We start from the raw sequence: 230686 nt of genomic DNA, 5'->3' as shown, positions 1-230686 counted from the left end.
AGTATCAATGTCAGCGTCGTCAAATATGATTAGCGGCGACTTACCACCAAGCTCAAGCGTGACGTCTTTAAGCGACGACGTTGCCGCGCTAGACATGACTTTTTTGCCAGTCGGTACGCCGCCAGTAAACGATACTTTAGCGATGTCAGGATGCTGGGTAAGCGCTTCGCCAACCTCATAATTACCCTGTACCACGTTGAAGACCCCATCCGGCAAGCCAGCTTCAGTGAAGATTTCTGCCAGTTTTAAGACTGATAAAGGCGTCATCTCAGAAGGTTTAAAAATCATCGCATTACCAGCCGCTAACGCAGGAGCCGCTTTCCACATGGCGATTTGAATCGGATAGTTCCATGCGCCAATACCCGCGATAACGCCTAATGGCTCCTGACGGGTATAAACGAAACTGGTATCTCGCAATGGAATTTGACGGCCTTCAATAGTTGGTGCAAGCCCCGCATAGTATTCAATGACATCAGCACCAGTGACGATGTCGGCATATTTAGTCTCAGAGATTGCCTTGCCAGTATCCATAGTCTCAAGCATCGCTAGCTCGTCATTACGTTCGCGTAATAGAGCCACTGCTTGCAATAAGATGCGACTACGCTCAACCGGAGTCATTGTTGCCCAGACTTTCTGACCTTTTTGCGCTGCTATCACGGCTTGGTCAATTTGCTTAGTCGTCGTCTGTTGAATAGTCGTTAATACTTCACCCGTCACAGGATTAATGCTATCGAAAGTCGATGTCGACTGGTCTACCGCAAGGTAGCTACCATTAATGTAAGCGGTCTGTGTTTGGTTAAAATCAATAGTGTTTTTCATATTAGTTGAATCAGTCATGATTGCTCCTTATGACAACCGGCAAAAAAAGGGCTATAGCAAGCCCTTTACACCTAATGAATTGTCGTTCTTTAATAAAGTTGTTTTTTAGTGGGGCTATATTTTAATGGGGCTATATCTTACTGCTGCTCACTCTGAGTCATTCGTATTAAACGGTGACGCAATGACTTTTTATCAGAAATAACAATATCCGAAAAATCAGAGAGCCAAATGCCATCAGCGACCAAGCGCACCATACATAATGTTTCGGTATTATCCGTTGCTTCATGCGTCTGTAATTGCTTATTAGACCAAGCAGCCCAAGCCTCACGAAGCTCGCTATCACCTAGCATCAGCACATATAAGGTGGCTTGGTGATTAAATTCATCCTGCCCTTTTTCGCCTAAGCTGATGGTCGCATCTATATATGCGCGCGTAAAAGAACCATAACTCACTGGGTCTTTGGCCATTGCGTCATTTACTTCTGACTCAAACTTTGCCATAGCATCATTGAATACGGCAAGAATAAGCGCGTCTTTGGTCGCAAAGTGATGCATCACACCACCCTTGGTCACCCCTACCGCATCAGCGACCGCCTGAAACGTGATATGCGATAACCCTTGTTCCAACGTAATTCGTGCTGCTTGGTCAAGCAAAGCACGGCGAACCAGCTCCGGCTGCTTTTTGCGTTTATGTGCATTATCCATAGTTCAATGTCCGACAGAATTAGAGAGTACGTTCATCACTACCACCCCACCGACGATCATAGCAATGCCGACCACCGCTGGAGTATCCAGATTTTGTTTAAATACGATGATGCCAATAATAGAGGTTAGAACGATACCCAGACCTCCCCACATGGCATAAGCAATACCCAACGGCAACGTTTTTAGCGTGTGCGTTAGCAGGTAGAACGACAGCACATACAGCACACCCATAATAAGGGTCGGACCTAAGCGAGTGAACTGTTCTGACTTGACCAAAAACGTCGTGCCGATCACCTCACAGATAATAGCCATGCCAAGATAAAAGTAAGCAATAGTGGTAGGACTCATAGTTGAGGTACTTATCGTTGAGGGGCTCACGTTAGTCGCAGCGCTACTACTTAAGACGCTATTAACTAAAACAGTATTAATAGATTATTATAAAGAAACCATACGGAAGGTATCTTATAGCCTTTTGTGAAGAATTGGAAGGGCTAGTTTGTGCCTTTATCATTTAGGCCCCGCTATTCACTTCTTATCATTATTGTTAGTTACAGGCTGAGTGTTTACCTGTGGCCGTATATTTTGGGTGGACTGTGCTCGTTATATGTAAGCATTATGAGAGATTTACGGTTATCTTAGAAGACATGCACAGTTTTAAGAAAGACTAAAATATTTGACGGTGCTTCAAACAATATGCTGACATCAGATATAGTCATAGTCATAGTCATAGTCATAGTCATAGTCATAGTCATAGTCATAATTAATATAAAACAATACCATACTGAATATTTTAAAGTGATTGTCTAGCTTGTTAGAAAAAGCACAGGTCTGCCTAACCGCTCGCCTTAATCGGTGTCTTAAACGGCAGTTATTGCCTTCATTTTAGAGTGATAGCCCTGATAGGTAATGGCATAGTTGCCAATCAACTGATGTTTACAGTCTGTGCATTGGTAATTTTGCTGACCATAGCTTTTTGTACCATTTTTCTTTAAACTGGGATTGTGGCAATCGGGGCAGTTGGTTGATATCTATTTGTGTCTTCATAACCTCAAATATAACATCTTGCTGCGGCTGTCACCCTTCTTCTAATTGCCTAGCATACTTTTGAAACATCACTCACCTGCTCATTTAATCGGTGATTTTTTGGCGGGGAAATCCAGTGCTGAAATCGGCGGCGTTCAACCTTCTTATACGCCTAGTGTTACTTTAGCGGATTTGAGTGAAGTGGTTCTTGACTGTGCTACACAGGCAATGTCACACGGGCAATTCGTGACGCAATTCCAGCCTTTAATCGTCAAATAAAAAAATTTGCCAAACCTAATGGTTTACTTACTAGCGTTGAAAATCAGAAATTAAAATAGCCGTTTAACTCGTTAAATTAAGGTACATCGCTCATGAAAAAATTAATCAAACTACTCACCATGTTAGGCGCATTTGCGGCGGTTGCGGCGCTGGTCTATGTGGCTGGCGAGACCGCTTTATCGGGTTCTCCGCTCATGGCATTAGTGCCTGTTACTATTATTCTTACTCTGACTATCCTGTATATCCGCCTAAGCGACAAGCGTGAGTAGTTTTTTTTAGCGCAAATAGGCTGTTCTTTGATGCTCATGGAGAGCTTTTGCACAGCCATTCGGGAGGAATATCAGCAGCAGGCTTACAACCAAGCAGTGAACCATATTTTTAGTCTCGTTAATACAGGCAAATACTGATACTCTAGGTAATCTTGTCTGTAGTTTGAGGTATTTTAATATAATGAATAAGACTGAAGGCATCGACCTCCTTACACTCGTCAACACCAAAGGCGAAATAACCGGCTATGCAGAAAAAATAGAAACGCACTTGCGTGGTGAACTTCATCTTGCTTTTTCCTTGATGATCATACGTTCTCGAGGCGCAGATACCGAGTATCTCTTACAACAGCGAGCATTACACAAGTACCACAGCGGCGGCTTATGGGCCAACACCTGTTGTTCTCATCCGCAGCCAAACGAAGGCATTAAGGATGCAGCGCAAAGACGTGTCGCTGAAGAGTTGGGTATTACTAGTGCATTGAATCTTTCTACGATTGGTCAGATTCAATATAAGTACCCGCTAGATAACCAGATGATTGAACATGAATTAGACAATATTGTAATCGCTAATGTAGATGACATCGAATGGCAGCAAAATCCTGATGAAGTGATGGATGTTAAATGGTGGAAAGAGCGTGATCTAGTTAAACTCCTTCACTGCGAACCAACTGCGTTTGTGGCTTGGTTTCCAATGGTTTTTGACTTCATAAAGAAAAATCAGCTAAGCCTGTCATCATCGCTGTGAACGATGCCACAGAGTAATCAGTAACATATGCGACATGGTCAGTCCAAAAAGACCGATGAATACCCATCTTAGTAAAGTAACGTTGAGCTCACTCGTACCAACTAATTTGAATAAGACTATCGCCAGTATTAGCGTGAGCAGGACGAAAGGCAAGCTAATGATGATCGCTTTGCGCACGCTTATGTTCAGATTTTCGCTCGCATCATGCAAGTGTTTGGGCGAATGCAACAAGCAAAAGTAAAGCGCAAAATGCAGTAAAGGGCTCAAAATCAAGCTGCTTACTACCAAGGCTATCCATTCGGCATAAGTCCATTTGCCAATAGTCTGTTTATCTTGCTTTTTGTCTCGCCGTTTATTTTGTGCCGCACTAACGACAAAGTGTAAGAACATCACGATTCCGACACCAAAGACTAACTGCATGCTTTGAATAATCCATTTGGCGCTTTCAGGACTGAGCAGCAACGAGGTGAATAAGGTCAATAATGTTGCTGAATAGAAAATAGCGGGGCCACAAATAATCACAGCCGCCAGTCCTATGCCAGCATAACTAGGCATAGTATTTCGCCAATCAGCAGAAAAATGATAAATAGACACGGCTAGAAACAAGGCAAGACCCAAAGCAGGAAAGGCTATCCAAAAGATAATTGCGAGAGCGGAAACAGCGACATAGGCAGTAATAAAATACAAAGCAGCATTGAGCGAGTCAACCAGTCGTAGTGATTTAGCAACAGCAAAGTCGAGCGCGCCATGAGGTAAGCCCAATACAGTCACAGCCAGCGCTAAAGCAATAATCAGATAGCTTTGTGGTATGTCTGGATTTAGTAAGGTGATTAATATTGCGCACAAAAACACATATAGATAAATTTGGGTATAACGTAATTTTGTCACTACTAGCGCTCACGTTTTTTATTGGATGACGCTGTGCGGGTAAAAAAAGAGCCAAAAGCGGCGCACAAAAACGCCCATTTTGGCATTGCCCAAATCACGCTTAAGATATCAAGTAAGGTTGCCTGCTCGGTCATAAAACGCGCGAATCGCTCTGCTTTTACTCGCTCAAACATGCGTTCAAAAATAGTCACACCTGTCTTCATGTCAGTGCGTAGTACTCTCAGCATAATGACATCCATTTTCTGGTATAGGCTATTGATAGGAGCAAGGGCTGCAGCGTTTAGTTTGGTTCGCTGTGTTAATGCACTGGCGCATTTTTTTGCCCATCGCTGGGAGCTGAGAAAGCTATATCCTGTGGCCGTTCGCATGGCACCTCCTGCAATGCCGCCATAAATAAGATCGCTATGAGGCTCGTGCCTATTTTGATTAATTAAATACATTGGTAACACCGCATGTTCGGTTCGCACTACTTTATAATCATGCTGTTTGACTATATTTTTGATTATTTGAGCGAAGCGTTTTTTAAGTGTTTCTTTATCGATAATATCGATACTAAAGCAAGTGAACTCTACCAGTGCATGGTTGACGCTGAAGGGTAATATATAGACAAACTCAATACCTAGCGCTGAGCGGCATAATTGATCCATTAATTTAACGGTGGATGGTTCAAATATCGCTGCGTCGAGCATGATTTCCTCACCATAAAAACACTGCAGTAGTCCTTTGTGATTGCTGTTTAATGCTGGGGGTCGAGTGTCAATAATCTGCTTGGCCATCAAGGTTTCGCTTGAGGTGGTGATGATAAACCCGTCATCCTCGGCTTTAATAGAGGCTACATCACAATTAAAGAGTACATCGATATTCGCCTGCGCACTTGTTCTTTCAACAGCAAGCGCGCTGAGATGCTCTGACCTTACTGAACAATACTGATAAAAAGAATGACCCATCAAATAGTGGCCTTGCTGTGTCATTAGACTCCAAGTTGACCATTTATGAGAAACAATGCTTTCAATATAACTTGGCACAGCATTACTATGCCAAAAGCTCCAAATACGGTCGTTCTGAGGGCCGCTTCGCCGTTCTAACACTTTAACCGTGCCGGTATAGTTGTGTTCATCGAGAGCCAATAACAGGGATAAGCCAGCTGCACCAGCACCAATGATTACCACATCAATAGCAGCTTGCTTAGCCTTTATGGTGTTCACAAAGTTTTTTCCTTTGCCTGGATATTTTCATGCAAATAATTATGGCTAGCGGACTGTGACTCTATGAGATGGGTATGCAGTTCGCTGCGATGCTTAACTGCTTTTTCGGCAAATTTGTTGATACGTAAGTGCCATAGCGCTTGTACGGCCAATATTATTTTGTGCAAGGGCGATATGTACACTCTTCCTTGCCAGTATTCACAATCTTGTTTTAGCAATTTTCGGCCTATTTGTCTGTATACATAGGCTGCCACCGCAATGGCTCGTTTGTTGCCATTAGGTAGGTAATAAAGTCCTGCTAATCCGCTTTGATAATACTCTTCAGCGAGGCTCAGTAATTTTACTATGGCATGCTGTATTTTTTGACGATCGTCAAGCCGTGCAAGAGCAATTTGCTCAGCTGATAGCGCATTTATCCATTCTCCTGGAATATAACGACGCCCCATATTAGCGTCTTCCATAACGTCTCTGGCGATATTCGTTAACTGCATACCAATACCCAAGTCAACAGCAAACTGATAGCCTTCTTCTTTAGCACCCAAGATAGGTGCCATCATTAAGCCGACGACACCGGCAACTTTGTACGCATAGTTTACGATTTCTTGTTCTGTTTCCAAGGCTTGTTGATACAAGTCTTCACTCACGCCTTGAATGAGCGTAATGCCATTGTTTCTGTCAATATTATATTCTTCGCATAGCTGCAAAAAATCGCCAATCAGAGGATGTTCGGTTTTATTTTGGAGAATGGCATGGTGTAACTCTTCAAGTTGCTTCTTGGCTTGGTCTTTATCGGGGCTCTCATCTGCAATGTCATCTACTATTCGACAAAAACCATATAAGCGTGCCGCTGCCATGCCTGTATCCGTTCCTAGAAACAGGCGTGCAAAGTTGAACGATTTACCATGTTTTTTTAATAACGCGGTTGGATCGTCTTGCATAAGCTATTGACTCGCTGGAGCAATGAGCCGGTCTACTACTTTTGCCGATGATAAAACACCGGGCAATCCTGCGCCTGGATGTGTACCTGCGCCGCACAAAAATAAATTTTCTGGACCTTCTGCCTTATTGTGAAAGCGAAACCAAGCAGATTGCTGAAATGATGGTGCAATAGAAAATCCACTGCCTTCTACACTGCTGAAGTCCTGTTCAAAATCTGTAGGCGTTTTCGCGAAACGATGCACGATATGGGCGGATAAATCCGGCATAATAGTGCGTTCAAGTGCCTCGATTATTTTATCGCCATACTCTTGCTCTTTCGCTGCCCAATCAATACCCGACAGATTATTAGGGACTGGTGCTAACACGTAAAAGGAGTCACACCCTTCGGGCGCCATGCTTGGGTCGGTTGCTGTTGGTCGATGTAGGTATAAAGAAAAGTCATCTGCTAGTATTTTTTTATCGAATATGTCACTCAACAACGCTTCGTATCGCTTGCCCAACCATATAGTGTGGTGCACTACATCTGAGTACTTTTTGGTGGTGCCAAAATGTAGCACATACAAACCCATTGATGACTTGGCATGTTTGGTTTTTAGTTTGGCCCCCATTTTTTGGTTTTCTTTGGGTACAAGATGTCGATATAAGAATTTTGGATCGATATTTGAGACTAGTTTATCGCATAAAAAAGAACCATCGTTAGTGTGTACTTGCGTGATACGATTGGCCTCTATGGTTAAACTGCTAACGCTAGTATTAAGCTTTATTTCAATACCTTCTTCCCGCATCAATTTTTCAAGGCCGTCGACCATCGCACCGGTCCCACCCATGGCAAAATGAACGCCCCATTTGCGTTCTACAAAATGTATTAAGCTATAGATACTGGTTGTTGCAAATGGATTTCCGCCGACTAGTAAAGGCTGAATAGAAAATGCTTGTCGTAATTTATCATTTTTTAAATAGGCACACGTCATTTGCCAAACGGTACGATGACACTTAAGCCTGATTAATGCCGGGACTTGGGCCAACATGGTCGATATTTTATGAAATGGCTTATCTGACAGCTTAGTAAAGCCAACATCAAAAATGGCTTCTGACTGCGCCAATAAGGCCATATATCCGACTTTATCATCTGGCTCAATTTCGTCAATATTGGCTAGGGTGTCTTCAATGGTGCCGCCATAATCGAAATGACTCTGGTCTGGGAAGACAAAACGATACCAAGGTTCAACAGGAACAAGATTGATATAATCTTCCATTTTTTTGTCGAACAGTGAAAAGAGTTCCTCGAATAAGAAAGGTACCGTCACGACGGTTGGCCCTGCGTCAAAAACAAATCCGTCTATTTTATGTTGTTGTGCACGCCCACCTAGACGTCCTCGTTGATCTATAATAGCCACGTCGTAGCCTTTTGCGCGCAGTCGAAGCGCCGATGCTATGCCACCAAATCCGCCCCCAATAACAACAGCCTTATTCATAAACACTTACCCTCGTTTTTGCCAATAAGGCCTGCGAAGCTTTAATAATTGATGCCGCACAATTAGCTGGAAGTAATGCTAGGTCTTTTTCACACTGTCTTAATAAATATTGCGCACGGTTTTGCGCAGTATCGATGGCCTCGTCAATACCACAGCTCAATGCTAACAAATTGATAAGGTTGAGGTGGTTTTGCTGCAAGTCTTGCTGCCAATCGCCAAGGTCATCCACTATTTGATAGGCGACAGCGAATTTTTGTAATGCGTTATGAGCCGTTTCTACGTGCTCTCCCATATCTGCCATAAGCAGAGGTAAAGAAAGGGTGAGTTGAATTAAAGGGCCTGACTTCATAGCCGCAATTTTTTCATATTCTTTTTCACTCACATTATCTGTGGCGTCAAGGTCTTGTGATTGCCCTTTGATGGTGGTGCTGACCGCTTGATGTGTTTGCCCCAATAGTGCTGCTAGAGCTGGATGTGAACCAATGTCAGCGAGCGCTCCGTATGCAGCGGATATCATGACATCGCCGGCGCAAATAGCATGCGATTTGCCATATTTTTTCCACACTGCCTGCCTGCCTCGTCGCACGGCTTCTGAGTCTTGAATGTCATCATGTATTAGTGATGCGTTATGCAGTAATTCGATAGTACAAGCTAACGCAATTATCGATTTTATCGGCAATTGCAGCGCAACGCCTGCTTCTAAACAGAACTTTGCACGGGATCTATTGCCACCGCTATTTAGGTGAAATAGGGCGGGTTGGTTATCCTTTAATCTGAAATTCATGTTTTCTTCACACTGTTTCAGAATGAGAGATGCTTTTGGTAATACGACCGCTTTAGTTTGTATCATAGGTATCACCCTAATATGAGAGTGAGTTTGTGACCCCAAATTGAAGTCACAAACTCGCTAGTACAGTGAATAGTATACGCTTATTACTAAACGTGCTTCTCTGCTACACCCTGACTTTCACTAGTTGCTGCGTACCATATTAGCAAACCAAACGCGACTTTGTTGACCAAATCTGCAAAGTTATACACGATGTTTAGTGCATCTTGATCTGCAGTACCTGTCATATAACCAAGTACGAAACCGATTGGATAAATTGCCCAACCAACGGTTACAATCCAGCGCATTGCTTTATAAGCATATTTGACTGCTGGGCTGGCTTCGCGCTCTGCAGCTTTTCCTGCTTCTCCGAAGAAGATCTCGTACAGGATATAGAACCAACCTAGCATTCCGATAATAAACCCTACGGTGATATTTAGGAAGCCTGCTTCCGCCATATAACCAGGAATAAGCATTACTAAAGTACCAATTAACAAACGCCAGAAAATTCCAGCCTTTGCTACGCCAATAGCACGTAAGATCAAATAAAATTCGATCATTAGTAATGGTACCGTTAATAACCAATCTATATATCTATATACGGTAGGTGTGGATTGAGTCGCTATCCACACATCGCGCATATAGAAATAATGAACGGCCGCAATAAAGGTCACCAACCCTGATACTACCAGGGATGTTTTCCATTTTGCAGTAACACTTTGAGTTTCCCAAAGGAAAAACACAGTAGCTGCCATTAATGCCATAGAAATCAACCAAAATGAGATACCGACGAAATCGTCAGCAGCTAAATTGGCTGCGGCATTTGCAAAGCTTGGAAGCAGTGATAAAAACAATACGGTGAATATCATTTTTAAGTTAACACTGACCTGACTCAACGAGAAGCTTTTTGTTTCATTATGTGCATTTTTTGTAGTCATAATTTTTTCTCCGTTTGTCCTTCAAAGAAATTTTTGTTCATACAATCATATTAAGGGGTTATGTATCTGGTGTTGTCCCCAACCGCTTCTGTTTACGCTTATGTTCGTAAATAATAATGCTAACAAAAAATTCACAAATTTAGTTGGAAAAGTTCAGTGATACTACATGCTGCAAACCAATAAACTTGTGCCTTACCAGGTAAGCCCATATGTCATAAACATATCTTGCAAACAGTGAACTCAATACAAAAGCTTCTTATTGCTAAGTACAAAGTTGTTAAGTACAAAGCTCACTTAAGTTTTAATTTTTGTCTAAGCTAGCTTACCACTTTGTAACAGATTATTGTAAATAATAATCGTACTTTTTATTACGATACCTTTTGGAATAAAAAGGCCGTTAATTTCAGATCGGAGGAAGCCCGATCACGGCGATTTAAGCTCAAATTAATCTAAGAATGTAAGCAAATGGTTAACTTAAAATATGGTGCTGATGTTCATAATAAAGGCTTAAAGGTGACGTCCTTAATCAGGATTGATACGAGTATAATGGACTAGGAAGGTTGCCGTCTCGTTTATATACTTGTGCACTAAAATTATTTTTATTTGCTATCAAAGCACTCAATTGGGTCAGATACTTGCAACAAAATAGGGTGTGATTGAGCAAAATTAACAACCGCATTTTTAGAGATACGAATGAGGTTAACCTCATTCATGGTCCACACATCATGGGTCTGGGGATTATCATCTATAATTAATATTTCACCAAACCAGTCACTACTAGACAAAATGCAGTACTATAGCGTCGTCACCGATAGCTTGAGTCATTTGGCCCTTTTGATATGTTTTGAGTACAATTATGTCTGCCAATAGTGTTTACATATTAGGCGGTAAGTGAGTAAATCAGGGGTCAGTGTTTAGATAGTGATTGATATCCATAAGTGTCGTATTTTTGGTAGACTTGGTTTTATGAAGCTACTTAGAATGGTATATTGACAGTATCTAAATCACAATAACTAAAACAGTTAGGGACAACGTAATGCAGACTGATTCAGTACCGATTTTACAACATAATGTAACAGAACAAGAGTGGCAAATGAGAGTAAATCTTGCTGCTTGCTATAGACTGATCGCCTCATATGGTTGGGATGATTTAGTATTCACTCATATCTCTGCACGAGTGCCAGATACTGAGGATGAATTTTTGATTAATCCTTATGGCTTATTGTTTGAAGAAATTACCGCTTCTAACTTAGTTAAAGTGAATCAAGCGGGTGAAAAGGTGTCGCCATCAGAATATGACGTTAATCCGGCGGGATTTACCATTCATAGTGCTGTACACGAGGCACGTAGCGATGCTCATTGTGTGCTCCATCTTCATACTAGTGACGGCGTCGCTGTGTCTACTCAGAAGCAAGGCTTACTGCCTATATCCCAGCAATCGCTATTTCCGTTATCTAACTTGGCCTATCACGACTACGAAGGGATCGCATTAAACCCTGAAGAAAAGGTGCGTCTAGTCGCTGATTTGGGTAGTGCCAACTTTATGATTTTACGCAATCATGGCTTACTCACCTGTGCTAGCAGCGTTGCGGATGCATTTTTATACATGTATATCATGCAAAAAGCATGCGAGATTCAAATCAAAGCGCAAAGTAGTGGCAATGAATTGACACTCATACCAGCACACATATTAGCGGGTATCCAAGCGGCGTCAGATGAGGTGACCAAGGGTGCAAATGGTGATATTGCTTGGCCTGCCCTGCTAAGAAAATTGCGCCGAACTGATCCCTCATTTGAGAAATAATCCAATGGGGGTACGCCAGTTATGAAAATCTTGAGTGAATGGCAACAGCAGGGGCGATTTGAGTCCATTAACGGTCAGCAAATTTTTACTCGTCAGGCGGGGGATAAAAATGCGCCAGCATTATTGTTAATTCATGGGTTTCCTAGTGCCAGTTGGGACTGGGAAGGTATGTGGGATGAGCTCACACAACATTATTACGTGATTACCCTCGATATGTTGGGGTTTGGCTTGTCAGACAAACCTCAGAACGCGCGCTACTTAATCAGTCAACAAGCAGATATCTGTCAGAATCTTTTGCATAAACTTGGTATCAGTGACTATCATATTTTAGCCCACGATTATGGTGACACAGTTGCTCAAGAGTTATTAGCAAGGCAAGTGGATGGTAGTAGTGACATGCACACAGCTGCTTATCTGCAGTTTAGGAATAGTATTGGCTAAACGACGCCATAACATTATTGTCTAAAATCAGTTAACCACTACCAGTAAACTCATTGCTAGCCCAAAGCCAAGTTGCTGTAATAACAGGTCTAAGAAATCGAATATGATTTGCCGGGCAGGATCAATATTTAAGTGGTGACAGACTCTATAAATCGATACCAAAAATAACAGCGATATCAGGTAAAATAGCGTCTATGACAGACTCTAGCAAACCGACGCCGCGTAAGATTATCCACCTCGATATGGACGCCTTTTATGCCAGTGTAGAACAGCGCGATTTCCCTGAACTCCGTGGCAAGCCTTTAGTAGTTGGTGGCGACCCTAAAGGACGCGGTGTGGTCGCTGCGGCCAGTTATGAAGTGCGCCAATTCGGTGTGCGCTCGGCAATGTCGTGCTACGAAGCCCGCAAACGTTGTCCAGATGTGATATTTGTACCACCACGTTTTGAGGTATATCGTTCAGTCAGCGTCCATATTCGAGAGATTATGCAGAGCTTGACCCCAAAGGTTGAACCCTTATCTTTAGATGAGGCTTATCTGGATGTTACTGGACTACAAGTGCATCAAGGTTCAGCAACCCTAATGGCCAATTGGCTACGGGCGCAAATATTAGAGCAAACAGGACTGACCGCGTCTGCAGGTGTCTCATTCAATAAAATGCTGGCCAAAATTGCTTCTGATCTTAATAAGCCTAATGGGACAGCGATTATCACCCCAGAGGCTGCCGATGCCTTTATTAGCACACTGCCTATTGAGCGCTTTCATGGTATTGGCAAAGCAACGGCCAAACGTTTGCATGCTTTGAATATTCGTACTGGTGCTGACCTACGACGGACGCCGGCAGCAGTATTGGTATACGAGTTTGGCAAGCGCGGACAGTTTTATCATGATATTGCTCATGGTCGAGATGAGCGTCCCGTTAAATCTGAGCGTCAACATAAATCTGTCGGCTCTGAGACTACTTTTAGGGAAAATTTAGATAGTGATCATGAGCTACGAGCGCAAATTTACGAACAAAATTCTGACGCCTTTGGCCAAATGTACAATAAGCAGCTGATTGCCTATACCATCACTCTCAAGATTAAGTATGCTGATTTTACCCAGATTACACGTTCACACACCGTAGCTACGGCTTTTGTCAGCGTCGAATCCGCACATTATTGGTTAGACAAGTTATTTTTAGACATTCCGCGTACCTTGTCTATTAGGCTAGTCGGTGTAACCTATTCTTCATTAACGCCTGCCACGCAAGTTCTACCGCAGTTAAGATTATTTGAATGATATTATTTGTTAATCTAAGTTCTCCAAAAACTCTTATTTATTGAAAAACTATCATTCAAGTGGTCATCCGACTATTCTGTCTATGTTATTTTTTGCTTAGGCTATTTATCTTATTGACTATTAGTGTCATGACTCACGAATGCCACGGAATTTATCACGCTATAGCCCCATTTCTGCTAAACTAACGCCAAAATATCCATCTATTTAAAGACTCATTATGACCCACTCTCACACTGTAATTACTGAAAATAATGCCAATACCAATGACTCCCTTGTAGAGTATTTGAGTGTGGCGGATTATGATTATGAGCTACCTGATAATCTGATTGCGCGCTATCCGTTGGCGCAGCGTTCAGCCTCAAAGTTGCTATACGTGCCCACTAGCGTTCAGACAACATCTACCAGTCAGCCAGAAGATCACCTATTTACTGAGCTGCCCGACTTACTGCATGCGGGCGATTTGATTGTGTTTAACGACACTAAAGTTATGAAAGCACGACTGTTCGGCAATAAAGACACGGGTGGCAAGATTGAAGTATTGATTGAGCGTTTAATAGATAGTACTGATTCCCGTTCAAAGCCTATTAGCAGCGAGTCAGATACTAATAACGAGCCACTACCTAAGAGGCAACATGTCGCGCTATGCCATATAAAAGCCAGTAAAGCCCCTAAACTTGGTCAACGTTTGGTACTTGCTGACGGTCATATGCATTGTGAGATGATTGGACGCCAAGACAACTTGTTTATTCTAGCCTTTGATGCGCCCATTTTACCTAATCTCGAATGTTATGGTGAACTACCCATCCCGCCCTACTTTGAGCGCCATGCAGACGCCACTGACAATACCCGTTATCAAACTGTTTTTCATGACCCTGCTAAGCTTGCCAGCGTCGCAGCGCCCACGGCCAGCTTACATTTTGATGAGACAGTATTAAATATGCTAGCCGCAAAAGGCATCAATACCGCTTTTGTTACCTTGCACGTCGGTGCTGGTACTTTTGCACCGGTAAAAACCGACAACCTGCTTAATCATACTATGCATAGTGAATATGCACATCTACCACAAGCCACCGCGGATCTAATCAATCAAACGCATGCTAATGGCAGACAAGTTATAGCCATTGGTACTACCGTGACGCGCGTTCTTGAAACGGCTTATCAAAAAACAGCCGTGAAAGGTCAAGCACTTTCTAGTTGGTCTGGAGATACTGATATCTTCATTTACCCCGGGTTTAAGTTTGGGGTTATTGATCGCTTATTAACCAATTTTCATCTCCCTAAGTCCACCTTGTTAATGCTAGTATCCGCATTTTCAGGTAAAGAATCCATCGAAAATGCTTATCAACATGCCATTGATACCCAGTATCGATTTTTTAGTTACGGCGACGCCATGTTACTCGACAAAGTTGAAAGTTAAGCCCAGCTTGGGCATAGTGGTCACGGCTACTATGAAATAAATGGGTAAACTAAACAGTATTTTGTCATAACAACTTAAATAACTTAAATAACTTAAACAACTTATATTGTGCTGGGCTTTAATAACCTAAATCTTAACAGTTAATTGCTTCAAACCAATCAGTATAAAGGGCGGCGCATGTCTTGGGAGTTACCTCATCGCTTGGCCACCGTTCATCGTGCAGTGTCAATAACACTACTCTGTTCAGTGAGCTCGGTGGTAATATCAATTGCTGCACAAGCGGCAACTATCGGTAAGACAAGAGTGATGTCCGCTCAGTATGAGCCTTTAGCGGCTAATATTATAATTAATAATATTGAGGCATCTTATTTTTCAGCCAGCCTGGCAAATCCCGTTGTTTACCAGCAGATGGGCCTAACGCCTACCGACTCAATCACAGTGCGCTTTCAGCTTACCTCGTCCAATACGGGGCTGTTACTTATCAGTACGACTCAACCGATATCTGAGCCATTTGTTGATATAGTTTTGACTATTAATGATGGCGGTCAACGCAAAGTTATTCCTAAAACATTGCTCATGCCTCTTAATGACAACCTGTCGATTCAAACAGATAATACCCTCATCACAGGTGCACAAAGGCCAAGTTTGGCCGTAAGTTCAGTCAATAGTGCTAAACCGCTGACCATTAGACCAGGTACACCACCTTCATTAATATCACCTAGGTGGTCAATGCCCAATGTTCAGACATCATCTCAAGCTCAAACGTTAATCTTGTCGACAGCAGTAATGCCGACGCTACCAACAAATAACCTGACTAATGCTCCTAATACCACTACTATTGATCTCAGCACTCCTAGTATTTACTTGAATAACAGTACGCCAGTGGCGGGTATAACAGATAAACAGCTCGACATCTTAAACATACAAGTGACACGGCAAATAAAGCCTGCTGCTTTTATTGATCAAGACCCCGGTCAGCTCAGAGCCAATGCTCAGCTAAACCTACCCAGTTATAGTGTGATTTCATCACAACAAGGGTCTAAACATAGAGATATTGGCAACTCTCAAGTCGCCACAGCAACGCACTACTAGTCAAGCTAAGTGTTTATCAAAGACTGACGGTGCTCTTAATAACTATATTGGTAGTAATCACACTAATAATGGCTATACTAAAAAACGGCCATTACAAAAGCAAAAACTTACTGGGCTGCAAGCTCGTCTCAACAAATTACGCGATCAATAAGTGCCTAGCTGATTAACGCAGCATGCTGCCGGTAAAAATCTTAGGTGTGGGAGTAACTATGGATAATATGCTATATATCATCGCTGGACTGGTACTTATTTTACTAATAGCCGTAATGGTGCTGCGTAAAAACAAAGCCCAGAAACGACCTGCACAGCGAGCTATGCAGATCGGTAGGAATGCTGCAGCCAATGCACCAATATCATCAACATCAAAAATGTATAACATAAATCCTGCTCAGAACGGATCTAGCAGCGCAAACAGGTTTGACAACATTACTATCGCTTTACGCTTTATGGATCAACAGCGTTATGACAAAGCTATTGAAACCCTAAATCGTGGTCTAATTGAAAAACCTGACGACAACCAACTGTTGCTCCAGTTACTTAACGTCTATGCTACGATTAATCAACCTGATGATTTTTATAGAACCTACGATGCTATAAAAGCCCATAGCGATGTAGCAACTATTGAGCACGCTGATGCGTTACGGGCATTGTTTGCCGAAGAGCACAATCAAGCAATATCTCCAGGCTTAACAGCAGCTAGTATCAACAGCGTTAACTTTGAAAGCTTAGAGTTTGACTTGCCCGCCACCCAAACTAGCACTCCTAACGTTAATGCAGATACTGTTTTTGATACGCTCGCTACTGAAAACAACACTAATATAGAAACGGGTATACCTAGCAGGCATTCAGTACCTAGCGAACGTTCAGAACCTGTCGATAATACCAACGATATGACCGCTACTGACGCTAATATGGATGATATTTTTGATCTTACCCTAGATGATTTAGAGGCCGATGATCCGGCAGCTGATAGTTTAGAGACTGAGGCCGCTGAGCCAGACGCTACTAACTTCACGCCAGTCGATCCATTAGATGCTGCCGATGCTGTCAATTCATTAGATACTACGGATGAATCCCTTATGACACCCGCTAACCAGGACCTAGATATTATTAAAAATACTGATGACGACGATTTTAGTCTTGATGTAGACTTTGATTTTGATTTTGATTTACCTGAGCAATCAGACTCTACTCCTGTGAGCCCAGTAACCGTTGATGGCCATCTAGAAGAAATTAACTTGGACGAGGATGATGATTTTGTCTTAGATTTTGCAGAGTTAGCAGCTGATGTTGACGTAGATGCTGATGCTGATGCTGATGCTGATGCTGATGCTGATGCTGATGCTGATGCTGATGCTGATGCTGAAAGTAGCACCGCTACCGATGCTTCTGTTCTAGTCATAGAAGAAGATTTTATATTATCCTTGGACAGTACTGACATATTAGATCTGAACTCTGATGCGACAACGGACTCGCCAAAAGTAACCCTCCCAGTCGAGACTGAGAAAAATGCGACTGTAAACGCTGGTAGTACTGGTGCGCTCAAAAACGATGGTGAAGATATTAGAAACCCTATTAGAGATAGTGTTAGAGACACTGTTAACACTGAAACGGCGGCAGACTTTGCAGCGCGTTTTGCAGCAGACTTTGATTTTATTAAAACGTTAGATAGTCATCAAGTGACTTTAGATTTAGCCGGTCAATACTTAAAACTGGGTGAATATGATAGTGCCAAACGTTTGCTTAATGAAGTGATAACCCTAGGTAATAACGAACAGCAACATCAAGCACAGGTGCTGCTCGACCGCACAGCTTAAAAAGCGCTGCTATAATTAGTGTTAGTAAGTATTTTATAATATTAGGATACTTGCTCATGCTTTATTTAAAATCTATTTTACTATTACCCTGTCAACCTGTTTATTATTATTAATCTGACTTCTATTAACCACTTTTCACTTTTTTATTATTGCGCTAATACTATGTCCTTATCCTCTATCGTAACAACGGCATCTAACCCCATTCAGCTTATTTATGCTGGTGGTACTTTTGGTAGCTATGGGCGGCCGTTAACGCCGTTGTCAGCAGAAGTTTTTTTGCCCACATTGCAACAACTGCTTGCTGAGCATAATGATACCGCAAGACTGCCTGCTATCTCATGGTTAGATAACACCTTAATCAAAGACAGCAGCCAGCTGACCCCTAGTGACTTTACACACTTTTATAAGTTACTATTAAAGGCCTATGAGCAAGGACATCGGCGTTTTGTCTTAATAACGGGTACCGATACCTTAAGTTATCTGGGCGCTTTTTTAGCGGAGGCCTTTGCAGGTAGTGATCTTTGTTTAGTCGTTACCGGCAGTATGAGCCCGTTATTAGACAGTGAAATACTTCAACAATATAGCGTTGATGCCAGTAGTGATGCTTGGGACAATCTCAACGAGTCGTTAAGGGTAGCCGCTGCGGGAGAATCAGGCGTCAAGATTAGCTTCGGCGGTGAGTCGTGGGCGGCGCAAACGGTACAAAAAATACACAGCCATGACTTTATGGCCTTTACCGGTCACTCGCGGGCCGCTTATCCGGCGAACAGTTATATTAAGTCACTGCCAGCTACCCGGCAGCAACACTGGATTGATGATCAAAATGCAGTATTAGACAACATCCAAACCCGAGCTGAGCAAGCGCACGTACACGCCTTATACTGCCTACCAAATGATCCTGACATGTTGAGCAATCAGCTACAAGCATTATTAATACAGCCGCCATGTGGCATTATATTGTTAGGCTTTGGTGCCGGTAATGTGCCTTATTCATCAACGCTAGCGGAAACCCTACAGCTCGCCTATGAGCGAGGTCACATGGTAATATGTGCCAGTCAATGTCCGTTCGGCGGGGTCAGTGACAGTTATGCTGCTGGCAGTTGGCAATACGATTATCACGTTATCGCGGGTGGACGCTTAACCATTCCTGCTATTTATGCGCGATTACTGTGGTTATTACTGCGTTATGATACGCCTGCACGGCGGCGACAGCGCTGGACACATAGCGTCAATCAGACGGGCATAACCATTAAAAAACGGTAGGCCTAAACGATACTTTTTAATTAAAATAAACATGTATCAAAATACCTATGGATGCTATTAGCACGTATGCTAAGTATCTATTACCAGTATCTATTACCAGTATTTATTACCAGTATTTATTGCCAGTAACTATTATAAGTGTTGTGACCCTCCATTATGCCTGACTCTACAAGCCCCAAATCTGCAATGTCTGACTATAAGATGCCTGATTATAAAATGCCTGACTATAAAGTGCCTGGACTGACCAATCCTGAATACGCAGTGTCTCAAGATAAACCCACTTATACGTTAGCGATTGCTATTGAGTTTTTGGGTACCCATTATCACGGCTGGCAACGGCAAAAAGAAGTGTTGGGGGTACAACAAGCGCTAGAAACCGCTATCAGTAAAGTGGCTAATGAGCCAGTAGAAGTCATCGCAGCAGGACGTACCGATGCCAGTGTCCATGCCAGCAACATGATTGCCCATTTTGTCACCCATGCTTATCGTCCGACTCGGAACTGGTTACGCGGGGTCAATAGCCTGCTGCCTGGTGATATTGCGCTGCGATGGATTCAACCGATGCCGGACGACTTCCATGCACGGTTTGGGGCGATTGCCCGTCGTTATCGCTATATTACCCTTAACCAACCCCAGCGCCCTGCGATACTGAATCATCAAGTCACCCATATCTACGAGCCTCTTGACTTGGCAGCAATGCAACTTGCTGCCGCTGACATTGTCGGCACACATGATTTTAGCAGCTATCGTGCGGCAGCCTGTCAATCCAATCAACCCGTGCGTACCATCAGCCATGCTAGGCTTTTTACCCATGGCCAATTTATCGTCTTTGATATCCAAGCAAATGGCTTTTTGCATCACATGGTGCGTAACCTGATGGGCACCCTATTCGCTATTGGCAAACATGACTTACAACCGGCCGACTTTCTAAACATTTTGGCCAAAAAAGACCGCACTATTGCACCATCAACTGCTTCTGGGGATGGCCTATACTTTATTAATGCCTATTATCCAGAGATTTATCAGCAGCTATTACCTAATCCGCCATTGACTCCTATTTGGCTCAATCTACCTGATTGAGCTAATGTTCGATTGACATACATAACACTTACAAGCTGTCAAGTAAAAATAGGGTATTTTGTTGCTTTAACGCGCCAACTTACGTATAATGTGGGCTTGTTTTTCTACTGATTGATATGAATTATGGCTAAAAATGACGAAATTATGGAGTTCGAAGGCGAAGTCATCGACACTCTTCCAAATACCTTGTTTAAAGTTCGTTTAGAAAACGGACACGAAATTATTGCGCACATTTCAGGAAAAATGCGTAAACATTACATCCGTATTTTAACTGGTGATAAGGTTAAGGTTGAGATGACACCTTACGACTTATCTAAAGGTCGCATTACTTACCGTGGCAAAAACTAATTTGTCGACTGCAAGCTAGTCTGTATAAGACTAAAGTATTAGCAGTATCAGTTATTGAATAGTTTGATTAACCGACTGTTACCACTATCTGGGTAGTCTAACTGACAATAATAACGACAATGATAATCTGCTTATGATTAGCTATTTATATCAGCGTTCAAAGCATTCACTCAGCATTTTGAATTAGTATTGAATGGATGACGAACGCTAAATAATAGTTAGATATATCAACTATCTACTGGTAAGAGTTTGTTTAATAACTGACGTTATATTTGTACCACTCGATCATATTTTTACCTTTAATAATGCATCTTTATTCATAAAAATACCGCTAATTATCAGCGGTATTTTTGTGTGTGATGTTAAATTTTTAACGGCTGTCTTCTAAATAAAAGCTATTCGATAGTGCACCAACCAAGCTGGATCAAAAAATACAGTACTGAAGCAAAGCTCTGAAACAAAGCTCTGAAACAAAGCTCTAAAATAAAGCACCGAAGCGTCTATTTATCGTTAGTTTTTACTGGAACGCTACGGTAGCGCCGTTTTGGATAGTGCCTAATAAAGCCAGCGCGTCCCAATTAGTCAAGCGTACACAGCCTGCTGACGCCTGCCGACTAATGCGTGCAGGATCTGGTGAACCATGAATACCATATGTTGGCTTGCTGAGGCCAATCCATACCGAGCCTACTGGGTTATTAGGGCCTGGTGGAATAATTAACTTGCTACCATCATCCTGAGTATAGGTATAATTAGGCTCGTAAACTTTAACTTTGACCTTATGAGTACCTGATGGCGACGGCGTTGCTGTACTCCCCACTGTGGTCGGATAGCTCGCAATTAGAGTGTCCTTATCATCATAAGCGTATAGGGTTTGAGTGGTTCTATCAGCGACCACTCGGCTGACCGGCTTGGTATTAGGCGTACTTGGATTGTAAACAGTGATTACCTCACCCGCGCTAAAGCTAGCATTAGGATTCAATGACTTAAGATAGCTTTCGCTCATATGAAATTTTTCTGCCAGTCCTTCGAGTACACTTTCATAATACATACCATCAAGTTTGGCCTTGGCTTCTGAACTTGTCGGAATAGTGGTCATTTTAATGTTGATGTCTGCATCGCCAAGCTGATAATTGACCAGTACTGGCTGTGCCATAAGCTTTTCACTCTTAGTCAGTGCTTGCCACGTTTCATCGTTGAGGGTCTCTGTAATGGTCAGACCGCGCGCCATTTGAAATGCTTGCATGGCCTTACGAGTATTTTTGCCCCAATAGCCATCAACAGGGCCAACCCCACTTTGCTGCCAATTAAGTAGTGCTTGAAGTCTGGTGCCGGTGCTGCGGTTTATTTTTACGGCTGCTTTCCAATTGGCTGCATTGACCTTCTTTGCGGTAGTAGATAAATTTTCTGTCGTATACTTAATAGTAGGCAAAAACTTATTAGGAGAAACCACTGTTCTGACATTACCACTTGGTTGTTGGCCAATACTATTGGTCACCGGACTAATATCACTATTGTTTTGGGCTGTTACGGTAGAGTCAGTATTTTGAGTGTTTTCGGTGAGATTATCATTTTGGGTAGGTGTGTTAGGATTATTACCTTGGGCCACTTTAACATCTTGAGCATTTGATTTAGGATCAACCGCTGTTTGCGTGTCAACGGCGCTATCATTGATATCAGTATTATCATTGATATCAGTACTGTTGATGCTATCGGTGCCGTCTGCATTACCGTTAGCCATGAATAAAACCGTAGAAAGCCCTACCGCTGCTATCGCCACACTAACTTTTATTAATTTATACATAAATGACCTCTACTATTCATTAATCATGCCATATCCCTCCACGTCAGGATATAACCACTTTGTGTTAATAACTGGCAACTCGTGCGGCATCTCTGTTAATACTAGTCCTTTTAAGACTACCATTAAACACTATAAATTCGGTCGACGTAATCCTTAATTTTTTATATAGAGGTTACTATAATTGTTTGAGGCTTCAGCACAGATATAAAAAATCCCATAAATTACCAAGCAATTTATGGGATTTAAGACGATAAACCGTAAACGCTTTATGAGCCGTTTTTTATACCAATTTAGCCAATACCGCCTGACCCATCTGTTGACAGCCTACCTGGGTTAATCCAGCTTCACTGTTGTCAAGAATATCAAGGGTACGCAGTCCATCGTCAAGTACATCGCTAACTGCTTGCTCAATGGCTTGCGCGGCTGCTTCATGCTTAAAGGTATAACGCAGCATCATTGCTACAGATAGGATAGTCGCCAAAGGATTGGCTTTATCCTGACCGGCGATATCAGGCGCTGAACCATGACAAGGCTCATACATCCCTTTGCCATTTTCATCCAAACTGGCAGAGGGTAACATGCCAATAGAACCTGTCAGCATCGCCGCTTCATCTGACAAGATATCGCCAAACATATTACCTGTTACCATAACGTCGAACTGCTTAGGATTACGAATCAGTTGCATACAGGCATTGTCTGCATACATGTGTGATAAGGTCACATCAGTATAATCCGCTTCCTGCATAGCCGTTATAGTCTGCTTCCACAACTCAGTGACTTCTAAGACATTGGCCTTATCAATTGAGCACACTTTAGCAGGACGTCCTGCTGCTTGAGCACGAGTTTGCGCCATCTCAAACGCTACTTTACCAATACGTTTGATTTCGCTAGTGCTGTACACCATGGTATTATAGCCTTGCTGCTCACCATTCTCTAAAGTGCGAATACCACGTGGCTCACCAAAATAAATACCACCAGTCAACTCACGAACGATCAGTAAATCCAGACCTGAAATAATCTCAGGTTTGATACTCGAAGCATTAACCAGCTGTGGATATAATTTGGCGACCCGTAAATTGGCAAATAAGCCAAGCTCGCTACGAATCTTGAGTAAGCCGCGTTCAGGACGTTTACTGCGCTCAATACTGTCCCACTTAGGCCCGCCAACTGCTCCTAATAGTACTGCATCTACTGCTCGAGCACGGCTTAACGTGTCTTCCGGCAACGGTTCGCCGGTGGCATCAACAGCGGCACCACCGATCAATCCTGACTCCAGCGTTAAATCTAACGCAAACTTCTTATTGACAGCTTGTAGCACGTCAATGGCCTGGGCCATAATCTCAGGACCAATACCATCGCCTGCTAATGTTAATATCGTTGCCATGCTAATCCTTGTGACTGAGTTAATAAAATAAGAAATGAGTAGATAAAAGGACTCATTGAGCTAAATATACTATCGGCTCAATGAGTCCTTTTGTTTATATCGTTGTTATATATGGACTACCTTGATTAATATTACCGGCTCTATGTACGGGCTCGATGAACGCAGTTGATATCAGTATTTACTAACGTTTAAACACTCAGTAGCATCAACACCTATAGGCTATTACCTTAAATTTTGACCGTTACTTTATTATTAATTACCGGTTGAGTGACTATACTGGTTTCTACAAACTCGCCTTGATTGTCAGTATCTGACTGCTTACAAAAACGGCGCTGTAAAATATTATCTTTTAGCAAGTCAATGCATAAAGGTTCGGGTGATGCTGCTTCTAGTAAACTACCGTTGACCTGGGTTGATTTATGGCGATAAGCGCGCAGCAGATACGTCCCTGACTCTTTGAATTCATCGATCATGGCAAAACGTTCAATATAGTCAACATTATTTTCAGGATAAAAATTGATGTGTATTTCACGCTTTATGGGTTTGACACGCGCATAATAATTAAACAGACCATCAATACCAGAGGCTGATAAGGGTACTATTTTCACTGATTTATTATTTACCAGTGGTATCGTGTCCATTTGTATTTGCGCTTGCTCACTTTTACTGAGCCTAGCGTAATGTACTCCATTGGCGCTCGACATAGAAATCAACATCGAAGGATCAACAGGCTGATGGGTATCCGTTGCTATTACTGATGTTTGGTCGATTCGAGTGATCTCGCAGTGGTAGGTTCCCGCACAAGCAATATTAACTTCGCCACTAATGAGTATGACTTGGCCCGCCCAATCTCCAGCACTGGCCTCTTCCTCTATTTGCTGATAGCCAGTCAATAGCTGACAGCCGGATAGCAATAAGCTTGCGGCCACGGCAGTACTTGCAAATACAGCATAACTTTTTTTATTCATAAGGACGGCTACTGTTCATATAAAAGTGAAAAGACACGTGACATGCTATCTAGGGGTACTTAAAGCTTATAGGTTGTATTCATTTTAGCCAGTTCGTCGGCATAACTCAACGCCGCAACCCTAATTGACTGCCTTTTATTCACACTTATAGCCATAGCCCTACTAATATAGTGAAATTAGCAGGGTGGACTTAACTATTAAGTTAATAGCCGTATCGATTATCAGACTTGCAGTGACAGTTACGCGCGCACTTCGTTGAAGATCCAGGGAGTGGTTTGCATCATCTTAGCTTCATACTCTTTGATCGCATCCCCTTGCTGTAATGTTAAGTCGATATCATCAAGACCGTTCAGTAGGCAATGCTTGCGAAAGGCTTCAACCTCAAAAGGATATTCTTCACCAGCTGAGGTAATGACCACTTGTCGTTCTAGATCGGCGGTTAGCTTGTAACCTTCATTAGCGAATGTTGCTTGCATCAAAGTATCGACGATCCCTTCGGCCAAAACGATAGGCAGCATGCCATTTTTGAAGCAGTTATTATAAAAAATATCAGCAAAACTGGGGGCAATGACCGTACGAAAACCATACTCTGAAAGTGCCCACGGTGCATGCTCACGGCTCGAACCACAGCCAAAGTTTTTGCGCGCCAGCAAAATATTGGCACCTTGGTAACGCGGCTGATTTAGAATAAAGTCCGGATTGATAGGGCGTTTGCTGTTGTCCTGACCAGGATAGCCTTCGTCAAGATAACGCCAGTCATCGAACAAATTGACCCCAAAGCCCGTACGTTTAATAGACTTTAAGAACTGCTTAGCAATAATTTGATCGGTGTCAACATTCGAGCGATCAAGCGGGCAGACAATACCAGTTTGAGTGTTATAAGCTTGCATAATAATTTCCTATAGATCATGGGTCTTATTGAGTAAAGAGTGATGCATATTATTAATTGCACCATCCTTCACGCTAATAGTAGGCATTTACCAATAATAGGCATTTACCAATAATTGGCATTTACCGAATATCAGGGACAAATAAAGCCTAAAAAGTGCGCACATCGACGAAGTATCCTGCCAAGGCGGCGGCGGCAGCCATCGCTGGACTCACTAAATGAGTACGTCCGCCATTACCCTGACGACCCTCAAAGTTACGGTTAGAAGTCGACGCACAATGCTCTTGGGGTTCAAGCTTATCCGCATTCATCGCCAAGCACATCGAACAACCTGGCTCACGCCACTCAAAACCAGCATCTGTAAACAAGGTATCTAGACCTTCTGCTTCCGCTTGCAACTTCACTTGTCCTGACCCTGCTACCACAATCGCTTCTTTAATACTGTCTGCAACCTTGCGACCTTTAATGACTGCTGCCGCATCACGCAAATCTTCTATACGCGAGTTGGTACACGAGCCAATAAATATTCGATCAAGTTGGATATCCGTAATTTTCTGCCCTGCTTGCAAGCCCATATAAGTATAAGCGCGTAGCCAGCCTTCTTCTTGCGCCGCATCCACTGCTTGATCAAGGGTTGGTACTGATTGGGTGATGTCCACTACCATCTCAGGTGACGTACCCCAAGACACTTGCGGTGCTATTTGGCTGCCATCAATCTCGACCACGGTATCAAATTCTGCATCATCATCTGAATAGAAGGTCCGCCAATGAGTTTCTGCTTGCTGCCATTGTTCAGCAGTGGGCGCATAAGGACGACCTTTGACATAATCAATCGTTATGTCATCAACTGCTACCATACCAACACGCGCACCGGCTTCAATCGCCATATTACAGACGGTCATCCGCCCTTCCATACTCATATCTTCAAACACTGATCCGGCGAACTCAATAGCGTGCCCTGTGCCACCCGCGGTACCGATTTGCGCAATAATAGCCAACACCACATCTTTTGAGGTGATGCCAGCACTTAGCTTACCGGTGACCCGAACTTGCATATTTTTCATTTTTTTAGTGATCAAGCACTGAGTCGCTAATACATGCTCAACTTCAGAAGTACCAATGCCATGTGCCAGACAGCCAAGCGCACCGTGAGTGGCGGTATGTGAATCACCACAAACCACGGTCATGCCTGGTAGCACCAAACCTTGTTCAGGGCCAACCACGTGTAAGATGCCTTGGCGGGCATCATTGATCGTAAACTCGGCGATGTTGAATTTAGCACAGTTATCGTCTAGGGTGACTACTTGCAGGCGTGAGACCTTGTCCTTAATACCGGTCACCCCTTCTAAGCGCTCTTTGGACACGGTCGGAACGTTGTGATCAGGACTGGCAATGTTGGCAGACAATCGCCATGGCGCTCTATTAGCGAGCTCCAAACCTTCGAATGCTTGCGGACTAGTCACCTCATGTAACAGATGGCGGTCAATATAAATTAGGCTTGAGCCATCATCACGTTTAGTGACTTCGTGAGCATTCCAAAGTTTGTCATATAAAGTTTGACCGGCCATTTTACTATCCTTTATTAGTTGCTAATCGCTTAGCTTGATATTCATTACTGCTTATATATTATAAGCTGAGTCTCTCTTTAGGTACTGTCGTTCTTTGAGCATGGTTGTGTTTGGGCGTTGGCGTCGTATTGCTAACGTATATTACCTTATAGTCGATAGCTTTTATGGCGCGATAGTAATTTATAGAAGGGCAATACTCTTTATCAGAATACCGAATCGTTTATCAAATGGTTTATCAGATCGTCATCATAAGGCTGACATAATAAAAATGTCAAAAAGTGTCTAGATACCTTGTGATTATAGCAGCCTAATCCTATAATAATAATTGATGATTTTTGCCCAGTCACAAACTTTTATTTCTAAGACGTTTTGACTGGGTCAGCCAACTTTTATTTATAGCTCGTATTGCAGCTAAGGACACCGGTTTGAATACTACTAATTTGACGACGTTTGTGACAGTTATGCACACTGGCAGTATTTCAGGCGCAGCAGAAAAGCTGTTTATTACTCAGCCTGCTGTCAGTAAGCGGATCAAAAACCTAGAAGAAGAGTTCAAAATTACCTTATTTGATACCGTAGGTCGCGGTATTGTGCCGACCCAAGCGGCCAACGAAATGCTGCCGCACGCCAAACGTTGGTTGGATGATTATGAAAACTTCAAGATTAACCTACAACACTCCCAACATATTGTATCCGGTAAGTTGGTTATCGGCACCAGTCATCATATTGGCTTGCATCACTTAGCACCCGTATTGAAGCATTTTATCCAAACTTATCCAGCGGTACAGCTAGAAGTACATTTCGTTGATTCGGAAACAGCGCACAAAGCAGTATTAGATGGCGATTTGTCTTTGGCTTTTTTGACCCTGCCGCCAGTTTATGACAAGCGCTTAACTTATCATGCATTATGGTCAGACCCACTGTATTTAGTGACCGGCACCTTATCGCCACTAGCGAAGAAAAGTGACGTCACTTTAGAGCAGTTGGCACGTTATCCTGCTATCTTGCCGTCCGCAAATACTTTTACCAGTCAGATTACCTTAGCTGAATTTGCCAAGCATAATCTAAAACCTTATGCCACCATGAGTACCAATCCACTTGAATCTATTCGAATGTTGGTATCCGTTGGTCTGGGTTGGTCAGTATTGCCGCAAACCTTGATCAGTCAAGACTTAGAACGCATAAATATGGCAGAAAATATTGAGCTGCAACGCTACTTAGGTGTCGTCACCAACCCAAAACTGACCAAGTCTAGTAGCGTTACCGCTTTATTGGATCTGCTTGCGCCCATTGAATAAATCTTGCGCCCATTAAATAAATATAGTGTCGCTGGCTAAAGCCACGTAGGAAGTCTGACTGGCTTTAACCAGATAAGAGCTTTATTCGCAATTATAGCTTTCTTACGTTATAATGCCTTAATCTGATGTTTTATAACATATCATTACCAAAGTGATACTGATAGTTATATATTGAATAGCTTGAGTAAGTTATCATGGCACTGAAGCTATAATTACTCTCAACAATAGTACAGTTAAACAATAGTGTACTTTTTAAATGCCTATTACTTTTTCTATACTATGTTGTCTAATTTATGTTATCTAATTTCAGAATAACAAACACTAATTTTAGAATAAATAGTTTTTATAGTAGATAGAGACAACGCTAATATAAAAACTATCGATAATATAATTAACGGTTTTAAATGATTGATTTTATCAGCGGCTAATATATGTGGTTGGTTGAGTAGGAATACCGGATCGGTTATTTCTGTTACTCCCAACACATTACCTCGGCAGAATCGACTTAGATAGGGTTATCCCTAAAATAGTATCAATCATATAAAACTAAGCGCAATTATTTATCATAATTTAAGAGCCATTATGTCCTACTTAATGGCTTTTCTTGTCTTTAGACGTTGTTCTTGAACCTGGTCTTTGAAGATTAAAGTTTTATAGTTAGATATAATTAAAGTCAATCTGTTGGCTAAGGACAGTTATATGAATGGGATTTCTACTGGCGTACTAGTATCGTTAGGCGCCTACTTTCTAGTAATGATCGGCATCGGCATTTATGCTTACTTTAAGCAGGCCAATGATACAGAAGGCTATATGCTTGGTGGCCGTAACTTAGGCCCCGCAGTAACCGCGTTATCCGCTGGTGCATCAGATATGTCTGGTTGGTTGTTACTCGGTCTACCAGGTTATATGTATGCTGACGGGGTCGTTAGTATTTGGATTGCTCTCGGCTTAACGACTGGTGCTTTTTTAAACTACATCATTGTCGCACCGCGTCTACGTGTTTATACCGAGATTGCTGATAATGCGATTACCTTGCCAGATTATTTTGCTAACCGCTTTGAAGATAAGTCGCACATGCTACGCGTTATCTCAGCGATCGTTATTATTCTATTCTTTACGGTTTACACTGCAGCCAGCTTAGTTGGTGGTGGTAAACTCTTTGAAAGTTCGCTCAACCTACCGTACACGACTGGTCTTTGGGTCACGGCTGGCGTGGTTGTCGCTTACACCTTATTCGGTGGCTTCTTAGCAGTATCAATGACTGACTTTGTGCAGGGCATTATTATGCTGTTTGCGCTGGTTATCGTACCCGTGGTTGCTTTCACTGATCTTGGTGGTATTGCAGCGGTTACTGAGTCCGTCAGAAACATTGATCCGACCCTACTGAATATTACCAGCGGCATGACGCTTTTTGGTATTATTTCACTGCTGTCATGGGGCCTCGGCTATTTTGGCCAGCCGCATATCATCGTCCGCTTTATGGCTATTCGCTCAGTTAAAGAAGTACCAACCGCGCGTAATATTGGTATGAGCTGGATGATCGTCAGTCTAATTGGTTCTTTGGCGACTGGTTTCGCTGGTCGTGCTTATGTACAAAAAACTTCAATGACCTTGGATGACCCTGAGACTATCTTCTTGGTATTCACTCAGTTCTTATTCACGCCATTGGTTTCAGGTTTCTTATTAGCAGCGATTTTAGCAGCGATTATGAGTACCATCTCATCACAATTATTAGTGGTCTCAAGCTCACTGACTAAAGATGTCTATAAGTTATTTTTTGACAAAGACGCACCAGAAGCGCGCCAGGTGATGGTTGGCCGTATCTCGGTAATATTAGTCGCTGTGATTTCGATCTTTGTCGCATCCGACCCAGAAAGCTCTGTACTGAATCTCGTATCTAATGCTTGGGCAGGATTTGGTGCCGCATTTGGACCATTAGTAATATTTAGCTTAATATGGCGCGGTATGAACCGTAACGGTGCTGTTGCCGGTATGGTCGTCGGTGCCTTGACTGTTATTATATGGACATATGGTCCTTTCGAGTACAATGGTATGGCGCTTAACAGCTGGTTATATGCGATTGTTCCCGGTTTTGCCCTCAGTACTATTACCATCTTTGCGGTTAGTATAATGACCGGTGGTCCAAAACCTTCAGTCTCAGCGAAGTTTAAAGAAATGGAAATGAATTTAAATGAATAAGATACTAACTTGAATGAGCGTAGTAACCTGTTTACTACCTTGATTGAATGTTAATGCCCTTATTAAGAAAAGCCTCGTTACTTTTATAGTAGCGGGGCTTTTTGTTGGGTGTTATTAGTATGAGATTAAGAGATTAGAATTTGTAGTTGTACAAATATCGATAAGAATAGCGGCAACTCCGCTTATCTCCCTGTTATCATTTTCAGCTCTGGGTTCCGATATGACCAACCTGCTATGGCGTTAATACTGAGTAAACGATTACCGGTTACAATCGGCAGCCATAATACATTGATAATATATTCATGATACCTTAACGATACGGCGAGAATATTTCACATCATACCCTTATCTCTTAGACCAGATAGTCTATATTTAAATCAATCCATAAAAAAGCGACCCATAATGGGTCGCCTTTTTTGCATTGGATAATAGCGTTAACGCTATTCTATTTTGTCTTAACGCTAAGCCATTCTAGTTAAAGCTTTGTTTTGCTTGATAAGATAGCTTCACACCGACGATATAGCCATCATTATCTTGGAAATCGCCAACAATTTTGTCACTTGGTAATTGACCTTTAGCATCACCGAACCATAAGTACTTGCCGCCCGCTGATACGGCAACGGTTGGGGTTACATTGTACTTGGCGCCGAGACCAACACTATAATAGCCCTCGACAGGACCTAATGACGTGGTAGGATCGCCAGCACCACTGTCCCAGCCTACAGTACCACTTAATGCAAGTGCTGGTGTTAGACGTTTAGCAAGACCGACCTCTACTTGATATTGGTCATCTTCATACTCAACCAAATTCAAACCATCAGGACCATAGGACCTTTTACTAACATCATTATACAACGGTGGCGTGATAGCAAAGTCACTCCATGGCACCCAGCGCACTTTAGCGGTTGCTAATGTGGTTGGATTGATACCAGTTTGAAAGTCGAAGTTGACTGATTTTGGTGTCGTTATTTCCATTTCATTACTCTGAACTGGGTTAATACCCAAGGCAGCAGCTACTGGGTATTGCTCAGCAATATTCATCTTATGATCAATCTCAGATCGATAGGTTAGAGCAGCCTTTAAGGCAATTTCAGGCTTGCTATACGACACACCCGCTAAATAACCATAGTCTTGATCTGGACTAATATGTGAAGTGTAACCCGTGGCTGGACCATATGCAGTGCCACGTAGCTTCACATCCGCTTGAATGCGCTGAGCAACTGGACCGCCGTAGATTTGGAAATTTTTATTGGCACCAAATTTCATACCAAGAATAGCAGTGATATTTTCACTACGCACTTCGACGTTGGTACCCTCTCCTGCAGTACCTACTTCAGCTGCTGCTATTGCTTGTGCAGTACGAAGCGCTGTTATTCCAGCTGTGACCGCATCTATATCCTCTGGGGTAGAAGAGGGTCCCAAACTACCACCTAACTCAGCAATTCTATCCTCAACACCTTCATTGTCTGAACCTGTTAGGTCTGTAAGAATAGCATCAACGTCACCTCTTGATACAAAACTATTATCCCCACTATAAGCTGCAGCAGCACCAAAAGGCTCGTCATATAAGATACCAACACTAAAGGTATCATTGATGTCGGCTTTTACCCCGTAACGGAAGAAGTCATAAGACTCAGCAATATCACCGGTTTTTTTGCCACGCTCATAAGTGTTAGAGTTAGGATCATCATTAGCGCTATCATAACCACTAACGTCAGCATCGATATAGGTGTAAACTGCCTCAGCGTATACGCCGTCTTGTAAGAATGCGGTCATATCTTGACCTGAGCGATCAAGACCGGCGGCATTACCCATGCTAGCCATAGAAAAAGCAGTAATAGCTACAGCAAGAGTTTTTAAGTGAAAGGTAGGTCGCATTGTGTATCTCCAAACATCCGCATTGTTTTATCGTTACGATAATCAGCAGGTGATGGTGATGCACACTAGTTGCTGGTTGTTGTAACGATGTCCTGATTCGAATAGTAATATCTTTTTAACAGGAAGACAACGACTAAAACACTTTATTTCCCTAATATGACTGAACAGTACAGATAGCATATAAGCAAGTGTCTGTCTTAAATATGCAGTAACTTAGCTTATTGCTTACCCCTAAATCACTCCTTTTATCACTCAGTATTGAACGCTTTTATGTAATGAGTTATCTTCCCTGAGGCGCTAACAAAAAGCTTCATAGCTAAATTTTATCTTCTGCGATATTATTTATTTTTAATAATTCAACATAAAAAAAGCGACCCATAATAGGTCGCTTTTTGACTCAGACAGTAGTATTAACTTAAGATAGAGTTAATACTCAAACCGTCTAGTTAAATTTTTGTTGTGCTTGGTAAGACAGCTTCACACCAACGATATAGCCATCATTGTCTTCAAAGTTACTAACGGTAGCTTTGCTTGGGATTTGGCCTTCAGCATCACCGAACCATAGGTATTTGCCACCCGCTGATACGGCCCAGCTTGGAGTGACGTTATACTTGGCGCCCAGACCTACACTATAATAGCCCTCAATAGGACCTAAAGAAGTTGTTGGGTCACCCGCACCACTATCCCAACCGACAGTCCCGCTGACTGCGAGTGCTGGAGATAAACGTTTAGCCAAACCTAACTCTACCAACCATTGATCCTTATCATAACTAACTAAATCGAAACCTTCATCAGGAATGCCTTGCACACCCAATGCTGGTAATTTCTTGCTAGTCTCATTATATAACGATGGCGTAATCGCAAAATCACTCCATGGCACCCAACGTACTCTTGCAGTCGCTAACATGGTAGGATTAATACCCGTTTGGAAATCAAAGTTCACAGACTTAGGCGTGGTGATCTCAATGGTATCGCTTCTAGTTGCCGGAAGTCCAGGACCGAATGGGGGTGGATTAGCAGCAAAAGGATAGAGTTCAGATGCTTGCGTATTATGTTCAATCTCAGAACGATAAGTTAATGCTGCCTGTAAAGCAATTTCAGGCTTACTATAGGATATACCCGCTAAATAACCGTAATCCTGATCCACATTAACATTTAGAGTATAACCATTAGCAATACTATAAGCAGTACCACGTAGTTTTACATCCGCTTTGACACGCTGGGCTACTGGACCGCCATACACTTGGAAATTCTTATTTTCACCAAGTTTTGCACCGATGATACCGGTGATGCTTTCAGTACGTACTTCTACATTAGTACCTTCACCATTTGCATCCACAAAGTTATTATCACCGCTATAATCAGCCGCCGCACCGAAGGGCTCATCATATAAAATACCCACGCTAAAAGTATCGTTGATATCCGCTTTTACGCCATAACGGACAAAATCATAAGATTCTGCGATATCGTCAATCTTATTTTTATTATCTGTTTTATCATAACCACTCACATCAGCATCAATATAAGTATAGCTGGCTTCAGCATACAATCCATCTTGTAGGAATGCGGTGATGTCTTGACCTGAACGATCAAGACCGGCCGCACTGGCTACACTGGCTGCAGAAAAAGCAGTAACGGCTACTGCTAGATTTTTAAAATTAAAGGTAGGGCGCATTGTCACTCTCCAAACATCCATATTGTTTTACCGCTACCTCAAACCTGATTTGGCTAGCGATATTTGAAGTGCAAGATACTAATGCCTTTTAGGCACTAAGACAACTGCAAAAACACATTATCTCTCTATTATGACTGAGTAGTCACAGGGTGATAACTATGGCTACAAACCCTACTGTAATGACAAACCCAGTTAATGGTCAAATCAATTTAGCTAGCATTTATTAACCAGTATTTGCTACCAGTATTTGCTACCAGTATTTGCTAATAGTGTGGTGGTCTGTCTGCCACCGCATCGAACGGGGCAATACCACTGTCTGCATTCTGGTTTTCAACTTGCTTATAGACCAGCTGTAGCTGACGTTGTAACTCTCGGATATGCTTATCTTGCCGAGTAATAACCTCATCGAGTCGCTCTACGGTCAGCTCAAGATGTGCCATATTCATTTGTAACTCAATCACTTGTGCTGCTAGCTCAGTTTGTGCCATTGCGGTCTCATATTAAAATGGTGGGTTTTATTTATGTGGTAAGAAAAGATATTTAATTTTCTAAAATCATTGTATCTACAGGGTTTCGCGTATGGCACTGTGAATAATACCGATGACTATTCGGGTCAAAATGATAGATCAAGATATTTAGCTCCATAGGTAGTTAACAGCTTCTTATTTGATAGCTTACAATTGATAACTCCCTAGTAGCCTACTAGTAGAGTGACGGCGCTGAAATAGCCATCATAAAAATTTTTTACTCACACTACAGTCGCATGGCAGCATGTTATACTGCTCGCAATTTCGCAACAACCCCTACCTCACTATTATATAAGCTTAAGATACTCTATGGCACTGATACATTTAAAAGATATTCACCTTGCCTTTGGCGTCGCTCCTGTCCTTGATGGTATTGACTTTGCTATCGATGCAGGCGAGCGCGTGTGCTTAATCGGCCGCAATGGCGAAGGCAAATCCACCTTGTTTAAGCTGATCAATAGCTCATTGCTGCCTGATAGCGGCGAAGTTATTATTAACAGCAGCGTACGCGTTGCCATGCTCGAGCAGGATGTGCCCGAAACCAATGGCAGAATATTAGATATCGTCATGGGCGGTAGTCGCCGTACCGCAGATCTACTGATCAACTATGATAAGCAAACTGACTTGTGCGCTAATGGTGATATGGATGCGTGCGAGCGTATGGCAGACTTGCAGCATGATATCGATGCGGTACATGGCTGGGATTTAGAGCGCGAAGCAACCCGTCTAATCACCACTATGGGGCTTGATCCAGAAGATGACTTATCGTCGCTCTCTGGTGGTCGTAAGCGCCGTGTTTTATTAGCACGCTCACTAGTGACCAAGCCTGATGTGCTGCTGCTCGATGAGCCGACTAACCATTTGGATGTTGATAGTATTGAATGGCTAGAGCGCTTCTTATTAGATTGGCAAGGGCTGACCTTACTGTTCGTCACCCATGACAGAGCCTTTGTTAATAAGTTATCAACCCGCATTATTGAGCTGGACCGCGGTCAATTGACCAGCTATGACGTGACCCAAGGTGCAGGTGGTTACGCACGCTATCAAGAGCTAAAAGAGCTACAGCTATTGGCTGAAGAGAAGAATAACGCTAACTTTGATAAGAAACTGGCTCAAGAAGAAGTATGGATTCGCCAAGGTATTAAGGCCCGACGTACCCGTAATGAAGGCCGCGTACGCGATCTAAAAGCATTGCGCGAAGAACGTGGCGACCGCCGTGAACAAGTCGGTAATGTCAACATTACCATGGGTCAAGGCGAAAAAAGCGGCAAGCTGGTTTGTAAAGTCAAAAACCTTCATCTTGAATATGATGGTAATGTGTTGGTCGACAACTTTACCACCACTATCATGCGCGGTGACAAGATTGGTATTGTCGGACCTAATGGCGCAGGCAAAACCACGCTGATTAAAGCCTTACTCGACATGTCAGACGACGAAGTGACCAAGACTGGCAGCGTTGAGTTAGGCACTAGCTTAAAGATCGCATTCTTTGACCAGCTGCGAGATCAGTTGGATCTTGAAGCCAGTGTGGCCCAAAACGTCTCAGAAGGCTCAGACTTTGTTGAAGTCGGCGGCCGCAAGACTCATATTATGAGTTATCTACAAGACTTCTTATTTGCCCCAGAGCGTGCCCGTACGCCCGTAAAAGCCCTATCAGGTGGCGAGCGTAACCGCGTGCTATTGGCCAAGCAGTTACTAAAACCTGCCAACATCCTGGTGCTCGATGAGCCTACCAACGATTTGGATATGGCGACCCTTGAGCTATTAGAAGAATCAGTAGCCAGTTTTAACGGTACAATTCTACTCATTAGTCATGATCGTTCATTTATGGACAACGTGGTTACCTCAACATGGGTATTTGATACCGATGAAGACAATAAAGGTATCGTCAAAGAATATGTGGGTGGCTACCAAGAATATCTGGTACAAAAAAATCGCGAGCAAGCCGCACTAGCAGCAAAATCTGGTAATAAGGGTGCGACCAATGGTAAGTCTGCTAATAAGTCAGCGCCAACGGCCAAGCCTAATAAAGCAGCCAAAAAGCTCAACTACAATGACCAACGTGAACTGGATAACTTACCAAAAGAGATTGCCGCTCTTGAAGCCGAACAAACTCAGCTCCAAGAAAAACTGGCTGATGGTTCGTGGTTTACTCAAGACGTTGATGCTGCGACCGCGGCTAGTGAACGCTTATTAACTATAGAAGAAGAGATGATGCATAAACTTGAACGTTGGGATATCCTTGAAGGCTGATCTGAACAGTGCTAGCGCTTCAATTTAAAACTGTTATTATGGTAATGCCACAAGCTTATTTTAAGGCGCTGTTTTGAAATAGTGCCTTAAAACTACTGCCTCTTATTATCTTTATGCATCACAAAATAATGTTAAGGGGTTTGCAACGGTTTATACCACCGACTAACACAATGTAAATGTACTGAAAGTTAGTGAACATTACCTTAATTTCAAGTATCATTCCCTATTGCTAAATATCCTTATAATTTATAAGGTGATTGGCAAATCCTCCTTAATAACTCAAACCTTGAAATTCTCTATATATTACAAGGATATGGTGAGTATTCTGTCATATTCAATAGACTATTATGACCTATTGAGGTGGTTTTATTTTTAACACAATAATTTATTTTATCACCAAAATAGCTTAGAATAGTAACAATTAGCAGAATTAGGCACAGCTAAAGTGGCTGGTGATCGATATTGTAAATTTCTAAGCCACAAACCCAGTGTGGGATAATCCCATTTCATTCACCTGGAGGAAGTATTAATGAGCCATGCCGAAGGCGTTAATGTACAACGCCGTAGAGTTCTAATTGCCTCAACTGCCGCGATTGGTGCAGTTGGAGTAGCTGCGGTGGCGACACCTTTTGTCCGTTCTTGGTATCCAAGTGCCAAAGCGGAAGCTGCAGGGGCTTCAGTTACCCAAGATATCGGTTCTGTTGACGCAGGACAAATGATTGTCATCAAATATCGTGGTAAACCTATTTTTGTAGTAAAGCGTACTGAAGAGATGCTGACGACCTTAGAATCGGTCAAGCCTTTGCTGGCTGACCCTGACTCAAGCGAATCGTTACAACCTGAATACTGTGCTAATCCTACACGCTCTATAGACCCCACTATCTTGGTGGTTGAAGGCGTGTGTACACATTTAGGTTGTGCACCGAACTACCGTCCCGATATTGGCGCGACTGACTTAGGTGGTAATGACTGGTATGGTGGATTTTTCTGCCCGTGCCATGGGTCTAAGTACGATTTAGCGGGCCGCGTCTATAGCGGTGTTCCTGCTCCGCTTAACTTACCCATCCCAGATTATAATGTGGATGGTACCATCTTGACGGTTGGGGAGGCTTAATATGAGTATGGGTAAAAATATCATGCGTTGGGTTGACGCACGCTTTCCGGCGACCGAGACCTATGAATATCACATGTCCAAATACTATGCACCAAAGAACTTTAACTTTTGGTACTTCTTTGGCGTGTTGGCAATGGTGGTGTTGGTTAACCAATTGGTCACCGGTATCTGGCTAACCATGATGTACAACCCGAGTGCCGAAGGGGCATTTGCGTCTGTTGAGTACATCATGCGTGACGTCAAGGGCGGTTGGCTCATCCGTTATATGCACTCGACCGGCGCTTCCGCATTTTTTGTGGTCGTGTATTTGCATATGTTTAGAGCATTGCTATACGGCTCATATCAAAAACCGCGTGAGCTTATTTGGCTTATCGGTATGGGCATTTACTTGTCTTTAATGGCAGAAGGTTTCTTCGGTTATCTCTTACCATGGGGCAACATGTCATTCTGGGGTGCACAGGTTATTCTAAACCTTCCTGCTGCTCTACCGGTCATTGGCGATGGTCTTGCTGAATGGGTACGTGGTGATTACATCATCTCAGGTATTACCCTAAACCGCTTCTTTGCGTTACATGTAGTCGCTATTCCACTAGTATTAGTCGGTTTGGTGTTCATGCATTTAGTGGCTCTACATCATGTGGGTTCGAATAACCCCGATGGTATTGACATCAAAAGGCTTAAAGACAAAAACGGCGTACCATTAGATGGTATTGAGTTCCACCCGTACTATACTGTGCATGACATGGTTGGTATCGTGGTGTTCTTTATTTGCTTCGCTGCAGTGGTGTTCTTCTTCCCAGAAGGTGGTGGTTTCTTCCTTGAGCCCCCTAACTTTGAGGCGGCAAACTCCCTAAAAACACCGGCGCATATTGCACCAGTATGGTACTACACACCGTTCTACGCTATCTTGCGAGCAGTACCTGACAAGCTTGGTGGTGTTATCGCCATGGGTGGAGCGATCGCGGTACTGTTCTTAGTACCTTGGCTGGATAGATCTCCTGTACGCTCAATGCGTTATAAAGGTGTCCTATCAAAAATCGCGTTGACCGTGTTTGCGATTAGCTTCATAGCCTTAGGTTATTTAGGTGCAACGCCAACGTCGCCAGCAGCAACTATAGCGGCGCGTGTGTTTACCGTCTTATATTTCCTATTTTTCTTATTGATGCCGATTTACACTGCCATTGAGAAGTGTAAACAGCCGCCAGAACGTGTCACCGGAGGTCACTAATGAACACGCTAACGAAATTCCTAACTGGTTTGGGCTTAGGTACGGCATTGACCTTAACGGCTGGTACCGCGACGGCCGCTGGCGGTGGTTGCGGCACCTTTACCAATGCTGAGGGTGTTGAAGAGCACTTAGCCTGTAGTGAAGCCCCGATTGACTTTACTAACAAGGGTTCGCAACAGAACGGTGCGAAGATTTTCATGAATTACTGCGCCGGTTGTCACTCTGCAAAGTATGTTCGTCACTCGCGTATCGCTAAAGACTTGGACATACCACCTGAGCTGGTCGAAAAATATCTGATGGTAACTACCGATCAGATTGGCGATCACATCGATGCCGAGATTGATCCTGATGTTCAAGCGGCATGGTTTGGAGCAGCGCCTCCAGACTTGTCACTAGTCACTAGACTGCGTGGTGACGACTGGGTTTATACCTATTTGTTGTCATTCTATGAGGATCCAAGCCGTCCTTGGGGTGCTAATAACCTAGTGCTACAGAACGCAGCGATGCCTCATGTACTGAACAACATGCAAAACAGCATGAGTCAAGAAGAGTTTGAAAGCGAAGTTGGCGATTTGGTTAACTTTATGGCATGGATGGGTGAGCCTGTTCGTCATGATCGTCGAGTTATCGGCTTCTTTGTTATACTGTTCTTGTTAGTGTTGCTCATTCCTGTTTACTTGCTCAATAAAGAGTTCTGGAAAGACGTCAAATAATTTGATAGCTAAGCTTAAAAATTAAGTTTAATAGCTAAGCACCGTTTATTTAAGCACCATATTGAGCACTACTTCGGTAGTGCTTTTTTATGGGCTAAAACTAGACCACTAATAAGCCAGTACGAGACCTAGTTTACGCTTCGCACCTTGATAAATAGGGCGATTTTGTTTACGATGGCAGCCTTAACCATTAACATTAGGCTTTCATGATTGATGCGAATGACATTCCAAGTAGTCAGCTGATTTTATACGCTGACGATGGGTACGACAGTCATGTGGTACGCCTATTACTTGAAGAAAAGAAGCTGGCTTACTATTTATCCCGCTTGCACTCAGAGCGTCCTGAAGATCTGACCGAGCTTAACCCCTACCATACCTTGCCGGTTTTGCAGCAGCGCGAAATTGCGCTGTACGAAATCAATGTTATTTTTGAATACCTTGAAGAGCGTTATCACACTAATAAACTGCTGCCTGACACCCCCCAAGAACGCGCGCAATTTCGGCAATTAGCATGGCGTATTCAGCGTGATTGGCTGGCATTAGGCAAACGCTTGCTCATGCATCCAGACAGCTTTAATAAGGCGCAGGCCGCTCATGCAAAAAAACAACTGACAGATTCTTTGGTCACCTTGTCGCCATTATTTGCTCATAAGCCCTATTTTATGGCTGATGATTTTGGCTGGTGTGATGTACTACTGGCGCCGCTATTATGGCGTTTAGACGAGATGGGTATCACGTTACCTCCAGCTATTAGCCGTCCCTTGATTGACTATCAAAAGCGACTATTTGATCGAGAAAGCTTTCAAAAGAGCGTGCGTTGAGTAAGTTAAGTAGTGATGACTCCTTTATCAAGCACAACTGTGCCGCAAGTAATAATACGGCCAGACAAGCATACCACCCAATAATAAATTCGCTAAAATATTCATTTGATACCATTAGTACAGGAAATTATAAGATGAGCGAGACTACTACTTCAGTCACTCCTACCCGCCCGTATATGGTGCGCGCCCTTTATCAATGGATAGAAGATAATGAGCTTACGCCCTACTTGATGGTCGATGCCACTGCCAAGAATGTACAGATTCCAACCGAACACGTACAAGACGGGCGTATTGTACTTAACATTGCCAGTCGCGCTACTGGCAATATGAGTATAGAGAACGACTACATTCATTTTAGTGCGCGTTTCAGTGGTGTGTCGCAAGAGATTTGGGTGCCACTGACTGCCGTGCTTGGAATTTATGCTAAAGAAAACTCGCAAGGTATGTTCTTTGATCCTAGTGAATATGATGACTATCAGCCAGAAGACGATGCCTCATCAACTAAACAAAATAGCACTAGTACTCCAAACAAGCCTAAACGTGATAATAAAGCGGGATTAAAAGTGTTGAAATAGTCATAATAACTACCGCAATAAAAAAGCTGAGCGTATCTAATACGCCCAGCTTTTTTATTGCATACTTTTTTATTGCATACTTATAGATTTCTACGTTCTGGGTAATGTCACGCCTTTTTGGCCTTGGTATTTACCACCGCGGTCTTTATAGCTGGTCTCACAGACATCATCAGCATCACTTTGGAAGAATAACATCTGTGCAACCCCTTCGCCCGCATAAATACGCGCCGGCAAATTAGTGGTATTACTGAATTCTAAGGTCACATGCCCTTCCCACTCGGGTTCAAGTGGCGTGACATTGACGATAATGCCGCAGCGCGCATAGGTCGATTTGCCCAGGCAAATAGTTAGTACGTCACGCGGAATGCGAAAATATTCAACGGTCCGTGCCAAGGCAAATGAATTGGGTGGAATGATGCATTCATTACCAACAATATCAATAAAGCTTTTTTCATCGAAGTTTTTGGGATCGACAATCACTGAATGGACGTTAGTGAAAACCTTAAACTCAGGGGCGCAGCGCACATCGTAACCATAGCTTGACGTGCCGTAGCTGATCAGACGCTCCCCAGCGTCGTTAAAGCGTACTTGACCCGCTTCAAACGGCTCAATCATATTATGATCTTCAGCCATTTGCCGAATCCAGCGGTCAGATTTAATAGACATTGTCATTCCTTAGCAAATATTTAATAGCGGTGATTATACGTAATTGCAGGCTCAATTTATAGAGTCGCTGGTACTTTTAGCGACATCTCTAAAAATGACTGATTTTGATAAAGGATCGTCTAATTCGTTATTGTTTGCAAAGTCACTCTTTTTCCTTAAAAGATACGCTGGTTATCAATAGGCTTAGCAAACTTATCGATATTGGCTTCAATATTTTTGGCAATACTTAAGTAATATGGAGCAAACTCATCATCAACTAAGACACTGGGCTCGCCTTTATCAACTTGAGCACGGATACCAGTAGCCAATGGTAACTGCCCTAATAGCGGCACCTGATATTGCTCAGCGATTCGCTCACCACCACCGACGCCAAAGATAGCTTCGGTATGATTACAATTGCTACAAGTGTGTAGAGCCATGTTCTCCACCACTCCTAGTACCGGAATATTAGTTTTTTTAAACATCTCGATACCTTTTTGAGCATCAAGTAGTGCAATGTGCTGCGGAGTAGTCACGATAACCGCGCCGGTGACCGGAATACGCTGTGCGAGCGTCAGCTGGATATCACCCGTACCAGGCGGCATATCAATCACTAGATAATCAAGCTGTGGCCAGTTGGTTTGGTTATACAGTTGCATCAGTGCACCAGTCGCCTTTGGTCCACGCCATGCTACTGGGGTATTATCACCATCGAGCAAGCTGCCAATAGATAACATCGCCATGCCATGCGCATTAACAGGAATAAATTGTTCGTTTTCTAGCTCAGGCTTTATATTGGCCACCCCCAACATAGTCGGCATACTGGGTCCATAGATATCCGCATCGAGTACACCTACCCGGTTGCCCAGCTTTTGTAATGCCAAGGCAATATTAACAGTAGTGGTTGATTTGCCGACCCCACCTTTGCCTGATGCTACCACGATAATATGGCGGATATGCGGGTGCCCAGACAGTGATGCCTGGGTTGGAGCCGCCTTGGTAATAGGTGGTTCTGCAGCAGGGCTAGGCTGCGCTGGCGTATTAGGAGTACCTGATAGTTTGCTCATGGCATCAGTCGTTTTTGGCATTTTCTGAGGCAAGCTTTTAGACTCACCCTTGGCGGACGCTGACAGACGCACATTCATATGGATCGCATTAATACCATGTGGGTGTAACAGCTGACCAAGCTCTTTTTGAATGGTTTCGGGATCGCTATCTTGTGGTAGGCGTAAATCTAAAGTGAGCTGGTCACCGTCACGATCTAAACCCGTGACCATCTGTGCAATACTGGTCTCACCGACTTCATAACCCAGCAACACTTTATCTACTGTACTATCACGTTCCGCTTTCTGCTGCGGAGTCTCAGATTTTGATTGCGTTCTTTTTTTTATAAAGTTAAACATAGCTACCTTCGCTTTGTATATGAATGAGGCTGATATTGGTATAAGTATAAATGGTTCAAGACGATTGCGATGTGAATTAAGCTTTAGTTTAACGCCTAATGTAAAGGTGATAAGTAGTCACTAAAATCCTTGGTACCAGTGTAGCCGAATTAGGCTTATAAAAAAACCACAACGCCAGTAGGTCTGAGCCTCATTCAATATATTCAGTACCATATTTGTAGGCAGCTGATTATTGGCAGCTATAATCGAATGTTAATAACCCATTACCAAAACCCTACTACGTTCAGTCATCAACCAGCGTTAGCAAATCACAGCTGAGAAAATCAGGCCTTATTAAACAGCCACCTATTACAGGGCTATCGGCTATTATATGGACAGGAATTGTGAGGCAATAAACAGATAAATAATCACGCCCGAAGCATCGCATACCGACGTTATCAAAGGCGCGCTGGCGGTCGCAGGGTCAAAGCCTATTTTGTTAAGCACAAAAGGCAGGCTCATCCCAATCACACAGCCAATCATTACCACTGACATCATACTAAGCGCTAACACTAGAGACACTACTTCGTCCCCGCGAATATAACCGATGATGGAAATAGCGACTGCCATGGTACCGCCCAATAGCACCGCAACCATCGCTTCTCGGCCCAGTAGCGAGAACCAATCACGCATCACGACATCACCAGTTGCCAGTGCACGTATCATCAAAGTAGCAGACTGGGAGCCGGCGTTACCGCCACTATCGACCAGTAGCGGTAAAAAGAATACCAATACTAGGTTGGCGGCAATCACATCTTCAAAATGGGAAATACCAATGCCAGAGAGCAGGTTGCCGAAGACTAAAAACACCAACCAGAATACCCGCTTGCGATATAGAATGCCAATGCTGACATCTTTTAGTCGGCCAACCATAGTAGAGACACCGCCCGATTTATGAAAGTCATCGGTAGCTTCATCACTAGCGACGTCCATCGCATCATCGTGGGTCACTATACCTACCAAGGCACCACTGTCATCGGTAATCGGTAATGCAATCAAATCATAACGAGCCACTGTTTTAGCGACATCTTCTTGATCATCATGTACGTTACTAGACACGATAGCACTGACCATGATTTCGCTAATTAATTGTTCAGGAGACGCTAGAATTAAAGTCCGTAACGACACGACGCCTAATAACTTGCGTTGTTCGTCAATCACGTAGGCGTGATAAATAGTTTCCGCGTCGGGCGCTTCTCTTCTTAGGTTAGCCAGTGCCTCATCGACAGTCATCGCCGCGCCTAAAGTAGCATAATCCGAAGTCATTAAGGCCCCAGCGGTACCTTCTTCATAAGCGGCTAATCTACGAATATCTTCGCGCTTCGCTTGGGCTAGTGCCGGTAATAAGGCATCACGTTGGTCTTGATTTAAACATTTATATAAGTCGGCCCGTTCATCAGCAGGCATTTCGCCCACCAATCTTGCCATACTATCCCGGGGGAACTCCTGTGCCAAAGCAACTTGAATATCAGTTTTTAGGTAAGAAAATATCGTAGAACGATTGGGCAAACGCTCTAGCAACTGCCAAGCAAACGCTGGCTTAATTAAGGCTAACATATCAGAAATATCGATGGGGCGTAATGCTTTAACCTGATTAATCGCTTGTTCAAACTCTTGTTGTTCAATGGCCTTGCTTAACGTCAATGCCAGGGTTTTATTGTGCATTATTTTTACTCCGTGCGATCCTAAAACGGTGCAACTAGCGCTTTTAAATAGGATCAATAAAAAGAGCCAATATCATTGGCTCTAGTTGATAGAAAAAAGATACTACCGAATTAATTATTGGTTATTAAACTTATAATATGAGCTAAACCATAAAGCGCCTCTATCATACCCGTTTGCTGAATATAACACCAAGCATCCGGCGCCTAGTTCATTTGATGACTGCTGATCTAGATTATGGCATCTCCAAATGACTGTTGATTAAAAAATGACTATAAAAAACCACAACGCCAGTAGGTCTGACATTGTGGTTAACTCATTTTTGTTTTTATAGTGATCAGTGCTGCAGCTTATAGTTACATTGCCTTAAAAAGCTACGTCATAAAAAGCTATTTCATACACCAACCATGACTGGCATTGATAGACTGTCCCGTGAAGACATTGGTTGGGAAAGCCGCTAAAAACAGGGCTAATTGCGACACGTCTTCAACGGTCGTGAACTCTTTGTCGACCGTATTGATCAGCATAATGTCATTGACCACGGACTCTTCGCTGATGCCTTTTTCCGCCGCCTGTAATGGAATTTGCTTTTCAACCATCTCAGTTTTTACAAACCCTGGACACAGCAAGTGCGTACGCACGTTATGCGGCGCACCTTCTTTTGCCATAACACGACACAGTCCAAGCAGACCATGCTTAGCCGTGACATAAGGTGCTTTATATAGTGATGAATCATGCGAGTGCACCGAGCCCATATAGATTATCGTGCCACCTTTGTCGTCTTTATACATATGTTGAATAGCCGCTTTGGTAGTTAAAAATGCCCCATCTAAATGAATAGCGAGCATTTTTTTCCAATTGTCAAAGCTCATTTTATTGATGGGATCAATCAGCTGAATACCCGCGTTAGAAACTAGAATATCGATACTACCAAAGGTATCTACCAGTTTTTGCACGCCATCATTAACCGCATCTTCAGAAGTGACGTCCATGACAATTGCCAGAGCACGACCGCCAGCGGCTTCAATAGTATCAACGGTCTGCTGTGCGGCTGCCATATTGATATCAGCAATACCAACGGCTGCCCCTGCTTGGGCATAAGTCTCAGCGATATCACGGCCGATACCCCCTGCAGCACCAGTGATTAAAGCTACCTTGCCTGTTAAATCCTGCTGTATTTGGGTCGCCATATTTTATCCTTATTATGGGTTGTTATGATAATAACGACAAAACGCTGTCGTTATGGCACGCAAATTCCTTGTGCCATTATTATAGCGTTCTAACGCTACCATCAAGGGTTGTCGCGCGTTATGAAATGATTCTTATTACGCGATTTTATATAAACAACAGTGATTAAGCTGCTGTTATTGGGAAGGGGAAAAACAGTTATTTACTAAGGGTAATCTATTATTAAATATTGGTTATGTACTGCTATTTTTTTGATTGTTACTGGATAGGACTTACTAATTGAATCTTTGTGTGTTCTGAGACTTAAGCTTTGTATCTTCTGATACTTAAGCGTTAGGTGTACTGATTATGCAGGGATGGGACGATTGGTAAAGCGAGGCAAACAATTACAGTTGTAGAAATTACAGTTATAAAAAAAGCACAGCTATTATGTCAAGATTGTACTTAAAATGGCTATTAGACATGAGGTATTAGATGCGAGTTACTAGATATAAGGTATCTGATGACAACTACCACTGGGTTAGTGACAATAGCCTACTAGCAGCTAAGGGTTGTTGCCCTGTTTAGTAACTTGGTTAACTGTTATTAAATGTAACATAATATGTATTTAATAAAAACTATTAAATACATATTATTATGTAGCTACTTGGTAAGTGTCAATAAGTAATGATTACTTAATAATAGTTACTTAATAATAGTTACTTAATAATAGTTACTTAATAATAGTTACTTAATAATAGTTACTGGGGTTTTTTGTTGGAGCTCTGCGAAGCTAACGCCCTCTGCTAGCTCAACTAATTTTAAACCCTGGTCAGTGACATCTAATACCGCAAGTTCGGTGATAATACGATCCACTACACCTTTACCAGTTAATGGCAGCTCACAGTTGGCAAGGATTTTTGGATCGCCATGTTTATTGACCTGCTCCATTATGATGATCACTCGTTGCACGCCTGCGACTAAGTCCATGGCGCCGCCCATACCCTTGACCATCTTTTTAGGAATCATCCAGTTGGCTAGATCACCGTGCTCTGAGACTTCCATTGCCCCTAGGATCGCCAGATTGACATGGCCACCGCGAATCATCGCAAACGATTCTGAGCTACTAAAATAACTGGCACCTGGCGCAGTCGTTACGGTCTGCTTACCAGCATTAATCAAATCAGCGTCAACCTTGTCTGCGGTTGGAAACTCACCAATACCCAGTAAACCATTTTCTGACTGTAGCCAAACATCCATCCCTTCAGGGATATAGTTGGCCACCAAGGTTGGCAGACCAATACCCAAGTTCACATAATAGCCATCTTTTAGCTCTTGCGCTGCACGCTGCGCCATCTGTTCTCTTGTCCATGCCATGATACATTCCTTATTTTTACGGTATTCTATTGTTATCGATTTGCTAACTATTTTTGAAAAAAGCTAATTTTTGAAGAAGCTAAACGCCTTCAACCGCTTTAGTCGTGGTTTTTTCAATGCGTTTCTCAGGATTGCTATTAAGTACAATACGCTGCACAAAAATACCTGGTAAATGAATCTCGTCAGGATCAAGCGTCCCAATCTCGACGATTTCTTCTACTTCAGCAATGGTAATCTTGCCAGCCATCGCGCAGTCTGGATTGAAGTTACGGGCAGTCTTATTAAATATTAAGTTGCCGGCTTTATCGGCTTTTTGTGCTTTGATTAAGGACACATCAGCCACTAACGAATGTTCCAGCACATAAGTACGGCCGTCAAAATCACGGGTTTCTTTGCCTTCGGCAACTAGCGTACCCACACCCGTCGCAGTATAAAACGCCGGTATGCCAGCGCCGCCAGCACGTAACTTTTCAGCAAGTGTGCCTTGAGGAGTCAGTTCAACTTCTAACTCGCCTGCCAAATATTGACGCTCAAATTCTTTGTTTTCGCCTACATAGGAGGAGATCATTTTTTTTATTTGCCGAGTTTGCAATAGCAGACCCAATCCAAACTCGTCCACACCCGCGTTATTACTGATACAGGTCAAATCTTTGACCCCACTGTCACGCAGGGCTTCGATTAACGCTTCAGGAATACCACACAGACCAAAACCGCCAATGGCTAGGGTCTGTCCATCATTGATAATACCTTCTAGCGCACTGTTAGCACTGCTATATACTTTTGATTGACTCATACTAATCTCCTACGATTATCACATCTGTTTTTATAATCAGTTTGTGGATTTAAATGATTGGAACTTATAGGCTGTCGATTATATTTTTGTCATTGCTGACGCATTTTTGAATACTTTTCTTAGTCTGAATGCCTGTGTTTATTATTATCTACATTTGGCGGGTCGTTGACGTCGCTTACTCATGCGTACTCTAGGGTTGTTAACATAGATTAACGTTTGAATGGCAGTGTTTTTGTGCTGCTATACTAATAATAATACGATATGTATCGATATATAATGTTCGCTATAGTTATGCTAAGTTAACATATAATTCTCAACGCGACTAGAAAATAAAATTAATGGAACGATGGCAGCGGCGCCTAGAGTTTTTAATATGAATATTAGTGCACACTCAATATAGTCCATTCAACAGCACTGTGCGAATAACTTATCCTGAGAAATAGCTTATTGACCTATCACAGCAAGCAATACATAATTGCCGCTTGTTTGATTTATTGATGCCAAGGAGAGGTGCCTATGTTCAGCACGCTTGCGATTGTTATTACTTTATTACTTTTGATGTTCTTTGCTTATCGTGGTTATTCGGTGCTGATTTTGGCACCGATTATGGCAATATTAGCAGTGCTACTGTCAGGTGATTTTTTAAGCAGTATCCCTGCTTATACTGATGTCTTTATGTCCGCATTAAGCGGATTTTTGCTCAAATTTTTCCCTATTTTCTTATTAGGCGCTCTATTTGGTCGCCTAATGGCGGACTCTGGGGCGGCAACCGCAATTGCCAATACCGTGGTCAAAAAGCTAGGAGCCAGCAAGGCTATTCTTGCAGTGATCTTGGTCTGCGCCATTTTGACCTATGGCGGGGTATCATTATTTGTGGTGGCCTTCGCCATCTACCCAATCGCTAAAGATTTGTTTAAGGCGGCTGATATTCCTAAGCGCTTGATACCCGCAGCGATCGCGCTAGGGTCATTTACCTTTACTATGACTGCACTACCGGGCACGCCTGCAATTCAAAACGCCATTCCTATTCCGTATTATAATACCAACGTCTTTGCCGCCCCCATCTTGGGTATTATCGGCGGTACCATCATGTTCTTCTGTGGTTGGTTATGGCTACAATCACGGGCTCGTAAAGCCAATGCTGCTGGCGAAGGCTATGGCCAACATGACGATGAGGATGAAGGACAAGGCTTAGGCTCACAAAGTAACGATTCTCAGAGCAATGTGGCCAAAAGCAACTTAGCCACTGACGCTGAGGCACGCGATACCCATCAGACATCATTTACTATCGCGATGATTCCGTTGATATTGGTCATTAGTTTAAACGCCTTACTAACTTATGCCATTTTTCCATCAATGGATTTTAGTGACCTACAAACCCAGTTTCCTGACTTGAATATCGCCGGCTCACTCGGTTTATGGTCAATTATTATTTCGCTGGTCGTGGCTTGTGTGGTGCTGATCTTATTGCGTATCGGTCATTGGGTTAATTTACAAAAAACCATTAACCGCGGTACTTATGATTCCATGTTGCCGATTTTTAATACCGCATCTGAAGTGGGTTACGGGGCTGTTATCGCCTCACTTGCGGGCTTTATTATCATTCGTGATAGCATCTTGAACCTAAGCCCTGATAATCCGTTGATTTCAGAAGCGGTCGCCATGACCACCCTTGCTGGGATCACCGGTTCATCTTCTGGCGGTTTGAGTATTGCGCTATCGACTTTGGGTGAAGACTATTTGAGAATGGCAGTTAACGCTGGGATCGATCCTGAACTGATGCATCGGGTAGCTGTTATGGCAGCCGGTGGTCTTGACACTCTACCGCATAGTGGCGCGGTCATCACACTTCTGGCGATTTGTGGCCTAACCCATAAGCAGTCTTATCTAAACCTTGCTATGGTAACAATGGTTATTCCACTAATTGCTGTAGCAGCGGTTATTACTTTGGGCACGCTATTTGGTTCGTTTTAGTCAGGGTTATAGCCATAATTCAATGGCCATTGCTAAAGGTCGTTGGCTGTGACCAGTATTTAAATTTTAGTAGTAACTGAGCACAGGTATTTAATTTCAAAACCCAATTGGTTAATAGCTGGTTGGGTTTTGTGATTATTAAGGATTAAAAACAATGATCAAAGATTTTGAAAGTAGAAGAGAAAATAAGTACCTTACTAATGAGTATGTCATGTGACTGTTATAGAGATAATTACTAAGCAATGGCACAAATTCAGCCAAATTACGGTATCATAGGCGCAATTTTTATTTTTATAACGTCGTGTCTTTAACTCCCTGTTTATGATTGGCTTATGACTAGCGGATACCGCTATTGTTAACCATGATTTGCTAGTAGTTAGAGGCTTGTGACGTTTAATAATTAACCCGTTTTTATTGTGATATAGGTGATTTTGTGCGTGAGATTTTAGTAACCAGTGCCCTGCCCTACGCCAATGGCTACATTCATTTGGGCCATCTTGTAGAATACATTCAAACTGACATTTGGGCGCGCGCAATGAAAGCCCAAGGCCACCAGGTCACCTATGTCTGCGCTGATGATGCACATGGCACCGCTATCATGCTCAAGGCTGAAGATAATGGCATTACACCAGAAGAGCAAATTGCCACTGTTAAGGCTTCACATGAAGCGGACTTTGCTAAATTTTTGATTGAATTTGATAATTATCACACCACCCATTCAGAAGAAAATAAGCATTTCTCCGAGCTGATTTATCGTAGGCTTGATAGCGCTGGACATATCAGCACCAAAGACGTTGAGCAACTATTTGATCCCGAAAAAAAGCTATTCTTAGCAGATCGTTTCGTCAAAGGCACTTGCCCTGAATGCGCAGCTGCTGACCAATATGGTGATAACTGCGAAGTATGTGGCACTACCTATAACGCTACAGAACTCAAAGACCCACAATCGACGCTATCGGGTGCGACGCCTGTTCTCAAGACCTCCAAACATTATTTCTTTGATTTGCCAGAATTTAGCCAATTCTTACAAGATTGGACACGCACTGATAATCGCTTGCAGTCTTCTATTGTTAACAAGCTACAAGAATGGTTTGAAGCCGGTCTTGCCAGCTGGGATATTTCCCGTGATGCGCCCTACTTTGGCTTTCAGATTCCAGACACCCCAAGTAATGAGCCGGACAAATACTTTTATGTGTGGTTAGACGCACCAGTGGGCTATATGGCCAGCTTCAAAAACCTGTGTGAGCAGCGAAAAGGTACCGATAAAGCCCTCGACTTTGATCGCTATTGGTTGCAAGAAAATGAGCATAAAACTGAGGTTTATCATTTCATTGGTAAGGATATTGTCTATTTCCATGCGCTATTTTGGCCAGCGATGCTTGCCGGCAGTGAGTTACGCACGCCAACTGGAGTCTTTGCGCATGGGTTTTTGATGGTCAATGGCGAAAAAATGAGTAAGTCGCGCGGTACCTTTATTAAAGCTGAAACCTACGCTGAATATCTACATCCTGAATATTTGCGTTATTACTTTGCCAGTAAGCTGTCTGATAAAGTTGAAGATATCAACCTGGATTTAGAAGACTTCATGCAAAAGGTCAATTCTGATTTGGTTGGTAAGGTGGTCAATATTGCCAGTCGCAGTGCAGGATTTTTGGTCAAAAAATATGATGGCATGCTAACAGAGATTTGTGCCGAACCGCGCCTGTTAGAAGACATTACCAAAACGGGTGATGAGATTGCTGCAGCCTATGAAAATCGTGAGTTCTCACGGGCCATGCGCTTAATCATGCAGTGTGCTGACAAGGCCAACGAGTATATCGATGACAAAAAACCTTGGGCGCTTGCCAAGCTTGAAGGCTCTGAGCAAGAAGTACAAGATGTCTGCTCGGTGGCGATTAACATTTTCCGTCAACTCATGGTATATCTCGCGCCAGTATTGCCTGAGCTGACTGCTAATGCCAAAGAGTTCTTAAATATTGACGACTTAAGCTTTGCTAGCCGTAACCAGTGGTTGCTTGGCCATCAAATCAAAAAATTCAAACCATTAATGCAGCGTATTGAAGAAAAAGACGTCGCGGCCATGGTTGAAGCCTCAAAAGCCTCATTGGCCCCAGCTGAGGCCCCAAGCACTAGCCCAACAGCAAAGCCAGCAGCAACCAATACTACTGTTGCTAACAACGATAATGAGCCAACTGATTATATTAGCATTGACGATTTTGCTAAGGTTGAGATGAAAGTTGCCCACGTCTTAGCTTGTAATTATGTTGAAGGCGCTGATAAGCTCCTGCAATTTATCCTAGATGTCGGTGAGGCCCAACCACGTAATGTGTTCAGCGGTATTCGTAAATTTTATGAGCCTGAACAATTAGTCGATAAAAAGGTAATTTGCGTCACCAACCTCGCGCCGCGTAAGATGAAGTTTGGCATATCAGAAGGCATGGTATTATCAGCTGGTGACCCTAAGACAGCACTGGTGGTCATTACTTTACCGGATCAAGCCGTGGTTGGTGATCTGCTTGCTTAGTAAGTAAGCAATGACCTAGCAATCAATGACCTAGCGAGCAGTGAAGAAGGTGTCCTTAGTGGCATCTTTTTTTATCGTAAAATAAGTGTCCATCAAGACAAATCGATAACCTTTAAAACCCGTAAATAATACAGTTAAAATACTTTAATAAAATATTATAAACGCTAGGTTTTAAGCCGTTTATAACTGCATGCTTTAGATAACCAATACACCATTTATGCCTGAGTATTGCTACTGACAAACCCGCTTTAATTTCTTATTGCCATTAGTTACATTACTGTCATAATACAACCATCATGATCAAGGAATCGATCACCCTAATGTTAGCCCGTTCTTGTAACATCGATTAGGCTAACCTGCATTTTTTAACCTATGAGCCAAACTAATAATGACTATTACCTCCACTCTACGCCTAAGCCTGTGCGGAGCTGCTATTAGTGCCATCAGTGCGCTTGGCCTAATAGGCTGCTCAAATTCTTCTACTGACAATAAGGCGGCGGCTGATAATAGTAGCGTCAACGCGGACAAACCAGCCAAGACCTTGGCCATAACCCAGATTGTCGAGCACCCATCGCTAGATGACATGCGCCGTGGCATCATCGATGAGCTGGCAGATAATGGTTATGTCGAAGGTAAAAACTTAACCGTTAACTTTCAAAGTGCCCAAGGTAACACGGCAACAGCCGGTCAGATTGCTAAGCAATTTGCTGGCGACAACCCTGATGTTATTGTCGCTATCTCCACCCCTTCAGCACAGTCTATCGTTTCAGCAACCACTACAATACCCATTGTCTATACCGCTGTTTCAGATCCACTGGGTGCCAAGTTGATTACCGCAGATGGTAAACCGTTTCAAGACAATTTAACCGGACTTTCTAGCCAATTACCTCTAGAGCCCCAACTGGACTTATTACAAAAAATTAAGCCAAGTATTAAGACCATTGGCTATGTCTATAGCCCTGGCGAAGCCAATTCGGTATCTTTACGAGATGACCTGAAAGACGCTTTACCGGCGCGAGGCCTGTCATTACTAGATATCCCCGCCAATCGCCCCACAGATATTGGGATGGCAACGCGCAGCTTACAAGGACGTGCCGACATCATTTATACCTCATTTGATAATAACGTGGCATCCGCTTTTGAAGCGATGACCCAAGCGGCTAATGAAATTAAAATGCCGATTATTGCCTCAGATGAATTCAGTGTTCAGCGCGGTGCAACTGCCGCCCTGGGTGTTAATGATTACGACTTTGGTCGTATCACCGGCAAAATGGTTTACCGAATCTTCAATGGCGAAGCAGTTAACACCATCAAGCCTGAAGTCATGAATGAGCTAACTTTATACGTCAGCCCTAAACACGCTAAAGCGCAAGGGGTTAACTTGCCAGCAGATATGCTTAAAAATGCCATCAATGTTGATACCAAAACTCAAAAATAAAGCTCAAAAATAAAGCTCAAAAATAAAACTCAGAAATAAAGCTCAAATAGCAAGGAAGCACATAACTGCCAGCAAATAAATATTAATTATTTATAACTGCTGTGAACACTACCCTGTATTTATTGTACGGACACATTACTATTTTTAGGAGTAACACCTATGTTGTATCGAAATCGTTTTGCCAAAGCTCTATTATGGGGTGGAGTTTGTACCACTATCCTGACCGGTTGCAATCAGTCAGGGCAAGATACGACTGCTAATGACGCGGCGGCTGGTGATGCGGCAACGGCTATGAAAACTGTTGCCATCACCGCTATTGTTGATCACCCTGCACTCGACGAAGTGCGTAAAGGCGTTATCGATGAGCTGGCTGAGGCCGGCTTTAAAGAAGGTGAAAACCTAACCATTAATTACCAAAGTGCACAAGGTAACACCGCAACAGCGGGTCAGATTGCTAAGCAATTCGTCGCGGACAATCCAGACGTCATCGTTGCTATTGCCACCCCATCTGCGCAATCAGTTGCTGCGTCGACCAGTAGTATTCCTTTAGTATTCTCAGCGGTTACCGACCCAGTCGAAGCCAAGCTGGTTCCGAAACTTGATGGCTCTGGTACTAACGTTACCGGTGCCTCAGATGCGCTTCCTTATGAACCGCAAATCGAATTAATGCGCCAAATTATTCCAGGTCTAAAAGACGTCGGTTATGTTTATAGCCCAGGTGAAGTCAACTCAACCATTATTCTAAAAACGTTAAAAGAAAAACTGGCACCACTCGGTATCAAGGTGCATGAGGCCCCAGCGCAACGTAGTACTGATATTGCTATGGCAGCCCGTAGCCTTGCCGGTAAGGTCGACATGATCTATACCTCAACCGATAATAACGTGGTCTCAGCTTATGAGTCGCTGTACCAAGTGGCTAGAGAAAGCAAGATTCCTCTGATCGCTTCTGATACTAGCTCTGTTGCGCGTGGTGCTGTTGCGGCATTAGGGGTCAATTATTATGATCTTGGTCGCGAAACCGGTAAGATTGTAGTGCGCATTTTAAAAGGTGAAAAAGCAGGCGAGATCGCGGTTTACACCCCCCAGGTTCTTGATTTATATGTCAGCCCAAAAAATGCCGAAGCTGAAGGCATCAGTTTGCCACAAGCGGTTATCGATAAAGCAAAAGAAGTGGTAGAATAGCGTTTTTTATTAGTCACAACGTTAGACAGGTGGTTTTACTAAATATTTAATGATCAGTAGTCATCTGTCTTTCATGCCTTAATATGTTTGTTCAATATATAAACCCAGCGATAAGTCAATTAGCTGGGCTTATTGTTTTAGTTACGCTATAAGCTTCTATTTTGAGCATTTGATAGTGTTGAAAGTTCTTAATGTTTTGAGCCAAAATTTTAAACTCAAATCTTAAGCCAAGGTAGATTATGATAGTTCCCCATCGTGACATGTTTTGGTTTACCCTAACCGCAGATTGTTTAATCTGTTAAATTCACCGCCTGGCTGTTCGGATAATAGGTATTTATGAATGACGCTCATTTATTCGCCATAGACCCTGAACGCTTGGTTATGACTTACTGATCCCTTATGTCTCTAATTGCATTTTTTGGTGCGCTTGAAAGTGGTCTGATTTATGGCCTCGTAGCACTTGGCGTCCTTATCTCTTTTCGTACTCTAGATTTTCCTGATTTAACAGCAGACGGTAGTTTTCCGTTAGGTGGCGCGGTTGCAGGTATCTCTATTATCGCGGGCATCAACCCTTGGCTGGCTTGCGCTTTTGGTATGCTTGCAGGTTCTGTGGCAGGTATTGTCACCGCCTGGTTACATGTCAAACTCGGTATTTTGCAACTGTTGGCCAGTATTTTAGTGATGGTAGCACTATACTCAGTCAACCTACGCATTATGGGGGCGCCAAACCTGCCCTTATTAGGTGAAACTACTGTATTTAGCTCCCTAGTTAATGATGGTAATGGCTATTGGATGCGCTGTTTGATTATTGGCGTGGTGGTGGTCCTCGCGAAGTTATTTTTAGATTGGTTTTATAATACCGAAACCGGACTATCGATGCGGGCAACGGGCTCCAACCTAAAAATGGCCCAAGCCCAAGGTATCAATACCTCATGGATGACCATTGTCGGTATGGCAGTTTCTAACGGACTGATTGCCTTAGCCGGTGCGTTATTTGTACAGACCCAGGGTGGCGCAGATATCTCTATTGGTATTGGTACTATCGTTATTGGTCTGGCAGCAGTTATTATTGGGGAGACCATCATTCCTGCTAAACGTATTTGGCTGATTACCATTGCGGTTATTGTCGGTGCGGTCCTTTATAAGCTATTCATTCAAGTGGCACTATCGAGCGATATCCTGCGTAGCATTGGCTTTGGCCCGCAAGACTTGAACTTGATTACCGCATTATTGGTGGTATTCGCTTTGGTATTGCCTAAAGCTAAGAATAGATTTTTAAGCCGTAAATTACGCGCTTAAGATCAACGACTAAAGCCACGATAAAAGCGACTGTGCTCACCTATAGTTAAAACACCTTAAAAACGCGACAGTACTGCTGGTATAAGCTTTTTGCAGCCTCTGTCTGCGTAGGCACAGCAAGCAAGAAAAACGTATGCCAGCAGTAAGTTATGTATCGATATTACTTTTCATTGACTATAGCTTGAATGAAGCATCAGGAATAGTAATTAAGAACTAGTGACTAAAAAAATAGTAACTGAGGAACCATAGTTATGATGCAAGCCAAAGATTTGCGGCTGACCTTTAATCCGGGAACGCCGATCGAAAACCCTGCCCTACGCGGTATTAATATGAACATCGCTGATGGCGAATTTGTGACCGTTATTGGTACCAATGGTGCGGGTAAATCAACGTTTTTGAATGCAGTCAGTGGCACAAACTTAGTGGATAGTGGTTCAATCTTACTCAATGGTATCGATGTCACCAAAAAGACTACCCATCAGCGTGCCCATTGGGTAGCGCGGGTATTTCAAGACCCGATGGCAGGCACCTGTGAGGCGCTAACCATTGAAGAAAATATGGCCTTGGCCTATAAACGTGGCGGCAAACGAGGGTTAAGTTATGCCTTGAACTCTAACAATCGTGAGCTATTCCGAGAAAAATTGTCCGTACTCAAGTTAGGCTTAGAGAATCGCTTAACGGATCGCATGGGCTTGTTATCAGGAGGTCAACGTCAAGCAGTCAGCCTACTGATGGCCTCATTACAGCCGTCTAAAATCCTATTACTCGACGAGCATACGGCCGCTCTTGACCCAAAGACCGCGGCTTTTGTATTAAAGTTAACCGATCAGATTGTCACTGACAATAATCTGACCACCATGATGGTCACCCACTCAATGCAACAGGCATTGGCACACGGCACTAGAACCGTGATGTTGCACCAAGGCGAAGTGGTACTCGATGTTGCAGGTGAAAAACGTCAAGGTATGACTGTGCATGATTTGCTGGATATGTTCGAGCAAACTCGTGGCGAAAAAGTCGAAGATGACAGCTTAATTTTAAGCTAGTTATTTAAGTTTGAGTACCATTAAAGTCGCTGATTTCAAATCAAAAAAACCTCAAGTGTATAATCTCCCTTGAGGTTTTTTATGGTCTACTGGAACGATGTTGGTGGTTGGATAACTAATAAATTTGAGATTACACCGATAATAGGATACCCTTGTAGAGTGTTAATGTTACATAGGTTTAACATAGTTGTAGCTTTATTTATCAAATAACAAACTATTTTTAATGATAAATGAGGGGCTGTTTTTAGTATTGTAACTATTACTTCAGGTGTATCACATACCAGTTGCTAGTGACATGTTCACCTAGCAATTTGTCACTAAGAGCCCATTAGTATCAACGAGTACCAGCCGTGACGTGTGCAGAAGCACAACTCTGTGTTAGTACTAATAATACTAGCTGTCCTACTATAGCCTAGGTTATTGACTTAGTGCTTATCTGTACTGATGCTATTAGTTTTGACCTTATAATAGGTATCTACTTGGTATTTATTACTAATAGCTTTGCGGCGTATGTATCGCTCGTGGGCGTAATGGGTACTCCATTATCAGACGCTAATAGTAACTAGTCGACCCTATATTATCACTGCCTGTAGCAATACTTGGTCGCCAGCGACTCAGATAGTATGGCACGACTTAATGTGGCTAATTAACAATTGTGACGACTCCTATACTGGCTTAGTGGTTTTTATTATAGTCCCAACAGTTTTTATAGAATCCAACAAAATTTTATTTATTTAAAACAATTGCGAGGTGTGAATTTGAAAGCTGAGTCATTGTTCCAATTTTCAGCGCTGACTATTATTGCTTTATTGGTCGCGTTTTATGGCGGTACTTACTTACTGTCTTTATTAATTAAAAAAGATAAGGAAACCACCTCTGGTTTTATGGTGGCAGGCCACAGTGTCGGCTTTGGCATGGGTGCGGCGAGTATGACCGCAACCTGGATTTGGGCGGCGTCATTTTATGCAGCTGCTACTTCCGGCTATAAATATGGGGTTTCGGGGCCGATACATTATGGCTTTTGGGGTGCGTTGATGATTTTATTCATCTATCCCTTTGGCATGCGTTTTCGTGAACTGGCACCTAATGGACACACTTTAGGCGAGCTTATTCATGCCCGTCATGGTTCATCAAGCCAATTAATTTTAGCCATATCTAACATTATGGGCAGCTTAATTAGCTTGATGGTCAACTTTACCGCAGCGGGTGCTTTGGTATCGGTATTGTCACCATTATCATTTCAGACTGGGGTCATTATTGCGGGTGTCGGGGTGCTTAGCTATACCTTAACCTCTGGCTTTCGCGCTTCAGTATTTACCGATTTTGCTCAATTAGTCGCCTTGATGGCGATTGGTATCGTTATTATTCCAGCAGTGCTATTCTCTATGGGTGGCCCTGCAGTCATGGTTAGCGGACTGTCGAACCTGACTTTTGAGCAGCAAAATTTCTTTTCATCTGAAGCCTTTTTTCAACAAGGTGCGCCGTTTTTTGTCGCCGTGTTGGCTTATGCTATTGGTAACCAAACCATCACGCAGCGCTTATTTGCGATTGATAAGACCAAAATCAAAGCCACCTTTGTCACCGCCACTGTCGGCTATGCCGGTATCGTTATCGGCTTGGGCATGATAGGTTTAATGGCAGTCACTATTGGTGTCGAGCCGCTCGATGGCAATATGAATAACCTGATTCCACAGATGGTTAGTACGTATCTACATCCAGTATTTATCGCACTCTTCTTTATTTTGGTTATCGGTTCCTTGTCATCAACCGCTGACTCAGATTTATCGGCTCTTTCAACCATTATGATGGCCGATGTCTATGGCAAAAATATTGCCAAAGAAGGTAAAGTAAAGCCAAAAACTATGATGCTAGTCGGTCGTGGCACTATGATTGTCGCCACTGCTGCCGGTCTTATTTTTGCCAGCTTCAAGCTTGATATTCTGGTAATGTTGGTATTTGTTGGTGCACTATGGGGGTCCATCGTCTTTCCAGTAATAGCCAGTGTGTACTGGAATCGAGTGACCAATACCGCCTTTACCGCAGCAGTAATCGTAGGGCTGTTATTCTTTTGTATCGCTCGCTTTGAGCTGATCCCGATCGTCGGTATAACGGCGCTATTCTTTGAAGTTATGGCCAGTGTTGGCGGCGCAGTGGTCATAGGACTCATGGTCTTTGGCTTCTTAGGTCGTAAAATAGGACTGTTAGCGACTGTCATTGCGCTGCTGTTCATGTTGATATTCGCCACCGGGTTCTTACGTCAATATATGGTGCTGATCGCCTCGTTGACCGCTTATGGCGTCAGTACTATCGTTTGTGTGATTGTTAGTCTGATGGGTAATGAACGCTTTGACTTTGACTTAATCCAACAGCGCGTTGGTAGTTACGATAAAAAGTCTAAGGTTGATGCGCAGCCGGCACCAGATGCTTAACGCTCTGGTAACAATTAACGAATGGGTAACTATTATAAGGAGTTAATATGGATAATGTTTATGTCTACGGATTTTATATTTTAATCTGGCCGGCGATTACGCTTGGGGTGCTGATACTGATTTGCACCGCAACCTATCGCGATATTAAAAAAGCTCAACGTAATAATACAGACATCGTTTAGCGTTTTGTTTCCTTCAAAGCGTATCTGATGGCTATTATGAGCAACATTACTGACATCACTAATATCACTGAGCAACAGCTTGGTGATGATTTCTTAAGTAATGGCACCAACATAAGCTGTTTATTAGAGTAGTAAAATAACCATTGTTAAGCCAATCAAGTATCAATAAGGCATAAATGCAGTGACGATGCTAAATAAAGTAGCTTTAAAGTAGTTTCGTTGAAGAAATGACTTGTAATTTTTAATATTTTTGCTAATATAGGCATCCTTGATTGGCTGGGTGGCAGAGTGGTCATGCAGCGGACTGCAACTCCGTTAACGCCGGTTCGATTCCGACCCCAGCCTCCAATTTTTTATTAACGTTACGTTAATTTTGGCTTGCTTTATCAGCATAATTGCTTATAATAGCGACCACTATCTAACAAGTAGTTTGCTTACCAATTAGCATGTGCTTAGTAGATAATACAAGTTTTGCCCGGGTGGTGAAATTGGTAGACACAAGGGATTTAAAATCCCTCGCTAGCAATAGCGTGCCGGTTCAAGTCCGGCTCCGGGTACCATATAGTAGTACAGAAAATACCGTTGACTAGTTATAGTTGGCGGTATTTTTTTGCGTGTATTTTGTGATGGCTTGAAAAAGCTACCCCAATTCTTACCCTTAGTGAAAATAGTGGTAATGCTCTTTGTTCTTAATGGCGACTCAAAGCCAGTGAAACGGACATATTTGGACTTATTAGCTCTTTTATGAAGCTACCAAACCAAAAAACCCACGCAATATTTATTATTGAGTGGGTTTATTTATTAGTAATCTATCGAAAAAACTTTAAATCACTAGCTATCTACTGGTAAAGTTTATCGTCCCAACACCCTCAGGCCCTTTAATAGTTAGCCTGCTATCCAAGATGTCGCCTTTTGCATTAATTTTGTAGCACTCTACTGATGCACCATTAGGATCAAAAGCTAACAAGGTGTTTTCTGAGCTATTAATACAGAACCATGCCGTGTTATTAGTATCTCGCGTCAAAGACCAGTCTTGGCTATACATGCCTATCTTCTTACGTTTGCTGCTGTCGCTATATACGGTCTCAGTTATCAACGGACTAGAATCGCCGACCTTAGCCAGTTTGGGGATAGTGGTCGTTTGAGTCGATAGCGAATACTCACCTGAACTATCAGTAAAACCCTGGAATACTAATGGCTTTAGAGTAAAATAATTGATAACCACTGATTGATTAATGACTTGATTGTTTGACTTGGTGATCGTGTTTATTTCGGTACCTTGTACCTGTTTATTATTGAACACCATGCTGCCTTTAGGCGTGACTTTAATGTCTGCTAATACATTTTGGTTGCCTACTACCGCCATTAACTTTTGGCTACGCTCTTTGACATAAATATTAAGCATCGCGGTCTCAACGGGATACTGAGTGACAACGTTATTCTGGTTTACGTTACCCGTCATTGTTCCACTATTTATACCACCAGCACAAGCGCCTAAGCTCAGTCCGAGCGCAATACACAATCCTAATTTTTTCATTATCAATCTCTTTATTTTAATTGGTTTATATAAATATTTACTATAGCTGAATCTCATACCAATGACATCTGCCAGTTACCTTCGACCCTGCTGTTATTACATCACTATAACAACTAACGATTTATAGAGCTTTGAAGGACAAAGAATACCTACCAGTCAAATCAATCAAGTAAAAGGTACCTTTATAGGATAAGCTAGAATATAGAATAAGCTAGCGTCAAACCATACCGTAGACTATCCTACAAACCAGATAAGCCCTTTAAACGCTTCAAATAGCAAGCTGCTATCAGGATTCAACGAGACATTAACAACTTGATGAACCTCAATGAGAAAAATAGGTAGTTAACAACAAAGACAATTAAATTTCAGGAGTGTATATGTCTGCAAGCAAAGAAGAGATTGTTGCCTTTATGGCATTAGAGTTTCCACAAGCTAAATTCATGGTTGAGGCAGTAGGTGATAATGGTGCGATCTTATCGCATGGTATTGGTATAGAAGAGCTGCGTCCTGGTGGCACGGTTTCCGGCCCCCTATTAATGAGCATTGCTGATGTAGCAATCTATGTCGCGATACTTGGTAAAATTGGTATTGTACCGTTGACCGTGACGACAAGCCTTACCATCAATTTTTTGCGTAAACCATCAGCGGAAGCACGTATTATTGCTGACTGCACCCTAATAAAAGCAGGACGTACGCTAATGGTAGGCGAGGTTTCTTTGTACTCAGAAGGCTCTAGCGACTTGGTCGCACATGTTGTTGGCACCTATTCCGTACCGCCCAAGCGTGACTAAACGACTTGATAAAAAGCTTTGTTTTTTGAACATTACTTTTGCTGCTAGGTCTATCAAAATGAGTTATAAAAAGTATAAAGCTTAATATCATAGTCGATTCAATTTAAGCAAGATACAGTGCGACTGGAATGAACTTTTGCGGCCTCTGTCACGCTTGCGGACAGTACGCAAGAAAGGTTTATACCAGTGGCGCACCTACTAATATCCCAACAACTATGGTCATATTGTAGCGAATATTTGATTGGCATTGAATAGTGAACTATACACGCCACTTCTGGAAGTTCTTGAAGGGGCCAATTTATGAAAGAGAAGCTAAACGACGTAGTCACAGTTGTGTCAAAACTTAGTGGCTCTGACAAACCACTCTACTAATTCACGGGCAGGAGCCTCATTCAAACACTGGGGACAATTAAGATAGGTCATTACACAATCATTTAAATCAGTCAGCATATGTAGTAATAATCCTAAACCAATTATTTTATAGGGCTTCGGCAAAAATAACATAACCGTATAGACTGCCATTGCATAATAAGTATGGAGCGGATGAAAATTAATGCTACAGCGATTGGGTGAGAAGATAGGCGTGGCTAACAAATGGTCTAAATCTACCAACATGGTTGCTAATAGGATCAAATAGACTCGTTTATAGTCGTCAGGAAAGAACATATAGGCGATAATCAGCGGCATGCCAAAATGTAGAAAATAATGGATAATAGTTTGAATCATCGTCTTATCCAATTTCAGATAGTTTGTAGTGGTATAACAATGCTAGATAAAGCATAAGAGATTTTTCGTCTATTCGAATGCATGGAAACAATAAGCCCTAAGCTGTGCTCAGCATTTCTAGAGGCTTTCTCTTGCAGGCTTTCTCTTGCAGGCTTTCTATTGTAACCAACCCTCTTTAGAAACAATAGCAGGTGGCAGATCCGTTTCTCCCAGTGCTTCCAATAAATTGATTTCGATAGTGCGTGACAAAGCGGTAAGTGGCAGATGGTTAGCGGCCAAGCCAAAAGGCTCTTCTAGCTCTTCACTGAGCGCGTCTAGACCAAAAAAAGTATAGGCGATCACAGCACAAATTAAAGGAGTCGCCCAGCCTAAAGAAGACACCAAGCCAAAAGGCAACATAAAGCAATATAGATAAGTAGTACGGTGTACCAATAGCGTATAAGCAAACGGCAATGGCGTATTCTGAATGCGTTCGCAGGCAGCCAAAACTACAGTCATAGAAGTCAGACGTTCGTCCATATTTTGTACCATAAGCTCCGAAAATAAACGCTGACGCCGACTATAGCCAAGCGTTTTGCCCATCAGCCGCATTAAATATTCAGGCAAATTTTGCGCCTGACGCATGCTGAGGTGGTGTTCTGACTCTACAAAGCGATCGACGTCCTGCCAAGGCGAGGTGTCACGAAGTCGATGCCTAAGTGCATGAGTAAAAGCGATGGCAAGGTGAATGATGCACCGCTGGGTGTGCCGTCCATTCTCAGTCTCCTCATCCATAAACGAGAGTACTTGCCGAGTCAGGCTGCGGGCATCAAATACCAGCTGGCCCCATAAGCCTCGAGCCTCCCACCAACGTTGATAGCTCGCATTGTTACGAAAGCCAAGAAACAGCGATAGAGTAATCCCAAGTAAAGTGAAGGGAGCGGTACTATAGGAGGAGAAAAAACTGGGAAACCAATGCTGAATGCTGGTTATTACAGCACTCAGCAAGGTGATCAGCAAAATTTGGAGATAAATCTTCGGGAGGATAGAGCCACGAAGGGTAAAAAATAGCTTAAGGGCATTGGGTTTGTGCCGGACAATCATGTCAGATTCCTAATGATTAGGTCCGTACGTGGGTCGTTGAATCTACAGTATGATTCCAATATAGGGTCGAAAGCTGTAAATTCAGCTCTACCACGAGTTTGTCGCAGACGATTAATTCAAGCACAGTAGTATGATGGGTTTCAGGTTTGATGTAATTGTTTTTTTATACTATTTTAATATAAATAATTATCATGCTATGAACCTATCATCCTGTGAGCATGTCTTAACGTCGCTACCAGGTACATATTCATATACATTGAGACTTTCAAATCATTAAATTCTATACTTAAGATCGCTCTAGACCCATTATTGAAAGCCCTTTTATAGTCTATACGCCCCCTGCCCCTTTACTTGATGCCTCGCTATTTTCTACCAAAATCGCAGCGGCACTTTTTTTGAGTGTCGCCCACTGCTCATCGCAGACATAGATCCCTTCTTTCCATGCACGTTGATGGGTTGCAAACAGCTCATCTGTTGATACTTTACGATCAAAATGTTGAATGTCTTTTTCGATATCAAAGTTAGCGGTCGACAGCTCAATAACCATATCATTAGTACTATAGTTGTTCTGTACCTCATTAAAAAAGTACAGATCAGGATAAACAAATCTTTTATCTAAAGTAAATATTGTATGCTTGGGTGCGCTGCCATTATCCCATTTGGCCAGACAAGCAATACCTTTTGCAGCGAGATTTACCAACTCGCTATAGGCCAACCAGCGATTGTGACAGTTGTGCAAATAGATTTTAAAATGATCGCGCTTGCCCATTTTTTCAAGGGCATAGTCCATCACTACCGGTAGATGACAGACCAGACTGCTGCCATGTAGATCTAAGCGGACTTCACTCTCGCCTTGTGAGACTATATCAATAGCGACATCACGTTCAGATAGGATAAAAGGACTGGCATTATTAAAGTGTAAGATACCATTGAGGCCCGCCATCTGTAGCTCTGCCACCATAGAAGCAATCAAATCAGCCTCACCTACTTCACGCTGCATGCCCAAAAAGGCTTTATTCACTGTCGTTACAATTTCATTATGCGATACGATCATGTCTTACTCCTCTCTATGACACTTATGAAGGTGATGGTGTCAGCCCATCCAGCATTTATAGCTTATTTATTTTTGGTAAAAGAGGAAATAGCCACTCATCACTGTGTACTTCCTTGAATAAAGGCGCCCCTTGGAATAGCGTGACTCGTACCCAGCGATCCGATCTAGGATCAAACTTAGTCGCACCAAACATAGACAATTTACAGCGTAATAAATGCATCGGTAATGCGGTCTTTTGCAACACGTTAATCTGGATATCACCCATTTTTTTATGGCCCATGGTCCAGACACGCCGAGCAATTGAACGATACTTTGGCTGGCTTAATATAAATTCAGAAAGAAGTTGCTGCGAATCGGCTTGTTGTAATGCTAAGTACAAATTATTCGCTTGTCTGCCAATATCCAATAGAAACTCTTTGTCATCGCCATGTTCTTGTCCACGCACGCCCATTCTTGGCTCCTCTTTATCCTCAGAGCGATACCAAAACCAATAGACATTATCTACTGCGGCAAAATCAATGCTGATTGCCCACTGATAACGCGCTTCTAATACTGCGATAAGGTCTTGAACAACCTTACCACTGGGTAGCGACATACTCTCGTCAGCATTGGCTTGCCCAGAAAATGGATCAACGCGCTCAGGATAAAGCTCCATCAGGCAAGAGATCATGACCTCTTGGCTCTCAAAACTCAGATGATCGTTACGCTGTAAAAAATCCGCCCAAGTGATGCAGGCTTCAAGTTTAGTTGTGAGATTGTTCTGTAACGCCGTTAACTCATTAACCACCCTACTATTTAGTACGATTTGTGGCTCGTTAATAGTCACCACTTCAGAGAAGTGCTGAATCGCACGGCTCGTTAGGTTTGTAAATATTGCTACTTTTTTAGGTTCAATATCACAAACCAATACCGCTTGTAGCCCACTTTCACGAGCGCTTAGCCATTGATCAACAACACAAGGATGATTAATTAAATAAGGCGCCATACCAAGGCCAGTGGCATTACCAATACCTAAATAGCGCTTAATTTCTGGATGTAAGCTGACTGCCTTGCTGCCACCCTTTTGCTCAGCCAAATAATCAACCCAATCAAGGCTGAATTCTCGCAGCAAATAAACCGCACACATCTGCGCGCGAAAAGACTGGTTAAAATCTTCGCTATGATTTAAAGGCTTAAAGTCAAAAATACCAAATTTACCGTTGCCATAGACCGCAGTGGTACGCAGGATATAACCCACTTGTGCCAACACATCAAGGTCAGGCTGCTGTCCATCGGCAAGCGAGCTGACAATATGATCAAAAACCCGGACACTTTTATTGGCACGCGCGAGCACCATGACCATATTAGAGTTGCGGCCCGCTTCTTGTAGCGGCACGTTGGCTTTTAGATTGGCCAGCAGCTCCTCGCCTATTTCGCCATAGACTAGAGCAAAAGTAACGTCCCACTTTTGCGCAATCACGCGATCATTACGCTCCTCATCAGCGATCTGATTGCAGAACACCACCAAGTGATAAACGTGTTCAGGGGTTTGTAAGCGATAAATAACTTGCCCATAACCATCTTTATCTAAATCCCAAAGATGTTTGCTCAACGTCCAGCTCTCTTTGTCAATTTTACGCAGTAACGTACGCACAAAGCTAATACGGGTTTGGTGCATTGCACCTAATCGCTCAGAATGCATCACCACATCCGGAGTGCGAGAATCAGGGGTACGTAAGCTGACTGCGTCTAGCTTGTTATTGACTGAATTATTATTGATTAATGGGCTGTGTTGCATGTTAATTACCACCTTAAATAATGGGTTAAGCCAACAACTTGTTTGATGCCTGTAGCTAATAGCGTTAATCGGCAAATAAATTATTGGCTATATTAATAACTCGCTTAGTCGATCTTTTTGGTAACGGTTTCTTTGGTACGCTTTTCCTCAGCGATGCGATGATTAGTCTCGACCCGGTTAGGACGATAAAGATCTTGGTCGTAAGCCATTTGCTGGGCAATTTTTGGGCCATTCCACAACGATGGAAGCAGAATAAAAGACACCGGCACAGCGGTAATGACGATAAAGGATTGCAAAGCAGTCACGCCACCTGCACCAAGCGAGATTAGAACGATAGCCGTTACCCCCATCATGATGCCCCAAAAGGTGCGAATCATAGCGTTGGGCTCGTGCTCACCACTGATAACCACACTGATGGTATAAGTCATTGAATCACCGGTAGTCACAATAAAGACCATGGTCAAAATGATAAACAGTAAGGAAGTAATCAAAGGAAACGGCAGCTGCTGTGTGATTGCTAACAACGCACCAGGAAGGTTAAAGCCTTCAAAAGCCGTACTGACACTACCCGGATTGGCAATCTCAAATGCTAGGCCTGAACCACCAACCACCGTGAACCAAAAGCAAGTGACTAGTGGGGCAATAATACAGACCGTTGTGATCAGCTGACGAATGGTACGACCACGGGAGATACGAGCAATAAAGATTGCCATCATCGGGCCATAACCCAAGAACCAACCCCAAAAGAATACCGTCCAACCACCAAGCCAACCTTCATCACCGCGATAAGTTGCCATCGGGATAAAGTTATGGATCATAGTGCCAACACCTTGAATATAGCCATTGACAATAAAGTTGGTGGGCCCAAATATTAGAATAAATAACATCAATGCTACTGCTAGGATGACGTTAAAGCGACTGAGTATTTGCATACCACGCGCAAGCCCACTAATCGCCGAGAGGGTATAAAGGGCAATAGCAAATATGATAATGATAAGTTGAGTGGTAAACGTATCAGGAATACCAAATAAGGTGTTGAGGGCATAGCTGGTTTGTAGACCCAAAAAGCCAATGGGACCGATAGTACCGGCAGCCACCGCGACGATACAGCAAGCATCAATAATTGCGCCGGTATGACCGGTAAGCACCCGTTCACCAAACATGGGGTACAGAAGCGTGCGAGGTTTGAGCGGCAAGCCTTTGTCATAATGTAAGTGCATAACCACAATGGCGGTCAAGCTACCGACGATCGACCAGGCTAAAAATCCCCAATGCATAAATGATTGTGATAGCGCATTGAACGCTCTTTGTTGTAGATCAGCTGATTCACCATATAAAGGCGGTGCTGAAACGAAATGCGCAATGGGTTCAGCGGCTGCCCAAAAGACGCCGCCACCAGCCAGTAGCGTACAAAATAAAATCGCCATCCATTTGAAGTTGTCCATTTCAGGCTTGGGTAGATTACCTAAAATAACCCGCCCAGTGCGGCCAGCCCCGACTGCTAAAGCAATTATAAAAGTCGCTAATAGTAAGATTTGCCAAAAAGGGCCAAAGATTTTGGCTGACCAAACAAAGCCTGCATTGACTACTTGGGCTAGCTGTTCTTCTGCAAAGATCGCCATAAGAACAAAGGCGATAATAAACCCGCCGCTGTACCAAAATGCAGGGTTTTTGAGTCCTAAAGTATCAGATGTGTCTTCTACAGGATTCAAAGCGCCGCCTGCTTTACCAGCATTATGCGAGCGTCCTTGCTCATTGTCTCGGTTAAATCCCTTTAAATCGGCCATGGTGTGGCTCCATATGATAGCGTTACATTATTTAAATTAGGGGTGCATCTAAACAGCTTTTCCTTGCCTTACTTTGCCTGACCACACGTTAATTTTCGATGATCTAAATGACCTTTTAAATGACCTTTAACCTTATACAATAATGAATACTGCCTATGCTTGTAGCATAAAGGTTTTTAAGCGACGGGTTTTATACCACTCTCAAGAAAATTGAACCAGTTCTGACCAATAATTTTTCCAGCATCCTGGTCATTGAAACCATGATTTAGCAGTCCGTTATAGATATTCTCCATGCCGTCCTTGCCAGCGAACCAGGGTAGCGTATCCGGCCAGCCTGAATTATTGGCATTGCCTTCGCCATAGTCCATCGCTTTTGACCAACGACCATTACGCATCCACTCAAGTACTGCTTGTGGTTGATTGAGGCACAAGTCACTACCAATCGCTAAATGCTCAGCCCCATACTTATCCGCACAATCAGCAATCATCCTACAGAAATCTGCAAGCGTGCAAGCGCTACCATTGGGCAAATGGAACGGGTATAGACTGAAACCTAATAGCCCGCCTGCCTTGGTTAAAGCGCTGATAACGGCATCAGACTTATTACGCAATGCTTCATGCGCAGTAGTCGGATTGGCATGACTGATACATATAGGTCGCGTGGACATCTCGATTGCCTCAAGCGTTGAGAACTCAGCGCTGTGCGACATATCAATAATCATACCGACCCGATTCATCTCTGCGATCGCCTGCTGACCAAAACGAGTAACACCGGAATCATTCTGCTCATAGCAACCGGTTGCTAGTAAGCTTTGATTGTTATAAGTCAGTTGCATAACGAGCAAACCTAAGCGGCGCATCACACTAATAAGGCCAATCTCATCATCAATCGGTGAACAGTTCTGCCCGCCAAAAAAGATACCCACTTTGCCCTGTTGCTTTGCCGTTTCAATATCAGACACTGAATAAACAGGCAGAATGAGGTCTGAATTTTGCTCAAAGCGCGCATGCCATTCAGCGAAGCGGGTCAAAGTCTGCCGTGAATCTTCGTGATAGACCAAGGTGGCATGTACCGCGTGAATACCGCTGGCTTGCAGCATTTTGAAATAGTCACGATCCCAATGGCTATACTGTAATCCATCAATGACGATATGGTCTTGGTACATTCTCAAATTCCTTTTATGTTTCTTATAGATATATTCGGCTAACTTCGAAACCAAGACAGTGTGGCTAGGACAAACTTTACCAACCACACTTCACTATTAGCATGTTTTTCTAACTGACTCTTAGTACGCTTTTTGATAAGCTGTTTTGACAATGGTATAAAACTCTTTAGCGTATTGACCTTGCTCACGTGGGCCAAAGCTTGACTCTTTACGGCCACCAAATGGCACATGATAATCGGTACCGGCAGTAGATAAGTTGACCATGACGCAGCCTGCTTGTACTTGCTCTTTAAACATCGCACTGCTACGCAAGCTTTGCGTAATGATGCCACCAGTCAAACCAAAGCGGGTGTCATTAGTCATAGCAATGGCTTCTTCTAAACTCTTCACGCGCATCACACAAGCCAGTGGGGCAAACACTTCTTCTTGGTTGATATCCCAGCTACTATCAGTCTCAGTAAATAAGGTTGGCGACATATAATAACCCTCATGCGGCATGTCTAAACGCTCGCCACCAAAGGCTAAGTGAGCACCGGCTTGCTTGGCTTTTTCGATCCAGTCCATGTTCGATGCGAGCTGCTTATCATCAACCACTGGTCCCATAAAAATACCCTCATCAAGTGCGTGACCCACTTTTAAGGTTTTCATTTTTGCCACTACCCCCTCAACGAAAGCATCATGAATACCATCCATGACAATTAAGCGTGAAGAGGCGGTACATTTCTGTCCTGAACCCCCAAAAGCACCCGCAACTGCCGAATCGATGGCCAGTTGTAAGTCGGCATCATCAGCGATAACCAAGGCATTTTTACTGCCCATCTCTAACTGACAACGCACAAAGTTAGGGGCGGTTGCCGCAGCAACTTTACGGCCAGTTGGTACAGAGCCGGTAAAACTGACCGCATCGATGTCTTTTGAGTTAATCAAGGCATCGCCGACCGTTGAGCCACCACCTAGTAGCAGGTTAAAAGTCCCTTCAGGCATGCCTTGACGGTGAATGATTTCAGCGATGGCCACGGCACTGGCTGGGGTTAAGTTAGCAGGCTTCCAAATGACGCTATTACCAAAGGCTAAGGCTGGGGCAATTTTCCATACCGCGGTGGCAGTTGGGAAGTTCCAAGGGGAGATAATAGCGACCACACCGACGGCCTCACGGGTGACTTCTACTTTGATTCCAGGACGTACTGAATCAGCAATATCGCCCATTTGACGTAATACTTCTGCGGCAAAATAATGAAAGAACTGTCCAGCACGATAAATCTCACCACGACCCTCGCCAAAAGGCTTGCCTTCTTCACGTGATAACAAGGTACCTAATTCATCACAACGGGCAATCATCTCATCGCCAATCGCTTGTAGAATTGACTGCTTTTTTTCCATAGGGGTTTTTTCCCATTTTGGCTGCGCTAGGCGAGCAGCAGCAATAGCATCTTCAACTTGTTGATTGCTTGCTTGGGAATAGTTACCGATGGTTTCGCTAGTATCTGACGGGTTAATGTTAGCAATAGTATCGCTACCTGCTTGCCATTCACCATTAATATAAATTGATTTTTGTGGATCTTGCTTATGTGCTTGGGTTGATAATGCTTGGGCTGACATAGTCGTGTCCTCAGTTAATTTCTTACAAGTAAAAAGTTGAATGATAAATAAAATCTGTAAATTACTAAAGCGTAAAAGGTGACCTGCTATTAAATTTTATGGTACTGCCGCATAAACCACTAGCTCTACCAGCATCTCTTCTCGCGCTAACCCTGATATGACTAGGGCAGCTCGATTTGGATAGGGCGCAGTAAAGTATTCAGCGTAGACTTGATTGACCATTTTTAGATACTCGCGATCTGTAACATAGATTAATACCTGTAATACCGAGTCCATACTGGTATTGGCACATTCTAGCGTGTGCTTCAGGTTATTTAGCGTTTGACGCGCTTGGGCTTCGATACCACCAGCGACTACCTCTCCATTGTCATCAATAGGAATTTGCGCAGTATATAACGTGCCATTGCTAGTTATTGCCCACTCAAGGGGCGATTTAGATGCATAAAGTGACGTTTTAACCGCTTGTTTGGTTGATTGGGTAGTCATGGATTCAATTCCTTTGAATGAGGTTTTTATAAATTATTTCTTAGCGTTCATCTGGTATGACATTTATGCTACGCCCTTGTTAGTGATTAATCTAACCAATTAAATATTAAATATGATAGATTTAATCTATCACTAAGATTATAGTATTTCTGATCATATTAATAAGCACACAGGCGCTAACCACTATGAAACTACAGCAGTTACGACATTTTTTATTTGTGATAGAAGAAGGCGGATTTCGGGCGGCAGCCAATCGTGCCAATCGCTCACAAGCAGCGATATCGGCATCAATCAGAGAGCTTGAGAAAACACTGGATCAGCGTTTGTTTGAGGTCGGCAACAAAGCGACACTGACACCTTTTGGAGAAAGCTGTGTCCCCAAGATTCAGCAGTTTCTGAGTGTTTATCAAGCGTTAGCAGATGATTTGCAAGCCATAGCATCAGGGGATAAAGGCAAAATAAGAATTGCTAGTGTGCCATCGCTGGTCACCAAGCTACTGCCTAGCGTATTGGTCGCCTACTCAAAGAAATATCCCGATATCGAGATTGTGTTGATAGATGATAATTCTATTGGTGTGGCAAATCGATTACTAACGGGTGAAGTGGATTTAGCACTGGGTAACTGTACCAGTATTAATCAAACAGATATTGATTTTACCTTGCTCATATCAGATCCAATTGGTGTGGTCTGTCTTAAAAGCAATGAGCTGAACAGTAAATTAAGTCAGTCGCAAGGGCTAAAATGGGAACAACTCATGACCCAGCCATTTATCTACAATGGCACCTGTAAGCTGCTCGAAAACACCCCTGCAGAAGCGCTTAACCGCAAAGCTCGTTACACTATAGAAAATATCACCTCCTTATTTGCATTATTAAGAAACGATCTGGGTATCACGACCTTGCCGAGACTCGCCTTCCCATCTAATGAGCCTGAGTTGATCTGGATAAGCTTAATCGACCCTTCTTTAAATAGACAAATTGGTATTTTCAAATTGGCTAATAAATCCATTTCCCCAGCGGCTCAAGCTTTTTATGAGCTATGTATTGAGTATGTTCAGGAGAACTACTTGTTGTGATGTCCTACCAAGTACTATTACTTTTAATCCAATATAAAACTAAACTGTCTGCCACAAGCCTTCAACATTAATGCTATCTGCTTTGATAGTTGGATAATCAGAAAAAGTCAAACGATAGCCACCGATAGTGTTAGAGCTGATCTGACAACGTGCTCCTAACGGAAAGCTTTGCTTTTTACTGATATGACCAAAGCTCATGCCATTATAAATAGGCAATCCAGTTAGCTTATGAAGCTGTCGAATAACGGTTGCCACATCATAACGAGCATCATAGCTGTCTTCACCTGCTCCCGATAATGCGCCAAATACGATGGCTTGTTGACGCTTGAACACGCCAGCCAAATACAGGTCATATAGCATGCGCTCAATTCGATATGGCTGCTCACCGACATCTTCTAAGAACACAATACCACCATCAATACGCGGTAGATAATCACTGCCCGTCAGTGCCGATACCACGCTGAGGTTACCACCCCAAATAGTACCTGTTAAGGTCTGACTCATTATATAAGAGTCATCACTCGCAAGAATGGTGGGTAACTGCTGACTGGTCAATGCCGCACTCTGAACATCAATAGTTAGATTTGGGTTGCTTAACGCTTCGGCAAACTGCCGACAACTGACCTTATCAGGATTACTCTTGCCAAACTCACTATAGAGCATCGGGGCGGCAAGCGAACTCATGCCCCCTTGCGCCAATAGCGCACACTGGATAGCGGTAACATCGCTGAAGCCTGCCAGTATGGTACCGCACTCTTGCATGATGCGCCCTAATGTTTGCCAATCTATCATGGGCAATAAACGTACCGCACCATAACCACCACGCACGCCAAGCAGCAGTTTGGGCACAGCTATAGCACCCGTCGCAATATTTTGTAGATCGCTAGCGCGCTGCGAGTCCGTCCCAGCAAAGCGCAAATATTGCCGACTAACGATAGCCGAGTTAGCTACCTTAAACCCCGCACATGCCATACGCGCTAGTGCCAACTGGTTACGTGCATCATTGTTACCCACGTTGGAGCTGGCAAATAGGCGAGTCTCAATATTAGGTACTATACAATGTGCGCGTGGCACTAGCACCTGTGGTGACGGTTTGTCTTCAACCGTTACTCTTGGTAGGTCATCTTTGGTCAGCTGCGCGCTACTATCTTCATTAATGCCTGTAGCTGCTAGCGACTGCGAGATACCTTGAGTTGCCAGCAAACCTGCCCCTGCACCTATACCTACTTGGCGTAAGAACTGTCGGCGACTAAGCTCAGACTTTACCGCTGAGTCTATTGATAGTTGCTCTAAAGCTTGTTTGGTCGGGGGCATAGTCTACTGCTATAGTCAATGAAGAGTAATATCGATACCTAACATACTGCTGGCATAAATTTTTCTTGCTTGCTGTGCCTAGGCAGACAAAGGCTGCAAAAAGCTTATACCAGCAGTACCGTCGCGTTTTTAAGGTGTTTTAACTGTACCTTTTGTCTTTAATAACATTCTCTTAAGAATTTATTTTTTAAGAATTTATTTTTTAAGAGCTTTTATTTAAGAGCTTTTATTTAAGAGCTTTTATTTAAGAGCTTAGTTTTTACTATTTTATATTTGGGACTTAGCTGCTAACCGTTTTTTTCAGCACTGTATTTTAATGCTTTGTTTTAATGCTTTGTTTTAATGCTTTGTTTTAATGCTTTGTTTTAATGCTTTGTTTTAATGCTTTGTTTTAATATCCTGCTAATTGAAACACGACACTTTAACTGACTTACTAATAAAAATAATGGCGCAGCCCTGATTTATGGTTGGCTTTTTGCTATTATTAAAATTAGAGACTGAGAGTTAATCATAAACAGTTACTGCTACCCACGCACAACAAATCACTCAACCACCGCACATGGCGCGCGCTGACACTGTTGTTATAGTATGAGATAATTAATATTACACTAGGAGAATGATAATGGCTGGTAATAAAAAAACCGATGAAATGCTGGATGCTGATCTTGAGTACATTATTAACAAAGAAGAGACGCTCAAAGAAAAGCTCAAAGACAGCAGTTATCTTGAGCGCTCTGGTAAAGACCTAATGTTATTTATGAGCTTGGTGAAAGACTATTACCAAGGTAACTATCGTGATGTACCCTACAAGACTATCTCAGCAGTGGTCGTTGGCTTATTATATGTACTCAACCCTATCGATGTCATCCCAGATTTTATTCCGATTATCGGCCATATTGATGATGCGTTAGTCTTGACCTTTTGCTTGAAATTGATCAAAAAGGATCTAGAAAAGTATCAGACCTGGAAAAAGAATCAGCCTTCTGGCAAGACGTCTACTGATTTAAAGAAAAAATCCTAACTGCCTTGATTAACTGTTGCTAAGAATCAGGGACATCGTAACGTATTTTTTCTGGATTCAGGCTGAATGAATAAACAAAGGTGGCGACTATACTATTAATAATAATAAAGGGTAGATCAAGGGTGACATGGCCGAGTGCATAGCGCCCAATCATCCACGAAACAATCAGCATAATAATAAAGAAACCACCCATATAACCTAAAATCGTGGGATGCTTCAAACTATACGGCTGCTCTGGCGCAGGTTGCTTTTCTAGCACATAGGTGCGTATTGCCCAACCCGCTGCATAAGAGAACCCACCTAACACGACATAACTAAAAAAATTCATATTCACTGACCATATATTTGCTAGATGACTGCTGTCATATCATGCTACGTTGCGAATTATAGGCTACTGGTAGCACAAACTAAAAATTATTGACGGTACATTACTGCTAGACACTGTCATTCACATTATCTATCACCATATTGGCGTGTGGATTGGCTAAAATATCAGTATTAATATCATCGCAATCTACTCGGTAAATAGTATTGGCCCCTTTATAAATATACGATAAATACTCACTATCAAGCAGCGGATCGATATTGGCATAAACAGATTTAACATGTGCTAGGACCAATACCCTATCAGGGCGCGCAATAACCGCATCGACATTATCAGGGTCAATAGAGAAAAACTTAGGTATTTGACTCTTATCGACCACTTCTAACCGCTCAGGGGTATCCCAAACACGCTTGGCACTAGCAGGCTCTTTCATTTGCATAACCCAAGTGCCATCTTGTTCACTGACTTTTATTTGCGCGGGCTCATCATTACTCACGGTATAACAGCCTTCAAACACCGATAAATCCGGTTCAGTAGTGGCCGCCTTATCAGCCACCGCCGTGGTGCTAGTATCATTACAACCTGCCAAAAATAGTGCACTGCTCGCAGTGATGCAGACAGTCAATAGGGTCAATTTTTTGCGCATAACGTCTGAGCGTAAAGCCATGGTATGGTCATCCTGCGTTAAAAAGCTGTATTATGAAAGACTTTACTGGAAGTGTTTTAATGATCGGTTTTGGCATAACTAGTTTTTTAATAAAATGTTAGACAAAATCTATCGCTGTACCTGTTATGACCCTGTCATTACCCTTGGTTTAAGCCAGCTAAACCATAGATAACGCCGTTAGTTATACTTATTTTAACAGAAAATTAGCGCGTTGCTACTTTGATATGTCGATATACTATTTCATGCATTGCTATTGCCCATTTTGGCGACGAATTTGTTATAATCAAGCCCAGTCATCAGTAGCTGATAAATATATTACCAGTAGCTACCTAACGCCTACCAAGCCTCTCATGCCACTACGCGTTTACCCTTTATTAGACCAATGAGTTTTTATGTCAGACCACAATATGCCTGTACAACAAGCCACTAAAAATAACGCTATTGATCCAATGGCAGCCAAAATAGACGCGACGATTGCTTATACTGATGGGGCCTGCAAAGGCAACCCAGGCGCAGGCGGCTGGGGTGCGCATCTGATATTTAGCGACGGGCGTACACAAGATTTATATGGCGGTGATAGCGAGACTACCAATAACCGAATGGAGCTGATGGGAGCTATTCAAGCGCTTAAACATAGCCCACAGGCGCAAAAGCTTGAAATTTGGACCGACTCAAGCTATGTTAAAAACGGTATTACCGATTGGATCGATAACTGGAAGAAAAAAGGCTGGAAGACGGCCAGCAAAAAACCAGTTGCCAATCAAGACTTATGGCAGCAACTAGATGAGCTACGTCGAGCGCGTGACGTTAACTGGCACTGGGTCAAAGGTCATGCTGGACATCCTGGTAACGAAAAGGCCGATGAGCTGGCAAATCTTGGTGTGACTTCCAGTAGTGAAGCACTGATTGGTAACGATATAAATAACGATGCGCTTAAAACCAATGTCACCATAACTCTGGACGATTCTGCTAAAAAAAAAGAGCAAATAATGCCTAACGATAATCGAATAACTTCTGATGATGATTGGCTAAAAAATGATCCATTGGGCTTTAATATGATCGACGATGAATCAGATGGCATTATAGATGATGGCATTATAGATGATGGCATTATAGATGATGATATTATAGATGATGATATTATAGATGATGATATTATAGATGATGACGTGACAGCTAACATTGTGACCCAGCCGATGAGCAGCGCTTCAATCAGTAACGCTCCAGTGAGTACTAAAGCCATGCCAGCAACCAATACCTCAATACAGACTACCGAGCCCGCCGCGCCGAATGATGCGCCAAAATTTGACGGCGATACCAGCCGTGCTAATCCCCATTTTCGACCACTATTGCCACAGCCCATTCATCGCCATGAAGCCAGTCGTCAGCTGATTATGGATACTGAAACCACAGGTTTAGATCCGCTTAAAGGCGACCGAGTTATTGAAGTGGGTATTGTAGAAATGATTGACCGTAAATTCACGGGTGAAAAACTACATGTCTATATCAACCCGCAGCGTAGCATGGATGAGGTAGTGATCCGTATTCATGGGATCTCTGAAGCATTTTTAACCGACAAACCAACCTTTGACCAAGTCGCTAAATCACTGTACGAGTTTATGGATGGGGCAGAAATCATCGCCCACAATGCCTCGTTTGATATCAGCTTTTTGTCGATGGAGTTCAATAAGGCAGGCATCACAGACTTTGCGCAGCGGATAAAAGTAACCGACTCGCTAGCAATGGCCAAACAGCAGTATCCTGGACAAAAGAACACCCTAGATGCTCTGGTACGCCGCTTAAATGTTGGTAAGCAAGACCGTACTTTCCATGGCGCATTATTGGACTCAGAGATCTTAGCGGAAGTCTATTTGGCAATGACTGGTGGTCAGGTCACTCTCGCCATTGAAGAAGACAGCCAAACGGACGGCGCGCCCACTGCCCATGCTAACTTTGCCCAGCTGGCGTCTTTATTATTAGCATCTACCGTAGATCAGACCACCGATCAGAGTTGGTATACCGCATTAGCAGCAGACTACCCTGAGATACAGGCTAAAATATCACAGTGAATAAATTGCTAATGGCTTATGATACTGCCAGGCATACAGCACGCTTTTAATGACTCTGATAGCAACCATCACACCCTTATGAATAAACAATCGTCATCACTTCTATATCATTATATTATAGATAACCACCTCTCGTGATCAGCAATTGATGGGAAAAACTATGAACCAGTCTGAGCAAATGACACTAACTGCCCCAACCCATAGTATTACTAACTTCGATCTACCATCACTACATATATTGCATGATGAGATTATAATCACGCTCAAAAATACTGAAATTAATTTGGGCAAATTTAATGACGATAATACTCAAGCCCCGTTACTATTAGAGTCTATTAACGTCTTCAAACAGCTATCCGGTATCTTTAAGATGATTGCGCTAGCGAGTGGACAGGTACTAAGTAATGCTATCGTTCATAGTCTTCAGCGGCTTTATGATGGTGCTGATAATAATGATACCGCGTTAATTATGGACTTGTCAGAAGCTATCATGACGCTTGACCGCTATATTGAATTTGTACTGTTAACTGAAACGGTAGAGCCGACCCTATTACTGCCTATTATCAATAAGCTACATACTTATGAAACAGAGCCCGCTATCACGGTAGATTATTTCACTAATTTTAGTAATAGCAGCGTGATTATTGCTAACCCTGAACAAAACTTCCAACCACTGAGTGAGCTTAATCTCGATAATGACTTATTGGCCTATGCTTATCGCAGCGGCCTTGGAGTAGCGCTACACCATCAACAGGGCATGCTCAGTCAAGATGATCAGCAAAAACTAGAGGCTATGAGCGCTGCCTGTACCTTGATAGCGGCGCATACAAGTAGCCTGTTTTGGCAAGCAGCAATGGTTGCGGTCACTGATCTTGCAGCCACGTTACCCCTGAGTCTTAGCCAAAAACATACGCTCATTTACTTGGAGCAACAGTTTCATAGCTACCTGCCAATAATGGACAGCCGTTTTGCTGACTTGGTGAGTTTTGCCTTCCAGCGTAATAATAAAAAGTGCCCGCTGCTGCGTGAGCAGTATGCGCTTAACCGACTAGAAGGATCACAATACGAGCAGATAAAGCGCTTCTTACTTGGTCCCAACCGTGCGCTTACGGATACTTTAAACAGCATTATTCAAACTCAAATTAATACTATCAAAGAAAATGTCGATAATTATGCACGCGGTGATATGATCAACCCTGCCACTATGCAAACCGCACAAATCATCAATGCGCTTAAAGAGCTGAGCTCAGTATTACACTTGTTAGGCTTGTCAGGTGCCGCAACCAGCTTGCGTGCAGCGGCAGATGCGATAACCGACTGGCAGACACCGTCTCCTGAAGATTTTGATCATTTATTGTTAGCGTTAATGCATGCTGAAAATGCAGCCATTGCTATGGCAGAAATGCATACCCCAGGAACGGTTTATTTGCCACTGAATAACCCTCATATTTCATTGCACCAACTTAATACTGCCTATAACACCCTAGTACAAGAGAGTCGTACTGCCATTGCTAGTGCGGAACAAGCCATCAATGATTACCTATCTGAGGCAGAGCGGGATATGCTTAATATTCAAAATATGCCTGAGATGCTACGCCAAGTTGCCGGTGCTGTACGTTTTTTACAACTACCAACCGCTGCCAACATGCTCAATCAATTGGCAGATTATATCCAACAGTGTCTCACAAACGAGCAGCGTATCGAAGACGATAGCCTCACTTATATCGCTGATGTGATGATGGCAGTAGATTATCGCTTGGATGGGTTTGAGCACAATCGTCCTGTGAGCAAGTGCTCGCTTGATGTCGCTCAGTACAGCTTAAGTCAGTTACTTGCTGCTTAACCATTATGGCTGTTTTGCTACTATTAAACCCATTATTTTGAACAAGTTTGTGCCTGATTTGGCTTATGCTTGCCTTGGATAGCTTATTATGACCAGCACTTTTATATTTAATGATGAGACCATCCTATGTCAGAAAACACTTGATGGCTGGTGGCCACTACAGGTTCAACTGCCTAATTTTGATAGCCTTGCTGATGTTGCCACCGTAAACGATAGTGAATGTCTACAAGCTTATCAAGTTGGGCGCGTAGAGTTAGTTGAAAGTCTCGCACCCAATCATTGGAAGCCTGATTGCTGCGTTACTAATGGTGCTGCTAATAGTGACAGCGAAGTCAGCATGGACGTCGACGCTATAAAGGCTAGTGCGCCGGCAACCAGCGCCATTACTTATGGCTATGCTGTAGCGAATAATATTGCGTTGCCAGTAATTATAGATAGCAATTTAAGTAGTATTTCAGATAGCACTTCAGATAGCACTTCAGATAGTAACGCTTTTATTACCTATCGACAGCTCATCACTCAACTGCCCATGGCGCTTTCCGCCCAGCTTAGCCAAGCTGTACAATTGCTACGCTGGCAAGCCGATACCCAGTTTTGTAGTCGTTGTGGTTCCAAAGTGAGTGCTGCTAGACTAGATGAGCGCGCTATGGTGTGTAAAGTCTGCCAACTACGCCAATATCCACGAGTACAGCCTTGTGTTATTACTGCCATTACCCGTCCCAACCCACAAACGGGTGAAATGCAGGTTTTATTGGCACATCATCATCGTTACGGCAAGCAAAGCCAACCGTTACAATATGGCTTGATTGCAGGGTTTGTAGAAGTGGGCGAAAGTTTAGAGCATGCAGTGGTACGAGAAGTAGCTGAGGAAGTCGGTCTCGGTTTGACAGACATTCGCTATGTCAGTAGTCAACCGTGGCCGTTCCCGTCTAATTTGATGCTTGGATTTCGGGCGTCTTATGCGAGTGGTGATATCGTACTGCAAGAAGATGAGCTGTCGCACGCCGATTTTTTTGATATCTCTAACCTGCCTAAGATACCGTTTAAAGGCAGCATCGCTTATGAGTTGATAGCGCAAATTGTTCATGAGCAGGGCCTGTCGCTTTAGCGTTTATTATGGCTACTGTTACTATTAATACTGTTGTATATCGTCATGTACATATTGCCACTCATATATTGCCACTTTCTTTACGCCAGTCTTAAGGCCATGAATTAAATGCCCAGTACTATACACGCCACTACGCACACACGCTTAGCAAATCTGCCGATACTCTTTAATACGTTAAGCATAGAGACCCTGCCCGCCGAAATACAGGCAAAGATTGTGCAAGTTGATGCCTGCTTACCACAAACTCAGTGTGGTCTCTGTGATCATCCAGACGGCTGTCTGCCTTATGCAACTGCCATTGTCATCGACGGCGAGCCGTACAATAAATGCGTACCCGGTGGTCAGCCTGTTAGTGACGCGATAGGTAATATTGTTAAGCAAAAAACGGTTATAAAAGACTCTATCGCAAAAAGTCATGCCACAAAAAGTCCGGTCGCAATAAACTCAGTTGCCTATGACCCAAGCGTCCCCAATCCTACCGACTCATTGACTGCAGTACCTTCAAAGTGGCCGATAGACGCTCTAACCGAGCGCCCTCGTGAAGTACGGGCGGTTATCCGTGAAGATGATTGTATCGGCTGTACCAAGTGTATCCCTGCCTGTCCGGTCGATGCCATTGTCGGTACGGGCAAGCATATGCATACTATTTTTACCGATTTGTGCACCGGCTGCGAGCTGTGCATAGCGCCCTGCCCAGTGGATTGCATTGATTTGGTTACTATTGAGCGACCGTTACCAACTTCCGAGCGTGTACAAGAGCAGGACGACCTGCGTCAACGTTATCACAATCATCTCAGACGCGTCACCGAGCAGCTTGCTGATAGCAGTAATAGTAGACCTGTCGTCAGTATGGTAGAGGCCAAACTTAATAACGCTACCACGCAAACACTTGATATCAGTGAGCAACAAGCAAAAGATACCATTGCTGCAGCCAAGCTACGCAGCAAAATTAAAAAGCTAGAGAAGCAGCTAAGCGTCCGAGAAAATAGCAGCAAGCAAGCTGAGCTTGAAGCGTTACAAGCGCAACTGTCTCAGCTATAGTCACGCTCCCCTGACCCGATACCTAAGCGTTATTCCTAAAATAATAGCTGTAAATATATTGATATTCACATTCACTAACAACAGCCAAAATACCATGAGTAAAACTGTTAAGCATAAAACGGCAGATACCCCGCCCTCGAGACGCTTGCTCAATCGCGACGTGCGCCCCTTTTTTGAAAAGTTGGCAGCGACGATTGAGGAGCCAGTGACTGAATTAAATTACCACAGTCACTTTGAGCTACTGATCGCAGTGATTCTATCCGCGCAAGCAACGGATGTGAGTGTCAATATTGCCACCCAACAGTTGTATCCAGTGGCCAATACTCCTGAGGCAATTTTGGCCTTAGGCGAAGACGGACTCAAAGCGTATATTAAAAATATTGGCTTATATAATGCCAAGGCTAAAAACGTAATCAAAACTTGCCGCGATTTAATCACTACATTTAATAGCCAAGTCCCTGATAACCGTAAAGACCTAGAGTCATTAGCTGGCGTCGGTCGTAAGACGGCTAACGTGGTACTCAATACCGCCTTTGGTCAACCAACTATGGCGGTTGATACCCATATCTTTCGCGTAGGCAATCGTACTGGACTGGCAACAGGTAAAAACGTATTAATAGTAGAGAAAAAGCTAGTCGAGCGCATTCCAGATGACTTGATGCTTGATGCGCATCATTATCTTATCTTGCATGGGCGCTATACGTGTCAAGCACGCACGCCAAAATGTGGCGCCTGCCCAGTGTATGCTGAATGCAGGTTTAAAGACAAAGCGGTATTTGTAGATTTGTGATGCTATTAGTAGGTTCAGCAACGGGTTACAGCGCTATTTTGACCTGACAAACGTATTGTTGAGTATTACTTATAATAGAACAAGCGCAGCTCACTAGAGTTTTGTGATGTTTAAGGGTAGAATAAGTCTATTTTTAAGCCAACACCGTACCTTAATTGCCATGATAACAATAAGGTGATGAGCGTAATAATAGCGGTAATTGAGCGTTAATTTTATCTTAATAGTTTTAAGCCAAAACCATCCAAATACAGCAGCATATTGTTAGTAACACCTATATCAGTAATACCTATATTTAAGTATATTTTAAGACTATTTAGCAAAACCAATTAACTGCCGAGCAAATGATTGCAAGGCTCATATTAATTAAAGCTGCGCTCAGCCGTTATGCTTTTTTCTACTTTTATTGATTCAATTAAGTGATCCCATTATGCCTGAATACAACTTATTTACTTCAGAATCCGTAAGCGAAGGCCATCCCGATAAGATGGCTGACCAAATCTCAGATGCTATACTTGATGCCATCTTACGTGAGGATCTGCATGCGCGCGTGGCATGTGAAACGCTAGTCAAAACGGGCGCAGTGGTATTGGCAGGTGAGATAACCACCACCGCTAACATTGATTTTGAACGTATTGTACGTGATACCGTCAACGGTATTGGCTATCATCATTCAGATCTTGGATTTGATGGTGAGACCTGTGCGGTCATCAACATGCTTGGTAAGCAGTCCCCTGAAATTGCCCAAGGTGTCGATCGCAACAATCCAGAAGAGCAAGGTGCTGGCGACCAGGGCCTTATGTTTGGTTATGCCAGTAATGAAACTGAAGTATTAATGCCAGCCGCTATTGAGTATGCACATCGCTTAATGGAACGTCAGTCTGAATTACGCCGGGCCGGTGAGCTACCATGGTTACGTCCAGATGCCAAAGCGCAAGTAACGCTAAAATACGATGGTGACCGTCCTGTAGCTATTGATGCAGTGGTGCTATCTACCCAGCATGACCCTAGTATTTCTCAGACGGATCTACAAGAAGCCATAATGGAATCAATTATTAAGCAAGTACTGCCAGCCGATTTGTTACATGCTGGTACTCGTTATCATATCAACCCAACCGGTAAGTTCGTCATCGGTGGTCCCGTTGGTGACGCAGGACTGACTGGACGCAAAATTATTGTTGATACTTACGGCGGTATGGCGCGTCATGGTGGCGGTGCATTCAGCGGTAAGGATCCTTCAAAAGTCGATCGTAGCGCCGCTTACGCGGTACGTTATGTTGCCAAAAACTTGGTCGCAGCAGGTATTGCTGAGCGCTGTGAAGTACAAATTAGTTATGCTATCGGTGTTGCTGAACCGACTTCTATTTCGGTCAATACCTTTGGTACTGGTAAAATCAGCTCTGATGAAATCATCCGTCTGATTCGTAAACATTTTGATTTGCGTCCTTATGGTATTACTCGTATGCTTAACTTACTACAGCCTATGTATCAGCAAACCGCTACCTTCGGACATTTTGGGCGCGAAGGTTCTGAGACTGCCTTTACTTGGGAAAAAACAGATAAGGCGGAAATGCTAAAAGCAGATGCTGGTCTATAACTCATATATTTACGATTTATAGTCATAAGTAATAGTCAAAAAAATGTAAAAGCCGGACTTCATAACAGCATTATGCGTGAATAGGAGTCCGGCTTTTATTTTTACCGGTCAATTTTAGGTTACACTATGGCTATTATTCTTTTAAGCATTATTATTTTAATGACCCATTTTACCCAGTCAATCGGATATGAATTACTGCAAGCAAGACCAACGTCAATAGTACACATCGTACATTAAGTGGGTCTGACACCATAACAACTTGGTAGTTGGCTCACTATAAACCCATATATATACATCGTTAATAGGAACAGCTTATGTCTCAAGACAATAATCAAGATAATAATCAAGGCAATGTGCAAGACGACCACTTGAATCTCAATGACAGTGCTAATACTGACAATAATGCTAGTGTTGAAATTACTAAAGAAATGCAAGGATTTTATCAACGCGCTGATGCTATTATTGGTGTTGCAAACAATCAATTAGGTGATGATGCGCATTCAGGACAAGTGGGCGCATCCCTACTATATGCAGCAGCCCGTTATAGCGCCTCGGTCGCCTCAATTGGCTTTATCAAAGGTGAAGACTTTGCTAAAGAAAAAGACGATATTGTAGAATTCTATGTCAAACAATACCGTCAAATGCTGAGTGACAATCTGACTGATTATGCACAAAATTTTGACAAATACATTAATATAGATAAAGAGTCATAATTAACGTATTAACCAACGTAATAGCCCATCTAATTGATGGGCTATTTTTTTGTGCGCAATAGACTCTTCCCACCTTCATTATTTTCTACGATATGGAAAATAAGATATGATGATGAATAGGGTATGATGATGAATAATTGATTCAAGCTTGAATATAATTTTAATAAAGTTCATTGCATCCATAGACAAGGACATCTTATGACTACTAAAAATTTATCCCGATCATGGCTATCAATATTGGGATTGTCAATAACGATGGCTTTGGCGGGCTGTACTGGTATAGTCAATATCCCCGCTCCCGATACCACTCCTCTGCAATCACCTTACTCTGCCAATACTAATAATGAAGCGTCTAACGCAGTCGACTTCACTCAGTGCCCATCTTTTAATCCTAAAAATAACCTGTGTACCATGCAATACGATCCTGTCTGCGTCACTATTAAAACCAAATCAGAGATAAATTATCGTACTGCAGGTAACGCCTGCTCAGCGTGTGGCACTCCGGAAGCGAGTGGTTATGTTAAGGGAGAGTGCTCATAACCTGACAAGCTTACCAGTGCATCCCATGCTTTCAGTCATAACTTTCTAGAATATTAACTACAGTCAATGAAAAGTAATATCGATACATAACACACTGCTGGCATATTTCCTAGCCGAGCCAAGATAAAAAACCCAGCTTAGTGACAAGCTGGGTTTTTTATTATTAACACTAATTTTTAGCCGTTTTTAGAACGGTTACTTATTGGGCTCATTAATTTTTGGTGGGCCTTCTAATAAATGCTCATCACGGAATTCATTGGCTGAGTTATGCTCTGCAGATTCCTCAGTAGTGAACCATTGCTGGTTGCGATACAGAATCAAACGATCGCGACTTAAGCCACGTAGTAGCGCATACATCATCACCACGATCACAATAGCAAACGGGAAGCCCGAGACAATAGAGGCCGCTTGTAGTGCACCTAAGCCCCCTGCTGCCAATAATACCGCAGCAATAACGCCTTCAGTTCCTGCCCAAAATAGACGTTGAATCTTCGGTGGGTTAGTATCCCCACCAGAGGTCAACATATCGATGACAAAGCTAGCCGAATCTGACGAGGTCACAAACCACAGTACAATCATTACGATGATCAGTAGCGTCACAGGTTGTGCAAAGGGATAGGACTCCATTAACTTAAAGATCGCACTACCATAATCTGCTTGTACCGCTTCGATAAGACCAGGACTAACCATACTGGGATCAGCAGCCGCTAGCATTTCCATGTGTACCGCTGCGCCACCAAAGGCTGTAAACCATAAAAACAGAATAGTAATAGGGATCAATAATACGCCTAATATAAACTCGCGAATAGTACGGCCACGAGAGATACGCGCAATGAACACCCCAACGAATGGCGACCAGCTAATCCACCATGCCCAATAGAAAGTCGTCCATGATGACTGCCAATTATCTTTACCATCGTAAGACTCAGTCCAGAGACCTAACGGGATAACCTGATGTAAATAGTTACCGATATTTTCGACAAAGCTGTTAAAGATAAACTGGGTAGGCCCTAAAATAATCACAAAGCTTAGTAGCACGATGGTTAAAAAGATATTAATATCACTTAGGCGCTTAATGCCTTTATCAAGCCCCATAAACAAAGATAGCGCTGCTAGCATAGTGATAAAGGCAATCAAAATAATCTGTACAGTAATATTATTGGGAATACCAAATAAAGTCTCGAGGCCTGAGTTAATCTGTAATACCCCAAGACCCAAGGTGGTTACTACCCCAAACATGGTACCAAATACGGCTAAAGTATCGACTGTATGACCCCATGGGCCGTAGATTTTTTTACCTAATATTGGGTATAGTGTCGAGCGAATGGCCAGTGGTAGGCCGCGACGATAATGAAAATAAGCCAATGACAAAGCGACCATTCCGTAGAGAGCCCATACATGTAGACCATAATGCAAGAACGAGATGTTCATTGCCTGCTTAGCAGCAGCGATCGTTTCAGCCTCTCCTAATGGTGGCGCCATGAAATGATATAACGGCTCAGCCGTACCCCAATAGAGCAATCCAATACCGATACCGGCTGAAAACAGCATGCCAATCCAAGATACTAGGTTATACTCCGGCTTCTCGTTCTGATGGCCGAGCCTGATATCACCGTATCGACTAAACATCATGTAAATGCTCATAACTAAAGTTAAATTGACCACCACAATAAAGAACCAGCCAAAACGCAGAGAAATAAACGCTTTTGCTTGGCCAAACACTTCACTCGCCAAATCGTTAAAAAAGGCGCCAAAGATAATAAATGCGACAATTAGAATTGTCGAAGATAAAAACACAGGTTTGCTTACCCGTGGAAAAGGGCCCAATCGGCCAACTTTCACATGATCCATGTAGTAATCTCAAATTTTTAAGGAGCATACCTTAACAACATATTTAGTAACTATCAAATCTAGTCAGACACATTAACGGGTTGAAAACAATTAAACCCTAAGGCGGCGTGCTACCTTAGGGTTTAATGTTATGGAAATGTTAACGGTACATTACAACTAACTTATAGAGAATTAACTTCTTAATTCAGAACAATGTCATTGGCCGTTGCTTAATAAAGTTCTTAATCAGATAACTGACAAAATAACTGGTACCAGTTTTTAGTCCCCCTTAGTAAGCTTAGGTGGCCCTTTCAATAGTTTCTCATCGACGAACTCGTTAGCCGAGTTATGATCTGCTGATTCCTCAGTAATAAAGTACTGCTGCGCCCGATAAAGTATCAATCGATCTCGACTTAAGCCGCGCAACAGCGCATACATCATCACAAATATTACCAAAGCAAACGGTAGTCCAGCGACAATAGCGGCTGCTTGTAACGCACTTAATCCACCTGCTGCTAATAGTATAGCGGCAATTAAGCCTTCCATGATTGCCCAAAATAAGCGCTGAATCTTCGGTGGATTGGTATCGCCACCCGCGGTCAGCATATCAATAACGAAACTTGCTGAATCCGATGAGGTCACGAACCAAAGGACAATCATAATTACGATTAACAAGGTGATCGGCTTGGCAAGTGGATAATACTCAACCAGTTTAAAAATGGCGCTACCGCTATCCGCTTGTACCGCTTCGACCAATCCTGGACTGACCAATGCTGGGTCAAGGGCGGCTAGCAGCTCCATATGAATAGCCACACCACCAAAGGTGGTAAACCAGAAAAACAGAATCAACATGGGAATGAATAGAACACCCAATACAAACTCACGGATAGTACGACCACGGCTAATACGCGCGATAAATACCCCTACGAATGGTGCCCAGCTTACCCACCATGCCCAATAGAATATCGTCCAAGCGCTCTGCCAGTCGGTATTACTATAAGACTCGCCCCATGTTGACAACGGTACTAGGGCTACTAGATAATTGCCGATATTTTCAATGAAGCTATTAAAAATGAATAGTGTTGGCCCTAGAATTACCATAAAGGCGAGCAGTACACCCGTAAAGCCCATATTAATATCACTTAAGCGCTTGATACCTTTATCAAGACCTAACATCAGAGACCCGCAAGCTAAGGCGGTTACAAACGCAATGATAATAAACTGCACCGTCAAGTTGTTTGGTATACCAAATAACCCTTCGAGGCCTGAGTTAATCTGCATGACCCCTAAACCTAGGGACGTCACTACGCCGAACATGGTACCAAATACCGCTAAGATATCGACCATATGACCCCAGCGACCGTAAATCTTTTTACCCAATATTGGATATAGCGTTGAACGAATAGATAAAGGCAGTCCACGGCGAAAATGAAAGTAAGCTAAAGACAAGGCCACTATGGTATAAATCGCCCAGGCATGTAGTCCCCAATGTAAAAATGAGATACTCATGGCCTGCTTGGCGGCTTCAACTGTTTCGGCTTCACCAAGTGGCGGTGCCATAAAATGGTATAACGGCTCAGCAGTTCCCCAATACACCAGCCCGATACCGATGCCAGCCGAAAACAACATTCCAATCCAAGAAAACAGGCTGTATTGCGGCGTCTCAGTTTGCGCCCCCAAACGAATGTCACCGTAACGGCTCGTTGCCAGATAAATACAAAGTATTAACGCTGTGTTGACTAAAATAATAAACATCCAGCCAAATTTATCGGTGATAAAGTTTTGTAAAAAGCTAAATAGCGTACCCGCAGTCTCGGTAAAAAAAGCACCAAAAATAATAAATCCAACGATAAGTAACGCTGAAGTAATAAAAACGGGCTTACTCACCCGCGGAAACGGACCTAACCTACCAACTTTTACATGATCCATTTTCTAATCTCAAATTTTAAGGAAAGTCACTTTAACAAACTAACCACTAATTATCAATTTTTTACAAAAACCAACCTGATAAAAATAATTGACTTATTTTCAATATCTTATGTTAAGTTCGCCAGTATTATAATACGTTATTGACAATAGTAACGCTCAAAAAATCCCACACTTGCTACGACATATGCGGTTCTGAGTATCGGCCAATTTATCGAGCCAGCCGTGTGAACACCTTATTTAATCAGGCAGCAATCGCAATAACTTACCATTATTGCCATCTTCTAATAACCACACTTGACCATCTACCGCCAGTACACCACGGATACGCTGACCCATGTCGTAGCGATAACGCTCATAAGGGGCATTATTAGTAGTATTACTTGCAGCCAAATTCACCACTATCAACGCTTTGGATGATAGGCCACTGATCAGCGCATTGCCTTGCCATGCCGGAAAGTCATTATAGCTACCGGTCGAATATATACTCATAGAGGACGGCGATATCACCGGCGTCCAGGTAATTTTGGGCGCGACAAGATCAGGTCGGGTATCATGATCAGGGATATCAGTGCCTGAATAATTACGCCCATTAGACACCATAGGCCAACCATAATTGCTGCCTTTTTCTATCAAATTGAACTCATCCCCGCCTTTTGGACCCATTTCATGTACCCAAAGTTTGCCTGCTTTATCAAAGACCATACCCAGTACATTACGATGACCTAGTGTCCAAACTTGCTGGGTGATGTCATTGGTATTAGTATTACGAACAAATGGATTGTCTGCTGGTACAGAGCCATCAGAATTCAGCCGTATTATTTTACCCAAGTTGACAGTCATGTCTTGCGCGGGGTCTTTTGCCTGCCGATCACCAGAGCTAATATATAAATAACGTCCATCAGGGGAAAATAGTAAACGGTGGCTATAATGCCCTTGTCCTTTAACTTTTGGCGTCTGCTGCCAAATTGGGACGATTGATTGCAGGCTTGGTGTCATGGTCTTCAACCCCATCAGTTTGGCTTTAATGACTTTAGCCCCAAAAGTATTATTTTTAGAACCTGTACCAGCTTCTATATAACTTAGATATACCATATTGCTAGTTGCAAAGTCTGGCGCAAGAATAATATCGCCTAATCCCCCTTGCCCACCATAAGCGACTTTAGGTACCCCGCCTATTGCCGTCTTACTTCCGCTATCAGTGTCAACAACGAATAACTCCCCTGTCTTTTGGGTCACTAGCAGTTTGAGCGGTTCAGAGCTACTACCATTATCATTTTTAGGTAGCGCGGTCATAGCCCACGGCTCATCAAAGCTAGCGACGGCTTGGGTCGTAAAAGCAGGTTTATTATTACGCGTTTTCCCATCGGATATAGAATCGTCAGATGTCTGGATGTTATTGGCTGGTTTATTATCAGCCTTTTCCACCCTTGCTGTATCTGTGTTCACCGTTGATGGGTTAGAGCAGGCAGAGGTGCTAAATAATAGTGCCATCATGCTCAAAACAGCGCTTGTACGTTTGGTATTGATTAACATTTTGGTCCCCGAAATTAGTTATTCACCCGTATCAGTTTTTTATTACAACGCAACTTATTTATAACACAGTAGAATTGCTTAGGAGGTAAAAAAATAAAACCCCTTATCCGCTGGTGCAAATAAGGGGTCGGTATTACAATCTTAGATTAAAAAATTGACGTTAAAAGACTAATAGCGTTAAAAGACTAAATAAGGGCCTAGTCTTAACTCATTCTCAGCTTATCGAAAGTGAGTTTATCGTTAGCGCCAATATCAACTTTGATGATGTCACCCGCCACAAAGTCACCAGCCAACAACCTTAAAGATAATGGGTTTTCGATCTCTTGTTGAATGGCACGTTTTAGTGGACGCGCGCCATAGACAGGATCGTAGCCTACCGCGACCAATTGACTCATCGCCGCATCGGACAAGGCAATGTCTAGCTCGCGCTCTTGCAAACGGCCACGCAAACGATCAATCTGAATATCAGCAATACCCGACATTTGCTCTTGACCGAGCGCATGGAAGACGACAATCTCATCAATACGGTTAACGAACTCTGGACGGAAATGCTCGCCGACTGAGCTCATAACTTCCGCTTTAATATCATCGTAGCTCTCGCCAACCATTTCTTGGATTTTATGCGAGCCTAAGTTACTAGTCATAATGATAACCGTGTTTTTAAAATCTACCACTCGACCTTGTGAGTCGGTCAAACGCCCGTCATCCAACACTTGTAATAGAATGTTAAACACATCAGGATGCGCTTTTTCAACCTCATCAAACAGCACGACACTATAAGGCTTACGGCGTATCGCTTCGGTCAACGCACCGCCTTCTTCGTAGCCCACGTAACCTGGAGGCGCACCCACCAAACGACTAACGCTGTGTTTTTCCATATACTCACTCATATCAATTCGCACCAGCGAATCTTCAGAGTCAAACAAGAAGTTAGCAAGTGATTTGGTCAGCTCAGTTTTACCTACCCCTGTTGGTCCTAAAAATAAGAACGACCCTGAAGGACGGTTAGGATCAGACAAGCCTGCGCGACTACGGCGCACCGCATTGGCAACCGCTTCTACCGCTTCATCCTGACCAATAACGCGCTCATGCAACTTCTCTTCCATTGCCAGCAGCTTATCGCGCTCGCCTTGCATCATTTTACTGACCGGAATACCCGTTGCTGCACTGACGACTTCGGCGATCTCATTGTCGGTGACTTTATTACGCAATAGTTTAACACTGGGTGTGTCACTCTGCTCTTTTTGCTCAGCCAGATCGAACTCATGAATACGGCGCTCAAGCTGTGGAATAGTCTCATATTGCAGCTTAGACATCGCTTCATAATCACCTTCGCGGCTCACTTTATCATAAGCAGTACGCGCTTTATCCAGCTCGTCTTTGAGCTGTTGACTGCCTTTAACCAACGCTTTTTCTGCTTGCCAAATTTCATTTAAATCAGCGTATTCTTTGTCTAATTCATCGATTTGCTGATTTAACGATTTTAACTCCGCCTGCGCACCGGCATCTTCTTCGTTTTTGAGCACTTCGCGCTGCATTTTTAGTTGAATGAGACGGCTATCAAGCTTCCCTAAAGATTCAGGCTTACTGTCCATTTCCATTCGTAGACGGCTGGCAGCCTCATCGATCAAATCAATGGCTTTATCAGGCAGCTTACGATCGGTAATATAGCGATGACTCATGCGCGCCGCGGCAATGATCGCACTGTCTTGAATATCGACACCGTGATGCAACTCATAACGCTCTTTGAGGCCACGCAAAATGGCAATGGTATCTTCAACGGTGGGCTCATCGACCAATACTTTTTGAAAGCGGCGCTCAAGAGCAGCATCTTTTTCGATGTATTTGCGATATTCATCTAAGGTAGTCGCACCGACGCAGTGCAACTCACCGCGTGCCAGCGCAGGTTTTAACATATTACCAGCATCCATGGCACCATCCGCTTTACCCGCGCCAACTAGAGTATGCAGCTCATCAATGAATAAAATCACATTGCCTTCTTGCTTCGATAAGTCACTAAGCACACTTTTGAGGCGCTCTTCAAACTCACCGCGGAACTTCGCGCCTGCTATCAATGAGCCTAAATCTAAGGACAAGACTTCTTTACGGCGTAGACCTTCTGGCACATCACCATTGATAATTTTTTGTGCTAACCCTTCGACAATCGCAGTTTTACCCACTCCAGGTTCACCAATGAGCACTGGGTTATTTTTAGTACGGCGTGACAGGACTTGAATAGTACGGCGTATCTCTTCATCACGGCCAATCACCGGATCGAGCTTGCCAAGTTCAGCCTGTTCCGTCAGGTTAATCGTATATTTATTTAGCGCATCGCGCTGATCTTCCGCGTTCTGGTTGTTAACGGTCTCGTTACCGCGTAGCTCTTCGATGACCACTTTGAGTTTGGCCGCAGTCACGCCAGCACTTTCAAATATTTTTTTGGTTTCGCCTTGCTCTGCTAATGCCAATATCACCCATTCAGTAGCGATGAAGTCATCGCCTTCTTTTTGTGCTTGGCGATCAGCAAGGTTCAATATTTTTACTGAGCTTGGGTTTAGATTAACGTCTCCAGTAGGCTCAGCAATAGTCGCTTGCTTGTCTAGAGCTTTTGCCACCCCATTTTTCAGTGCTGGGATAGAAGCCCCTGCTTGCTGACAGATAGACAAATTAGCTTCATCTTGCAGTAATATGCCCAGTAAATGCACAGGATCAATACCGGTATGATCATGCCCTAGTGCCAAACTTTGTGCTTCTTGAATAGCGGTTTGCAATTTTTGAGTAAATTTTTCGAATCTCATCATTATGTCCTTCTATAATTAAGGTTAAGTAGCGGAGTTTTTATAAGTATTTGAGGTTACCGCTTACTGTTAGCTATTATTTATATATGGCAGGTCAAGTCGAATTTCAACTAAGGACTGCATCACGTGGATAATAAATATTTACTTATCAGTATAAGTAGAAAATATAAGCAAATTACTTATTACTAATGATAAAAACTGCTTATGGATTTGACAGTAGCAATCCTTTTAATCATAAATAATTAATGAGTATTTTAAAGAAATATTTCAAGAGAAAATATTGAGTGATAAGCAAATTTAGATGGGTTCGATACTTAAGGAGTGTCGAGGTTTAAATGAATAGGACATTTATTATAAGCTCAAAGGTTTATCAGCCTTACTCAACGATTTCAATCGCTACTCCCAACTCTACCATTGCCATGATGTCATCCATCTCATCGTTAGTAACCGCAATACAGCCTTCAGTCCAGTCGCGTTGTTGAGTGACCGACGCCAGATGACCGCGGCCATTGGTTTGTCCATGGATCATGATATCACCGCCCGGACTAACACCTAGCGCTTTAGCTCGCGCCTTGTCAGCTGCATTCGGATAACTGACATGAATAGAACGATAAAACTTAGATTTTTCGTTTTTATAATCAAGAGTATAGCGGCCTATTGGCGTACGCTTATCACCTTGTTGTTGCTTATGACCTATTGGATTACCACCTAGGGCGATACGATAGGATTTAATCACTTTATCGTCGCTTAATAACTGCAAAGTGCGTTCAGACTTATCGACGAATACCTTATCAATAACAGCCCTATCTTGCCTATCATTTGAAGAGCTTTTTGCAGTGACAGACGAAATTTTTACATGAGCTATTGCACTGGTACTCATGAACGCACTAATACTCAGGCCAATGGCAATGAGTAGCCAATGCATATTTTTGCTAGCACTCGGATAAAAAAACAGCATAAGCCTTTCCTTACAACCAATATTTAAGGGTATTAATCGTAGTGCAACACTCTATCAAAGCGCTATGCAAAACTGTGTACAGATTGGTTAAATAAAATCAGATAGCGGCAGAATGAATCGTAGCAGATCTCTTTTATATTATTAGTCTTAGTCTTAGTTTTAGATCTACGTAATGAGTTCTATATGATAAAAACCAGTCAACTAAAATACTAAAAAAACTCTGTTACGGTACAAATAGTACAATAACAGAGTCTCACGTTGTAACGTAGGTAGGCATCTAGCTAGACCAGCTCTAAACCATACGAATCGCGCCATCTAGGCGAATCACTTCACCATTTAAATAGCTATTATCAATGATGTGGGTTACTAGTTTGGCAAACTCACTAGGTTCGCCTAAGCGCTTAGGATAAGGCACTGCCGTTTCTAGCTGCTCACGAGCTTTCTCAGGAATGCTATTCATCATTGGCGTGGCAAATACCCCAGGGGCAATAGTCATCACGCGAATACCATGACGCGACAGCTCACGCGCTAATGGTAGCATTAGTCCCACAACCCCAGCTTTGGAAGACGCATAACTACCTTGGCCGACTTGCCCATCAAAGGCGGCAACGGAAGCAGTATTAATAATGATGCCTTGATCTGCATTCTTTTCTGTATCGCCATTGTCTTTGTCAGCTGCAACTCGGCGTGCGATACTAGCAGCGACCAAACGCGCCACATTAAAAGAGCCAACTAGATTGATATTGACGCCACGACTAAAAGCATCTAAATCAGCTGGATTGTTATCGCGATCTAACAGCTTCTGCACGACAGCAATACCTGCGCAGTTGATTGACCCTTGCAGGCCACCAAATGCTTGTTCGGCTAAAGTGACAGCGGCTTGCACCTCTTCACCACTAGTAACATCACAACGCATAAAGCGCGCAGTATCGCCCAGCTCTTTGACCAGTGCTTGCCCAGTTGATTCATTCAAATCTGCAATAACCACATTGCCACCCTGAGCGACGATAGCACGCACAACCGCTTCACCCAATCCTGATGCACCGCCAGTCACTAAAAAGCTATTGTCTTGAATTTTCATCATTATCCCTTAACGAATCATTGTCTAGTATTTTATTGATGGCCTATTCTAAGCAGCTTTATTTTTAATAAGCTCTACTTTGAAGAAAGAAATTGCTATTTTAAAGAATTACTACTCAATAACACTTATTAAAAAGCACGCTTAGTCTATAAAACAATATTATTCAGCCGATAGTCAGTCAATAGTTTACGCCGATAAACTGCGTAGCAAAAAGCGCTGGATCTTGCCACTTGGGGTCTTTGGTAACTCTTTAATAAACTCAACTTCACGTGGATAAGCATGTGCCGATAGACGCTCGCGTACCAAATTTTTGATTTGCTGAGCAATCTCATCGCTGCCCTCGATGCCGTCTTTAAGCACCACATAAGACTTTATCATACACCCACGTACTTCATCAGGTATGCCTACGGCAGCGGACTCTGCGACTGCTTCATGCTCTAATACGGTATTTTCAACATCGGTGGGGCCCACTCGGTAGCCTGCGGTCATGATAATGTCATCGTCACGCCCTGAGAACCAGTAGCTGCCATCATGGTGGCGCTCTACAATGTCTCCAGTCAGGTAGTAATCATCAGCAAAGGCTTGCTTTTCGTTCCAGCTATAGCCACGGAAATAAAACGCTGGCGATTGACTGACTACGACTGCAAGCTGTCCTTGCTCGCCATCAGGTAATACTTGCATGTCATCATCTAATATTACTAGCGTATGCCCTGGTAGCGCCATTCCCATAGAGCCAACTGGTTTTTTATGTTCTAACGCATGGTGCTCACAGCAAGTCATACCAGTCTCGGTTTGTCCATACTGATCACAGACCTTGCAGCCTAGATGACTCTCTACCCAACCGACAACTTCAGTATTAAGGGTCTCACCTGCTGAGTTGGCACAACGTAATGACAATTTATTGCTGTCGTTATTAGCAGCGTCTGTAGAGAACGCTTCAAATACTCCACTGGATTTCATCATGCGAAAGGCGGTCGGTGAAGAGGCCAGATTGGTAATTTTATGCCGAACCATAAAGTCGCGAGTATTAGCAGCGTCAAAACCGGCTTCATTAAAATAGGTAGTCACACCCAATAATAATGGCCCGGTAATAGCGTAATACAGACCATATGCCCAACCTGGATCGGCCATATTCCAATAATTATCAGATTGGCGCAAATCAATCGCATAACGCATATATAAATAAAACGCTGGCAACGCTGCTAAGGGTACGTTGACCCCTTTAGATTTACCTACCGTCCCTGAGGTAAACATCTGCAAAAATGGCGCATCAGTGTCTAAAATAATAGGTTCTGTCATTTTCGGCTGTTTGGCTCTTATCTCAGCCAGCTTAATAAAATAGTTGTCATCACCCAAAGTTTGACTGTCGCTTTGACTGCCAACCATCACCATTTTGGTTTGCTGCGCTAAGTCTTTAAACTTGTCACGATTGTCATTATTGGTGAATACCACTTTAGTCTCGGCTTTATCCATACGATACTTGATAGAGTCGTAACCAAAAGCGGTAAAGAGTGGCTGATAGATTGCACCCAGTCGCCATGTGGCCAGTACTACTACCAATAGCTCAGGCGTTCTAGGCAACATAGTGGCCACCCTATCTCCTGCCTGCACACCATAAGACTGCAATAAGTTAGCCACTTGTGCACTGGCATTATCCAACTCACCAAAGGTCATGCGTGTCATTTTGCCTGCGGTATCTTCATGAACTAAGGCAGTATTATCTGCGCGGCCATCTCGAACATGGCGACCACAACAGGCCATATAAGCATTTAAACGGTCATCAGGATGGGCACCAAATATTTCTTCTAATAACGTATTCATACCAAAGTTATTATAATAGTCAGCGTAGCTTTTGGGCGTTGATACTGATACTGATACTGAATGCTCAGTATGTGAGCTTTGAGTGTCGGTGTCGGTCAAATTAGAAGCCGCCGCTGCGGTAGGGGTTGCATGTTCAGAGGTAGTAGTCATGAGCTAATCCTTTAGCGATAGAGTTTGAACTAATAAAATACAGAAACATAAAGATAGGTTATACGATATAAACCATTTTGGCATATTATATTTAAATTTACTTATTAATACCGTGACTTCATTACTATTTCAATACGTAACGTATCATTTTTATAGATACTAATGCAATAGTTAGTGATAGAACACTTGGTAATGCAATGATTAGCAAACCATAAGCTATAGTCAGTTCACAATAAAAAAGGGTCATGTATAGCAATAGCAATGTGCCACTGGTATAAATTTTTCTTGTTTGCTGTTCGCAAGCGTGACAGAGGCTGCAAAAAATTCATGCCAGTAGCACTGTACCTTTTTTAAATTGAATCAACTATATTATGACAATGTTCTTAAAAACCCTAGCAAGGCCTTTTCTTCGCAGCGCTGATGCTTTCTAGTGCGACCACGACGGGCTTGTTAGTAAGTTTCAAAAAACTGCCCTGCTAAAAATTGCTCAATAACAATCGGATGATTATAAGAAGAAATGCACACGGTAGGCGTGTTTCCCAGCTCATCGGCGACGTTCTTGACCACTTCTGCGACCAGTGCTTGACAGATGCGGCTGTCTGGGGCGCTCGATAATATATCCCAAGTTCAGTCGTCCGGATTTGACGGCAGGGGTCAAACAAGTGGCCGCCGTGTTTATTGGACCACTCAAAAAAGCAATGCGCCAGCGCGTGCCCTCTATAAAAGTATCGCTACTGAAACTGATATTATGCAATACCGTAAGAATTTATAATTACTCATTTGGTCTCAGCTGTGCATCAGTAGATATTAGGCATAAGTAAACGTGAAAAACGCCAAGCGTAAAACGTTTGACGTTTTTATTTAATATTTTGACACTTTAATCTAGTACAACACTATTTACCATAAACACATAAATAAGCAGTTTCTACCGCAACTTTAACGTTGAATTTTTGCTGCGCTTCAACGGTAAATTGCTGACCCGTTTCAAAGGTTTGCCATTCGTCACTCTCTGGCAGTTTAACCGTCAATGCGCCATTGACTACACTCATAGTCTCAAATTCACTAGTGCCAAATTCATACTCACCAATCGACATAACACCAACGGTGGCAGTTTTAGTTGCCGTTTGAAAGGCGATAGAGGTTACTTTATCGTCAAAATAATTATTAACAGTTGGCATAATACTCCTTAGATTACATTTGTTTAACTTACCTGATACTGACTAAAATATTTCTAGCTTGCTGTATGACTACGTCGCTCCAGAGGCTGCAAAATTTCTCTCAGTCACACTTTATTGGCTTTTAAGCAAATTAATACTATTACTTTTAAAAGCTTGCATGCTTACAGTCCTGCTTTAAGACTGGCTTCAATAAACTGATCAAGATCACCGTCCAGTACTGCGCCAGTGTTAAAGGTCTCAACACCAGTGCGCAAGTCTTTGATACGTGAGTCATCAAGCACATAGGAGCGAATTTGACTGCCCCAACCGACGTCAGACTTACCATCTTCGACTGCTTGCTGCTTTTCCATACGTTTTTGCATTTCAAGCTCATACAGCTTAGCACGTAACATTTTCATAGCGGTCGCTTTATTACCATGTTGGCTACGCTCGTTTTGACAGGTCACTACGAGACCAGTAGGCTCATGGGTAATACGCACCGCCGAGTCAGTAGTGTTCACATGCTGACCGCCTGCGCCGCTTGAGCGGTAGGTGTCTATACGCAAATCAGCTGGGTTGATATCGATATCGATATCATCATCGATTTCAGGTGATACAAAGACCGCAGCAAAAGAAGTATGACGACCATTGTTACTATCAAACGGTGACTTACGTACTAAGCGATGCACACCAATCTCGGTGCGCAACCAACCAAAGGCATAATCGCCCTTGATAGCAATAGTTGCAGACTTGATACCAGCGACCCCGCCCGATGACACTTCAATCACTTCAACTTTAAAATCATGTGCCTCAGCCCAGCGTGTATACATGCGTAATAGCATTTCCGCCCAATCTTGCGCTTCGGTGCCGCCACTACCCGATTGAATATCTAAGTAGCAATTATTAGGATCCATCTCACCGCTAAACATGCGGCGAAACTCTAAGTCAGCAACGCGTTTTTCAGCGCTATCTAATTCAGCTTGTACATCCGCTAGCAATAATTCGTCATCTTCCTCTACTGCTAAATCTAGCATGACAGACGCGTCTTCTAAAATAGTTTCAAGTGACACCACCACATCGATAACACTATCAAGATGGCTTTTTTCTTTATTAATTTTGGTCGCACGCTCTGGATCATTCCATAGCTCAGGATTTTCTAGCTCTAAGTTAACTTCTTCTAGACGTTCTTGCTTGCCATCAAAGTCAAAGATACCTCCGTAAATCCTGTCCACGCTCGGCGAGGTCTTTGATGGTTTCTTGATACGGGTTGATTTCCATAATTTTTCCTGTAAATACATTTGATAATGATTAAAAATCGCTACTTAACGCTGGTATTGATTAGAGACGCTAGCATTGATCTGAAGATGGTAAAAAATTTGGGATGCTGTGCACAAGCCAGAGAGAGCAAGGTTAAGTAAAAAAACTGCTACAGCCTCTCTGTATCCCCTTTGAAGTAGTCAAACGGCAAGACAATATTGTAAATGAGATTAGATCAAAGTGCTCTGCTAAATTGACCAGCTAAATTGACCAGTCTTCTACTGCCCAGCGATGCGCTAACGCATGAGCATGTAAGGCATCATCAGGTGACACACAAATAGCCACATCTGCCCATTCAAGTAGTGGAATATCGTTTTTAGAATCAGAGTAGGCATAAGTTTTCTCAAAGCTAATACCCGCTGCTTGTTGCTTATCAAGCCATTTATCCAAGTGATAAATTTTGCCTTCTTTAAAATTAGGCTTATCAAGTAACTTACCCGTATAGCGCTGATCCTTAATCTCCAATGGCGTAGCTAAGACATTAACGTTCTCGATACCAAAGCGTTCAGCAATGGCAGACACTACAAAGTCATTAGTCGCAGAAATAATCACCACGTCATGACCTAGCTTTAAATGCTCACCCAGCACTGCTAGAGCTTTTGGACGTATATGTGGTTCAATCTCACATTTAATATAGTCTTCCCGTATAGCGTGCAAACGCGTCAATGGCAGAGTGGTCAAAAACTGGGCCACAAACTCATTATATTCGGTGGCATCAAGCGACCCATCAATGTATTGCTCATAAAAAGCTTGGTTGGCGGTTCGGTATTGAGCTTCATCAACCAATCCCTGGGTAACAATATATTCGCCCCACAAATAATCGCTATCGACGTCTAGCAAGGTATGATCTAGGTCAAATAACGCTAATGTACGCAGTGTATTTTCTGTATTATCGGATAGCGTGTCAGTATTGGTGGCAGACGTGCTCATATTAAAAGTCTCGTTGATCATAAATCATAAATCATAAATCATAAAGTTTATAGTAGTTCAGACAGGTTTACTCTGGTTGTTCAATTTCTTTTAAACCAGTCTTGAAGTCTTGACAGCGGGCAGCGTAGTGCAGCGCAGACCATTTGATTATAACCACTTGTTGGTCCGTTAAAGTCTTGACCACTTTGGCAGGCGCGCCCATCACTAGCGAATTATCTGGAATTTCTTTGCCCTCAGTAACGAGCGCTTTGGCACCAATAATACAGTTTTTACCGATTTTGGCATTATTGAGTATCACCGCACCGATACCAATTAGGCTATTATCACCGACTTCACAGCCATGTAACATCGCTAAATGACCAATGGTGACATGATTGCCGATTTTGACCTCAATACCTTGGTCGGTATGGATGACACTGTTTTCTTGCACGTTACTATAGTCACCGATATGAATACGCTCATTGTCGCCGCGAATGACCGCACCAAACCAAACGCTGGCTTGATGGCCTAAATAAACATCACCAATAACGCGTGCTGAGTCAGCAACCCAGCCATTAAAAGGTACGGCAAACTCAGGTGTTTTGTCTAAATATTGGTAAATCATAACGACTCCTTGTCATTTATGTCGATAGCACTTGTTGATAGTAATTGTTGATAGTACTTATTAGTAGGTAGCGATCAATGGCTGCTAGAGGATTATAAAAAATAGTATAGACTTTATAATATCATCACCAAAAACAGTATAATTGTCCAAATAGTATAATCACTCAACTATAAAACGCTTAAGGAATAAAGCCATGAACGGCAAAGGATATATAGCTTTTATACTATTATCGAGTAGCTTGATTATAGCCAGTCCTGCTCAAGCCGCCAATAGCTCTGGTACTGAAAAAGCAGGCGATATTATCGCAATAGCGATACCAGCAATTGCTTACGGTAGCACATATTATAAGGATGATAAATCTGGGCGTCAGCAATTTTATCAAGCGTTCGGCACTAATCTTGCGGTGACCTATGGGCTAAAAGCAATTATTGATAAGGAACGACCCAATGGTAGCGATGATAAATCATTTCCATCAAGCCATACCTCGGTCGCCTTTCAAGGTGCCAGCTTTATTCACAAACGTTATGGCTTGGAATATAGTATTCCAGCTTATATTGGCGCAAGCTTTGTGGCCTATAGCCGCTTAGAGGCCGACGAGCATGATGCAGTCGATGTATTGGCTGGGGCAGCACTAGGTGTCGCTAGTAGCATGTATTTAACCAAAAGTTATAATGATCAATTGTACATTGCACCTTCATTAGCGCCAGATTATTATGGTCTAACGGTGCATTATCAATTTAAATAGCTTAATTTTTAAGGTCTCAATTTTGATACCTGTCCTGTTTAAAGTACTTTGATTAGGATGCTTTAAAGGTTAATAACATAAGTAGTAATAGACTAATATCTATTTCAAAACAAGCAGTTAACTCAAAAAATTTATCACTATTTCTTAACAGACTACTTAGTTATTTGCTACTACGCTACAAAATCGGCTGGCTATTTGGGCGTTTGTTATATATAATGCACAAAATCTGTGCCTAAGCGAGCGGACATGATGCGATTTACTCATTCACTATCTAGTGGGTTTGGTAGTTCTCATTGATAATGTCTTCTCGCTTTTTTGTGGAAAATTTTTGCCTTCGACGCTCGTCTTACTCTATTTAGTGGTAATTATAAAGATAAGAATTGCTCACTTAGGTGAAGATCTTAACCAAAAATTATAATGGCACTCACTAAACACAGCGGAGGCAACCCTTGAATTCATCGACAGAACTACAAGCAATTTTGGCACTAGCAGACGGTACGATTTTTCGCGGTGTAAGTATCGGTAGTCAAGGCCATCGTGTCGGTGAGGTGGTGTTTAATACAGCCATGACAGGCTATCAAGAAATCCTTACTGACCCCAGCTACGCCCGTCAATTGGTTACCCTAACCTATCCACACATCGGTAACACTGGTACCAATAGCGAGGATATAGAGTCTGGTAATGGTCACAAGATTTGGGCAGAAGGCCTCATCATTCGTGATTCAACCATGGTCACTTCTAGCTTCCGTAATTCTGAATCTTTAACTGACTACTTGAAACGGCACGATACGGTTGCTATTGCTGAGATTGATACGCGCCAGCTGACACGCTTACTGCGTGATAAAGGCGCACAGAATGGCTGTATCATGACTGCCTCTGATGGCGAAACCATCAGCACTAATGATGAGCAACAAGCCATTAAACTGGCTCAAGAGTTCGCTGGTATAGCCGGTATGGACTTGGCAAAAGAATGCTGTAATCCTGATGGCTTTGAATGGACAGCAGGTACCTGGGAATTGTCAGATACCCTACTCAACCGTGACACAGCGGGTGCTCATGATAGCGGTACTGGTGGCTTCTTCAAACAACTTGGCACTCATATTGAAGTAAAATATAACGTGGTCGCCTATGACTTTGGTAGCAAGACCAATATCCTACGTATGCTGGTTGACCGTGGCTGTCACGTTACCGTTGTTCCAGCCCAAACGCCTATCGCCGATGTGCTAGCCATGAATCCAGACGGTATTTTCTTATCCAATGGTCCTGGCGATCCAGCGGCTTGTACTTACGCTATCGATAGCGTCCGTCACATTATCGAGCAGACCGATATTCCTACCTTTGGTATCTGCTTGGGTCATCAGCTGATTGGTCTCGCCAGCGGCGCAAGTACCATTAAAATGAAGACTGGCCATCATGGTGCCAACCATCCCGTACAAGATTTAGCAACCAGTACGGTGATGATTACCAGTCAAAATCATGGTTTTGCCGTTGATGAAGATACTTTGCCCGATAATGTCAAATCTACTCATCGCTCATTATTTGATGGTACTAACCAAGGTATCGAGCTGACTAACAAGCCCGTCTTTAGCTTCCAGGGTCATCCAGAAGCCAGCCCTGGTCCGCATGACTGTGCGCCATTATTTGATAAGTTTGCTGAAATGATGGAAGCGGCTAAAACAGCCCAAGCTTAATCTAATATAAAAACAGTAATAAATAGAAAAGGCGCTAAGAGCAATTAGTGCGTCTACTGTCGCAACAAATAAAAATTCAAAGTACACCTCAATTAAAATATCACTTAAACGAAGGTAGCCCTAATTATGCCAAAACGTACCGACATAAAAAGCATTCTTATCATTGGCGCAGGCCCTATCGTCATCGGGCAAGCGTGCGAATTTGATTACTCAGGTGCACAGGCGTGTAAAGCGCTAAAAGAAGAAGGCTACCGCGTCATCTTGGTCAACTCCAACCCTGCAACCATCATGACTGACCCAGCGATGGCTGATGCCACTTATATTGAACCGATTACTTGGCAAACGGTTGAGCAAATTATTACTAAAGAACGCCCTGATGCTATCTTGCCAACCATGGGCGGACAAACGGCACTGAACTGTGCCTTAGAGTTGGACAAACATGGTGTATTAGCCAAGTATAATTGCGAGTTAATTGGCGCGACCAAAGATTCGATTGAGATGGCAGAAGACCGCAACTTATTTGATAAAGCCATGAAACGTATTGGCCTAGAATGTCCACGTGCTGAAACCGCTGAAACCATGGAACAAGCGTTTGCGACCCAAGAAAAAATGGGCTATCCCTGTATCATTCGCCCTTCATTTACCATGGGTGGCTCCGGTGGTGGCATCGCGTATAACCGTGATGAATTTATCGAAATTTGTGAGCGCGGCTTTGACTTATCGCCGAACCATCAATTGCTCATCGATGAGTCCTTGATTGGTTGGAAAGAGTACGAGATGGAAGTGGTTCGTGACAAAAACGACAACTGTATCATCATCTGTGCGATTGAAAACTTTGACCCGATGGGCGTACATACTGGCGACTCTATCACGGTTGCGCCAGCACAGACCTTGACCGATAAAGAGTACCAAATCATGCGTAACGCCTCATTGGCAGTACTACGCGAGATTGGTGTTGAAACTGGCGGCTCTAACGTGCAGTTCGGTATCAATCCTGACACCGGTCGTATGGTTGTGATTGAAATGAACCCACGCGTATCGCGCTCATCAGCATTGGCATCAAAAGCCACGGGCTTCCCCATTGCTAAAATCGCCGCCAAATTGGCTGTCGGTTATACGCTTGATGAATTGCAAAATGACATCACCGGTGGCAAAACCCCAGCCAGCTTTGAGCCTGCGCTTGATTATGTAGTCACTAAGATACCTAGATTTAACTTTGAAAAATTTCCACAAGCCGATAATACGTTATCAACTCAGATGAAATCAGTGGGTGAAGTCATGGCTATCGGCCGTAACTTCCAAGAATCCATGCAAAAAGCCTTACGTGGTATGGAAACTGGCTCAGATGGTTTTGATGAGCAAATTGACTTTGCTGCTATAAAAGACGGCGCGCTTAGCGCTGATAAAGCCCGTTCTGAGATTACCAATCGCTTAACTATTCCCACGCCTGAACGTATCTACTATGTGGCTGATGCCTTCCGTATTGGTATGACGGTCGATGAAATATTTAATTTCACTAAAATTGACCCTTGGTTCTTAGTACAAATTGAAGACATTGTTAACACTGAAGCGACCGTTAAAGCATTAGGTTTTGGTGGTTTAACTGAGAAAAACTTACGTCGCTTTAAGCGTAAAGGCTTATCAGATTTGCGCTTGGCCAAACTGCTAGGTATATCACAAAAGCAACTGCGTACCAAGCGTTGGGATTTGGCTGTGCATCCGGTCTATAAACGTGTGGATACTTGTGCGGCAGAATTTGAGACCAGCACTGCCTACATGTATTCTACTTATGATAGCGAGTGTGAAGCCAAGCCGTCTGATAAGAAAAAAATCATGGTTATCGGCAGTGGTCCAAACCGTATTGGTCAAGGTATCGAGTTTGACTATTGCTGTGTCCATGCCGCGCTAGCAATGCGTGAAGACGGCTACGAGACCATCATGGTCAACTGTAACCCTGAAACAGTTTCGACCGATTATGATATCTCAGATCGCTTATATTTTGAACCAATCACTCTAGAAGACGTATTAGAAATCGTACGGATCGAGAAGCCTGATGGCGTTATCGTACAATTCGGCGGACAAACCCCACTGAAACTGGCCCGCGCCCTTGAAGCCGCTGGGGTTAAGATTATCGGTACTAGCCCTGATGCGATTGACCGCGCTGAAGACCGTGAGCGCTTCCAGCATATGATTCAACAGTTGAATCTTATCCAACCGACTAATGCCCTAGCGACCAGCTTAGAAGACGGCTTGGTAAAAGCCAAGGACGTTGGCTATCCATTAGTAGTACGCCCATCATATGTGTTGGGTGGGCGCGCGATGGAAATCGTTTATAACGAAGACGAGTTAAGACATTACTTGCGCACTGCGGTACAGGCCTCAAATGAAGCACCGGTATTGCTTGACCGTTTCTTAGACGACGCTATCGAAGTCGATGTAGACTGTATCTGCGACGGCACCGACGTGGTCATCGGTGGTATTATGCAGCATATCGAACAAGCTGGTGTGCATTCAGGTGACTCCGCCTGTTCGTTACCACCCTACTCGCTATCAGATGAATTATGCGACGTTATGCGCGAGCAGACCGTCGCTATGGCGAAAGAGCTGGGCGTTATTGGTTTAATGAACGTCCAGTTTGCCGTAAAGGGTGAGACCGTTTATATTTTAGAAGTTAATCCACGTGCCGCACGTACCGTACCTTTTGTCTCTAAATGTATCGGTGCCTCGTTGGCAAAAGTTGCTGCACGCTGTATGGCTGGCACTTCACTTAAAGAGCAAGGCTTTACCAAGGAAATTGTTCCCTCATTTTTTGCAGTCAAAGAAGCCGTCTTCCCGTTTGCTAAATTCCCTGGTGTCGATCCTATCTTGAGCCCTGAGATGAAATCAACTGGTGAAGTGATGGGCGTTGGTAAGACCTTTGGCGAAGCTTTTTACAAGGCCGTTATCGGTAGTAATGAGCGCTTACCTGGCTTACCCACTGCAGGCGAAACTAAAACTGTCTTTATTTCAGTTCGCGACAGCGACAAGGCGCAAATATCTCCTATCGCTCGTCAGCTTGCAGACTTTGGCTTCAACATTGTAGCCACCACGGGCACGCAGAAAGTACTGGCAGAAAACGGTATTGACTGTCAGAAAATTAACAAAGTTACTGCAGGTCGCCCACATATCGTTGACGCTCTAAAAAATGGTAAGATTAATTTAATCATTAACACCACTGAAGGCAAACAAGCACAAGAGGATTCATTCTCCATTCGCCGTAGCGCTTTACAAGGCAAAGTCTTTTATGTCACTACTTTAGGAGCAGCCGACGCGGTCTGCAAATCTTATGCGATCGACCTGCCATTTGAGGTATATAAGCTACAAGATTTGCATGAGCAAGCAAAGGCTATTGACGTGGCTGAATAAATTCAGTAAATTAAGCATAACCGTAGGGCTTGCTGAAAATCCTACTAAAGACTGGTTAATATTTTTAAAACGACCGTTCTAAACTCAAAAAGCATAGTGGCTAAACGGCAACTATGCTTTTTATTACGTAGGCCCATTGTTGATTGGTTAGTGAATGTATAAGTTAAAAATACGCCAACTTGCGACTAAATAGACTTGAAAATTACTATTAACCTAACAATTAAGCAGCCTTAACGCCACCCTTTTTTATATTCCACACTGATTGCAATAACGCCAACACCATCTCACTATTCACTAAGAGTAGGAGGTGGTGTGATGTTATTGGTTTAAGGAAAAAACATGCAACGCTACCCTATGACTCCGCAAGGACATGCGGCTTTAGAAGCCGAGTTAAAGCAGTTAAAAACCATTGATCGTCCGCGCATCACAGCGTCAATCGCTGAAGCCCGTGAACACGGCGATCTAAAAGAAAATGCTGAATACCATGCCGCTCGTGAGCAGCAAGGATTTTGTGAAGCACGTATCCGTGACATCGAAGCCAAACTTGGTGGCGCGCAAGTGATAGATATCGCTACCTTACCGAAAGAAGGTCGAATAGTATTTGGCGTGACGGTGGTCATTGAAAATATGGATACTGAGGAAGAGAAACGCTATCAAATCGTCGGTGATGATGAAGCCGACTTTAAAGGCGGTAAAATCTCGGTTAACTCGCCTATTGCCCGTGGCCTGATTGGTAAATATAAAGGCGATGAAGCGCGTATCGAAACCCCAAGAGGCGTGGTTGAATACGAGGTTATGGAAGTAATCTACGGATAATTTGACAGTATCTAATAGATTATTTTAATAGCACCTTAGACACCGAACTATTTAGTTATTATTGCTTGGGCCTATCATCAATTGGATTATGACGATAAAAACGAAATATATTTTCGCCAAACCCGAATTATTTTGAAAATATTATAACTATATTAGCTAGCTATCGGACGCAATTTGGCGGAAATACAGCCATTTATGACGCTCTAGCATTATTCTAAAGGCCTTGATCACTCAAGGCCTTTTTTCGTGGGTAAAAATAATTATTTTTTGTTTGTTATTATGTGTTGACAACCGCTACTGGACGACACTAATTGTCGCATTGTTTTCTCGATTCTTTCTTATTTACAATGACTTACCAACATATTTGATAAAATAAACCTTCATAAATTAATTGGTAAATCCCCAGTTATGGCAACGATCAATTATGAAAGATTGCAGGGCAAACTCAATATCTTAGCGGATGCGGCTAAGTATGATGTCTCTTGCTCTTCCTCCGCTGGTACTCGTAAAAACCAAGGTGGCGGTCTAGGCGATGCGTCACAGTCAGGCATTTGTCACAGCTATACCGAAGATGGACGCTGTGTCAGTCTACTTAAGATCTTGCTCACCAATCACTGTATTTATGATTGTGCTTACTGTACTTCTAGAAAAAGTAACGACACACCGCGCGCGGCATTTAGTGTCGAAGAAGTGGTTGATTTGACCATGCAATTTTATCGTCGTAATTATATCGAAGGCTTATTCTTAAGCTCCGGTATCTTTAAAAGTGGTGACTATACAATGGAGCGACTGGTTGAAGTGGCAAAGATATTACGTACCCGTGAGCGCTTTAACGGTTATATTCATCTAAAAACCATTCCTGGTGCCTCGAAAGAGTTATTACTAGAGGCTGGACTGTATGCGGATCGCTTAAGCGTCAATATTGAAATACCCACCAAATCTGGCCTTGCTTTACTGGCGCCAGAAAAGTCGCATGAACAATTAAAAGCGCCGATGGCAACCATAAAAGAAGAAATTATTACTATCCGTGAGAGTCGTAAAACTCATAAAAAAGCGCCCAAATTTGTACCCGCAGGTCAGACTAGCCAGATGATCGTCGGTGCCAGTAATGAGACGGATCTACAAGTGATTCAGTTATCGAGTCATTTCTATAAACAATATGATCTCAAACGTGTTTACTACTCAGGCTATGTACCGATGCTAGCGGATAGCCGCCTACCTGCTATTGGCACGCCAGTGCCGATGGTACGTGAAAACCGTCTGTACCAAGCCGACTGGTTAATGCGTTTTTATGGCTTTGGCGCTCATGAAATTCTTGAACCTGACTCGCCGTTTTTGGACCTAGACTGTGACCCAAAACTGGCATGGGCCATCCGTCATCGCGAGCATTTCCCTGTTAATATTCAGACCGCGTCTTACGAGATGATCGTACGCATTCCGGGAATTGGTACCAAAACTGCAAAAAAAATTCTCAAAGCACGTAATTTTAATCAGCTGACTCTATACCATTTAAAAAAGATGGGCGCGGCGGTCAACCGTGCTAAATACTTCATTGCTACTACGGGTAAAAATGAACATCTCGCGCATCTAACCCGAGATAACTTTCGCCAGTATGTGCTGGCACAAACGCAAACTAAATTTAAAGACCAGCGCAGTGGCCAGTTGGCCTTATTTTAATCAGGACTTACTTTGATAAAGCTGACATAGCTGAACCCTTTTAAAATAAGTTCACTATAGCTAAAAGAAATTTTTGTAGTCTCTGGAATGACGTAATCACACAGTAGGCTAGAAATTTTTTGTCCGCTATATAGCACTACAGTCAGTTCAAAATGAAAGAGAGTCGTTTATAATAATGTACTGACTGTGTAGAATATTTAAGACTACTTTAGGATGAACCATGTCACAACAGCTACCAGACACGATTTACCCTATTGGTCATTTAACGCCCAGTATTGTGCTTTATGAGCCAAGTTTTGAAGGGTGGCTCAGTGCGGTATTTTATGTCTATGCTCATAGAATTCAACATAATACAGCGCTCCAGCTAACAGCTTATGACTGCTACGTACCTTCATTAATAGATTATGCGACCAGCGTTGCAACTGAGGCAGATAAAGCGCAAAGGGTGCTGGTTAAGCTCAATAATCTGATTGGGCGTTCTGGGTTGCGCCAGATTTTATGGGGTTTATTATCTGAAAAAGTGGATATCGGAACAACTTTATTCCAAGTGGTAAAGTACGCTATCGACTATCCTGATCGAGCAGTTATGGAAGACTTAGGCAACCTAAACGTTTTACAGTTAGCACAAACCGTCAAGTCTGTTGGCCGTGAAAAGCACCGAATGGAAGCCTTTGTACGCTTCGAGCATACCAATGATGATATCTATTTTGCTAGAGTAGAACCTGATTTCAATGTCTTACCACTAATTGGTGAGCATTTTCGTCAGCGCTATCAGGATCAGCACTGGGCGATTTATGATCTCAGCCGCGGTTATGGTGTTTATTATGATAAAAGTAAAAGCACCCGGTCTCGTCCTGCCAACTTACAAACTATAACTAACCTTGATGATGCGGTATTGCGTAATCCTGCTAGCGTGCACAGTGTAGATGAACAGCGCTATCAGCAGTTTTGGCAAGGCTACTTCACTAACGTCAATATCAAAGAACGCAAAAACCCACGTTTGCATAGACAGTATTTACCTCAGCGTTATTGGAAATATTTAAGCGAAAAACAACTCCTTCCTGATGCAGAGCATTTACAAAAACGTCGTTAGCTTTGTTTATTATTAGCCTTTATTTACTACGGAATTTTATCTATTATTAAATTTTTCTCATGCACTACTAACTAAATGCTAATTAGGGTTTAAATATGACGCTACTGAAAACTATTTGTCATCCTCAGCCCCTGCTTAAGGTTGAGTTTTATCGCTTTTTACCTGACAATAGCCACTTATTACCTAACGGGTGCCGACCGCTATTATGAAAGTGATGCGCTTATTATCGTCTTTGAAACATGATGAATCCGAACGCGGTATCTTTCATCTTGGGCGCGCATTGGTCAAAAATGACCATACTTCAATTATTATCTCTAGTGCCGATGATGATAATGATTTGGTTAGACGCCTAGAGCGCGATGGCAACCTATATCATCAGTTATATATGAATAAAAAGTCTTGGTTGTCCCTGCTACAAATTGCGCCGCTACGCCGTCTCATTGAGCAATATAACCCTGACGTCATTCATATACATTCTCGAACGCCAGCCTGGATACTGCATTTAGCACTACGGCGTGCCCGAGTTAAGCGGCCACCAAAACTGGTCTCGACCATGTATGGCTTTTATCCCATTAATAAATACTCACAAGCGCTACTCGATGTCGATACCATTATCACGGTATCTGATAGTGTCACCAATTATCTAAAAAAAGGGCTACGCCTTGAAGATGTTGACCCAAAGATGATCAAACGTATCTACCGCGGTATCGATACCCGCCGTTATCCTTACCGGCACAATCCATCAGTCTATTGGCTGCGACATACTTTTGCTGAATATCCTGAGCTTGAGCACAAAAAATGGCTGGTATTTCCGACTGTCATCGGTAATGAATACGGTCAAGAATGGCTCATTGATATCTTAGGTAATCTTCAAGAACAATTTCCTAATATTCACGTTATCGTTATGGATGAAGATCATCGAGATGGCGATGTGGCTCACGAAGACTTCCGCCAGCGTACCACTGCCCTCAACCTTGCTGAGCGTATTACCTATGTCGGTAGCAAGCGTAACGACATGCGCGAATGGCTATCTGCAGCTAATATCGTCATGGCACTTGCCAACGAGCCTGAGTCTATCGGCATTAACGCCTTACAAGCGATTCACCTGGGTACACCAGTCATTGGCTGGGATCAAGCTGCATTCAGCGAGATTCTACAGCCATTATATCCGCAAGGATTGGTCAAAAAATATAACGCTCAAGCGTTATGTAAGGCCGTGAGAAATCAGTTAGAAAGCGTTACTCGACCTGAGATGACCAATAAATTTACCATGCGTGAAATGATTAAAGAGACCCTTGCGGTATATCAAGGGTTACATGATGAGTCGCTCGCTGAAGAGAACATTCGGACCGCGACCTACTCTTCACGTAAGCTCACAAAGCGCCTTAAACCTATAGCCAAAAAGCTGACTAAACCTGTTAATGAACTCGCGGGTAAAGCCGTTATAAAGAATACAACGCCAACTGTAAAAGAAAAGTCTGAACTAATTACTGCTTCAGAACCGATCAACAAAGAAAGCTTATAGCAGACGCTAACAACAACGGTTATTAACAGAAGAAGCTTGTTGCCTATTTTGGTAGGATCAATTAAAAATATCACTTCCCATTAACCGTACTGTGTTTTGACTTATTTTGACTTAATAAGTCGCTGGCGTGTGCGCACTAATAATACGTGTTATAGCATTACTAGGATTGATAAAAGTATGAGGATTGTGGGTATTAATGACATAACTGTCGCCCTCATTTAATAGATACGTGATCTCATCAATGCGGATTAAAATTTTTCCTTCAATAAAATCTTTTAAACACCCTATAGTTAAAACACCTTAAAAACGCGACGGTACTGCTGGTATAAGCTTTTTGTAGCCTCTGTCTGCGTAGGCACAGCAAGCAAGAAAAACGTATGCCAGCAGTACGTTATGTATCGATATTACTTTTCATTGACTATAGGGCTTATCATCCTAATGATGTCTGTATAGCCTCTTATGCCAACTTTTTAATCTGTAACAACGGTATTATTGTGCCGCAATATAATGATGTAAATAATGACTTAGCCATTCAGCAGCTTGAAAAAATCTTTCCTAGGCATCAGGTAGTTGGAGTACGTACTAAAGAGATTGTATTTGGCGGCGGAAATGTTGATTGTATTACTCAGCAGCAGCCAGCGGTCAACGCATAGTAACAAGATTTATGTGTTCTACAATTAGCTTTTTAAACATAACCAAAAACGGATTTTGAACCCAAGGAACTTTTATGAGCGAATATCAAGTAACCAACCCAGCAACTGGCGAAGTTGAAGCCACCTATCCTACTGCGAATGAACAAGACATCCAGCAGGCGATCAAAAAAGCGGACGATGCTTTTCAAGACTGGCGTCAAGTGCCCCTCGGCGAGCGCAGTGCAATACTACATAAAATTGCTGATATTTATACTGAGCGTCAAGATGAGCTGGCGGATATGATCACTACAGAAATGGGCAAACCCGTCGCCCAAGGTAAAGGAGAGCTCGGTCTAGTCGCTAATATCTATCGCTACTATGCGGATAATGCCGAGCAGCTATTGGCAACGGATGAGATTAAAGTGGATCAAGGCTCAGCCAGTGTAGAGAAATTCCCAGTCGGCGCATTGCTAGGTATTATGCCATGGAATTTCCCCCACTATCAGGTAGCGCGTTTCGTCGCACCAAACTTTATGGCGGGCAATACCATTATTTTAAAGCATGCTCCTCAGTGCCCTAAGACGGCAGAAGTTATTGTCGAGATTTTAAAAGACGCCGGCTTACCCGATGGTGTCTATAACAATATTTTCGCCACCAATGAGCAAGCAGCAACAATTATCCAAGATAGTAGAGTTCAGGGTGTGTCACTAACAGGTTCTGAGCGCGCTGGTGCAGCCGTCGCTAAAGAAGCAGGCAGCGCCCTCAAAAAAGTTGTTTTGGAACTAGGCGGCTCAGACCCCTTTATTGTCGCAGCAGATGCTGATATAGAGAAGGCAGTAGCAGACGCCATCACAGGTCGTTTTGGTAATACAGGACAAGCTTGTAATGCTGCTAAGCGCTTAATTGTCGTTGAAGCTGTCTATGACAAGTTTGTACAAGGCTTTACCGATGCGGTCCGAGCTATGACTTTATCTGATCCCTTAAATGAAGATACTTTTATTGGACCGATGTCATCAAAGAGTGCTGCCGTTAATCTGCAAAAGCAGTTAGATGGTGCGATACAGGCTGGCGCTACGGTTCTAGTTGAAGGCGGCATAGTCAAAGATAAGCCTGGCGCTTGGTTTGCGCCAGCAGTACTTGCCGATGTCAATGACTCAATGGATGTCTATCGTCAGGAGCTATTCGGTCCTGTTGCCGTCATCTATAAAGCCCATGATGTCGCGCACGCTATCAAGATTGCTAATGACGTGCCTTTCGGTCTTGGCGCTTCTATCCAAACTCAAGATTCGGCATTGGCAGCAGAGATTGCTGAGCAGTTAGAAGTAGGTATGGTCTATATCAATACACCTTCTGGTAGCGAAGCCAATATCCCGTTTGGCGGCGTTAAACGTTCAGGATTTGGTCGCGAGCTTGGTACGCTTGGCATCACTGAGTTCCTAAACTATAAGCTGATTCGCGATAGAACCAGCGCATAGATTCAAGGTTTTATTCTTCTTACTGCAATAAAAAAAGCCTAGCGTCTCAACGCTAGGCTTTTTTTATTGCACTGTCTCCTCCTAAAATAGGTTTACTTTTTAGGTGGATTTTCTTTTAACCACAGCTGATTGACGATTTTTAACTCACGTAGCTCTTCTGCCATGATAGCTTCGCTTGTACCTGGATACTTGATTCTTGCATAGCCATATAAAGAAATCCCCAGTACAGTCCAGCCGAGGAAGATCCACCACTCAATGCCGATAAGCGCCGAAGGCATCCCTGGCATATACAAGGTCAATAGACCAATGCTTAGAATGATAGTGACTACACCTACGAGCTTACCTGCTGGTATTCTAAACGGACGTACCATATCAGGCTCGCGGTAGCGTAATACTAAGAAAGAGATAGCCACACAAGTATAAGCTATGACAATACCAAAGCCACCGGCATCTACAATCCAAACCAGCATTTTGCGGCCAAATAATGGTGCTAGGGTCGCCAAACCACCAATGAGTAAAATAGCGTTGGCTGGCGTATTGTACTTAGGATGTAATTTACTCAAAAACGCCGGTAACATACGGGCTTTGGACATCGCATACAGCAGACGACTACCACCAATTAAGAAGGCATTCCAACTGGATAAAATACCCAGTACCCCTCCGATCACCAGTAAAACACCCGCCCACTTACCGCTCCAAGCATTGGTCATCGCATCAGCGGTCGCTAAGGTTGAACCTTCTGCTTGTATCAGTGGTAACGTCGTGCCAACACTCCAAGCGACTGCGATATACCAAAGTACTGCGATGACTATTGAGATGATCAAAAACTTACCAATATTAGGACGGGTCAAATCGATCTCTTCAGCGGCTTGCGGAATTACATCGAAGCCTACAAACAAAAAGGGTACCATGACAATAACTGCCATTACCCCAGCTGCACCGCCAATAAACGCTGGTGATTGTACCGCAGTTGAGGTAGCAGGATTATATAGTGCAGCACCAATAAACAGTAATATACCCACCAAAAATATACCAACTACTGCTGTTTTTTGGAACCAAGCACTGACTTCCATACCACGAATGTTTAGCCAAGTGACAATCACTGACCCTAGCATCCCAACCCCAACCCAAGTGGCATAGACATCCCAGCCTGCGATGGTCCATAGATAACCTTGGTTATAGTTAGGGATAAAATATTCGACTACTGTCGGTAGCGCCACCGCTTCGAAAGCCACTACGGAGAAGTAACCGAACAGAATACTCCATGAGCAAATAAAGGAGACGTTGACACCTAACGCCCTATGGGTGTAAGTGTGCTCACCGCCCGTAATGGGCATAGATGCGGCCAGCTCAGCATAAGTGACGCCGATCAAAATTACTGCCAGACCACCTAAGAGGAACGCTAACATCGCGCCCCAAGTTCCAGCAGCAATAATCCAGCCACCAGCCAATACTACCCAGCCCCAACCTACCATCGCACCAAACGCTAGAGCAATAATATCAAATGTCCCCAACGATTTTTTTAATCCAGACATAACTTACTCCTTGTTCGTGTGTCATCCATGTCCATCCTTGACACTTCAGCCAGATAAATATTCACAATCATACTTATCTGGTTTAATGCTTATCTGGCTACATGCTTGTTTGTTCGGGCATAGCCCATCATCGTTATCTTTCCGTATCTATCAATTTCTGTTTATTTGCCTGTTGTGTTGGTTTGCACGATTACTTTGGTTATCGTCTAATACCACAGACAACAACGGCGTCTTGTCGTGCAAGGCGCCGTTACGATACTTAAATTTAAAATCAGAGCCTTACTGTTAAGTTACAATTATTACTTATTAACTGAGCTCAGACCGTTTATAAAAATTAGGCCTGCAATAACGTACCAATAATATCGAGGCCTTCTTGAAGTATTTCGTCTTCAACAGTCAGTGGCACCATGACACGAATGGCGTTGCTATGCATACCACAAGATGCTAACAACAAACCCTGCTCAAAGCACTTCTGCTTTAGATTAGCAGTGGCATCAGCATCTGGCTGACCGTCACTGTCAATTAATTCAAAAGCCAGCATGGCACCTTTATGGCGGATGTGACCGATGCTGCTAAGATTTAAGTCTTTTAAGAATGACTCGATTTTGTCGCCAATCTCAATACTGCGCTCAAGTAAGTTTTCTTCTTCGATAACTTCTATTACTGCTAAAGCCGCTACACAAGCGAGTGGGTTACCCGCATAAGTACCGCCCAACCCACCTATTTGCGGGGCGTTCATGATGTCAGCGCGACCGATAACCGCAGATATCGGATAACCACCAGCCAAACTCTTAGCGCTAGTCATTAGGTCAGGCTCAACACCCAGTTGTTCAGTAGCGAATAAGGTACCGGTTCTAGCAAAACCGCACTGCACTTCATCAAAGATCAACACGATGCCGTGCTCATCACAGATAGCGCGTAACGCTTTGGCAAATGATGGCGTAACTTGATGGAAGCCGCCCTCGCCTTGTACCGGCTCAATAATCATCGCTGCTACTTCACTCGGATCAATTGAGGCCTGGAAGATCATCTCAAGGCTATGTAGCGCTTGCGCCTCAGTAACATTGAGCTCTTCAGCAGGAAATAGCGCATGAAACACAGGACCTGGCATTGGACCAAAATCTTTTTTGTACGGAATAACCTTACCGGTCAAGCTCATACACAATAATGTACGACCGTGCCAGCCGCCAACAAAGGATATAACCCCTGGACGACCAGTTTTAGCACGAGAGATTTTGACTGCGTTTTCGACCGCTTCAGCACCAGTGGTTAAAAAGAAAGCTTTTTTGTCACCACTAATAGGCACGGCTGCACAAAGCTTTTCAGCGAGCTCAACATAGCATTCATAATTGATCATTTGCGCGGCAGTATGAGTGAATTTATCTAGTTGCTCATGCACACGCTGAGTGATTTTTGGATGGCTATGACCGGTATTAAGCACTGAGATACCGCCAACAAAGTCAATATAACGATTGCCTTCTACATCCCAAATTTCCGAGTTTTTTGCTTTGGCAGCAAATATAGGAAACGCCACACCAAGTCCGGTCGGTAAAACCGCTTTACGGCGCTCAAGCAAAGATTGATTGGTAATTTTAGTCGTAGTCATGAGAACGTCCTTTTCTTTATATTTAAAGTAAGCGCTATGTCGTTAATAGCGGTTTATGTAATAGGTGCTAAACGATAGAAATAATCCTATCTTTTAGCACCTTAAACTAAGTTGATTACTGGGCTAAATGAGCAAGACTAGCTGATATCAGAGCACCAGTATTTGGTGACAACATATTCTTCTAGACCATATTTTGAGCCTTCACGGCCAAAACCTGATTGTTTAACGCCACCAAATGGCGCAACTTCAGTTGAGATCATGCCAGTATTATGACCAACCATACCGTATTCTAGGCCTTCAGTGACCCGCCATGCGCGCGCAAAGTCGCTGCTATAAAAATAAGCTGCCAAACCATAAATCGTATCATTAGCGGCGCGTATAGCTTCTTCTTCGGTCTCAAAGACAAATATGGAGGCGATAGGACCAAAAATTTCTTCGCTAGCGATATCCATATCCGTACTAATATCAGTAATAACGGTGGGATTAAAGCTCAACTCAGAAGCCTCATTGGTGTCGCCGCCGGTTACTAATGTCGCCCCTTTATCAAGCGCGTCTTTTAGAAGTGCCTGAACTTTTTCTAACGCATCTTTATTGATTAAAGGACCAATATCAACGCCTTCAGTCATACCATTACCGACTTTAAGTGCTTCTACTTTTTTGACAAAAATCTCTAGGAACTTGTCTTTGATACTGGCTTGTACGTAGACGCGGTTGGCACAGACGCAAGTCTGACCAGCATTGCGATACTTGGAGGCGATTAAGCCATCAGCCGCTTTTTCTAAATCGGCATCGTCAAATACGATGAAAGGAGCATTACCACCTAACTCTAATGACAGTTTTTTGATGGTTGGCGCGCATTGTGCCATCAAGGTGCGACCCACTTCAGTAGAGCCAGTAAATGATAGTTTTTGAATGCGAGCATCACCGGTTAAAATATCGCCGATGACCGAAGATTTACCGGTGACGACTTGGATAACGCCAGCAGGAATACCCGCTTGCTCAGCCAATACGCCGAGTGCTAAAGCAGAAAATGGGGTAGCAGTGGCAGGTTTGATAATCATGGTGCAACCAGCAGCCAGTGCCGGAGCCGCTTTGCGAGTGATCATTGCTGCCGGAAAGTTCCAAGGGGTAATAGCCGCACAAACGCCTACTGGCTGCTTTAGAACGACATAGCGTAGCTGCGATTTGGCAGACGGAATCACATCACCATAGACCCGCTTACCTTCTTCAGCGAACCAGCGGATGAAGCTATTGGCGTAGCCAATCTCGCCGCGTGATTCACCCAATGGTTTACCTTGCTCAGCAGTCATTAAGATAGCTAAATCTTCTTTATTGTCATCAATAAGATCAGCCCACTTCTGTAATAGCACCGAACGCTCTTGAGCAGTTTTTGCCGCCCATGTTACCTGTGCTTCATGAGAATGAGCGACGGCGTCATTGATGTCTTGATCAGTTAGGCTTGGAACAGTACCGATAATCTCGCCGTTGAATGGATTAGTCACATCGAGAGTGGTGGCATCACTAGCATCATGCCAACTGCCTTTAATCAGGCATTGATGTTTGAGTAAGTCTGGATTGGCTAATTTTAATGTGGTTGTTGACGTAGTTGTTGACATAGTGACGTTCCTTGTTAGTAAGCTGGGCGCTTACTTATAATTATTGATGAAGTAAGTGGCGAAAAATTGGCTATAGATAAAACGAATATTAATGAAACAGTGAACATTGTCCTCATTAAACTATTATAAATAGACTGTTGTGCACAAATACTTATTGATAATCGACAACTTGTTTAATATACTCTTAGTTCAGTATGCTGAATAATAATTCTCTATATGAGACATCATTATAAGAATGATGTGACGTACTTTGCAACCCTTATTACTATTTTTATTAGCGCTTTAGCTTGATTCTTACTTACCTTGTTATTTTTCTTCACATTTATAGGCGACATATGACTACGACTGCCGTGCCAGCATTAGAAAAAACCTTCCAGATTTTGGACTTAATAACTGCCAGTCCGCAGCCATTAACTGCCGCCCATATCGCCAAACAGTTGGGGCTTGCTCGTAGCTCAACTCATAACATACTGCAAAGTCTACTGACCAAGCATGTCATTTACAAAGACGGGGACAGTCGCTTTCATTTGGGCTCATACTTGCTTTATTGGGCGGGTGAATATGAGCAGCGACAAGGGGTCATACAGTTGTTTAAGGAGCTTATTGTACAATATCCTATTCTGCTTCAGCATACGGTTACCTTATCCAAGCTAGACTTGGGAGAAGTGGTATTCTTGGCTTGTCACGAATCCCCTGCTCCGTTAGGCTTTACTTTCCGCTCAGGTGTGCGCGTGCCTGCAGTATTTTCAGCAACAGGCAAAGCAATGCTTTCAACTTTATCTATGCACACCATCAAATCATTGTATGAAGATAACTTCCCCGAGCCACTCACACCCAATGGTGTAGACAATTTTGACACCCTCTCCACTGAGCTGGCAGCTATTCATAGCAGTCGTATCTCACTTGATGACGGTCAACTGCGCGATGGCATGTACTGCTTAGGTACTTATATTCGTAATGCCTCGGGGAAAGCCACTGCAGGTATGGCCGTGAGTTTTTTACAAGCAGAGTACGAGTCTAAGCGCGATGAAGTCAGCGCTGTATTGATTGAGTTAGCGGAACAAATGGAACAGCGTTTAGGGTTTACGCCTGTCCGCTTAGCATAATATCGTCTTATGGAAAATCACTTTAAAACAATTCGCAATCGATAGACGTAACCCAAAGAAAAAGCCAGATACTAACCATATCTGGCTTTTTCTAATTCCTAAACTTCTAAACCCTCACTTTATTTTGGGACGGGACAGCGCTATATATTCAAGGGTTATACATTTAGTATTCTTATAGTCAATGAAAAGTAATATCGATACATAACCTACTGCTGGCATACGTTTTTCTTGCTTGCTGTGCCTACGCAGACAGAGGCTGCAAAAAGCTTATACCAGCAGTACCCTAGTGTTTTTAAGGTATTTTGACTATAGCTCATAAACGCTTAAACAATACCGTCCGCTTTTAGCTTAGCGATCATCTCACTATCGTAACCAAGCGCTGCGAGCGTGCTATCGGTATGTTCGCTCAGACTCGGCGGTGGCGATCGGTACGTGACAGGTGATTCAGATAGTTTGATGGGGTTGCCTAATGCTCTGACTGGGCTGCCTTGTGCCGTAAAATCAATCACCATTTCTCGAGCCTGTGTTTGCGGCATGGCTAAGGCTTCAGAGACATTATGAATCGCACCACTCGGAATGCCTACTTGCTGCAAAACCTCTAACCAATGTGCACGCGACTGTTGTGCAAACTTATCCACTAGCCAGCCGCATAGCAACTCACGATTGACGACCCGCGCAGGATTGGTAGTAAAACGGCTGTCCTGCTGCCAATTGACATCTAAGACCTGACAAAGCTTGGCAAACTGTTGATCATTACCACAAGCCAAAATAAAATGTTGCTCGCCCGCAGCCAAGAACACTTGATAAGGGACAATATTGGGATGTTGATTGCCCAATCTTGGTGGCACCTCGCCTGAGGCTAAATGATTCATACCAACATTGGCCAGCAGCGCCAATGCACTATCAAATAACGCCACATCAACTTGCTGTCCACGTCCAGTATGTTGCCGTGCTAACAGCGCCGCTTGTATGCCGATAGTGAGCTGCAGTCCGGCAAACAAATCTACCACTGCGACCCCGACCTTATACGGCTCACCATCGCTAGGCCCAGTGATACTCATCAAGCCTGATAAGCCTTGAATAATATAGTCATAACCGGGTCGCTTGGCATCAGGTCCTGTCAGTCCAAAACCAGTAAGAGAGGCATAAATCAGTTGCGGATTGGTCTGTTTAAGACTGTCGTAATCCAAACCGTATTTTTGCAGACCCCCGACTTTAAAGTTTTCCACCACAATATCGCTATCAGCGGCGATTTTTTTAATAATGGTCTGTCCCGCTGGAGTGGTTATATCAACAGTGAGTGATTTTTTATTGCGGTTGATGGTGGCATAGTATGCTGAGGTATCATCGCTAAAAGCTGGCGGCGCCCAATGTCGGGTCTCATCACCGATACGTGGACGTTCAACCTTAATCACTTCTGCCCCCAAATCAGCCAAAATCTGAGTACACGATGGCCCGGCCAACACTCTAGATAAGTCCAGCACCTTGATACCGTGCAATGCACCTCGTGCCGCTTGCTTATTATTAGCGTCGTTACTACTATTATCTTTATTGCTATTAGAATCATTATTAGTATTACTGCTAGGCTGCTGTTGCTCAGTCTGCGGCGATATTATGGTCATAATATTCCCTTATTTAGTCGTCCTTTACCCTCTAGTCAGTTTCTCAACCTGTTTTATTATGCTTTTGTACTGGGGGCTTTAGTTATTTATATAAGTTTTAATAATGAACCACAAAAAAACGTACGTTACTGAATGCTAAGTGCTGAATGAACAGCTAAACAGTGACGTACGCTAGTAGTTGGTGATTGGCAGTAATTTAAACACTGCTAAACACTCATACAAAATACCTTATGCAAAACACCTTATGCAAAATATAAATTAATAAAATGCTTGGATGCCTGTTTGAGCACGGCCTAGGATAAGAGCATGGATATCGTGTGTGCCTTCATAAGTGTTGACCGCTTCTAAATTCATCACGTGGCGAATAATATGATACTCATCAGAGATACCGTTACCACCATGCATGTCACGGGCAACCCGAGCAATATCTAGCGCCTTGCCACAGTTATTACGTTTGATCATCGAAATCATTTCAGGTGCAGCGTTATCTTCATCCATCAAGCGTCCGACACGTAGCGCCGCTTGTAGACCAAAGGTGATTTCAGTTTGCATATTGGCAAGTTTTAACTGTACCAATTGGGTGGCCGCTAGCGGACGTCCAAATTGAATACGATCAAGGGTGTACTGGCGCGAAGCCTTCCAACAGAAATCAGCCGCGCCCATCGTGCCCCAAGCAATGCCATAACGGGCTTTATTTAAGCAACCAAAGGGACCTTTAAGGCCGCGAATATCTGGAAAGGCATTGGCTTCAGGGACGAATACTTTGTCCATGACAATCTCACCAGTAACTGAGGCACGTAACGAGAATTTACCTTCAATTTTGGGAGCAGATAAGCCTTTCATACCTTTGTCTAAAATAAAGCCACGAATCAAACCTTCATCATCTTTCGCCCAAACCACAAATACATCGGCGATCGGACTGTTGGTGATCCACATTTTGTTACCGGTCACCTCATAGCCGCCAGCGACTTTGCGGGCGCGCGTTGACATCGATGATGGATCTGAGCCTGAGTCCGGTTCAGTCAGACCAAAGCAGCCCACGTATTCGCCAGTCGCCAGTTTAGGCAAATATTTTTCTCTTTGCTCTTCAGTACCATATTCATATATTGGATGCATAACCAAACTTGATTGCACACTCATTGCTGAGCGATAGCCTGAATCAACCGCTTCCACTTCTTTGGCGAGCAGACCGTAGGCAACACTCGACAAGCCAGCACAGCCATAGCCGTCAATCGTGACGCCCAGCAAGCCCATTTCACCCATTTGACGCATAATATTGCGATCAAAATGCTCATTACGGTTGGCTTCAATGATGCCCGGCATTAATTCTTTTTGAAAAAACTGGTGAGCAGTATCAGTAACCATACGTTCTTCGTCGGTCAACTGATCGCGCAATAAAAAAGGGTCTTCCCAATCAAAACGTGGACTAGTAGAGTTTGCCATGCTGTGCTCCTTGGTGTCAGTCATCCTGACTGACGAATAGTATTTTGACTTATCTGAATGTTTGACGCTGACTTAATACTTTAAAGGCTTAGTAGTTTAAATATTTAATACTGTAGATATTTTCACTTGAATAATTTGTTCTGCTATGCGAAACTTAGTTTCATAATATTAACCATTTAAGCAGAAATCAGGTCTGCTGTAAACCTTTATCCTAATATATGGTTATAAAATGACAAAACACCTAGCAACACCCGTATCGCTGTTAGATCAAATGAATGATAGGCTAGTCCAAAGCAAGGCAGCTGAAGATCGGCAGTTCGTCACGGCTCTTGGCCGCGGATTGACATTGCTGGCTGCATTTGAACATCATGAACAACTCAGCCATCAGCAGTTATGCCAACTGACCACTTTGCCAAAAGCGACCGTTACTCGCCTAATCTATACCTTGATGACGCTTGGTTTTTTGCGGACGATGGCGCATGGACAGTATCAATTGGCCAGTAGCGCAGTGCAACTGAGCGCTCAAGCGTGGAGCCGTCATGATGTGGTGGCATTTGCTGAACCACTATTACGCCAATTCGCCACACAAAATGAAGTATCGGTGAATCTGGCCAAAGAAATCGAAGGTGAAATGCGTTATTTAGCCTGTTACCGAAGTCCAGCACGTCTATCGGTAAACTTGCAAGTGGGCTCAGCGGTACCGATCGCTCGAACCGCTATAGGGCGCGCGTTTTATGCCGTCAGCTCATCTACCAGACAAGCGGCAATTACCTCCAATCTGCAAGCAAGTTTATCTGTCGAAGATTTTGGACCAGCACAAACGGCGTTAACTCATGCATCGCAGTATTATGAGACTCATGGCTATACGCTGTCCGATGGCGAGTTTTCTACAGATATTCTGGCAGTGGCAGTCGGTGTCTTTGATGTAACAACTGGACACTATGCTTATTCACTGAATGCTAGCGTGCCCCGTGCCAACTGGGAAGCAGAAGACTATGTGGCGATGATTGTACCCAAGTTACAGGCACTTGCTGAGAGGATTGGTCGCGGAGCATAGATCGGTTTCTTAACAAGAAAGATAACAGCTCCAACTATAAAAAAGATCAAATTAACTTTAATAAAGAGTTATCTATAGTAAAAGGCTATAGCTTTAAAAACTAGGACAGATAATGATGGCTTTATATTCTAGCTTATACCAGATGACAGGATTGCTAACTGTCCTGCTACTTAGTCTCACAGCCTGTGCGCCATCATCAGATACTATAACCGGTACCGATACTAAAGTTAGGGTTGATGACCGCACCACTATGGATATCTCTTCTCCTAATATTTTTACTAAAGATAGCATCGGTAGCACAAAAATTGGGGATACTTTTGACTTGCAAAAGCTGAACAAATCCCCCTCAAATTTTGACCGTTGTTTTTCAGCCGAAAATAAAGCCATACTGGCTGCTAATTATCTAATCATAGATGATAAAGTCGTCAAAATAACTATCAATGATTCAGATATTCCATCTGCTTCTGGTGTTAAGGTTGGTGACAGTCTTAGCCAAGTCTATGCTAAGCACCAAGGCCAGACGCCAGAAATCATCGACAGCCCTTTTAGCGGTCCTGATGAAAAACTCATTAATATGTACTATTGGACTATAGAAAATGGGCGGCGTGTCGGTACCCGATATAATTTAAACCATGATGTCGTCATCAATATAAATATTGGTAACGAAGATGGATTGATGTCACAAGAAGGCTGTGCGTAAATTAGGCTCAAATTTCACTAAATATCTGTGTTAAGGCTATCTAAGCATGCTATAACCTATGGTTAGCAACATACCCTCGTAGGTCTTTCCTTAAAGTTTGAAAGTTTTACTTATCGTTTTTTGGAATCTTGTGCGTACTGATGACATATGAAGGTAGTTAGGCACTCTCAATTATTGGAGAATAGAAATGGATGTAGAAAAATTATCTAAAATTGCTGAATCGTTAAGACAATATAGAAGAGCTGAACTTAAGGATTTTGAAAGAGATATAGGAGCTAAACCTATAGATCAGCTTTATGTTGATGCATTACCTGGAAATGCAGTACTCAATTCAATATTATCTAGCAATACAACTTTTTTAATAGGTAGGAAGGGTACTGGTAAAAGTACGGTATTCGCTAAAGCACAATCAGTGTTGCGCAATGAAAAAGATATAATATCAGTGTATATAGATGTTAAATCTCTCGTTGATGTATTAGACGCTACTGAAGCAGATTCTACTAATTTAAGTTCTTATAACATATCTCTTATTACATTCCGCTCTCACTTATTAAGAAAAGCAATACTCGGACGAATTATTGCAGAACTCTTGAAAGAAATCGAAGTTAGCAGTAGTAAACTAACACTCTTAGAACGTTGGAAAGGAATTAAGCATCAGTATGAAGAACTCATGTTGAGCTTAAATGAAGTAGCTAGACAAGTAAAAAGTGCAAAACTAGAACAACACGAAATTCCTATACTTCAAAAAATTAGTCGTCAAATAAGAATAAAACAGCAACAAGAAAACTCTCAAGGAAGCACCAGTTCTGTAAAAGCTAATGGTAGAGTTACTCCGACAAATATAGAACTAAATGGTGAGGCTAGTAGTTCTTACACTGACTTTGATAAGACTTTAGACGATAATGAAATATATAATGAATATTCAGATATTGTATTGAAATCATTTCCTTTTAATAAAATAATCGAAGATATTCAAACTCTTATTTCTGAATCAGGAATGTCAAGATTAGTTGTTTTTTTCGATGATTTTTCTGAGCTAAGCTTTATAGATCAGAGGTTATTCGTAGATGTTGTGTTGTCACCATTGAACAATTCAAGTAATGAGAAAGTAAAGCTAAAAGTAGCCGCATACCCTGGCAGGGTCTATTATGGAAGAATCGACCCTAGCAAAGCAGATACAATAAGTTTAGATTTTTCAGATTTATACGAGGCTTCTGAAGTCCAAGAGATGGAAAAGTCAGCTTCTGATTATGCTTACAGACTTTTAGAGACAAGATTCAAAGCTTTTGATGTAGAGTTAGAGGATTACTTTGATTTTACTACTGACGAAGAACGAGCAGAGTTAATGAAGTCTATCTTCCAAGCTTCATTCAATGTTCCTAGAATAATAGGCTATCTTCTGCAAACGTTGTACTTAGATCGAGTATCCAAATCTCAGAAAATAACCTCGGCTTCTATCAAATTAGCTTCGAAAAAATATTATGAAAGTACTATTAAAAAGTATTTTGATAGATTTAATAGATATGCTCTTGAGCCTTTTGAAAACAAGTTAGATAGACATAACCAAAATGAACTTTTGAAATCTCTTATTCAAGAAGCTATAAGCGTTAGAAGAAAGATCACTAGTAACGAAGTTGGAGGTAATTATTTTTCAGAATTACAGGGAGTTCCTCCAACAAGCCATTTCACTGTAAGCCCTGAATTGGAAGATGTATTTTCATCATTGGAATCTAACTTTTTTTTATCAAGATATAAGAATATGAGAGATAAAAATGGTAACGATGTTATTGTATATGCATTTTTCCTAGGCCTATGTGAAAGTGAACGCATGGCTTGGGGGTATCCTTTAGGCAGACATTTTAGACATTATTTTCAACAAAGGTGCTTTGAATATACAAGAGCAGTTCATCAATTTCTTTCCAAAAACTCTACAATCAAATGCAACAGTTGTGGGACTTGTCATCCTATGGACTTAAGGCCGAGTTTAGAATTGTATAAGTGGAAATGCCCTACGTGCTCAGAAGGACTATGTGAAATAACGAACCTTTCTGACGACTTTAAAGAAGAGGTAGAAAAGCTTAATCAAGAAATAATGTTAGAGCCTGTTGAATTGGAAATTATAAGTGCAATAAACGATGAGGAGAAAAAGATGAGAGCAGGTGAGATATCTGCTTTAATTGATACTACTCATCAACTAGTAGGAAAACGTACTAGTAAGCTTCGGGATATGGGTCTTATAATAAAAGATACAGATGAAAGTGATGGTCGTATAAGAAACGAACTTACTAATAGATGTAAAGAAACATATTTTAGTTAGATTATTATACAAAGCCTTGCACCAGATAAGCTGTTGGATGAGAAGTTATAAATACGGAAATAATTTAGTAGATTTACTGTGATAATACCAACATGAGCATGTCATTACTCAATTATTCCTAAGCCGTGATATCATAGACGTATAACATGCGCGGCAATTATAAGTTAAGATTAAAACCGGCTGAATTCTGAGTCATCAATACTGATGGTTGAGATAGGCCGCTTTTATCTATCATTAATAATTACTGCGTTTTTTAATATCTATGTTTTATAGTTGAGCGTTGCTATGGCCGAATCTCGTACTGATCTGAACCCCAAATCCAAACATAACTCTTCTTATCTGACTGGTATGTTACTGCGTTATGGCACTTTTGGCGCAGCTGTACTGCTGTTGGTAGCGGGGCTATTATTAACTAACTGGTGGCTAATAATTATTGGCGGGTTGGGAGTAGGTTTGGGTATTTATGACTTGCTGCAATCAAAGCATGCCATATTAAGCAACTACCCGGTCGCTGGTCATATTCGCTATGTACTTGAGGACTTTCGCCCTGAGATTCGTCAGTACTTACTTGAAGATGACAAAGAACAAGTGCCGTTTTCACGTCAACAGCGCGCACTGGTTTATCAGCGCGCCAAAAATGTCAGTGATACCAACGCTTTTGGTACCCTAGACAACTTGTATGCTCATGGTAAAGAGTGGTTTTTACAATCAGCAATCAGTGAACCGATAAAAAACAAAGACTTTCGTATTATTGTTGGCGGTGAGCGTTGTCAGCAGCCGCATGATATGTCGGTGTTTAATATTTCAGCGATGAGCTTTGGCAGTCTATCTGCTAATGCCATTATGGCGCTGAATCAAGGCGCAAAAATTGGCGGCTTTACCCATGATACTGGTGAAGGTGCAATCAGCCCTTATCATCGTAAGTTCGGCGGCGACTTGATTTGGGAGCTGGGCACAGGTTATTTTGGTTGCCGTGATGACAAGGGTGATTTTGACCCGCAGTCCTTTGCTGAAAAAGCGGTTGACCCACAAGTAAAAATGATTGAAATCAAACTGTCACAAGGGGCCAAACCTGGTCAAGGTGGCGTACTGCCTGCCGGGAAAATAACCCAAGAAATCGCTGATACCCGCCAAGTGCCGATGGGGCAAGACTGTGTTTCCCCCTCCTCGCACCCCGCCTTTAGCACCCCGCGTGAGCTAGTCGCGTTTTGGCAACAGCTGCGTGAACTATCAGAAGGTAAACCAGTCGGTTTCAAATTGTGTATCGGTCAACCTTGGCAGTTTATGGCGATTGTAAAAGCCATGATTGAGGCCGATAACTATCCTGATTTTATTGTTATTGATGGTGCAGAAGGCGGTACCGGTGCTGCGCCTGTTGAGTTTATGGATAGCGTCGGTATGCCGATGGTCGATGGCTTTTTATTGGTACACAACACCTTAGTCGGTGCTGGTATTCGTGACAAGATTAAGCTTGGGGTTAGTGGCAAGATCATATCAGGTTTTGATATTGCCCGCCTGTTAGCTTTGGGGGCAGATTGGTGTAACTCTGCCCGTGGCTTTATGTTTGCGGTCGGCTGTATTCAATCGCGTACCTGTCATACCAACACCTGCCCTACCGGCGTTGCAACCCAAGATCCTTATCGTCAAAAGGCGCTCGATGTGCCCAGCAAAGCGGATCGTGTCGCCAGCTTCCATAAAAACACCCTCAAGTCTCTTGCAAGTATTGTTGGCGCGGTTGGTCTGCAACACCCCAGTCAACTGCAGCCTTATCATATTGCTCGCCGTTTAGATGATGGACAAATAAAACTTTTATCCAAGTTCTTTTATTTTGCCGACAAGGGAGCACTACTTAATAATAGCGCCCGTGCGGATGTGTTTAATCAAATGTGGGTGATGGCAAGTTCTGATAGCTTTTTAGCCAATAATGATGCCCTAATTGCTTATAATAAAGACTCGCGTGATAAAGGCAAAGAAACCAGTGCGACAGCGGAACAAGGTCTTGGAAGTTTTGCCAACATCACTGACGGTGGGCGTTTAATCGGTAATGTCAACAACACTTTTCGTGACTTTCCACCTACAAGCGACTAAATAATACACATTAGGCACTATTGAGTCATTAAAATAGACAAACTCTGTCCACCTAATAAAAGATAAGTTATTGATGCCAAGCTCCATTTTTACGTCACCTTACTCTCTACTAACGGTAGCGCTAGTTGCATTGAGCATCAGCGCCTGCCAGCCCACAGACTCAGATACTAGCAGTGCATCAACATCAGAATGGTCCTGTCAAACGCAAAAGATACCATTCGCTTATAGCGCTTGTCGCATAGGTGCGCAATCGTTAATTAACGGGCGCTACTCACTACAGCTGTTTTGGCAACAGACCAAAAGTACGCAACCGTTACTGACCTTTGATCAGCTATTGGCCAGCTTGCCACCGTCGCAAACTCTTGCCTTCGCAATGAACGCTGGCATGTACAATGAACGCTATGCGCCAATTGGCTATACGGTTATTGAAGGTGAAGAAATACGCGCGTTGAACCTCAATGAAGGTGGCGGTAATTTTCATTTACTGCCCAATGGCGTAATGTGGTGGGATAAGAGAGGTAACATTCAAATCACTGAAAGCCATGAGCTGCAACAACAGCTACAGCAGGATACCGCTAAGCCTTGGTTTGCGACTCAATCAGGACCTATGCTGGTCATCGATGATGCTATTCATCCACAGTTTAATCCTGATAGCACCTCACTGAAGTTTCGTAATGGTGCAGGTGTCTGTACGGATGGCAGTATACAGTTTGTCAATAGTGATCAGCCCGTCACCTTTTATCAATTTGCGGCCCTATTTAAAGACAATCTCAATTGTCCAAACGCGCTATTTTTAGATGGCGGTATTGCCTCAGCCTTATATGCACCCAGTATCGATCGTCATGATAAAAAAGAGATGGGCGTGATGATAGGTGTGGTTGATTTAGAAAAATAACCTGGCCTACTCTTAGGTTATCTTCTTGCTAGGGTTGATCTACTATAAAAGAGGTTTAGCGAGCATGGCTGTGGGAATTTTTCGAAGCCTCTGGAGTGGCAAAGCTACACAGCAAGCGAGAAAAATTTGCCAGCCATGTGACTTTAGCCGTTGTATCTATTTTATTTAGTATTCACTATATCAATATACTTTCGAAGCTTATTTTTATGACATCCACAAAAATATTTTTGAAATTATGACTGATATCGATACTCATTTTCCTATCAACCTAACTAACATGTACTAAAAAAGCGTTTGAGTGATTCTCTCATCTCAAACGCTTTTAGCTTATTAGCGGTGATAACTCTGATATTGAAAGTCTTTTAGCTTCCAAGACTCATTTTAGGGCCAAATGGTTCATAATGAACCGTATCAATGCCGTGCTTTAACGTGGTCAAACCATCGATCATGCTTTCCATGAATGGCATAGATCCGCAAACATAAATATCTGCCGGTTCTGGTAGAGTAGCCAGCCACGCCTCATTTAGTATTTGCCCTTCGTCAAAATAAAAGATATGTTTTTCAATTTTTTCTGCTAACGCTAACAGCTGATGAGTCTGCTCATTAAAAGCATGATGATCTTTATTCTGACAAGCATAAACCCAAATGATAGGTCGCTGAGGATTGGTCGCCACTTGCGCCTCTAGCATAGACAAGATAGGCGTCACCCCGACCCCAGCACTTATTAGTACCAACGGAATATCATTTTGGGTCATTAGCTGTTTGTTTAAAGCAAAGTCTCCAGCAGGTGCTGATAATAATACTGTCTCGCCAACTTGTAGATGATCATGTAAATAATTAGACACTAGACCATGATAATCATTACGATTGTCACGTCTGACAGCGAACTGAAGACCTTTATCAGTATTCGCTGAATATAAAGAATAATGACGTAACGCTAAATGCTCACTGTCTTTAGGATCAATTTTTACAGTGATATATTGACCAGCGGTTAAGTTAAGTTTATTTAGATCTATGCTGGGTTTACTATCTAGTGAGTTGTCATTAACAGGTACGACCGTAAACGCGGTAATGTCAGTAGCAGCCGCTACCTTTTCAACCACTTTAAACTCGGCAAAGCCTTCCCACATTGCCTCTTCATACATACCATGTTCAATTTGAATAAAGACGTTAGCAATCTCATCATAAGCTTCTGTCCAAGCATTGATAATGTCATCGTTTGCCGCCTCTCCTAGTACTTCTTTTATAGCGCCAATCAAGTGCTTGCCAACGATAGGATAATGCTCTGGAAGGATTTGTAAGGCGCGATGCTTATGACTTATCTGTGTCACTTGTGGCAGCAGAACCGCTAAATGCTCAAGATGCTTGGCAGCAGCTAAGACGGTCGTCGCCAATGCTGTCTGCTGGCGGCCTAGCTTTTGATTGGTTTCATTAAATATATCTAACAATTCCGGATGTTCAACGAACATGTTTTGATAAAAAACGGTGGTAATAGCATTCCCATGTTCTTCAAGTACGGGAACAGTTGCTTTTACGATTTCTAGAGTTTGAGCGGTAGCCATTATATTTCTCTTAGTGAGTCATCACATTGATAGGTTTAGATGCTTAAGTTTAAATACTTAGGTTTAAATGCCTAGCTTAAAGACCTTAAATTGATAATAACAACTAGACTCTGCAGACAATAGTCAAATGCTCATAAGTCAAAGCCTTTCTATAACATTCATTTAAAATGAATGTTATCATGTTTTGATAGTTATACCAATGCGCTATCAGCAGTTTAATTATTTTTATTGTTAATTTTTCTGTCTAAGGATCTAATAGTGACGAATAAAGTATTAAATAGCTGCAATGATAATAGTGAATAGTCCTATAAGCCAGAAAATTAAGGTTGTGGTAAAAACTGATTTATTGCGCCTAAAAAAGCAGTCATTATGATTTCATAACGACTGCTTTTTTATAATTAATATTTCATTAAGAAGCTTATTAAATGAGGCCAAATGCTTAAGTTAACGTGCTAAATAAGCAGTCATTTCCTCGACACCATGTAGGGTCATAGGGTACATATGATTATCGAATGTTTTTTTAATTTCAGTAATGGTTTGCGTATATGACCAATAGGTGGGATTTTCGGGATTGAGCCATGCTACTTTATCAAAATGCTCAAGTACCCTTTTTAACCAGACCACCCCAGCTTCATTATTCATATACTCAACGCTACCACCCACCGTAAATAGTTCGTAAGGTGACATCGAAGCATCTCCTACAAATATTACTCGGTATTCGCGGCCATACTTATTTAATAGCTCATAGGTTGGTATGCGCGCGCTGTGACGACGGTCATTATCCTGCCAGACGTAATCATACAAACAGTTATGGAAATAAAAGAATTCTAAGGTCTTAAACTCATTCTTAGCTGCAGAAAATAGCTTTTCTAGCGCCTCGATGTGCATATCCATACTACCGCCGATATCAAACAACATCAGCACTTTGACCCGGTTACGACGTTCCGCTTGCATATGAATGTCGAGCACGCCTTTTCTGGCAGTCTGCTTGACGGTTTCATGGATATCTAGCTCATCGGCACTACCTGTGCGCGCAAACTGGCGCAGATTACGCAATGCCATCTGAATTTGACGAGTACCAAGTAAATGATCATCATCTAGATTACGATATTTACGCTGTTCCCAAACTTTAGCAGCGCTGCGTTTACGTGACTCACCGCCGACACGCACCCCTTCTGGATGATCACCATAGGCACCAAATGGCGAAGTACCACCTGTACCGACCCATTTACTACCGCCTTGATGACGCTCTTTTTGTTCTTTTAGGCGTTCCTCTAGTGCTTTCATCAGCTCTTCAAGCGAGCCATATTTTTTGAGTAAGCGCCGCTGCTCTTCAGTCAAGTTCTTAGGATCAAGCTGTAAATCTAACCATTCTTTAGGAATGTCAGTCAGCTTTGCCAATAGCTCATCAGTGTCTAGACTATCGACACCTTCAAAGTAATCTGCCATTGCCCGATCAAATTTATCAAAGTGACGCTCATCTTTCACCATACATAGACGTATGAGGCGATACATATCCTCACGGCTGGCAAATTTGCGTAACTCCAGATCGTCCGGATAATCAGGGTGTGGCTGCATCATCAGCCCCTGTTCCAACGCGGCATTTAGATCGAGCAGTTCGCGCGTGCTGACGGGCACTCCATAAGTACGTAAGGTATAGAACAGTTTAATAAACATAAAGCAGGCATCACTTATTGGCTAATTTGATTATGACTTAGCATTTAGCATTCATCGACTTGAATGACTTAATTTTATTACTTAAATTAAATGACTTAACTTAAATCGTGGCTATATTACGATTTAGCCAGCTATCAACGGCGCATCATATTAGCAAAACGCTGCAATAAATTAACATCGGCTTCGTTCTTAAGCAATGCACCATATAGCGGTGGGATAGATTTTTCGCCGCGTAAATTTTCTTCCAGCTCTGCTTGTGCCATATCATCAGCAAGTAACAGCGTTAACCAATCAACTAGCTCTGAGGTGGATGGCAGCTTTTTTAGTCCTTGAATATTACGCAGTTTATAAAAAACATCCAGCGCATCATTGACCAATTTTTCTTGAATATTAGGGAAATGCACGTCAATAATTTGACGCATGGTTTGCTCTTCAGGGAAGTCGATATAATGGAAAAAACAGCGACGCAAAAATGCATCCGGTAGCTCTTTTTCATTATTCGAAGTAATGATCACTACTGGACGCTGTTCGGCAGTGATTGTTTCGCCGGTTTCATAGACATAAAATGACATTTTATCAAGTTCGTGTAGCAAGTCGTTTGGAAACTCGATATCCGCTTTATCAATCTCATCAATTAATAATACACTACGCTCTTTGCTGGTAAAGGCATCCCATAGCTTACCTGGCTTAATATAATTACCAATCTCATAAACCTTATCATCGCCTAATTGTGAATCTCGTAAGCGTGATACAGCATCGTATTCATACAAGCCTTGCTCAGCCTTGGTAGTCGACTTTATATGCCAGGTGATCAGCGGCATACCTAAGCTGGCAGCGACTTCTTCAGCAAGTAAAGTCTTACCTGTGCCAGGCTCACCTTTTATTAATAACGGCTTTTGCAAGGTTATCGCAGCATTGACTGCCAATTGTAAATCATCGGTGGCAATATAGCTTTCGGTACCGGTAAAGCTCGGTTTAGCAGTAGTCATAATCAAATCTCATTCATTGTTATTAATATTGAAGGGTGTCATTACAAAAGAGCTTTGATGCATCACATAAAGCGCATGGCTATAAAACATTCATAATGAGTAAATTAAGCAAGCAATGATTAAGACTAGCACAGCAGACCTGAATGCCAAAGTACTCATACGTTCGCAGTTTTTGACGACAATGCCTGATTATTACTCATTAAAAAATGACTTATGGTTAACAACTATAGTCAATGAAAAGTAATATCGAGACATAACATACTGCTGGCATACGTTTTTCTAGCTTGCTGTGCCTACGCAGACAGAGGCTGCAAAAATCTTATATCAGCAGTACCCTAGCGTTTTTAAGGTATTTGAACTATAGCCTCTAGTTAATAACCTCTAGTTAATAACTATAGTTTTAACTGCCATGGTTATTAACTGCCATAAAAAAAGACACGCTTCGGTGTCTGTTAATCTGCTCTTTCTGATAAAGCTATCCTAGATCATTACACTTATCTAGAACAGCTCCTGATATATTGATGACAATAACTAAAGCATTATGTAAAAAATCATGGCTCTTTGTCTATCAAATCATTATTAGCTATTACTGTAGGCTTTTTAACCATCGGTATCTTAGCACTGTCTTTTTTAACGGTGCTGTCTTTTTTAATGATGCTGTCTTTTTTAACGGTGCTGTCTTTTTTAATGATGCTGTCTTTTTTAATAAGAGTGCTTTTTTGTAGCTCACTGTCTTTTTGTAGATTGATATCAGTAGTAGGAACAACGGCTAGTAACGGCTCATCAGTATCTGTTATTAGATAATTACCCGTCGCCAGTTGCATAGTTGCTTGAGTGTCTTCAGCAGTGTACCGACGTGCTTTGGCTAAGCTCGACTCAATAGCACCACGTATAAGCTGCCAGACAAAACCGATGAATAAGCCTACCACTAGCACTACCAGTATAGGTAGCGCATTGGTGACAGCAGTGGCAATATCCTTCATCATAATCGCATAGATAACACTGATACTTGCTGGCGCAAGCAAACTGGAGTCACCAAGCGCAGTACTAGGAGATAATAAAACTGCAAATAATACCATCCAACTCATACCACCGAGCGGGCGTGGTAACATTCGTGCGACCAGTACCCAGAGTATCAATACTATAATAGCGCCGCCCAGATAGGCATACATCGGTAGGTCGGCGGGTGGCACGTCTTTGACCATCTGACTCCACCAAATGACAATCTCGCCGAGAATGTCACTGATAGTTTCTAATGGTAAGATTTGTAGAAGATTTTTTATCCAGTCCATGCGTGTTTACATACCTACGTCTATAAGTCGCTAGTTTATCACGAGTTTATACCAAAATGCGTAATGCCCGTTCTTCGGCAGATCTTCGGCAGAGTCTTTGTAGCGTACTTGTGACTCGTTATGACTGCTCATACCGCCCCTATTTGATCCAGCTGTTTGATCCAGCTGTAGTCATTATTAATACATCGATGACCACGGAGACTCCATAACAAGCGGCTAGTCGTAAATGTTATCTTGGGCCTCGCGAGCGCGCAGCTCTGCTTGGCGAATCATCACATCTTGTGGCGGCATTTGTACAAAATACCCTTGCGAAATTAGCTTGGCCAGCACCTCTTCTTTATCAACACGAGCAAGTGTTGGTGTGGCACTCAAGTCCAGATGCATCACAAACTTACTGACGCCTAAACCAGTGCGAAAATCTTTAGGCAATACGCCTAGCCAGTCCTTGAGCTCATCCGTATCATCAGGATAGTCAGGACGCGCAATATAAACATACAGTTCATCACGCTTGGTAAATTTATAAATATCGCAATGCATAAAAATACCCTATCGAACCTCAAAAATTAAAACCAAATGCGGATTAAGGTAACCATTAAAACGGCCATCAAAACGCTTATGAATAACGATGTGCTAGCCTAGCATAATTTACTTTATTATCAATAGTCGCTTTACGTATCAGCATCCGGTATTGAGTAGATGCTTTAGTATAGTGAATCTAATTTATTATTCTGTGCTTATTGTTCTATGTTTATTATCCCATTAGGTCATTTAGCCGACTTCCGTAACTGAGCTGACTGCTACGTCTTATAAATCAACAACCAGACGTAAACCCTTACGTCTTCTTCGTTTCGGTACTTAACCTCTATAAAATAATGCTATTTTGCTAACTTTATCGATTTTAATCCATTTGATGACTTGTAAAACGGTGATGAACCTTCCATAATAAAAGCGTTTTTCAGGAGAGAGTATTATAGCAAGACGCCGCGTTTATTGTACGCAGCTCAGCCGTCACTATTTGCTATGAGACCACCGAAGGCGCATCTACCCTGCTAATCGCTCAGGTAAAAGGACTGAAAAACACATGCCTGCTATATTTATTTGCTTTCTGCAATAACTCATATCATCGCATAACAAATCTGGAGAGCGGTAAGGACGGACGACGCCTTACCCACCGAAGGGGAGAAAATGCGTTACCATATGCTTTAGGCTTATGAGTTTTAAGCTTATACTAAAGCTGACTCATATTGAGTATGCATCTCATATTGAGTGTGCATAAAGTATGGAACGTGTTGAAAATCTCAGGTCACAGGACAGATAGGGCTTTTGTTTAAACTGACGTTCAGCGTCTGTTTTGCTCACGGCTTTATTGTTTGTGCCACCTTTTATCGTAATATTTGCACCTTGCAAGCTTACTCTTCATACTGACAACGACCATCGTATATCATACTTACTGAGTACTGATGGCGTAAACATAAGGATTTGTTATGACCGATACTCATACCCAAAACACTAACGATCAAGCACCTCAGCGCACCCCTCTTTTCCAGTCTCATGTTGATAGTGATGGCAAACTGGTGGATTTTTCTGGCTGGGAATTACCTATTAATTACGGCTCGCAAATCGAAGAACATGAAGCAGTACGTAGTGACGCCGGTATGTTTGATGTCTCACACATGGTCATTGTCGATGTTAAAGGCGCGGACAGTAAAGCGTGGCTACAAAAACTGCTGGCCAACGATGTCAACAAACTAAAAATCGTTGGCAAAGCCTTGTATTCTCCTATGCTCAATGAGCAAGGTGGCATCATCGATGATTTAATCGTCTACTTATCAAATAGCGACGAAACGGCATACCGTATCGTATCAAACGCGGCTACTCACGATAAAGACATGGCACAGTTCGAAAAAGTTGCTGAAGACTTTGACGTTGAGCTAACTGAGCGCACAGAACTTGCTATGCTTGCGGTTCAGGGACCAAATGCGGTTGAAAAACTGGCACAAGTCAAACCAAGTTGGGCCGATACCCTTGCTGGACTAACGCCGTTTGTTGGCGCTGACCTAACTGATATCGAAGGTTCAAACTGGTTTGTCGCTCGTACCGGTTATACTGGTGAAGATGGCGTTGAGGTTATCATGCACGGCGATGATGCACCGGCATTTTTTGAGCAACTAAAAGCCAATGGTATCAAGCCCGCCGGTCTTGGCGCTCGTGATACGCTACGTATGGAAGCGGGCATGAACTTGTATGGCCACGATATGGACGAGACTATCAGTCCTTATGACTGCAACATGGGTTGGACGCTGGCCCTTAAAGATGACCGTGACTTTGTGGGTCGTGACGCGCTAGTTAATAAGCGCAAACAAGCCAAAGATGACAATACTGCGATGAAACAAGTTGGTCTATTAATGACCACTCGTGGCGTTCTACGTGAAGGCATGGCAGTGACCATCAACCAAGGCACTGATAATGAGCAAACTGGCGTGATTACTAGCGGTACATTCTCTCCTAGTCTTAAAAATTCTATTGCCATCGCGCGTGTACCTGCTGGCTTATCAGACGATGACCATGTGCAAATTGATTTACGCGGTAAAGGCAAATTTGTCGATGTCCGTGTCCTCAAACTGCCTTTTGTTCGTAACGGTAAACAGCAATTCGATTGATTTTAGTGTTAACTACGGTTAACTAGTGCTATTTTGTTGTGGATTAATCAAGGTTTTAATTAGTACCTCCAATTAGTACCTCCAATTGAGACTTAGATTAACCACCGCCTATAATTGGCTTTTATGATGTTTTAATATTTTCTACTAACCAGCCTCTATAATTTAGGAGAGACACTATGAGTAATGTCCCAGCAGAATTAAAATATATCGCCAGCCATGAGTGGCTACGCCTTGAAGACGACGGTACCATCACTGTTGGTATCACTGACCACGCTCAAGATTTACTAGGTGATGTGGTATTTGTTGAGTTACCAGAAGTTGGTGCCAATATCACTGTTGATGAAGAAATCTCAGTGGTTGAATCTGTAAAAGCGGCGTCTGATATCTATGCCCCTATTTCAGGCGAAATTATTGCAGTCAACGAAAGCCTCGATGATGACCCTGAAATCATTAACTCAGACCCATATGGTGAAGGCTGGTTCTTCAAAATGAAGCCTGATAACATCGAAGACTATGAAGCGCTAATGGGTGCTGAAGAGTATGAAAACGAGCTATAGTCCTCTTCTTTAGTATTATGACTTACTAATAATAGTATAAGCAGCATAAGTTATTGCAAAATTGCAGATATTGACGCCAGTTGATATCTGCCACTATTCAACAATATCCAGTATCCAACCACCGGCATATTATTTATGCTTATAGTGTTTAATGAACACCGCTCGACAGTATTTATAGTTCGTTGTTGTCATCTATTTTACGCCCATTATCTTACTACCCTGCTCTGGAGTCACGTATGAAACCAGCCGATACTAGTGTCAACCAAAACGATGCGGTCGATGCCAATAACCTACCATCATCTCATCAGGCCTCCAAGCAGAAAAGTGCTATTGTGGCTACAGACAAAGCAACTCACATAGCGATGCCTAACCATACACCCCAGCTACAAGCGTTTCGAGAAATTGTGGAGTCACGCCGTTCAGTACGACGTTTTACCGACACCCCCATACCTGACGATGTACTCGCAGACTGTCTACGTTTAGCGATGCTAGCGCCCAACTCTAGCAACCTACAGCCTTGGGAGTTTTATGTCATTGATAGTGCTGACAATCGTAAGCTCGCCATCAAAAACTGTATGAATCAAAATGCTGCTAAAACTTCAGCACGCTTGATAGCAGTCGTGGCACGCACTGACACCTGGTATGATCATTCTAAGCAGATTTTACGTGAATTCCCAATGTCGCCAGTACCCAAAAAAGTCAAAGACTACTACACTAAGGTAGTGGCCATGGACTTTATGCGGGGACCCGTCAATGTGGTATCAGCGGCCAAATGGGGTGCGATCCAAACCATCAGACGAGTAAAAGGGCCAATCAAATCGCCTTATTATACCTTTGAAGATGTCAAAAACTGGGCGACTAACAATACCTCATTGGCCGCCGAAAACCTAATACTGGCCTTGCGGGCACATGGGTTCGATAGTTGTGCAATGGGTGGCTTTGATGAGCCGGCGATGAAGCGATTATTAGGCTTAACCGATGAGCACCATATTGTCATGATGCTTGGTGCCGGTGAACGTGCCGATAAAGGTATTTACCATGAACAGTTTCGCTTTGACCAACAGCAATTTGTACATCATGTATAGACTATTTTTAACAAATTAAACCCCTATATTTAAATCGACCATGCCCATTTTTCATTTATTATTTCATTTATTATTTCATTTATTAAAAGTCACTCTATTTATTAACTATGTAGTGAATCAAATATAAAGCGGTTACTAGAAGACGAGTAAAACTGTCGCTGGCTTATAAAATCAGGGACAGTCAACGAGTTCGTTATCATAACTGCCCTATAAGTGGCCCACTATGTTATAAATTCTACTAAGGACTGTCATGACTACCTCTCAAAGCCCGACATTCGATACTTTCAAAGGTTTATTCAACGAATCTGAATTCGTCTATCGTCATCTAGGGTCTAACGATGACAAACAAGCCGCAATGCTAAAAGCAGTCGGTTATGATGATATGGCTAGCTTTATCAATGATACTGTGCCCGAAGCCGTACGCTTAAAGAAAGAAATTGACCTACCGCTAGCTATGAGTGAACACGCTGCGCTTGCTAAGCTGCGTAAGATGGCTGATAAAGTGACAGTTAATAAAAGCTATATCGGTCAAGGCTACTCGCCAGTACGTATGCCTGCTGTTATTCAGCGCAACGTGCTAGAAAATCCAGGTTGGTATACGGCTTATACGCCTTATCAAGCTGAAATTGCCCAAGGTCGTCTAGAAGCGCTACTTAACTTTCAGCAAGTTTGTATTGATTTGACTGGTCTTGAAATGGCAGGTGCCTCATTACTTGATGAAGCAACCGCTGCTGCTGAAGCCATGGCCATGTCAAAACGTATGAGTAAAAGTAAATCAACTCAGTTCTTTGTTGATGACCGAATCTACCCACAAACGCTAGACGTTATTCGGACTCGCGCCAAATACTTCGGTTTTGAAGTGGTCGTTGGTGATTTTGAGCTGGCTAAATCTGGCGATTACTTCGGTGCATTGTTCCAATATGTCGGTACAGAAGGCGATGTTAAAGATTTAACTGACGTTATCAGTGCCGTGAAAGAAAATAAAACGTATACCTCAGTCGTCAGCGACATCATGAGCTTGGTGCTATTAAAGTCACCTGCTGATATGGGTGCAGACGTCGCCTTAGGTAGCACACAGCGCTTTGGTATCCCTATGGGTTATGGTGGGCCACATGCGGCTTATTTTGCATTTTCTGATAAAGCAAAACGCTCAGCACCAGGTCGTATCATTGGGGTTTCAATAGACTCGGAAGGCAATACTGCTCTACGTATGGCACTACAAACACGTGAGCAACATATCCGTCGTGAAAAAGCCAACTCTAACATTTGTACATCACAGGTATTACTTGCCAACTTAGCGGGTATGTATGCCGTCTATCACGGTCCAAATGGGGTTAAACGCATTGCTACTCGTATCCATGCCTTTGCAACTGCCTTTGCTGATGTTATCAGAAATGCTAATGATGGCAAGTTAAGTGTCGTTCATGATCAATTCTTTGATACCGTCGTGGTTGACTGTGGTTCAGAAAATCTTGCGACTCAAATTTTTGAGAATGCAGACAATGTTGGTTATAACTTATGGCGTCTTAGCGCTACTAAACTTGGCGTTGCGTTTAGTGAAACCAGTGACCAAGAGGATTTCTGTGTTTTAACCCAGCTGTTTGTTAGTAAGTCACATGACTTACCTGCAGATGCTAGCGTGTCATTAGATGCTGCGCATTTACGTACTGATGCTATTTTAAGTCATCCGGTCTTTAACTCATATCACACCGAACACGAAATGCTGCGTTATTTAAAATCTTTAGAAGACAAAGATTTGGCGATGAACCGCAGCATGATTGCGCTTGGTAGTTGTACCATGAAGCTCAACGCGACCAGCGAGATGTTACCTATCACCTGGCCTGAGTTTGCAAACGTGCATCCTTTTGCGCCACTTGACCAAGTGTCTGGCTATATCGATATGATTGATAGCCTGCAAGAACAATTAAAAGCCATCACTGGTTTTGATGATGTATCTATGCAACCGAACTCTGGTGCCTCTGGTGAATATGCCGGTATTCTGGCTATCCGCCGTTATCATGAGTCGTTGGGTCAAAGCAATCGCGACATATGCCTAATCCCAATGTCTGCGCATGGTACCAACCCTGCAACAGCAATCATGATGGGCATGAAAGTGGTCGTGGTTAAAACCGATGACAATGGTAACGTTGATATCGCTGACCTAACAGCTAAATGTGAAGAGCATAGCGACAATCTTGGTGCCTTGATGATCACTTATCCGTCAACGCATGGGGTGTTCGAAGAAGGCATCCGTGTCATGTGTGACCTTATCCATGAGCATGGTGGTCAGGTATATATGGATGGCGCAAACATGAACGCCCAGGTCGCTATCATGCAACCTGCTGACGTAGGCGCAGACGTATTACACATGAACTTGCACAAAACTTTTTGTATCCCACATGGCGGCGGTGGTCCAGGTATGGGTCCTATCGGTATGCAAGCGCATTTGGCACCCTTTATGGCCAACCATACGCTCATTCCAGTCCATAATGCACAAAAGGGCTGTTCAGCGGTGTCTGCGGCTCCTTATGGCTCAGCGAGTATCCTACCAATTTCATGGATGTATATCGCTATGATGGGCCGTGATGGTCTATTAGAGGCTACTAATCTTGCGCTATTGAATGCCAACTATGTTGCCGCTGAACTTAAAGACCATTACCCTGTACTTTATACGGGCAAAAACGGTCAAGTAGCGCACGAATGTATTATCGATATTCGTCCGCTAAAAGAAGCGACTGGCATCAGTGAAAGTGATATTGCAAAACGCTTAATGGACTATGGCTTTCACTCCCCAACCATGAGCTTCCCCGTATCAGGTACTTTAATGATTGAGCCCACTGAGTCTGAATCAAAAGAAGAGATTGATCGTTTTGTTGAAGCGCTAAAATCTATCAAAGCAGAAGCGTTAAAGGCCAAAGCGGGCGAAGATGGCTGGACTTTTGATAACAACCCATTGGTTAATGCGCCGCACACTGCAGCGATGATTACTAAAGACGAGTGGTCGTATCCATACAGCCGTGATACTGCGGCATTCCCACTACCTTATATTCGCAATAATAAGTTTTGGCCAAGTGTGGCACGTATCGATGATGCTTATGGCGATAAGAACTTAAGATGTTCTTGCCCAAGCATCGAAAACTACATGTAGTTTTCGATAACGAACGGCTCAATGAGTGGTCTTATATAAATACAAAAATAAACCTCCAAGTCAGCAGCTGATTTGGAGGTTTTTATTTTGCCTATTTTCTGATACTTAATTCATTAAATAGCTTTGTAGCAATTTACTCTGAAACAGATATAGTTAAAATACCTTAAAAACGCGACGGTACTGCTGGTATCAGCTTTTTGCAGCCTCTGTCTGCGTAGGCACAGCAAGCAAGAAAAACGTATGCCAGCAGTAGGTTATGTATCGATATTACTTTTCATTAACTATACGACAGGCTGGGATAAATTTTATAATATCTAGAGTAGTAGAAGAGCCCTAGGTGACTATCAGTGCATTAATTTTATTGAGTATTAACGCTATAGCGTTTTTACAGCTATAGCGTTAATACTCAATATAGTAAAAATAGTCATCCATCTATCAAATGAAACAACTGATCACGTCAAATAACTTCTATGGAATTACACATGCAGCAAAAGAATCGTACTATTCTGATTCATGGCTTACATCAAACTATAAGGATTATGCGGCCACTTGCTAAGCGCTTACAAGCGCAAGGACTCAATACTCATCAGTATGGTTATCGTAGTGTGCGTGATGGGATCAGGACCAACAGTCAGCGCTTAAATACGTGGCTTGAGAATCATCATAATCCTGATCAACCAATCGATCTGGTCGGTCATAGCTTAGGCGGACTTATTATTCGCGACTTTGTTACTCATTATCCGCAGTGGCAAATTGGACGCTGCGTGACGCTCGGTACGCCGCATATTGGTAGTGTCTGTGCCGATTATATTTGGCGCTTGGCCCCAGCCATTGTCGGACAATCATATATCGATGCCTTGGATGGCACAGCGGCACCATTACCTGAGCATATCACCCTTGGCGTGATTGCTGGTAATCGCCCTTACGGTTTGGGACAATTATTTTTGCAGTATCATAAACGTAAGTTACGTAAAGCAAATGATCCATCGCTAGAGGATCATCTGGTACACGATGGCACGGTATATGTGCAGGAGACTAAACTCGCCGCTGCCACTGATCACCTAATCCTACCAGTCTCCCATACCGGCATGTTGGGCAACCCAGCAGTTGCTGAGCAGACTGGATATTTTTTGCAGTATGGAGTATTTAAGAGATAATAGTAATCAAGCGTTAATAGCGACGGTTAGGCCAAAACAGGATTGGTGTTTATATTAAGCGCTGGCACCCATACCCTGCTTCAGTTCAACCTTATGCGCTTCAATCACGGGAATCAAGGTTTGCATTACCCACTCATTGCGCCAACCCTTTAACCCTAGTGGTAACTCACCTAGATCTTGATCGAAGGCAATAACTTCATACAGCTGACCCAACCATTTTTTACGCATCAAAACATTAGCAGGTACAGCGATTTGCTCTGCTTGCTTATCCACTGCTTCTTGTACCGCTTTGGATAAGACTTTATTTTTTGAACGATAAGGCGGTAAGAGACAAGGCGGATGCTCAACGGGCGCAAGCATTTTTGCCTTATTAATAATAATTATCAATTCCTCACCATATAGACGCAACATACTACGATGCATGGTGGTTTTATGGGCCAGCTCGCGCATATTACTTGGCTTCTCAGTAATAATTTCACGCACGGCTTGTTTTTTAATGACAAAAGTACGGGGTTGATTGGTCGCGCGCGCCAACTCTTCGCGCCAAGTAGCAACTGCCTGTAATATCGCCATTTGCTGCGAGTTATAGCGATAATCAGCCATAGTCAGATACATGGCGTCATCTTCGACATGCTGGTTGTTGTATAAATCTTGGGCATATAGCTGGCAATCGGCCCACACATAGTCAAAGAGTCCTTGCGACTTAAGCGCGTGCTCGAGACTCAAATACAAGGCCGGCAAAAAGCGTACATCATCAATCGCGTATTGCTCTTGCTCTTCTGATAATGGGCGCATGAGCCAATCAGACTGGCTTTGTTCTTTATCAATATGCATATCCAGCTGATCATCAAGCGCTTGCTGATAGCCCATTTGTAATTGTCCAGTCAAATAAGACAAGGCAATTTGAGTATCAAATATATTGGTCAACGGCGGGCAGCCAGACAATAAGTAAAAAATACCCAAATCTTCGCCGCAAGCATGCCAAATAGCAACATCAACTTTGATCAGGGCTTGCCACAATTCATCCAGTTGTAGTTGCGGTGCGTCTAACAAATAAATATGACCACCGGTATTCAGCTGCACCAGTGCCAAGCGTGGATAATAAGTGTCACGCTTAATGAACTCAGTATCTAACGCCACCCGCCCGCAACCTTCTAACGCAGCAATAACCTCATCGATCTGGTACTGCTGTTTTATCCAGGTAACGGGCAATTCATCAGCGACATCTAACAACGCATCAATATCAGGCTCTGCTGGTAATACTGCTAAGTTTGAATCTGTTGCTACATGCGTCTGATTGCCATTAGTGGCATCATCAATAGCGTCAGCAGCGATGGTGGGTGAAGAAGTGTTAGCTTGGGTGCTAAAGGTAGAGTGGTCAGACACGGGCAGATACCTGCATAAATAAAAGAGAAAAAACACTAATCAATCGCCACTGCTGTTTAGCACATGGCGATTAGCATTTATAAGAAGGAGATAATCGAGTTAAATAAATAGCTTCAGTATAACAATATCGTCGTCTAAGATGGCAAACTAACCATCGAAAAATTCATTGGATCTTATGTTTTGATAGCACGCTCTTGATAGTACGACTACCAGCGAGCGACTCACACAATGTGCTGAGCGATTATAAAAAAGAGCGATTTTGTAATGCTTGGCCAAGAGTCATGCTATCAAGATACTCAAGCTCGCCACCCATCGGCACGCCTTGCGCTAGCCGAGTGACTTTACCGACGTGACGGCTCACCGCTTCACTGATAAAGTGGGCGGTGGTCTGCCCTTCAACGGTGGTACCGGTCGCTAATATTAGCTCCTCAACAGGCTCTTGCTTTACCCGCCATACCAGCTGTTCAATATTTAAATCATCCGCGCTGATACCATCAATCGGTGATAAATGCCCACCTAACACAAAATAACGCCCACGATAGCCTGCAGTCTGTTCAATAGCCATCACGTCAGCAGCGGTCTCGACCACGCATAATAAATTATCATCACGGCGCGGGTCTTGGCATAGTGGACAGATACTGTCGTCACTAAAGCTATGGCAACGCTGACATTCAACGATATCGCGCATCGCTTCATCGAGCGCCTGGGCAAGCGCCATTCCTTGTGGGCGTTTTTTGGTAAGCAGATGTAGCGCCATACGCTGAGCACTCTTTTGGCCAACCCCAGGTAAAATACGCAGCTGCTTGACCAGCTGATCAAATTTGGCAGTAAGCAAAATGACTTCCTCTATAAACAATATAATTTTTAGACATTTTAAATATAGTTGATTTACTTTAGAACAAATATAATGTGGCGAAGAGAAATTAGCGCCGCCTCTGAAATAGCAAAGCCGAGCCGCAAGCAACAATGTTTTTGCCAGCCGTACGTGACTGTTAATATGACTATTAGTGTGGCTAACAGCATAACGATTAGCGTCACGGGTTAACCTACCTGTTTGATTGCTTGAATATTAACATGACGGGTATCAGCATTATTAGGTGCTAACAACAGTAAAACAGATAGACGGTAGAATCTAAAACAATACCTATAAAAATGGGGTCATATCGTCTAGATAACAACCCCATTTTCATACTTCAATACACTGTGTTTAATCCAAACTAAAGCTTAGAACATACCTTGCATACCTGGTGGTAGACCCATACCTTGGGTTGCACCAGTCATGGTTTCTTCATATAACTCGTCCGCTTGACGTACTGCGTCATTAATAGCAGCGGCGATTAAGTCTTCAATCATATCCGGCTCATCCTCTAACAAGCTTGGGTCAATAGTTAAGCGCTTGACCACATGACGACCGGTCATAGTAACTTTAACCAAACCACTGCCTGCTTCTGCATGAACTTCTTTGTTGCCAAGCTCTTTTTTTGCAGTCTCAACATTGGCTTCGACTTTCTTTTGCATGGTTTGTGCTTGTTGCATTAATGCTTGAATATTCATAATAGTCTCTTATATGATCATGGATTTATGGTGACTAACTTATAGTAGCGGGTTATGTAGCGATAGCTTAGTGAGCTACCTTGATTCTTATAACCTTGATTCTTATAAGCTGGTTTGTAATGACATAGTTTCTTAGTGCTAAAAATTTATAATAAAAAACTTGTTACGCTGGCAGCGATTATACCGTTATCTTTACAAGCTGTCTAAACCACGTGCCAAATCTTTGATGATATCTTCCACGTCTTCTAGTCCTACGGACAACCGGATCAGACTGTTGTTAACACCAGCTTCAGCACGTGCTTTAGGTGTCAAACGGAAATGAGTAGTGGTAGCAGGATGGGTAATAGTGGTTTTTGTATCCCCTAGATTATTGGTAATTGAAACCATTCGAGTACAATCAATCACGTGCCAGGCAGCAGCCCTTGCCTCATCTTCCGTAGACGCTTTGACTTCAAAGCCCATAATCGCCCCATAGCCGTCTTTCATATGATGCTGACGAGTGGCCAACTCATGCGAGGGATGGTCAGCTAAGCCCGAAAAATGTACCCTGCTAACGTTAGGATGATTGTCTAAAAACTCTGCTATTTGATTGGCATTACTACAATGTGCTTGCATCCGTAGTTTCAAAGTTTCAAGACCTTTGGTGAAGATCCAGGCATTAAACGGACTCATACTGATACCGCCTGAACGTACAACCGTGAACGCCTCTTGCATTAGCTTGTCACTGCCAACTAACGCGCCGCCGAGTACCCGACCTTGACCATCTAGATATTTGGTCGCTGAATGAATCACCACATCTGCCCCCAAGTCTAATGGACGCTGTATAGCAGGGGATGCAAAGCAATTATCAACGACTAGTAAGATATCATTGGCCTTTGACAACTGACTTAAAAAGCCAATATCACAAATCTGTGCTAGCGGATTACTTGGGCTTTCACAATAAATCACCTTAGTATTGGGCTGTACTGCATTAGCCCAAGCGTCATTATCAAAGCAATCGACATAGCTGACTTCAACGCCAAATTTGGCCATATAGTTATCAAAAAGCCCAATAGATGACCCAAATAACTGATTGGCTGCTAATAAATGATCGCCGGCTTTTAGATATGCCAAGCACATGGTTAAAATGGCACCCATGCCTGAAGCGGTTGCTACCGCACGCTCGCCATTTTCGAGAGCTGCTAACCGACGCTCAAAGGTGCGTACACTAGGATTAGTGTGGCGTGAGTAGACATTACCGGTCTTAGTACCATCAAAATGTGCGGCGGCGTCGGCCGCTGAGCGGTAAACGTAAGAACTGGTAGTAAAAATAGGCTCAGAGTGCTCACCCTCATCAGTACGATGCTGCCCTGCTCGTACGGCAATGGTCTGCATACCATAATCTAGCCCTAAATCCAGGGCATCAGAACGCCAATTTGGATCTAATTTATCTGAATGAGGGTCTAGATTATTTTCATCCTGCGCTTGCGATTGACTCATAAGTTTTCCATTACTATTGTTAATGTTTTCGTTCATGCTTATATTGATGTTTTTAACCACGTTAAAAACGGGTTAGGATTACTAATAGGATTACCAATAAAATTACTAGTAAAATTACTAATAGGTTACTAGATAGCTATTTGTTGAAGCGGTAAACTGAAGTCTATCATAGCATGTCACCTTATTTCAGACACCTGCTTAGCTTTGTTTTTGGGTACTATTTTACGAAAATACTGACGCCTAACTCACTGATAAACCAAAAAAGTAACGTATTTTTAATAGTCAGATATTACCACACCTGATAAGCTTGACGGCAACCCACGTTGTACTGTGCTCACTGCGCTTTTATGCTGAATTTTGAATAGAATAACTTTAAGTACATTAAGGTAGGCCATTTATGTCGATGTTAAATATGGATCTAAGTAACTTATCGCTGAGTCTTGCGCTTGGTCTATCTTTAGGTCTAAGTGGCTGTCAGAGCTTGCCCGATCAGCCACGTTTACCTGAAAGTCAAAAATTATCGGCACGAGTAAATGCGCTGTACCAACAAAATAATACGCCACAAAACAAGCTTTCTCAAGAGTCAAACGGTCCAGATGAGAGTAGAAGTACGGTTGCCAACATTGATAATACCGATCTGGTAGCGGTCATTAGCGAACAAAATGATATTCACCCTGATCTATCAGGCTACCATCCTATCGTAACCGGCGCTAATGCCTTTGCTTCACGCAGTATATTGACCGGTATGGCCACGCGCAATATCGACGTTCAATATTATATTTGGCATAATGATCAGGCCGGTCAGCTGCTACTCAAAGACTTATGGGAAGCTGCTGAGCGCGGCGTTATCGTACGCTTACTGCTTGACGATTTTAATAATGATGCCAAGTTTGATCAGCATTTATTGCGTTTTTCTAGTCACCCTAATACCGCGGTACGTATTGTCAATCCCCTAATGCATCGTAAATTTCAAATGCTGAACTTTGTCACTGGTCTGCCGCGTATCAATCGACGCATGCATAATAAAAGCATGATCTTTGATAAACAAATCACTATCATAGGTGGACGAAATATTGGTAATGAGTACCTCAGTAATGATCAAAACAGCCAATTCGCTGACTTAGATGTGCTGCTCATTGGTAAAGTAGTGGCAGATATTGACAACAGCTTTAGCAGCTACTGGTCAGCGCCGATATCATTTGATATCGAAACCCTTGTGAGCCTTGAAAAAGGCACTACGAATGATTTTTTGGCAGGTTTAGACAAGCTAAACGTAGATGAAAAGAATAACTCGCGTAGTAGTCTGGCTGTTTATAAAACCGCAATTGAAGACTCTTCCATTGATACTGACTTAGTCAATAAAGACGTGCCCTTTCGCTGGACAGATATACAGTTTTTGAGTGACGATGTTGGCAAATTGACTAAGTCCGTCCCTACCAATACTAATTTAGTGCACCAACTTCGTACCTTACTCGGTAGCCCTTCTAAGAAGCTGACCATTATATCCTCGTACTTTGTGCCGACCAAGGATGGTGTCAGTACGCTAGTGCAACTGGCCAATAATGGCGTTGATATTAAAATTTTGACCAACTCTTTTGATGCCACCGATGTGACCGCTGTACATTCTGGCTACAGTCAATGGCGGCCTGCACTATTGCGAGCAGGGATCAAGATCTACGAGCTAAAATCAACCGCTAGTGAAGAAAAACGCGACAACAAGCTGTGGAAAGCGCGTAGCCAATCATCAACTAGCCTACATGCAAAAACTTTTGCCGTTGATGATCATCAAGTGTTTGTCGGTTCCTACAATGTCGATCCCCGCTCTGCTAATATTAACACCGAGATGGGGGTCATAATTAACGATGATGAGTTAGCACGGCAATTGCATCAAGCGCTTAGCGACAATTTGTTGAGCCAAGCTTATGAAGTTAAATTACTAGATAACAACCAGCTACAGTGGCATACCGTTGAGAATGGAGAAAAAATCATTTATGATGCCGAGCCACGCGTGGGTATGTCAGATCATATTTGGCTCACGATCATGTCATGGCTGCCTATTGATTGGTTGCTATAAGTCCCACAATAAAACGTTGACGTCAGCCTTGCTAGCCATATTAATGTAGCCCACGCTGCATTTATTTATATTAAGACGTGTTGTGGATTGGAAATATAAAACTTTAGTGTGCAGTGAGCCAGTTACGTATTTCCTATGCTTTTTAGCGGAAGGTTATTTTAGTAATAACCTATTAATCCCCACTTATATATGTGGATACTTATAATATTATGCCCTCTCGTTCTGAATATGCGTTGATGTCTTCTAAAGACAAAAACATGGTTTTATTTATCTGTTTTAGCAGCGCTATCGCTTTTTTTGATTTTTTGATTTATTTATATATTTCAGATATAGTCTCGTCTGTGTTGTTCCCTGCTCACATTGACCCTAATGTCTCTAGACTACAGGGGCTTGGCCTATTTGCTGCTGGTTATTTAGCCCGCCCCGTTGGCGGGGTTATTTTTGGTCGTTATGGCGATATCAAGGGCCGAAAACCAGTGTTACTGATCAGCATGCTCATTACTGCTACCAGCATGCTAGCAATGGCGTTTTTGCCAACTTATGCTCAATGGGGGATGTTGGCACCGGCCTTATTTATTTTGCTACGACTCATACAGGGTATGGCATTTGGTATTTATGTGCCCTTAGCATGGGTGTTTGTTGCAGAACATGTACCACGGCAATATTTGACGCTTGGCTGTAGCTATGTGACCGCCAGCCTTTTTGTGGGGGTGTTACTCTCTAACGTCTTTTTTGTCTGGCTCACCAGTACTATGACTACTGAGCAGCTGGCCACTTATGGCTGGCGTTTACCCTTCCTGGTGGCGGCAGTATTAAGCTTTTTACCACTATTAGCCTGGCGTTTTATTCATGAATCACCGTTTTTTGTTGAGACCAAAGAATCCAACTCTAATAATGATAATTTGCAGCCATTTACGCTACTGTTCAGGCATCGTAAGCATTCACTATTCGTCAGTATGATCCTGACTTTTATTGTCTCTAGTATCACCATAGTAGTGGTACTGCTGCTACCAGATTTGATTGAGCTACGCTTTACTTTGGATAGTGCTCTGTTTGGGTTTTCACACAGTCTTGGTATTGTATTTATGATTTTTGGCTGTGTTTTTTACGGCTTAATCTCTAATTATCAGAACTTTGGCAAAATTTTAATTATTGGCTCGGTGCTATTGATTATTCAGATATTGGCCTTTTATTATCATGTGCAGGCGGGTGGTGATTATATCTTAATCATGTATGCCCTCTTAGGTTTTTGTGCGGGTATTGTCGGCATGGTGCCCGCCATTTTAGTGCAGTTATTTCCAACCAATGTGCGCCTCACAGGATTGGCTTTTTCCTATAATATAACCTATGCTATCGTTGGCGGACTGGTGCCCTTCGCACTTGGCTACGTCACTACTTTTGTGAGTTTTACACCTGCCTTATATATTGTATTTGTCGGCTTTATCGGGATAATAATGGGTCTTTATTTTTATAGCTTGCCGGAGTTTAAGCAAATTAATGAAGTAATTTAATGCTTGTGCCATGCCACTATTTTTGTTCGTGGCGTAAATATAGTGCCACACTATCATCAGTAAGTGCACATAAAATCAGTAAGTGCACATAAAAAAAGTGCCACACTAGCAAACACATCATGATAGTTAATATCAAATTTATAATACTTAAGGCTTTAATGCTAAATGATTGATTTAATGCAAGACAAGCGCCTATCAGTAGCGCCTATGATCGACTGGACTACGACTGACTATCGGTATTTTGCCCGCTTGTTTAATCCGCAAGTGTATCTATACACCGAGATGATCAGTACTGGCGCACTATTACATGGCAATCGCGCTCGACATCTGCGTTTTAATGCGCGCGAGCACCCTCTAGTGCTGCAACTTGGTGGCGCAGATATCACCGAGATGACTCAATGTGCTGAATTTGCTCAACAGCATGGCTATGATGAAGTTAATATCAATGTTGGTTGTCCCTCTGATCGCGTACAGCATAATAAAATCGGTGCTTGCTTGATGGCAGAGCCTAATGTCGTTGCAGACTTGGTCAAGCACATGCAAGCAGCGGTGGATATTCCAGTGACTGTCAAGCATCGTATTGGTATTGATGATTTCGACAGTTATGAGTTTATGGCAGATTTTGTACAGACCGTAGCTGACGCAGGCTGTACCCGCTTCATTGCGCATGCGCGTACTGCCTGGCTGCAAGGCTTAAGCCCCAAGCAAAACCGCGACATCCCGCCGCTACGCTATAATGATGTTTATCGACTGAAACAAGACTTTCCCGCACTTACTATCGAAATCAATGGTGGCATCGAGACTGTAGAAGACATCCAAACGCATCTACAGCAGGTAGACGGTGTAATGATTGGGCGAGCGTTTTATCATAACCCTTATCTATTAGCACAAACTAATACCTTGTGGGGACAACCGATACCTAAGCGCTCGGAGATTTTAACGCAATTATACCCACACTTGCGTCAGCAGGTCGCGAATGGTGAGCCACTATCGACTATGGCACGGCATTATTTAGGTCTGTTTCAGGGATTGACTGGCGCGCGGAAATGGCGACAAGCGCTAAGTGGGAAGCCACACTTGACGATCGAAGATATTGAGCACGCTGCGGATGACGTTTTGCAGTTGAATCCTGATGCTTAGTAAGTTTTACTTTTAGCAAGGTTCAGTCATTCTGATATCTCGTTCTAAGATCTCATTCTAAGTAACTTGTGCTAAATACTGCCACATGGCGGCACCATTATTAATAATATGTAGTATTATCGGTAATAACAGTGAGCCTGACTTAATACGAGCGTAGCAAAATATAAAAGCCAATATTACAATGGTACTGATTTCGTACAAACCATATTGCAGATGAATAACAGCAAAAATGAGGCTGGTTATAATGCTAGCGATTATTGCACCGCGCTGTTCTGAGAACTGCTCAGCGATAGCTGACCATAATAGGCCGCGAAAAACCAGTTCTTCATATATTGGCGCGACAATCACTATGGCAAGAATCAATAGCCATACCGAGCTCACCGACTCATATAAAGGATCAACAAACAGCAGTGGCGATTTATCCAGTAAGTAAGTTAGCGCCTGACTGCCAATCATAAATAGCAATAACAAGCCAAACATCCCCGCTGCAACCGTTAGCGAGAATGGCGTTAATGCCAAATATCTCCGGATCTTACCACCCTTCAAATGCACAGTTGACACGCTAAGCGCAGTTAATAATACCCAACTAATGATAATTGAGACGCTAACAACCGTGCCATTAGCGCTACCAAAAAAGAATATATTGCCAACTGAAGAGCTGCTAGCAGCAGGTAGTAATAACTTGCCCGCGATATAAATCCCAAGCAATTGACTCATAAAAAAGGCAAGAACGACCCCTACAATAAGTACGAACACGCCCCAGCGCGAAAATAGTGGCGGGTGCTTAACAGGCGTTACTGTATTATTTAAAGTAGTCGCATTAGACATGGTCAACTATAGCTCAGTGATGGAATGGCCACTATTAGTGGAATAATTGTAGACCGTTTGCTTCTTACTTGGTATTAAGCTACCGACCCCAAACATCATAGCAGACGAGCAACTAGTTCGGCAGTTGCTGCTTAATTAGCTCTAATACACGCGCCGATACAGAGTCTGGATGCTCAAGCGGGAACATATGGCCGCCTTCATGGGTCTGATAGTTAATACCCAGACGTTTCTGAATTTGTTGTGGCCATTGGCGCTTTAAGAACATACTTTCTTCTCCAATTACCAAAGTAACTGGCGGCTTGGGCGCGCGACTGGGTGTCAGCCAGTACCAAGAAGGGTTGGTACGAAACACCGCAACTTCACTAGCCTTAGGGATAGCCAGTGTCACCTTACCATCCGCACGCTCGTGTAGGCCATGCTTGATATAACCTTGAAAGCTGCGTTCATCAAAACTCTTAAAGAAGCCTTTATGACGCAACGAATCGTAAGCGTCTTCACGGCTATCCCAGATATCACGGCGATTTTTGGATATTCCAGCTGGTGACAACTTATCCATTAATCGGTTATTCATTAACGGCAATCTATCCGCGGTCTTGGCAAGATGCCATATAAAGCTAGTCTTACCATAAATCCAAGGTGGATCCAGTAACACTGCTTGATGAAAATACTGCGGCGCACGGTATAATGCCTGTAAAGTACATAAGCCACCCAGTGAATGCCCGACAGCCACTACTTGCTTGACGCCATGCTGCTCGCAGGTGTGCTTCACACTGTCAATAATCTGCTGCGTTAAGCTGCGCCAATGATCGTCTACGGGATAATGAGGATCAACGCCTAGCATCGGAATATATTCAATAGTAAAAAACGCCTCTAAGCCCTCAAAAAGTGGCTGATAGACTGCGCTTGGCATGCCATTGGCATGGGCGAAATGAATGACGGGCTTTTGCGTTTTTTTAGATACTGGCAGCGACGCAAAGGTCTGCGAATTAATGACATCCATGGCTTATTCTCACTAGTCCTGATTGACTTTTATTAAATCAAATTAACAAATAATAAAACAATAAGACTGAGCCATCATTTATGACTCAGTCTTTATAACCGTGTTATTACGTACATGACGTTAAGAAAATACTATAGCGAAGATAGCACAATCCTAGCGCATTTGCGCATTGCCTTCTTCTTGCGGCAACACATCAAGCTTGATGCTTGCGCCGATGCCAGCGCCCAGTTTAACGGCGAAGCGATCCATAAAAAACTGAAACGGATCAGCTGGTGTGTAGTTCACTATGTTGTTAAGCTCAAGTTCTTTACCTAAACTGCCGATACTACCCGTTTTGTCTGTTAAACCTAACGCTATAGACTGCTCACCGGTCCAAAACAATCCTGAGAACAGTTTGTTTTGTTCTGCATTTTTTAGACGATCGCCACGCCCTTCTTTAACCGCATCAATAAAGTGCTTATGGGTGTTGGCCAGCACATTTTCGACATGTTTTTCTTCATAGTCCGTGAGAGGACGGGTCAAGCTTAAGATATCCTTGTACTCGCCAGCAGTAATGGTACGATCTTTAACGCCTACTTTATCCATTAAGCCTTCAATGTTGTAACTTGGCATAATGACCCCGATTGAGCCCACTAAGCTTGATGGGTTAACATAGATTTCGTCAGCAGCTGAAGCAATATAGTAAGCACCAGAAGCGCCAATATCACCAATCACAGCATAGAGCTTTTTATCTGGATATTCTTGACGCAAGTCTCTCATAGTCTGCCAGATTTCATCAGACTGCACCGGTGAACCACCAGGTGAGTTGATATCCAACGCCACAGCTTGTGAGTTACTGTTCTCAAAAGCCCGGGTCAACGCTCTATTGACATCATAAGCATTGGCTATATCACCACTGCTGATGGTGCCTTGTAGCTCAACCACTGCCAAATGCGGTTTGCTGGTATCGACACCTTCGAGACCAGTCGGGGCTTTCGTGCTGCACCCGCGCCCAATAGTCAAAAATAACAATAAAATATAACCGAAGGTCAGTAGCTTAAAGAAAATACCCCAACGTCGAGCTCGGCGCTGCTCTACTACACTAGCCAATAGAGTGTTTTCAATCAGTCGCCACTCTTGTCCACTCGGCTGATTAGACGACGTGTGTTGTGAAGGTGTGGGCTGATTTGCCGAGTTTTCAGGACGTTTATTAGGGTCTGGTGGCCAGTTGGGCATATAACTTCCTAAGTCAGAAACAGTCTAAAACGATAAAAGAGCTGGTCTAGAAAAATAAATACCGTGAAAAATTTAATTCTTTCACGTTACGACAAGTCTGTATTGGTAAGTTACTAAGTATGGTGGTATTTCGGTCACGGTTCAATAGTACAACCATCAGAAACTATGAACTGTAACGTTATTGCTGTGTTATTGCTGTATTATTGATTCAGGGTCCATTTTATTGCTGCTCAGCACCTAGGTTAACACCCAACGCTAATGCAGCTTCTAAAACTTCCTCATCATAAGTCAGCACCCTGCTTATATTGTGCATTGTTAGTGCCTCGGCAGACATATTTGACGCGCTGTGCCCCAACCAGGTTGTCGGGCGGCTCACAGTCGTATTAGTCATCATGGGTTCGGCTGAGCATAGCAGCGGCCATAATTGCCACACGCGCTGATGAGTGGCTGCATCAATAATAACACGTGTTTGGAGAGAGTGAGACGAGCTACTTTTTTGCTGACTGCCTGATTGCTGACTGTCTTTTATAACAGCATTAATAGTGCGCGGGACAGTAGTTTGATCCAAAGCTTGACCTGCTAATTTCTGAGAGCGCAGAGGATCAGCAGCATAGTATTTGACAACATTTATCGGTAAATTACTGTCAATGGCGACCGTACAGTCCCAAACGCTGGTATCTGCTATTTTAGGCCAGCCAGTCAGCACTTGTAATGATAAATTACTATTTGCAAGCTGCCACGTTTTGCCCTGTTCGCAACGTTGGGCACTGATATTAGGCTTATTTTTAGATGGGTCAGTTTTGCCAGAAGCTTGTGGTCGTGTTGGCCAAAGATCGCTACGCCCTGCTTGCCAATAGCGGCTGATTGGTAAGCGCTGGCTTAACTGTGCAACAGTCATAGGCAGCAGCTCAGAGAAGTTCTCATTAATCTTTTTACCTTTGTGCTCGGCAGATAAGGTATCCGTTAATGATATAACACTGGTTTGCACAACAATACCTTCCAAACGCTTAATCGATAAAGTGCGTAGTTGCTGCTCTAATGTTGCGGATAGCTTGTCTGCAGTCAATGAGCTTGGCATGGTACGGGTCTCACGCCCTCGATGGTCTGCTAAAAATAACCAGCTAACATTCTCTGTAACCAGCTGTTGTTTACGCTTATTAGCTATATCTTCATCGTTATGACTATCGTAAGCCTCACTACCATCAATTTTGTTTTCATGAATAGGATATTGCAATACGGCAGCGCTCAGATAGCGATCGCCAGTAGGCAAGACATATAAGGTTGGCGTCAATGATACCGACTGCTGATTGACAGTTATAATCAGGATCAATAGTGCCAGTGGTGGTAGCGCCAACCACCGACTAATAAGGCCACGCGGTAACAACCAAGGCAGCATGGCCAATAAAGTTATTAATAAAATGCCGGTATTAACCGGTGTATATAACCATGCTGCTGCTAGCGCTGGCAAGGCTGTCAGCCACGATATCAATGCATGTAAGCTGGCAACTATTGCACTAACAAGCGCCCAAATACTGTCAGCAACACCATTAGCGACAGCAGGCAATAAGAGATAGCAAAGTCCTGCAAGTAGGTTCAAAGGCACAATAACCCAGCCAAATAAACCAATAGCAAATAAGTTAATTACCAGGCCCCACAATGATACCTTGCCAAATAAGAATAAAGTGATGGGCAAAAGCGCTATAAACAACCAACATTGTAATTTAAATAAGCGCTTGAATACTTCTCCAATCTTGACAGCAAACGCCCTAGATTTATGCTCATTGGTATGCTGTGATATATTTTGCCGATTGTTATCGGTTATCTTATTGTGCGTATATTGTTTGCTGTCATACTTTAATATTAATGCCACCGCGACAAAGGATAGCCAATAGCCTGCTTGCCATAATACATAAGGATCAACCCACGCCATCAGCACTGCTAGCGCTAATAATACGCGCATGGTACTAATCGGCAACAAGGTCAATCTGACTGCCCCAATAGCCAGTAACATCCATGCCGTACGAGCAGCAGGCACGTCAAAACCTGTGAACAGCGCGTAAATAAAAGCAGCACTAATCATCACCAACCAGCGTATTTGCCAGCGCGGTATATAGCGGTACATTATGGGACACAGGCGATCGAATAGTAGCGCCGCCGCACCGGCCAACATGAGTGCTAAAAACAACACATGAGTACCAGAAATAGCTAATAAATGTGAAATTCCTGCTAGCTGATATAGGTCTTTAGTGTCACGACTGATCAAGCTACGATCGCCAGTTAACAAGCTAAGTGTTACTGCCTTTGCTTGTTGTTGCGCGGTGGTTCGTTGCGACCAATCTTGATAAAAGTGCTGACGCAACTGCCAACGCCATTGATCAATACGAACGCGCAGACGTTTAAGGTAAGAATCAGAGGCAGTCGCCTGTCCCAATTGACCGCCAATCGTAGCAACTGACGTGCTAACACCTATAATATCAGCTACTCCATCAATATGACGACTTCGTAGCCAACGGTAGCTGTCGAAGCCTGAAGGATTATCAATGGCTGCTTGTGATGTCTCGATTGGCGCAAGCGTTAATGTCATAAATAACTGATCACCAGGGCGCAAATCATTCAGTATTGTTGTCTGCGAATCTTGAGATGGCTGTTTTGGATAAGCATTGAGTAGCACCCGATACTCTAGATTTTCAGTCTGGTCGTTATTTAATCTATTGCTATTTGTTCTGCTATTATTCGCTCCATTGTTACTTAGATTGTTGCTTGGATTGTTGCTTGGATTGTTACCACTTAGATTATTATTTATGTTTTCAGCATAACTAATAGTAGCGTTATTTAGGTCTTGAACCGTCAACTCAGAAACCAACGGCGTTATCTGTTCTATGGTGGCGACCTGCCGATAGCCACTGTTAGTTGTGACATCATAAACACTGTCACTCACGCCCTCAAGGGTGACCAATGCTTGTACACGCATAGGCTCATTAATGGCCGTGGCGTCTGCTTGTTGATGACTGATCAGGGCTTGTAGCGCACTGCCAACAATCAATACCGCAGCTAACCCAGCTACCAAAAAATAACGAATAATGGGAAGAGAGAGGCTGGTTATAGGCTGTGAATTCTGAGAAGGGTTTTGGTCGACAAGAGTGCTGTTATTTGCCGAAGACCAAGGCAATACACTGCGCTGTGTGACCCATGCAAAAATAGCAGTAAGAATGATTAATAATAGCGGTCCAACCGAAACAGTGGCCATACTGGCTAACAGCGGACTAACCGGCAACGCTATGCTGCTAGCGACTGCTAAAGCACCTATCATGGTTGTTATTATAAGAACACCTAGCAACCAATACACCAGCACTCCCTACTTGATGGCTTTAATATTTTTTAGAGGCCTTCGTCAACGGCTATACATTGCGATCAGAGTACCCGTTACGATTGCAGTACGTTAAAATAGCCAATGACATCATCAAACATTTCGAATAATGCGCGATGATTATCTGAGCAGTCATACCAGAAAAACAGTTAGTAGACGCCCCACTAGCAAATATTATGACATAATAGACTGGAAGTGTTTGCTAAACGCTGACGATAGCATTTCTATTTATATTACCTTATACTCAATTGGGTGGGCTACGGTTGTTATTATCTGCTGTTACCGTTCTATTTTTTATAGTATTTTATTTTTGTGATATCTTACAAAATTCTTCTGTTAATAATATTGTTGCATACCAGCTTCTCATTATAGTTTGAGTAAGCTGTAGATAATGATTGAAGGCAAGCCTGTGCCAAAAAAACATCTTAAAAACCTGCTGCCCACACCCGAAAAAATCCTAGAAAGCCGCACCTTAAGGCTATTTGCGCCGTATTTGGCTGACCCACGTTTTTGGCATTTCAATCGTCATAGCTTAAATAAAGCGGTCTATATCGGAGTGCTTAGTGCATTTTTCCCACTACCAGGACAGATGCTTCTGGCTTTAATTGGCGCTCTTATTTTTCGCGCCAATGTTCCGATGGCGCTTGGTTTGACTTGGATTACTAATCCACTCACGTCTCTGCCTATTTTTTATGCAGGCTATTATGTTGGTGCCAAGATTCTTGATGTACCGATGATTAGGTTACGAGTCATAGGCAGAATGATTTCTGATTTTAGCTTATGGGTATTGTCCGATGGTGCCAATCCATTTATTACTTATCGAGGTACAGTATCAATAGCCGCATTTTGTGTGGGACTTACTATATTGGCCATTTTTACTAGCATTGTTTGCGGTTTAGCCTTTAAGGCTATTTGGCGCTATAAGACCATTGTCGGTTGGCAAAAACGTCAAAGTAATTCGCGGGTTAAACCGCCTAAATCAAAATAGACAACAGCTATAAGCAGCGGTTTTTTTATAGCAACGTATCAGTTGTCTTTTTTATTTTTATTGATAAAGTCAACGACATGGTCTGTAAAGCTGCTATCCATAGTTAAAATATCAATCACCTCGTGATCTCTAAGTAAAATATAACGCTTACTAGTGGCGCTATCTTGAACCGTTAAATCGAAATCAACACCAGCTGACGTTATAGTATCGAAATAATGTCAAAATAGTATAGAAAACTGATGTTAGCCGTTCTATTTGAGACTGTCTGTCAATAGTATCAAATAAGGTTGGATCAATATAGGCTTGTAATGGATGACTACCTACTTCTGTACAGCCAAAAGTAGCAATCAAGTTATGATTTTCAGTCATACAAGCGCTTTTTCACTATCTAATTCCTCATTATCCTTTCATTATCCAATAGTTCAATAAGCTTGTTTTAATAGTTTTCCCAGTGTCCATTACGTAACAACAATTGACGATCAGCAAGCGCAGCCAAATTACGATCATGCGTCACCATCAGTAATGCGGTTTTCATGGTGGTTTGTAGTTCGGTGAGTAAGCCAAAGACGCTTTGCGCGTTATCATAATCTAGATTACCAGTTGGCTCATCTGCCAAAATTACTGACGGCTTGGTCACCAGAGCGCGTGCAATAGCCACACGCTGACGCTCGCCCCCGGATAGCTCGCCTGGTCTGTGGTCTAAACGGTGCCCTAGGCCTACATTTTCTAATAATTCAGTCGCTTGCTTGCGTGCATCAGTGGTTGACACTTGTGGACGCATCAGTAGCGGCATAGCGACGTTTTCTACCGCTGTAAACTCTGCCAACAGATGATGGAACTGATAAATAAAACCCAAGTATTGATTACGCATTGCGCCTCGCTCGGTTTCATTCATATGATTGAGGCACTTACCATGTAGCCACACTTCGCCACTGGTTGGCGTGTCAAGCCCTCCTAATAAGTGCAATAAGGTGCTTTTACCCGAGCCGCTGGTACCGACGATAGCGATACGCTCGCCAGGAGTAACGGTAAGGTCCAAACCAGTCAGCACTTGCGTACGTACGGCCCCTTCATCATATATCTTACTGATATTGCTTGCTTCTAAAATGACAGACATACGGTTTCCTTTATTATTAATTATGCTGTTACTTACCGTCAAATCCAATCAACATTGATATGTGAAATTTATAACCATGTTGTCTTATAGTCGCGCTATTAGTTAGTCGCGATATTAGTTGTGTTATATGCTACTCATAACGTAACGTTTGCGCTGGTTGAATTCTGGCAGCCCGGCGTGCTGGATAGATAGTCGCCAAAAAGCTAAGAATAAATGAAGCACCCGTAATCAATACGACATCGAGCAAACGCAACTCTGAAGGTAGATAATTGATAAAATAAGCATCGAATAAGTTCAAACCAAAGCTTTGATTGATAAAGCCCAAAATATCACTAACACTTAGCGCAAATATGATACCCAATATCGTACCAGCGATGGTGCCAATAAAGCCGATGACCACACCCTGCACCATAAAAATCTGGGTAATCAGTCGTGGAGAAGCACCAAAAGTTTTTAAAATAGCAATATCCGCTTTTTTATCCGTGACCAGCATGACTAAGCTTGAGACAATATTGAACGCCGCTACTAAAATAATTAAAAATAGCAGCAAGCCAACCATGGCTTTTTCCATTTGAATCGCGCCAAATAAGTTGCCGTGGGTTTGCGTCCAATCATTAGGATAAAGCTGCTCAGGGGCGATAGCAGCGGCTTTTTGAGCAGCAATCGGTGCGTTAAACAGATCAGTAAGCTTCATACGAATACCCTGTGCGCCATCCGGTAAACGCAGCAACTTAGCCGCGTCATTCATCGGAATAAATGCCATCAGGCTGTCTACTTCTGGGCTGATACTAAATATCCCAGTTAAAGTAAAACGCTTAAAGCGCGGTATCACCCCAGCAGGTGATGGTGACGCTTCTGGCAGCACTAAGGTGACTTTATCGCCTATGCGCAAACCCAAAGACTGCACCATTTCTTCACCTAGCACAATGCTAAAGTCGCCGCTTTGTAGAGTGTCAATACTGCCTTCGGTCATATGGTCGTTGATAATTGAGACGTTTTTTTCGTACTCAGGATCAACGCCAGTGACCATAATTCCTGCCACTTGGCCATTTGAAGTCAGCATTCCTTGCAACTGAATAAAAGGGGCAACAGCCGTCACTTCTGGATCTTCTTTGATACGATCTGCCAACTGCTTCCAGTCGCCAATGACCTCAGTTGAGATGACGGTCGCTTGCGGCACCATACCCAAAATTCGGGTTTTTAGCTCGCGATCGAAGCCGTTCATGACCGATAACACTGTGATCAGTACCGCGACCCCAAGCGTCAGACCCATCATTGAAACGAGAGATATAAAAGAGATAAAGCGGTTACTGCGCTCTGCTCGAGTGTACCGTAAGCCGATAAATAACGCTAAAGGACGAAACATATTCAAACTCTTTATCTAATCTACGTGTGACTCTAAATATGCTATAACACTAATGGTATTAAATGCGTCATGCATTATATCCGTCATATCAATACATAAACTGAACACACAAATATGGTTTTAGATAGGCCAGCTATTCATCTAACTATTTACCTAGCTGGGACTGTCAAAAGGGGGATAGTTTGACACAATTTGGCTGACATGTGCCAGTCATTAGCAAAAACTGACCGGATTTTTTATTAAAATATCGTGCTCTATTTTTATTTTCCGCGAGGGGCTTGCTATTAGTTGCGTCTATACCTATATATTGTATGCTAGGGACAATTGTCATTAACCCATCATTGTTGTTTGCAGACCCTTTACTAGTGACGTTGCGACATGTCATAACCCAATATTACTTATCCATCCGTAGCTATTTATCCAAAAATAAATGATACAGTGATTGGTGATTGGTGATTGGTTAAACCATGAGCGACCACAGTTTGGCGTCCAAACTTCATGGCTGACTTAATTTTGAGTATCTTCATGACCATCAATTATCAATATAAAAACATACAATCTCCTACTAAAATTACTTTAACCGACGAACAAGCTGCCGGTCATGCGGATCATTGGCGTATTTTAACCGATGATATGGGTCATGATGTACCGCAATGGTTACAACAAATGATTGAGCAGGCAGCAATGCCCAAAGGCCTCAATGGTAATGTCAGCTCCAAAGACAATCGACTGCTGCTCTCAGAAGACCAACCTTGCCATATCAATCAAGTGCTAGCGATGAAAGACGGTAAGCCTGAACGTTTTATCAACGCATACCCTTGTGTTGATGGCCCGTATGGTCTCACCTGTACTATAGAGCGCATGATCGTCAATGATAGTTCGCACGATACCGTACTGCGCCTTCGCAGTGCTGATGGCAGTATTATTTATGCCTTTGATCAGCTTTACACCGCTAATCGTCACCTATATCAACAAAGCACCTCATATTTTGTAAACTTCAGTGCCTGGGCGCATGAGATTACGCTCAGCGAGCAAAATGAAGTTATTATGGTTGAGGATCAAGAAGCTATTCGCTACCACCGTGCTTTTAACGATATTGTCGCGGCTAATGATGGTCAAGTTCCAAGTGATATCCAAGAGCAAATCAAAGGCTGGCAGCCAGAAACTCAAGAACAAATGGCACCGGTAGAGATTAACTTGGGCCATATGTGCGCGTATCTGTTTGGCGACACCTTAGGGCAAGAAGATGAAGCCTGGTGTCAAGGACAGGTGCTTGGCAAACAAGAAACCTTGTTTAATGGCAAACCTATTATTTTATTTGATGTGGTGATATTGCGTGAACAAGATGCTGATCCGTTCGTGGTACGCATGGGCGCGGTGAGTACTGCGGGTACTCAAGCCATCCAAGTCCATGACTACGTACAGGCCAATATTTGGCTACAAGCTGCTATCTATAAAGACAATCAGAGCACAGCAGGATAGATACTATCCTGGTCGTCAACCTTTAATCTGAAAAAAGCCCCTAACACTCGTTAGGGGCTTTTTTGTGCTAATTTCATGCTGACTTGATGCTAAAAAAACTCAGAACACATAGAATACATAGATCCAGATGTACAACCAACACTATGACTGAGTGTTTTTTAACAACGAGTTATTAGGCAGTCGTCGTCATCGACTTAATTTGGTTGAATAATTCTTTTTGTTCTGAACTCGGGCGTGCAGTTTGTAGTGCCATGAGTTGTGACATATCACCGTCAACACGAATTTTACCACTCATGAATGCGCCCATGATTTGATTCATATCAAAATCAGTAACCATAGATTGCAACGTTTCATGGTCAAGTAGCAAGGTAGTACTCCCAGCAGCATTTAAACCACGATGTAGTAGACCATCAGTAAAGTTGGCCTCAATATCTTTTCCAGCATCAGAAACTTTTAGATTAATGACCATATTGGCTAGAGTCGGTGGCAGGTTTAGCTCACCGGCTTCAGTACCTAACTTTTCAACTTGCTCAAACCATGCGTCTGTTAAAAGAACTGCCATATTATTATCCTTGATGACTGTCATACTGGGCCAATTAGATTTATTACAGTGACCCAACTGACACTTAAGAGTGTAAGAGTGTTAAATTATTGCTAATAACGTCATTGCTATTAGCGGTAATGCTAAACCTCATTATAAGGGGCGACTTCATGATAAGTAAAACCCTTTTACGTGACTGCTTGCCAAATGGTAACAAAAGTCTATTAAAAATTTATTTATCTGCGTATTAATAGACCCTTATCAGATTGCTAGCGCGCTAACCGCTCTGCGACAATTCAATTATGTTTGTTAATTTAAACCGAATTTAATAATACTATCAATTTCTATAATATCTGGTTGATATATTGGTTATTTTTGTTATGATAAATGAGCTGGCTGCATCTAACTGGCTGCATCTAAACTGTAACGTTTATACTGTCCAGAATTATCAGCCTAGAAGCTATTACTTGCAAAAGTAATAGTATTACACATAATGTAACTATTACTTCATAACATAACTATTATTTCATAGCTTATTGCCTCACAGACAGGCGACTACTGACAAAATTCGAAGCATAGTCAGCAGTCAGCAGTCAGTAGTCAGTAGTCAGTAGTCAGTAGTCAGTGTAACGTACTATTTTTCGCGACGCACTGTTCTTCCAAACTGTGTCGCTGGTGGCTACAAATGGTTATTTATCTTAATCCGTAACGCATATCTTGCTAATGAATAATATTCTGCAAACTTTTAAATTATTATTTATGATCGCTTATGTGAACGATGGGCAGCCAATGCACGTTTGAGAGGTATTGATGGCATTGTTAAAATAAGTTGTCTGCTAAATTAATTACCAAAGAGTTTGTATTTTGGCACATAGTTCTGATGATATTTGCTTAAGATTGCGTTACAATACCCTTAAACAGAGTCGGGAGTTTTAACTAAACCTTACTTAAACATGTTTTTTGTCAGCTGCCATCAGCATACATCCATAGTCAGTGATTTCTTCTGTTACCAAATGGATGTCAGTATCGATCTTCGTTAGCCCTATTTTCATTAGTAGCGACCAAGGTAAGTACTCAGCATTAATAAATGTTTGATGCTCAAAGATGGTGCACTTTCTTATTAACTTTGACCACATATTAACAATCCTACTATCGACTAGCTGTGAACCCTGTGCATTTTTAGCACCGTTCTCTAATCATTAGTACCAGCTGATTATTACCCGCTGCTATCTAATGAAGGCTTAGCTTTATAGTTAATAGACCGTCATGGTGATACGAGAGTTAGACAATAGCGTGTACCGCAATTCTTATCTGCTTACAGTACTTTATTGTTATAGCACAGACTCTGCGGTGAGTTAGTTAATCCTGTTGATAATTCGGGCTGTAAAGGAATCATCCAATGAGTTTACAAAACACAGCAGTCGCCCCAGTTGACCGTGAGTATGAAATCACTATCATACGATTTTTTACGATTATGACCGTAGTATGGGGCATCGTCGGCATGAGTCTTGGCGTATTCCTTGCTTCACAGTTAGCATGGCCAGCACTTAACTTTGACATCCCATGGCTAACGTTTAGTCGTCTGAGACCACTGCATACTAACTCCGTTATTTTTGCGTTCGGGGGTTCTGCTCTTTTCGCAACGTCTTATTATATCGTTCAGCGTACGTGTAAGACGCGGTTATTCGCCCCTTATTTGGCCTGGTTTACCTTTTGGGGTTGGCAGTCGGTTATCGTAGCGGCCGTCATTACCTTGCCTCTAGGTTTGACTTCGACCAAAGAATACGCTGAGCTTGAGTGGCCAATCGATATCCTAATTGCCTTAGTGTGGATCTCTTACGCTATTGTTTTCTTTGGTACTCTCATCAAGCGTAAAACCTCTCATATCTATGTGGCTAACTGGTTCTTTGCGGCTTTTATTATTACGATTGCGTTACTGCACATTGTTAATAGTATGGCGATTCCTATCAGCGCGTTTAAGTCTTACTCATTATTTGGTGGTGCAACCGATGCGATGGTGCAGTGGTGGTATGGTCATAATGCGGTAGGGTTTTACCTGACGGCAGCTTTCCTTGGAATGATGTATTACTTTGTTCCAGTACAGATCGGTCGTCCGATTTATTCTTATCGTCTATCAATCGTTCACTTTTGGGCATTAATTGCTTCTTATATGTGGGCGGGTGGTCACCATTTACATTATTCAGCGCTTCCAGATTGGACACAGTCACTAGCAATGGTATTCTCTATTATTCTATTCGCACCTTCTTGGGGCGGTATGATTAATGGTGTACTTACCCTATCAGGCAGCTGGGATAAATTACGTACCGATCCGATTATTCGCTTTATGATTGTGGCATTGTCGTTCTACGCGATGTCAACATTCGAAGGCCCGATGATGTCTATCAAGACGGTCAACGCGCTGTCGCACAATACGGATTGGACTATCGGACATGTACACTCAGGTGCACTTGGCTGGGTTGGTATGATTACCATTGGTTCGTTGTACGTACTAATACCGCGTATTTATAACAAACCGAAAATGTATTCTATCAGCTTAATCACGACGCATTTTTGGCTAGCAACGGCAGGGACTATCTTCTATATTGTCTCAATGTGGATCTCAGGTATTGGTCAGGGCATGATGTGGTTAGCGACGAACCCCGATGGTACTTTAGTATATAGCTTCATTGATACCGTTGAGTTCTCGCATTTCCCATATATTGGTCGTGCTTTTGGTGGTTTGCTTTATGTCTCAGGTATGTTTGTTATGGCCTATAACGTCTATCGGACGCTGAAAATGCCAGAAGGTAAACCTGTAGATGTTGCGGATCCAACCGATCACAAATCTAGTGTAGATGAAACCTCGACTGCTAACGTATAAGGAGCGATCATGGCTGGTACACCGCATGAAATTATTGAAAAAAATACAGGCTTGTTGGTCATCTTTATCGTTATTGCTATTAGCTTTGCAACGCTAGTTGAAATTGTACCGCTGATATATGATAACAAGGGCCCTGAAGATGGTGGGGTGAATGCGCCTCTACCGTCTATGGAACCTTGGACCGCGCTTGAGTTTGAAGGTCGTGACATCTACATTCGTGAAGGTTGCCATGTTTGTCATACCCAAATGGTTCGTCCATTACGTGCAGAAGTTGAGCGTTACGGGCCCTACTCGCGTGCTGCTGAGTCGACGTGGGATCACCCATTCTTATGGGGATCAAAACGTACAGGACCAGATTTAGCACGAGTTGGTGGACGTTACTCTGAGGATTGGCAAAAGCAACATTTAATTAACCCACGCTCACTGGTCCCTGAATCAATTATGCCCGGTTTCCCTTGGCTTGCTACTAACGAAGTCAGCGGAGCGAAGATTCAATCCAAAATGCGCCTATTCCGTGATCGCTTCGGTGTACCTTACACTGAAGAAGATATTGCAGGAGCACCTGATGCTGTGCTTGGCGCCACTGAGCTAGATGCCTTAGTTGCCTATCTTCAGCAACTGGGTACTGCGATGGAAGGACAGCGCTAATGGATAATGTTATTGAATTACAAATTATTGCGACTGTGTCCGCCTTTGTTGCCTTTGTAGGCATTGCATGGTGGGCGTATTCGCCAAAAAATGTAAAACGTTTCGAAGAAGATGCACAACTTGCGCTTGATGATGAGGATATAGAAGCCTGGTCTAAAGAGCAGCGTGATAAGGATAAACCATGACATTTTTTTGGAGTTCTTGGATCACCATACTCAGTATTATGTGTTGGGCGGGTATTCTCGGCGTCTTATTGATGGTACTGAAGTATAAGCCAGAAGTGGAAGAAGATGGTACGACAGGCCATGAATATGATGGTATCCGAGAATATGACAAGGCGCTACCTAAATGGTGGTTAGTGATATTTTTCGGTTCTATCGCTTGGGGTGTCGCCTACTGGGTATTTTTCCCTGGTATGTTTCCAAAACACTGGGAGGGTATCGCCACCGTAGAAGTCGATGGCGAAACCGTGCCTTGGACCTCTCGCAACGAATTGTTCAGTGAGCTTGAGAAAAACAACAAAGTCTTCACTGATAACTTTGAAAAAAGTATTTTGGTGAAAGCGAATGCCACTGGTGCGGCCCAGACCTTGGGTACGCTAAATGATATGCAAGCCACTATGCGTCGTAGTGAGACGCCACCTGCCGACCTGCAAACTCAGATCGATGAAAAAATTGCAGCACTTGCGCCGGCAGTTGAGAAGCTTGCCGAAAACCCAAATGCACTAAAAGTTGGTAGTCGCCTATACTTACAGAACTGCTCGGTTTGTCACGGCTCTAACGCCAAAGGTGCCACAGGCTACCCTAACTTAACCGATAATGATTGGTTATATGGCGGTGAAGCTACCAATATTTTGACCACGTTACACAATGGTCGAGTTGGCGGTATGCCAGCTTGGCGTGATCAAATTGGTGAAGAAGGCGTACGAGCAGCATCAGAATACGTCTTATCACTATCGTCTAATGACGGCGACAAGGGTAACGGCGAGCTTGATAAAATGCTAGTAGCCCAAGGCTCAGCTATCTTTCAGCAGAATTGTGCGCTATGCCATGGTAAAGAAGGTAAAGGTATGATTTCAGCGGGCGCGCCAAACTTAACTGATACTACTTGGTTATATGGTGGTGAGCGCGAAACAGTACGCAATACTTTACGTTATGGTCGTGCAGGCGTTATGCCGAAGTGGGAAACTAAGCTAGGTAATGAGCGTATTATGCTACTTGCTGCGTATGTGTATTCGCTATCGGATCGAGGTGTCCAAACTGACAATACCTCAATCCCTGTTAATACTGTTGCTCCTAAAGCGGCAGTGCCTGCAGCGGCTACTATTAATTAATAGTGCTTGGGTACATTGCTCTATCATAGGATGATAAGATTTAAGAAAAGGAGAACTGTCATTGCAGTTCTCCTTTTTTATGTAAACAATTTTATAGTGCTTACTAAGTGAAGGGTTTTAAACAATTAACGCTTATCAGTTATTAATAAACATATTTTATGTATAGTCAATGAAAAGTAATATCGATACATAACATACTGCTGGCATAAGTTTTTCTTGCTTGCTGTGCCTACGCAGACAGAGGCTGCAAAAAGCTTATACCAGCAGTACCGTGGCGTTTTTAAGGTATTTTAACTATATTTAGCTTTTGTGGCTAGTAATGGCTGAAAACTACACGCAATATAGTCTGCATGTCATTAATTATGGTTGTATAATAATTATTTTTTCGGATTACAACCCCATTTATAACAAGGGGAATGTTAAAATAGTCATTACTAATATCAGTACTAATACCCGTTATTTATAATCGCTCATTCAGTAGTTGGAAGCAGCTTTGCATTGGTTATGCAGCAGACTTTCATTACTTACTGACATTGATAACAGCGCAAGCTCACACACCTTATTTTAAAAATAGGTGTTTGTTACTCATGCCAGCAGACTGATTCTTTTTTTAAAGAGGCAAGTTTATGTCAGCACAATCATCCAATAAAATTCCTGTACAACAGATTGATCTTGATGCTACCAAACATCGTATTCATCCCAGATTTATTACAGGTTTTTATCAAAATATACGTGTTATCACCATGTATTCATTTTTGGCATTATTTTTAATTTTGCCATGGCTACGCTATAACGGTAGGCAGGCTATATGGTTTGATGTGCCATCTCAGCACTATTATATTTTCGGTACCACCTTTTTGACTCAAGATTTTTACTTTATTGCCGCGTTTGCGCTTATCGCCGCCTTCACCTTGTTTATGGTGACTGTTTATGCTGGGCGCGTATGGTGTGGCTATGCTTGTCCACAGACGATTTGGACACATCTGTATCAATATGTTGAAAAGTGGGTGATTGGCGACCGTAACAAACGTATTAAGTTTGATAAACAGCCGATGAGTGCCAGTAAAGCTTTTAAGCGCTTCTTGGTTTACTTTATTTGGTTTGTATTGTCCATGATTACAGCCACTACCTTTGTCAGTTATGTGTCAGGGACAGACGCCCTATATCAAAGTTGGCAGATGATAGGATTTATACCCTTTCCTGATTGGGCAACGTGGATATGGGTGTCAGTATCTATTTTTGCTTTTGCTACTTATGCCAATGCTGGCTATATGCGCGAGCAGATGTGTGTTCAAATATGTCCTTATGGCCGCTTTCAAAGTGTGATGTTTGATAAAGATACCCTGATTGTCTCTTACGATTATGAGCGTGGTGAACCTCGCGGTGCACGTAAAAAGGGAACCAATCCTGAAGATTTAGGGGACTGTATAGAATGTCAGATGTGTGTACAGGTCTGCCCCACTGGTATTGATATTCGTGATGGCCTGCAAGTAGCCTGTATCCAATGCGCCGCCTGTGTCGATGCGTGTAATGAAGTTATGGATAAAGTCGGCTATCCGCGCGGGCTGATTCGTTATACGACAGAACGTCAATTAGCTGAAAAAGAGCAAAGCCGAGTATTTAGTCCACGTTTATTTGCCTACTTGGTATTGCTTGCAGTGTTATGTACTGGGGTCGTATACGCCTTGACCTCGCGCGTACCCTTAGAAATTGATATTCGTCGTGATCGTAATCAGCTGTCCTCAATCAATGCTCAAGGGATGGTTGAAAACAGTTATATCGTCAAATTAACGAATAAAACTCAAGATGAACACACCTACGTCATTACCTTAGTGCCGCAAGATGGTCTGAGTCTACACCTGCGTTTTAATGACGTGCCGTTAGATCCAGGTGAAAGTTACGATATGCCAGTCAGTATTTATGGTGACCCTGCTATTATCAATGAGGGTCAAACCCTCGTTACCCTAAATGTAGTCAGTGAAGGTGGCGAATATAAAGCCAGTAAGGAAAACGTCTTTACCACTCAAGGTCAGTAGGCTAATGCTACGCTCGTTAGCTTGCTCTACTGACGGACTTTTTTTATCAGACACTTAGCAAGTATCTGATAAATCAAGCTATACTGGCTATAATTATCGATTATTATCGAACTGGCCGTAATTAACGGTCAGATTTATCAATTGATACATCTAATAGGTGTTTTATGTCTTCTCAGATTCCATCACCAAACTTTAAACATCAAGATAGCCAGCCGTGGTACAAAAACTACATGGTGATTATCTTTGTTATTGGCATGCCAGCTTTCGTGGTTATTGCCTGCATCTGGTTTGTGTATTACTCCTACCAAATTCGCGATAGCGTGGTACGTGATGATTGGTATATGGATGGTAAAACGCTATATCACGATGTTGGACGCGATAAGCTGACCTATGATTTAGACTTACATGGCGAAATGCAGTTTGCAGATAATGGCGATATTACTTTTTATCTGAATTATCCTGAGCAAAGCCTGCAAACCGGTAAGCTGCTTAATGGTACACCATTGACCTATCCCGATACGCTAGACCTTTCTATTTCGCACGCAACCGATATTAAAAAAGATCGTGATACCGTACTACAACACCAAAGTGGTAATAAATATAGTGCGAAAGTAGACCTAGATGGTGTAAAAGCCAAGTATTATCTGCAAGTCAGTCATAATGGTAAAGATGACTGGCGCATGCAGGATGTGGCAAAGTTACCACGTCCAGAAGTGAGCTTTGATCCTCTACCGGTCTTTGCTAAAAGTTAGGGTATGGCAAAAATTTCGACGCCCTAGTTTGTGTCGTATTGTTTTGATGGTTTTGTAATGACAGAAATTTTGTTAAAATAGCGGTTTTTCAGCCATTGATGACACACGCTACTATGACCAACGCTATGCTTCCCATTACTAAAAATTCTACTGGCAGTTCTATAGACAACCCTGTTGAGAGCACCCAAAACGCTATTGTCTTGCTGTCAGGTGGTTTAGATTCGGTCACTTGCCTTTATTGGGCAAAGGCGCGTTATGCGTCAGTCACTGCCGTTAGCTTCAACTATGGCCAGCGTCATAACAGTGAGTTAGTGGCGGCAAAAACTATCGCCGAGACTGCAGAGGTTACACACCGTATTATTGATATTGATATTGCCCAACTCGGCGGTTCCTCATTGACTGACCATAGCATGATCGTACCTGACGGCGATGCAGACAAGTTCCCTAGCAAAAAGCGCGATGAAATAGATAACGAGGCTATTCCGAATACTTATGTACCAGCGCGCAATACCATATTTCTATCTTATGCGCTTGCGGTTGCTGAAGTGACCGACTCCAACCATATTGTTATTGGGGTCAGTTCAGTCGATTATTCTGGCTACCCTGATTGCCGCCCTGAATATATCGCCGCCTTTGAACATATGGCCAACCTAGCGACCAAAGCTGGCGTGACCGGCCACCATTTAACGATTCAGACCCCACTACAGCAGTTATCAAAGGCCCAGACCATTGAGCTTGGTTTGACGCTTGGGGTGGATTATGGGCAAACCATTTCTTGTTATCAAGCGGATAGCCAAGGACGAGCCTGTGGTGTATGCGACAGTTGTACGCTACGTCGCCAAGGGTTTACACAGGTGGGTATCGCTGATCCCACTCATTATCAACCTCAGTATTAGCCTTTTACCATCCAAGCCCTCTATAACCCTATTCCATTAATAATATTTCACTAGCAATACTTCATTACCGTAGAATAATTAAACACAAGCGTAACATTTACTTGCATCAACACAGCACGCGTGTGGTTTTTTTTGCTAACAATAATTGTTATGGTATAAGCCACTATATTTATATTAAACAGATATAGTGCTGGCAGACAAAAGTCTCATACCTAATAATAATACTGGTAACAACGTGTATTGATAGGAGAGCAACCTTTAAGTCAACTATTGGTGAATACTGATGTTATTTATTTAACCTCTATTCAATTCTTTATTTTATTGACGCAGCTCCTAAGAGGATATTTATGAATTTATTGAAAATACTACCCTTGGCACTGATTGGTCTGATCGCCATGCCGCAAGCAAATGCTATAGATATTAAGCAAAATAATATCGACCAGTGTATTAGTGGTGCAGTCAAATATAAAGTTGCTGACCAAGGTACCGCCACTAAACTATGTAATTGCACCATTGGTGTCCGTAGCGAAATGACCATCGGTCAGATGTGGCAAATCGAAAGCTATGCTCAAGATAAAAAAGACCCTTCAGCGCTACCCTACGTGAAAAAAATGCAGCAAGATTTACAAAAATGTACATCAGGATTGGATCTAAAACAACCACAAAAGCCAGCTTGATTGCAAAGGCAATAAAAACGATAAAAAAGACTGGCTATCGCCAGTCTTTTTTGTTGCCAGTAGTTGCCAACAAACCAACAAAGTGTAAGACTGCTTGTATAAAGTATTCAACAATAACAACTAAATTAAAACCATAAGGAATTTACAATGGCTAAGCCGACCACAGAGATAATTGCTCTACCTGATTTTCCAATCACAATAGTCCGTAAACTAGATAACAACTTTATTCATGATGATATCAGCCTAAAAGAGCTGATTGCCAATACGCACAAGGGTCTTATTCTCTATTTTTATCCAAAAGACAATACCCCAGGCTGCACGGTGCAGGCGAATGACTTCACCACTAATATTAATACTTTCGACGATCTCGGCTATGACATCATTGGAGTCTCACGTGATAGCGTTGAGTCTCATGAAAAATTCATTGATAAATACGACCTACAGATTCCACTGATCAGTGATGGCGATGAAAAGTTATGCCAATATTTCGAGGTTATTAAAGAAAAGAATATGTATGGCAAAATTACATTAGGTCTGGTGCGCTCAGCTTTTGTGTTTGATAAAAACGGTGACCTGACTCATGCACAGCGTAATCTACGAGCAGCAGGCTATACCGATCGCTTACTGACAACGCTAGCAGAGTAATAAGGTCATAAGTACTAACAACAACCCTGTCATAATGAACTGGGGCATCGCTTACACCTCTACTTATAGATTTTAAACGATGCCTGGGTTTCATTTATGCAACATCTTACTACCTATTTTATGCTGCAAGAGACTTAGCAACGCTTTATTATCAAAGTCCATTACGACGACAAGCAATTGTTGAATAATAAAAAACTAAATCTAAAGATAACCATAACGATTCACTAAGCCTTTAGGGATGATATGAATAACTTATCTGAAAAATCGTCTGATCGTAGCTCCAGTAAAGTAATCCGGGAAGTAGATGTAGCAGTCATCGGTGCCGGTACAGCCGGACAGAATGCATTTCGTCAAGCCAGCACAACCACCGAAAATATCGTCATTATTAACGATGGCTTTTGGACGACTGTTTGTGCCACTGTGGGCTGTATGCCAAGTAAATTACTGATTGCCGCGGCTGGTCGTGCTCATGACGCTAAGTACTCTGATCAGTTTGGTATCCATGCTGATGTCAGAATAGATGGTAAGCAAGTCATGGCTCGCGTTCAATCAGAGCGCGACCGCTTTGCAAGTTTCGTCACAGAACAAGTCGAAGGCTGGCCTGCGGATAAAAAGATATCGGGGCGCGCCCATATTAATAAAGACGGTCTGATTGAAGTGAATGACGAGCTGATTAAAGCTAATAAAATCATCGTTGCCACCGGTAGCTCACCATTTATTCCAGATGGCTGGGCAGATAAGCTGGGCAAGACACTTTTGACCTCCGATAATGTCTTTGAATTGCCAGACTTACCCGTATCAATGGCAGTGATTGGTGCAGGTTCAGTGGGCTTGGAGTTGGCGCAAGCATTCACTCGTTTGGGCGTAGCAGTGACTTTGTTTAACCGTGCCAATCGGGTTGGTGGCTTACAAGACGAAGATATCAATAACAAGGCTATTGACTGCTTAGGCAGTGATCTGACCATGCACTTAAATAGTGAAATCGAGAATGTTGGCACTCAAACTGATGAAAACCAAGACCTAGCAGCTTTTGTTAATTATAAAGATAAAGATGGCAGAAGTAGACAATGGCAAGGTGAATATGTCTTAGTAGCTACTGGACGCCGTAACAATATCGAACAACTGGGGATTGAAAATCTGAGCGTTGAGCTCGATGATAAAAACCGTCCGAAAGACTTAGACAAAAATACCGGTCAGATTGGCAACCTTGAGGTTTATATTGTTGGTGATGCCAACGCTAATATTCCATTATTACACGTTGCCAGTGATGAAGGCTTTAGCGCCGGCAGCGCAATCTGCAAAGACAATACGGATGCTAATGTACGTCTACCTGCCATTCCTTTGTCTATTGTGTTTTGTGAGCCGCAGATTGCCAATGTTGGTATGTCGCTACCCGAAATTAAAGAGTCAGGGCTAGAGTATGTCGTTGGTAACGTCAGTTTCGATAACCAAGGGCGTAGCCGAGTCATGGGTGTTAATTGTGGCCTACTACATATCTATGGCTGTAAAAAAACCGATAAAATACTCGGGGCTAGTATGGTGGGACCTGATGCAGAATATATTACCCATATTTTAGCAGTCGCCATTACCAATGATATGTGCATTAAAGCCCTGCTCGATACGCCATTTTACCATCCAACTATATTGGAAGGCCTGCGTACCGCGCTACGCGATGTGCAAGATAAAATGGCTATCCCTTACCAATCTTATGACACACAGCAAGATGGCTTTTAGTCGCGCGCTCAGTTACACTTTCAAAGCGTTATAAATACTAAAACTCCCATGGATGAGACAATGGCAATCGCTAGTATTACTGATTTTTTTCAAGAGATTATTCGTGATTTACATACTAGTCTTTATCTTGCAGTTGGCGGCTCATTAGAAGAGGACTCGCGTGATTGGACATCACATGCAGTAGAGTTAGTCAGCACAGGTATTAAAATCCTCATACTGCTCGCGGTGTTAGGGTTTTTTTATTGGCTAGCGACTTATATTATTAAAAAAAATAAATCACGTCTGCGCTTGAATGATCGCCGTGCCAAAATTGCACGTTCGATCCTGCGTTATATGTGGATTGTGGCAAGTCTAATTGCCATCATGAGTCAGATTAATTTTGAACCAAACACCGTCAAAGCCACTGCCAAAGCCAGTATTTGGGCAGGTATTTACTATGTATTGTGGGCGTCATCCGATCAAATTATTCATAGAGTGCTGCAGCATTATGGTCTCAATGCTTCTATTGAACAGCTGCTAAAAAATATGTTGTCAGTACTTATTTTGGTGCTGGGACTTGCCAGCGTCATGGCACAATTTGGCTTTGATATTGTCTCACTGGTAGCAGGTCTAGGCATTGTTGGCTTGGCTGTCGGCTTTGCGGCGCAATCAACACTTGCTAACTTTATTGCTGGTCTTACTATTTTAATCGAACAATCTTTTCAAGTTGGTGATTGGATTAATATCAACGATAATGAAGGTCGTGTGGTACTCATCTCACTACGTACTACTCATATCTTGACCCGTGATAACATCACAGTGATTATTCCCAACTCTAACGTCGCCTCTTCCGAGGTAACCAATCTGACCTCCAAAAACTTTATTCGCTTTGATATACGCATGCGTATCGCCTTTGAAGATGATATCGATACTGCACGCGAGGTGATATTGCAGGTACTTACCGATAGCGAAGTGGTATTAAATCGTCCTGAAACGTCAGCGACGGTGGCTGAAGTTGGTGAATATGGTATCTTCTTTATCGTACGCTTTTGGGTCAAGCCAGCTTCTGTTGCCCGCATGCCCAAAATCAAAGAAGGCTTGCAGGAAGGTATAAAACGTGCTTTTGATGCCGCAAACATATCCACTCCCTACCCGCACATGCGCTTGTTAATGCCGAAAGACGTTGATTATCCTATTGCTACTAAGCCATTTGCAACTACCACTCAGCTACTATCAGAAGACAGTTCATCAAAAGTATCATTGACTAAAGACCTTAAGTAGCCAACTTAAGATAACATCAGTGATTAGTCTCTAATAAACAGGCTGGCACCCTGCTAATACTTATTATCTTTCCCCACTGTTTTTCAATAACCGATCTTATTATTTTTTAATTACTCGCTATACTTTAAACGCCTACAGTTTAAACCTCAGCGTGTTAAACCATCTCCCCTGGAATTATGGTAAAATCACCCCTTTTCAACACCTATTTTTATTCGTACATTTATAGCAAAACAGATATAACACTGGTACAAGAAAGACGAGTGAAAACTGTAGCTGGCTTAACAAAGCAGTTATATTAATCGAGTCTGACGCCGTAACGGTTGGCAGTTGTTTTACTGTATTAATTTAGCACACTCAATTTACATACACTCAGTTTATATAATAGCCCACAGGTATCCGTATGACCGAACAAAACACGCCCGCATCTTCACTAGCACTATCGCTCGATCTTATCATTACCTGTGCCGATGGGCTTGAGGCACCGCTGCAAACTGAGCTGACCAGCTTGGGTATTACCAGTGAAATTAAAAGCACAGGTCGTCTGACCGTTACCGGCACGCAGCGTGATCTCTATACTATCTGTTTATGGTCGCGAGTGGCCTCGCGGGTATTAATGCTTATTAAACGCAAAAACATCAATGCTGAGTACGATGTAGCAGAACAGCTCTATGGCTTAGCAAAGTCAGTCAATTGGACGGAACAGTTTAATTTGGAACAGACCTTTGCGATTCGTTTATCGGTCGATAAACGTGTGGCCGTCAGTCAGCAGTTTGCTATGCTGCGCATTAAAGATGCAATTGCCGATACCTTCAATGAAGCCTACGACAGCCGGCCAAACGTGGATAGTAAAAATCCAGATTTTGCGATTTTTGCGACAGTCAATGACAAGCAAGCGGAACTCTATTTAGATTTATCCGGTACCAGCTTGCATCGTCGTGGTTACCGCGTGGCGATGACTGAAGCACCATTAAAAGAAAACTTAGCAGCAGCCCTGCTCTATAGTGCCGGTTGGCATAAGCAAAATGAAGCAGGTGATGCGCCTTATTACAATGCCTTAGTCGATCCGATGTGTGGTTCAGGAACCTTTATCATCGAAGCGCTATTAATGCATTGTGATTATGCAGTAGGTATTGATAAAGCGGCCAATCAGTTTGGCTTCTATCAATGGCAACATCATGATGAAAAGCTATGGCTAGCAATGATTGATGATGCGCAAACACGTTTTCGTGATGCTTTAGCTATCGCCTGTGAGCAACCAGATACGCTACCGCTTATCTTGGGGTTTGATGCCGATAGTGGCGCTATTGTGGCAACTGAAAAGAACTTAATCGCTGCCGGTTTGCAAGACTTATTGCCATTAATAGATCTTGAAACCCGCGCCCTTGATCAGCTCAGTAACACCTTGCGTCCAATGATCAATGATGGCAGATTGAGTAATCCGCTGATTATTACCAACCCACCTTATGGTGAACGTCTTGGTGATGAAGAGATGATTAAGCCGCTATATCAAGCGATAGGTCTTATTTTGCAAGACAGCTTTGCCGGTAGCGGTATTGACCCTATGCTAGGTATTCTTGCTGCCAAAGTTGAACAAGTTGACATTTTACCCATTAAAGACCCAAAAACCTTGCGTTGCCATAATGGTGCGATTACCGTTTATTTCCGCTATGGCCAACTGATTGCTGGGCAAGTGGGACATTTAATGAGCCGTTTTGAAAAGCGTGAAATTGAATCTGAGGAAGGCCAAGATTTTATCAATCGCTTACAAAAGAATCTAGCGCGCCTCAAAAAACAAGCGGCTAAAGACCAAGTCAGTAATTTACGGGTCTATAATGCCGATTTGCCTGACTTTAAAGTTGCTATCGACTTGTATGGCGACTATGTACATGTGCAAGAATATGCACCGCCCAAAACCATTCCACCTGAAACTGCTAGAAAACGTTTTAACTTAGCACTAATGGGTATCCGTGAAGTGTTTGGTATTAACCGTGAACAAATTTTTATCAAAACTCGCGCCCGCCAGTCTGGTAATGAGCAGTATAGTAAGCAAGGCAATACTGAAAAGCGCGGCAAATTCTACGTTGCCCGTGAAGATGACGCGTACTTCTATGTTAACTTCACTGACTATCTCGATACTGGATTATTTATTGATCACCGTAATATGCGTGCACGTATCAAAGCCAACAGTCGCGGCAAAGCCGTTTTGAATCTATTTGCTTATACTTGTACAGCCAGTGTCCATGCAGCCTTAGCTGGCGCGAAAAATGTCACCAGTGTCGATTTATCACAAAATTATCTCGACTGGGGCAAACAAAACTTTGTGCTCAATGGCCTAGATGTAGGCCGACGTAAATATGAGTTTGTGGCCGCTGATATCTTTGAGTGGATTAAAGACAATACTGAACAATACGATATTATCTTTATTGACCCACCAACCTTTTCAAACTCTAAAAAGTTTCAAGGTACCTTTGATGTTCAGCGCGACCATGCCGCCTTAATCAATCGCGCTATGAACCGCTTAACGGCTGACGGCGTGTTATATTTTTCTAATAACTTTACCCGTTTTGAGCTTGATGAGCAGCTGACCGAACGTTATGACATCATTGACATTACCCCGCAAACGATTGGTTTTGATTTTAATGTCAAAAAACCGATTCATCAAAGTTTTGAGATTCGCCATAGCCAAGGGGCCCAATACTAAAATTAGTACTAACGGGAATGCCCTTGCTCAAAATTAAATGGCATCACTGCTAACACTCCGTCATTGCTCAATAAACAGTTTAAATTTGTATCAAAAACTGCAATGGCCTAATCAGTGACCCGATCAGCTTTGATTGGGTCATTTTTTGTTGCTATGATAGAGCGTTACTAAGAAAAATTTTCTATACAGTCAGTCTACAGTGATACGAGTACAAGGAAGCGAAGAGCAAGTGATACAATAGTATCGCTAGCAATTCTGACAACCTAGTCGTTTTATAATAGGCATACTCCCTTACGCTAATAACAAGGATACATCATGGCTTTATCATTGAATAAAGGCGGTAATTTATCGCTAACCAAAACGGACCCTAACCTAAACAAACTACTTATTGGACTTGGCTGGGATGAGCGTGCGACCTCAGGTGCAGAGTTTGATCTTGATGCCAGCATATTCTTGGTAAGCACTGCCGGCAAAGTACGCGGCGATCACGACTTTATCTTTTACAACCAACTCAAATCAGACAATGGGGCCGTTGAGCATACCGGAGACAACCGTACTGGCGAAGGCGATGGTGATGATGAAGTCGTCAAGGTAAATCTAGCTCAAGTGCCTGCTGATGTCGATAAGATAGTAGTCACCGTTACTATTCATGATGCTACTGCCCGCAGCCAAAACTTCGGCCAAGTCGCCAACGCTTTTATCCGCGTTGTGAATGAAGAAACGGGTACTGAAGTGGTACGTTTTGATTTAGCAGAAGACTATTCTGTTGAGACCGCAATGGTATTTGGCGAAGTCTATCGTCACAATAGCGAGTGGAAGTTCCGTGCGGTTGGACAAGGTTATGCAGGCGGTCTACAAGCAATGTGCCAGCAATATGGCGTTGACATCTAAATTTATATCACTGCTAAAAACCCAAATACATCTGGTTGCAAAATAGTCACAACTTGCTATAGCAAAACGACTAATAATGCCTTATGTTTCATCTAAATTTATGCCTAAAAAGTGGTTAGTAATAGCCACTTTTTTGTGGTCTGTCGCTATAGTGGATCGACCTTAGCTTTACGCAACCAGACAGGACATGTCATGAGACATTTTTATTTAGACTTTATCTTTACGGCTATCGCCCTAATGGTGGCAGCCTGGTGGGGATATTCACATGGTGGTATGGGCGGGCTGCTAGCCACGCTGTCGATTACCGCTATTTTGGCCGTCATGGAAATTTCGTTGTCGTTTGATAACGCAGTGGTCAATGCCTCAGTCCTTAAAGGCTGGGACGAATTTTGGAAAATGATTTTCTTAACCGTGGGTATCTTGATTGCGGTGTTTGGTATGCGCTTAGTCTTCCCTATTGTCATCGTTGCGGTTACCGCTGACTTGGGTATGATGCAAGTCATCGACTTAGCATTAAACAATCCAAAAGAATACTCAGCAAGATTAATGGCCCATCATGCTGAGATTTCAGCATTTGGTGGTATTTTCTTACTATTAGTGTTCTTAAACTTTGTGTTCGATGATAAAGATGTGCATTGGTTTGAGTGGCTTGAAAGCCGTTTAGCCAAGCTGGGTAGAGTTGATGCTATGAGCGTCTTTATTGCGCTTATCGTCTTGATGATTGCGGTCACATGGGCTCCAGCTGAACAGTCATTTGCTGTTTTAATCGCCGGTATTTGGGGTATTTTGATCTATTTGGGCGTACAGGTGATATCCGGTATGCTTGAAGGCGACATTGAAGAACAGCTGGATGACCAAGGTAATAGTACTGGCGCTGCAACTAGCGCAATCATGAGAGGTGGTATTATCGGCTTCTTATATTTAGAAGTCCTTGACGCCTCATTCAGTTTTGATGGAGTGATTGGTGCATTTGCTATTACCAATGACGTGATCGTTATTATGCTAGGTCTGGCCATTGGTGCTATGTTCGTACGTTCTATGACCATTTTCTTGGTGGACAAAGGCACGCTCGATGAGTTCATTTACTTGGAGCATGGAGCGCATTATGCTATCGGTGCCCTTGCCATCATTATGCTATTGTCGGTGAAGCTCCATGTGCCAGAATTAATTACCGGCCTTATCGGTATCGCCTTTATTGGCTTGGCATTACTCGCTTCGTTGAAACACCGCAAACAAGAAGCCCAAAAAACCACTTGATAACCAGTGTAATCGGTTTGGTTTGAATCGTTCAGCTTAAAGAAAAATAGTATTTACCGCAGGTTATATCATACTTCTTGATATAACCTGTTTTTGTTTTATAGCCTAGCATTTAATAGACAGCGGTTAGCGAATGGCATTTGACCCATGAATTCTCATATTTTATAGCTGGTTTTTTTTCTCGTTATGGCGCATTTTATCGCCAGTTCTGGCCTAGTATTCCCAATAAATCACTCACTTACTTTTTAATAACAATACCTTACCTACTATAGTTGAGCGTGTTAAAAGAGTGTCAGATGTACAGGGTTATTATGTTCCTTAGTAAGCACACAAAATTCGCCTTGCTTAGTCAGTAAGTGCTTAGTATAGTAAAACGTAAGGTAATTCAAGGCGAATGGTAATGGTCGCAACATTATAAGATTGCGCATCGATCTTAAATTCGGCATTATTTTTCTCTATCAAATTTTAATTACTACACTAAGGGACAATAATATGGCTATTAGCTTAACGAAAGGCGGCAACGTAAACTTATCAAAAGAAGCGCCAGGCTTAACCAACATCACGGTCGGTTTAGGCTGGGATCCACGTGCTACTGACGGTAAAGATTTTGACCTAGATGCCATTGGATTTTTGGTAAACGAAGCAGGTAAAGTCCGTAATGATCAAGACTTTATTTTCTTTAACAACCTAAAATCAGATAATGGTGCCGTTGAGCATACTGGTGATAACCGTACGGGTGAAGGCGATGGCGATGATGAAGCAATCAAGGTGAATCTAGCTAATATTCCAGCTGACGTTAGTAAAATAGCGCTCTGTGCTATTATCTATGAAGGCCAAGGTCGCAGTCAAAACTTCGGTCAAGTTGGCGATGCTTATATCCGTATCGTTAATGATACTGGCGCTGCTGAAATTGCCCGTTATGACCTATCAGAAGACGGCAGCACTGAAACAGCAATGATTTTTGGTGAGTTATATCGTCATAACAGCGATTGGAAATTCCGCGCAGTTGGTCAAGGCTTCAGCGGTGGTTTAGGTCCATTAGCCGCTTCTTATGGTGTTAATATTTAAGTTTAGACTTAACTGACTAAAACCTTCAAGACATAAAAGGCGTCAATCAGACGACTGGTTGTGCTTCATAAGCTGTCAAGTGTGCCTTTTTGAACACATTTGATGGCTTTAAAATTAATAATATACCGAAAAACTGTCATTCAGAATCAGATATTTAAAATACATATTAAAGAATAAGAATAGGGACTTACGCCCATGGCCGCCACCTTTAGCTTAATCGGTACGATCGAACCATTTTTGCATTGCAATCTTAAAAAAGGCGATTCGATATATTGCGAAGCCAATGCCATGGTGATGATGGAGTCCAACCTTGAGCTCAAAGGTAAATTACAAGGCGGACTCGTACAGTCATTGATGCGACGCTTTGCTAATGACGAGTCATTATTTCAACAACAGATTGAAGCAGTTAATGGCGAAGGCGATTGCCTACTGGCCCCAACGCTTGATGGGGATATGCAAATAATCGATGTTGGTACGCAGCAATATACCTTAAGTGATGGTGCTTTTGTTGCAGCACAAACTGGGGTCGATATCAAAGCCAGCATTCAGCGTAATTTAGGCGGTGCAGTGTTTGGCGATACCGGTGGCTTTATGGTCATGCAAACCCAAGGTCAAGGCCAAGTGGTGATATCAGGCTTCGGCTCACTGTTTGAGATTGATGTGGCTCCAGGTAAAGACGTCATCATTGATAATGGTCATGTGGTCTGCTGGGATTCGAATTTAGACTATAAACTGTCGGTCTCAACCAGTAAGAAAAAAGGTATTATGAGCAATATTATCAACTCGGTCACCAGTGGTGAGGGTATGGTATTGAACTTCTCAGGCACGGGTAAAGTCATCATCTGCTCACGCAATCGTGACAGCTATCAGAGCTGGCTACAAAGTGTCTTAGGCACCAGCTCAGGTGGACGTGGCGGTAGTAACGGCTTTTTAGGAAATATTTTATAAGCGGCCATTTTCAAAAGAATAATATTTATTCGAAAGAATCATATTTAAAGAAAGAACCATATTTAAAGAAAGAACCATATTTAAAGAAAGAACCATATTTAAAATAGCACATTCTATTTATTTATTTTATAAGGATTATCGCATGGCAATCAGTCTACAAAAGGGACAAAAAATATCCTTAAGTAAAGAAGCGGGTGGTACTCTCACCCAAGTCAAATTAGGTCTTGGTTGGGACGTGGCACAAGCACCACAAGATAAAAAAGGCGGATTTTTAGGTAAATTGTTCGGTGGTGGTAGTGGTGGCAGTGGCGATTCTATTGATTTAGATGCGTCGTGCATTATGTTCGATAGCAACAAACAGCCAGTTGATGCCATCTGGTTCAGTCAGCTAAAATCAAAAGATGGTAGTATCGTTCATACAGGTGACAACCGTACTGGTGACGGTGATGGCGACGATGAAGTGATCAATGTTGACCTCTCAAAAGTACCTGCTAATGTAGTGTCACTAGTGTTTACCGTTAATAGCTTTACCGGTCAGACCTTTGAGACCGTAGAAAATGCTTTTTGTCGCATCGTTAATGCCGATAATAACACCGAGGTGGCGCGCTATAACTTATCGTCACAAGGTACTCATACGGCAATGATTATGGCCAAAGTTTATCGTCATAATGATGAGTGGAAAATGCACGCTATCGGCGAAACTGCCTCGGGTCGTACTTTTCATGACTTGATGCCTACTATCACACCGCATGCGTAACTGATTTTGAGTTTTAACTAACTTGAAACTATTCAGTTAAAAAAACCAGCCCCTCTATTATCTTATAATAGAGGGGCTGGTTTTTTGGTTTAAACATTTTTGTTCAGTGGCCATTATATAGTCAATGAACAGTAATATCGATACATAACATACTACTGGCATAAGTTTTTCTTGCTTGCTGTGCCTACGCAGACAGAGGCTGCAAAAAGCTCATACCAGCAGTACCGTCGCGTTTTTAAGGTATTTTAACTATAACTATTATTTGCGGCCACGTTTCCAGCTAAAGCCCCAATTAAAGGCTTTGTCCATTTCTTGATGACCTTTAAAGTATTGGTTAATACGCTCAACGTTGATACTACCCTGTTGATTCACTAAGCGTGCAATGGCACACATCGGCAAATTACCTGTTCCTTCCGTCAAGCGGGTCTCAATTGGTGGCTGATCAGGCGCATGAATGGTGACTACCCCATCGGTCTCCGCCCAATTGGGTGCACCTTCATAGATGAAAGCAAAGATAAATACTTCTTCAATTTGCGACCACTGCTTACCATTGATATCAAGCCACTCGCCATCGCTGACCTGCCCTGTTCTGTCGTCTCCACGCAAGCACACGTAAGGCGCTGACTGTAGGCTACCAAAGCGATCTCCTAATGCTTGAATCAGGGTTTTTTCTCCATTTTTGAGATGAATCATCGCCCCCACATCAAGGTCTATACCGCCAGCCTTGTGTTGTTTGAACAAATCCCCTAATAAACCCTTTTTGGGTGCTTGCTTGTCAATGTTCGGACCTTGATTCCAGTTAAGATTGACGGATATTTTACCAAAATCATCACGCTTGGTTAGGTTGATGCTCGATTGATTCTTAGTTAAGGTGATTTTGCTTAAATTAATAGCGGGTTTTGCAGCAGCATTAGTCGCTGGTATTGGTGGTGGCGTACTGGTTTGACCTGAATTGCCCGCTTTTTGAGTATTGATCGGTCTTTGAGTGTTAATAGACGCAGGCGGATTATTGCTTGAAGAGCGATTAGCTGACGGTTGAGCGGGAACAGGAGCCTCATCCGCAATTTCAACACCGAAATGTTCGGATAAGGGCTTCAACCCACCGTTAAAGCCTTGGGCGATAAAGCGGAACTTCCAACTGCCTTGTCGGCGGTAGCACTCTGCTAGGATGATGGCTTTTTCCGTCCGGCCCGCAGCGTTGAGTTGACAGCTAAGCACTACCTGATTGCCTTGTAAAACTTGAATATCAACATCACCAACTTGTGCTAAGGTTTGCGCGCTAGAAAATGCCAAAGCAATCTTCTCAATGTTTGCAGGTTGTGCAGGCAAATTGATATCAAAGAATCCATCACTGTCATGGCCACGAAAGCTCAAACTACCATCATCACTGCGCGTCTGCCCATAAAAAATCATATCACCATCGCCGCGCACACGACCATCAGTGGTCAAGCAATAAGCAACACAATCAATAGAATTTTGACTCACAATACGGATGCTGATGTTGTCATTCGGTAGAGGCGCATTCGCACCAGCAATCAAAGTTTGGCTCATAAGGTGTCCTTAGGATTAATTATAATGGGTCGCGCTAACTGTCATGTAAAAAAACCACGTAAAGCAGTGTCAGACTAGCATAGGTTTGGCTGCATAGTATGGGTGACTGCTATACGATTATGACGGTCTTAGCTATCGCTGTATATTAGCATGAATGGCGCTAGATACTGGCTGGGTTGCTGAGCAAGTCTCATTTTTGATGGCCGTGGCAGAATAAGTTAGCTTAAAGAATCGCCACCCTGATAATATTGACCCACCAACCCTATGCATTGTTTTATCACATGCATTGATAACACAAGCATTTATATATCGCGACATTTGTATATAATGGCTGTGGTATCAATTAGCGGTAGTCTAAGTTAATGTGCTATCGCTTAAAATATGCTATCACTTAAAATATGCTATCACTTAAAATATGCTATCACTTAAAATATGCTATCACTTAAAATAGTCTTGCTGCATGATCATATTTTATCAATAATACTGATCATTCTATTATTATTGCAGAATCACTACTCTACTAAAATTATTACGCTACTAAGACAGTCATGACATCTAATTATCCAACTGCGAATAAAGCCAACCATAGCGCTGAGAGCATCATGAATAACCCCGTTAGTAATAGCAGCAACCTTGATAACAGTAACAATCATAACGTGCCGTCAGCTGTTTGGCTGGCTGAAGGTCAGTCAAGCCAGCGTGATATGCTAGCAAGCCTACAAACACTAAAAGCAAGCATCGCTACTCCGATCACCGTCATCGCCTCGCACCGGCAGAACCGCCCAGAAATTTTTGAATTTGCTGATAAAGTCTATTATGAGCCCAGTGTCAATAAAGCGGCTAGCACTATAAGTCCTGACAACGTAGACCCTAGCAACGTGAACCCTAGCAATATAGATACTGGCAACATAGATACTGATGGTATCAGCATTGACGACCAACCAATATCACCTGAAATAGCGCTACCACGTTGGCAATTTGTGTTAAACCAGGCCAAAGAAAACAATACTAAAGTATTGCTCACAGGGCGTAATGGTATCGATTATGAAGCGCAGCGTGATGCATTTAGCGCGGCAGGTATTCGCTTATTAACTGGGGCGACTAGTGTCACGGCCCTAGAATGTATTGATGATAAGTTCGCCTTTATGCAGCTCTGCCAGGCACAAGCTATTCCAGTAGCAGAATGTTGGCGCTTTGATAATATCTCTGAGCTAAAAGCGCTACTTGCTAAGCATGGCCATCAGCCGCTATGCGTTAAACCGGTTACTGGTATTTTTGCCCAAGGATTCTGGCGACTAGACTCCGGTAAAGAAGATGGTGAGCAGTATGACAGCTTCGATCATTTATATTTTACTGAAGATAAAAAAATAAGTACCGAGCAGTTTATTCACGCTTATACCAGTAGTAAAATGGTACAAGAGCAGCCTATTCCGATGTTGTTAATGCCTTTTCTAGCAGGTCAGGAATATTCTATTGACGTGGTATGTGAGTACGGTGAGGTACTCGCGGCCGTGACTCGTCATAAGACCGGTAAAGTTCAGCATATCGGCTATGATGACGCCGTGATGGATGTGGTTATACCCTTGATTAAAGCATTCGACTGTGATGGTATTGTTAGTGTCCAAACTAAGGCCGATGATACTGGGCAGCATCGTGCCCTTGAAATCAACAGTCGCCCCTCTGGTGGTATCGGTTACACCGCCCATAGTGGTGTGGATTTAACCCAAGTAGGATGTGCATACTGGCTAGGCTTGACGGCTAAGCCTAATTTACAGGACCTCATTCAGCAAATTACCCCCTGTCAGGTACGCTCCGTTACCATGAGTGTAAAGATTGAAGAAGAAAAGTTAGACTAAAGCAGCAGTTGGCCTTTCTAAGGGTACTCGTAAATAAGGGTGCTAGTAGCTTAAGCCATTAGCACCCTTATATTAGATTACTCAAAAACGTCTATCATGAGTCTTATTTATTAATCCTCTCGACGAGTCGCTTTCAATCCCTTAAATGACTATTATAATGTCGGTGGCGTACCTTCAGTATTAGAGAGCACAGCATCAATTTGTATCAAAGCATCCATGGGGATGGCTGACACGCCAATGACGGTTCTAGCAGGCAAGTCACTGTTAAAGAAGGTGGTATAAATATCGTCTACCGCGTCGATATCAGCAATGTTTTTAAGTTGAATATTTATTTTAACGACATCGTCCATGTCATGATTAATACTATTCACAATAGCTTTGATATTCTCTAAGCACTGTGTTGCCTGCGCAGCTATATCACCTGTCACTAGCTTGCCTGATTCAGAGTTGATAGGCAATTGAGCTGAGAGATGATTGTAATGAGAGAAAGCCACCGTTTGGGTCGTAAGCTTACTCTTTGGTGCATTTGATGTGTTGTTGGCTTTTATAACGATGCCATGTCTGTCTTCAACTGCTTGCGGAGGTGTGCCATCACCATATGAGACCACAGCATCAATTTGTACTAACGCATCCATCGGTAACGCTGACGCGGCACTAAGGGTCCGTGCAGGCGTGTAGCCCACTGTTCTAGCAATAGCCGAATCTGGGAAGAAGGTAGTGTAAGCCTCGTTTACAGCGTCAGTATCTGCAAGGTTGGTCAAAAAGATATTTATTTTAACAATATCATCAAACGGCACATCGATACTCTCTAAAATGGCCTTAATGTTTTTTAGGCATTGTCCGGTCTGCTCTTTTACGCCGCCAGCAACTAAACTACCGGTCTTAGGGTCGACAGGCAGTTGTGCTGAGATATTATTGTAATGAGAAAAAGCCACTGTTTGGGTCGATATGGAGTTTTTTGGGGCATTATCGGTGTTCTTTGCTACTTTTATCAGATCACAAGGTGCTTGCGGATGAGTCCCTTCGCCGTTTGAGATAATGGCATCTACTTGGATCAAGGCTTTATCCATAGGTAGCGCGCTTACTGCTATAACCGTGCGTGTAGGCAGGTAGCTTTGGAAAAAGTTAGCATAGACAGCATCTACAGCGGCAATATCGGTAATATTTTTTAGAAATATAGTTATTTTGACGACATCATTCATGACATGGTCAATACTCTCTATAATGGTTTTAATGTTATTCAAGCACTGGGTTGCTTGTGCGGTTATATCACCTGCAACCACCTCATTGGTTTTTGGATCAATAGGTAATTGGCCAGATAGATAATTATAATGAGAAAATGCCACCGTTTGGGTTGATAGTGAAAATTTTGGGGCACTGTCTGTGTTTCTTGATGCTTTTATGATGGTATTATTCATATGTAGATATGTCCGATTTGATATATAGTTTTTGGTTTGGTATAGCTTTTAAATTGATGCTGTTTTTTCTAAACTTGCTTATTTTGGAAAGAAACAATGAGAGCGTGTTGAACATTCACAAGCAGATACTGCGGCTGGTTAATCAAAGCTGTGTTCTAGACAAGATGCAAATTGCAGATAATGCAAGTGCCTTAGCTAGATTTGCAGCGCACGGCTTATACACATTTTACCTATAAACATTAGGGGGCAGTTTTAGCATCAGTCTCTCTTTATAAATAGCTGGGGACAAGACACTTTTTTGCCGCTACTGTGCTTAAAAAAGCCGCTTAGAATAACTAAGCTAGATAGTTTGCCTTGAAAGCGCCTGAGAAATAGTCGCTGTCAGTGTCAGTGTCATAATCAAGTGTTCAACACGCTCTACAGCTACAAAGCCATCAACGGCGGTCGACAAGTTTACCATAGTAGCGATTAATACACTTTCCTAATAACCTTCGTTTAGGATAAGTAAAAAATAAAGAAGAGATTCTAATTTATTAAAGTCAATTTAGCCAGACAAAAATTCTAGCATTATGGTTGTGATAGACTTGCGGCAATCAACAATAATATACAAAAGCTTTGTAAAAATACGGGATACATCTAAGCGATGACTGACACTCACAATGATGCTAGCACTGACAATTTCCATAAGCGTACCATCACTCTACCCCGTGGTACGCTCGAACTGACCTATCAAATAAATACTGCGACCAAACGTTCGATTAATAGTAAAAATTTTAATGCAGCCAAACAGCCTTATCAATTAGAAGACTTGCTTGGTTTTGCCCAACGTATTAATCCAAAGCGGGCATTTCTGTTTGTCTCAAAGGTTTTGGGGCGGCATATTCCAGTTACGCCCACTATTATGCGTAACACCTTCACCGATTTAGCAGCATTAGTACCCAACAATCTACCTGAGCCCATTGTCGTGGTTGGCATGGCGGAAACTGCGGTTGGATTGTCCGCTGGCGTCCATCAAGCGTTACAAACGCGATATCCGAACGCCTTATTGCTTAACTCCACCCGTCACACGCAGCACGATGACGATAATAATGCTGCTGCAGACACTTTACTGGCTACCTTTAGCGAAGACCACAGCCACGCCAGCCAACATTTGATTTATCAGAGTCCAGATCAAGTCACTCAAGAGCAGTTACTCGCCAGCAAAACCTTGATAATGGTTGATGATGAAGCCTCAACTGGCAACACCTGTATTAATGTGGTTAACGCCTTATATAGTGCAGGACTGTCACAATTAGCACAGGTGCATCTGACGACCTTGGTAGATTGGTCATTAGGTCAAGCGGGTATGGACGATACGCTGTCAAAACGCCTACCAGATATCGACTTTTATCGTCATCACCTACTATCTGGTGCGTGGCAATGGACAGATGCGCCCAACCCTGAACCGATTACCATGCCATCGGTCGATACCACTGCAGCTGGCAGTCAGCCGCTCGGTGATACTGGCAACTGGGGGCGCTTCCCGACTCTTGATAGCACGGCTGGCTTTATCAATTATTTGACTCAGTTTCAGCAAAGGCTTACTAACTTTAAGGGTCAGGAAAGTTTTTCTGATGTTTCATTACCGCCGCGCACATTGGTATTAGGCAGTAATGAGTTTGTTTGGTTGCCGTTCTTGTTGGCTGAATGGTTAGAAAACGAAGCAGCAGTCCAGGCAAGAAATAAAAGCTCTGAAGCTACTGCAATGGTTAAATTTAGTGCCTTAACTCGCTCGCCTATCGCCACTGGCAGTGCAATTACCACCATGTTAAGTTTTACTGATAATTATGGCCTGGGTATGACCAACTTTGCCTATAACGTCAACCCGAATGACTGGGATTTGATTGTACTGTGCGTGGAAACAGCCATTAATAGTGTTGATGCCCTGTGGACAGATTTAGATAACGTGCTAGTGATAGGTCCTATGCCTTAAACTATTTGATAAAACCATTTTATAAAATTAAGTTTCATCGCCTATGGACAACCCTATGACTACTGCTTTTTTTCAGCCCAATGCTACTGTCATCAAACCCTATGCGCTAATGGATTTAGACGACACCCTATTTCAAACCCAACGCAAGATCGATGCATGGCACTTACCGACGGCCGAAAAAGAACAACTCGTATGCGCGACGGTGAACAAGAGTGGCGAACCATTGAGTTTTATGAGTCAGCGCCAAGCTACATTTTTCAATTGGCTATTGGCCAGCACTGAGCTGATTGTAGTCACTGCTCGTGATCGCAGTGAGATACAGCGAGTGCAGCTACCTTTTAATAGCTGGCAGGTATTGACCCACGGTGCGGTAATATTAACGGCTGAGGGTGAGCTATTAGATGAATGGCAACAGCATATCTATGAGCAACTTATCCCGTTACAAGACCAGTTAGAACAACTTGCTGGATTGATTACGCATGACTATGAAGGCTCTCGCGATGATTTAGTATTCACGGCGCATATTGATAGCTTTAACGATACTGAACTGACCATTTACCTAGCCATTAAACATAGGCAAAAAGACCATCAAGTATTGGCGGATTTAGCCCAGCAGCTACCGACGATATTGCCAGGATTCGACCAGTACTTTTATGTACACGTGAATGCTAATAATTTAGCTATCCTACCGCATGCCATTCATAAGCGCCATGCCGTACAGTTCCTATTAGAAAACTGTTTGGACAGCCAACGCCCCAGTTTTGGCTTTGGCGATAGTCTGGCGGACTTACCTTTTCTACAGTTACTTGACTGGTACGGTATGCCCAGTCATGGCCAATTACATGCAAGACTATAAGCGTAACGTCACTCTCAACTATAGACATGGCCATTATAATGAGCGCGAATAAATTTAATATGATAACAAATAAGTCTAATGCAGAAGAGTTAGGTAACGATGCGTTGGAAGGCGCTGAGCTAAAAAGCCGTCTTTTAGTAAGCTATGGCTCGGGCAGTTATCTTGCCAGCGATGTCACGGTGCTATTAGATATCGTTAATAAGGACGCCGTTGCTGATGTACCGGTCACGCAAAAAGAAGCGCTAATTCAGAGTGGTCAGCGCCACTATTCAGATATGCTGACTTTAGAACAGGCACCAAGTGCCATGCATGAGCAGCTATACGAGCAGGCATTAGCACAAGGTACTCAACGAACTGCCACTGATATCGCTAATCTTACTTATTCGCTGCACCATATTTTTCATCAAAAAGTTAACAGTGAACGCCCACTCGTGTTAGTTAGCCTAGTACGAGCAGGCCTACCGATTGGAGTATTGCTACAACGCGCATTAGCAGATGCTAATAGCCGCTACTCGCTACCAAGCGCCCATTATGGCATCAGCATCATTCGTGATCGCGGTTTAGATCCCCAAGCCTTACAACTGTTGCTAGAGCGTTATCCAGACAGTCCGATTGTATTTGTCGATGGCTGGACTGGTAAAGGTGCGATCTATCAAGAGTTGGCTAACAGCCTTGAGGCCTTTAGCGAGCCTACACATCCAAACTTTACCAATATCTTTCATCAAGGGGTGGGTACGATTCCACTGCTTACGCTCGCTGATCCTGCTGGGGTTGCTTGGCTTGCTGCCAGTTCTGAGGATTGGCTTATTCCATCAGGTTTACTAAACAGTACCGTGTCAGGACTGATTTCACGTAGCTTATATACCGCGCCGCAATCAGGTCTACATCGCAGTGTGTTTTATGATAAATTAATAGATGTTGATCATAGCCTTGAGTTTATCGAGCATATCAATATAGCTAGGCTGCAACTAATCACGCCGCCGCAACGTTTGCCAGTCTTTGACAAGCCGCGTTACCTCACTGCCGTTTTAATCGACATGCTCGCCTCGCGCTATCAGATTACTAATCGTAATCGTATCAAGCCCACTATTGCAGAGGCGACCCGAGCAATATTACGCCGTGATCCTGAGCGCGTGCTGCTTGCCAGCCCTGATCACCCTGATACGACATTATTGCGATATCTGTGTGCCCAGCGAGATATTGATATCACGGTGTTAGGCGCTGATATATTACCTTATCAAGCGGTGACACTTATCAAGCAGCGTACAACCACCACAGATAGTTAGTCATTAGCCTATTTAATGACCCTTACTTTTCTAAAGCGACTTATTATTCATTGATAACTACTTACGACACCTACTATGCCAGATAACCCGTCCAGCCTTTATAATCATACTCAGTCTTATGCGCGTCTAATCACTGGACGTCATGCGATGATTAAACCGCACACGCATCACCCTTATCAGCTGGGTGCCAGTCTCTATATGCCTGCTACTCGGCAGGATATTTGGCAAGTGATTAAACGTGATAAATTGCCCACGATTAATAGTATTATCATCTGTTTAGAAGACGCGGTCAGCCATAGTGATGTTGAGCTGGCACTCACGCGATTGCAAGCGCTGCTTAATATTTGGGCGTCACATGTCAACAGCATTAACGAACCGTCAGCACTAGCAGATATTCAGACCCAACAGCCGACACGCCCCTTGGTATTTGTGCGTCCTCGCAATCCAATGATGCTGCAGAATTTAGCAGACTTTGAACATATCGACTTGATTGATGGTTTTGTCATGCCAAAAGTGGATATGTATAGCTTATCCAATTGGCGCATGGCCTGTCAGAATTTAAGTACTGATCAGCTATTAATGCCCACTTTAGAGACTGCTGCCCTATTTGATCCACATCACAATCAAGAGCTAGCAATCGCCTTTAAAGAAGCCTTTAGCCAGCCTATTTTTGCGCTACGTATCGGTGGTAATGATTTATTTGCGGCCTTGCGACTACGCCGTCCTAAAGACAGTATTATTTATGACACGCCGATTGGCACGCTTATCTATCAATTACTCGGCTGCTTTGTGCCGCATGGCTTCTATTTATCCGCGCCAGTATTTGAGTATCTAGATCAGCCCATGCTATTTATGCAAGAGCTGACCCGTGATGTAAGCTTAGGTCTGGTAGGCAAAACCGTCATTCACCCAAGCCAAATAACCCTAGTACAGCAGGCCTACTGTGTACCGTTAAGCATGCTGGATGAAGCGCAAGCAATATTACATAGCGAGGCTAAAGCCGTATTTAAGTACAATAATACCATGCTAGAGCCTGCCACCCATCGTGCTTGGGCACATGAAGTGGTCAATCGCTCAGAGGTATTTGGGGTTATTAATGATGGCAATAGCGACTATAAGCCACTGCTATAAGGGTAAGGCCGTATCACCATAAATGTCTAAAACAAAAGGCCGCTGTCATTAATCTGATAGCGGCCTTTTGTTTTCAAGTATAAATTTTAAACACAGCTTTCTAGGAACTTACTAATCACGGCATTAACCTGCTCAGGTTCCTCTACAGTCGAGGTATGGCCAGCACCTTTAATAACTGCCAGCTTAGAGCCTGGAATCGAAAAATGTATACGCTCAGACTTTTCATAAGGCGTTGCTGCATCTTCATCACCGACTATAATAAGGGTCGGCGTGGTGATGTCGCCAAGCTGCTCATAAGTGCCTTTACGCTCGATCAGCGCCAGGGTCGCCTTGGTCACGCCACTTTTACGATTGCCTTGTAGCATTCCTAGCCACTCTCTCTTTTCAGCTTTACGCGATTTATCTTCTAAGAAGCTGGTACCAAACATAATTGGCATGACTTTCTTGCTAACACGCTTCATACCTACCCAACGAATGGCGGTCATTAGCTTACGATATTGTGGCACTAGCTCCGGATCTTCGGGATCAGCTGAAGTCTCCAGCATTATCAAGGATAACAAGAGCTCAGGACGTTTAAGTGCGATACGCTGCGCTATAAAGCCACCCATTGATAGTCCTACAAAGTGACACTTATTGATATTAAGTGCCGTTAGCAGGCCAAGAGTATCCTCAGTCAAAGCATCCATATCGTAGCCGGACTTGGTAATCTGAGACTGCCCTTGACCGCGAAAGTCAAAAGCAATGCAGCGATAATCGTCTTGAAAATGTGCAACTTGCTTATCATACATCCGCGAACTCCATAACAGACCATGTGCAAACACCATCACAGGCTTTTGCTGATCGTCAGGAGCACTATCTTCGTAATAGATATTGGCGTTATTAATTTGGATACTAGGCATAACAACTTCCTTGTCTGACTGATTTATTGTTTATAAATAGATATGTGCTCATCAGCGATAAAAACACCTGACATTTGTATTAGCTCTTTAGCATAGTTTAAAATTCAGTCACTTAATAGTGTTATTTCTGAATAAGAAGTTTTTGTCGTATACCGTCAATTCATAATAATACGAATAACACTCGAGACATACTATAGACGGACAATAATACAAAGCATACCCCTGTTTTGAGCGTGTACAAAATCAGCGTTTATCACAACCCCAAACTGCTATAGTAATGAGGATTGAACAGCTTATTGTCCCAAAACTATAATTAAGGAAAATACCATGTCGCAACCTTTAGTCGAGTATCAGGCCAAGAATCATATCGCCACCATTACTATGAATGATCCTAAAACTCTTAATGCCTTTAGCACATCGCTAAAAGAAGCGATGGTCGCCGCACTCAATCAGGCCGATACGGATGAGCAGGTACGAGTTATTGTCTTGCAAGGTGCAGGCCATAACTTTTCCAGTGGTGGCCATATCGGTGAAATGCTTGAAAATGGTATGGAAAAGGATGCTTTGGCCACTAAACTTAACTTTATGGTGGGCGAAGTTGCTGAGATTAGCCTAAAGCTGCGTAATATTCATAAACCTATTATTGCCAAATTAGAAGGTGCGGTCGCAGGCGCTGGTATGAACCTGGCTTTAACTTGCGACTTCCGTATTGCCGCTGATAATGCAAAATTTGTCCAAGCCTTCGTCAATATTGGTCTAGTACCAGACGCTGGTGGTATTTATTTACTCACTCAATTGATTGGGGTAGCAAAGACTACTGAGATGGTTATGCTCGGTGATAAACTCAAAGCGGAAGATATGGCACGTTTGAACTTAGTTAATACAGTGGTTAGCGCGGATGAGCTGGATGCAAGCGTTAACGCCTTGGCAACTCGTTTAAGTAATCTACCTGGCAAAGCATTGGCATCCATGAAACACATGCTTAATGTCCATGCCTATGCTGGACTTAATGAAGCTCTAGATATGGAAGTGGATCAGCAAACCATGTTGGCCAAAACCGATGACTTCAGAGAAGGTATTAGCGCATTTATGGAAAAGCGTATGCCGGTTTATGTGGGTAAATAAAGTAAAAGCCAACTCTGACTTTAATTGCTGACGTTCGCCACACAAAAAACCCCGCCTCATGACGATGCGGGGTTTTTAATTTTTGTTATTTCATTCTATTAACATTAGCGGTTACATCGTGAATGACTTGGTTTAATAAATTCTTATCGACACAGTAACTTTCAATCTCAGTCAAAAAATGCTTGGCGGCGGCTGTGACTTGTTCAATAATTTCTTTGGCAGTCTCTTGTTTAATATCTGCCTGTGTGGCAAGTTTAATCAGATGCGTTAAGGTTGGATGTGTGACTTCACCGCCGATATCCATCTGATGACAGCCATCAAATCCTGTATTGTAAGACAAATCATAAGCCGGTGATAAAGACCACTCCCCTTGCTTATTCATCATAAATGAGAAGTTTTTACTATGGTCATCTTTATTATTAAAAACCACGTTAAAAACGGCTTGTCTATAAGCCAGTTCAACTTGCTGTTGCGATTGAGTTAACATGCGCACGCAGCGTAAATACTGCAAATAATTTGAAGAAAAAGGAAGGCGAAAATCAAGGTCTAACAACCCTGCTAGCGTGTGAATATGTACCCGCTGACCGCCTATCCTATCAAAACGCTCAACCCCAAATGCACTGTGGTTTTCGTCAATATCAAAATAATAATGACAAGGCATATTTAAACCCGATAGCTTGGCCATATCTGCATAAATAGCCTCTAATAAGCACACACTTTTATGCTCATTTTGCGCTGGAAATTTAATCAGCCAAGGCGTGGCTGATGAATGAAGGGTGTTCAAATCTGTGGTGATAAACTTAGAGTCTTTATCAAATAATACGAGTGCTTTTGGCCTTGCTCCTTGTGGTGAGCCACCCACTGCAATCAGCTCTGCCAGTATGTCACTCTCTTGCCCTGCAAGAAGCTTTTGATTGGCATGTGCAAGCTTAGCAAGGCTGACTTCAACAGCGTCAGGGATGAGCGGTTGCTCAGGCACAAAGGTTAATGCACCCATCGCCGACTCACCAACATAGGCAAAGCGCTCTAATACCGTCATGTTTCGAGAAGACTCATCAGATATCTGCCGAAAAAACCGATCCATCAATAGGATACCCCAACCATCTGGTAAGCTATCGGCTAATAATCCGCACAAATAATAAGCATTTTTGTTAAGCCCACGATAAGGCGCAGAGCGCAGTGGCATCTCTATTGGCGACAACTCAAATCCATCTGCAACCCATGAATCATCGTAACCAAAAACGGGGCGATGCCCCTCTATAGTCAAATGACCCACTAGACGATGCTCACCGAACCCTTGGTAAAACACCTTAATTGATGGTATGGGTGTATACATAAATGAGCGCCCTTATGATGTTTTGGTAGAGGCACGTTGGCGCAGGGTTTTTTGCTCCATGACTTCTTTAATATTCGCAGGGGCAATATCAAACAACTCGGCAAATTCATTAATTAAGCCAAGACCTATGGCCATCCGCACCACATTATCTAATGTGCCACCTTGTCCTGATTCAATTCTAATAATAGTACTAATGCCAACACCTGCTCTCTCTGCTAGCGTTGCTTGTGTTAGATTTAAGATAAGACGCCGCTTTTTTAGACGCTCGCCTAAGATTTGGGTAACCTCGCTTGGGGTATAGAAATCAAATCTCATATTAGATCAACCATTCATATTTGATAACTTAAAGGCTATTATAGCTTATAACCATTCAATATTGAATGGTTATAAGCTATAATATATAATTAATAGATATGCATTCACTAGCTTCAATTAAGTCCCAGATATGGAAATGGATTAGCAAACCATGTTGGCCAAAACCGATGACTTTAGAGAAGGAATTATGGCCTTTGTGGACAAGTGTAAACCAGTTTATCAGGATAAATAGCTCATAAAAAATGTGTATATCTGACTGCAATTTCTAACGTTCACCACCTAAAAAACCCCGCATCATTACGATACAGGGTTTTATTTTTATAAACAGATTAAATTTCGTTTAGAGTAAAAACTTAGGTTAACTGAGCCACGTTAATTTTATCCGCTTCTTCAGTGTACTCTTCCATACGGTCGAAGTTCATGTACTGATACACTTCATCGCCCATACTGTTGAGCATGCCAGCATACTGCTGATACTCATCGTTGGTTGGCAGTTTACCCAATACCGCAGCGACGGCAGCAAGCTCAGCTGAAGCGAGATACACATCCGCACCTTGACCCAAACGGTTCGGGAAGTTACGGGTTGACGTTGATACCGCGGTAGAATTCGGTGCGATACGTGCTTGGTTACCCATACATAATGAACAACCTGGCATCTCAGTACGAGCACCGGCTTGTGCGTAAATGTTGTAGTAACCTTCTTCCATCAACTGACGCGCATCCATTTTGGTCGGTGGCGCAATCCATAGACGAGTTTTTAAGCTGCCTGCTGGTACTTCTTGTAGCAGTTTACCGGCCGCACGGAAGTGACCGATGTTGGTCATACATGAACCAATGAATACTTCATCGATGGCATTCCCTGCCACGTCCGACAATGTTTTGGCATCATCTGGATCGTTCGGGCAGCAAAGGATAGGCTCTTTGATATCGCTCATGTCGATGACCATATCAATGGTATATTCAGCATCTTCATCAGCACGCATGAGACTTGGATTCGCTAACCACTCTTGCATGGCTTCAATACGGCGACTAATAGTACGCGCATCGCCATAACCTTCTGAAATCATCCATTTAAGCAAGGTGACGTTCGAGGTCAAATACTCAGTGATTGATGCTTCTGATAAGGCAATAGTACAACCCGCGGCGCTACGCTCGGCTGACGCATCAGACAATTCAAAGGCTTGCTCAAGTGTTAAGTCATTAAGACCTTCAATTTCAAGGATACGACCGTTAAACTCGTTAACTTTACCTTTTTTATCAACCGTCAATAAGCCATCTTTGATCGCTTGGTATGGAATCGCATGCACCAAATCACGTAAGGTAATACCCGCTTGACGTTCGCCTACAAAACGAACACGGACAGACTCAGGCATATCGAGTGGCATCACACCAGTCGCAGCTGCGAAAGCGACCAGACCAGAACCAGCTGGGAACGAGATACCCATTGGGAAACGGGTATGCGAATCACCACCAGTACCCACGGTATCTGGCAGGAGCATACGGTTCAACCATGAGTGAATGATGCCGTCACCTGGACGTAAGCTCACACCGCCACGGTTCATGATAAAGTCAGGTAGCGTGTGCTGAGTTTCGATGTCCACAGGCTTAGGATAAGCAGCCGTATGACAGAATGATTGCAATACTAGATCGGTCTGGAAACCTAGGCAAGCTAAGTCTTTTAGCTCATCGCGAGTCATTGGACCCGTGGTATCTTGACTGCCAACAGTCGTCATTTTTGGTTCGCAGTACATACCAGGACGAACGCCGTCTAGACCACAAGCTTTACCAACCATTTTTTGCGCTAGCGTAAAGCCTTTACCGGTATCAACGGGATCTTCTGGCTTGGCAAAAATGTCTGAATGCTCAAGACCCATGTATTCACGGGCACGATTGGTCAAACCGCGACCAACAATTAATGGAATACGGCCACCGGCACGTACTTCATCAAGCAATGTTGGTGAGTTTAGTTTAAAGGTTGATAGTACTTCGTCAGAGTCGTGCTTAGTGATTTTGCCTTCATACGGATAAATATCAAACACATCACCCATATTTAAGTTATCGACATTAATTTTTTCGATTGGCAGTGCGCCTGAATCTTCCATGGTATTAAAGAAGATTGGTGCGATATTATTACCCAATACTAAACCGCCACCGCGTTTGTTCGGGACGTTAGGAATGTCATCACCCATCAACCACAATACTGAGTTGGTTGCTGATTTACGGCTAGAGCCAGTACCAACTACATCACCAACATAAGCCAGTTGATGGCCTTTTTCTTTTAATGCTTCAATCTGTTTCATCGGACCAATAACACCCTCTTCGTCAGCGGTAATACCGTCGCGAGAGTTTTTGTGCATGGCTAATGAATGCAACGGGATATCAGGACGGCTCCACGCATCTTGCGCCGGAGACAAATCATCGGTATTGGTTTCGCCAGTGATTTTAAAGGTGGTGTACGTTGACTTTTTTGGTACTTCAGCGCGGTTTAAGAACCATTCAGCATCGGCCCATGATTGCACCACTTCTTTAGCAATGTCATTGCCCGCTTCGGCTTTTTCAGTCACATCATGGAAGGCATCAAAAACTAGCAAGGTTTTTTTCAAAGCTTCAGCAGCGTCTTGCGCTAATTCTTTATCATCTAGTGCGGCAACTAAGGGCTGAACATTATAGCCACCTTGCATGGTGCCTAAAATTTCGACCGCTTTTTGCTTGCTGACCAGTGAAGAAGTCGCTTCACCTTTCACGATAGCCGCTAAAAATGCTGCTTTTACATAAGCGGCTTGATCAACACCGGCAGGAATACGATTTTCTAACAAATTCATTAAGAATGCGTCTTCACCCGCTGGTGGATTTTTTAACACTTCAACTAAATCTGCTACTTGTTTCTCATTAAGCGGAAGCGGTACAGTTCCTTGCTTAGCACGTTCTTCGACATGTTTACGATAAGCTTCTAACACAATAGGCGTCCTCGTCAGTTGAGTAATTGGTACATCACGTGGGTAGTTAGAATAACTGCCTGCATCGATGTACTACATTGAATAATTATCCGTACAATATAGCGTAAAATGGTCAAAATGTTAAGAAGCAAACCCCAATCTCCACCCCATAGCCAACATTTATTATAAAAATGGGAGGTATTTTTTTCTGACTACTTATCGTATTACTCATCACGATATTAAGTTAATTGAACGGTGCCTTTTAGCTGCTTTTCTGTTAAATTAGAAGGGTCACATGCTACAAAATATCTTAATACAAAATAGGTGTCTCCTTATCTAAAAATAGGTATCTTCTTATCTAAAAATAGGCATCTTCTTATCTATTTGTTATCCCATTTATTACCAATCACTCTCATTAATCACCTTCATCTTCATATCACCTTCATGTTGGTATCCTATATTTAACGCTAATTACTAACAGCAATCATCTATATAAATGGTTACCTATATAAATACAGCTAAGCACGCTATCTCAACTAGGTATTATTCCTATTAAATAGCAATTTTTCCCGTGCTATTGGTCTGTGTTTTATTTGCTTTCACTCTAGTGCACGTTAACGATACAAAGATGAAAAATAACGCTAAGTTTGCTATAATCAGCATATGAAATTCACCATCCACTCTCCTCAAATGATAAAGAAAGCCCTTGTCTTATAAAGACTTAGGATTGTAAGGGTTTAGGATAAGCTTATGAGCTCATTAGCCGTACAAACGCACGTTCCTGCTGCCAGGGTTAAACCTAAAAAAGCCATTCAAGGCGAAAAGTTACGTGGTTATGACAAAGTAGCACGTATCCCAATTAAAGTGATTCCGACTATTGAAGCCAAGAAAAAGCCAGATTGGATTCGGGTCAAGATGTCATCGCCTGCCGAAGTAGCGCGTATAAAAGCCACCTTGCGTGAGCAAAAGCTCTATACCGTCTGTGAAGAAGCGGCCTGCCCTAACTTGCCACAGTGCTTTGCTGATGGTACGGCTACCTTTATGATCATGGGTGATATCTGTACCCGTCGTTGTCCGTTCTGCGATGTGGGACATGGTCGCCCTAATAACCTTGATGCTGATGAACCCCGCCATACTGCTGAGACTATCTTAGGCTTGCAGCTGAAATATGCGGTTATCACCTCAGTCGATCGTGATGATTTAAAAGATGGCGGCGCTGCTCACTTTGTTGAAGTGCTTGATGAAGCAAGAGCGCTCAGCCCAAACTGCCTAATCGAAATCTTGGTTCCTGATTTCCGTGGTCGTATGGAGGTGGCATTAGACTTATTGACTGAGACCGCACCAGACGTCTTTAACCATAATATCGAAACCGTACCACGTTTATATAAAGCCTTCCGTCCCGGCTCTGATTATCAGCATTCATTAGACTTGCTCAGAATCTATAAAGAACGTCGTCCTGATATCGCGACCAAATGCGGCTTCATGGTCGGGCTTGGCGAGACCGAAGAAGAAATATATACCTTACTCGATGACCTAAAAGCGAACAATGTTGACATGATTACGGTTGGTCAGTACTTACAGCCTAGTAAAAACCATGTGCCAGTTGATCGTTATGTCCACCCTGACGAGTTCCAACGCTATATGGACTACGGTAAAAAAATTGGCTTCTTTAACATTTGGGCCGGTCCAATGGTACGCTCAAGCTACTTTGCTGATCGTCAATTCTATGGCGAAGATTGCCCTGCACCGATACGTAGCAAAAAAGCATTAGCAGCGGAAGGGAAATTGGGTTGTTAATATTCGATTGATTACGCTAGTAATAGACAAAAAGGAGACCTGCTATGGGTCTCCTTTTTTGTGGACGATTTATCGACACCTTCATCCTTTTTTTAGGTAGCGAGTTCTTTGGGCAGCGAGTGCCATTGTACTAAATATAGTCAATAAAAAGTAATATCAATATATAACCTACTGCTGGCATAAGTTTTTCTGGCTTGCTGTGCCTACGCAGACAGAGGCTACAAAAAGCTTATACCAGCAGTACCGTAGCGTTTTTAAGATGTTTTAACTATAGCTGAAAAATCAATAGTTAATAATTACTATCCCTACTGAAAGCTTCTACACTAATGAGCTAAGATAGTGCTATATTTTGTAACTTAGATTAACAAATAATAAATAATGATCATCTTCTTACTAAGGACTGACTGATGAGCAGCGAATTTACCCCACAAGAAGGCTCTTGCGCCTGTTATAGCAATACTTATACTATTAATAATAAGCCTATTGGCCGCTTTATCTGCCACTGTACTATTTGCCAAGAGTTCACTGGCCAAGCCTATAATGATGTGACAATTTTGCTTAAATCAGATGTGAGTGAGTTAGATCTAACTAGAACCAATTTTCGCCGCTGGAAACTGCCACCAAATATTAACCGCGGTCTGTGTATTCTCTGCAATAAACCCAGTATAGAGATGGCTGTAGGTGGAAACCTGATATTAGTGCCCACCACAAACTACCCTAATATGGCTGCACTGCCTGAACCTACCATGCATCTATTTTATAATCGCCGCGTCGAGGATAGTGACGATGACTTACCCAAATACAATGGCTTAATGCAAAGCCAGACGATGATGATCAAAGCACTTGCTCAAGGTATGTATAAGAGAGTTAATAAGCGCTAGTGGCTATCTATGTCTATGCTTAGAATTTAAGATTCATCCCTAAAAAAGAGGTCTATTAAGACCTCTCTTCTGTTGATTCAAATCAAATTAACTGATGGTCGATACTAAAAAAGCGAAACAAATAACCTTAATGGCAGTTTATTTCGCTCGTTTTGACTTGAGATTCATGGCTCTTAACCGCTACGACTCCTAAGCTGTTGAGGAGGTCGATACGGACTTACTGCTTCTAACATTTAGTATGGCAACGCCTAGTACAATAACCCCACCCGCTAAGCCAGTCGTTAGCCCAGGATAGATGAGCAGTAACGCACCAATTGCTAATATGGCACGCGTCAGGGAGTTCATACTTCCTTTAAAATAGCCTTCTAGCGCTGCGCTTAGTGCAATAACGCCCGTAACAGATGTCAACACTACAGTGACTATATCAATAATGGGTGGTAGTGGGTAATCTTTAGCCGTTACTGCTAAACCAGTAGGATCTATCATCAACATGGCAGGATTATAAATAAACATAAACGGTACGATAAATCCGGCTAAAGCTAATTTTAGGGCCAAATATCCGGTTTTCATCGGATCACCGCCTGATATACCAGCGCCCGCGAAGGCTGCTAGACAAACTGGCGGAGTAATATTGGCAAAGACCCCAAAGTAGAACACAAACATATGCGCGGATAAAATAGGAATATCGAAACCAGCTAAGGCAGGCGCGGCCATGGTTGCCGTTATAATATAGGCAGGAATCGACGGTAGCCCCATGCCTAAAACCATTGAAGCTAACATAGTTAAAACCAGCGTAAGTAATAACGATCCTGCCCCTAAGGTCACAATTGCAGAGGTCATCACCGTACCAAAGCTGGTTAAGCTCACCACCCCAATGATAATTCCCACTACTGCGCAGGCGGCCATCACTGCTAGTGACTGGCGAGCACCATCTTCTAGAGCACCCAAAATATCAGCAAATCCCATTCGCGTCTCTTTACGTATCATGCTGACTACAACTGTAAAACCAATGGTATAAGCGGCTGCATAACCCACTGGTACATTTTTGATCAATAGATAAATCAAAAATACAATCGGTAGTAACATATGACCGCGCGCTTTTAACACTTCTTTTATCTGCGGTAGACTCTCTTTGGCAATGCCTTTTAAGTCGCGACGTCCGGCGCGAAAATGTACCTGCGCGATGACCCCTAGATAATATAGTATTGCTGGCAATAATGCCGCCAACGCAATTGTACTATAGGGTAACCCTGTGGTCTCAGCCATGATAAAAGCACTGGCACCCATAATAGGTGGTAAGATTTGCCCACCAACCGAGGCACTGGCTTCTACTGCACCCGCAAAATCTTTATGATAACCAACCTTTTTCATCAAGGGGATAGTAAACGCGCCGGTACTGACGACGTTTGACAAGGCTGAGCCGTTAATACTGCCCATAAAGCCGCTTGAGATTACAGCCACTTTTGCTGGGCCGCCTTTTTTATCCCCTGCCAGCGCTAATGCCAAATCGTTAAATAACTGCCCCATGCCAGAGCGCGCCAAAAATGCGCCAAACAAAATAAACAGAAAGATAAAGGTAACTGACGCCCCAATCGCAACAGAGTATAGCCCTTCAGTTTTCAAAAATAACTGACCAAAAATATCACCAAAATCATACGGTCGAGTGAGTAGCCGGTCAGGCATAAAACTCAAATGACTTACGAATGGATAGAGCAAAAATATCGAGGCCAATACGGGCAAAATCAAACCAGTGACGCGTCGACTGCCCTCAAGTACACAGATCACCGTGATGATAGAAAATATCACATCCAGCTGATTTGCCATTCCACCGCGAGAGGTCACAATGTCTTGGTACTCATATATGAGATAGGTCACTCCCGTTAAAGACAGCAAAAACCAAAGCCAGTCATACCATGCAACTTTCTTACGGCTACTGGTTTTATTTGCTGGAAATATTAGAAAAATCAATGCAAAACCAACCCCTAAATGCACCGCTCGCTGTAACAAGGCTGGCATGGGATTGAAGGTGACATACAAATGATAAAGTGAATATAAGATGCAAATCCCAGCAATAATGTATCTTACTGGTCCTTGAGTGATATGACGAGTGATAGACTCTCGGTCATATTTTTCCAATATCGCTTGCGTGACATTAGGATCAACATCATTATCAACGCTGTTATCAACGCTGTTATCAACGCTGTTATCAACTTCAGTATCTGCATGAGGATCCAAATGCTTTGACAGATTAGCATCTTCGCTAGACATGGCGGATGCGCTACTGTGATCCGTCACTTGAGAGTTCATGACATAAGTCCTTTTTAAATCTATCCATTAGATCGTACGCTTTGGGCGTAATCGTTACTTCAGAGTAATCTGGTACCCATTGATGTATCAAAATTCGATTGTCAGCATAATCAATCTCACCCTTGGTTAGCCGCGATACCACCCAGTTCAGATGGGGAAGTCTTTCGTTAATTAGATAACCGACATAGCCAGGTTTTTGTATTGGAGCCAAGCTTTCGGTGGACGGGGTGCCCGCACCAAAGGCTTGAAAATAAGTAGTGGTCAGCAGTAGCCCATCGCTTTCACGAAGATACTGCTCCTCCCACCATTGTTTTTCTACAGAATGAATCCAGCGCAGTTGGAAGTTAGGTTCAATGAAATAACATAACACCTCATCAGTGCCATCAGTATTATCAAGCCTATCAGCGCCACTAACTCGTACTTCAATCACAGACTGACCTGTAGAGACGGCCCATAGCGTAAAAAAAACTAGCGCAACAATAAATGCTGCACCAATTGATAACCATAGCCATGAGCGCTTATTTAGCGGCTTGTTCATCATAGTACTTTTTAGCGCCAGGATGGATAGGTGCTACCATACCTTGCTGTGCCGTATCTAAACTGATATCAGCAGCGGCTTGGTGGGCATTTCTTAGACCTTCTAAATTATTAAACAAAGCTTTGGTAAGCTTGTAAACATCATCCTCAGACATATCAGAACGCACTAATAAGGCGTTCATGACAGCTGCCGTGGGGATAGCAGTATCATTACCATAAGTGCCTACGGGAATCTCAAAAGTCTTAAAGTAAGGTTTTGATTCAATGAGCTTACCAAGCGTGTCTTGATTAATCGTTACTAGCTGCAAATCTAAGCCTTGTTCTAACTCTAATAACGATGAGTTAGGTAGCCCACTACTGAAGAATGCCGCTTCAATTTTGCCCGCTTTCATCGCATCAGCAGCATCAGCAAAGCCTAAATAATCCACCTCAACATCATCGTAAGTCAAGCCAAACCCTTCTAATAAGGTTCGGGCATTGACTTCAGTTCCAGAACCTTGATCGCCAACCGCAATACGCTTGCCTTTTAAGTCTTCAATATTTTTGATTCCAGAGTCTTGGGTGGCGACTAACTGAATCACGTTAGGATACAATACGGCAATTTGTTGAATATTAGTGATTGGCGCATCAAAGTTATTACTACCTTCAACCGCATCGGTGACCACATCACTAAGGGCCAACACCATATCAACTTTGCCTAGTGTCAATAAATTGACGTTTTCTACTGAGGCGCCTGTGGTTTGAGTCTTTGAGTTGACGCCAAAGGTTTTGACATAAATCTCTGCCAATGAGGTGCCAATGATATTATAAGGGCCAGATGCGCCGCCTGTAGCGATAGTGACAAATTCGGTTTCCAGCTTATCAGCTGCTAGAATGGCGGCGTCAGTTGCAGCGCTATCATCACTACTTTCTGAGCTTGGAGATGAGCAGGCGGTCAGGCCTAAAGCAGCGCTTAGCAGCGCTGATAGCAATAAAGGCGATTTTGAATAGTTGAACATTGATTTCTTCCTTGAAGATCATTAATTTTATATTACTAATTATGATAACGTATAGACATCAAATAACTTACACTTCTGCAATGGTATAGCAATTTTTGTAATAAATATACCGCCGTACCTGCTTTCTTTATTCTCAAGAATCTTTGCTTTATCCAAATATCATAACGGATAGCCTATAAAGTTATTTCTTAATATATTGAATCATGACGCTCTCTTTTACTATCAAAACTTGGAAAATCATCATGCCAACCACTGTAATAAAAGATACAACGCCGCTGTCTATTAATACTGCTGATATCGCCATTATCGGTGGCAGCGGTCTGTATCAAATGCAAGCCTTGACTAATAAACGTAGCGTTACTATACAGACGCCCTACGGAGCTCCGTCTGATGATATTGTGCTCGGTGAGTTGGATGGTGTGACGATTGCCTTCTTGACTCGGCACGGTCAAGGTCACAAATTAACGCCGTCTGAGGTACCTTATCGTGCCAATATCTACGCCCTAAAAACTTTAGGCGTACGCTATATTATTTCCGTGTCAGCGGTTGGCTCATTGCGAGAACAGCTTAAACCTTTAGATATGGTCGTACCAGATCAAATGATTGACATGACCAAGCAGCGAGTGAGTACATTTTTCGGTAATGGCGCTGTTGCGCATGTCGCAATGGCTGATCCCTTATGTCCTGCAGTAGCCGATATTTTAATGCGTGCGTATAGCCAGGCCAGAATTAGTGAAGGAAAATGCCACTCTAAGGCGACCTATATCTGTATTGAAGGACCACAGTTTTCCACCCGCGCAGAATCACATTGGTATCGCCAAATACAGGCAGATATTATCGGTATGACTAATATGCCAGAGGCCAAGCTGGCACGCGAAGCCAGTATCGCGTATGCGACCTTAGCGCTAGTCACCGACTTTGATTGCTGGCATCCCAATGAAGAATCCGTAAGCGCAGATTATGCGATACAGAACCTCATGAAAAATGCTGAAAATGCTCAACAAGTCATCAAGCAAGCGGTGACTCTAATTGCAGCTGAGCGGCCCGAGTCAATCGCTCATAACGCTCTAGCGCAAGCATTAATCACTCCTATTGAAGCAATGGATGAGCAGACTAAAACCAGGCTGACAGCCTTACTACCCCTTGATCTATAGACGCTATTTTTGAGCTAAAAAGGCCATCGAATAATTCGATGGCCTTTTTCATTTTTAACGAGCTAATTTTATGCTAACAGCACGAACCGGTGACTGGACTAGCAGCCGTACTGGATACCAGAGCAGCAGCCTCACCAAATGGCATCATATCACCGCAGCCTGCGAAAACACCGTAGTGGTGACTGTCATCACCAATAAACTTGAAATGAGGAGAAAAGCGAGACTCTTTAAGCATTCTGAAGGTGTTGGCACATACAGGGAACACGCGACCAGCTTCGATAATATGATGCTTATCAAAGTCAAAACGATGCGGCATTTGAGCAATAGTACCGTTATAAACTACCGCTTGTCCGTAGTCTTCACAGGCATCTTCGAGTGCTGCAAGCTTAAATAGGCGATAGGTAGCGGAAAAGAATTGAATGTTACCAATTTTAGCAGCCAAGGTAGGATCAGTAATCTCAAGGGGACGGTCTTCAACCAGACGTGGGTCCAAAAAATCGGCCTCACGTGCCAAACGTATAAAATCATTCCAATACAATGCCCCACTTAGGCACTCACCATATAACACCGGATCATCAATTAAATGCTGAGGGATGCGGCGATCAGCGTAGACATCAGAAAAATAAAATTCTCCACCCGGTTTAAGCAAGCGTTGTACACTGGCCATAACCGCAGATTTATCAGGTGATAGGTTTATTACACAGTTTGAGACAATAATATCAAAGCTATTGGCCTCTAGATTGAGCTCATCTAGCTTTTCGATATAACCATGCAAAAAGGTCACATTGTCATAGCCGAATTTTTCGCTATGATAGTCTTGATGCTGTTTTGCGGCTGCCAGCTGCTCATCGGTCATATCGACGCCAACCACCTGACCGGTCTTACCAACCAATTGTGCTAGCGCATAGACATCACGACCTGAACCGCACCCTAAATCTAAAATACGACAGCCTTCCAGCAGAGCAGGACATACCAATCCGCAACCATAATAACGACTCGTTACCTCATCATGAATATTAGCCAATAAGGGCTTAAGCCATTGCGGCAGGCTACTAATATCACAACATGCTGAGGTTTTTAAATCACTGGTGCTTTGTAGTTGTTTGCCGTAGTAATCTTGCACAATGTCATGCATAACACTTTCCTTGTCGGTAGTGAAAAATAATTAGAGAATAGAACTGAATCCATATAGAGTATCTACAGCGTTGCCCTCACTTGATATGCTACCTTTAATATCGTCACTCTTGACTGGCCAGCCAATCCGATGGTAGATATTTTAAATCATCAGGCTCATCAATATCATGCAGTGGCTCTAATACTGCTAACGACCAGCCCAACGCTTTGATACGTTGCTGGGTTACAGCAGCCACACTGGCGGTGCTCCATATAATATTTGAAAACAAGCTGTCATGAACTTGCTTGAATCCTAATAACACATAGCCACCGTCCGATGCGGGAATCATTACCGTATCATGTTGGTCTAACTGTAGCGCTGCATCTTGAATGCACTGCGCTGTTAGGCTGGGACAATCAGTGCCAACTAATAATATTTTTTTATATGTATCCAAAGCCTGCTGGCTGGCCGTTAGTAAGCGCGCCCCTAAGTCACCGACTACTTGACCTGACCAATGAAGCGTATCAGGTAAATCAAGCGCTCGCCAGCACGGGTCAGTTGGTGCAGGACTAACACATAACTCGACCAAGTAATTGGTAGCTACTGCTTGCTCAACACTGTGTAATAGCAGCCGTCTTGCCATCTGCGCTGTACCGTCAACGCCGAGCGCTGGTTGCAAGCGAGTCTTTGCCATACCTGGAGTAGGATATTTAGCAAATATAATAACGCAGGTATTTTGATTGCTGTCCTGTAGGCTGGTTTGCGCTATTGAGCGTGCTGCTCTGTTCGTCATATCTATTCCTTGTCCTACTGTTATTTCTTCAAACCGGCTATTTTTGAATGACTATAATAACGCTGTTTTAATAGCTCAGGTGCAACTCCGCACCAATAATCAAAACGCAGACGCCACATCAAAAAAATTGTCTGCCAGGTGCCATATTTCTGCCAGCGCCGTGCTGAAGTGGTCACTTCGCTACTTAGGCACGCAGGCCTAGCAATATTTTTCAGACGTTTGCACAGTTCTATATCTTCCATTAACGGTTGATTAGGATAACCACCAAGCGTATCAAAGCATGACTTTTTAATAAAAATGGCCTGGTCGCCAGTCGCGATTCTTGTTAAACGCGACCGCGCATTCATCATTCTACTTACAGTCCACAGCATCGGACTGCGACTGTTTAGACGCACATCAAAATGCCCCCAGTCATGATAAGTCATTGATTGTACAATTTCAGTAATCGCTGCATTTGGTAACTGAGTATCGGCATGCAAAAACAGTAATGTGTCTCCAGTTACTTGCGCGGCGCCAGCATTCATTTGAACCGCACGACCTGCCTCAGACTCAATAAGTTGCCATTCGATAACTGGTGCTTGCCTGTCACACATAAAGGTTTTTATCAGCGCCTTAGCCATGGCAACCGACTTATCCGTTGAGCCCCCATCGACCAATACAACTTGATACGGCGGTGGATTAAGTTTGGCCACATGGGTAATCAGCTTCGGTAAATTATCTGCTTCATTAAATATAGGTATAACAATAGAAACGTTAACAGGTGTCGTCACAATTGTAGGGACTGATTGCTTATTAAGTTTGCTCCTACCGCGTAATCCGTTCCGCAGCGAGCTCATTGCTTCAATAACAGGCTGGGCGAGCATTCGTAACATTAGTTTTATCATGTTTTTAGTAATTAGTAAGATATGTTTGATGTGCAACAATAGACTTTATCAAAGACTGAGAAGATATAAAAAAAGGCAGTAAACGCGGAAAATGTTTATTGCCTCTTCAGAATTATTAGCTCAGTATGGAAAAAGTGCAACGAAAATCATGCTTACTTTTTATTTAAACGCCAGTCGTATTCGGTATAACCAATTTTCATTTTTCCTTGCTTTAGCGCTGTTGCTTGGGCTTGATTAAGACCTAGTGCTTTATCATAGCGTCCTAAGAACCCTTCTAGATTATTAGTGCCGCGCCAATTGGTGGCAAAATCTTCTTTATACCATTTGAAAAGTGGCGTGACTTCCAACGTATCACCCTTAATACGATTGCGACTGCTATCCGCTAAGAATTTAGACGTGGCTTTTTCTAATTGACCGTCCAAACCCTTACCCGTATAGGCATCATCTTGTAGCGCAGGACAACCGATGCTAGCACAATTGACCGCAAAGTGAATACGCGGGTCATTATAGCGTTTTGAGCCGCGAATCAGGTTATGCTCAATATCATCTAACGAGCGCGTTTTACCTAGTAATGGAATGAAGTCTTGCTTCCACGGCGAGCTAAATAGCGATCCGATGTCTTTAATTGATTTGAGATTTGGATACTTAGTCAGGATTAATTCAACCGTACCTGCGTTATAGACATTAATTAAAAACGCCAATTGTTCATTCTTATTCCAACGATTGAACTCCGACTGACTCACTTTACTGGTGGCTTTAAGATAGCTTGCCAGCTGGTTTTTATCTGCTTTCATGCCGGCATAATTAACTACTGAAGCCTTACCACCATTAGTCATAGTCACATGCTTGTCTAATAACGCATCCCAACTTTGATGACTAAAGTCTGCATAGGCGGCAACACTAGGGACTAGCATGGCCACTGCGACAAGAGGTTTTAACACTGAAAAATTTAATACTTTCATTAGGTTAGCTCCGTTTAAACTGGTGATATTTTTCTACCCATTTCAATAATCCTTGTGGAGCATGGGCGCGCTTCCACTCGCCAGCAGCGTATTTATTGGCTTCGCTCATGGTTGGATAGGTATGTATGGTGCCAAGTATTTTGTTCAGTCCGAGGCCATGTTTCATCGCTAGGACATATTCGGCGAGTAACTCTCCTGCGTGATTGCCCACGATGGTCACACCCAATATTTTGTCTTTTTTCGGGACGGTTAAAACCTTAACCCAGCCAGTAGCTCGGCTGTCAGTAATCGCCCGGTCAAGGTCAGCAATATCATAGCGTGTCACTTCAAATTTAATCCCTTGTTCGTGGGCTTCTTGTTCGTTGATACCCACACGGGCAACCTCAGGGTCAATAAAAGTGACCCAAGGTATCACTCGATAATCAACCTTGAACTTTTTAAAGGTGCCAAACAAGGCGTTGACAGCAGCATACCAAGCCTGATGGGCGGCGACATGAGTGAATTGATAGGGACCAGCAACATCACCTGCGGCCAAAATATTAGGGAATTTAGTCTCAAGATAATCGTTAGTTACGACTGTTTTTTCGCTATCAATACCTAAATTCTCAAGACCATAGCCTGATAAGCGCGCTTGGCGGCCGACGGCAATAACGAGGGCATCAAATTCAATAACAGTTTCGACGCCCTCATGTTTCACTATCAACTTCTGAGTGCCGTTATTGTCTGCACCTGTACGCTCGCAGCGTACGGCATCATGTTGCAATAACACTTGCACACCATCCGCTTCTAAACAAACCTTGGCGTAATCCGAGACATCTTGATCTTCTTTTTCAAGCAGGCGTGCGGTACGTTCTATCTGTGTTACTTGAGAACCTAGACGAGCAAACGCTTGTGAGAGCTCACAACCAATCGGTCCACCACCAATGACAATCAAGCGTTTAGGCGGCGACGTTTGATGACTGAGCGCCTCCCACAAAGTATCACTAGTCAGATAATCGACGGTCTCAAGACCTGCTATCGGTGGTACAAATGGCTTACTGCCCGCCGCAATGATGATATTGCGCGTGGTAAGACGTTGGATATTGCCTGTATCATCGGCAACCTCTACCGTCCACGGATCAATGATAGTAGCGTAGCCTTTGACAACATCGACACCAAGCTCGGTATAGCGCTCAACGCTATCATTAGGTTCAATCGTGGCGATGATTTTATGTATTCGTGCCATGACTGACTTAAAATCATAATTAACCGCTACATTTTGTAAGCCGTAATCCTTAGCATGAGTCATATCATGGGCAACTTTGGCACTTTTTATCAGCGCCTTACTGGGTACGCAGCCATAATTAAGGCAGTCGCCACCCATTTTATGGGCTTCAACCAACGTAACTTTTGCTTTGACTGTAGCTGCGATATAAGACGACACTAAACCTGCTGCGCCTGCACCGATTACCACCATATTACGATCAAAAGCAGCAGGCTTATTCCAACCTTTATAGACTTGTCGCCCTTTGTACCAATCGAGCGTCTTTTTAGCGATTAAAGGGAATACTGCTAGCAGGACAAATGAGCCAATCAAGGCCGGTGAAATAATATCTTTGAGACTATCAATTTGCGCCAACTGTACACCAGCATTAACGTATACAAATGTACCCGCCAGCATACCAATTTGACTGACCCAATAATAAGTCCACGACTTAATTGTGGTCAATCCCATTAATATATTAACGAGGAAGAACGGGAATAACGGCAGTAGACGTAAGGTAAATAAATAGAAGCCGCCGTCTTTTTCTACCCCTTGATTGATACTTTTTAATTTAGTAGCAAATTTCTTTTGGAAGCTATCGCGTAACAGATAACGTGAGGCGAGAAAGGCACACAATGCCCCAATACTTGAGGCAAATGACGCTAACAACACCCCCCACCACAAACCAAACAACGCACCTGCCAATAAAGTCATTAACGCAGCACCAGGCAATGAAAATGCGGCGATGATCAAATAGGCTAAGAAAAATACGCCACCTACCAGTAATGGTGAGTCATTACGCCATTGGTAGAATTGTCCCAGGCGCGATTGAATCCCTTCAAGGGTCAGTAAATCATTGAATCCAAAAAAGAAAAATCCGGTGACGATAAGGATAACAGTAAGGACAATCAGTAGTTTTTTCATGCGCTGTCCTTTATTTCATAAGTTTTATTAAATATAATAATGTGAATTAGGTGGTTGTGTTCTCGGCAGATTTTTCAGCTATTTCTTAATATAAGACGTCGCCACAGCTGCTCTTATATCTTGCTGTGCCGCCATAACAATGGTCGGCTATAGACTCACTGACTCATCGCCAGCAGGGTGTTACGTCAGTTAGGCAGAAATAAAGTCCTGGTATGACCAACCGCTGTCTGATCCCTTTATTCTTGTCAGTTTATTATTCGTTTAAAGTATACCTAATCAATCATACATTATTGTTAACCTATTGTTTTAATCGATAATAGTGAGTTGGCTGGTTGTTCCATATCAGTACGAATTTTAATATAGTTTTCTTTACATTAACCTTGTTACGATTTTACGAAACGTTTATCGATAAACTGCTTTAAATACCATAACCATCGGCCTTGCAAGCTAATGCTACCCCAACTGGCAATGGCGTATTTATCGCCACAGGACAATAGGTATAAAGTACGGGTGCGAGGTTGATATTCTTGCGTTGGCTTGTCTTCCAGATAGGATAGAAGGTTATCGGCCACCACAGCACCGCCATATACAGCATGAACACCTGAATGAGCGACACTCTGATCCACTCGCGTCGCCACGTCGCCTACTGCAAAAACATTGAGATGAGAGATGCTTTGTTGCGTGGCATTCACTGCAACAAAGCCATTATTTATGGTCTCGAGATCAGTATGCTGTGTCCACTCCGCGCCCATTACCCCAGTAGCAGCAATAACCGTATCGACTTCTAAGCTCTCTTGCGTAGTAAGCAGTTGACCCTCGTTATAACTGGTCGCCCGCGCATAAACCACTATAATGCTGTGGCGCTTAAACTGGTTGATGACCCGCCGCCTAAACTGCGAATTAAATCCAGACAATAGATGCTCACCGCAGACCAAATATACTTGATGCTTAGGATTAATGCGCTGCAAGGCTATTTGGGCAGACATCACCAATTCAGTTGCTGCCGCACCAGCGCCAACAATGGCTAATCTATAATGAGTAGATTTATAGGCGTCCACTAGAATTTGCTGCCAACGATCAATAAATTTTGATAACGGTCTAATAGCAATAACAGTATCAGTATCAGTATCAGTATCATCTTTGAGTGTAGTGGCTGTTGTTTGGGCCGTTTTTTGAGTGGTGGCAGCTGCATGTAACCAGCGCGTATCTGTATCTGCACCGGTATTTAGCGACAGTACGTCATAATTAATGATTTCATTATTGGTGGTAGTCACTGTGCAAGACGCAGCCTCTACTTTAGCTATTGGGTGCTGAATAAAACGCACACTTGACTGCTCGCACAGCGATGTCACATCAATAGTGATATCATCAAGATGATAATGTCCCGCCATCCAGCCCGGTAACATCCCAGAATAGACAAACTGCAGCTGTTCAGTGACTAGAGTGATATCAATGTTATCTGAACGCTCAGTGCTAAGACGACGCAATAAGCCAATGTGCGCATGACCTGCACCTGCTAATAATAATTTTTTTGCCGGTAAACTTTTCATAAATACTTCTTCATAAATAATTTTAAATAACTGTTCAAGTGTTTAGTAATAGAACCTAATAATATAGAGTCAATCTATCCTGAATCCAATATAAACAAACCAAGCTCAAGCATGATTATAAAATGGTTAGCGAACAGAATAACTGCTAAGAGCAACACTATGAGCCATTTATGGTCCCTAGACTATAGGGATATTAGTAGACAAAGGTACAAACTTAATCGAAATTAAAACATAAACTAAAAGCGTTTAAGCTAAGTTTATTGTACGATGACAGCAAATCAGCGAATAATATTGCCCATAACTAGCTTTATGATGGGTTTGATTGCCGCTATGACTTGTCCAACGATCTCTTTATATTTGAGAATGGTCTGGAATTTTCTATCGAGAAACAGTCTGAAATATTAATTTTATGGCTTATTAACAAGATAACAGACTAGGGCTATTAAAAAAGGCCTAATAGCAATAAGCATGTTAAGGCATATCGAACAATAACAAAAGATGAAACGGTTTACGAACGTAGCAAAATATTGCTGGCTGTCCGTTTTTAAACTCCTAACTATTCAAGGAACCGCCAATGAGTACTGCCGAGCAAATTACTTCCTCTGATCAGAGCCATTGTCTGCATCATCAATTTTTTGAGCCAGTAGCTGGCGATATTAAAGCAACCTTGCTGATCGTGCATGGTATGTCAGAGCACAGCGGGCGCTATGCAGATTTTGCGCAGTTTTTAGCCGATCAGGGCATAGCGGTCGCGACTTATGATCAGCTCGGTCATGGCAAAACTGTTAAAACACGGGATGAACTAGGATTTTTTGGTAATGAACATCCAGTGCAATCCTTATTAAAGGATGTCATCATCATGACGAGTGCTTTAAAGGAGCGACATCCTGAAGTGCCTCACTTTATCATGGGTCACTCGATGGGCTCCTTTATTGTGCGCACTGTACTCAAACATCACGCTCAAGACTTCACAGGCGCTATCCTAATGGGCACGGCGGATGCCAATCCGTTGGTCAAAATACTATTACCGTTGAACAAATTCTTAGCAAAAACTGCGCCTAAGAAGCCCAATACATTATTTGCAGAAATCATGAATAAAGTGCTTAATGCCAAACTCAATGAGCGCGTATCTACCTCGCAGTTTGCATGGATAAGTGAAAATACGGCTAATATTGAAGCCTATGAAGCCGATCCATTAACGGGCTTCGACTTTACTAATAACGGTTTTATGACTTTATTTTCTTTGATGAAAATGGGGTTAAATAAGGGCTGGGCGACGACGATTACTAAAGACTTTCAACTATTATTCGTCAGCGGTGAAAATGATCCCATTGGCAATATGGGCCGCGGTGTTCGCAATATTGTTAGTGATCTGCACAAACAAAACTTTACTAATGTAAGTACTCGACTCTATCCTAATATGCGTCATGAGCCGTTGCACGAGCAGCACCATAGCGTGGTTTATAATGACATTTTACATTGGATACGCACCTTGAGTACTTAAGGTCTCATCACCAGACTCATCATAGTGCAGATAAGTCATGCCATAATTTGCTAAAATTGGCTAAATTAGCGACAATACGGTGGGCACTACTCTACATAGTCCATGTCGATCATTTTCTAGAAAAACAGAACAGTTGCAATTTGGTGAAAACAAACGAGCGACTTTGAAATTCAATGAATAATAGAGTCAAGGGAATCTCATCAAATGGCCTCTTTACTACATTGTTATGAATTTTAACTGTTGGTTTTACTTTGAACTTATCACCCTAATTTAATTATAAATACAACGCTCACTTACCTTCATCCATCACCTTTTAGGAATTTTTATGTCATTACAACAAACTATCGAACAAGCCTTTGAAAACCGCAACGACTATAACCCAGCCAATATGCCGCAAGAGGTGCGTGATGCCATTGAACAGGTCCTAGAGCAGCTCGATAACGGTAGCCTACGGGTCGCTGAAAAAAAGGATGGTGAATGGGTCGTCAATCAGTGGGCAAAAAAAGCAGTTTTATTGTCTTTCCGCCTCAACGACAACTACGTCATGTCAACTGGCGAACACCTACAGTTTTATGACAAGGTACCTACTAAATTTGCTGATTGGACCGAAGCGCAGTTTAAAGAAGCGGGCGTACGTGTTGTGCCACCTGCCATCGCTCGTAAAGGCTCATATATTGCACCGGGCGTAGTCTTAATGCCGTCTTATGTCAATATCGGTGCTTATGTTGATCAAGGCGCAATGGTAGATACCTGGGCAACGGTAGGCTCATGTGCGCAAATCGGTAAAAACGTGCATCTGTCAGGCGGCGTGGGTATTGGTGGTGTCCTTGAGCCATTACAAGCCAATCCTACCATCATCGAAGACAACTGCTTTATTGGTGCACGTTCTGAGATTGTTGAAGGCGTCATCGTTGAGGAAGGCGCCGTTATCTCGATGGGTGTGTATATCGGTCAATCAACGCGTATTTATGACCGCGAAACTGGTGAGATTCATCGTGGACGCGTGCCAGCCGGCTCGGTCGTTGTACCAGGTTCACTACCTTCTGCAGATGGTACCCATAGCTTATATGCGGCTATTATCGTGAAAAAAGTCGATGCCCAAACCCGTGCGAAAACGGCCGTGAACGAGTTATTACGCTTAGACTAAGCGCCTTTACTGCTTCCATCATTAGATTCACTGTCATAAATGATAAAAAAAGATGCTGAAGGTAAACGTCAGCATCTTTTTTACAGCTTAATACCCCGTCTTACGCTATAATTCCTATTAAAATATAACATTATTAAAATGATTATCCGCTATCACAATTATGGCGGCTTTTTTGATGATATTTTTTAGCAAATTTTCGCTCAGCACCGAGTGATTATCTATTACACTGAATCATCATCTATTAATAGGCTGGCCGATTAACCAGTCATAAGCAAATAAGCAACACCCAACCTTACATACTCGTCTTGCAAAGTTCTCAATACTCGCCAGCTACCGTATGTCTTATTTTTATCTTGTCTAATAATCGTGTGTTAACAGCTTTTTTAAATCGGCATTTGGCTTGGTTTAGAACGCTTAAGCGCGATATCGACACCGAACCCTATTTGAAACTGTTATGAGTGAGCTATCGCTACGCAGCCCTGCTATTCCGGTCACTGATCCTGAGGCTGGCCTGCGCATTACTGAAATTTTTTATTCCTTACAAGGTGAAGCGTTGACTTCAGGCTTGCCGACCATATTTGTTCGACTGACGGGCTGTCCGCTACGCTGTGTGTATTGCGATACCGAATATGCCTTTAGTGGTGGCGAGCGTCAGTCGCTGGAAACCATCATGACCACTATCCGCAGCTATCCGTGCAAGCGGATTTGTCTGACTGGCGGCGAGCCTTTAGCGCAGCCAAATGCGCTTGAGCTTATCAAACGCTTGCTTGCTGAGGATTATGAAATCTCTTTAGAAACTGCGGGTGCGCTATCAGTAGAGCGGGTCCCAACGGCGGTAAGCAAGGTAATGGATCTCAAAACCCCAAGCTCGGGGGAAGCAGATAAAAATCTCTGGTCAAATCTTAATTATCTGAGCCAGCATGATCAGCTGAAATTTGTCATTATGAATCGTGAAGACTATGACTGGGCAAAGACCAAACTTGTCGAGTATCAACTTGATAAGTTGGTTGGTACGGTTTGGTTCTCGCCGATGTTTAATGTGGCAGACGATGCAAGTTTGGAAGATACCAGCCCTGATGTACCGTTATTGGCTCGTGAATTGGCTGAATGGATGTTGGCCGATGCGCTGCCAGTGCGCTTTCAATTACAATTGCATAAAATCATTTGGGCGGATGCCAAAGGCAAATAGTTGGCGCAGTGAGTTAACGTCAGCCATAAGCGCTATAAAATCAAAAACGTATTAAAGAGAAATGGTAGGGACACAGGGATGGTCAAACTAATTTTACTGGGCTTATTGGCTGGTGCATTATTCAGTTCAACGTTTATTTTAAACGAGCTCATGAGTACTGCTGGCGGCCATTGGTTTTGGTCAGCAAGCCTGCGCTATATCTTTATGTGGCTAATGATTACCCTAATTATCAGTATGCAACACGGCTTTGGGCGGGTCAAAGAGTTACTCACTATCTTCCGTGAACACTGGGGCTTTTGGTGCATTACTGGCAGTATCGGCTTTGGCGTATTCTATACTGGCATTTGCTATGCCGGCGACCATGTCGCTGGCTGGGTAGTCGCTGCGACCTTTATGTTCACCGTGGTCACTAGCCTGTTGGTATTATTGGCCTTTGGGCAGCGCTTTGACAAAAAATTCATTGTTTACGCCCTACTGGTTTTTCTTGGTGTGGTATTAGTGAACGTCAGTGAAGGGTTACGCGCATCAAGCGTGGCCGCTATACCTATGACTGAAATGCTAATATATGGGGCACTGCCCGCTTTAGTTGCCGCCTTTAGCTACCCCATTGGCAATCAGCTGGTCTGGCAGGTGTCTTATAATTCGCGCAAACATACCGCAGCGCTGCGAATCGCGCGTGATAATAGTATTACTCAAAGTAGTGCGACTCAAAACAGCACTCATAGCAGTAGCGCTCAAGCACTCACGACCGAAGCACCACCTTTATCTATAGATATCAATAGTACCGTAGCCATCGACAGCCCTGCTAGTACTATACACCCTGCGCAAACGCCATCTAGGTCGATGCTACAAAACCTGATTGCCCGTATCCCCGCTATCGAAACTGAACTGCTGCAAAATGCCTTTAATAAAGTATGGCTAATGACCCTTGGTAGTTTGCCATTTTGGTTGATTTTAGGCATTATAGTGCGTCCTGAAGCACCTGCTACCTCGCAGATATTTAACACCTTACTGGTGGCTTTATTAGCAGGCGTTGGTGCGACCAGTATATTTTTATATGCTCGTGAACGTGCTGAAACCTCAAGCGAAGTCGCTGGTGTTGATTCCACGCAGGCCAGTGAAGTGATATTTGCTTTGATTGGCGGTATATTATTACTTAGTAATGCTTTGCCATCAGCCATGGGTTTAATCGGTATTGGACTGATTATGCTAGGTCTTGTTTTGTTTGCTAAAGATGGTTAAAAATGTTTTGACCACTACCTTTTATAGCGTTAACTGATTAATAAACAGCTAGAGTCAATCAAGTTTAAACAAAATACAGTGCTATCAACAACTCTCTTTTATTTTGAACTGACTATACCTTAATGAACATATTTTATATTAAACAGCAATCAAGGGGATAACGATGAGTCATGTTTTCATTTTTCCTGATATTTTGCTGTATGCATTAGATATGGTTGGGGTCGTTGCCTGTGCTATCGCTGGCACACTGCTCGCACAGCACAAAGGCTTCGACATTGCCGGCTGCATCTTAGTGGCAATGGTCAATGCGATTGGTGGCGGCACACTACGTGATATGGCTCTAGATCGCCATCCATTATTTTGGATGACCGATCTCAACTACCTCTTGGTCATTACAGCGACTTCCCTTATCCTGCAGATATTTTTTCATCTTTATCATAAAATTGACAACGCGCTAAAATTATTCGATGCTATCGGTCTCGCCGCATTTAGCGTTATTGGCTTTAAAATCGCCTTAACGCAAGATATGTTGCCAGCGATTGCCATTATGATGGGGGTATGGACTGCAATTATCGGTGGATTGCTACGCGATATTATCTGTAATGAAATACCGCTACTGCTGCAGCGCGAAATCTATATATCCGCCAGTATCGTAGGGTCAGTGACATATTTACTGCTTGAGCATTTGGGCGTTAACGCCGGACTGAATGAGTTTATTATGCTCAGCGTCATTTTTGCGGTGCGGATGTTAGCACTGCGCTTCGATTGGCATCTTCCCTCCATTCGCTTGATTGGTTAACAGGTGGCTAACCTCTTAACCGCTTGAGTGAATTTTTTATGTGAACAATTATGATCAGTATTATTAGTGTCCATGCCTATGCGTTGCTCAACGCATGCTATATGGCAGTCTTTGGTAAATCTTTTGATATGTTATCCGCCCCCACTTTGGGCGTGACATCATCCGCTGCTGTCCCTACGGTTATTGATTCAGCTGTTAATCAAATAGTCCAATCCCCGCTCGCTCTGACGCCTGAGTTTGTGACACGATTTGAGCCTACCTCGTTTATGTTTTGGTTAGAAATGTTTGGTATTTTTGCCTGTAGCGTTTCGGGAACTATTTTAGCTAAACATAAAAACTTCGATGTGTTTGGCTGTATTTTGGTAGCAATGATTGCCGCTATTAGCGGCCCTACAGCGCGTGATATTATTCTTGATCGCTATCCGCTGTTTTGGATAGTGAATATGAATTACCTGTTGATTATTACTATTACTTCTGTTGGGTTTCAGATGTTTTGTAACCCAAAAGCGCGCCATGTAGATGGCTTGTTAAAGCTATTTGATGGCTTGGCATTGGCAATTTTTACCTTAATTGGTATCCAAGTGGCACAAGAAATGGGTGCAAACATCCCTATCTGTATCTTGCTTGGGGTATTGAATATCTTGTTTGGTACCGTCATCCGCGACATGCTGTGTAACGAGATTCCATTAGTGTTACAGCGCAAGATTTATGTGACTGCAGCGATTATTGGCGGGATATTATATTTTGCGATGGAGGGTATGGGCTTTACTCCGTGGATAACCGAGTCGTGTACGATGATTACAATCTTTGTGATTCGTATGCTGGCGGTGCGCTATGATTGGCACTTTCCAGATATTGGGCTGATGAAAAACCATGCCGCATAAGGGATAAATTGATAATACAAAATGATAAGCTGACATAATAAATAAGGGCGCGTTGAATAATCAACATGCCCTTATTTGTTTTCAATTTAAACCGTTTTCGTCTTCTGTAAAGGACTTATAGTCAATGAAAAGTAATATCGATACATAGCAGACTGCTGGCATAAGTTTTTCTTGCTTGCTGTACCTACGCAGACAGAGGCTGCAAAAAGCTTATACCAACAGTACCGTCGCGTTTTCAAGGTGTTTTAACCTTACCTTCAAGCCAAAGTTGGCTCATTATATCTAAGGTGCAACAACAGCCAAATCCTTGACCATGAGCTGTAAACTTTTTTTACCATTCCATTCATTGATATCTAATTCAAATAGGATATGCACTTTTTCGGCACGATAATCCCACTCGCTGCTATCAAAATTAAAATAAATAGCAGCAATCGGATATTGCACATCAGGATAGCGTAGCGATAGTTTAAGATGCTGGTCTTTTAACACTTTAAAGCTGAGCACTTCAAATACACCATCGAATATCGGCGGTGCAAAGCCATGACCCCAAACGCTAGCAGCCGCTAATCCTTCAACGAACCATAAGCTAAAATCACCCGCTTGCAGTGGACCATCAGTAAATTTCTGCTCGGCAAAAACCTCGTCATCAAGCTGTGCCATCACATCATCAAAAGCGCTGACAAAAGCATCGAAATTACCACGCTTAAGGGTCAAACCTGCTGCCATCGCATGGCCACCAAAATGGCTGATCAGCGCTGGATTCTGCTCAGCCACTTGCTCAATAGCATCACGTATGTGCACACCTGCAATCGAGCGCGCTGAACCCTTAATAGGGTCATCATCGCCAACACGCTGCGTATCCGACGGGGCAAACACAATACTAGGGCAATAATGACTTTCTTTTAAGCGTCCCGCCACGATACCGATGACCCCTTGATGCCAATCGTCTTTGTATAGAATGATACTGCGATTGTCATTGTTAATTGCAGCTGGCTTTTTTTCAGCGTTTTTAGTAATAATAATGTCATTACTATTACCAGTACTCTCTTGACCCTTGTAACCATCATTGACACTGCTGTCATTAACACTACTGTTATTAACACTGTTATCAGCGTTTAAAGCCTCTACGATACTATCCGCTTGCGAGCGCATTTCACCTTCGACCTGTCGGCGATCGCGATTTAACTGCTCAAGCTCTTGTGCTAAACCTTGTGCCGTACTCCAGTCTTCGGTTAATAAACATTCAATACCCACGCGCATATTGTCCATACGCCCGGCAGCATTAATCCGTGGTCCTAATACAAAGCCAAAATCTTGTGCATGCAATTGCTTCGGATCACGTCCTGCTTGCTCAAGTAGCGCTAGTATTCCCATACAGCAGCGACCTTGGCGAATGGCAGCCAACCCATGATGAACTAAAATACGATTATTTTTATCCAATATACCCACATCAGCAATCGTACCGAGCGCCACTAAGTCTAAATACTGACTGACTTGTACGGTAGACTTGCCAGCTTCGCGGCGCAATTTTGCTAAGCGTCCGAGCACATAAAAGGCCACACCTACCCCGACCAAGGCTTTACTGGTAAATTTGCAATCTTGCTGGTTAGGATTGACTACCGCTTCAGCAGGCGGTACAGCCTTAGTTGTGAGGTGATGGTCGGTAATAATAACGGTAATGCCATCAGCCTGCGCACGCGCTACGCCTTCATGGCTTGAGATACCATTATCGACCGTGACAATCACTTGCGGCTGATAGGTCTCAATACCCAATTCGACAATCTCAGGAGTTAGACCATAGCCATACTTAAAGCGATCAGGTACTAGGAAGTCGACCACTGCACCCATGGCCGTCAAAGCACGCATCATCAGCGCAGTGCTGGTCGCGCCATCACAGTCAAAGTCGCCGACGATCAGAATACGCTGGCCCTCATCAATAGCCAGATCTAATAAGCGCACAGCTTTGGTAACGCCATGCAACATATCAGCAGGTAGTAGACCTGACAGCTGAGTTTCAAGCTCATCAGGTTCGATGATACCGCGACCCGCATAAAGCTTAGCAAGAGTGAATGATTGGGCGGCAAAGGGTCGCAGCGCAGTGGGCAGCTCGTCAATGCGAGTACCAGTATAACGGGGGGTTAAATTTAGCATGTTGGTATTCTACTGGCTTTGGTGGGCGGTCACAATATTAATTTATAATGTCTTTAGTTATAGCTGAAAATTGTTAGTGCGATAGTAATAGAGTCTGTATGAATGATATTTTCATCTGTTGAGCCCATACCTATCTATCTATCTGTCTATCTATCTGCTATAAAACTTAAAGCATTATTTACAAAAACCTTGCATAAATTTAGTAATTTTCTATGATTTGCTACAAAGCTATAATTGTATAGCGCTCATAAATCCCTAAAATGATAACTATCTGTAATGATTAGCGTCTATAGCTTATTATTAAAATTAAGCTATCAAAGTTAAGTAGCCAACTATAAGTTAGTATATTCTAACTACTGAGTGTCAGCTACTGAAGTTAAGGGCTGGGCGCTAATCATGATATCAGCACTATTTATATACTGAGTTATATACTGAGCACTAATAAGTCTCAGTCGCTAACAGTGATAATTAAATAACTGAACACTGACTATATTGAGGATGATTTTATGAATACTATACCAACCGTTGAAAAACTTCCGAATACGATAGATCCAAATTTAAACTTAAATAAAGTGAAAAAAGAATGTATCGCGATGGTCAAAAAACGTGCCAGAATCTCTGCAGGTATAGCACTCGTACCGGTGCCATTTTTTGATATGGCGGTTGACGCTGGCATGTTGACCCAGCTGCTGCCTGACATCAGCGAACGCTTTGGTTTGATTGAAGGTCGTCAATCCGCAGTTGACTTGCAATCACGCGCCATTCACTGGAGTGCCCTAAAAGATCGTACAGTCGATTTTGCTGGTCTCATGGCCACTCGTGGCATCGTCAAAAAAACCGTTCAAGGTCTTGGTGGACGTATCGCTGCCAAACAAGTGACCAAGTTTATTCCACTTGGTGGGCAATTGGTCGCAGGAACAATGGGCTATATGATTTTTAAGAAAATTGCGACTGATCATGTTGAAGATTGCTATAAATTAGCCAAAGATATTCAGCAAAGGCAACAGGGTAAAAACCTATAATTAAGCGAACTCATCTGTTGTTAGGCATTCATAATCAATAAACGCTATAATCCGTTTAAAATAAGAGAGAGTTATCCATAGCAGTGTGCTGCTCATATCAACGAATGTGGCCCAATGCCAAAAAGCAAAAGCCCATCATTTAGATAGGCTCTCTTACGTCAGCTGGATAGAGGGGTTGGTTTACGGGTGATTCAGTTAGTCAATCAAACCACGCTCAATAAGGTGATTGCCATACTGCTCACGCAAGTCTTTTTTGAGCATTTTACCCGTACCATTTAGTGGGATAGACTCCACAAAAACCACTGCGTTAGGAATCTGCCATTTGATAATCTTGCCTTCGTAATGATCGATCAGCGTTTTTTCACTTAGCTCTGCTCCAGGAACAAGCTGTACAATAACCACTGGACGCTCATCCCATTTCGGATGATCTGCCGCGATAGCTGCCGCCATAGCAACTGATGGATGCGACATGGCAATGTCTTCGAGTTCCACTGAAGATATCCATTCACCACCTGACTTAATTAAATCTTTGGCGCGATCACGAATCATTAAATAACCATCTTCATTGATGGTCGCGATATCTCCGGTGTCAAACCAACCATCTGACTCAAGCGCAGATTCTTCACAATTGAAATAAGTGTCGACGATCCAATAGCCTTTGATCTGTACGTTACCAGGTGTCTGACCATCATTAGGCAACAATTTATTGTCCTGCGCCGCATCAACAATACGAAGTTCAACGCCAAATGGTGGACGACCCTGTGACAAACGTACGGTCAATTTTTCTTCGTCTGATAAGCCGCTATGCTTGGCTTTAAGCTGATTGGCTGAACCCAATGGACTAGTCTCAGTCATACCCCATGCATGCATGGTCTCACAATCAAACTCATCACGGAAAGTCCTCATCATAGACGATGGACATGCCGAGCCACCGATAACGTTACGTCTGAGACTGGTCAGTTTAGTACCGGTCTCTTTGGCAGCAGCCAGTAAGGTTTGCCAGATGGTAGGTACACCAACCGCTAAGGTCACTTTGTGTTCATCAATAATATTGGCCAGACTATGACCATCTAGATTGGGACCCGGTAGCACGACTGCTGCACCGACCATCGCTGCTGCATAGGGTAGACCCCAAGCATTGGCATGGAACATAGGTACCACAGGCAGAACTACATCTGTTGCAGACAGACTGATTGAGTCAGGTAAGCTAATCCCAAAGCTGTGCAGAACTGTCGTACGGTTGGTGTACAGCACCCCTTTAGGGTTGCCGGTCGTGCCTGAGGTGTAGCATAACGAGCTTGG

183 protein-coding genes, 2 tRNA genes, 1 pseudogene and 2 riboswitches (2 of these 188 cut by a window edge) are annotated in these 230686 nt (G+C 42.9%); of the genes and pseudogenes, 98 read left to right on the top strand and 88 right to left on the bottom strand.

Annotated elements, in window-relative coordinates; all coding sequences use genetic code 11:
* The 4 genes from betB to H4W00_RS12725 form a co-directional block, all read right to left on the bottom strand.
* A protein-coding gene (gene betB / locus H4W00_RS07070; protein ID WP_442966463.1) for a betaine-aldehyde dehydrogenase crosses the window boundary here: on the bottom strand, nt 1-819 show its 5' portion. It extends 666 nt beyond the left edge of the window; only the first 819 of its 1485 coding nucleotides appear in the window; the start codon lies at nt 817-819; its stop codon lies off the left edge, out of view.
* A 137-nt stretch (nt 820-956) separates the two neighbouring features.
* Complete coding sequence (locus H4W00_RS07065) at nt 957-1523, bottom strand: TetR/AcrR family transcriptional regulator (RefSeq protein WP_209956870.1); 567 nt, start codon at nt 1521-1523, stop codon at nt 957-959.
* Between the two features lie 3 nt (nt 1524-1526).
* Nucleotides 1527-1871 carry a DMT family transporter gene (locus H4W00_RS07060; RefSeq protein WP_209956869.1) on the bottom strand — a complete coding sequence of 115 codons (345 nt, stop codon included), beginning with the start codon at nt 1869-1871 and terminating at the stop codon, nt 1527-1529.
* 509 nt (nt 1872-2380) lie between these two features.
* Nucleotides 2381-2551, bottom strand: a complete 171-nt coding sequence (locus tag H4W00_RS12725) for an IS1/IS1595 family N-terminal zinc-binding domain-containing protein (RefSeq protein ID WP_442966462.1) — start codon at nt 2549-2551, stop codon at nt 2381-2383.
* A gap of 366 nt (nt 2552-2917) precedes the next feature.
* Here H4W00_RS12725 and H4W00_RS07050 point away from each other — a divergent pair, with 366 nt between their 5' ends.
* Both H4W00_RS07050 and idi read left to right on the top strand, forming a co-directional pair.
* The gene (locus H4W00_RS07050; RefSeq protein WP_209956868.1) at nt 2918-3094 is read left to right on the top strand and encodes a hypothetical protein; all 177 of its coding nucleotides are present in this window, start codon (nt 2918-2920) and stop codon (nt 3092-3094) included.
* A gap of 181 nt (nt 3095-3275) precedes the next feature.
* Nucleotides 3276-3839: an isopentenyl-diphosphate Delta-isomerase gene (gene idi / locus H4W00_RS07045; RefSeq protein WP_209956867.1), complete on the top strand. Its 564-nt coding sequence runs from the start codon at nt 3276-3278 to the stop codon at nt 3837-3839.
* Here idi and H4W00_RS07040 read toward each other — a convergent pair.
* The 7 genes from H4W00_RS07040 to H4W00_RS07010 all read right to left on the bottom strand — a co-directional run bounded on the left by H4W00_RS07040 (nt 3828) and on the right by H4W00_RS07010 (nt 10895).
* The gene (locus H4W00_RS07040; RefSeq protein WP_209956866.1) at nt 3828-4727 is read right to left on the bottom strand and encodes a Brp/Blh family beta-carotene 15,15'-dioxygenase; all 900 of its coding nucleotides are present in this window, start codon (nt 4725-4727) and stop codon (nt 3828-3830) included. The genes idi and H4W00_RS07040 overlap by 12 nt on opposite strands.
* Before the next feature lie 2 nt (nt 4728-4729).
* Nucleotides 4730-5932 carry a lycopene cyclase family protein gene (locus H4W00_RS07035; RefSeq protein ID WP_209956865.1) on the bottom strand — a complete coding sequence of 401 codons (1203 nt, stop codon included), beginning with the start codon at nt 5930-5932 and terminating at the stop codon, nt 4730-4732.
* Nucleotides 5929-6870: a phytoene/squalene synthase family protein gene (locus H4W00_RS07030; RefSeq protein ID WP_209956864.1), complete on the bottom strand. Its 942-nt coding sequence runs from the start codon at nt 6868-6870 to the stop codon at nt 5929-5931. The genes H4W00_RS07035 and H4W00_RS07030 overlap by 4 nt, the downstream gene beginning before the upstream one ends.
* Before the next feature lie 3 nt (nt 6871-6873).
* Nucleotides 6874-8346 carry a phytoene desaturase family protein gene (gene crtI / locus H4W00_RS07025; protein ID WP_209956863.1) on the bottom strand — a complete coding sequence of 491 codons (1473 nt, stop codon included), beginning with the start codon at nt 8344-8346 and terminating at the stop codon, nt 6874-6876.
* Nucleotides 8339-9196 (bottom strand): polyprenyl synthetase family protein, encoded by an 858-nt coding sequence (locus tag H4W00_RS07020; RefSeq protein WP_209956862.1) that lies wholly within the window; start codon nt 9194-9196, stop codon nt 8339-8341. The genes crtI and H4W00_RS07020 overlap by 8 nt, the downstream gene beginning before the upstream one ends.
* A gap of 86 nt (nt 9197-9282) precedes the next feature.
* Entirely contained in the window at nt 9283-10110 is an 828-nt protein-coding gene (locus tag H4W00_RS07015; RefSeq protein WP_209956861.1) for a bacteriorhodopsin-like, read from the bottom strand.
* A 599-nt stretch (nt 10111-10709) separates the two neighbouring features.
* Nucleotides 10710-10895 carry a hypothetical protein gene (locus tag H4W00_RS07010; RefSeq protein WP_209956860.1) on the bottom strand — a complete coding sequence of 62 codons (186 nt, stop codon included), beginning with the start codon at nt 10893-10895 and terminating at the stop codon, nt 10710-10712.
* 251 nt (nt 10896-11146) lie between these two features.
* Between H4W00_RS07010 and H4W00_RS07005 the strand changes: the two genes are divergently transcribed.
* From H4W00_RS07005 to infA, 9 genes are all read left to right on the top strand, one after another.
* On the top strand, nt 11147-11914 hold the full coding sequence (locus tag H4W00_RS07005) for a class II aldolase/adducin family protein (RefSeq protein ID WP_209956859.1): 768 nt from the start codon (nt 11147-11149) through the stop codon (nt 11912-11914).
* 21 nt (nt 11915-11935) lie between these two features.
* Nucleotides 11936-12355 carry an alpha/beta fold hydrolase gene (locus H4W00_RS07000; RefSeq protein ID WP_209956858.1) on the top strand — a complete coding sequence of 140 codons (420 nt, stop codon included), beginning with the start codon at nt 11936-11938 and terminating at the stop codon, nt 12353-12355.
* Between the two features lie 194 nt (nt 12356-12549).
* The gene (gene dinB / locus H4W00_RS06995; protein ID WP_209956857.1) at nt 12550-13635 is read left to right on the top strand and encodes a DNA polymerase IV; all 1086 of its coding nucleotides are present in this window, start codon (nt 12550-12552) and stop codon (nt 13633-13635) included.
* Between the two features lie 217 nt (nt 13636-13852).
* Nucleotides 13853-15052 (top strand): tRNA preQ1(34) S-adenosylmethionine ribosyltransferase-isomerase QueA, encoded by a 1200-nt coding sequence (gene queA, locus H4W00_RS06990; protein WP_209956856.1) that lies wholly within the window; start codon nt 13853-13855, stop codon nt 15050-15052.
* A gap of 177 nt (nt 15053-15229) precedes the next feature.
* A complete protein-coding gene (locus H4W00_RS06985; RefSeq protein WP_334684900.1) occupies nt 15230-16144 on the top strand; it encodes a type IV pilus assembly protein FimV in 915 nt (304 codons plus the stop codon).
* Nucleotides 16145-16353: 209 nt separating this feature from the next.
* The gene (locus H4W00_RS06980; protein ID WP_209956855.1) at nt 16354-17961 is read left to right on the top strand and encodes a FimV/HubP family polar landmark protein; all 1608 of its coding nucleotides are present in this window, start codon (nt 16354-16356) and stop codon (nt 17959-17961) included.
* A 162-nt stretch (nt 17962-18123) separates the two neighbouring features.
* Complete coding sequence (locus H4W00_RS06975) at nt 18124-19224, top strand: asparaginase (RefSeq protein WP_209956854.1); 1101 nt, start codon at nt 18124-18126, stop codon at nt 19222-19224.
* A 216-nt stretch (nt 19225-19440) separates the two neighbouring features.
* Complete coding sequence (truA, locus tag H4W00_RS06970) at nt 19441-20304, top strand: tRNA pseudouridine(38-40) synthase TruA (RefSeq protein WP_209959027.1); 864 nt, start codon at nt 19441-19443, stop codon at nt 20302-20304.
* A 123-nt stretch (nt 20305-20427) separates the two neighbouring features.
* Entirely contained in the window at nt 20428-20652 is a 225-nt protein-coding gene (gene infA, locus H4W00_RS06965; RefSeq protein WP_209956853.1) for a translation initiation factor IF-1, read from the top strand.
* 517 nt (nt 20653-21169) lie between these two features.
* Here infA and H4W00_RS06960 read toward each other — a convergent pair.
* The 5 genes from H4W00_RS06960 to leuC form a co-directional block, all read right to left on the bottom strand.
* On the bottom strand, nt 21170-22453 hold the full coding sequence (locus H4W00_RS06960; protein WP_209956852.1) for a L,D-transpeptidase family protein: 1284 nt from the start codon (nt 22451-22453) through the stop codon (nt 21170-21172).
* A gap of 280 nt (nt 22454-22733) precedes the next feature.
* Nucleotides 22734-23837, bottom strand: coding sequence for a 3-isopropylmalate dehydrogenase (gene leuB, locus H4W00_RS06955; protein WP_209956851.1), 1104 nt, complete (start codon nt 23835-23837; stop codon nt 22734-22736).
* Between the two features lie 227 nt (nt 23838-24064).
* The gene (locus tag H4W00_RS06950) at nt 24065-24805 is read right to left on the bottom strand and encodes a hypothetical protein (RefSeq protein ID WP_209956850.1); all 741 of its coding nucleotides are present in this window, start codon (nt 24803-24805) and stop codon (nt 24065-24067) included.
* Between the two features lie 239 nt (nt 24806-25044).
* On the bottom strand, nt 25045-25695 hold the full coding sequence (gene leuD, locus H4W00_RS06945) for a 3-isopropylmalate dehydratase small subunit (RefSeq protein ID WP_209956849.1): 651 nt from the start codon (nt 25693-25695) through the stop codon (nt 25045-25047).
* A gap of 148 nt (nt 25696-25843) precedes the next feature.
* Nucleotides 25844-27262, bottom strand: coding sequence for a 3-isopropylmalate dehydratase large subunit (leuC, locus tag H4W00_RS06940; RefSeq protein ID WP_209956848.1), 1419 nt, complete (start codon nt 27260-27262; stop codon nt 25844-25846).
* 425 nt (nt 27263-27687) lie between these two features.
* Here leuC and H4W00_RS06935 point away from each other — a divergent pair, with 425 nt between their 5' ends.
* Nucleotides 27688-28560, top strand: coding sequence for a LysR family transcriptional regulator (locus H4W00_RS06935; RefSeq protein WP_209956847.1), 873 nt, complete (start codon nt 27688-27690; stop codon nt 28558-28560).
* A 699-nt stretch (nt 28561-29259) separates the two neighbouring features.
* Nucleotides 29260-30759 (top strand): sodium/proline symporter PutP, encoded by a 1500-nt coding sequence (gene putP, locus H4W00_RS06930; protein WP_209956846.1) that lies wholly within the window; start codon nt 29260-29262, stop codon nt 30757-30759.
* 471 nt (nt 30760-31230) lie between these two features.
* On the opposite strand, the gene H4W00_RS06925 is transcribed toward putP, so the two are convergent.
* The 3 genes from H4W00_RS06925 to H4W00_RS06915 form a co-directional block, all read right to left on the bottom strand.
* The gene (locus tag H4W00_RS06925) at nt 31231-32637 is read right to left on the bottom strand and encodes an OmpP1/FadL family transporter (RefSeq protein WP_209956845.1); all 1407 of its coding nucleotides are present in this window, start codon (nt 32635-32637) and stop codon (nt 31231-31233) included.
* Between the two features lie 442 nt (nt 32638-33079).
* On the bottom strand, nt 33080-34312 hold the full coding sequence (locus H4W00_RS06920; RefSeq protein ID WP_209956844.1) for an OmpP1/FadL family transporter: 1233 nt from the start codon (nt 34310-34312) through the stop codon (nt 33080-33082).
* 263 nt (nt 34313-34575) lie between these two features.
* Nucleotides 34576-34800 carry a SlyX family protein gene (locus tag H4W00_RS06915; RefSeq protein ID WP_209956843.1) on the bottom strand — a complete coding sequence of 75 codons (225 nt, stop codon included), beginning with the start codon at nt 34798-34800 and terminating at the stop codon, nt 34576-34578.
* A 348-nt stretch (nt 34801-35148) separates the two neighbouring features.
* Here H4W00_RS06915 and H4W00_RS06910 point away from each other — a divergent pair, with 348 nt between their 5' ends.
* The 6 genes from H4W00_RS06910 (at nt 35149) to H4W00_RS06885 (ending at nt 41543) form a co-directional block, all read left to right on the top strand.
* Nucleotides 35149-37092: an ATP-binding cassette domain-containing protein gene (locus tag H4W00_RS06910; protein WP_209956842.1), complete on the top strand. Its 1944-nt coding sequence runs from the start codon at nt 35149-35151 to the stop codon at nt 37090-37092.
* Nucleotides 37093-37621: 529 nt separating this feature from the next.
* Nucleotides 37622-38206: a ubiquinol-cytochrome c reductase iron-sulfur subunit gene (petA, locus tag H4W00_RS06905; RefSeq protein ID WP_209956841.1), complete on the top strand. Its 585-nt coding sequence runs from the start codon at nt 37622-37624 to the stop codon at nt 38204-38206.
* Nucleotides 38207-38228: 22 nt separating this feature from the next.
* Nucleotides 38229-39434 carry a cytochrome b gene (locus tag H4W00_RS06900; protein WP_209959025.1) on the top strand — a complete coding sequence of 402 codons (1206 nt, stop codon included), beginning with the start codon at nt 38229-38231 and terminating at the stop codon, nt 39432-39434.
* Nucleotides 39434-40147, top strand: coding sequence for a cytochrome c1 (locus H4W00_RS06895; protein WP_209956840.1), 714 nt, complete (start codon nt 39434-39436; stop codon nt 40145-40147). The genes H4W00_RS06900 and H4W00_RS06895 overlap by 1 nt, the downstream gene beginning before the upstream one ends.
* Before the next feature lie 206 nt (nt 40148-40353).
* Nucleotides 40354-40968, top strand: a complete 615-nt coding sequence (locus tag H4W00_RS06890; RefSeq protein ID WP_209956839.1) for a glutathione S-transferase N-terminal domain-containing protein — start codon at nt 40354-40356, stop codon at nt 40966-40968.
* Nucleotides 40969-41102: 134 nt separating this feature from the next.
* A complete protein-coding gene (locus H4W00_RS06885) occupies nt 41103-41543 on the top strand; it encodes a ClpXP protease specificity-enhancing factor (RefSeq protein WP_209956838.1) in 441 nt (146 codons plus the stop codon).
* Nucleotides 41544-41633: 90 nt separating this feature from the next.
* On the opposite strand, the gene dcd is transcribed toward H4W00_RS06885, so the two are convergent.
* The 6 genes from dcd to H4W00_RS06855 all read right to left on the bottom strand — a co-directional run bounded on the left by dcd (nt 41634) and on the right by H4W00_RS06855 (nt 48629).
* A complete protein-coding gene (gene dcd / locus H4W00_RS06880) occupies nt 41634-42209 on the bottom strand; it encodes a dCTP deaminase (protein ID WP_209956837.1) in 576 nt (191 codons plus the stop codon).
* Nucleotides 42210-42364: 155 nt separating this feature from the next.
* Entirely contained in the window at nt 42365-43591 is a 1227-nt protein-coding gene (apbC, locus tag H4W00_RS06875) for an iron-sulfur cluster carrier protein ApbC (RefSeq protein WP_209956836.1), read from the bottom strand.
* Nucleotides 43592-43957: 366 nt separating this feature from the next.
* A complete protein-coding gene (gene mgtE, locus H4W00_RS06870; protein ID WP_442793075.1) occupies nt 43958-45295 on the bottom strand; it encodes a magnesium transporter in 1338 nt (445 codons plus the stop codon).
* 386 nt (nt 45296-45681) lie between these two features.
* The gene (locus H4W00_RS06865) at nt 45682-46482 is read right to left on the bottom strand and encodes a 3-hydroxybutyrate dehydrogenase (RefSeq protein ID WP_209956835.1); all 801 of its coding nucleotides are present in this window, start codon (nt 46480-46482) and stop codon (nt 45682-45684) included.
* Nucleotides 46483-47206: 724 nt separating this feature from the next.
* Nucleotides 47207-47836, bottom strand: coding sequence for a CoA transferase subunit B (locus tag H4W00_RS06860; RefSeq protein ID WP_209956834.1), 630 nt, complete (start codon nt 47834-47836; stop codon nt 47207-47209).
* Between the two features lie 79 nt (nt 47837-47915).
* On the bottom strand, nt 47916-48629 hold the full coding sequence (locus tag H4W00_RS06855; RefSeq protein WP_209956833.1) for a CoA transferase subunit A: 714 nt from the start codon (nt 48627-48629) through the stop codon (nt 47916-47918).
* A gap of 516 nt (nt 48630-49145) precedes the next feature.
* On the opposite strand from H4W00_RS06855, the gene H4W00_RS06850 reads away from it, so the two are divergent.
* The 10 genes from H4W00_RS06850 to H4W00_RS06805 all read left to right on the top strand — a co-directional run bounded on the left by H4W00_RS06850 (nt 49146) and on the right by H4W00_RS06805 (nt 61263).
* Nucleotides 49146-50603, top strand: a complete 1458-nt coding sequence (locus H4W00_RS06850; protein WP_209956832.1) for a GntP family permease — start codon at nt 49146-49148, stop codon at nt 50601-50603.
* 433 nt (nt 50604-51036) lie between these two features.
* Complete coding sequence (metG, locus tag H4W00_RS06845; RefSeq protein ID WP_209956831.1) at nt 51037-53127, top strand: methionine--tRNA ligase; 2091 nt, start codon at nt 51037-51039, stop codon at nt 53125-53127.
* Between the two features lie 388 nt (nt 53128-53515).
* Entirely contained in the window at nt 53516-54565 is a 1050-nt protein-coding gene (locus H4W00_RS06840) for an ABC transporter substrate-binding protein (protein ID WP_209956830.1), read from the top strand.
* Between the two features lie 159 nt (nt 54566-54724).
* Complete coding sequence (locus tag H4W00_RS06835; RefSeq protein ID WP_209956829.1) at nt 54725-55747, top strand: ABC transporter substrate-binding protein; 1023 nt, start codon at nt 54725-54727, stop codon at nt 55745-55747.
* Between the two features lie 399 nt (nt 55748-56146).
* A complete protein-coding gene (locus H4W00_RS06830) occupies nt 56147-57046 on the top strand; it encodes an ABC transporter permease (RefSeq protein ID WP_209956828.1) in 900 nt (299 codons plus the stop codon).
* Nucleotides 57047-57297: 251 nt separating this feature from the next.
* Nucleotides 57298-58092 (top strand): ABC transporter ATP-binding protein, encoded by a 795-nt coding sequence (locus tag H4W00_RS06825; RefSeq protein WP_209956827.1) that lies wholly within the window; start codon nt 57298-57300, stop codon nt 58090-58092.
* A 773-nt stretch (nt 58093-58865) separates the two neighbouring features.
* The gene (locus tag H4W00_RS06820; protein WP_209959021.1) at nt 58866-60521 is read left to right on the top strand and encodes a sodium:solute symporter family protein; all 1656 of its coding nucleotides are present in this window, start codon (nt 58866-58868) and stop codon (nt 60519-60521) included.
* Nucleotides 60522-60568: 47 nt separating this feature from the next.
* Complete coding sequence (locus H4W00_RS06815; protein ID WP_209956826.1) at nt 60569-60703, top strand: putative transporter small subunit; 135 nt, start codon at nt 60569-60571, stop codon at nt 60701-60703.
* Between the two features lie 274 nt (nt 60704-60977).
* Nucleotides 60978-61051, top strand: a tRNA-Cys gene (locus H4W00_RS06810).
* A 125-nt stretch (nt 61052-61176) separates the two neighbouring features.
* Nucleotides 61177-61263: transfer RNA gene (locus H4W00_RS06805), tRNA-Leu, on the top strand.
* Between the two features lie 275 nt (nt 61264-61538).
* Here H4W00_RS06805 and H4W00_RS06800 read toward each other — a convergent pair.
* Complete coding sequence (locus tag H4W00_RS06800; RefSeq protein WP_209956825.1) at nt 61539-62240, bottom strand: hypothetical protein; 702 nt, start codon at nt 62238-62240, stop codon at nt 61539-61541.
* Between the two features lie 377 nt (nt 62241-62617).
* Here H4W00_RS06800 and H4W00_RS06795 point away from each other — a divergent pair, with 377 nt between their 5' ends.
* Nucleotides 62618-63031 (top strand): PaaI family thioesterase, encoded by a 414-nt coding sequence (locus tag H4W00_RS06795; RefSeq protein ID WP_209956824.1) that lies wholly within the window; start codon nt 62618-62620, stop codon nt 63029-63031.
* A 336-nt stretch (nt 63032-63367) separates the two neighbouring features.
* On the opposite strand, the gene H4W00_RS06790 is transcribed toward H4W00_RS06795, so the two are convergent.
* The 8 genes from H4W00_RS06790 to H4W00_RS06755 all read right to left on the bottom strand — a co-directional run bounded on the left by H4W00_RS06790 (nt 63368) and on the right by H4W00_RS06755 (nt 72709).
* Nucleotides 63368-63757 carry a DUF6122 family protein gene (locus H4W00_RS06790; RefSeq protein ID WP_209956823.1) on the bottom strand — a complete coding sequence of 130 codons (390 nt, stop codon included), beginning with the start codon at nt 63755-63757 and terminating at the stop codon, nt 63368-63370.
* A 156-nt stretch (nt 63758-63913) separates the two neighbouring features.
* Nucleotides 63914-64840, bottom strand: a complete 927-nt coding sequence (locus H4W00_RS06785; protein WP_209956822.1) for a bestrophin family protein — start codon at nt 64838-64840, stop codon at nt 63914-63916.
* Nucleotides 64841-65168: 328 nt separating this feature from the next.
* Nucleotides 65169-65894 carry a DUF3726 domain-containing protein gene (locus tag H4W00_RS06780; protein WP_209956821.1) on the bottom strand — a complete coding sequence of 242 codons (726 nt, stop codon included), beginning with the start codon at nt 65892-65894 and terminating at the stop codon, nt 65169-65171.
* A gap of 55 nt (nt 65895-65949) precedes the next feature.
* Nucleotides 65950-67671, bottom strand: coding sequence for a hypothetical protein (locus H4W00_RS06775; RefSeq protein ID WP_209956820.1), 1722 nt, complete (start codon nt 67669-67671; stop codon nt 65950-65952).
* A gap of 104 nt (nt 67672-67775) precedes the next feature.
* Nucleotides 67776-69458, bottom strand: a complete 1683-nt coding sequence (locus H4W00_RS06770; RefSeq protein ID WP_209956819.1) for a BCCT family transporter — start codon at nt 69456-69458, stop codon at nt 67776-67778.
* Between the two features lie 176 nt (nt 69459-69634).
* Nucleotides 69635-70624 (bottom strand): membrane dipeptidase, encoded by a 990-nt coding sequence (locus tag H4W00_RS06765; RefSeq protein ID WP_209956818.1) that lies wholly within the window; start codon nt 70622-70624, stop codon nt 69635-69637.
* Nucleotides 70625-70744: 120 nt separating this feature from the next.
* Nucleotides 70745-72223 carry an aldehyde dehydrogenase family protein gene (locus tag H4W00_RS06760; protein ID WP_209956817.1) on the bottom strand — a complete coding sequence of 493 codons (1479 nt, stop codon included), beginning with the start codon at nt 72221-72223 and terminating at the stop codon, nt 70745-70747.
* Between the two features lie 96 nt (nt 72224-72319).
* Entirely contained in the window at nt 72320-72709 is a 390-nt protein-coding gene (locus H4W00_RS06755; protein WP_209956816.1) for a RidA family protein, read from the bottom strand.
* Between the two features lie 185 nt (nt 72710-72894).
* Here H4W00_RS06755 and H4W00_RS06750 point away from each other — a divergent pair, with 185 nt between their 5' ends.
* Entirely contained in the window at nt 72895-73785 is an 891-nt protein-coding gene (locus H4W00_RS06750; protein WP_209956815.1) for a LysR family transcriptional regulator, read from the top strand.
* 39 nt (nt 73786-73824) lie between these two features.
* Here the strand turns inward: H4W00_RS06750 and H4W00_RS06745 are convergent, their stop codons facing one another.
* Entirely contained in the window at nt 73825-75099 is a 1275-nt protein-coding gene (locus H4W00_RS06745; RefSeq protein WP_209956814.1) for an LD-carboxypeptidase, read from the bottom strand.
* An 808-nt stretch (nt 75100-75907) separates the two neighbouring features.
* Between H4W00_RS06745 and H4W00_RS12720 the strand changes: the two are divergent.
* Nucleotides 75908-76012: pseudogene (locus H4W00_RS12720) on the top strand (YkvA family protein); the annotation flags it as partial.
* Nucleotides 76013-76139: 127 nt separating this feature from the next.
* On the opposite strand, the gene H4W00_RS06735 reads toward H4W00_RS12720, so the two are convergent.
* Nucleotides 76140-76448 carry a hypothetical protein gene (locus H4W00_RS06735; protein WP_209956812.1) on the bottom strand — a complete coding sequence of 103 codons (309 nt, stop codon included), beginning with the start codon at nt 76446-76448 and terminating at the stop codon, nt 76140-76142.
* A gap of 106 nt (nt 76449-76554) precedes the next feature.
* The gene (locus tag H4W00_RS06730) at nt 76555-77112 is read right to left on the bottom strand and encodes a hypothetical protein (protein WP_209956811.1); all 558 of its coding nucleotides are present in this window, start codon (nt 77110-77112) and stop codon (nt 76555-76557) included.
* 392 nt (nt 77113-77504) lie between these two features.
* On the opposite strand from H4W00_RS06730, the gene dnaQ reads away from it, so the two are divergent.
* The 8 genes from dnaQ to H4W00_RS06690 all read left to right on the top strand — a co-directional run bounded on the left by dnaQ (nt 77505) and on the right by H4W00_RS06690 (nt 86810).
* Nucleotides 77505-79181 carry a DNA polymerase III subunit epsilon gene (dnaQ, locus tag H4W00_RS06725; RefSeq protein ID WP_209956810.1) on the top strand — a complete coding sequence of 559 codons (1677 nt, stop codon included), beginning with the start codon at nt 77505-77507 and terminating at the stop codon, nt 79179-79181.
* A gap of 160 nt (nt 79182-79341) precedes the next feature.
* Nucleotides 79342-81024: a hypothetical protein gene (locus H4W00_RS06720; protein ID WP_209956809.1), complete on the top strand. Its 1683-nt coding sequence runs from the start codon at nt 79342-79344 to the stop codon at nt 81022-81024.
* A gap of 88 nt (nt 81025-81112) precedes the next feature.
* Nucleotides 81113-82132, top strand: a complete 1020-nt coding sequence (gene nudC / locus H4W00_RS06715; RefSeq protein WP_209956808.1) for an NAD(+) diphosphatase — start codon at nt 81113-81115, stop codon at nt 82130-82132.
* 108 nt (nt 82133-82240) lie between these two features.
* Nucleotides 82241-83173: an RnfABCDGE type electron transport complex subunit B gene (locus H4W00_RS06710; protein WP_209956807.1), complete on the top strand. Its 933-nt coding sequence runs from the start codon at nt 82241-82243 to the stop codon at nt 83171-83173.
* Nucleotides 83174-83267: 94 nt separating this feature from the next.
* Entirely contained in the window at nt 83268-83963 is a 696-nt protein-coding gene (gene nth / locus H4W00_RS06705) for an endonuclease III (RefSeq protein WP_209956806.1), read from the top strand.
* A 427-nt stretch (nt 83964-84390) separates the two neighbouring features.
* Nucleotides 84391-85557, top strand: a complete 1167-nt coding sequence (metK, locus tag H4W00_RS06700) for a methionine adenosyltransferase (protein ID WP_209956805.1) — start codon at nt 84391-84393, stop codon at nt 85555-85557.
* Nucleotides 85558-85985: 428 nt separating this feature from the next.
* Nucleotides 85986-86270 (top strand): DUF3144 domain-containing protein, encoded by a 285-nt coding sequence (locus H4W00_RS06695; RefSeq protein WP_327192343.1) that lies wholly within the window; start codon nt 85986-85988, stop codon nt 86268-86270.
* A 198-nt stretch (nt 86271-86468) separates the two neighbouring features.
* The gene (locus tag H4W00_RS06690) at nt 86469-86810 is read left to right on the top strand and encodes a hypothetical protein (RefSeq protein WP_209956803.1); all 342 of its coding nucleotides are present in this window, start codon (nt 86469-86471) and stop codon (nt 86808-86810) included.
* A gap of 195 nt (nt 86811-87005) precedes the next feature.
* On the opposite strand, the gene H4W00_RS06685 is transcribed toward H4W00_RS06690, so the two are convergent.
* From H4W00_RS06685 to H4W00_RS06635, 11 genes are all read right to left on the bottom strand, one after another.
* On the bottom strand, nt 87006-88661 hold the full coding sequence (locus H4W00_RS06685; RefSeq protein ID WP_209956802.1) for a BCCT family transporter: 1656 nt from the start codon (nt 88659-88661) through the stop codon (nt 87006-87008).
* A gap of 258 nt (nt 88662-88919) precedes the next feature.
* Nucleotides 88920-90569, bottom strand: coding sequence for a BCCT family transporter (locus H4W00_RS06680; RefSeq protein ID WP_209956801.1), 1650 nt, complete (start codon nt 90567-90569; stop codon nt 88920-88922).
* 237 nt (nt 90570-90806) lie between these two features.
* The gene (locus H4W00_RS06675) at nt 90807-92063 is read right to left on the bottom strand and encodes a PQQ-dependent sugar dehydrogenase (protein ID WP_442966461.1); all 1257 of its coding nucleotides are present in this window, start codon (nt 92061-92063) and stop codon (nt 90807-90809) included.
* 242 nt (nt 92064-92305) lie between these two features.
* On the bottom strand, nt 92306-94900 hold the full coding sequence (gene clpB, locus H4W00_RS06670; RefSeq protein ID WP_209956800.1) for an ATP-dependent chaperone ClpB: 2595 nt from the start codon (nt 94898-94900) through the stop codon (nt 92306-92308).
* A gap of 376 nt (nt 94901-95276) precedes the next feature.
* On the bottom strand, nt 95277-95858 hold the full coding sequence (locus H4W00_RS06665; RefSeq protein ID WP_209956799.1) for a L,D-transpeptidase family protein: 582 nt from the start codon (nt 95856-95858) through the stop codon (nt 95277-95279).
* 292 nt (nt 95859-96150) lie between these two features.
* The gene (locus H4W00_RS06660; protein ID WP_209956798.1) at nt 96151-96939 is read right to left on the bottom strand and encodes an SDR family NAD(P)-dependent oxidoreductase; all 789 of its coding nucleotides are present in this window, start codon (nt 96937-96939) and stop codon (nt 96151-96153) included.
* A gap of 186 nt (nt 96940-97125) precedes the next feature.
* Entirely contained in the window at nt 97126-98910 is a 1785-nt protein-coding gene (locus H4W00_RS06655) for an AMP-binding protein (RefSeq protein ID WP_209956797.1), read from the bottom strand.
* An 893-nt stretch (nt 98911-99803) separates the two neighbouring features.
* On the bottom strand, nt 99804-100088 hold the full coding sequence (gene ppnP / locus H4W00_RS06650) for a pyrimidine/purine nucleoside phosphorylase (protein WP_209956796.1): 285 nt from the start codon (nt 100086-100088) through the stop codon (nt 99804-99806).
* A gap of 161 nt (nt 100089-100249) precedes the next feature.
* Nucleotides 100250-101345, bottom strand: a protein-coding gene (gene prfB / locus H4W00_RS06645) for a peptide chain release factor 2 (RefSeq protein WP_209956795.1) whose coding sequence is annotated in 2 segments (ribosomal slippage) — nt 100250-101272 and nt 101274-101345 — 1095 coding nt in all. Because the reading frame shifts where the segments join, the coding sequence is not laid out codon by codon here.
* Nucleotides 101346-101585: 240 nt separating this feature from the next.
* A complete protein-coding gene (locus H4W00_RS06640; RefSeq protein ID WP_209956794.1) occupies nt 101586-102314 on the bottom strand; it encodes an HAD family hydrolase in 729 nt (242 codons plus the stop codon).
* A gap of 67 nt (nt 102315-102381) precedes the next feature.
* Nucleotides 102382-102918 carry a gamma carbonic anhydrase family protein gene (locus H4W00_RS06635; RefSeq protein ID WP_209956793.1) on the bottom strand — a complete coding sequence of 179 codons (537 nt, stop codon included), beginning with the start codon at nt 102916-102918 and terminating at the stop codon, nt 102382-102384.
* 193 nt (nt 102919-103111) lie between these two features.
* Between H4W00_RS06635 and H4W00_RS06630 the strand changes: the two genes are divergently transcribed.
* The 7 genes from H4W00_RS06630 to H4W00_RS06600 all read left to right on the top strand — a co-directional run bounded on the left by H4W00_RS06630 (nt 103112) and on the right by H4W00_RS06600 (nt 113870).
* Nucleotides 103112-103663: a phosphatase PAP2 family protein gene (locus H4W00_RS06630; RefSeq protein ID WP_209956792.1), complete on the top strand. Its 552-nt coding sequence runs from the start codon at nt 103112-103114 to the stop codon at nt 103661-103663.
* Between the two features lie 449 nt (nt 103664-104112).
* Complete coding sequence (gene carA, locus H4W00_RS06625) at nt 104113-105354, top strand: glutamine-hydrolyzing carbamoyl-phosphate synthase small subunit (protein WP_209956791.1); 1242 nt, start codon at nt 104113-104115, stop codon at nt 105352-105354.
* A 126-nt stretch (nt 105355-105480) separates the two neighbouring features.
* Nucleotides 105481-108759, top strand: a complete 3279-nt coding sequence (carB, locus tag H4W00_RS06620) for a carbamoyl-phosphate synthase large subunit (protein WP_209956790.1) — start codon at nt 105481-105483, stop codon at nt 108757-108759.
* A 339-nt stretch (nt 108760-109098) separates the two neighbouring features.
* Nucleotides 109099-109575, top strand: a complete 477-nt coding sequence (gene greA / locus H4W00_RS06615) for a transcription elongation factor GreA (RefSeq protein ID WP_209956789.1) — start codon at nt 109099-109101, stop codon at nt 109573-109575.
* A 408-nt stretch (nt 109576-109983) separates the two neighbouring features.
* The gene (locus tag H4W00_RS06610) at nt 109984-111252 is read left to right on the top strand and encodes a putative DNA modification/repair radical SAM protein (RefSeq protein ID WP_209956788.1); all 1269 of its coding nucleotides are present in this window, start codon (nt 109984-109986) and stop codon (nt 111250-111252) included.
* Between the two features lie 220 nt (nt 111253-111472).
* Nucleotides 111473-112345: a TIGR03915 family putative DNA repair protein gene (locus H4W00_RS06605; RefSeq protein WP_209956787.1), complete on the top strand. Its 873-nt coding sequence runs from the start codon at nt 111473-111475 to the stop codon at nt 112343-112345.
* A 205-nt stretch (nt 112346-112550) separates the two neighbouring features.
* Nucleotides 112551-113870, top strand: a complete 1320-nt coding sequence (locus tag H4W00_RS06600) for a glycosyltransferase (protein ID WP_334684898.1) — start codon at nt 112551-112553, stop codon at nt 113868-113870.
* 111 nt (nt 113871-113981) lie between these two features.
* Here H4W00_RS06600 and H4W00_RS06595 read toward each other — a convergent pair whose 3' ends face one another.
* On the bottom strand, nt 113982-114125 hold the full coding sequence (locus H4W00_RS06595; RefSeq protein ID WP_327192342.1) for a cupin domain-containing protein: 144 nt from the start codon (nt 114123-114125) through the stop codon (nt 113982-113984).
* Nucleotides 114126-114247: 122 nt separating this feature from the next.
* On the opposite strand from H4W00_RS06595, the gene H4W00_RS06590 reads away from it, so the two are divergent.
* Both H4W00_RS06590 and H4W00_RS06585 read left to right on the top strand, forming a co-directional pair.
* The gene (locus H4W00_RS06590) at nt 114248-114523 is read left to right on the top strand and encodes an agmatine deiminase family protein (protein ID WP_334684897.1); all 276 of its coding nucleotides are present in this window, start codon (nt 114248-114250) and stop codon (nt 114521-114523) included.
* Between the two features lie 74 nt (nt 114524-114597).
* A complete protein-coding gene (locus H4W00_RS06585; RefSeq protein ID WP_209956786.1) occupies nt 114598-115977 on the top strand; it encodes an NAD-dependent succinate-semialdehyde dehydrogenase in 1380 nt (459 codons plus the stop codon).
* Nucleotides 115978-116069: 92 nt separating this feature from the next.
* Here H4W00_RS06585 and H4W00_RS06580 read toward each other — a convergent pair whose 3' ends face one another.
* The 3 genes from H4W00_RS06580 to H4W00_RS06570 form a co-directional block, all read right to left on the bottom strand.
* Complete coding sequence (locus H4W00_RS06580; RefSeq protein ID WP_209956785.1) at nt 116070-117512, bottom strand: APC family permease; 1443 nt, start codon at nt 117510-117512, stop codon at nt 116070-116072.
* Nucleotides 117513-117846: 334 nt separating this feature from the next.
* On the bottom strand, nt 117847-119118 hold the full coding sequence (gene gabT, locus H4W00_RS06575) for a 4-aminobutyrate--2-oxoglutarate transaminase (protein WP_209956784.1): 1272 nt from the start codon (nt 119116-119118) through the stop codon (nt 117847-117849).
* A 137-nt stretch (nt 119119-119255) separates the two neighbouring features.
* Entirely contained in the window at nt 119256-120734 is a 1479-nt protein-coding gene (locus H4W00_RS06570) for an NAD-dependent succinate-semialdehyde dehydrogenase (RefSeq protein WP_209956783.1), read from the bottom strand.
* 335 nt (nt 120735-121069) lie between these two features.
* On the opposite strand from H4W00_RS06570, the gene H4W00_RS06565 reads away from it, so the two are divergent.
* Nucleotides 121070-121840, top strand: coding sequence for an IclR family transcriptional regulator (locus H4W00_RS06565; RefSeq protein WP_209956782.1), 771 nt, complete (start codon nt 121070-121072; stop codon nt 121838-121840).
* A gap of 323 nt (nt 121841-122163) precedes the next feature.
* Here H4W00_RS06565 and H4W00_RS06560 read toward each other — a convergent pair whose 3' ends face one another.
* Together H4W00_RS06560 and H4W00_RS06555 are read right to left on the bottom strand one after the other, a co-directional pair.
* A complete protein-coding gene (locus H4W00_RS06560) occupies nt 122164-123462 on the bottom strand; it encodes a CaiB/BaiF CoA transferase family protein (protein WP_209956781.1) in 1299 nt (432 codons plus the stop codon).
* 258 nt (nt 123463-123720) lie between these two features.
* Nucleotides 123721-124905 carry an acyl-CoA dehydrogenase gene (locus H4W00_RS06555; RefSeq protein ID WP_209956780.1) on the bottom strand — a complete coding sequence of 395 codons (1185 nt, stop codon included), beginning with the start codon at nt 124903-124905 and terminating at the stop codon, nt 123721-123723.
* Between the two features lie 229 nt (nt 124906-125134).
* Between H4W00_RS06555 and H4W00_RS06550 the strand changes: the two genes are divergently transcribed.
* From H4W00_RS06550 to H4W00_RS06530, 5 genes are all read left to right on the top strand, one after another.
* The gene (locus H4W00_RS06550) at nt 125135-125962 is read left to right on the top strand and encodes an IclR family transcriptional regulator (RefSeq protein ID WP_209956779.1); all 828 of its coding nucleotides are present in this window, start codon (nt 125135-125137) and stop codon (nt 125960-125962) included.
* A gap of 112 nt (nt 125963-126074) precedes the next feature.
* Nucleotides 126075-126662 (top strand): DUF1131 family protein, encoded by a 588-nt coding sequence (locus H4W00_RS06545; RefSeq protein ID WP_209956778.1) that lies wholly within the window; start codon nt 126075-126077, stop codon nt 126660-126662.
* Between the two features lie 187 nt (nt 126663-126849).
* Nucleotides 126850-128979, top strand: coding sequence for a PHD finger domain-containing protein (locus H4W00_RS06540; RefSeq protein WP_209956777.1), 2130 nt, complete (start codon nt 126850-126852; stop codon nt 128977-128979).
* A 285-nt stretch (nt 128980-129264) separates the two neighbouring features.
* Nucleotides 129265-131067 (top strand): FMN-binding glutamate synthase family protein, encoded by a 1803-nt coding sequence (locus H4W00_RS06535; RefSeq protein WP_209956776.1) that lies wholly within the window; start codon nt 129265-129267, stop codon nt 131065-131067.
* A 73-nt stretch (nt 131068-131140) separates the two neighbouring features.
* Nucleotides 131141-131962, top strand: coding sequence for a phosphodiester glycosidase family protein (locus H4W00_RS06530; RefSeq protein WP_209956775.1), 822 nt, complete (start codon nt 131141-131143; stop codon nt 131960-131962).
* Between the two features lie 362 nt (nt 131963-132324).
* On the opposite strand, the gene H4W00_RS06525 is transcribed toward H4W00_RS06530, so the two are convergent.
* From H4W00_RS06525 to H4W00_RS06505, 5 genes are all read right to left on the bottom strand, one after another.
* A complete protein-coding gene (locus H4W00_RS06525) occupies nt 132325-133524 on the bottom strand; it encodes a globin domain-containing protein (protein WP_209956774.1) in 1200 nt (399 codons plus the stop codon).
* Nucleotides 133525-133968: 444 nt separating this feature from the next.
* Nucleotides 133969-135201 carry a vWA domain-containing protein gene (locus H4W00_RS06520; protein WP_209956773.1) on the bottom strand — a complete coding sequence of 411 codons (1233 nt, stop codon included), beginning with the start codon at nt 135199-135201 and terminating at the stop codon, nt 133969-133971.
* Nucleotides 135202-135335: 134 nt separating this feature from the next.
* Entirely contained in the window at nt 135336-136190 is an 855-nt protein-coding gene (locus H4W00_RS06515; RefSeq protein ID WP_209956772.1) for an AAA family ATPase, read from the bottom strand.
* A gap of 551 nt (nt 136191-136741) precedes the next feature.
* Nucleotides 136742-137482 (bottom strand): hypothetical protein, encoded by a 741-nt coding sequence (locus tag H4W00_RS06510; RefSeq protein WP_334684896.1) that lies wholly within the window; start codon nt 137480-137482, stop codon nt 136742-136744.
* Nucleotides 137483-137698: 216 nt separating this feature from the next.
* Nucleotides 137699-138019, bottom strand: coding sequence for a YcgL domain-containing protein (locus tag H4W00_RS06505; protein WP_209956771.1), 321 nt, complete (start codon nt 138017-138019; stop codon nt 137699-137701).
* A 409-nt stretch (nt 138020-138428) separates the two neighbouring features.
* A riboswitch (glycine riboswitch) is annotated at nt 138429-138565 on the top strand.
* A gap of 43 nt (nt 138566-138608) precedes the next feature.
* A riboswitch (glycine riboswitch) is annotated at nt 138609-138806 on the top strand.
* A gap of 160 nt (nt 138807-138966) precedes the next feature.
* Here H4W00_RS06505 and gcvT point away from each other — a divergent pair.
* The 5 genes from gcvT to H4W00_RS06480 all read left to right on the top strand — a co-directional run bounded on the left by gcvT (nt 138967) and on the right by H4W00_RS06480 (nt 146089).
* Complete coding sequence (gene gcvT / locus H4W00_RS06500; RefSeq protein ID WP_209956770.1) at nt 138967-140142, top strand: glycine cleavage system aminomethyltransferase GcvT; 1176 nt, start codon at nt 138967-138969, stop codon at nt 140140-140142.
* A gap of 176 nt (nt 140143-140318) precedes the next feature.
* The gene (gcvH, locus tag H4W00_RS06495; RefSeq protein ID WP_209956769.1) at nt 140319-140699 is read left to right on the top strand and encodes a glycine cleavage system protein GcvH; all 381 of its coding nucleotides are present in this window, start codon (nt 140319-140321) and stop codon (nt 140697-140699) included.
* A gap of 362 nt (nt 140700-141061) precedes the next feature.
* Nucleotides 141062-141784 (top strand): nitroreductase family protein, encoded by a 723-nt coding sequence (locus tag H4W00_RS06490; protein WP_209959012.1) that lies wholly within the window; start codon nt 141062-141064, stop codon nt 141782-141784.
* Between the two features lie 250 nt (nt 141785-142034).
* Nucleotides 142035-144932, top strand: a complete 2898-nt coding sequence (gcvP, locus tag H4W00_RS06485) for an aminomethyl-transferring glycine dehydrogenase (protein WP_209956768.1) — start codon at nt 142035-142037, stop codon at nt 144930-144932.
* Nucleotides 144933-145414: 482 nt separating this feature from the next.
* Nucleotides 145415-146089 carry an esterase/lipase family protein gene (locus tag H4W00_RS06480; RefSeq protein WP_209956767.1) on the top strand — a complete coding sequence of 225 codons (675 nt, stop codon included), beginning with the start codon at nt 145415-145417 and terminating at the stop codon, nt 146087-146089.
* Between the two features lie 54 nt (nt 146090-146143).
* Here the strand turns inward: H4W00_RS06480 and H4W00_RS06475 are convergent, their stop codons facing one another.
* From H4W00_RS06475 to H4W00_RS06460, 4 genes are all read right to left on the bottom strand, one after another.
* Complete coding sequence (locus H4W00_RS06475) at nt 146144-147475, bottom strand: ribonuclease D (protein ID WP_209956766.1); 1332 nt, start codon at nt 147473-147475, stop codon at nt 146144-146146.
* 241 nt (nt 147476-147716) lie between these two features.
* Nucleotides 147717-148310: a recombination mediator RecR gene (gene recR / locus H4W00_RS06470; RefSeq protein WP_209956765.1), complete on the bottom strand. Its 594-nt coding sequence runs from the start codon at nt 148308-148310 to the stop codon at nt 147717-147719.
* A gap of 389 nt (nt 148311-148699) precedes the next feature.
* Nucleotides 148700-149029, bottom strand: a complete 330-nt coding sequence (locus H4W00_RS06465; RefSeq protein WP_209956764.1) for a YbaB/EbfC family nucleoid-associated protein — start codon at nt 149027-149029, stop codon at nt 148700-148702.
* Nucleotides 149030-149221: 192 nt separating this feature from the next.
* Nucleotides 149222-150508, bottom strand: coding sequence for an O-succinylhomoserine sulfhydrylase (locus H4W00_RS06460; protein WP_209956763.1), 1287 nt, complete (start codon nt 150506-150508; stop codon nt 149222-149224).
* 403 nt (nt 150509-150911) lie between these two features.
* On the opposite strand from H4W00_RS06460, the gene H4W00_RS06455 reads away from it, so the two are divergent.
* The 3 genes from H4W00_RS06455 (at nt 150912) to dusA (ending at nt 155233) form a co-directional block, all read left to right on the top strand.
* The gene (locus H4W00_RS06455) at nt 150912-152582 is read left to right on the top strand and encodes a phospholipase D family protein (protein ID WP_442966460.1); all 1671 of its coding nucleotides are present in this window, start codon (nt 150912-150914) and stop codon (nt 152580-152582) included.
* A 209-nt stretch (nt 152583-152791) separates the two neighbouring features.
* The gene (locus tag H4W00_RS06450; protein ID WP_209956761.1) at nt 152792-154093 is read left to right on the top strand and encodes an MFS transporter; all 1302 of its coding nucleotides are present in this window, start codon (nt 152792-152794) and stop codon (nt 154091-154093) included.
* A gap of 165 nt (nt 154094-154258) precedes the next feature.
* The gene (dusA, locus tag H4W00_RS06445; protein ID WP_209956760.1) at nt 154259-155233 is read left to right on the top strand and encodes a tRNA dihydrouridine(20/20a) synthase DusA; all 975 of its coding nucleotides are present in this window, start codon (nt 154259-154261) and stop codon (nt 155231-155233) included.
* A gap of 57 nt (nt 155234-155290) precedes the next feature.
* Here the strand turns inward: dusA and H4W00_RS06440 are convergent, their stop codons facing one another.
* From H4W00_RS06440 to H4W00_RS06425, 4 genes are all read right to left on the bottom strand, one after another.
* The gene (locus tag H4W00_RS06440; RefSeq protein ID WP_209959007.1) at nt 155291-156061 is read right to left on the bottom strand and encodes a CPBP family intramembrane glutamic endopeptidase; all 771 of its coding nucleotides are present in this window, start codon (nt 156059-156061) and stop codon (nt 155291-155293) included.
* Between the two features lie 112 nt (nt 156062-156173).
* Nucleotides 156174-157061 carry an alpha/beta fold hydrolase gene (locus H4W00_RS06435; protein ID WP_209956759.1) on the bottom strand — a complete coding sequence of 296 codons (888 nt, stop codon included), beginning with the start codon at nt 157059-157061 and terminating at the stop codon, nt 156174-156176.
* 153 nt (nt 157062-157214) lie between these two features.
* Entirely contained in the window at nt 157215-158276 is a 1062-nt protein-coding gene (gene sppA / locus H4W00_RS06430) for a signal peptide peptidase SppA (protein WP_209956758.1), read from the bottom strand.
* Nucleotides 158277-158496: 220 nt separating this feature from the next.
* Nucleotides 158497-161586, bottom strand: a complete 3090-nt coding sequence (locus H4W00_RS06425) for a ComEC/Rec2 family competence protein (protein WP_334684895.1) — start codon at nt 161584-161586, stop codon at nt 158497-158499.
* A gap of 466 nt (nt 161587-162052) precedes the next feature.
* Here H4W00_RS06425 and H4W00_RS06420 point away from each other — a divergent pair, with 466 nt between their 5' ends.
* Nucleotides 162053-162631, top strand: a complete 579-nt coding sequence (locus H4W00_RS06420; protein WP_334684894.1) for a DUF2062 domain-containing protein — start codon at nt 162053-162055, stop codon at nt 162629-162631.
* A gap of 436 nt (nt 162632-163067) precedes the next feature.
* Here the strand turns inward: H4W00_RS06420 and lolD are convergent, their stop codons facing one another.
* Complete coding sequence (gene lolD / locus H4W00_RS06415) at nt 163068-163748, bottom strand: lipoprotein-releasing ABC transporter ATP-binding protein LolD (protein ID WP_209956755.1); 681 nt, start codon at nt 163746-163748, stop codon at nt 163068-163070.
* A 130-nt stretch (nt 163749-163878) separates the two neighbouring features.
* Nucleotides 163879-165114, bottom strand: coding sequence for a lipoprotein-releasing ABC transporter permease subunit (locus tag H4W00_RS06410; protein WP_209956754.1), 1236 nt, complete (start codon nt 165112-165114; stop codon nt 163879-163881).
* Between the two features lie 525 nt (nt 165115-165639).
* Here H4W00_RS06410 and H4W00_RS06405 point away from each other — a divergent pair.
* Nucleotides 165640-166596 carry a hypothetical protein gene (locus H4W00_RS06405; protein WP_209959006.1) on the top strand — a complete coding sequence of 319 codons (957 nt, stop codon included), beginning with the start codon at nt 165640-165642 and terminating at the stop codon, nt 166594-166596.
* Between the two features lie 172 nt (nt 166597-166768).
* Here H4W00_RS06405 and H4W00_RS06400 read toward each other — a convergent pair whose 3' ends face one another.
* Nucleotides 166769-167158 carry an SCP2 sterol-binding domain-containing protein gene (locus H4W00_RS06400; protein ID WP_209956753.1) on the bottom strand — a complete coding sequence of 130 codons (390 nt, stop codon included), beginning with the start codon at nt 167156-167158 and terminating at the stop codon, nt 166769-166771.
* Between the two features lie 926 nt (nt 167159-168084).
* On the bottom strand, nt 168085-168273 hold the full coding sequence (locus tag H4W00_RS06395; RefSeq protein ID WP_209956752.1) for a hypothetical protein: 189 nt from the start codon (nt 168271-168273) through the stop codon (nt 168085-168087).
* A gap of 263 nt (nt 168274-168536) precedes the next feature.
* Between H4W00_RS06395 and ccoN the strand changes: the two genes are divergently transcribed.
* From ccoN to H4W00_RS06310, 17 genes are all read left to right on the top strand, one after another.
* Entirely contained in the window at nt 168537-170018 is a 1482-nt protein-coding gene (ccoN, locus tag H4W00_RS06390; protein WP_209956751.1) for a cytochrome-c oxidase, cbb3-type subunit I, read from the top strand.
* Between the two features lie 9 nt (nt 170019-170027).
* On the top strand, nt 170028-170666 hold the full coding sequence (gene ccoO / locus H4W00_RS06385; protein ID WP_209956750.1) for a cytochrome-c oxidase, cbb3-type subunit II: 639 nt from the start codon (nt 170028-170030) through the stop codon (nt 170664-170666).
* The gene (locus tag H4W00_RS06380) at nt 170666-170851 is read left to right on the top strand and encodes a cbb3-type cytochrome oxidase subunit 3 (protein WP_209956749.1); all 186 of its coding nucleotides are present in this window, start codon (nt 170666-170668) and stop codon (nt 170849-170851) included. The genes ccoO and H4W00_RS06380 overlap by 1 nt, the downstream gene beginning before the upstream one ends.
* On the top strand, nt 170848-171999 hold the full coding sequence (ccoP, locus tag H4W00_RS06375) for a cytochrome-c oxidase, cbb3-type subunit III (RefSeq protein WP_209956748.1): 1152 nt from the start codon (nt 170848-170850) through the stop codon (nt 171997-171999). The genes H4W00_RS06380 and ccoP overlap by 4 nt, the downstream gene beginning before the upstream one ends.
* A gap of 626 nt (nt 172000-172625) precedes the next feature.
* The gene (gene ccoG, locus H4W00_RS06370) at nt 172626-174035 is read left to right on the top strand and encodes a cytochrome c oxidase accessory protein CcoG (RefSeq protein WP_209956747.1); all 1410 of its coding nucleotides are present in this window, start codon (nt 172626-172628) and stop codon (nt 174033-174035) included.
* A 164-nt stretch (nt 174036-174199) separates the two neighbouring features.
* Nucleotides 174200-174787, top strand: coding sequence for a FixH family protein (locus H4W00_RS06365; RefSeq protein WP_209956746.1), 588 nt, complete (start codon nt 174200-174202; stop codon nt 174785-174787).
* Between the two features lie 125 nt (nt 174788-174912).
* On the top strand, nt 174913-175683 hold the full coding sequence (queC, locus tag H4W00_RS06360) for a 7-cyano-7-deazaguanine synthase QueC (protein WP_209959003.1): 771 nt from the start codon (nt 174913-174915) through the stop codon (nt 175681-175683).
* Nucleotides 175684-176030: 347 nt separating this feature from the next.
* Nucleotides 176031-176360 (top strand): hypothetical protein, encoded by a 330-nt coding sequence (locus H4W00_RS06355; protein WP_209956745.1) that lies wholly within the window; start codon nt 176031-176033, stop codon nt 176358-176360.
* A 147-nt stretch (nt 176361-176507) separates the two neighbouring features.
* Nucleotides 176508-177005, top strand: a complete 498-nt coding sequence (locus H4W00_RS06350; protein ID WP_209956744.1) for a peroxiredoxin — start codon at nt 176508-176510, stop codon at nt 177003-177005.
* Nucleotides 177006-177248: 243 nt separating this feature from the next.
* Complete coding sequence (locus H4W00_RS06345) at nt 177249-178739, top strand: dihydrolipoyl dehydrogenase (protein ID WP_209956743.1); 1491 nt, start codon at nt 177249-177251, stop codon at nt 178737-178739.
* Between the two features lie 60 nt (nt 178740-178799).
* Entirely contained in the window at nt 178800-179999 is a 1200-nt protein-coding gene (locus tag H4W00_RS06340) for a mechanosensitive ion channel family protein (protein WP_327192234.1), read from the top strand.
* A gap of 400 nt (nt 180000-180399) precedes the next feature.
* Nucleotides 180400-182700, top strand: coding sequence for a bifunctional 23S rRNA (guanine(2069)-N(7))-methyltransferase RlmK/23S rRNA (guanine(2445)-N(2))-methyltransferase RlmL (gene rlmKL / locus H4W00_RS06335; protein ID WP_209956741.1), 2301 nt, complete (start codon nt 180400-180402; stop codon nt 182698-182700).
* A 315-nt stretch (nt 182701-183015) separates the two neighbouring features.
* On the top strand, nt 183016-183591 hold the full coding sequence (locus H4W00_RS06330) for a TerD family protein (protein ID WP_209956740.1): 576 nt from the start codon (nt 183016-183018) through the stop codon (nt 183589-183591).
* 192 nt (nt 183592-183783) lie between these two features.
* Nucleotides 183784-184848, top strand: a complete 1065-nt coding sequence (locus H4W00_RS06325; protein WP_209956739.1) for a DUF475 domain-containing protein — start codon at nt 183784-183786, stop codon at nt 184846-184848.
* 492 nt (nt 184849-185340) lie between these two features.
* Complete coding sequence (locus tag H4W00_RS06320; protein WP_209956738.1) at nt 185341-185916, top strand: TerD family protein; 576 nt, start codon at nt 185341-185343, stop codon at nt 185914-185916.
* Nucleotides 185917-186111: 195 nt separating this feature from the next.
* Nucleotides 186112-186864 (top strand): TIGR00266 family protein, encoded by a 753-nt coding sequence (locus H4W00_RS06315; RefSeq protein WP_209956737.1) that lies wholly within the window; start codon nt 186112-186114, stop codon nt 186862-186864.
* 142 nt (nt 186865-187006) lie between these two features.
* Nucleotides 187007-187621: a TerD family protein gene (locus H4W00_RS06310; protein WP_209956736.1), complete on the top strand. Its 615-nt coding sequence runs from the start codon at nt 187007-187009 to the stop codon at nt 187619-187621.
* 258 nt (nt 187622-187879) lie between these two features.
* On the opposite strand, the gene H4W00_RS06305 is transcribed toward H4W00_RS06310, so the two are convergent.
* Entirely contained in the window at nt 187880-189172 is a 1293-nt protein-coding gene (locus H4W00_RS06305; protein WP_209956735.1) for a TerD family protein, read from the bottom strand.
* A 602-nt stretch (nt 189173-189774) separates the two neighbouring features.
* On the opposite strand from H4W00_RS06305, the gene H4W00_RS06300 reads away from it, so the two are divergent.
* A complete protein-coding gene (locus H4W00_RS06300) occupies nt 189775-191028 on the top strand; it encodes an ATP-grasp domain-containing protein (RefSeq protein ID WP_209959000.1) in 1254 nt (417 codons plus the stop codon).
* Between the two features lie 152 nt (nt 191029-191180).
* Here the strand turns inward: H4W00_RS06300 and H4W00_RS06295 are convergent, their stop codons facing one another.
* Nucleotides 191181-192446 (bottom strand): RidA family protein, encoded by a 1266-nt coding sequence (locus tag H4W00_RS06295; protein ID WP_209956734.1) that lies wholly within the window; start codon nt 192444-192446, stop codon nt 191181-191183.
* 643 nt (nt 192447-193089) lie between these two features.
* On the opposite strand from H4W00_RS06295, the gene H4W00_RS06290 reads away from it, so the two are divergent.
* The 4 genes from H4W00_RS06290 (at nt 193090) to H4W00_RS06275 (ending at nt 197691) form a co-directional block, all read left to right on the top strand.
* Complete coding sequence (locus H4W00_RS06290) at nt 193090-194418, top strand: phosphoribosyltransferase domain-containing protein (RefSeq protein ID WP_209956733.1); 1329 nt, start codon at nt 193090-193092, stop codon at nt 194416-194418.
* A 55-nt stretch (nt 194419-194473) separates the two neighbouring features.
* The gene (locus H4W00_RS06285) at nt 194474-195274 is read left to right on the top strand and encodes an HAD hydrolase family protein (RefSeq protein WP_209956732.1); all 801 of its coding nucleotides are present in this window, start codon (nt 194474-194476) and stop codon (nt 195272-195274) included.
* A gap of 38 nt (nt 195275-195312) precedes the next feature.
* Nucleotides 195313-196560: a cysteine protease StiP domain-containing protein gene (locus H4W00_RS06280; RefSeq protein ID WP_334684893.1), complete on the top strand. Its 1248-nt coding sequence runs from the start codon at nt 195313-195315 to the stop codon at nt 196558-196560.
* A gap of 75 nt (nt 196561-196635) precedes the next feature.
* The gene (locus H4W00_RS06275) at nt 196636-197691 is read left to right on the top strand and encodes an HpcH/HpaI aldolase/citrate lyase family protein (protein ID WP_209956731.1); all 1056 of its coding nucleotides are present in this window, start codon (nt 196636-196638) and stop codon (nt 197689-197691) included.
* Nucleotides 197692-197777: 86 nt separating this feature from the next.
* On the opposite strand, the gene H4W00_RS06270 is transcribed toward H4W00_RS06275, so the two are convergent.
* Nucleotides 197778-198590: an alpha/beta fold hydrolase gene (locus tag H4W00_RS06270; RefSeq protein ID WP_209956730.1), complete on the bottom strand. Its 813-nt coding sequence runs from the start codon at nt 198588-198590 to the stop codon at nt 197778-197780.
* A 327-nt stretch (nt 198591-198917) separates the two neighbouring features.
* Here H4W00_RS06270 and H4W00_RS06265 point away from each other — a divergent pair, with 327 nt between their 5' ends.
* Entirely contained in the window at nt 198918-199715 is a 798-nt protein-coding gene (locus tag H4W00_RS06265) for an enoyl-CoA hydratase/isomerase family protein (protein WP_209956729.1), read from the top strand.
* An 85-nt stretch (nt 199716-199800) separates the two neighbouring features.
* Here H4W00_RS06265 and H4W00_RS06260 read toward each other — a convergent pair whose 3' ends face one another.
* From H4W00_RS06260 to acnB, 3 genes are all read right to left on the bottom strand, one after another.
* Nucleotides 199801-201051: a type II toxin-antitoxin system HipA family toxin gene (locus H4W00_RS06260; RefSeq protein WP_209956728.1), complete on the bottom strand. Its 1251-nt coding sequence runs from the start codon at nt 201049-201051 to the stop codon at nt 199801-199803.
* 12 nt (nt 201052-201063) lie between these two features.
* On the bottom strand, nt 201064-201366 hold the full coding sequence (locus H4W00_RS06255; RefSeq protein WP_209956727.1) for a helix-turn-helix domain-containing protein: 303 nt from the start codon (nt 201364-201366) through the stop codon (nt 201064-201066).
* Between the two features lie 353 nt (nt 201367-201719).
* Nucleotides 201720-204323 carry a bifunctional aconitate hydratase 2/2-methylisocitrate dehydratase gene (gene acnB, locus H4W00_RS06250; RefSeq protein ID WP_209956726.1) on the bottom strand — a complete coding sequence of 868 codons (2604 nt, stop codon included), beginning with the start codon at nt 204321-204323 and terminating at the stop codon, nt 201720-201722.
* A gap of 729 nt (nt 204324-205052) precedes the next feature.
* On the opposite strand from acnB, the gene lipA reads away from it, so the two are divergent.
* Together lipA and H4W00_RS06240 are read left to right on the top strand one after the other, a co-directional pair.
* Nucleotides 205053-206099 carry a lipoyl synthase gene (lipA, locus tag H4W00_RS06245; protein WP_209956725.1) on the top strand — a complete coding sequence of 349 codons (1047 nt, stop codon included), beginning with the start codon at nt 205053-205055 and terminating at the stop codon, nt 206097-206099.
* A gap of 407 nt (nt 206100-206506) precedes the next feature.
* The gene (locus H4W00_RS06240) at nt 206507-206980 is read left to right on the top strand and encodes a GFA family protein (protein ID WP_209956724.1); all 474 of its coding nucleotides are present in this window, start codon (nt 206507-206509) and stop codon (nt 206978-206980) included.
* A 189-nt stretch (nt 206981-207169) separates the two neighbouring features.
* On the opposite strand, the gene H4W00_RS06235 is transcribed toward H4W00_RS06240, so the two are convergent.
* Genes H4W00_RS06235 through H4W00_RS06225 form a run of 3 tightly spaced genes read right to left on the bottom strand, consistent with a single transcriptional unit; the run spans nt 207170 to nt 210822 of the window.
* Complete coding sequence (locus tag H4W00_RS06235; protein ID WP_209956723.1) at nt 207170-209287, bottom strand: TRAP transporter permease; 2118 nt, start codon at nt 209285-209287, stop codon at nt 207170-207172.
* A complete protein-coding gene (locus H4W00_RS06230) occupies nt 209259-209825 on the bottom strand; it encodes a DUF1850 domain-containing protein (protein ID WP_334684892.1) in 567 nt (188 codons plus the stop codon). Before H4W00_RS06230 ends, H4W00_RS06235 begins: the two co-directional genes overlap by 29 nt.
* Nucleotides 209806-210822 carry a TAXI family TRAP transporter solute-binding subunit gene (locus H4W00_RS06225; RefSeq protein WP_209956721.1) on the bottom strand — a complete coding sequence of 339 codons (1017 nt, stop codon included), beginning with the start codon at nt 210820-210822 and terminating at the stop codon, nt 209806-209808. The genes H4W00_RS06230 and H4W00_RS06225 overlap by 20 nt, the downstream gene beginning before the upstream one ends.
* Nucleotides 210823-211064: 242 nt before the next feature.
* Here H4W00_RS06225 and mtnP point away from each other — a divergent pair, with 242 nt between their 5' ends.
* A complete protein-coding gene (gene mtnP / locus H4W00_RS06220; protein ID WP_209956720.1) occupies nt 211065-211976 on the top strand; it encodes an S-methyl-5'-thioadenosine phosphorylase in 912 nt (303 codons plus the stop codon).
* Nucleotides 211977-212049: 73 nt separating this feature from the next.
* Here mtnP and H4W00_RS06215 read toward each other — a convergent pair whose 3' ends face one another.
* From H4W00_RS06215 to H4W00_RS06190, 6 genes are all read right to left on the bottom strand, one after another.
* On the bottom strand, nt 212050-213111 hold the full coding sequence (locus tag H4W00_RS06215; protein ID WP_209956719.1) for a methyltransferase domain-containing protein: 1062 nt from the start codon (nt 213109-213111) through the stop codon (nt 212050-212052).
* A 103-nt stretch (nt 213112-213214) separates the two neighbouring features.
* On the bottom strand, nt 213215-213883 hold the full coding sequence (locus H4W00_RS06210; RefSeq protein ID WP_209956718.1) for a TIGR04282 family arsenosugar biosynthesis glycosyltransferase: 669 nt from the start codon (nt 213881-213883) through the stop codon (nt 213215-213217).
* 20 nt (nt 213884-213903) lie between these two features.
* On the bottom strand, nt 213904-214746 hold the full coding sequence (locus H4W00_RS06205; RefSeq protein WP_334684891.1) for a TIGR04283 family arsenosugar biosynthesis glycosyltransferase: 843 nt from the start codon (nt 214744-214746) through the stop codon (nt 213904-213906).
* 173 nt (nt 214747-214919) lie between these two features.
* Entirely contained in the window at nt 214920-215729 is an 810-nt protein-coding gene (locus H4W00_RS06200) for a DUF547 domain-containing protein (protein WP_209956717.1), read from the bottom strand.
* Between the two features lie 4 nt (nt 215730-215733).
* Nucleotides 215734-217896, bottom strand: a complete 2163-nt coding sequence (locus tag H4W00_RS06195; RefSeq protein WP_209956716.1) for an FAD-dependent oxidoreductase — start codon at nt 217894-217896, stop codon at nt 215734-215736.
* 383 nt (nt 217897-218279) lie between these two features.
* The gene (locus H4W00_RS06190) at nt 218280-219446 is read right to left on the bottom strand and encodes an FAD-dependent oxidoreductase (RefSeq protein WP_209956715.1); all 1167 of its coding nucleotides are present in this window, start codon (nt 219444-219446) and stop codon (nt 218280-218282) included.
* 574 nt (nt 219447-220020) lie between these two features.
* Here H4W00_RS06190 and H4W00_RS06185 point away from each other — a divergent pair.
* From H4W00_RS06185 to H4W00_RS06160, 6 genes are all read left to right on the top strand, one after another.
* Complete coding sequence (locus tag H4W00_RS06185) at nt 220021-220950, top strand: alpha/beta fold hydrolase (protein ID WP_209956714.1); 930 nt, start codon at nt 220021-220023, stop codon at nt 220948-220950.
* A gap of 325 nt (nt 220951-221275) precedes the next feature.
* Nucleotides 221276-222097 carry a 2,3,4,5-tetrahydropyridine-2,6-dicarboxylate N-succinyltransferase gene (gene dapD, locus H4W00_RS06180; RefSeq protein ID WP_209956713.1) on the top strand — a complete coding sequence of 274 codons (822 nt, stop codon included), beginning with the start codon at nt 221276-221278 and terminating at the stop codon, nt 222095-222097.
* Between the two features lie 454 nt (nt 222098-222551).
* Nucleotides 222552-223286, top strand: coding sequence for a 7-carboxy-7-deazaguanine synthase QueE (gene queE, locus H4W00_RS06175; protein WP_209956712.1), 735 nt, complete (start codon nt 222552-222554; stop codon nt 223284-223286).
* A 78-nt stretch (nt 223287-223364) separates the two neighbouring features.
* Nucleotides 223365-224528: a multidrug resistance efflux transporter family protein gene (locus H4W00_RS06170; RefSeq protein WP_209956711.1), complete on the top strand. Its 1164-nt coding sequence runs from the start codon at nt 223365-223367 to the stop codon at nt 224526-224528.
* Between the two features lie 163 nt (nt 224529-224691).
* Nucleotides 224692-225327: a trimeric intracellular cation channel family protein gene (locus H4W00_RS06165; protein ID WP_209956710.1), complete on the top strand. Its 636-nt coding sequence runs from the start codon at nt 224692-224694 to the stop codon at nt 225325-225327.
* Between the two features lie 50 nt (nt 225328-225377).
* Nucleotides 225378-226211 carry a trimeric intracellular cation channel family protein gene (locus tag H4W00_RS06160; RefSeq protein ID WP_334684890.1) on the top strand — a complete coding sequence of 278 codons (834 nt, stop codon included), beginning with the start codon at nt 225378-225380 and terminating at the stop codon, nt 226209-226211.
* Nucleotides 226212-226493: 282 nt separating this feature from the next.
* Here H4W00_RS06160 and recJ read toward each other — a convergent pair whose 3' ends face one another.
* Nucleotides 226494-228362, bottom strand: coding sequence for a single-stranded-DNA-specific exonuclease RecJ (gene recJ, locus H4W00_RS06155; RefSeq protein ID WP_209956709.1), 1869 nt, complete (start codon nt 228360-228362; stop codon nt 226494-226496).
* 506 nt (nt 228363-228868) lie between these two features.
* Here recJ and H4W00_RS06150 point away from each other — a divergent pair.
* Nucleotides 228869-229384: a hypothetical protein gene (locus H4W00_RS06150; RefSeq protein ID WP_209956708.1), complete on the top strand. Its 516-nt coding sequence runs from the start codon at nt 228869-228871 to the stop codon at nt 229382-229384.
* Nucleotides 229385-229579: 195 nt separating this feature from the next.
* On the opposite strand, the gene H4W00_RS06145 is transcribed toward H4W00_RS06150, so the two are convergent.
* Nucleotides 229580-230686 carry the 3' portion of a long-chain-fatty-acid--CoA ligase gene (locus H4W00_RS06145; RefSeq protein ID WP_209956707.1) on the bottom strand. The gene runs 534 nt beyond the window's last position, so the window shows 1107 of its 1641 coding nt (coding positions 535-1641); its start codon lies beyond the right edge, outside the window; it ends in the stop codon at nt 229580-229582.

Origin of the sequence: Psychrobacter sp. PL19 (genome assembly GCF_017875835.1) — a bacterium.
Classification (GTDB): domain Bacteria; phylum Pseudomonadota; class Gammaproteobacteria; order Pseudomonadales; family Moraxellaceae; genus Psychrobacter.
The sequence above is the reverse complement of the archived record's forward strand: the minus strand, read 5'-3'. Positions and strand labels throughout refer to the sequence as shown.

Coding starts and splice junctions, on each gene's coding strand:
- ccoG (WP_209956747.1), top strand. CDS start 172,626: ATGTCAGCACAATCATCCAATAAAATTCCTGTACAACAGATTGATCTT.
- dcd (WP_209956837.1), bottom strand. CDS start 42,209: ATGTCTATTAAATCTGACCGCTGGATTCGGCAAATGGCTGAAGATCAT.
- H4W00_RS06560 (WP_209956781.1), bottom strand. CDS start 123,462: ATGACCATAATATCGCCGCAGACTGAGCAACAGCAGCCTAGCAGTAAT.
- H4W00_RS06265 (WP_209956729.1), top strand. CDS start 198,918: ATGTCGCAACCTTTAGTCGAGTATCAGGCCAAGAATCATATCGCCACC.
- H4W00_RS06555 (WP_209956780.1), bottom strand. CDS start 124,905: ATGGCAAACTCTACTAGTCCACGTTTTGATTGGGAAGACCCTTTTTTA.
- ppnP (WP_209956796.1), bottom strand. CDS start 100,088: ATGCCAACTGTTAATAATTATTTTGACGATAAAGTAACCTCTATCGCC.
- H4W00_RS06915 (WP_209956843.1), bottom strand. CDS start 34,800: ATGGCACAAACTGAGCTAGCAGCACAAGTGATTGAGTTACAAATGAAT.
- H4W00_RS06685 (WP_209956802.1), bottom strand. CDS start 88,661: ATGGATCATGTGAAAGTTGGCCGATTGGGCCCTTTTCCACGGGTAAGC.
- H4W00_RS06695 (WP_327192343.1), top strand. CDS start 85,986: ATGCAAGGATTTTATCAACGCGCTGATGCTATTATTGGTGTTGCAAAC.
- dinB (WP_209956857.1), top strand. CDS start 12,550: ATGACAGACTCTAGCAAACCGACGCCGCGTAAGATTATCCACCTCGAT.
- H4W00_RS06240 (WP_209956724.1), top strand. CDS start 206,507: ATGAGCAGCGAATTTACCCCACAAGAAGGCTCTTGCGCCTGTTATAGC.
- carB (WP_209956790.1), top strand. CDS start 105,481: ATGCCAAAACGTACCGACATAAAAAGCATTCTTATCATTGGCGCAGGC.
- H4W00_RS06825 (WP_209956827.1), top strand. CDS start 57,298: ATGATGCAAGCCAAAGATTTGCGGCTGACCTTTAATCCGGGAACGCCG.
- H4W00_RS07000 (WP_209956858.1), top strand. CDS start 11,936: ATGAAAATCTTGAGTGAATGGCAACAGCAGGGGCGATTTGAGTCCATT.
- H4W00_RS06600 (WP_334684898.1), top strand. CDS start 112,551: ATGAAAGTGATGCGCTTATTATCGTCTTTGAAACATGATGAATCCGAA.
- H4W00_RS07060 (WP_209956869.1), bottom strand. CDS start 1,871: ATGAGTCCTACCACTATTGCTTACTTTTATCTTGGCATGGCTATTATC.
- H4W00_RS07030 (WP_209956864.1), bottom strand. CDS start 6,870: ATGCAAGACGATCCAACCGCGTTATTAAAAAAACATGGTAAATCGTTC.
- H4W00_RS06565 (WP_209956782.1), top strand. CDS start 121,070: ATGACTACGACTGCCGTGCCAGCATTAGAAAAAACCTTCCAGATTTTG.
- H4W00_RS06660 (WP_209956798.1), bottom strand. CDS start 96,939: ATGAAAATTCAAGACAATAGCTTTTTAGTGACTGGCGGTGCATCAGGA.
- H4W00_RS06770 (WP_209956819.1), bottom strand. CDS start 69,458: ATGGCCGATTTAAAGGGATTTAACCGAGACAATGAGCAAGGACGCTCG.
- H4W00_RS06665 (WP_209956799.1), bottom strand. CDS start 95,858: ATGCTGTTTTTTTATCCGAGTGCTAGCAAAAATATGCATTGGCTACTC.
- H4W00_RS06515 (WP_209956772.1), bottom strand. CDS start 136,190: ATGACTACTGCTAAACCGAGCTTTACCGGTACCGAAAGCTATATTGCC.
- idi (WP_209956867.1), top strand. CDS start 3,276: ATGAATAAGACTGAAGGCATCGACCTCCTTACACTCGTCAACACCAAA.
- gcvH (WP_209956769.1), top strand. CDS start 140,319: ATGAGTAATGTCCCAGCAGAATTAAAATATATCGCCAGCCATGAGTGG.
- lipA (WP_209956725.1), top strand. CDS start 205,053: ATGAGCTCATTAGCCGTACAAACGCACGTTCCTGCTGCCAGGGTTAAA.
- H4W00_RS06150 (WP_209956708.1), top strand. CDS start 228,869: ATGAATACTATACCAACCGTTGAAAAACTTCCGAATACGATAGATCCA.
- leuB (WP_209956851.1), bottom strand. CDS start 23,837: ATGGCAACGATATTAACATTAGCAGGCGATGGTATTGGTCCTGAGATT.
- H4W00_RS06865 (WP_209956835.1), bottom strand. CDS start 46,482: ATGGCGACCCAAATACAGCAGGATTTAACAGGCAAGGTAGCTTTAATC.
- H4W00_RS06535 (WP_209956776.1), top strand. CDS start 129,265: ATGGCCGAATCTCGTACTGATCTGAACCCCAAATCCAAACATAACTCT.
- truA (WP_209959027.1), top strand. CDS start 19,441: ATGCCTGACTATAAAGTGCCTGGACTGACCAATCCTGAATACGCAGTG.
- H4W00_RS06225 (WP_209956721.1), bottom strand. CDS start 210,822: ATGTTCAACTATTCAAAATCGCCTTTATTGCTATCAGCGCTGCTAAGC.
- H4W00_RS06745 (WP_209956814.1), bottom strand. CDS start 75,099: ATGCCCCCGACCAAACAAGCTTTAGAGCAACTATCAATAGACTCAGCG.
- dnaQ (WP_209956810.1), top strand. CDS start 77,505: ATGTCAGACCACAATATGCCTGTACAACAAGCCACTAAAAATAACGCT.
- H4W00_RS06975 (WP_209956854.1), top strand. CDS start 18,124: ATGTCCTTATCCTCTATCGTAACAACGGCATCTAACCCCATTCAGCTT.
- H4W00_RS06505 (WP_209956771.1), bottom strand. CDS start 138,019: ATGCATTGCGATATTTATAAATTTACCAAGCGTGATGAACTGTATGTT.
- H4W00_RS06280 (WP_334684893.1), top strand. CDS start 195,313: ATGAGCGCGAATAAATTTAATATGATAACAAATAAGTCTAATGCAGAA.
- H4W00_RS06285 (WP_209956732.1), top strand. CDS start 194,474: ATGACTACTGCTTTTTTTCAGCCCAATGCTACTGTCATCAAACCCTAT.
- H4W00_RS06305 (WP_209956735.1), bottom strand. CDS start 189,172: ATGAGCCAAACTTTGATTGCTGGTGCGAATGCGCCTCTACCGAATGAC.
- H4W00_RS06925 (WP_209956845.1), bottom strand. CDS start 32,637: ATGCGACCTACCTTTCACTTAAAAACTCTTGCTGTAGCTATTACTGCT.
- H4W00_RS06345 (WP_209956743.1), top strand. CDS start 177,249: ATGAATAACTTATCTGAAAAATCGTCTGATCGTAGCTCCAGTAAAGTA.
- H4W00_RS06530 (WP_209956775.1), top strand. CDS start 131,141: ATGCCAAGCTCCATTTTTACGTCACCTTACTCTCTACTAACGGTAGCG.
- infA (WP_209956853.1), top strand. CDS start 20,428: ATGGCTAAAAATGACGAAATTATGGAGTTCGAAGGCGAAGTCATCGAC.
- H4W00_RS06315 (WP_209956737.1), top strand. CDS start 186,112: ATGGCCGCCACCTTTAGCTTAATCGGTACGATCGAACCATTTTTGCAT.
- H4W00_RS06325 (WP_209956739.1), top strand. CDS start 183,784: ATGAGACATTTTTATTTAGACTTTATCTTTACGGCTATCGCCCTAATG.
- H4W00_RS06290 (WP_209956733.1), top strand. CDS start 193,090: ATGACTGACACTCACAATGATGCTAGCACTGACAATTTCCATAAGCGT.
- H4W00_RS06910 (WP_209956842.1), top strand. CDS start 35,149: ATGGCACTGATACATTTAAAAGATATTCACCTTGCCTTTGGCGTCGCT.
- H4W00_RS06400 (WP_209956753.1), bottom strand. CDS start 167,158: ATGGCAGTTCTTTTAACAGACGCATGGTTTGAGCAAGTTGAAAAGTTA.
- gcvT (WP_209956770.1), top strand. CDS start 138,967: ATGACCGATACTCATACCCAAAACACTAACGATCAAGCACCTCAGCGC.
- H4W00_RS06830 (WP_209956828.1), top strand. CDS start 56,147: ATGTCTCTAATTGCATTTTTTGGTGCGCTTGAAAGTGGTCTGATTTAT.
- nudC (WP_209956808.1), top strand. CDS start 81,113: ATGACCAGCACTTTTATATTTAATGATGAGACCATCCTATGTCAGAAA.
- H4W00_RS06525 (WP_209956774.1), bottom strand. CDS start 133,524: ATGGCTACCGCTCAAACTCTAGAAATCGTAAAAGCAACTGTTCCCGTA.
- H4W00_RS06460 (WP_209956763.1), bottom strand. CDS start 150,508: ATGAGTCAATCGCAAGCGCAGGATGAAAATAATCTAGACCCTCATTCA.
- H4W00_RS06800 (WP_209956825.1), bottom strand. CDS start 62,240: ATGAAAAAATTAGGATTGTGTATTGCGCTCGGACTGAGCTTAGGCGCT.
- H4W00_RS06850 (WP_209956832.1), top strand. CDS start 49,146: ATGTTCAGCACGCTTGCGATTGTTATTACTTTATTACTTTTGATGTTC.
- H4W00_RS06640 (WP_209956794.1), bottom strand. CDS start 102,314: ATGAGCACGTCTGCCACCAATACTGACACGCTATCCGATAATACAGAA.
- H4W00_RS06590 (WP_334684897.1), top strand. CDS start 114,248: ATGCCAGCAGTACGTTATGTATCGATATTACTTTTCATTGACTATAGG.
- petA (WP_209956841.1), top strand. CDS start 37,622: ATGAGCCATGCCGAAGGCGTTAATGTACAACGCCGTAGAGTTCTAATT.
- dusA (WP_209956760.1), top strand. CDS start 154,259: ATGATTGATTTAATGCAAGACAAGCGCCTATCAGTAGCGCCTATGATC.
- H4W00_RS06835 (WP_209956829.1), top strand. CDS start 54,725: ATGTTGTATCGAAATCGTTTTGCCAAAGCTCTATTATGGGGTGGAGTT.
- H4W00_RS06170 (WP_209956711.1), top strand. CDS start 223,365: ATGGTCAAACTAATTTTACTGGGCTTATTGGCTGGTGCATTATTCAGT.
- H4W00_RS06350 (WP_209956744.1), top strand. CDS start 176,508: ATGGCTAAGCCGACCACAGAGATAATTGCTCTACCTGATTTTCCAATC.
- H4W00_RS06855 (WP_209956833.1), bottom strand. CDS start 48,629: ATGAGTCAATCAAAAGTATATAGCAGTGCTAACAGTGCGCTAGAAGGT.
- H4W00_RS06570 (WP_209956783.1), bottom strand. CDS start 120,734: ATGTCAACAACTACGTCAACAACCACATTAAAATTAGCCAATCCAGAC.
- H4W00_RS06710 (WP_209956807.1), top strand. CDS start 82,241: ATGCCCAGTACTATACACGCCACTACGCACACACGCTTAGCAAATCTG.
- H4W00_RS06230 (WP_334684892.1), bottom strand. CDS start 209,825: ATGAACAAGCCGCTAAATAAGCGCTCATGGCTATGGTTATCAATTGGT.
- H4W00_RS06980 (WP_209956855.1), top strand. CDS start 16,354: ATGGATAATATGCTATATATCATCGCTGGACTGGTACTTATTTTACTA.
- H4W00_RS06275 (WP_209956731.1), top strand. CDS start 196,636: ATGCCAGATAACCCGTCCAGCCTTTATAATCATACTCAGTCTTATGCG.
- H4W00_RS06455 (WP_442966460.1), top strand. CDS start 150,912: ATGTTAAATATGGATCTAAGTAACTTATCGCTGAGTCTTGCGCTTGGT.
- H4W00_RS06630 (WP_209956792.1), top strand. CDS start 103,112: ATGAACGGCAAAGGATATATAGCTTTTATACTATTATCGAGTAGCTTG.
- H4W00_RS06410 (WP_209956754.1), bottom strand. CDS start 165,114: ATGTTTCGTCCTTTAGCGTTATTTATCGGCTTACGGTACACTCGAGCA.
- mgtE (WP_442793075.1), bottom strand. CDS start 45,295: ATGCACAATAAAACCCTGGCATTGACGTTAAGCAAGGCCATTGAACAA.
- H4W00_RS06405 (WP_209959006.1), top strand. CDS start 165,640: ATGACCATCAATTATCAATATAAAAACATACAATCTCCTACTAAAATT.
- queC (WP_209959003.1), top strand. CDS start 174,913: ATGCTTCCCATTACTAAAAATTCTACTGGCAGTTCTATAGACAACCCT.
- H4W00_RS06895 (WP_209956840.1), top strand. CDS start 39,434: ATGAACACGCTAACGAAATTCCTAACTGGTTTGGGCTTAGGTACGGCA.
- H4W00_RS06235 (WP_209956723.1), bottom strand. CDS start 209,287: ATGAACTCTCAAGTGACGGATCACAGTAGCGCATCCGCCATGTCTAGC.
- metK (WP_209956805.1), top strand. CDS start 84,391: ATGCCTGAATACAACTTATTTACTTCAGAATCCGTAAGCGAAGGCCAT.
- H4W00_RS06655 (WP_209956797.1), bottom strand. CDS start 98,910: ATGACTACTACCTCTGAACATGCAACCCCTACCGCAGCGGCGGCTTCT.
- gcvP (WP_209956768.1), top strand. CDS start 142,035: ATGACTACCTCTCAAAGCCCGACATTCGATACTTTCAAAGGTTTATTC.
- ccoO (WP_209956750.1), top strand. CDS start 170,028: ATGGCTGGTACACCGCATGAAATTATTGAAAAAAATACAGGCTTGTTG.
- H4W00_RS06380 (WP_209956749.1), top strand. CDS start 170,666: ATGGATAATGTTATTGAATTACAAATTATTGCGACTGTGTCCGCCTTT.
- sppA (WP_209956758.1), bottom strand. CDS start 158,276: ATGCCCAACTGGCCACCAGACCCTAATAAACGTCCTGAAAACTCGGCA.
- leuD (WP_209956849.1), bottom strand. CDS start 25,695: ATGCAAGCTTATAACACTCAAACTGGTATTGTCTGCCCGCTTGATCGC.
- H4W00_RS06755 (WP_209956816.1), bottom strand. CDS start 72,709: ATGACTACCCAATCAACCAAACAAGCGGTTAAAACGTCACTTTATGCA.
- H4W00_RS06255 (WP_209956727.1), bottom strand. CDS start 201,366: ATGAGATTTGATTTCTATACCCCAAGCGAGGTTACCCAAATCTTAGGC.
- H4W00_RS06790 (WP_209956823.1), bottom strand. CDS start 63,757: ATGATTCAAACTATTATCCATTATTTTCTACATTTTGGCATGCCGCTG.
- H4W00_RS06605 (WP_209956787.1), top strand. CDS start 111,473: ATGTCACAACAGCTACCAGACACGATTTACCCTATTGGTCATTTAACG.
- H4W00_RS06750 (WP_209956815.1), top strand. CDS start 72,895: ATGAAACTACAGCAGTTACGACATTTTTTATTTGTGATAGAAGAAGGC.
- H4W00_RS06540 (WP_209956777.1), top strand. CDS start 126,850: ATGGATGTAGAAAAATTATCTAAAATTGCTGAATCGTTAAGACAATAT.
- queE (WP_209956712.1), top strand. CDS start 222,552: ATGAGTGAGCTATCGCTACGCAGCCCTGCTATTCCGGTCACTGATCCT.
- H4W00_RS06675 (WP_442966461.1), bottom strand. CDS start 92,063: ATGATGGCACTATTATTTAGCACCTCTGCCTGCTCTAACCCATCAACG.
- H4W00_RS06300 (WP_209959000.1), top strand. CDS start 189,775: ATGAATAACCCCGTTAGTAATAGCAGCAACCTTGATAACAGTAACAAT.
- H4W00_RS06860 (WP_209956834.1), bottom strand. CDS start 47,836: ATGGCATGGACAAGAGAACAGATGGCGCAGCGTGCAGCGCAAGAGCTA.
- H4W00_RS06775 (WP_209956820.1), bottom strand. CDS start 67,671: ATGCAACACAGCCCATTAATCAATAATAATTCAGTCAATAACAAGCTA.
- H4W00_RS06585 (WP_209956786.1), top strand. CDS start 114,598: ATGAGCGAATATCAAGTAACCAACCCAGCAACTGGCGAAGTTGAAGCC.
- recJ (WP_209956709.1), bottom strand. CDS start 228,362: ATGCTAAATTTAACCCCCCGTTATACTGGTACTCGCATTGACGAGCTG.
- H4W00_RS06785 (WP_209956822.1), bottom strand. CDS start 64,840: ATGATTGTCCGGCACAAACCCAATGCCCTTAAGCTATTTTTTACCCTT.
- putP (WP_209956846.1), top strand. CDS start 29,260: ATGAATGGGATTTCTACTGGCGTACTAGTATCGTTAGGCGCCTACTTT.
- mtnP (WP_209956720.1), top strand. CDS start 211,065: ATGCCAACCACTGTAATAAAAGATACAACGCCGCTGTCTATTAATACT.
- leuC (WP_209956848.1), bottom strand. CDS start 27,262: ATGGCCGGTCAAACTTTATATGACAAACTTTGGAATGCTCACGAAGTC.
- H4W00_RS06840 (WP_209956830.1), top strand. CDS start 53,516: ATGACTATTACCTCCACTCTACGCCTAAGCCTGTGCGGAGCTGCTATT.
- H4W00_RS06795 (WP_209956824.1), top strand. CDS start 62,618: ATGTCTGCAAGCAAAGAAGAGATTGTTGCCTTTATGGCATTAGAGTTT.
- H4W00_RS06465 (WP_209956764.1), bottom strand. CDS start 149,029: ATGAATATTCAAGCATTAATGCAACAAGCACAAACCATGCAAAAGAAA.
- H4W00_RS07050 (WP_209956868.1), top strand. CDS start 2,918: ATGAAAAAATTAATCAAACTACTCACCATGTTAGGCGCATTTGCGGCG.
- H4W00_RS06480 (WP_209956767.1), top strand. CDS start 145,415: ATGCAGCAAAAGAATCGTACTATTCTGATTCATGGCTTACATCAAACT.
- H4W00_RS06210 (WP_209956718.1), bottom strand. CDS start 213,883: ATGACGAACAGAGCAGCACGCTCAATAGCGCAAACCAGCCTACAGGAC.
- H4W00_RS06720 (WP_209956809.1), top strand. CDS start 79,342: ATGAACCAGTCTGAGCAAATGACACTAACTGCCCCAACCCATAGTATT.
- H4W00_RS06815 (WP_209956826.1), top strand. CDS start 60,569: ATGGATAATGTTTATGTCTACGGATTTTATATTTTAATCTGGCCGGCG.
- H4W00_RS06435 (WP_209956759.1), bottom strand. CDS start 157,061: ATGGATGTCATTAATTCGCAGACCTTTGCGTCGCTGCCAGTATCTAAA.
- H4W00_RS06900 (WP_209959025.1), top strand. CDS start 38,229: ATGCGTTGGGTTGACGCACGCTTTCCGGCGACCGAGACCTATGAATAT.
- crtI (WP_209956863.1), bottom strand. CDS start 8,346: ATGAATAAGGCTGTTGTTATTGGGGGCGGATTTGGTGGCATAGCATCG.
- H4W00_RS07020 (WP_209956862.1), bottom strand. CDS start 9,196: ATGATACAAACTAAAGCGGTCGTATTACCAAAAGCATCTCTCATTCTG.
- H4W00_RS06610 (WP_209956788.1), top strand. CDS start 109,984: ATGGCAACGATCAATTATGAAAGATTGCAGGGCAAACTCAATATCTTA.
- H4W00_RS06310 (WP_209956736.1), top strand. CDS start 187,007: ATGGCAATCAGTCTACAAAAGGGACAAAAAATATCCTTAAGTAAAGAA.
- H4W00_RS06985 (WP_334684900.1), top strand. CDS start 15,230: ATGTCTTGGGAGTTACCTCATCGCTTGGCCACCGTTCATCGTGCAGTG.
- H4W00_RS06185 (WP_209956714.1), top strand. CDS start 220,021: ATGAGTACTGCCGAGCAAATTACTTCCTCTGATCAGAGCCATTGTCTG.
- H4W00_RS06260 (WP_209956728.1), bottom strand. CDS start 201,051: ATGTATACACCCATACCATCAATTAAGGTGTTTTACCAAGGGTTCGGT.
- H4W00_RS06450 (WP_209956761.1), top strand. CDS start 152,792: ATGCCCTCTCGTTCTGAATATGCGTTGATGTCTTCTAAAGACAAAAAC.
- H4W00_RS06160 (WP_334684890.1), top strand. CDS start 225,378: ATGATCAGTATTATTAGTGTCCATGCCTATGCGTTGCTCAACGCATGC.
- H4W00_RS06365 (WP_209956746.1), top strand. CDS start 174,200: ATGTCTTCTCAGATTCCATCACCAAACTTTAAACATCAAGATAGCCAG.
- H4W00_RS06545 (WP_209956778.1), top strand. CDS start 126,075: ATGATGGCTTTATATTCTAGCTTATACCAGATGACAGGATTGCTAACT.
- H4W00_RS06340 (WP_327192234.1), top strand. CDS start 178,800: ATGGCAATCGCTAGTATTACTGATTTTTTTCAAGAGATTATTCGTGAT.
- H4W00_RS06890 (WP_209956839.1), top strand. CDS start 40,354: ATGATTGATGCGAATGACATTCCAAGTAGTCAGCTGATTTTATACGCT.
- rlmKL (WP_209956741.1), top strand. CDS start 180,400: ATGACCGAACAAAACACGCCCGCATCTTCACTAGCACTATCGCTCGAT.
- H4W00_RS06510 (WP_334684896.1), bottom strand. CDS start 137,482: ATGGACTGGATAAAAAATCTTCTACAAATCTTACCATTAGAAACTATC.
- H4W00_RS06580 (WP_209956785.1), bottom strand. CDS start 117,512: ATGTCTGGATTAAAAAAATCGTTGGGGACATTTGATATTATTGCTCTA.
- greA (WP_209956789.1), top strand. CDS start 109,099: ATGCAACGCTACCCTATGACTCCGCAAGGACATGCGGCTTTAGAAGCC.
- ccoP (WP_209956748.1), top strand. CDS start 170,848: ATGACATTTTTTTGGAGTTCTTGGATCACCATACTCAGTATTATGTGT.
- ccoN (WP_209956751.1), top strand. CDS start 168,537: ATGAGTTTACAAAACACAGCAGTCGCCCCAGTTGACCGTGAGTATGAA.
- H4W00_RS06165 (WP_209956710.1), top strand. CDS start 224,692: ATGAGTCATGTTTTCATTTTTCCTGATATTTTGCTGTATGCATTAGAT.
- H4W00_RS06920 (WP_209956844.1), bottom strand. CDS start 34,312: ATGCGCCCTACCTTTAATTTTAAAAATCTAGCAGTAGCCGTTACTGCT.
- queA (WP_209956856.1), top strand. CDS start 13,853: ATGACCCACTCTCACACTGTAATTACTGAAAATAATGCCAATACCAAT.
- H4W00_RS06680 (WP_209956801.1), bottom strand. CDS start 90,569: ATGGATCATGTAAAAGTTGGTAGGTTAGGTCCGTTTCCGCGGGTGAGT.
- H4W00_RS06215 (WP_209956719.1), bottom strand. CDS start 213,111: ATGCATGACATTGTGCAAGATTACTACGGCAAACAACTACAAAGCACC.
- H4W00_RS06550 (WP_209956779.1), top strand. CDS start 125,135: ATGACAAAACACCTAGCAACACCCGTATCGCTGTTAGATCAAATGAAT.
- H4W00_RS07065 (WP_209956870.1), bottom strand. CDS start 1,523: ATGGATAATGCACATAAACGCAAAAAGCAGCCGGAGCTGGTTCGCCGT.
- H4W00_RS06295 (WP_209956734.1), bottom strand. CDS start 192,446: ATGAATAATACCATCATAAAAGCATCAAGAAACACAGACAGTGCCCCA.
- dapD (WP_209956713.1), top strand. CDS start 221,276: ATGTCATTACAACAAACTATCGAACAAGCCTTTGAAAACCGCAACGAC.
- H4W00_RS07005 (WP_209956859.1), top strand. CDS start 11,147: ATGCAGACTGATTCAGTACCGATTTTACAACATAATGTAACAGAACAA.
- H4W00_RS06190 (WP_209956715.1), bottom strand. CDS start 219,446: ATGAAAAGTTTACCGGCAAAAAAATTATTATTAGCAGGTGCAGGTCAT.
- clpB (WP_209956800.1), bottom strand. CDS start 94,900: ATGAGATTCGAAAAATTTACTCAAAAATTGCAAACCGCTATTCAAGAA.
- H4W00_RS06635 (WP_209956793.1), bottom strand. CDS start 102,918: ATGATTTACCAATATTTAGACAAAACACCTGAGTTTGCCGTACCTTTT.
- H4W00_RS06735 (WP_209956812.1), bottom strand. CDS start 76,448: ATGAATTTTTTTAGTTATGTCGTGTTAGGTGGGTTCTCTTATGCAGCG.
- H4W00_RS06425 (WP_334684895.1), bottom strand. CDS start 161,586: ATGATAGGTGCTTTAGCAGTCGCTAGCAGCATAGCGTTGCCGGTTAGT.
- H4W00_RS06780 (WP_209956821.1), bottom strand. CDS start 65,894: ATGATCGTATCGCATAATGAAATTGTAACGACAGTGAATAAAGCCTTT.
- H4W00_RS06765 (WP_209956818.1), bottom strand. CDS start 70,624: ATGTACCAAGACCATATCGTCATTGATGGATTACAGTATAGCCATTGG.
- H4W00_RS06885 (WP_209956838.1), top strand. CDS start 41,103: ATGAGCGAGACTACTACTTCAGTCACTCCTACCCGCCCGTATATGGTG.
- nth (WP_209956806.1), top strand. CDS start 83,268: ATGAGTAAAACTGTTAAGCATAAAACGGCAGATACCCCGCCCTCGAGA.
- H4W00_RS06195 (WP_209956716.1), bottom strand. CDS start 217,896: ATGAAAAAACTACTGATTGTCCTTACTGTTATCCTTATCGTCACCGGA.
- H4W00_RS06520 (WP_209956773.1), bottom strand. CDS start 135,201: ATGTTTATTAAACTGTTCTATACCTTACGTACTTATGGAGTGCCCGTC.
- H4W00_RS06960 (WP_209956852.1), bottom strand. CDS start 22,453: ATGTATAAATTAATAAAAGTTAGTGTGGCGATAGCAGCGGTAGGGCTT.
- H4W00_RS06200 (WP_209956717.1), bottom strand. CDS start 215,729: ATGAAAGTATTAAATTTTTCAGTGTTAAAACCTCTTGTCGCAGTGGCC.
- H4W00_RS06950 (WP_209956850.1), bottom strand. CDS start 24,805: ATGAATAAAAAAAGTTATGCTGTATTTGCAAGTACTGCCGTGGCCGCA.
- H4W00_RS06395 (WP_209956752.1), bottom strand. CDS start 168,273: ATGTGGTCAAAGTTAATAAGAAAGTGCACCATCTTTGAGCATCAAACA.
- H4W00_RS06330 (WP_209956740.1), top strand. CDS start 183,016: ATGGCTTTATCATTGAATAAAGGCGGTAATTTATCGCTAACCAAAACG.
- H4W00_RS06355 (WP_209956745.1), top strand. CDS start 176,031: ATGAATTTATTGAAAATACTACCCTTGGCACTGATTGGTCTGATCGCC.
- gabT (WP_209956784.1), bottom strand. CDS start 119,118: ATGACTACGACTAAAATTACCAATCAATCTTTGCTTGAGCGCCGTAAA.
- H4W00_RS07015 (WP_209956861.1), bottom strand. CDS start 10,110: ATGACTACAAAAAATGCACATAATGAAACAAAAAGCTTCTCGTTGAGT.
- H4W00_RS06205 (WP_334684891.1), bottom strand. CDS start 214,746: ATGCTCGCCCAGCCTGTTATTGAAGCAATGAGCTCGCTGCGGAACGGA.
- apbC (WP_209956836.1), bottom strand. CDS start 43,591: ATGTTTAACTTTATAAAAAAAAGAACGCAATCAAAATCTGAGACTCCG.
- H4W00_RS06320 (WP_209956738.1), top strand. CDS start 185,341: ATGGCTATTAGCTTAACGAAAGGCGGCAACGTAAACTTATCAAAAGAA.
- H4W00_RS06730 (WP_209956811.1), bottom strand. CDS start 77,112: ATGGCTTTACGCTCAGACGTTATGCGCAAAAAATTGACCCTATTGACT.
- H4W00_RS06490 (WP_209959012.1), top strand. CDS start 141,062: ATGCCTAACCATACACCCCAGCTACAAGCGTTTCGAGAAATTGTGGAG.
- H4W00_RS06270 (WP_209956730.1), bottom strand. CDS start 198,590: ATGCCTAGTATCCAAATTAATAACGCCAATATCTATTACGAAGATAGT.
- H4W00_RS06760 (WP_209956817.1), bottom strand. CDS start 72,223: ATGTCAGCCCAAGCATTATCAACCCAAGCACATAAGCAAGATCCACAA.
- H4W00_RS06440 (WP_209959007.1), bottom strand. CDS start 156,061: ATGTCTAATGCGACTACTTTAAATAATACAGTAACGCCTGTTAAGCAC.
- H4W00_RS06690 (WP_209956803.1), top strand. CDS start 86,469: ATGACTACTAAAAATTTATCCCGATCATGGCTATCAATATTGGGATTG.
- lolD (WP_209956755.1), bottom strand. CDS start 163,748: ATGTCTGTCATTTTAGAAGCAAGCAATATCAGTAAGATATATGATGAA.